This window comes from Taklimakanibacter deserti (genome assembly GCA_003574785.1).
On record QORU01000005.1, the window covers coordinates 1 to 227,206 of the forward strand.

At 63.0% G+C, this 227,206-nt stretch carries 223 protein-coding genes and 3 tRNA genes (1 of these 226 cut by a window edge); 107 read left to right on the forward strand and 119 right to left on the reverse strand.

Annotated features, from left to right (window positions below; all coding sequences use genetic code 11):
- Window positions 1-138 precede the first annotated feature (138 nt).
- From DS839_RS10990 to DS839_RS11000, 3 genes are all read right to left on the reverse strand, one after another.
- Window positions 139-1,170, reverse strand: coding sequence for a methyltransferase (locus DS839_RS10990; protein WP_119270380.1), 1,032 nt, complete (start codon window positions 1,168-1,170; stop codon window positions 139-141).
- A gap of 662 nt (window positions 1,171-1,832) precedes the next feature.
- The gene (locus DS839_RS10995) at window positions 1,833-2,552 is read right to left on the reverse strand and encodes a hypothetical protein (RefSeq protein ID WP_119270381.1); all 720 of its coding nucleotides are present in this window, start codon (window positions 2,550-2,552) and stop codon (window positions 1,833-1,835) included.
- 509 nt (window positions 2,553-3,061) lie between these two features.
- Window positions 3,062-3,151: transfer RNA gene (locus DS839_RS11000), tRNA-Ser, on the reverse strand.
- A 453-nt stretch (window positions 3,152-3,604) separates the two neighbouring features.
- Between DS839_RS11000 and DS839_RS11005 the strand changes: the two genes are divergently transcribed.
- From DS839_RS11005 to DS839_RS11015, 3 genes are all read left to right on the forward strand, one after another.
- Complete coding sequence (locus DS839_RS11005; RefSeq protein WP_119270382.1) at window positions 3,605-4,285, forward strand: 50S ribosomal protein L21; 681 nt, start codon at window positions 3,605-3,607, stop codon at window positions 4,283-4,285.
- Between the two features lie 12 nt (window positions 4,286-4,297).
- Window positions 4,298-4,564 carry a 50S ribosomal protein L27 gene (gene rpmA, locus DS839_RS11010; RefSeq protein WP_119270383.1) on the forward strand — a complete coding sequence of 89 codons (267 nt, stop codon included), beginning with the start codon at window positions 4,298-4,300 and terminating at the stop codon, window positions 4,562-4,564.
- A gap of 112 nt (window positions 4,565-4,676) precedes the next feature.
- Window positions 4,677-5,219, forward strand: a complete 543-nt coding sequence (locus tag DS839_RS11015) for a GNAT family N-acetyltransferase (RefSeq protein ID WP_162918448.1) — start codon at window positions 4,677-4,679, stop codon at window positions 5,217-5,219.
- Window positions 5,220-5,416: 197 nt separating this feature from the next.
- On the opposite strand, the gene DS839_RS11020 is transcribed toward DS839_RS11015, so the two are convergent.
- Window positions 5,417-6,247, reverse strand: a complete 831-nt coding sequence (locus DS839_RS11020) for a transglycosylase SLT domain-containing protein (protein ID WP_162918449.1) — start codon at window positions 6,245-6,247, stop codon at window positions 5,417-5,419.
- Window positions 6,248-6,597: 350 nt separating this feature from the next.
- Here DS839_RS11020 and obgE point away from each other — a divergent pair, with 350 nt between their 5' ends.
- The 12 genes from obgE (at window position 6,598) to DS839_RS11080 (ending at window position 18,739) form a co-directional block, all read left to right on the forward strand.
- Window positions 6,598-7,644 carry a GTPase ObgE gene (gene obgE, locus DS839_RS11025; protein ID WP_119270386.1) on the forward strand — a complete coding sequence of 349 codons (1,047 nt, stop codon included), beginning with the start codon at window positions 6,598-6,600 and terminating at the stop codon, window positions 7,642-7,644.
- Complete coding sequence (proB, locus tag DS839_RS11030; RefSeq protein ID WP_438816515.1) at window positions 7,632-8,768, forward strand: glutamate 5-kinase; 1,137 nt, start codon at window positions 7,632-7,634, stop codon at window positions 8,766-8,768. Before obgE ends, proB begins: the two co-directional genes overlap by 13 nt.
- The gene (locus tag DS839_RS11035) at window positions 8,765-10,045 is read left to right on the forward strand and encodes a glutamate-5-semialdehyde dehydrogenase (protein ID WP_119270388.1); all 1,281 of its coding nucleotides are present in this window, start codon (window positions 8,765-8,767) and stop codon (window positions 10,043-10,045) included. The genes proB and DS839_RS11035 overlap by 4 nt, the downstream gene beginning before the upstream one ends.
- Entirely contained in the window at window positions 10,042-10,677 is a 636-nt protein-coding gene (locus tag DS839_RS11040) for a nicotinate-nucleotide adenylyltransferase (RefSeq protein WP_119270389.1), read from the forward strand. The genes DS839_RS11035 and DS839_RS11040 overlap by 4 nt, the downstream gene beginning before the upstream one ends.
- Before the next feature lie 159 nt (window positions 10,678-10,836).
- Complete coding sequence (gene rsfS / locus DS839_RS11045; protein ID WP_368911494.1) at window positions 10,837-11,205, forward strand: ribosome silencing factor; 369 nt, start codon at window positions 10,837-10,839, stop codon at window positions 11,203-11,205.
- 11 nt (window positions 11,206-11,216) lie between these two features.
- Window positions 11,217-11,699: a 23S rRNA (pseudouridine(1915)-N(3))-methyltransferase RlmH gene (gene rlmH / locus DS839_RS11050; RefSeq protein ID WP_119270391.1), complete on the forward strand. Its 483-nt coding sequence runs from the start codon at window positions 11,217-11,219 to the stop codon at window positions 11,697-11,699.
- 123 nt (window positions 11,700-11,822) lie between these two features.
- Window positions 11,823-13,067 carry a murein hydrolase activator EnvC family protein gene (locus tag DS839_RS11055; protein ID WP_162918450.1) on the forward strand — a complete coding sequence of 415 codons (1,245 nt, stop codon included), beginning with the start codon at window positions 11,823-11,825 and terminating at the stop codon, window positions 13,065-13,067.
- A 14-nt stretch (window positions 13,068-13,081) separates the two neighbouring features.
- Complete coding sequence (locus tag DS839_RS11060; RefSeq protein WP_119270790.1) at window positions 13,082-14,431, forward strand: S41 family peptidase; 1,350 nt, start codon at window positions 13,082-13,084, stop codon at window positions 14,429-14,431.
- Window positions 14,432-14,771: 340 nt separating this feature from the next.
- Entirely contained in the window at window positions 14,772-15,911 is a 1,140-nt protein-coding gene (locus DS839_RS11065; RefSeq protein WP_162918451.1) for a divergent polysaccharide deacetylase family protein, read from the forward strand.
- Window positions 15,912-15,974: 63 nt separating this feature from the next.
- Complete coding sequence (locus DS839_RS11070; RefSeq protein ID WP_119270394.1) at window positions 15,975-16,472, forward strand: RNA pyrophosphohydrolase; 498 nt, start codon at window positions 15,975-15,977, stop codon at window positions 16,470-16,472.
- A 78-nt stretch (window positions 16,473-16,550) separates the two neighbouring features.
- On the forward strand, window positions 16,551-17,216 hold the full coding sequence (locus DS839_RS11075; RefSeq protein ID WP_119270395.1) for an HAD family hydrolase: 666 nt from the start codon (window positions 16,551-16,553) through the stop codon (window positions 17,214-17,216).
- A 227-nt stretch (window positions 17,217-17,443) separates the two neighbouring features.
- On the forward strand, window positions 17,444-18,739 hold the full coding sequence (locus DS839_RS11080) for a DEAD/DEAH box helicase (protein WP_119270396.1): 1,296 nt from the start codon (window positions 17,444-17,446) through the stop codon (window positions 18,737-18,739).
- Between the two features lie 54 nt (window positions 18,740-18,793).
- On the opposite strand, the gene DS839_RS11085 is transcribed toward DS839_RS11080, so the two are convergent.
- From DS839_RS11085 to DS839_RS11110, 6 genes are all read right to left on the reverse strand, one after another.
- Entirely contained in the window at window positions 18,794-19,189 is a 396-nt protein-coding gene (locus DS839_RS11085; protein ID WP_119270397.1) for a F0F1 ATP synthase subunit epsilon, read from the reverse strand.
- A 5-nt stretch (window positions 19,190-19,194) separates the two neighbouring features.
- Complete coding sequence (atpD, locus tag DS839_RS11090) at window positions 19,195-20,643, reverse strand: F0F1 ATP synthase subunit beta (RefSeq protein ID WP_119270398.1); 1,449 nt, start codon at window positions 20,641-20,643, stop codon at window positions 19,195-19,197.
- 24 nt (window positions 20,644-20,667) lie between these two features.
- Entirely contained in the window at window positions 20,668-21,546 is an 879-nt protein-coding gene (locus DS839_RS11095) for a F0F1 ATP synthase subunit gamma (protein ID WP_119270399.1), read from the reverse strand.
- A 36-nt stretch (window positions 21,547-21,582) separates the two neighbouring features.
- The gene (gene atpA / locus DS839_RS11100) at window positions 21,583-23,112 is read right to left on the reverse strand and encodes a F0F1 ATP synthase subunit alpha (RefSeq protein WP_119270400.1); all 1,530 of its coding nucleotides are present in this window, start codon (window positions 23,110-23,112) and stop codon (window positions 21,583-21,585) included.
- Window positions 23,113-23,114: 2 nt separating this feature from the next.
- Window positions 23,115-23,675: a F0F1 ATP synthase subunit delta gene (locus DS839_RS11105; protein ID WP_162918452.1), complete on the reverse strand. Its 561-nt coding sequence runs from the start codon at window positions 23,673-23,675 to the stop codon at window positions 23,115-23,117.
- A gap of 285 nt (window positions 23,676-23,960) precedes the next feature.
- Window positions 23,961-24,113 (reverse strand): DUF1127 domain-containing protein, encoded by a 153-nt coding sequence (locus tag DS839_RS11110; protein ID WP_119270402.1) that lies wholly within the window; start codon window positions 24,111-24,113, stop codon window positions 23,961-23,963.
- Window positions 24,114-24,424: 311 nt separating this feature from the next.
- Here DS839_RS11110 and DS839_RS11115 point away from each other — a divergent pair, with 311 nt between their 5' ends.
- The 10 genes from DS839_RS11115 to DS839_RS11160 all read left to right on the forward strand — a co-directional run bounded on the left by DS839_RS11115 (window position 24,425) and on the right by DS839_RS11160 (window position 36,993).
- A complete protein-coding gene (locus DS839_RS11115) occupies window positions 24,425-25,288 on the forward strand; it encodes a nucleoside hydrolase (RefSeq protein ID WP_119270403.1) in 864 nt (287 codons plus the stop codon).
- Window positions 25,289-26,218 carry a ribokinase gene (rbsK, locus tag DS839_RS11120; protein WP_119270404.1) on the forward strand — a complete coding sequence of 310 codons (930 nt, stop codon included), beginning with the start codon at window positions 25,289-25,291 and terminating at the stop codon, window positions 26,216-26,218.
- A 90-nt stretch (window positions 26,219-26,308) separates the two neighbouring features.
- On the forward strand, window positions 26,309-27,388 hold the full coding sequence (locus DS839_RS11125) for an ABC transporter substrate-binding protein (protein WP_119270405.1): 1,080 nt from the start codon (window positions 26,309-26,311) through the stop codon (window positions 27,386-27,388).
- A gap of 51 nt (window positions 27,389-27,439) precedes the next feature.
- Complete coding sequence (locus DS839_RS11130; RefSeq protein WP_119270406.1) at window positions 27,440-28,243, forward strand: ABC transporter permease; 804 nt, start codon at window positions 27,440-27,442, stop codon at window positions 28,241-28,243.
- Window position 28,244: 1 nt separating this feature from the next.
- On the forward strand, window positions 28,245-29,015 hold the full coding sequence (locus DS839_RS11135) for an ABC transporter permease (RefSeq protein WP_119270407.1): 771 nt from the start codon (window positions 28,245-28,247) through the stop codon (window positions 29,013-29,015).
- 3 nt (window positions 29,016-29,018) lie between these two features.
- Window positions 29,019-30,065, forward strand: coding sequence for an ABC transporter ATP-binding protein (locus tag DS839_RS11140; protein ID WP_119270408.1), 1,047 nt, complete (start codon window positions 29,019-29,021; stop codon window positions 30,063-30,065).
- Window positions 30,062-30,673 carry a cysteine hydrolase family protein gene (locus tag DS839_RS11145; RefSeq protein WP_119270409.1) on the forward strand — a complete coding sequence of 204 codons (612 nt, stop codon included), beginning with the start codon at window positions 30,062-30,064 and terminating at the stop codon, window positions 30,671-30,673. The genes DS839_RS11140 and DS839_RS11145 overlap by 4 nt, the downstream gene beginning before the upstream one ends.
- The gene (locus DS839_RS11150) at window positions 30,670-32,703 is read left to right on the forward strand and encodes an amylo-alpha-1,6-glucosidase (RefSeq protein ID WP_119270410.1); all 2,034 of its coding nucleotides are present in this window, start codon (window positions 30,670-30,672) and stop codon (window positions 32,701-32,703) included. Before DS839_RS11145 ends, DS839_RS11150 begins: the two co-directional genes overlap by 4 nt.
- 95 nt (window positions 32,704-32,798) lie before the next feature.
- The gene (locus DS839_RS11155; protein ID WP_119270411.1) at window positions 32,799-33,917 is read left to right on the forward strand and encodes an efflux RND transporter periplasmic adaptor subunit; all 1,119 of its coding nucleotides are present in this window, start codon (window positions 32,799-32,801) and stop codon (window positions 33,915-33,917) included.
- 4 nt (window positions 33,918-33,921) lie between these two features.
- Window positions 33,922-36,993, forward strand: a complete 3,072-nt coding sequence (locus tag DS839_RS11160) for an efflux RND transporter permease subunit (RefSeq protein WP_119270412.1) — start codon at window positions 33,922-33,924, stop codon at window positions 36,991-36,993.
- Window positions 36,994-36,996: 3 nt separating this feature from the next.
- Here DS839_RS11160 and DS839_RS11165 read toward each other — a convergent pair whose 3' ends face one another.
- From DS839_RS11165 to DS839_RS11185, 5 genes are all read right to left on the reverse strand, one after another.
- The gene (locus DS839_RS11165) at window positions 36,997-38,043 is read right to left on the reverse strand and encodes an ABC transporter permease (RefSeq protein WP_119270413.1); all 1,047 of its coding nucleotides are present in this window, start codon (window positions 38,041-38,043) and stop codon (window positions 36,997-36,999) included.
- Window positions 38,040-39,032 carry an ABC transporter permease gene (locus DS839_RS11170; protein WP_119270791.1) on the reverse strand — a complete coding sequence of 331 codons (993 nt, stop codon included), beginning with the start codon at window positions 39,030-39,032 and terminating at the stop codon, window positions 38,040-38,042. The genes DS839_RS11165 and DS839_RS11170 overlap by 4 nt, the downstream gene beginning before the upstream one ends.
- On the reverse strand, window positions 39,029-40,537 hold the full coding sequence (locus DS839_RS11175) for a sugar ABC transporter ATP-binding protein (protein ID WP_119270414.1): 1,509 nt from the start codon (window positions 40,535-40,537) through the stop codon (window positions 39,029-39,031). The genes DS839_RS11170 and DS839_RS11175 overlap by 4 nt, the downstream gene beginning before the upstream one ends.
- 77 nt (window positions 40,538-40,614) lie before the next feature.
- On the reverse strand, window positions 40,615-41,634 hold the full coding sequence (gene rhaS / locus DS839_RS11180) for a rhamnose ABC transporter substrate-binding protein (protein ID WP_119270415.1): 1,020 nt from the start codon (window positions 41,632-41,634) through the stop codon (window positions 40,615-40,617).
- Between the two features lie 92 nt (window positions 41,635-41,726).
- Entirely contained in the window at window positions 41,727-42,545 is an 819-nt protein-coding gene (locus tag DS839_RS11185) for a polyphosphate kinase 2 family protein (protein WP_119270416.1), read from the reverse strand.
- 95 nt (window positions 42,546-42,640) lie between these two features.
- Here DS839_RS11185 and DS839_RS11190 point away from each other — a divergent pair, with 95 nt between their 5' ends.
- From DS839_RS11190 to DS839_RS11200, 3 genes are all read left to right on the forward strand, one after another.
- Window positions 42,641-43,393: an LOG family protein gene (locus tag DS839_RS11190; RefSeq protein ID WP_119270417.1), complete on the forward strand. Its 753-nt coding sequence runs from the start codon at window positions 42,641-42,643 to the stop codon at window positions 43,391-43,393.
- Window positions 43,394-43,396: 3 nt separating this feature from the next.
- Window positions 43,397-45,067 carry an MBL fold metallo-hydrolase gene (locus tag DS839_RS11195; RefSeq protein WP_119270418.1) on the forward strand — a complete coding sequence of 557 codons (1,671 nt, stop codon included), beginning with the start codon at window positions 43,397-43,399 and terminating at the stop codon, window positions 45,065-45,067.
- Window positions 45,068-45,210: 143 nt separating this feature from the next.
- On the forward strand, window positions 45,211-45,582 hold the full coding sequence (locus DS839_RS11200; protein WP_119270419.1) for a hypothetical protein: 372 nt from the start codon (window positions 45,211-45,213) through the stop codon (window positions 45,580-45,582).
- Here DS839_RS11200 and DS839_RS11205 read toward each other — a convergent pair.
- The 6 genes from DS839_RS11205 to DS839_RS11230 form a co-directional block, all read right to left on the reverse strand.
- Window positions 45,560-46,528, reverse strand: a complete 969-nt coding sequence (locus tag DS839_RS11205) for a serine hydrolase (RefSeq protein ID WP_119270420.1) — start codon at window positions 46,526-46,528, stop codon at window positions 45,560-45,562. The genes DS839_RS11200 and DS839_RS11205 overlap by 23 nt on opposite strands.
- A gap of 21 nt (window positions 46,529-46,549) precedes the next feature.
- A complete protein-coding gene (locus tag DS839_RS11210) occupies window positions 46,550-47,560 on the reverse strand; it encodes an ABC transporter ATP-binding protein (RefSeq protein WP_119270421.1) in 1,011 nt (336 codons plus the stop codon).
- Entirely contained in the window at window positions 47,557-48,531 is a 975-nt protein-coding gene (locus tag DS839_RS11215) for an ABC transporter ATP-binding protein (protein WP_119270422.1), read from the reverse strand. The genes DS839_RS11210 and DS839_RS11215 overlap by 4 nt, the downstream gene beginning before the upstream one ends.
- Window positions 48,528-49,367 (reverse strand): ABC transporter permease, encoded by an 840-nt coding sequence (locus tag DS839_RS11220; RefSeq protein ID WP_119270423.1) that lies wholly within the window; start codon window positions 49,365-49,367, stop codon window positions 48,528-48,530. Before DS839_RS11220 ends, DS839_RS11215 begins: the two co-directional genes overlap by 4 nt.
- Window positions 49,364-50,305: an ABC transporter permease gene (locus DS839_RS11225; protein WP_119270424.1), complete on the reverse strand. Its 942-nt coding sequence runs from the start codon at window positions 50,303-50,305 to the stop codon at window positions 49,364-49,366. Before DS839_RS11225 ends, DS839_RS11220 begins: the two co-directional genes overlap by 4 nt.
- Before the next feature lie 216 nt (window positions 50,306-50,521).
- Window positions 50,522-52,072, reverse strand: coding sequence for an ABC transporter substrate-binding protein (locus tag DS839_RS11230; RefSeq protein WP_368911504.1), 1,551 nt, complete (start codon window positions 52,070-52,072; stop codon window positions 50,522-50,524).
- Between the two features lie 203 nt (window positions 52,073-52,275).
- On the opposite strand from DS839_RS11230, the gene DS839_RS11235 reads away from it, so the two are divergent.
- Window positions 52,276-53,184, forward strand: a complete 909-nt coding sequence (locus tag DS839_RS11235; RefSeq protein ID WP_162918453.1) for a LysR family transcriptional regulator — start codon at window positions 52,276-52,278, stop codon at window positions 53,182-53,184.
- On the opposite strand, the gene DS839_RS11240 is transcribed toward DS839_RS11235, so the two are convergent.
- The 4 genes from DS839_RS11240 to DS839_RS11255 all read right to left on the reverse strand — a co-directional run bounded on the left by DS839_RS11240 (window position 53,181) and on the right by DS839_RS11255 (window position 57,131).
- Complete coding sequence (locus tag DS839_RS11240) at window positions 53,181-54,302, reverse strand: Gfo/Idh/MocA family protein (RefSeq protein ID WP_119270426.1); 1,122 nt, start codon at window positions 54,300-54,302, stop codon at window positions 53,181-53,183. The two genes, DS839_RS11235 and DS839_RS11240, sit on opposite strands and share 4 nt — an antisense overlap.
- 78 nt (window positions 54,303-54,380) lie before the next feature.
- Entirely contained in the window at window positions 54,381-55,289 is a 909-nt protein-coding gene (locus DS839_RS11245; protein WP_119270427.1) for a sugar ABC transporter substrate-binding protein, read from the reverse strand.
- 73 nt (window positions 55,290-55,362) lie between these two features.
- A complete protein-coding gene (locus tag DS839_RS11250) occupies window positions 55,363-56,346 on the reverse strand; it encodes an ABC transporter permease (RefSeq protein ID WP_119270428.1) in 984 nt (327 codons plus the stop codon).
- Entirely contained in the window at window positions 56,346-57,131 is a 786-nt protein-coding gene (locus tag DS839_RS11255) for an ATP-binding cassette domain-containing protein (protein ID WP_119270429.1), read from the reverse strand. The genes DS839_RS11250 and DS839_RS11255 overlap by 1 nt, the downstream gene beginning before the upstream one ends.
- A gap of 127 nt (window positions 57,132-57,258) precedes the next feature.
- Between DS839_RS11255 and DS839_RS11260 the strand changes: the two genes are divergently transcribed.
- A complete protein-coding gene (locus tag DS839_RS11260; protein ID WP_119270430.1) occupies window positions 57,259-58,089 on the forward strand; it encodes a MurR/RpiR family transcriptional regulator in 831 nt (276 codons plus the stop codon).
- 530 nt (window positions 58,090-58,619) lie between these two features.
- Here the strand turns inward: DS839_RS11260 and iolG are convergent.
- Complete coding sequence (iolG, locus tag DS839_RS11265; protein ID WP_119270431.1) at window positions 58,620-59,612, reverse strand: inositol 2-dehydrogenase; 993 nt, start codon at window positions 59,610-59,612, stop codon at window positions 58,620-58,622.
- Between the two features lie 110 nt (window positions 59,613-59,722).
- Here iolG and DS839_RS11270 point away from each other — a divergent pair, with 110 nt between their 5' ends.
- The 4 genes from DS839_RS11270 to iolB are packed head-to-tail and all read left to right on the forward strand — an operon-like array spanning window position 59,723 to window position 65,158.
- Complete coding sequence (locus DS839_RS11270; protein ID WP_119270432.1) at window positions 59,723-61,618, forward strand: bifunctional 5-dehydro-2-deoxygluconokinase/5-dehydro-2-deoxyphosphogluconate aldolase; 1,896 nt, start codon at window positions 59,723-59,725, stop codon at window positions 61,616-61,618.
- The gene (iolD, locus tag DS839_RS11275; protein ID WP_119270433.1) at window positions 61,615-63,462 is read left to right on the forward strand and encodes a 3D-(3,5/4)-trihydroxycyclohexane-1,2-dione acylhydrolase (decyclizing); all 1,848 of its coding nucleotides are present in this window, start codon (window positions 61,615-61,617) and stop codon (window positions 63,460-63,462) included. The genes DS839_RS11270 and iolD overlap by 4 nt, the downstream gene beginning before the upstream one ends.
- A 17-nt stretch (window positions 63,463-63,479) precedes the next feature.
- Entirely contained in the window at window positions 63,480-64,364 is an 885-nt protein-coding gene (gene iolE, locus DS839_RS11280) for a myo-inosose-2 dehydratase (RefSeq protein ID WP_119270434.1), read from the forward strand.
- Window positions 64,364-65,158, forward strand: a complete 795-nt coding sequence (gene iolB, locus DS839_RS11285) for a 5-deoxy-glucuronate isomerase (RefSeq protein WP_119270435.1) — start codon at window positions 64,364-64,366, stop codon at window positions 65,156-65,158. The genes iolE and iolB overlap by 1 nt, the downstream gene beginning before the upstream one ends.
- Here the strand turns inward: iolB and DS839_RS11290 are convergent.
- The 13 genes from DS839_RS11290 to DS839_RS11350 all read right to left on the reverse strand — a co-directional run bounded on the left by DS839_RS11290 (window position 65,145) and on the right by DS839_RS11350 (window position 79,402).
- Window positions 65,145-65,918: a TIGR01459 family HAD-type hydrolase gene (locus DS839_RS11290; protein ID WP_162918454.1), complete on the reverse strand. Its 774-nt coding sequence runs from the start codon at window positions 65,916-65,918 to the stop codon at window positions 65,145-65,147. The two genes, iolB and DS839_RS11290, sit on opposite strands and share 14 nt — an antisense overlap.
- A complete protein-coding gene (locus DS839_RS11295) occupies window positions 65,905-67,185 on the reverse strand; it encodes an FGGY-family carbohydrate kinase (RefSeq protein ID WP_119270437.1) in 1,281 nt (426 codons plus the stop codon). Before DS839_RS11295 ends, DS839_RS11290 begins: the two co-directional genes overlap by 14 nt.
- Entirely contained in the window at window positions 67,182-68,162 is a 981-nt protein-coding gene (locus DS839_RS11300) for a sugar-binding transcriptional regulator (protein ID WP_119270438.1), read from the reverse strand. Before DS839_RS11300 ends, DS839_RS11295 begins: the two co-directional genes overlap by 4 nt.
- A complete protein-coding gene (gene rpiB, locus DS839_RS11305) occupies window positions 68,159-68,629 on the reverse strand; it encodes a ribose 5-phosphate isomerase B (protein ID WP_119270439.1) in 471 nt (156 codons plus the stop codon). Before rpiB ends, DS839_RS11300 begins: the two co-directional genes overlap by 4 nt.
- Window positions 68,630-68,648: 19 nt before the next feature.
- Window positions 68,649-69,707, reverse strand: a complete 1,059-nt coding sequence (locus DS839_RS11310; RefSeq protein WP_119270440.1) for an NAD(P)H-dependent glycerol-3-phosphate dehydrogenase — start codon at window positions 69,705-69,707, stop codon at window positions 68,649-68,651.
- Between the two features lie 12 nt (window positions 69,708-69,719).
- On the reverse strand, window positions 69,720-70,790 hold the full coding sequence (locus tag DS839_RS11315) for an ABC transporter ATP-binding protein (RefSeq protein ID WP_119270441.1): 1,071 nt from the start codon (window positions 70,788-70,790) through the stop codon (window positions 69,720-69,722).
- A gap of 15 nt (window positions 70,791-70,805) precedes the next feature.
- Window positions 70,806-72,137 carry an iron-containing alcohol dehydrogenase gene (locus DS839_RS11320; protein WP_119270442.1) on the reverse strand — a complete coding sequence of 444 codons (1,332 nt, stop codon included), beginning with the start codon at window positions 72,135-72,137 and terminating at the stop codon, window positions 70,806-70,808.
- Window positions 72,130-73,662, reverse strand: coding sequence for a xylulokinase (locus DS839_RS11325; protein ID WP_119270443.1), 1,533 nt, complete (start codon window positions 73,660-73,662; stop codon window positions 72,130-72,132). The genes DS839_RS11320 and DS839_RS11325 overlap by 8 nt, the downstream gene beginning before the upstream one ends.
- A 68-nt stretch (window positions 73,663-73,730) precedes the next feature.
- Window positions 73,731-75,254: an ABC transporter substrate-binding protein gene (locus DS839_RS11330; protein ID WP_119270444.1), complete on the reverse strand. Its 1,524-nt coding sequence runs from the start codon at window positions 75,252-75,254 to the stop codon at window positions 73,731-73,733.
- A gap of 39 nt (window positions 75,255-75,293) precedes the next feature.
- A complete protein-coding gene (locus tag DS839_RS11335; RefSeq protein WP_119270445.1) occupies window positions 75,294-76,202 on the reverse strand; it encodes a carbohydrate ABC transporter permease in 909 nt (302 codons plus the stop codon).
- Window positions 76,202-77,161 (reverse strand): carbohydrate ABC transporter permease, encoded by a 960-nt coding sequence (locus DS839_RS11340; RefSeq protein ID WP_368911508.1) that lies wholly within the window; start codon window positions 77,159-77,161, stop codon window positions 76,202-76,204. Before DS839_RS11340 ends, DS839_RS11335 begins: the two co-directional genes overlap by 1 nt.
- A gap of 163 nt (window positions 77,162-77,324) precedes the next feature.
- On the reverse strand, window positions 77,325-78,650 hold the full coding sequence (locus DS839_RS11345) for an NAD(P)H-dependent oxidoreductase (RefSeq protein ID WP_119270794.1): 1,326 nt from the start codon (window positions 78,648-78,650) through the stop codon (window positions 77,325-77,327).
- Window positions 78,650-79,402 (reverse strand): class II aldolase/adducin family protein, encoded by a 753-nt coding sequence (locus DS839_RS11350; RefSeq protein WP_119270446.1) that lies wholly within the window; start codon window positions 79,400-79,402, stop codon window positions 78,650-78,652. The genes DS839_RS11345 and DS839_RS11350 overlap by 1 nt, the downstream gene beginning before the upstream one ends.
- Before the next feature lie 112 nt (window positions 79,403-79,514).
- Between DS839_RS11350 and DS839_RS11355 the strand changes: the two genes are divergently transcribed.
- Both DS839_RS11355 and DS839_RS11360 read left to right on the forward strand, forming a co-directional pair.
- On the forward strand, window positions 79,515-80,087 hold the full coding sequence (locus DS839_RS11355; protein ID WP_119270447.1) for a helix-turn-helix domain-containing protein: 573 nt from the start codon (window positions 79,515-79,517) through the stop codon (window positions 80,085-80,087).
- A gap of 4 nt (window positions 80,088-80,091) precedes the next feature.
- Entirely contained in the window at window positions 80,092-80,622 is a 531-nt protein-coding gene (locus DS839_RS11360) for a GNAT family N-acetyltransferase (protein WP_119270448.1), read from the forward strand.
- Here DS839_RS11360 and DS839_RS11365 read toward each other — a convergent pair.
- Complete coding sequence (locus DS839_RS11365) at window positions 80,619-82,901, reverse strand: hemopexin repeat-containing protein (RefSeq protein ID WP_119270449.1); 2,283 nt, start codon at window positions 82,899-82,901, stop codon at window positions 80,619-80,621. The two genes, DS839_RS11360 and DS839_RS11365, sit on opposite strands and share 4 nt — an antisense overlap.
- Window positions 82,902-83,047: 146 nt before the next feature.
- Here DS839_RS11365 and DS839_RS11370 point away from each other — a divergent pair, with 146 nt between their 5' ends.
- On the forward strand, window positions 83,048-84,454 hold the full coding sequence (locus tag DS839_RS11370) for an FGGY-family carbohydrate kinase (protein ID WP_119270450.1): 1,407 nt from the start codon (window positions 83,048-83,050) through the stop codon (window positions 84,452-84,454).
- Here DS839_RS11370 and DS839_RS11375 read toward each other — a convergent pair whose 3' ends face one another.
- Both DS839_RS11375 and DS839_RS11380 read right to left on the reverse strand, forming a co-directional pair.
- Window positions 84,455-86,047 (reverse strand): GMC family oxidoreductase, encoded by a 1,593-nt coding sequence (locus DS839_RS11375; protein ID WP_119270451.1) that lies wholly within the window; start codon window positions 86,045-86,047, stop codon window positions 84,455-84,457.
- 79 nt (window positions 86,048-86,126) lie between these two features.
- Entirely contained in the window at window positions 86,127-88,298 is a 2,172-nt protein-coding gene (locus DS839_RS11380; protein ID WP_119270452.1) for a primosomal protein N', read from the reverse strand.
- A gap of 79 nt (window positions 88,299-88,377) precedes the next feature.
- Here DS839_RS11380 and pabB point away from each other — a divergent pair, with 79 nt between their 5' ends.
- The 6 genes from pabB to DS839_RS11410 all read left to right on the forward strand — a co-directional run bounded on the left by pabB (window position 88,378) and on the right by DS839_RS11410 (window position 93,867).
- Complete coding sequence (gene pabB / locus DS839_RS11385) at window positions 88,378-89,766, forward strand: aminodeoxychorismate synthase component I (RefSeq protein ID WP_119270453.1); 1,389 nt, start codon at window positions 88,378-88,380, stop codon at window positions 89,764-89,766.
- Complete coding sequence (locus tag DS839_RS11390; RefSeq protein WP_119270454.1) at window positions 89,763-90,326, forward strand: anthranilate synthase component II; 564 nt, start codon at window positions 89,763-89,765, stop codon at window positions 90,324-90,326. The genes pabB and DS839_RS11390 overlap by 4 nt, the downstream gene beginning before the upstream one ends.
- Window positions 90,323-91,165: an aminotransferase class IV gene (locus DS839_RS11395; protein ID WP_119270455.1), complete on the forward strand. Its 843-nt coding sequence runs from the start codon at window positions 90,323-90,325 to the stop codon at window positions 91,163-91,165. The genes DS839_RS11390 and DS839_RS11395 overlap by 4 nt, the downstream gene beginning before the upstream one ends.
- A gap of 61 nt (window positions 91,166-91,226) precedes the next feature.
- The gene (fsa, locus tag DS839_RS11400; RefSeq protein ID WP_119270456.1) at window positions 91,227-91,877 is read left to right on the forward strand and encodes a fructose-6-phosphate aldolase; all 651 of its coding nucleotides are present in this window, start codon (window positions 91,227-91,229) and stop codon (window positions 91,875-91,877) included.
- Between the two features lie 35 nt (window positions 91,878-91,912).
- The gene (locus DS839_RS11405) at window positions 91,913-92,860 is read left to right on the forward strand and encodes a tyrosine recombinase XerC (RefSeq protein WP_119270457.1); all 948 of its coding nucleotides are present in this window, start codon (window positions 91,913-91,915) and stop codon (window positions 92,858-92,860) included.
- Window positions 92,857-93,867: a TraB/GumN family protein gene (locus DS839_RS11410; RefSeq protein ID WP_119270458.1), complete on the forward strand. Its 1,011-nt coding sequence runs from the start codon at window positions 92,857-92,859 to the stop codon at window positions 93,865-93,867. The genes DS839_RS11405 and DS839_RS11410 overlap by 4 nt, the downstream gene beginning before the upstream one ends.
- Before the next feature lie 73 nt (window positions 93,868-93,940).
- Here DS839_RS11410 and DS839_RS11415 read toward each other — a convergent pair whose 3' ends face one another.
- Window positions 93,941-94,471, reverse strand: a complete 531-nt coding sequence (locus DS839_RS11415) for a GNAT family N-acetyltransferase (protein WP_119270459.1) — start codon at window positions 94,469-94,471, stop codon at window positions 93,941-93,943.
- 76 nt (window positions 94,472-94,547) lie between these two features.
- On the opposite strand from DS839_RS11415, the gene DS839_RS11420 reads away from it, so the two are divergent.
- Window positions 94,548-95,879 carry an NAD(P)/FAD-dependent oxidoreductase gene (locus DS839_RS11420; RefSeq protein WP_119270460.1) on the forward strand — a complete coding sequence of 444 codons (1,332 nt, stop codon included), beginning with the start codon at window positions 94,548-94,550 and terminating at the stop codon, window positions 95,877-95,879.
- Between the two features lie 235 nt (window positions 95,880-96,114).
- On the opposite strand, the gene lpdA is transcribed toward DS839_RS11420, so the two are convergent.
- From lpdA to DS839_RS11470, 10 genes are all read right to left on the reverse strand, one after another.
- Window positions 96,115-97,506 (reverse strand): dihydrolipoyl dehydrogenase, encoded by a 1,392-nt coding sequence (lpdA, locus tag DS839_RS11425; RefSeq protein ID WP_119270461.1) that lies wholly within the window; start codon window positions 97,504-97,506, stop codon window positions 96,115-96,117.
- A 60-nt stretch (window positions 97,507-97,566) separates the two neighbouring features.
- Window positions 97,567-98,814, reverse strand: coding sequence for a 2-oxoglutarate dehydrogenase complex dihydrolipoyllysine-residue succinyltransferase (gene odhB, locus DS839_RS11430; protein WP_119270462.1), 1,248 nt, complete (start codon window positions 98,812-98,814; stop codon window positions 97,567-97,569).
- 23 nt (window positions 98,815-98,837) lie between these two features.
- The gene (locus DS839_RS11435; protein WP_119270795.1) at window positions 98,838-101,789 is read right to left on the reverse strand and encodes a 2-oxoglutarate dehydrogenase E1 component; all 2,952 of its coding nucleotides are present in this window, start codon (window positions 101,787-101,789) and stop codon (window positions 98,838-98,840) included.
- 55 nt (window positions 101,790-101,844) lie between these two features.
- Window positions 101,845-102,723 (reverse strand): succinate--CoA ligase subunit alpha, encoded by an 879-nt coding sequence (gene sucD / locus DS839_RS11440; protein ID WP_119270463.1) that lies wholly within the window; start codon window positions 102,721-102,723, stop codon window positions 101,845-101,847.
- A gap of 8 nt (window positions 102,724-102,731) precedes the next feature.
- A complete protein-coding gene (locus DS839_RS11445) occupies window positions 102,732-103,103 on the reverse strand; it encodes a cupin domain-containing protein (protein WP_119270464.1) in 372 nt (123 codons plus the stop codon).
- Between the two features lie 250 nt (window positions 103,104-103,353).
- Window positions 103,354-104,526 carry an ADP-forming succinate--CoA ligase subunit beta gene (gene sucC / locus DS839_RS11450; RefSeq protein ID WP_119270465.1) on the reverse strand — a complete coding sequence of 391 codons (1,173 nt, stop codon included), beginning with the start codon at window positions 104,524-104,526 and terminating at the stop codon, window positions 103,354-103,356.
- A gap of 24 nt (window positions 104,527-104,550) precedes the next feature.
- On the reverse strand, window positions 104,551-105,513 hold the full coding sequence (gene mdh, locus DS839_RS11455; RefSeq protein WP_119270466.1) for a malate dehydrogenase: 963 nt from the start codon (window positions 105,511-105,513) through the stop codon (window positions 104,551-104,553).
- Window positions 105,514-105,643: 130 nt separating this feature from the next.
- Complete coding sequence (gene zapE / locus DS839_RS11460) at window positions 105,644-106,738, reverse strand: cell division protein ZapE (protein ID WP_119270467.1); 1,095 nt, start codon at window positions 106,736-106,738, stop codon at window positions 105,644-105,646.
- Between the two features lie 40 nt (window positions 106,739-106,778).
- Window positions 106,779-107,090 (reverse strand): hypothetical protein, encoded by a 312-nt coding sequence (locus DS839_RS11465; protein ID WP_162918455.1) that lies wholly within the window; start codon window positions 107,088-107,090, stop codon window positions 106,779-106,781.
- 92 nt (window positions 107,091-107,182) lie between these two features.
- Window positions 107,183-107,374, reverse strand: coding sequence for a hypothetical protein (locus DS839_RS11470; protein WP_119270469.1), 192 nt, complete (start codon window positions 107,372-107,374; stop codon window positions 107,183-107,185).
- A gap of 74 nt (window positions 107,375-107,448) precedes the next feature.
- Between DS839_RS11470 and folE the strand changes: the two genes are divergently transcribed.
- The 4 genes from folE (at window position 107,449) to DS839_RS11490 (ending at window position 109,807) form a co-directional block, all read left to right on the forward strand.
- Window positions 107,449-108,072 (forward strand): GTP cyclohydrolase I FolE, encoded by a 624-nt coding sequence (folE, locus tag DS839_RS11475; protein ID WP_498063228.1) that lies wholly within the window; start codon window positions 107,449-107,451, stop codon window positions 108,070-108,072.
- Window positions 108,073-108,126: 54 nt separating this feature from the next.
- Window positions 108,127-108,807 carry an RNA polymerase sigma factor gene (locus tag DS839_RS11480; protein WP_119270470.1) on the forward strand — a complete coding sequence of 227 codons (681 nt, stop codon included), beginning with the start codon at window positions 108,127-108,129 and terminating at the stop codon, window positions 108,805-108,807.
- A gap of 97 nt (window positions 108,808-108,904) precedes the next feature.
- Window positions 108,905-109,429, forward strand: a complete 525-nt coding sequence (locus DS839_RS11485; protein ID WP_119270471.1) for a DUF4142 domain-containing protein — start codon at window positions 108,905-108,907, stop codon at window positions 109,427-109,429.
- A 60-nt stretch (window positions 109,430-109,489) separates the two neighbouring features.
- Window positions 109,490-109,807 carry a cupredoxin domain-containing protein gene (locus DS839_RS11490; RefSeq protein WP_119270797.1) on the forward strand — a complete coding sequence of 106 codons (318 nt, stop codon included), beginning with the start codon at window positions 109,490-109,492 and terminating at the stop codon, window positions 109,805-109,807.
- A 3-nt stretch (window positions 109,808-109,810) separates the two neighbouring features.
- On the opposite strand, the gene DS839_RS11495 is transcribed toward DS839_RS11490, so the two are convergent.
- The 3 genes from DS839_RS11495 to DS839_RS11505 form a co-directional block, all read right to left on the reverse strand.
- Window positions 109,811-110,122: a hypothetical protein gene (locus tag DS839_RS11495; protein WP_119270472.1), complete on the reverse strand. Its 312-nt coding sequence runs from the start codon at window positions 110,120-110,122 to the stop codon at window positions 109,811-109,813.
- Window positions 110,123-110,287: 165 nt separating this feature from the next.
- Window positions 110,288-110,605, reverse strand: coding sequence for a hypothetical protein (locus tag DS839_RS11500; RefSeq protein WP_119270473.1), 318 nt, complete (start codon window positions 110,603-110,605; stop codon window positions 110,288-110,290).
- Between the two features lie 2 nt (window positions 110,606-110,607).
- A complete protein-coding gene (locus DS839_RS11505) occupies window positions 110,608-112,107 on the reverse strand; it encodes a CoA-acylating methylmalonate-semialdehyde dehydrogenase (protein WP_119270474.1) in 1,500 nt (499 codons plus the stop codon).
- A 288-nt stretch (window positions 112,108-112,395) separates the two neighbouring features.
- On the opposite strand from DS839_RS11505, the gene DS839_RS11510 reads away from it, so the two are divergent.
- Entirely contained in the window at window positions 112,396-112,935 is a 540-nt protein-coding gene (locus DS839_RS11510) for a GNAT family N-acetyltransferase (protein WP_119270475.1), read from the forward strand.
- 93 nt (window positions 112,936-113,028) lie between these two features.
- Here the strand turns inward: DS839_RS11510 and DS839_RS11515 are convergent, their stop codons facing one another.
- From DS839_RS11515 to DS839_RS11535, 5 genes are all read right to left on the reverse strand, one after another.
- Entirely contained in the window at window positions 113,029-113,472 is a 444-nt protein-coding gene (locus DS839_RS11515) for a hypothetical protein (protein ID WP_368911517.1), read from the reverse strand.
- Window positions 113,473-113,478: 6 nt separating this feature from the next.
- Window positions 113,479-113,892 (reverse strand): hypothetical protein, encoded by a 414-nt coding sequence (locus DS839_RS11520; protein ID WP_119270476.1) that lies wholly within the window; start codon window positions 113,890-113,892, stop codon window positions 113,479-113,481.
- A gap of 77 nt (window positions 113,893-113,969) precedes the next feature.
- Window positions 113,970-115,199, reverse strand: a complete 1,230-nt coding sequence (locus DS839_RS11525; RefSeq protein WP_119270477.1) for a flavin-containing monooxygenase — start codon at window positions 115,197-115,199, stop codon at window positions 113,970-113,972.
- Between the two features lie 142 nt (window positions 115,200-115,341).
- A complete protein-coding gene (locus DS839_RS11530) occupies window positions 115,342-115,764 on the reverse strand; it encodes a VOC family protein (protein WP_119270478.1) in 423 nt (140 codons plus the stop codon).
- A gap of 217 nt (window positions 115,765-115,981) precedes the next feature.
- Entirely contained in the window at window positions 115,982-116,482 is a 501-nt protein-coding gene (locus tag DS839_RS11535) for an Lrp/AsnC family transcriptional regulator (RefSeq protein WP_119270479.1), read from the reverse strand.
- Between the two features lie 251 nt (window positions 116,483-116,733).
- On the opposite strand from DS839_RS11535, the gene DS839_RS11540 reads away from it, so the two are divergent.
- The 8 genes from DS839_RS11540 (at window position 116,734) to DS839_RS11575 (ending at window position 128,024) form a co-directional block, all read left to right on the forward strand.
- Entirely contained in the window at window positions 116,734-118,206 is a 1,473-nt protein-coding gene (locus DS839_RS11540) for an amino acid permease (protein ID WP_119270480.1), read from the forward strand.
- A gap of 14 nt (window positions 118,207-118,220) precedes the next feature.
- Entirely contained in the window at window positions 118,221-119,150 is a 930-nt protein-coding gene (locus DS839_RS11545) for a universal stress protein (protein WP_119270481.1), read from the forward strand.
- A gap of 87 nt (window positions 119,151-119,237) precedes the next feature.
- A complete protein-coding gene (locus tag DS839_RS11550; RefSeq protein ID WP_368911520.1) occupies window positions 119,238-120,848 on the forward strand; it encodes a 5-guanidino-2-oxopentanoate decarboxylase in 1,611 nt (536 codons plus the stop codon).
- Complete coding sequence (locus DS839_RS11555) at window positions 120,848-122,296, forward strand: aldehyde dehydrogenase family protein (RefSeq protein WP_119270483.1); 1,449 nt, start codon at window positions 120,848-120,850, stop codon at window positions 122,294-122,296. The genes DS839_RS11550 and DS839_RS11555 overlap by 1 nt, the downstream gene beginning before the upstream one ends.
- 14 nt (window positions 122,297-122,310) lie before the next feature.
- Window positions 122,311-123,765, forward strand: a complete 1,455-nt coding sequence (locus tag DS839_RS11560) for a biotin carboxylase (protein WP_119270484.1) — start codon at window positions 122,311-122,313, stop codon at window positions 123,763-123,765.
- Window positions 123,766-123,901: 136 nt separating this feature from the next.
- Window positions 123,902-124,930, forward strand: a complete 1,029-nt coding sequence (locus DS839_RS11565; protein ID WP_119270485.1) for a C45 family autoproteolytic acyltransferase/hydrolase — start codon at window positions 123,902-123,904, stop codon at window positions 124,928-124,930.
- Window positions 124,927-126,177, forward strand: a complete 1,251-nt coding sequence (locus tag DS839_RS11570) for a D-amino acid dehydrogenase (protein WP_119270486.1) — start codon at window positions 124,927-124,929, stop codon at window positions 126,175-126,177. Before DS839_RS11565 ends, DS839_RS11570 begins: the two co-directional genes overlap by 4 nt.
- Before the next feature lie 5 nt (window positions 126,178-126,182).
- A complete protein-coding gene (locus DS839_RS11575; protein WP_119270487.1) occupies window positions 126,183-128,024 on the forward strand; it encodes an alanine racemase in 1,842 nt (613 codons plus the stop codon).
- Window position 128,025: 1 nt separating this feature from the next.
- Here the strand turns inward: DS839_RS11575 and DS839_RS11580 are convergent, their stop codons facing one another.
- Genes DS839_RS11580 through DS839_RS11600 form a run of 5 tightly spaced genes read right to left on the reverse strand, consistent with a single transcriptional unit; the run spans window position 128,026 to window position 131,895 of the window.
- A complete protein-coding gene (locus DS839_RS11580) occupies window positions 128,026-128,418 on the reverse strand; it encodes a VOC family protein (protein WP_119270488.1) in 393 nt (130 codons plus the stop codon).
- Window positions 128,419-128,448: 30 nt separating this feature from the next.
- Window positions 128,449-129,072, reverse strand: a complete 624-nt coding sequence (locus DS839_RS11585; RefSeq protein WP_119270489.1) for an RNA polymerase sigma factor — start codon at window positions 129,070-129,072, stop codon at window positions 128,449-128,451.
- Window positions 129,069-129,455 (reverse strand): VOC family protein, encoded by a 387-nt coding sequence (locus DS839_RS11590; protein WP_119270490.1) that lies wholly within the window; start codon window positions 129,453-129,455, stop codon window positions 129,069-129,071. The genes DS839_RS11585 and DS839_RS11590 overlap by 4 nt, the downstream gene beginning before the upstream one ends.
- 9 nt (window positions 129,456-129,464) lie before the next feature.
- Window positions 129,465-130,463: a lysozyme inhibitor LprI family protein gene (locus DS839_RS11595; protein WP_119270491.1), complete on the reverse strand. Its 999-nt coding sequence runs from the start codon at window positions 130,461-130,463 to the stop codon at window positions 129,465-129,467.
- 16 nt (window positions 130,464-130,479) lie between these two features.
- Window positions 130,480-131,895 carry an amidase gene (locus DS839_RS11600; RefSeq protein WP_119270492.1) on the reverse strand — a complete coding sequence of 472 codons (1,416 nt, stop codon included), beginning with the start codon at window positions 131,893-131,895 and terminating at the stop codon, window positions 130,480-130,482.
- Window positions 131,896-131,985: 90 nt separating this feature from the next.
- Between DS839_RS11600 and gabT the strand changes: the two genes are divergently transcribed.
- The 3 genes from gabT (at window position 131,986) to DS839_RS11615 (ending at window position 134,450) form a co-directional block, all read left to right on the forward strand.
- Entirely contained in the window at window positions 131,986-133,287 is a 1,302-nt protein-coding gene (gabT, locus tag DS839_RS11605; protein ID WP_119270493.1) for a 4-aminobutyrate--2-oxoglutarate transaminase, read from the forward strand.
- Window positions 133,288-133,366: 79 nt separating this feature from the next.
- The gene (locus DS839_RS11610) at window positions 133,367-133,924 is read left to right on the forward strand and encodes a L,D-transpeptidase (RefSeq protein ID WP_119270494.1); all 558 of its coding nucleotides are present in this window, start codon (window positions 133,367-133,369) and stop codon (window positions 133,922-133,924) included.
- Window positions 133,925-134,000: 76 nt separating this feature from the next.
- The gene (locus tag DS839_RS11615; RefSeq protein WP_162918456.1) at window positions 134,001-134,450 is read left to right on the forward strand and encodes a thiol-disulfide oxidoreductase DCC family protein; all 450 of its coding nucleotides are present in this window, start codon (window positions 134,001-134,003) and stop codon (window positions 134,448-134,450) included.
- Here DS839_RS11615 and DS839_RS11620 read toward each other — a convergent pair whose 3' ends face one another.
- Together DS839_RS11620 and DS839_RS11625 are read right to left on the reverse strand one after the other, a co-directional pair.
- Complete coding sequence (locus DS839_RS11620) at window positions 134,451-135,263, reverse strand: class I SAM-dependent methyltransferase (protein ID WP_119270496.1); 813 nt, start codon at window positions 135,261-135,263, stop codon at window positions 134,451-134,453.
- Between the two features lie 28 nt (window positions 135,264-135,291).
- Entirely contained in the window at window positions 135,292-136,887 is a 1,596-nt protein-coding gene (locus tag DS839_RS11625; RefSeq protein ID WP_119270497.1) for a peptide chain release factor 3, read from the reverse strand.
- 127 nt (window positions 136,888-137,014) lie between these two features.
- Between DS839_RS11625 and sdhC the strand changes: the two genes are divergently transcribed.
- The 5 genes from sdhC to DS839_RS11650 all read left to right on the forward strand — a co-directional run bounded on the left by sdhC (window position 137,015) and on the right by DS839_RS11650 (window position 141,379).
- The gene (sdhC, locus tag DS839_RS11630; RefSeq protein ID WP_119270498.1) at window positions 137,015-137,419 is read left to right on the forward strand and encodes a succinate dehydrogenase, cytochrome b556 subunit; all 405 of its coding nucleotides are present in this window, start codon (window positions 137,015-137,017) and stop codon (window positions 137,417-137,419) included.
- Window positions 137,416-137,787, forward strand: a complete 372-nt coding sequence (gene sdhD / locus DS839_RS11635; protein ID WP_119270499.1) for a succinate dehydrogenase, hydrophobic membrane anchor protein — start codon at window positions 137,416-137,418, stop codon at window positions 137,785-137,787. Before sdhC ends, sdhD begins: the two co-directional genes overlap by 4 nt.
- Before the next feature lie 4 nt (window positions 137,788-137,791).
- On the forward strand, window positions 137,792-139,636 hold the full coding sequence (sdhA, locus tag DS839_RS11640) for a succinate dehydrogenase flavoprotein subunit (protein ID WP_162918457.1): 1,845 nt from the start codon (window positions 137,792-137,794) through the stop codon (window positions 139,634-139,636).
- Window positions 139,637-139,650: 14 nt separating this feature from the next.
- On the forward strand, window positions 139,651-140,427 hold the full coding sequence (locus DS839_RS11645) for a succinate dehydrogenase iron-sulfur subunit (RefSeq protein WP_119270501.1): 777 nt from the start codon (window positions 139,651-139,653) through the stop codon (window positions 140,425-140,427).
- Between the two features lie 430 nt (window positions 140,428-140,857).
- Window positions 140,858-141,379 (forward strand): hypothetical protein, encoded by a 522-nt coding sequence (locus tag DS839_RS11650; RefSeq protein ID WP_119270502.1) that lies wholly within the window; start codon window positions 140,858-140,860, stop codon window positions 141,377-141,379.
- A gap of 99 nt (window positions 141,380-141,478) precedes the next feature.
- Here DS839_RS11650 and DS839_RS11655 read toward each other — a convergent pair whose 3' ends face one another.
- Complete coding sequence (locus tag DS839_RS11655) at window positions 141,479-141,943, reverse strand: RT0821/Lpp0805 family surface protein (RefSeq protein ID WP_162918458.1); 465 nt, start codon at window positions 141,941-141,943, stop codon at window positions 141,479-141,481.
- A gap of 151 nt (window positions 141,944-142,094) precedes the next feature.
- Here DS839_RS11655 and pdxH point away from each other — a divergent pair, with 151 nt between their 5' ends.
- The 4 genes from pdxH to DS839_RS11675 all read left to right on the forward strand — a co-directional run bounded on the left by pdxH (window position 142,095) and on the right by DS839_RS11675 (window position 145,652).
- Window positions 142,095-142,700, forward strand: a complete 606-nt coding sequence (gene pdxH / locus DS839_RS11660; protein ID WP_438816516.1) for a pyridoxamine 5'-phosphate oxidase — start codon at window positions 142,095-142,097, stop codon at window positions 142,698-142,700.
- A gap of 9 nt (window positions 142,701-142,709) precedes the next feature.
- The gene (locus DS839_RS11665) at window positions 142,710-143,465 is read left to right on the forward strand and encodes an SDR family NAD(P)-dependent oxidoreductase (RefSeq protein ID WP_119270505.1); all 756 of its coding nucleotides are present in this window, start codon (window positions 142,710-142,712) and stop codon (window positions 143,463-143,465) included.
- Complete coding sequence (locus tag DS839_RS11670; RefSeq protein ID WP_119270799.1) at window positions 143,458-144,597, forward strand: trans-sulfuration enzyme family protein; 1,140 nt, start codon at window positions 143,458-143,460, stop codon at window positions 144,595-144,597. Before DS839_RS11665 ends, DS839_RS11670 begins: the two co-directional genes overlap by 8 nt.
- A 71-nt stretch (window positions 144,598-144,668) precedes the next feature.
- Window positions 144,669-145,652, forward strand: a complete 984-nt coding sequence (locus DS839_RS11675) for a S1C family serine protease (RefSeq protein WP_119270506.1) — start codon at window positions 144,669-144,671, stop codon at window positions 145,650-145,652.
- A gap of 8 nt (window positions 145,653-145,660) precedes the next feature.
- Here the strand turns inward: DS839_RS11675 and DS839_RS11680 are convergent, their stop codons facing one another.
- From DS839_RS11680 to acs, 4 genes are all read right to left on the reverse strand, one after another.
- Window positions 145,661-146,146 carry a nucleoside deaminase gene (locus DS839_RS11680; protein ID WP_119270507.1) on the reverse strand — a complete coding sequence of 162 codons (486 nt, stop codon included), beginning with the start codon at window positions 146,144-146,146 and terminating at the stop codon, window positions 145,661-145,663.
- Window positions 146,146-146,772, reverse strand: a complete 627-nt coding sequence (locus DS839_RS11685) for a pyridoxamine 5'-phosphate oxidase family protein (RefSeq protein ID WP_119270508.1) — start codon at window positions 146,770-146,772, stop codon at window positions 146,146-146,148. Before DS839_RS11685 ends, DS839_RS11680 begins: the two co-directional genes overlap by 1 nt.
- A gap of 69 nt (window positions 146,773-146,841) precedes the next feature.
- Window positions 146,842-148,224 (reverse strand): aminotransferase, encoded by a 1,383-nt coding sequence (locus tag DS839_RS11690; RefSeq protein WP_119270509.1) that lies wholly within the window; start codon window positions 148,222-148,224, stop codon window positions 146,842-146,844.
- Window positions 148,225-148,414: 190 nt separating this feature from the next.
- Window positions 148,415-150,358, reverse strand: a complete 1,944-nt coding sequence (gene acs / locus DS839_RS11695) for an acetate--CoA ligase (protein ID WP_119270510.1) — start codon at window positions 150,356-150,358, stop codon at window positions 148,415-148,417.
- A gap of 192 nt (window positions 150,359-150,550) precedes the next feature.
- Between acs and DS839_RS11700 the strand changes: the two genes are divergently transcribed.
- Complete coding sequence (locus tag DS839_RS11700; protein ID WP_119270511.1) at window positions 150,551-151,426, forward strand: DMT family transporter; 876 nt, start codon at window positions 150,551-150,553, stop codon at window positions 151,424-151,426.
- Here the strand turns inward: DS839_RS11700 and DS839_RS11705 are convergent.
- The 6 genes from DS839_RS11705 to tsaD are packed head-to-tail and all read right to left on the reverse strand — an operon-like array spanning window position 151,423 to window position 155,274.
- Entirely contained in the window at window positions 151,423-151,824 is a 402-nt protein-coding gene (locus DS839_RS11705; RefSeq protein WP_119270512.1) for a GFA family protein, read from the reverse strand. The two genes, DS839_RS11700 and DS839_RS11705, sit on opposite strands and share 4 nt — an antisense overlap.
- Window positions 151,825-151,841: 17 nt before the next feature.
- Window positions 151,842-152,489, reverse strand: coding sequence for a class I SAM-dependent methyltransferase (locus tag DS839_RS11710; protein ID WP_438816517.1), 648 nt, complete (start codon window positions 152,487-152,489; stop codon window positions 151,842-151,844).
- A gap of 4 nt (window positions 152,490-152,493) precedes the next feature.
- Window positions 152,494-152,916 carry an EVE domain-containing protein gene (locus DS839_RS11715; RefSeq protein ID WP_119270514.1) on the reverse strand — a complete coding sequence of 141 codons (423 nt, stop codon included), beginning with the start codon at window positions 152,914-152,916 and terminating at the stop codon, window positions 152,494-152,496.
- Window positions 152,916-153,209 (reverse strand): YciI family protein, encoded by a 294-nt coding sequence (locus tag DS839_RS11720; RefSeq protein WP_438816513.1) that lies wholly within the window; start codon window positions 153,207-153,209, stop codon window positions 152,916-152,918. Before DS839_RS11720 ends, DS839_RS11715 begins: the two co-directional genes overlap by 1 nt.
- Before the next feature lie 8 nt (window positions 153,210-153,217).
- Window positions 153,218-154,207 (reverse strand): NAD(P)H-dependent glycerol-3-phosphate dehydrogenase, encoded by a 990-nt coding sequence (locus DS839_RS11725; RefSeq protein WP_119270516.1) that lies wholly within the window; start codon window positions 154,205-154,207, stop codon window positions 153,218-153,220.
- Complete coding sequence (gene tsaD, locus DS839_RS11730; protein ID WP_119270800.1) at window positions 154,204-155,274, reverse strand: tRNA (adenosine(37)-N6)-threonylcarbamoyltransferase complex transferase subunit TsaD; 1,071 nt, start codon at window positions 155,272-155,274, stop codon at window positions 154,204-154,206. The genes DS839_RS11725 and tsaD overlap by 4 nt, the downstream gene beginning before the upstream one ends.
- An 84-nt stretch (window positions 155,275-155,358) precedes the next feature.
- Here tsaD and hemC point away from each other — a divergent pair, with 84 nt between their 5' ends.
- From hemC to DS839_RS11755, 5 genes are all read left to right on the forward strand, one after another.
- Complete coding sequence (hemC, locus tag DS839_RS11735; protein ID WP_119270517.1) at window positions 155,359-156,288, forward strand: hydroxymethylbilane synthase; 930 nt, start codon at window positions 155,359-155,361, stop codon at window positions 156,286-156,288.
- Window positions 156,257-156,976, forward strand: a complete 720-nt coding sequence (locus DS839_RS11740; RefSeq protein ID WP_162918459.1) for a uroporphyrinogen-III synthase — start codon at window positions 156,257-156,259, stop codon at window positions 156,974-156,976. Before hemC ends, DS839_RS11740 begins: the two co-directional genes overlap by 32 nt.
- A 39-nt stretch (window positions 156,977-157,015) precedes the next feature.
- Complete coding sequence (locus DS839_RS36400) at window positions 157,016-158,149, forward strand: COG4223 family protein (protein ID WP_162918460.1); 1,134 nt, start codon at window positions 157,016-157,018, stop codon at window positions 158,147-158,149.
- Window positions 158,146-159,681, forward strand: a complete 1,536-nt coding sequence (locus DS839_RS11750) for a heme biosynthesis protein HemY (protein ID WP_162918461.1) — start codon at window positions 158,146-158,148, stop codon at window positions 159,679-159,681. Before DS839_RS36400 ends, DS839_RS11750 begins: the two co-directional genes overlap by 4 nt.
- A 51-nt stretch (window positions 159,682-159,732) precedes the next feature.
- A tRNA-Thr gene (locus DS839_RS11755) sits at window positions 159,733-159,808 on the forward strand.
- A 104-nt stretch (window positions 159,809-159,912) separates the two neighbouring features.
- Here DS839_RS11755 and DS839_RS11760 read toward each other — a convergent pair.
- Entirely contained in the window at window positions 159,913-160,404 is a 492-nt protein-coding gene (locus DS839_RS11760; RefSeq protein WP_119270521.1) for a hypothetical protein, read from the reverse strand.
- Window positions 160,405-160,602: 198 nt separating this feature from the next.
- Window positions 160,603-161,331, reverse strand: a complete 729-nt coding sequence (locus DS839_RS11765) for a tetratricopeptide repeat protein (protein ID WP_162918462.1) — start codon at window positions 161,329-161,331, stop codon at window positions 160,603-160,605.
- A 252-nt stretch (window positions 161,332-161,583) separates the two neighbouring features.
- Here DS839_RS11765 and DS839_RS11770 point away from each other — a divergent pair, with 252 nt between their 5' ends.
- On the forward strand, window positions 161,584-162,222 hold the full coding sequence (locus DS839_RS11770) for a DUF922 domain-containing protein (protein WP_119270523.1): 639 nt from the start codon (window positions 161,584-161,586) through the stop codon (window positions 162,220-162,222).
- Window positions 162,223-162,246: 24 nt separating this feature from the next.
- Here DS839_RS11770 and DS839_RS11775 read toward each other — a convergent pair whose 3' ends face one another.
- Window positions 162,247-162,819, reverse strand: a complete 573-nt coding sequence (locus DS839_RS11775; RefSeq protein WP_368911531.1) for a histidine phosphatase family protein — start codon at window positions 162,817-162,819, stop codon at window positions 162,247-162,249.
- Between the two features lie 106 nt (window positions 162,820-162,925).
- Between DS839_RS11775 and DS839_RS11780 the strand changes: the two genes are divergently transcribed.
- The 5 genes from DS839_RS11780 (at window position 162,926) to DS839_RS11800 (ending at window position 167,339) form a co-directional block, all read left to right on the forward strand.
- Window positions 162,926-163,684: an SDR family NAD(P)-dependent oxidoreductase gene (locus DS839_RS11780; RefSeq protein WP_119270524.1), complete on the forward strand. Its 759-nt coding sequence runs from the start codon at window positions 162,926-162,928 to the stop codon at window positions 163,682-163,684.
- On the forward strand, window positions 163,674-165,056 hold the full coding sequence (locus DS839_RS11785; protein ID WP_119270525.1) for an FAD-binding oxidoreductase: 1,383 nt from the start codon (window positions 163,674-163,676) through the stop codon (window positions 165,054-165,056). The genes DS839_RS11780 and DS839_RS11785 overlap by 11 nt, the downstream gene beginning before the upstream one ends.
- Window positions 165,053-165,274, forward strand: coding sequence for a hypothetical protein (locus DS839_RS11790; RefSeq protein WP_119270526.1), 222 nt, complete (start codon window positions 165,053-165,055; stop codon window positions 165,272-165,274). Before DS839_RS11785 ends, DS839_RS11790 begins: the two co-directional genes overlap by 4 nt.
- A gap of 61 nt (window positions 165,275-165,335) precedes the next feature.
- Window positions 165,336-165,737, forward strand: a complete 402-nt coding sequence (locus DS839_RS11795) for a hypothetical protein (RefSeq protein WP_162918463.1) — start codon at window positions 165,336-165,338, stop codon at window positions 165,735-165,737.
- A 12-nt stretch (window positions 165,738-165,749) separates the two neighbouring features.
- Window positions 165,750-167,339, forward strand: coding sequence for a VOC family protein (locus tag DS839_RS11800; RefSeq protein WP_119270528.1), 1,590 nt, complete (start codon window positions 165,750-165,752; stop codon window positions 167,337-167,339).
- On the opposite strand, the gene DS839_RS11805 is transcribed toward DS839_RS11800, so the two are convergent.
- From DS839_RS11805 to DS839_RS11815, 3 genes are all read right to left on the reverse strand, one after another.
- Entirely contained in the window at window positions 167,314-168,093 is a 780-nt protein-coding gene (locus tag DS839_RS11805; RefSeq protein ID WP_119270529.1) for a hypothetical protein, read from the reverse strand. The genes DS839_RS11800 and DS839_RS11805 overlap by 26 nt on opposite strands.
- Window positions 168,090-169,163, reverse strand: a complete 1,074-nt coding sequence (locus DS839_RS11810; RefSeq protein WP_119270530.1) for a hypothetical protein — start codon at window positions 169,161-169,163, stop codon at window positions 168,090-168,092. Before DS839_RS11810 ends, DS839_RS11805 begins: the two co-directional genes overlap by 4 nt.
- 120 nt (window positions 169,164-169,283) lie before the next feature.
- Window positions 169,284-169,535 carry a hypothetical protein gene (locus DS839_RS11815; RefSeq protein ID WP_119270531.1) on the reverse strand — a complete coding sequence of 84 codons (252 nt, stop codon included), beginning with the start codon at window positions 169,533-169,535 and terminating at the stop codon, window positions 169,284-169,286.
- Between the two features lie 110 nt (window positions 169,536-169,645).
- Here DS839_RS11815 and DS839_RS11820 point away from each other — a divergent pair, with 110 nt between their 5' ends.
- A complete protein-coding gene (locus tag DS839_RS11820) occupies window positions 169,646-170,662 on the forward strand; it encodes an arginase family protein (RefSeq protein WP_119270532.1) in 1,017 nt (338 codons plus the stop codon).
- A gap of 100 nt (window positions 170,663-170,762) precedes the next feature.
- Window positions 170,763-171,302: a L,D-transpeptidase gene (locus tag DS839_RS11825; protein WP_119270533.1), complete on the forward strand. Its 540-nt coding sequence runs from the start codon at window positions 170,763-170,765 to the stop codon at window positions 171,300-171,302.
- Between the two features lie 23 nt (window positions 171,303-171,325).
- Here DS839_RS11825 and DS839_RS11830 read toward each other — a convergent pair whose 3' ends face one another.
- Entirely contained in the window at window positions 171,326-171,700 is a 375-nt protein-coding gene (locus tag DS839_RS11830; protein ID WP_119270534.1) for a hypothetical protein, read from the reverse strand.
- 175 nt (window positions 171,701-171,875) lie between these two features.
- Here DS839_RS11830 and DS839_RS11835 point away from each other — a divergent pair, with 175 nt between their 5' ends.
- The 9 genes from DS839_RS11835 to DS839_RS11875 all read left to right on the forward strand — a co-directional run bounded on the left by DS839_RS11835 (window position 171,876) and on the right by DS839_RS11875 (window position 180,595).
- Window positions 171,876-172,325, forward strand: coding sequence for a hypothetical protein (locus DS839_RS11835; protein WP_162918464.1), 450 nt, complete (start codon window positions 171,876-171,878; stop codon window positions 172,323-172,325).
- A gap of 71 nt (window positions 172,326-172,396) precedes the next feature.
- Window positions 172,397-172,765, forward strand: a complete 369-nt coding sequence (locus tag DS839_RS11840; RefSeq protein WP_162918465.1) for a helix-turn-helix domain-containing protein — start codon at window positions 172,397-172,399, stop codon at window positions 172,763-172,765.
- Between the two features lie 352 nt (window positions 172,766-173,117).
- Window positions 173,118-173,330 carry a hypothetical protein gene (locus DS839_RS11845; RefSeq protein ID WP_119270537.1) on the forward strand — a complete coding sequence of 71 codons (213 nt, stop codon included), beginning with the start codon at window positions 173,118-173,120 and terminating at the stop codon, window positions 173,328-173,330.
- A 246-nt stretch (window positions 173,331-173,576) separates the two neighbouring features.
- The gene (locus tag DS839_RS11850; protein ID WP_119270538.1) at window positions 173,577-174,506 is read left to right on the forward strand and encodes a LysR family transcriptional regulator; all 930 of its coding nucleotides are present in this window, start codon (window positions 173,577-173,579) and stop codon (window positions 174,504-174,506) included.
- A 115-nt stretch (window positions 174,507-174,621) separates the two neighbouring features.
- Window positions 174,622-175,113 (forward strand): formate dehydrogenase subunit gamma, encoded by a 492-nt coding sequence (locus tag DS839_RS11855; protein WP_119270539.1) that lies wholly within the window; start codon window positions 174,622-174,624, stop codon window positions 175,111-175,113.
- Window positions 175,110-176,660 carry a formate dehydrogenase beta subunit gene (locus DS839_RS11860; RefSeq protein WP_119270540.1) on the forward strand — a complete coding sequence of 517 codons (1,551 nt, stop codon included), beginning with the start codon at window positions 175,110-175,112 and terminating at the stop codon, window positions 176,658-176,660. The genes DS839_RS11855 and DS839_RS11860 overlap by 4 nt, the downstream gene beginning before the upstream one ends.
- Before the next feature lie 14 nt (window positions 176,661-176,674).
- On the forward strand, window positions 176,675-179,560 hold the full coding sequence (gene fdhF / locus DS839_RS11865; RefSeq protein ID WP_119270541.1) for a formate dehydrogenase subunit alpha: 2,886 nt from the start codon (window positions 176,675-176,677) through the stop codon (window positions 179,558-179,560).
- Between the two features lie 4 nt (window positions 179,561-179,564).
- The gene (gene fdhD, locus DS839_RS11870) at window positions 179,565-180,368 is read left to right on the forward strand and encodes a formate dehydrogenase accessory sulfurtransferase FdhD (RefSeq protein WP_119270542.1); all 804 of its coding nucleotides are present in this window, start codon (window positions 179,565-179,567) and stop codon (window positions 180,366-180,368) included.
- A gap of 11 nt (window positions 180,369-180,379) precedes the next feature.
- Window positions 180,380-180,595, forward strand: coding sequence for a formate dehydrogenase subunit delta (locus DS839_RS11875; RefSeq protein WP_119270543.1), 216 nt, complete (start codon window positions 180,380-180,382; stop codon window positions 180,593-180,595).
- A 23-nt stretch (window positions 180,596-180,618) separates the two neighbouring features.
- On the opposite strand, the gene DS839_RS11880 is transcribed toward DS839_RS11875, so the two are convergent.
- Window positions 180,619-181,086 (reverse strand): GNAT family N-acetyltransferase, encoded by a 468-nt coding sequence (locus tag DS839_RS11880; protein ID WP_119270544.1) that lies wholly within the window; start codon window positions 181,084-181,086, stop codon window positions 180,619-180,621.
- Between the two features lie 134 nt (window positions 181,087-181,220).
- Here DS839_RS11880 and DS839_RS11885 point away from each other — a divergent pair, with 134 nt between their 5' ends.
- The gene (locus DS839_RS11885; RefSeq protein WP_119270545.1) at window positions 181,221-182,024 is read left to right on the forward strand and encodes an SDR family NAD(P)-dependent oxidoreductase; all 804 of its coding nucleotides are present in this window, start codon (window positions 181,221-181,223) and stop codon (window positions 182,022-182,024) included.
- Between the two features lie 124 nt (window positions 182,025-182,148).
- Window positions 182,149-182,862 carry a glutamine amidotransferase gene (locus DS839_RS11890; RefSeq protein WP_119270546.1) on the forward strand — a complete coding sequence of 238 codons (714 nt, stop codon included), beginning with the start codon at window positions 182,149-182,151 and terminating at the stop codon, window positions 182,860-182,862.
- 257 nt (window positions 182,863-183,119) lie between these two features.
- On the opposite strand, the gene DS839_RS11895 is transcribed toward DS839_RS11890, so the two are convergent.
- From DS839_RS11895 to DS839_RS11945, 11 genes are all read right to left on the reverse strand, one after another.
- Window positions 183,120-183,329 (reverse strand): tautomerase family protein, encoded by a 210-nt coding sequence (locus DS839_RS11895; protein WP_119270547.1) that lies wholly within the window; start codon window positions 183,327-183,329, stop codon window positions 183,120-183,122.
- 11 nt (window positions 183,330-183,340) lie between these two features.
- Window positions 183,341-184,258 (reverse strand): SMP-30/gluconolactonase/LRE family protein, encoded by a 918-nt coding sequence (locus tag DS839_RS11900; protein ID WP_119270548.1) that lies wholly within the window; start codon window positions 184,256-184,258, stop codon window positions 183,341-183,343.
- Between the two features lie 63 nt (window positions 184,259-184,321).
- Complete coding sequence (locus DS839_RS11905) at window positions 184,322-185,446, reverse strand: baeRF11 domain-containing protein (protein WP_119270549.1); 1,125 nt, start codon at window positions 185,444-185,446, stop codon at window positions 184,322-184,324.
- Window positions 185,447-185,696: 250 nt separating this feature from the next.
- Complete coding sequence (locus DS839_RS11910) at window positions 185,697-186,497, reverse strand: PfkB family carbohydrate kinase (RefSeq protein ID WP_119270550.1); 801 nt, start codon at window positions 186,495-186,497, stop codon at window positions 185,697-185,699.
- An 8-nt stretch (window positions 186,498-186,505) separates the two neighbouring features.
- Entirely contained in the window at window positions 186,506-187,519 is a 1,014-nt protein-coding gene (locus DS839_RS11915) for an SIS domain-containing protein (RefSeq protein ID WP_119270551.1), read from the reverse strand.
- A gap of 29 nt (window positions 187,520-187,548) precedes the next feature.
- Window positions 187,549-188,637, reverse strand: coding sequence for an ABC transporter ATP-binding protein (locus tag DS839_RS11920; RefSeq protein WP_368911539.1), 1,089 nt, complete (start codon window positions 188,635-188,637; stop codon window positions 187,549-187,551).
- Window positions 188,638-188,647: 10 nt separating this feature from the next.
- On the reverse strand, window positions 188,648-189,490 hold the full coding sequence (locus DS839_RS11925; RefSeq protein ID WP_119270552.1) for a carbohydrate ABC transporter permease: 843 nt from the start codon (window positions 189,488-189,490) through the stop codon (window positions 188,648-188,650).
- A complete protein-coding gene (locus tag DS839_RS11930) occupies window positions 189,487-190,368 on the reverse strand; it encodes a carbohydrate ABC transporter permease (RefSeq protein WP_119270553.1) in 882 nt (293 codons plus the stop codon). The genes DS839_RS11925 and DS839_RS11930 overlap by 4 nt, the downstream gene beginning before the upstream one ends.
- A gap of 26 nt (window positions 190,369-190,394) precedes the next feature.
- A complete protein-coding gene (locus DS839_RS11935) occupies window positions 190,395-191,681 on the reverse strand; it encodes an ABC transporter substrate-binding protein (protein ID WP_119270554.1) in 1,287 nt (428 codons plus the stop codon).
- A 16-nt stretch (window positions 191,682-191,697) separates the two neighbouring features.
- A complete protein-coding gene (locus tag DS839_RS11940; RefSeq protein ID WP_119270555.1) occupies window positions 191,698-192,546 on the reverse strand; it encodes a PfkB family carbohydrate kinase in 849 nt (282 codons plus the stop codon).
- Window positions 192,547-192,548: 2 nt separating this feature from the next.
- Window positions 192,549-193,562: an SIS domain-containing protein gene (locus DS839_RS11945; protein ID WP_119270556.1), complete on the reverse strand. Its 1,014-nt coding sequence runs from the start codon at window positions 193,560-193,562 to the stop codon at window positions 192,549-192,551.
- 282 nt (window positions 193,563-193,844) lie between these two features.
- Between DS839_RS11945 and DS839_RS11950 the strand changes: the two genes are divergently transcribed.
- Complete coding sequence (locus tag DS839_RS11950; RefSeq protein ID WP_368911542.1) at window positions 193,845-194,579, forward strand: GntR family transcriptional regulator; 735 nt, start codon at window positions 193,845-193,847, stop codon at window positions 194,577-194,579.
- Between the two features lie 78 nt (window positions 194,580-194,657).
- Window positions 194,658-195,170 carry a DUF1801 domain-containing protein gene (locus DS839_RS11955; RefSeq protein ID WP_119270558.1) on the forward strand — a complete coding sequence of 171 codons (513 nt, stop codon included), beginning with the start codon at window positions 194,658-194,660 and terminating at the stop codon, window positions 195,168-195,170.
- 67 nt (window positions 195,171-195,237) lie between these two features.
- Here DS839_RS11955 and DS839_RS11960 read toward each other — a convergent pair.
- A tRNA-Ala gene (locus DS839_RS11960) sits at window positions 195,238-195,313 on the reverse strand.
- 115 nt (window positions 195,314-195,428) lie between these two features.
- Between DS839_RS11960 and DS839_RS11965 the strand changes: the two genes are divergently transcribed.
- The 3 genes from DS839_RS11965 to folD are packed head-to-tail and all read left to right on the forward strand — an operon-like array spanning window position 195,429 to window position 196,923.
- On the forward strand, window positions 195,429-195,719 hold the full coding sequence (locus DS839_RS11965) for a YggT family protein (RefSeq protein ID WP_119270559.1): 291 nt from the start codon (window positions 195,429-195,431) through the stop codon (window positions 195,717-195,719).
- Entirely contained in the window at window positions 195,716-196,042 is a 327-nt protein-coding gene (locus DS839_RS11970) for a DUF167 family protein (RefSeq protein WP_162918466.1), read from the forward strand. Before DS839_RS11965 ends, DS839_RS11970 begins: the two co-directional genes overlap by 4 nt.
- Window positions 196,039-196,923, forward strand: coding sequence for a bifunctional methylenetetrahydrofolate dehydrogenase/methenyltetrahydrofolate cyclohydrolase FolD (gene folD, locus DS839_RS11975; protein WP_119270560.1), 885 nt, complete (start codon window positions 196,039-196,041; stop codon window positions 196,921-196,923). The genes DS839_RS11970 and folD overlap by 4 nt, the downstream gene beginning before the upstream one ends.
- 18 nt (window positions 196,924-196,941) lie before the next feature.
- On the opposite strand, the gene ppa is transcribed toward folD, so the two are convergent.
- Entirely contained in the window at window positions 196,942-197,478 is a 537-nt protein-coding gene (gene ppa / locus DS839_RS11980; RefSeq protein ID WP_119270561.1) for an inorganic diphosphatase, read from the reverse strand.
- A gap of 41 nt (window positions 197,479-197,519) precedes the next feature.
- On the opposite strand from ppa, the gene DS839_RS11985 reads away from it, so the two are divergent.
- Window positions 197,520-198,125, forward strand: coding sequence for a hypothetical protein (locus DS839_RS11985; protein ID WP_119270562.1), 606 nt, complete (start codon window positions 197,520-197,522; stop codon window positions 198,123-198,125).
- 190 nt (window positions 198,126-198,315) lie between these two features.
- Window positions 198,316-198,738 (forward strand): hypothetical protein, encoded by a 423-nt coding sequence (locus DS839_RS11990; RefSeq protein ID WP_119270563.1) that lies wholly within the window; start codon window positions 198,316-198,318, stop codon window positions 198,736-198,738.
- Window positions 198,739-198,779: 41 nt separating this feature from the next.
- On the opposite strand, the gene DS839_RS11995 is transcribed toward DS839_RS11990, so the two are convergent.
- The 7 genes from DS839_RS11995 to DS839_RS12025 all read right to left on the reverse strand — a co-directional run bounded on the left by DS839_RS11995 (window position 198,780) and on the right by DS839_RS12025 (window position 209,244).
- Window positions 198,780-199,052, reverse strand: coding sequence for a chaperone modulator CbpM (locus DS839_RS11995; protein ID WP_368911545.1), 273 nt, complete (start codon window positions 199,050-199,052; stop codon window positions 198,780-198,782).
- Window positions 199,053-199,054: 2 nt separating this feature from the next.
- Entirely contained in the window at window positions 199,055-199,954 is a 900-nt protein-coding gene (locus tag DS839_RS12000) for a DnaJ C-terminal domain-containing protein (protein ID WP_119270564.1), read from the reverse strand.
- A 54-nt stretch (window positions 199,955-200,008) separates the two neighbouring features.
- Window positions 200,009-201,745: a cytochrome-c peroxidase gene (locus DS839_RS12005; protein WP_162918467.1), complete on the reverse strand. Its 1,737-nt coding sequence runs from the start codon at window positions 201,743-201,745 to the stop codon at window positions 200,009-200,011.
- A gap of 68 nt (window positions 201,746-201,813) precedes the next feature.
- Window positions 201,814-203,760 carry a multicopper oxidase family protein gene (locus DS839_RS12010; protein ID WP_119270566.1) on the reverse strand — a complete coding sequence of 649 codons (1,947 nt, stop codon included), beginning with the start codon at window positions 203,758-203,760 and terminating at the stop codon, window positions 201,814-201,816.
- Between the two features lie 561 nt (window positions 203,761-204,321).
- On the reverse strand, window positions 204,322-206,154 hold the full coding sequence (gene typA / locus DS839_RS12015; RefSeq protein ID WP_119270805.1) for a translational GTPase TypA: 1,833 nt from the start codon (window positions 206,152-206,154) through the stop codon (window positions 204,322-204,324).
- Window positions 206,155-206,305: 151 nt separating this feature from the next.
- Window positions 206,306-207,532 (reverse strand): SLC13 family permease, encoded by a 1,227-nt coding sequence (locus DS839_RS12020; protein WP_119270567.1) that lies wholly within the window; start codon window positions 207,530-207,532, stop codon window positions 206,306-206,308.
- Window positions 207,533-207,669: 137 nt separating this feature from the next.
- Window positions 207,670-209,244, reverse strand: a complete 1,575-nt coding sequence (locus tag DS839_RS12025) for an alkaline phosphatase D family protein (RefSeq protein ID WP_119270568.1) — start codon at window positions 209,242-209,244, stop codon at window positions 207,670-207,672.
- Between the two features lie 168 nt (window positions 209,245-209,412).
- On the opposite strand from DS839_RS12025, the gene DS839_RS12030 reads away from it, so the two are divergent.
- Window positions 209,413-211,200: a sensor histidine kinase gene (locus DS839_RS12030; protein ID WP_119270569.1), complete on the forward strand. Its 1,788-nt coding sequence runs from the start codon at window positions 209,413-209,415 to the stop codon at window positions 211,198-211,200.
- Between the two features lie 20 nt (window positions 211,201-211,220).
- Here the strand turns inward: DS839_RS12030 and DS839_RS12035 are convergent, their stop codons facing one another.
- The 8 genes from DS839_RS12035 to DS839_RS12070 form a co-directional block, all read right to left on the reverse strand.
- A complete protein-coding gene (locus DS839_RS12035; protein WP_119270570.1) occupies window positions 211,221-212,303 on the reverse strand; it encodes an AI-2E family transporter in 1,083 nt (360 codons plus the stop codon).
- A 66-nt stretch (window positions 212,304-212,369) separates the two neighbouring features.
- A complete protein-coding gene (locus DS839_RS12040) occupies window positions 212,370-214,058 on the reverse strand; it encodes a SulP family inorganic anion transporter (protein ID WP_119270571.1) in 1,689 nt (562 codons plus the stop codon).
- Between the two features lie 79 nt (window positions 214,059-214,137).
- On the reverse strand, window positions 214,138-215,007 hold the full coding sequence (ppk2, locus tag DS839_RS12045) for a polyphosphate kinase 2 (RefSeq protein WP_119270572.1): 870 nt from the start codon (window positions 215,005-215,007) through the stop codon (window positions 214,138-214,140).
- Between the two features lie 38 nt (window positions 215,008-215,045).
- Window positions 215,046-216,044, reverse strand: coding sequence for a DUF2955 domain-containing protein (locus tag DS839_RS12050; RefSeq protein ID WP_368911588.1), 999 nt, complete (start codon window positions 216,042-216,044; stop codon window positions 215,046-215,048).
- A gap of 49 nt (window positions 216,045-216,093) precedes the next feature.
- A complete protein-coding gene (locus DS839_RS12055) occupies window positions 216,094-217,221 on the reverse strand; it encodes an HlyD family secretion protein (protein ID WP_119270574.1) in 1,128 nt (375 codons plus the stop codon).
- Between the two features lie 69 nt (window positions 217,222-217,290).
- Window positions 217,291-217,752 carry a hypothetical protein gene (locus tag DS839_RS12060; protein ID WP_119270575.1) on the reverse strand — a complete coding sequence of 154 codons (462 nt, stop codon included), beginning with the start codon at window positions 217,750-217,752 and terminating at the stop codon, window positions 217,291-217,293.
- 51 nt (window positions 217,753-217,803) lie between these two features.
- Window positions 217,804-218,235 (reverse strand): response regulator, encoded by a 432-nt coding sequence (locus DS839_RS12065; protein WP_119270576.1) that lies wholly within the window; start codon window positions 218,233-218,235, stop codon window positions 217,804-217,806.
- Between the two features lie 175 nt (window positions 218,236-218,410).
- A complete protein-coding gene (locus DS839_RS12070; protein ID WP_162918470.1) occupies window positions 218,411-218,986 on the reverse strand; it encodes a hypothetical protein in 576 nt (191 codons plus the stop codon).
- 445 nt (window positions 218,987-219,431) lie between these two features.
- On the opposite strand from DS839_RS12070, the gene DS839_RS12075 reads away from it, so the two are divergent.
- The 3 genes from DS839_RS12075 to DS839_RS12085 all read left to right on the forward strand — a co-directional run bounded on the left by DS839_RS12075 (window position 219,432) and on the right by DS839_RS12085 (window position 221,520).
- The gene (locus tag DS839_RS12075) at window positions 219,432-219,650 is read left to right on the forward strand and encodes a hypothetical protein (RefSeq protein WP_119270578.1); all 219 of its coding nucleotides are present in this window, start codon (window positions 219,432-219,434) and stop codon (window positions 219,648-219,650) included.
- 77 nt (window positions 219,651-219,727) lie between these two features.
- The gene (locus DS839_RS12080; RefSeq protein WP_119270579.1) at window positions 219,728-220,990 is read left to right on the forward strand and encodes an MFS transporter; all 1,263 of its coding nucleotides are present in this window, start codon (window positions 219,728-219,730) and stop codon (window positions 220,988-220,990) included.
- The gene (locus DS839_RS12085; protein WP_119270580.1) at window positions 220,987-221,520 is read left to right on the forward strand and encodes a GNAT family N-acetyltransferase; all 534 of its coding nucleotides are present in this window, start codon (window positions 220,987-220,989) and stop codon (window positions 221,518-221,520) included. The genes DS839_RS12080 and DS839_RS12085 overlap by 4 nt, the downstream gene beginning before the upstream one ends.
- Before the next feature lie 23 nt (window positions 221,521-221,543).
- On the opposite strand, the gene DS839_RS12090 is transcribed toward DS839_RS12085, so the two are convergent.
- The 3 genes from DS839_RS12090 to DS839_RS12100 all read right to left on the reverse strand — a co-directional run bounded on the left by DS839_RS12090 (window position 221,544) and on the right by DS839_RS12100 (window position 224,063).
- Window positions 221,544-222,419 (reverse strand): metal-dependent phosphohydrolase, encoded by an 876-nt coding sequence (locus DS839_RS12090; protein ID WP_119270581.1) that lies wholly within the window; start codon window positions 222,417-222,419, stop codon window positions 221,544-221,546.
- A 66-nt stretch (window positions 222,420-222,485) separates the two neighbouring features.
- Complete coding sequence (locus tag DS839_RS12095) at window positions 222,486-222,686, reverse strand: hypothetical protein (protein ID WP_119270582.1); 201 nt, start codon at window positions 222,684-222,686, stop codon at window positions 222,486-222,488.
- 90 nt (window positions 222,687-222,776) lie between these two features.
- Complete coding sequence (locus DS839_RS12100; RefSeq protein WP_162918471.1) at window positions 222,777-224,063, reverse strand: porin; 1,287 nt, start codon at window positions 224,061-224,063, stop codon at window positions 222,777-222,779.
- A gap of 215 nt (window positions 224,064-224,278) precedes the next feature.
- Between DS839_RS12100 and DS839_RS12105 the strand changes: the two genes are divergently transcribed.
- Both DS839_RS12105 and DS839_RS12110 read left to right on the forward strand, forming a co-directional pair.
- Window positions 224,279-225,595 carry an amino acid permease gene (locus DS839_RS12105; protein ID WP_119270584.1) on the forward strand — a complete coding sequence of 439 codons (1,317 nt, stop codon included), beginning with the start codon at window positions 224,279-224,281 and terminating at the stop codon, window positions 225,593-225,595.
- Window positions 225,596-225,881: 286 nt separating this feature from the next.
- Window positions 225,882-226,529, forward strand: coding sequence for a MarC family protein (locus tag DS839_RS12110; RefSeq protein WP_119270585.1), 648 nt, complete (start codon window positions 225,882-225,884; stop codon window positions 226,527-226,529).
- A 124-nt stretch (window positions 226,530-226,653) separates the two neighbouring features.
- Here the strand turns inward: DS839_RS12110 and arcC are convergent, their stop codons facing one another.
- On the reverse strand, window positions 226,654-227,206 hold the 3' portion of the coding sequence (arcC, locus tag DS839_RS12115; protein WP_119270586.1) for a carbamate kinase. 386 nt of this gene lie beyond the right edge of the window; 553 of the gene's 939 nt are visible here — the last part of the coding sequence; its start codon lies off the right edge, out of view — the gene reads right to left on this strand; the stop codon is at window positions 226,654-226,656.

Sequence of the window (227,206 nt, forward strand, 5' to 3'; positions counted from 1 at the left end):
AGGCTCTTGCTGCGTCTGATGCTGGAAGTCTGGGTTGCTCAGGCGCGAGTTCTCAATCCCGCCGCCGCGTGAAATCCGGATTGTTCACGGTCGACTTTCTAGATTCGGTAGTCCTCTGAAGCCGCCGAGCTATCTGGGCTAAAAGCAAGCCGGCCGCGTCTCGACAATCCAATAGGGCGAACGCGTGCGTATCAATCCTGGTTCAGAAAAGCCAGCCTCACGAAAGAGTCGAGCGAACTCCTTCGATGTTCGCTCCTTCGCGCCCGGAAACAGCATCATCATGTGCATATCGGTGAAATAGTCCATTCGATTCGACTGACTGGGTGCCGCGTCGAGAACCCGTTCGATGACCAAGAGACGGCCGCCTTTGTTCATTGCGGCGTGACAATTTGCGAGAATCTTCAGGCAGCGTTCGTCATTCCAGTCGTGCAGAATTTGCGAGAGCATGTAGATATCGCCGCCGGCCGGAAGGCTGTCGAAGAAACTGCCCGGGTGAATGGTGCAACGTTGCGCAAGGGGTCCAAGAATCGAGTTTGCAGCCAGCACCACGGGCTCTTGATCCAACAACACTCCGCGAACTCCGGAGTTGGCCGCCAATATGGCTGCCAGAAGCGCGCCGTTTCCGCCACCGACATCCACAACCGATGCGGCGCCGGAGAAATCATAGGCTTCAACAACTGCCGCGTGTCTGTCATCGGGGCTGTTTTGCATGTGGCTGTCGAATAGTTTGGCCTGTGCCGGTTGAGTCTTCAGATAGTCGAAGTACGGCATTCCAAAAATGGACTCGAAAGGAGCCTTACCGCTGCGGACAGCATGTTCCAGGTTGCCCCATACCGTCCAGGTGCTTGGCATCATCCAATACCGGATAGCGTGGTGGAGCGTCGGATGGGTATCTTTTCGAAGCCAACGTGATTTCTGAGAATTGCCGACATACCCTTCAGAATCCACTGTGAAGATCCCGAAAGCGGCCAAGGCCCTACAGAGACGCAGGAGCATTTCCGGTTCGGCTCCGCACTCGCTAGCCAACTCATGTGCATGCCGCGGCCTGTCGTTGATCCGGTCAGCCAATTCGAGCATCACCGCCACCTCGAGCATTTTCGAAGTCTGGAAAGACCGGGCAAGGATCGCCATTTCGGCAAATTCCTCCGATGCACCATGTACCGTCGGCATTGCTCACCTCGCTGCTAAGCATACTGTGGCCCGCTCCCCGGTGTCGGTCGCCGGGATTCAACATGCCACACAATGCCAGTGAAGTCTCCGTTGGGCGCCGAGATTGTCACCTCAACTGCCTCGCTCGTGCCGACGGTTGCCATTTAGTCGCTCAGATGATTGGTTGCCACAATGCGGCGATGGAGTGTTTTCGCCGGGCCATGATTTCGGAACAAACCTTCGCTGGACGCCAGCAAAACCTGAACTTCGCAAATAAACTCTCTCGCACATTCGCCCTTCACATGGAGGCCTTGGACAAGCACAGAGGCAAAGGGCAGCAGAAAGTACGGGTCGAACACGTGACGGTGAACGCTGGCGGACAAGCCATAGTCGGAAGTGTCCAGGGTGGAGGGGGTGTCTCACAGAAATCAGAGGATCAAGCCCATGCAGAACTTTCCCATGCACCAGAGCAAGAGGTGCGGAGCGGACTCGAGGCGGAGCGGGAAGCCGTGCCGCAAGCGTCGATACCAAGCCGGCATTCAAGGGCGCCTGGAGGCGGGGCGTCGCTGCCTCGTGTTGGCCGGTGGCTTCTTCGAATGGCGCAAAGCAGGTGTGGCCGACGAGCAGCCCTTCGCCTTCGCGGTGCTGAACTTGGCGTGCCCGAGGGCCTGTGTTCGAAAATGCTATGCCGCTTTGGCGAACTCCGCCGGTGCAGACGGGGGACCAACATACCGAGGTTGTGATTTTTCGCGTGTTTGATCTGTCATTTCCGCGTTTTTCCGGCGCCTTAAGTCGAGCGCCTTATCATGCGCCTTCCATAAGCTCAGTGCCCCGTTCATCACAAGCGGCACGGCGTCCTGGTTGTAACGAAGGACGAGCCGGGCTTTATAGATTCGATCATTTAGCGAGCGTTTCTTGATGCCCAGTTGGTTGGCAAGCTCGGACAACTCTGTATTCCTCACCCCTCGCCTGCCCGGCTCTGGATGCCGTATTGCATAGGCCATAGCCTGTTGCCCAATGGGATCGTTGCGGCGGCGGGCGATTGACCTCGGCATTTGGCGGGCTGCGGTCTTCTTGGCGATGGCGGCATCATCGCCAGGGCGGTCACTCTGAGGCGTATCGCTAGGAGAAGATGATGACTCATTTGCAGGCTCAGGGACGGCGCCGGCCGGCGCTCCTGATACACGGGCCGTGATTGCGAACTTGATCACATTGAGGGTATCGGCTTCAGCAGGTACACTGTTCTGATTAAGTGCGTACCGGGTACGCTGCATCAGCAGTTTGCCGGCTTTATCATCCCTTTGGGGACTTGGGGCCCGATGTACCGAGCACGCTTTCCAGCCTAAGAACAGCAAACTGACGAGCACTATTAGAACGGATGCGGCTCCAAACAGGATGGGCATTGATGATCTCCCTCTACCGGCCGCCCGCGCCTTAATCCTATAAGGATCAGGGTTAATGATCAGTAAATCCTTCTCTTGAACCCGCTGCTCCGGGATCGCACCATGCCGCTTTCGAACCGCACGTAGCTCCGCGCCTCAAATGAAAATGACTGCTCTTGGTCGCCAATTGGCTGCCACAATGGCCGGGAGCGGAGCAACTGATAAGAGTAGACTCGAGTTAGGTAACAAGCTCAGCAAGTTGTGGCGCACCCGATACCTGAGTAAGCGTAGCATACTTTCGCAATGGCGGGCTGGCGCCGCCAATTTGCTCGGCGCATATTCGTCATGCCTCCATGACGCTACCCTCTTTGCCATCGCCCTGAGCCTCGCGGCTTCCGCCACTGCGGAGACTGCCGTGCCATGGAGGGTGGTCGGCCCCGCCAAACGTAGCTGAAACTAGGACGGAGCCAGGTCGCACTGGCCAATAATATCGAAATCACCTGGAAATTCAATTAGATAGCATGAGTAGATGGCGGAGAGGGAGGGATTCGAACCCCCGATACAGTTGCCCGTATGCCGCATTTCGAGTGCGGTGCTTTCAACCGCTCAGCCACCTCTCCGCAAGATCATGAGGCGCGCCTTTGGGCGGCGCGGGGTAGATAGCGAATGAAACCCCTTCGGGCAACCCCGGCCAGAAAGATGAGGCATTTTTCCGCGTCGGCGGCTGCGGCGCCCTGCCGGACGGGGTGGACTTCCCTGCTCGGGCCCAACCGCTTCTTGAGAACAGTCGGTTGAAATCATTGGATAATTGCACGCTTCCCGCCGCCTGGCTGGGCAAATTTCGCGATTTTCCCTGTATCTTCCCTGTATTTCTGGGATCGACGGGGCGCCGCCGCCCCCGAATCTACGGATTTCTTGACATTATATGTGCCTCTCGTTAGAACCGCGCCGACTTGCGGGAGCGAAAGCTGACCCCGCAATTTTAATATCGCTGCCTCAGGCTCAAACGATCTGACCGAAGTCCGCCTTCTTTTCGCAAGGCGGCGCCGATGGGCGCGGGAAAAGGAACAGTCATGTACGCAGTCATCAAGACCGGCGGCAAGCAGTATCGCGTTGCGGCCGAAGACAAGATCCAGATCGAAAAGCTCGCCGGAGAAGCCGGCGACATCGTCGAATTCACCGATGTGCTGATGGTCGCCAATGATGGCAGTGTCGATGTCGGCGCTCCCTTCGTCGCCGGCGCCACCGTCGCCGCCGAGATCATCGGGCAAGTGCGCGGCCCCAAGGTCATCATCTTCAAGAAGCACCGCCGCAAGCATTTCCGCCGCAAGAACGGCCATCGCCAGGACCTGACCTCGGTCCGGATCACCGAGATCCTGACCGGCGGCGCCAAGCCCGATAAGAAGGCGGCGGCGAAGAAAGCGGAAGCCAAGCCCGCCAAGGCGGAAGCGGCACCTCTCGCTGCCCCCGTGGGCGAGGCGAAGGTCGATGATCTCGCTCTCATCGGCGGCGTCGGCCCGAAGATCCTGAAAGTCCTGAACGACCTGGGCTACACGACCTATGCCCAGATCGCCAATCTGAGCGCGGATGAGATCGAGAAGATCGAGGCCGAGATCAAGATGCCGGGCCGCATCGCGCGCGAGGAATGGTCCGCGCAGGCCAAGGAACTCGCGGCCGGCAAGCCGCCCCGCGCCAAGGTCGACAAGGAAGCCAAGGCCGAGAAGGCCAAGGCGCCTAAGAAGAGCAAGGAATAAGGAGAACCCCTCATGGCACACAAGAAAGCAGGCGGTTCATCCCGCAACGGGCGCGACACGGCAGGCCGCCGTCTCGGCGTCAAGCATTTCGGCGGCGAGGCCGTCATCCCGGGCAACATCATCGTGCGCCAGCGCGGCACGAAATGGCATCCGGGCACGGGCGTCGGCATCGGCCGCGACCACACGATCTTCGCTACTGTCGCCGGCACGGTCACCTTCCGCGCCAGCAAGAACAACAAGCAAGTCGTGTCGGTAACGCCGCCGAAAGCCGCGGAATAATACCGGTGGTTTCAATCGTTCCACCGGGCTCATCGATCCGGTGCGAATGAGGAATGTTTCAGCAAACGGGGAGATGGGCAGACCATCTCCCCGTTTTGTTTGGAGCAGACCCATGGACAAGAACACGCTCATCACCGACCGCCTCATCTTGCGACCCGTGGCCGCGCGCGACGCCGAGGCCCTGACGGCGCTCGCCGACAACTACAAGGTCGCCGTGATGCTGTCGCGCCTGCCCTATCCTTACAAGATCGAGCATGCGCGCGATTTCATAAGCTGGGTGAATGCCAGGCAGGATGACGAAGGGATCTTCGGCCTGTACCTCAAGCCTGGGGAGATCTTCATCGGCGTATGCAGCTATGAGCTGCGCGGCGAAGAGGAGCCCGAGCTCGGCTATTGGCTGGGCGAACCCTATTGGGGCAAGGGCTATATGAGCGAGGCGGTCAAGGCCGTCGTCGCTCATGCCTTCACGGTCAACAGGCACGCGAAGCTCACGTCCGGCTGCCGGTTGCAGAACCATGCGTCGCGCCGGATCCTCGAAAAGGCCGGCTTCGAGCATGTCGGCCGCTATGAGATCGACTCTCTGGTGTTGAAGGCGAAACTGCCGGGCCATCGTTTCCACCTCACGCGCGAGCATTGGCAGGGGCTCGCCGCATGAGGAGGGATGCGCGCGCAAAACAGGACGATAGAGCATCGGCCCGAAAAGTTCATGGCCGCCCTCGAGGTGGCCATCCTGTCTCTAATTTGGCGCGTGATCGGACGGAAAACCGGCGCCCACTTTTCCTGATCACGCGCTCTGCGGTTTTCGGACAAGCCGATGCGCAAAACGATGGAGCGCCGGGGCGCTCTATCGGATCAGAACACTTTCGCGATGTAGCTGTGCACCAGCGACTTGCGGCCGAGCCCGGCATTGTGCTTGGACGCGGCGAGCCGCAGGTTGCCGCCCGAGGACGCGATGGCGAGCGAAAGATGCTTGAGCCCCCAGCGCACATTGGTGCGCACGTCGGTGAGCCCCGAGCAATCGCCCTCGAAGCCCATGCCGCGCGCCGTCTGGCATTTGAGCTGATAGATGCCGATCTCGCCGGCGCGTCCGCGCGCATAAGGATTGTAGCCGGATTCGACATTGGCGATGCGCAGCGCGAACCAGGTCGGCACGCCATAGGACGGCGCCATCTCGCGGATGACCTGCGTGACCTCGATGTCGCGCTGGCCGTCGATGCGCAACTCCTCCTGCGCCAGCGACTTCGCCTTGCCGTCGCCGAGCTTTCGCACCACGCGCGGGCCGCTGCGCAGCGTCTTGGTCATCGACATCATATCGAAAGGCGACTTGGTTTCGGTTCCCTTCGGCTGGGCAAGAGTGATGGGCTTGCGCGCCTTGGTCTCGACCTGCTTCAGCGCGGCAACGGTGCGGGGCTTGCGCGTCTTGATCTCGAGCTGCTTCGGTACGGCGACCGTGACGGGCTTGCGCGTCTTGATCTCGAGCTGCTTCGGCGCCACGACGGTGACGGGCCGGTGCGTCTTGGTCTCGACCTGCTTCAGCGCGGCAACGGTGCTGAGCTTGCGCTTCCTGCCCGCGGCGACTTTGCGCGGCTTGAGGCTCGCCGCGGCCTTGCGTGGCTCGCTTGCCGCCTTGCGCACCTCGCTCACCGTTCCGGTCTTGGCCTTACGCGTTCTGACTTCCCCCACCCTATTGATTTTGCCTGGCTTTTTGGCAGCCATGGTCTTGAAGTATTTTTGCTTCGAGCTCAGACGCTCGGCATGCACACTGGGGTCTTCCGTTCTTTTGGCTTCAACCGGCGCAGAAAGAACGGTTCCGGCCAGGAGCGCAGCCGGAATCAGCGCGTAAACAGACTTCATTCAGGTGTCCCTCGTCGTTTTAGACATCCCCTCGCTGGTGTACTGTCCCTGTCACGACCAGCAGTGAAGCCTCTTAGAAGCCTAAGGGATGTGACGAAAATAAGATGCACTCGGAGCAATTTGCGGGCAGAAGTTTAAGGATATCATCCTAAAAAACGCAGAGAAATTAGGCAAAAATTATGAAGTTTCTGGATCAGGCGAAAATCTATGTGCGCTCCGGCGATGGCGGTGCCGGCAGTGTCAGCTTTCGCCGCGAGAAATTCATCGAGATGGGCGGACCCGACGGCGGCGACGGCGGACGCGGCGGCGACATCTGGATCGAAGCCGTCGACGGCCTCAACACGCTCATCGACTATCGCTATCAGCAGCATTTCAAGGCGCGAACCGGCGGCCATGGCATGGGCCGCGACCGCGCCGGCGCCAACTCGCCCGACATTGTTTTAAAAGTGCCCGCCGGCACCCAGGTCTTCGAAGAGGACAATGAGACGCTGATCGGCGACCTGGCCAAGATCGGCGACCGCATCCGCCTGGCGCGCGGCGGCAATGGCGGCTTCGGCAACGCCCATTTCAAGTCGTCGACCAACCGCGCCCCGCGCCGCGCCAATCCGGGCGAGTTGGGCGAGGAGCGCTGGCTGTGGCTGAGATTGAAGCTCATCGCCGATGCCGGGCTCTTGGGGCTGCCCAATGCCGGCAAATCGACCTTGCTCGCCGCCGTTTCGGCTGCGAAACCGAAGATCGCGGACTACCCCTTCACCACGCTCAACCCGCAGCTCGGCGTGGTGCAGGTCGGCGGATCGAGCTTCGTCCTCGCCGACATCCCGGGTCTCATCGAGGGCGCGCATGAGGGCCATGGCCTCGGCACCCGCTTCCTCGGCCATGTCGAGCGCTGCGCCGTGCTGCTCCATCTCATCGACGTCACCGGCGATGACCCGGCCGCGGCCTATCGCGTCATCCGCAAGGAGCTCAAATCCTATGGCGGCCATCTCGCCGAGAAGCCGGAAGTGATCGCCTTCAACAAGATCGATGCGATTTCCGAGGACGAGCTCGACCGCAAGCTCGCCGATTTCAAGCGCCGCATCAAGAAGACCCCGATAGCCATGTCGGGTGCCGCGGGCAAGAATGTCGATCAGGTGATGAAGAAGCTGCTCAAGGTCATCACCGACACGCGTCTCGCCGAGAAGAACGAGACCAGTCGCAACATCAAGGTCGAGACCTGGCAGCCGTGAGCGAAAGACTGAGCAAAGCCCGCCGCATCGTGGTGAAGATCGGCTCGGCCCTCCTTGTCGACGGCAAGACGGGGACACTGAAAGCCTCCTGGCTCGCCTCGCTGAGCGAGGATCTGGCCGACGCGCGCCGCCTGGGGCAAGAGATCATCATCGTGTCCTCGGGTGCCATCGCGCTGGGCCGCCGCAAGCTCAAGCTGGCGCCGGGCGCGATCAGGCTCGAGGAAAGCCAGGCCGCGGCCGCCGTCGGCCAGATCGCGCTCGCCCAGGCCTGGTCTGAAGCCTTGCGCAAGCACGACATCGTCGCCGCCCAGATCCTGGTGACGCTCAACGACACCGAGGAGCGCCGCCGCTATCTCAATGCCCGCTCGACCTTGGCGATGCTGCTCGCGCAAGGTGCCGTGCCGGTGATCAACGAGAACGACACGGTGGCGACGTCCGAGATCCGCTATGGCGACAATGACCGCCTCGCCGCGCGCGTCGCTTCCATGATGTCGGCCGACTGCCTGGTGCTGCTGTCGGATATCGATGGGCTTTACACGGCACCCCCCGGAATGCCCGGGGCGAAGATCATTCCCGAGATCAAGGAGATCACGCCCGAGATCGAGGCCATGGCGGGCAAGCCCGTCTCAGGGGTAGGCTCGGGCGGCATGATCACCAAGATCGAGGCCGGCAAGATCGCGCTCGCCGCCGGCTGCAACATGGTGATCGCTTCGGGCCACGGGCTCCATCCCTTCCGCCGGATCGCCGAGGGCGAGACCTGCACCTGGTTCCTGTCGGGCGCCAATCCTTTGCAGTCGCGCAAGCGCTGGATCGCCGGTACCCTGGTGCCGATGGGCCGCCTCCATATCGATGAGGGGGCCGCCCTCGCCTTGAGCCGGGGCAAGAGCCTGCTGCCGGCGGGGGTCAGGCGCATCGAAGGCAGCTTTGCCAGGGGCGATGCGGTGAGTATTGTAAGCGAGGCCGGGATCGAGATCGCCCGCGGCATCGTCGCCTATGACAAGGACGACGCGGCCCTGATCCTTGGCCGCAAGACGAGCGAGATCGAGAAGGCCTTGGGCTTCAGGGGACGCGACGAGATGGTGCATCGTGACGATCTGGTGATGACAGGTGGAGCGCGCGTATGAACAAGCTCGAGACCAAGGCCGACACGCGCCAGTCGCTGCTGGCGATGGGACAAGGCGCCCGGAAAGCCGCGGCAGCGCTGGCGCTGGCCTCAACCGCCGTCAAGAACGAGGCGCTTGTCCGGATGGCGGAAGCGATCCGCCGGGATCAGGCCCTCATCGCGCGCGAGAACGAAGCCGATCTTGCCGCCGCCAAATCCAAGGACCTCAAATCCTCCTTCATCGACCGCCTGACCCTGACGCCGGAACGGATCGCCATGATGGCGATGGGCCTCGACGAGATCGCCGGCCTGCCCGATCCCGTCGGCGACGTCACCGACCGCTGGACCAGACCCAACGGCCTCAAGATCGCCCGCGTGCGGGTGCCGATCGGCGTCATCGGCATCATCTATGAGAGCCGGCCCAATGTGACCGCCGATGCCGGGGCGCTCGCCATGAAATCCGGCAATGCCGCGATATTGCGCGGCGGCTCTGACGGCTTTCGCACTTCGGCCGCCATCGTCGCCGCCTTGCAGGAGGGCCTCGCGGCGGCGGGCCTGCCCAAGGAAGCGATCCAGATGGTGCCGACCCAGGACCGCGAAGCGGTCGGCTTCCTGCTCTCCGGGCTCGAAGGCACGCTCGATCTCATCGTGCCGCGCGGCGGCAAGAGCCTGGTGGCGCGCGTGCAGCAGGAGGCGCGCGTGCCGGTCTTCAGCCATCTCGAAGGCATCTGCCATGTCTATGTGCATGAGGCGGCGCGGCTCGACATGGCGCAAGCGATCGTCCTCAATGCCAAGATGCGGCGCACTGGCGTCTGCGGCGCCGCCGAGACCATCCTCATCGACAAGGCTTGTGCAGCTACTCATCTGAAGCCGCTCATCTCGACGCTCAGCGATGAGGGCTGCGAGATCAGGGGCTGTGCCGTGACGCAAGCGGCCGACGCGCGCGTCAAGCCCGCGAGCGAGACGGACTGGGGAACCGAATATCTCGACGCCATCGTCTCGATGAAGGTCGTCGACGGGCTCGACGCCGCCATGGCGCATATCGCCCACTACGGATCGCAGCATACCGACGCGATCGTCACTGAGGACACTCAGGCAGCGCGCCGCTTCCTCACGCAAGTCGACAGCGCCATCACCTTGCACAATGCCTCGACGCAATTCGCCGATGGCGGCGAGTTCGGCTTCGGCGCCGAGATCGGCATCGCCACCGGAAGATTGCATGCCAGGGGCCCGGTCGGGCTCGAGCAGTTGACCACCTTCAAATACCAGATTTCGGGGACAGGGCAGATCCGCCCGTGATCGTCCCGCCGCCCTTCGGTGAAGGCCAGCGCATCGGGCTGTTCGGCGGCTCGTTCAACCCGGCGCATGGCGGTCATCGCGCCGTCGCGCTCTATGCCCTGAAGCGGCTCGATCTCGATTGGATCTGGTGGCTGGTCTCGCCGCAAAACCCACTGAAGGAGGCCGATGGCTATCGCGACTATGACGAGCGCCTGAAAGTGGCGCGCCAGGTGGCGCGCCACCCGCGCTTCATCGTCACCGATCTCGAGCAGCAACTGGGCACGCGCACCACCGCCGCCACCTTGGCCGCCTTGGCGCCGGTCCTGCGCCGCGGCCGCTTCGTGTGGATCATGGGCGCCGACAGTTTCGCCCATCTGCACCACTGGAACGACTGGACCGACATCCCCGAGACGATCCCGCTGGCGATCCTGGCGCGGCCGGGCTTTTCCATGCGCGCGCTGGAGAGCCCGGCGGCCTTGCGCTATGAGGGCCGCAGGATTTCCAGCGAAAGGGCCCGGGAGCTGCCGGGCGCCACGCCGCCGGCCTGGTGCTTTATTCCTATGCCGTTGCGGGCCGAAAGTTCCACCGCCATCCGCGAACGCGCCCAGAAGGGCGGATTACGTCGCCGGAGATCCGTCATGACGGCGTCATGAGGTGGGTGCTTGAATAGAATCGTTCGCCACCCTATTCTCTAGGTGTCGTAGCCCAAAGGGTAACTGACGCAGTCCTTATGCAGAACTGCCCTATTAAAGAGGACATCCACACTGACAGCGCCAAGACAGAAGAACGGCGCGCCTAAGCGCGCCGTCGCGGTGAAGTCTGCGCCAAAGCGCAAGACGAAGAACCCTCTCCTCACCACCATTCTCAGCCAGCTCGAGGATGCCAAGGCCGAGAACATTGTCACCATCGATCTCAATGGCAAGGCCGTCATCGCCGATGAAATGATCGTCGCTTCCGGCCGCTCCAACCGTCATGTCGGCGCCATTGCCGACCAGCTGGTCGAAAGGCTCAAGCATGACGGGCGCCGGGATCTGAAGGTGGAAGGCCTGCCCAATGCCGATTGGGTGCTGGTCGATGCCGGCGACGTCATCGTCCACATCTTCCGGCCGGAAGTCAGGAGCTTCTACAATCTCGAAAAGCTCTGGTCCGATCACGCCCCGGACGAACGGGTTGCGGTCTAGCTCGGACTCGAGTGAAGCTTCATATCCTCGCCATTGGCCGGCTGAAGGCGGGCCCTGAATTGGCGTTGTTCGACGATTACCTGACGCGCGCCCGTGGCCTTGGACGCTCCTGCGGTGTGACCGACATCCAGAGTCGCGACTTCCCCGAATCGAAACTGCCGGATGCCAAAAGCCGCATGGCGGCGGAAGCCGTCCTCCTTGCCGGTGCAAGTCCCGATCCTTCTTTCCGCGTCGTCCTCGATGAGAGAGGCAAGGCGCTGTCGAGCGATGACTTCGCCCTCACTCTCAAGCGCCATCTCGACCAGGGCACGGGGGTGGTCACCTTTCTCATTGGCGGGCCCGACGGCCATGCGCTGCAGACGCGAAGTCAGGCCGGCCTGCTTCTCTCTTTCGGCCCCATGACCTGGCCCCACCGGCTGGCGCGGGCGATGCTCGCCGAACAGATTTACCGGGCGGTCACCATTTTGGTGAAACATCCCTATCATCGCGGCTGACCACAAGTAACTAGACCGTGATTCCATTAAGCCGTACTCAAGCCCCATTTTGGACATGGCCGCCCGATAGTTTGCCCCTCTATGTCGTTGCTCCTCCGTAATTCTCGTGCCGTTCTGGTGGCCGTGGCGGCCCTTGCTGCCGCAGCGCCTCTGGCCCTGGCGCAGACGGCGGATGATCTCAACACCATCGAGCAGCAGATCGACGCCTCCAAGACCTTGCAGGAGCAGATGGTCCAGGAGCGCGAGGCGATCGTGCGCGAGCAGGAGGCCTTGTCGGAGAGGCTCATCGCGCTTGCGGAAAAGATCCAGTCGCGCGAGGCGGCCATCCTCTCGGCCGAGGAAAGGCTGCAGGAGCTCAGCGCCGAGCAGCTCAGGATCCATTCGGGCCTGGCCGCGAGGCGCGAGGAGATTTCGCGGCTGCTGGCGGGCCTGCAGCGCATCGAGCGCAACCCGCCGCCGGCTCTGGTGGTCGACCCGACCGATGTCCTCTCGGCGCTCAGGAGCGCCATGATGTTCGGCACCATCGTGCCGGAGCTGCGCCAGGATGCGGCCGCCCTTTCGGCCCAGCTCGCCCGTCTCGAGACCCTTGCGACCCAGACCAAGAGCGAGCAGGAGCGGCTCAAGGACCATGTCGCCCGCCTCTTGCAGTCGCGCCAGGAAATGACCGACCTGCAGGCGCGCAAGAAATCGCTTCTCGCCGATACGACCGAGCGGCTCCAGGCGGAGAAGGAGCGCGCCCTGGAGCTCGCCGCCAAGGCACAGGATCTGAAGCAGCTCCTCGCCCAGCTGGAGGAGGAGCGCCGCAGGGCCGAGGCCGCCGAGAAGGCCAGGGCCGAGGCCGAGGCGAGGACGGCGGCCGAGCTCAAGGCCAAGGCGGAGGCCCAGGCGCGCATCGAAGCCGCCAAGAAGCTCCAGCCGCGCATGGCCTTCGCCGATATCAAGGGCCGGCTGCAATATCCGGCGCAAGGGCAGATTCTCAAGGCCTATGGGGCGAAGGACGGTTTCGGCGGCACGACCAGAGGGGTCTTCGTCGCCACCCGGGCCGATGCCCAGGTGGTGACCCCGGTCGACGGCCGGGTCGAGTTTTCCGGCCCCTTCCGTTCCTATGGCCAACTCTTGATCTTGAATACCGGCGGCGGCTATCATGTGCTCCTGGCAGGCTTGGGCGAAATCACGGCCGAGCAGGGACAATTTCTGCAAGCCGGAGAGCCTGTAGGGATAATGGGAAAAAGCGCCGCACCGGGGACGCTGACGGGTGACCAGCTGCAAGATGGCAGGCCCGTACTATATATTGAGTTCCGGAAGAACGGCGAAGCGATCGATTCGTCACCCTGGTGGATCGGCGGCTTCGCGCAAGCCCGAGGATGAGGCCTGATATGAAGATGCGTTCAATTGGTTTGGTTTTGGCCGGCGCGGTTTCGGCGACGGTGCTGTGGCAGGCCTTTGGCGGCGCCATCGCGGCGTCGAATTCCGACACCTACAAGCAGCTCAATCTGTTCGGCGACGTGTTCGATCGCGTCCGCTCCGACTATGTCGAGCCGCCGAATGAAGAGAAGATGATCGAAGCCGCGATCGACGGCATGCTGACCTCGCTCGATCCGCATTCGAGCTACATGAACGCCAAGCGTTTCCAGGAAATGCAGGTGCAGACCAAGGGCGAATTCGGCGGCCTCGGCATCGAGGTCACGATGGAGAACGGCCTGGTCAAGGTGGTGTCGCCGATCGACGATACGCCGGCCGCCCGCGCCGGTATCCTCGCCAACGACCTCATCATCAAGCTCGACGGCGCCGAAGTGCAGGGCCTGTCGCTCAATGAAGCGGTCGACAAGATGCGCGGCAAGGTCAATACCCCGATCACCTTGACCGTCATGCGCCAGGGCGCCAAGGAGCCGCTCGAATTCAAGCTGGTGCGCGACATCATCCGCGTGAAATCGGTCAAGTCCGAGGTCGAAGGTCCGCAGAAGGATGTCGGCTATATCCGCATCTCCTCCTTCACCGAGCAGACGCAGGAAGGCCTCGAGGCCGCCATCAACCAGCTCAGGAAGGATACCGGCGACAAGCTCAAGGGCTATGTCATCGATTTGCGCAACAACCCGGGCGGCCTGCTCGACCAGGCGATCTCGGTGTCGGACAGCTTCCTCGACAGGGGCGAGGTCGTCTCGACGCGCGGCCGCAATGCCGACGAGACGCAGCGCTTCAACGCCCAGAAGGGCGATTTCGCCGACGGCAAGCCGGTCGTCGTGCTGATCAATGGCGGATCGGCCTCGGCTTCCGAGATCGTCGCCGGCGCGCTGCAGGACCACAAGCGCGCCACCGTCATCGGCACGCGCTCCTTCGGCAAGGGTTCGGTGCAGACCATCATTCCGCTCGGCGCCCAGGGCGCGCTCAGGCTGACGACGGCGCGCTACTACACGCCGGCCGGCCGCTCCATTCAGGCCAAGGGCATCGATCCCGACACGATCATCGAGCAGGAACTGCCGCCCGAGCTTCTGGGCAAGGACACCTCCACCAAGGGCGAGGCGAGCCTCAAGGGCCATCTCACCAATGAGGGTGGCGGCGATGAAGGCGGCGGCTCTTCCGCCTATGTGCCGGACGACAAGACCAAGGATGTGCAGTTGAAGGCGGCGATCGACGTCCTGCATGGCGTCAAGGTGGCGAGCAACGCCAAGCCCAAGGAGGCCAAGCCTGATCAGCCGGCGAAAACTTCGGGCGACGAAACCAACGCCAACTGATCATCAGTACGGTTCCCATCATGGCGCGCGGCCGGTTCCCCGGCCGCGCGCTGATTTTTTGCAGTTTTGCAACCCGGGCTGAAGGGTGCTCGGACAGCACGAAGGCCAGGGGCTACGAACGGGTCCCGGCCAAGTCGAAGCCGGTGAAGCGGCGCTGGGACGGCGAGCAAGCCGATGCGCAAGGCGCAGTGTGCGCGGTTTTCGGATAAGCCGATGCGCAAGTTAAAGTAGAAAATCCCGTTAAGATTCAAGGGTTAAACGCGGCATTAACCCTTCCTCGCGCAGCATGCGGGCGAGAGAGACGAATCGGGTAATGCGGCGCGACGAATTAAGGCAACCTTTGCGCAAACGCGGGGCTTTCGAAAAGCTCTGGGCGAAGCGTCCTTCTGCCTTGATCGCGGCGTCGCTGGCGACGGCCCTGTTTCTGAGCCTTGCCGCCGCCTTCCTGGCCCGCACCCCCTATCCTTATGCCGGTGAACCGATCGTGACCGTCCGGATCCCACCGGTCGAAGAGCTCAAGACCGCCTCCATCGACAAGGCGCCGGAAGCGCCAGCCGAGGCCGAAGAGCCTGTCGACAGCGGCGAGGCGCAAAAGGTCGAAATACTGGAGGCGGAGCCGCAGGAAACCGTGGAGACGGAAACGGCGATCATCGTGTCGCCCCGCCGCAGCCTGAAGCCCGCCCCCTTTGCCGAGGTGAGCGAGACGGGACCCTACGGCGCGCTGCCGCGCATCGGTGAGCGCAATCGCAAGCCGCAGACCGTCTATGCGCGCCCGGTTGCGATGGGGGTCCTTCATTCCGACATGCCGAAAGTGGCGATCCTCCTGGGCGGCATGGGTCTCAACCGGGAGCTCACCCAGAAAGCCACGCGGGAACTCCCGGGCGAGGTGACCTTCGCCTTCGCGCCCTATGGCGATGACCTGCAGGCGCAAGTGAACAAGGCCCGTGCCCAGGGCCATGAGATCCTGCTGCAGCTGCCGCTCGAGCCCTTCGGCTATCCCGCCACCAATCCCGGGCCCAAGACCCTGATGGCCGGCGCCGACGGCAACACCAATCTCGACGCCCTCGTCTGGCATATGGGGCGTTTCGCCGGCTATGTCGGCATCACCAACTATATGGGCGGGCGGTTCCTGGGCGAGATGCAGGCCTTGCGGCCGGTGCTCGCCGAGCTGAAGAAGCGCGGCCTCGTCTTTCTCGACGACGGGACGGCGCCGCGCAGCATGGCGGCCGAGGTCGGCAAGGTCGTGGGCGTGCCGGTGAAGAACGCCAAAAAGGTGATCGATGCCGATCCAAGTGCCGAGGCCATCGACCAGGCGCTCGCCGAGCTCGAAGCCGAGGCCAGGGAATCGGGCTTTGCCATCGGCACCGGAACCGGGCTCGCGGTCACCATCGAAGCGATCGATCAATGGTCGCGTTCGCTCGCCGAAAAGGGCATATTGCTGGTTCCCGTCAGCGCTGCCTATCGTGGAAGAGCGAGCTAGCCTGTGGCCGCCCTTGAGGCGGCCATCCAACCCGTCTCCCGAGCAGATTGCCAAGAGAGCAAAATGAGCAAGAAGAAGTCCGAGCCTGGCTACCGCCCCTGCGTGGGCGTCATGCTGATCAACCCCGAAGGACTGGTCTGGATCGGCAGGCGCGCCGACAAGCCCAATGACGAGGGCACCGGGCAATGGTGGCAGATGCCGCAAGGCGGCATCGACAAGGGCGAGGATCCGGCCGAGGCCGCCTTGCGCGAATTGTACGAAGAGACCTCGGTCACCTCGGCCGCGGTGATCGCCGAAGCGCCCGATTGGTACAAATACGATCTCCCTCCCCATCTGATCGGCAAATCCTGGAACGGCAAATATCGCGGCCAGACCCAGAAATGGTTCGCCCTGCGCTTCACCGGTAGGGACAGCGAGGTCGATCTCAAGCCGCCCGGCCACAAGCAGGAATTCGACCAGTGGCGCTGGGCGAAAATGGACGAGATCCTGGGCGTCATTGTGCCCTTCAAGCGCGCGGTCTATGAGAAGGTGATTTCGGACTTCCGCCACCTTGGAGCTTGATATCGTGCCTTGCCTGCTGACCCACCGGGCTGTTTCGCTCCTCGTCGCCCTTGCGAACCATTCCGGCGCGCTCGCCTGATGTTCAAGCACATCATCTTCGATTGCGACGGCGTGCTGGTCGACAGCGAGCCCTTGTCCATGGAAGTCGACCGCGACATCCTGGCCGAGAACGGCATCGCCATGACCGTCGCGGAAGTGGGCGCGCAGTTCATCGGCCTGACTTTCGAAGCCTTCATCGACAGGATCGAAAGCGATTACCGCATCAAGCTGCCGCCTGACGTGAGCGCGGACAAGAACCGCCGCCTCCTTGCTCTCTATGAGAAGAAGCTTGCGGCGGCACCCGGGATTCACGCCACGCTTGCAGGGATGAAGCTGCCGATGAGCGTCGCCTCCAACAGCCCGCGCCACCGCGTGGAGGCCGCCTTCCGCATCGCCGGGCTCACGCGCTATTTCGGCGACCGCATCATCACCTTCGAGGATGTCGCGCGCGCCAAGCCCGCACCCGATGTCTATCTCGAGGCCGCAAGGCGGGCCAAAGTCCCGGCCAAGGCCTGCCTCGCCATAGAGGACAGCAAAGCGGGCGTCGCTTCGGCGGTCGCCGCCGGCTGCACGGTTATCGGCTTCACCGGCCTCGCCCATGACGGCGCCGCCTCGGCCGAGGCCTTGTCGCGGCTCGGCGCCAAAACCGTGGTCGATCGGCATGCCGACCTGCCTGCGGCAATTGCTGCCGTTTTAAGTCTTTGACTTTCCGGGGCAACGCGCCCATATAGCGCCTGCCCGCAGCATACCAACGGATGCGTGAAGTGGCGCCAAACACAACTAGGCGCCCCGTCCGGCTCTCACAGGGCTCCCCCGAACATTCCTGTCACGCGGAAGGTTTCAGCGCCGCGCCCAGGGTCTGCGCCTCATCGCGCATGCCCTAATCGGACAGGTCGGTGCTGCTCATCCGTTCCGAATCTGAAAGTACTATTTTGACAAAGTTCAACGAACTCGGCCTCAACGCTGCCCTGCTCAAAGCATTGGACAGCGAGGGCTATCAGACCCCGACGCCGATCCAGTCGGCGGCCATCCCCGAACTGCTGAAAGGCAGCGACCTCTTGGGCATTGCCCAGACCGGCACCGGCAAGACCGCCGCCTTCGCGCTGCCCATCCTCGATCGCCTGGCGAAGCTCAAGGGCCGCCCCGACCGCGGCACCTGCCGCGCCCTCATCCTGTCGCCCACGCGTGAGCTCGCCGCCCAGATCGGTGAAAGCTTCCGCACCTATGGCAAATTCCTGCGCATTTCGCAGGCGACCGTCTTCGGTGGCGTCTCCATCGGCAACCAGATCCGCACCGTCGGAAATGGCGTCGACGTCCTGATCGCCACCCCTGGACGATTGGTCGACCTCATCGACCGTCGCGTGCTGTCGCTGTCCAAGCTCGAGGTTTTCGTCCTCGATGAAGTCGACCAGATGCTCGATCTGGGCTTCATTCATGCCATCCGCAAGATCACCGGCCTGTTGCCGGCCAAGCGCCAGAATCTGTTCTTCTCGGCGACCATGCCGAAGGAGATCGCCGGCCTTGCCGCAGCGCTCTTGAGAGATCCGGTGCGTGTCGAGATCACACCCGTCGCGACGACGGCCGAGCGCGTCAACCAGAGCATCATCCACGTCGAGACCCGCAACAAGCTGAGCCTGCTGCTCAATCTTCTCGAGCAGAATGCCATGCCGCGCACCCTCGTCTTCACCCGCACCAAGCACGGCGCCGACCGCGTGGTGAAAGGCCTGATCCAGAAACGCATCGAAGCGGCCGCCATCCATGGCAACAAATCGCAAGGCCAGCGCGAGCGGGCTCTCGCGGGCTTCAAGAGCAGCAAATTGCGCGTGCTCGTGGCAACCGATATCGCTGCCCGCGGCATCGATATCGACGGCGTGTCGCATGTGGTGAACTACGACCTGCCCTTCGTGCCCGATTCCTATGTCCATCGCATCGGCCGCACCGCGCGCGCCGGGGCTTCGGGCGAAGCGGTTGCCTTCTGCGATCACGAAGAGCGTCCGCTGTTGCGCGATATCGAGCGCACCATCCGCCAGAAGATTCCGGTCGTCCAGCATGCGCTGAGCATCGCCACGCCAGAGGCGAATGAGCGCTCGGGCGCACCACAGGGCCATCATCGCCCGCAGCAGAACAAACCCTCCTGGCGTAAGAAGCCCGGCCAGAAGCCGCAAGGCGGCAATGGCAAATGGCGGCCACGCGGGCAGCAGCGCCAAGGCGGCGGCCACTCCCGCTAGACTCAACAAAAAGCCCGCCAATGGCGGGCTTTTTCATTTACGTCTCGCTAAAGCTTACTGCAGCGCGCTCTGCAGCGCCTGCAGGTGGTCGAGATTTTCCTGGGCGCGGCGGCGCGTCTCGTCGTCCTGGGCATCCGCCACGTCTTCCTGCGCGTCCTTGACCTGTTGCACCAGGAGGTCGGCATGGAGCTCGGCGACCGGCACCGCCACTTCGGCGAGCACGGTCAGGCCTTGCGGATTGACCTCGGCAAAGCCGCCGCGCACGAAGATACGCTCCTTGGCGCCACCTTCCTTGGTCACGGTGATGACACCCGGACGCAAGGTCGAGAGCACCGGCGCGTGACCGGGGAGGATGCCCATGTCGCCGTCGGTGCCCGGAATATCGACTTCAACGACGTCGCCCGAGAAGAGCAGCCGTTCCGGCGAGACGAGTTCGAAGTGGAGCGCCATGGTGATCAGGCCGCCTCGGCCAGGCGCTTGCCCTTCTCGACCGCGTCTTCGATGGCACCAACCATGTAGAAGGCGGGCTCGGGCAGATAGTCATACTGGCCATCGCACAGGCCCTTGAAGCCCTTGATCGTGTCTTCGAGCTTGACCTGGACGCCGGGAGAGCCGGTGAACACGGCGGCGACGTCGAAGGGCTGCGACAGGAAGCGCTCGATCTTGCGGGCGCGGGCGACGATGAGCTTGTCCTCTTCGGAGAGCTCGTCCATGCCGAGAATGGCGATGATGTCCTGCAGCGCCTTGTAGCGCTGGAGGACAGCCTGCACGCGGCGCGCCGTCTCATAGTGCTCTTCACCGATGATACGCGGATCGAGCATGCGCGACGTCGAGTCGAGCGGATCGACCGCCGGATAGATGCCCTTCTCGGCGATGCCGCGCGACAGCACCGTCGTTGCGTCCAAGTGGGCGAAGGAGGTGGCGGGCGCCGGATCGGTCAGGTCGTCGGCCGGCACGTAGATCGCCTGCACCGAGGTGATCGAGCCCTTGGTCGTGGTGGTGATGCGCTCCTGCAGGGCGCCCATGTCGGTGGCGAGCGTCGGCTGATAGCCCACCGCCGAGGGAATGCGGCCGAGAAGCGCCGACACTTCCGAACCAGCCTGCGTGAAGCGGAAGATGTTGTCGATGAAGAGCAGCACGTCCTGGCCCTGGTCGCGGAAATGCTCGGCGACGGTGAGGCCGGTGAGGCCGACGCGGGCGCGCGCACCCGGCGGCTCATTCATCTGACCGTAGACGAGAGCACATTTCGAACCTTTGCCGCCGCCCTTCTGATTGACGCCCGATTCGATGAATTCGTGATAGAGGTCGTTGCCTTCGCGGGTGCGCTCGCCCACACCGGCAAACACCGAAAAGCCGCCATGAGTCTTGGCGATGTTGTTGATGAGCTCCTGGATGAGCACCGTCTTGCCGACGCCGGCGCCGCCGAACAGGCCGATCTTGCCGCCCTTGGCGTAAGGCGCCAGAAGATCGACGACCTTGATGCCGGTGACCAGGATCTGCGCTTCCGTCGACTGCTCGACGAATTCGGGCGCCGGCTGATGGATAGCGCGCGACGACTTGGTCTTGATTGGACCGGCCTCATCGACGGGCTCGCCGACGACATTCATGATGCGTCCCAGGGTCTCGTCGCCTACGGGAACGGTGATCGGCCCGCCGGTATCGAAGACCTCCTGACCGCGCACCAGGCCTTCGGTTGTGTCCATGGCGATAGTGCGCACCGTGTTCTCGCCCAGATGCTGGGCGACTTCGAGCACGAGGCGGACATCGCCGTTCTTCGTCTCGAGCGCGTTCAGGATCTGCGGCAGGTGGGACTCGAATTGCACGTCGACAACAGCCCCCGTCACCTGACGGATGCGGCCTGCGGGCTTGTCGGAGGCCGTGGCGCTTGCGGGTTTCTTTGCCATTTCGATGTTCCTTCCGTCGTGTCTCTAGAGCGCTTCCGCGCCCGAAATGATTTCGATGAGTTCCTTGGTGATCTGCGCCTGGCGCTGCCGGTTGTAGCTGATCGACAGCTTGTTGATCATGTCGCCGGCATTGCGCGTGGCATTGTCCATGGCGCTCATGCGCGCGCCCTGCTCGGAGGCCGCGTTCTCGAGCAGCGCCCGGAAGATCTGCACCGCGATATTGCGCGGCAGGAGGTCGGCCAGAATCTCGTTTTCATCGGGCTCGGCGTCGTAGATGGCGCCGCCGAGATCGGGCGCCTTGCCGCCGGCGACGCTTGCCGGGATGAGCTGCAGCGCCGTCGGCTTCTGCGAGATGACCGACTTGAATTCGGCGAAGAACAGCGTGCAGACGTCGAACTGGCCCTCATCGAACAGCTTCAGCACCTTCTGCGCGATGCCCTGGGCATCGGCGAAGGCCAGCGTGCGCACCGCCCGGAGATCGGTGGTGTCGATGATATAGCGGCCATAGAGCCGCTTCAGGATGTCGTGGCCCTTTTTTCCGACAGTGAAGATCTTCACGGTCTTGCCCTGCGCCACGAGCCGGTCGGCATGTTCGCGCGCCAGCCTCGCGATCGAGGAATTGAAGCCGCCGCATAGGCCGCGCTCCGCCGTGCAGACCACAAGTAGGTGAGTTTGGTTGTTGCCGGTACCGGTCAGGAGCTGCGGGGCATCCTCGCGGCCCTCCATCGCGGACGAAAGATTGGCGAGCACTGTCGCCATCCGCTCCGAATAGGGCCGCGCGGCCAGCGCCGCTTCCTGCGCACGGCGCAATTTCGCCACCGCCACCATTTGCATTGCCTTGGTGATCTTGCGTGTCGCTTTCACCGAGGAAATGCGTTTTCTGAGGTCCTTTAGACTTGCCATCTTCCTGCCTTCAGCTCCTAGCCTCGTTCAGGATGATCAGGCGAAGGACTTGGCGAAGCCCGCCACAGCGGCCTTGAGCTTTTCGCCGACGGCGTCCGAAATCTGCTTCTCGTCGCGGATCGCGTTGAGGATATCGGCATGGCTCTCGCGCATGAGGCGCAGAAGGCCGTCCTCGAATTCGCGCACCTTGCTGACCGGGAAGCTATCGAGATAGCCATTGACGCCGGCATAGATCACGACCACCTGCTCTTCGGTCTTGAGCGGCGAGAATTGCGGCTGCTTCAGGAGCTCGGTGAGGCGGGCGCCACGAGCAAGCAGACGCTGGGTTGCGGCGTCGAGGTCGGAGCCGAACTGCGCGAAGGCCGCCATTTCGCGGTACTGCGCCAGCTCGCCCTTGATCTTGCCGGCGACCTGCTTCATGGCCTTGACCTGGGCCGAGGAGCCGACGCGCGACACCGAGAGGCCGACATTCACGGCCGGGCGGATGCCCTGATAGAAGAGGTCGGTCTCGAGGAAGATCTGGCCGTCGGTGATCGAGATCACGTTAGTCGGAATATAGGCCGACACGTCGTTGGCCTGCGTCTCGATGACGGGAAGAGCGGTGAGCGAGCCCGCGCCCAGGCTGTCATTGAGCTTGGCGGCGCGCTCGAGAAGGCGCGAATGGAGATAGAAGACGTCGCCCGGATAGGCTTCGCGGCCGGGCGGGCGGCGCAGCAGCAGCGACATCTGGCGATAGGCGACGGCCTGCTTGGAGAGGTCGTCATAGGCGATCACGGCATGCATGCCGTTGTCGCGGAAATATTCGCCCATGGTGCAGCCGGCGAAGGGGGCGAGATACTGCAGCGGCGCCGGATCGGAAGCGGTGGCGGCGACGATGATCGAATATTCGAGCGCGCCATTGTCTTCGAGCACCTTCACGAACTGCGCGACGGTCGAGCGCTTCTGGCCGCAGGCGACATAGACGCAGTAGAGCTTTTCCTTGTCGGGCCCCGCGACATGGATCGGCTTCTGGTTGAGGATGGTGTCGAGAATGATGGCGGTCTTGCCGGTCTGGCGGTCGCCGATGATGAGCTCGCGCTGGCCGCGGCCGATCGGGATCAGGGCGTCGATGGCCTTGAGGCCGGTCGACATCGGCTCGTGCACCGATCTGCGCGGGATGATGCCCGGCGCCTTGACGTCGACACGGCGGCGTTCCTTCGACGTGATCGGCCCCTTGCCGTCGATCGGATTGCCGAGCGGATCGACCACGCGGCCGAGCAACTCGCGCCCGACCGGCACTTCCACGATGGCGCCGGTGCGCTTGACGGTGTCGCCTTCCTTGATGTCGCGGTCGGAGCCGAAGATCACGATGCCGACATTGTCGACTTCGAGATTGAGGGCCATGCCGCGAATCCCGTTGGGGAATTCGACCATTTCGCCGGCCTGGACATTGTCGAGGCCGTAGACGCGGGCGATGCCGTCGCCGACGGAGAGCACCTGGCCGATCTCGGACACTTCGGCTTCCTTGCCGAAGTCCTTGATCTGCTTCTTGAGAATTGCGGAAATTTCGGCGGCGCGAATATCCATGATTAGCCGATCCCCTTCATCGCGATCTTGAGGTTTTGCAGTTTGGTCTTGAGCGAATTGTCCACCATGCGCGAGCCGACCTTGACGACAAGGCCGCCCAATATGGCGGGATCTACTCGGGTGGAGAGTTGCACATCGCGACCCACGCTCGCCTTGATGGCGGCCTTGAGGTCGTCGAGATGTTTGGGTGAGAGCGTGTCGGCGGAGGTGACCTCGGCCGAGATCTCGCCTTTCGACTGGGCCACCAGCGTGCGGTAGGCCTTGATCATGTCGGAAAGGACGAAGAGCCGGCGGTTCTGCGCCACGAGCTTGATGAAATTGAGGGCGAGGCTCTTGATATTGGCCTCGGCGCACAGCGCCTCGAGAGCGGAAATCTGGTCCTCGGCGGAGAAGACGGGCGAGCGGACGAGGCGTTTCAGGTCGTCTGATTCATCCATCAGCGCCTGGAAGGTTGCGAGATCGGCGCCGACGGCGTCGACGCCATTGGCTTCCCGCGCCAATTCGAAAAGGGCGGTCGCATATCGCCCTGGAACGCCTGATACTGTCTGATCGCCTTGAGCCACGACAACTCCCCGCCGAACCCGCGCTTGTCGAACCATTGCCGTTGGATCGGAAGCACCTGAATTTATTGATTAATCGTGCTTGCTAGAGCACGTGCGGCATGGGTCCCGCTCACAACCGCGCCGGTGGGTTATCACATGGGAAATAGACTCGCAACAAGGAAGGCACGGCGGATTGCCGCAATGGGAAAGCAGTATCCGCCCTGCCAATGCAGCGGCTGGCGCTGCAAATGCAAAGAGCCCGCCGGTTCGCCGGCGGGCCCTTCATGAAATTCGTTGTGACGAAGCTTAGCGGCTCACGCTCTCGCGCGCGATGCGCGGGATGTCGGAGCGCATGATGCCGAGATCGGCAAGCTCGCGATCGGTGAGCAGGTCGAGCTCACGCTTGGTGGTGTTGTAACGGTTCCAGCGCTTGAAGCCGTCGCTGAAGAAGTTGAACATGGTCTTTCCCCTATGGACTGACGGGTGGTTGGTTGCTTTTTCGACAGCCTGTATATGGTGCGTCGCACCATTTTGTGCAATGCGAAATTCACATGGCTGAGGTGCCCCCTGACTTCACGAAACCTTAACAATCCTCTGGCCTAAATACTTGAATCTACTGTGACTATTTTTTGACACCATAAACTCGATAAAATTCATAGACTTAAGCCTGGGCGGGATGCAAATCCGCCATTTTTTGCCGCAAAATAATGCACCGCAACATGGCCTGAAAGCCGGTTCCCAGCGCCCTCCGGGACCTCTATTGAAAGGCCATGCACCGCCTCCTCCTCGACTGCGATCCAGGTCTCGACGATGCCGTCGCCTTGGCGCTGGCCATGGCCTCGCCCGAGTTCGAGGTCTTGGCCGTTTCGACCGTCGCCGCCAACGCTCCCATCGACGTAGTGACCGCCAATGCCGAACAGGTCATGGACCGCCTCGCTTGCCCCTGCCCGCTGTTCCAGGGCGCGGCCCAGCCGCTCACGATAGAGGCCCGGCATTCGACCGATCTATGGGGCGGCGACGGCATATTGCCGCTCGCACCGCCGGGGCGCGCATCCAAACGCCTGGACCGCGAAGGCTTCGAGCGGCTCGCGCAGGAAGCGGATGTGGTCTGTGCCATTGGCTCGCTCACCAATATCGCCGGCCTCATCGCGAGGGGCCGCAGGCCCCGGCGACTGGTGATCATGGGTGGCGCGCTCGGCCGCGGCAATGCGACGCCCCATGCCGAGCTCAATATCTGGGCCGATCCGCACGCGGCGCAGATCGTCTTCGCTTCCGGCATCCCGATCACCCTCGTGCCGCTCGACATCACCCGTGGCCTGATCGTGCCCGGGGAAATGACCGCCGCGCTCACTTGCGCCGACACGCGCGCCGCACGGCTCGTCGGCGAGCTTCTTCCTTACGCCGGCAGCAACGCCCAGCCTGCCGCCATTCACGATGCGGCGGTCATCGCCCTCCTTCTGTGGCCCGGGCTCTTCACCCCCGAGCGCGGCCGTATCTCCGTCGTCACTGAAGGTCCCGAGGAAGGCCGCACGCACTTCACCGCGGCAGCGGACGGCCCGCATGATGTCCTGACGCAGGTTGTCCGGGACGATCTCTTCCGGCATATGCAGCGGAGACTATGCGGGGAGGATTGAATGAGCGTCGCCGTGTTCGGCTCCATCAACATGGATGTGATCGCCTATCTCGATCGCCTGCCGAAGCCTGGCGAGACGCTGCATGGATCGAGCTACAAGATGGGCCTCGGCGGCAAGGGCGCCAACCAGGCGGTCGCGGCGAGGAAGCTCGGCAATGACGTGATCTTCATCGGCCGCACCGGTGCCGATTCCTTCGGCGACGCGGCGCGCGCCGAGCTCACTTCCTATGACGTCGATCTTGCCGGCATCCGCCGCGATGACACTTCCGCCACCGGCATTGCCATCATCAAGGTCGGCGAAAGCGGGCAGAACATGATCTCGGTGATCGCCGGCGCCAATGCCGCGGTCGACGCGAGCGACGCCGCGGCGGCGGCGGGCGATCTCGCCAGATGCCGCGTGCTGCTGCTCCAGCTCGAAGTCCCCCTAAAGGCCTCGCTCGCCGCGGCGAAGATCCTCCGCGCCCATCAGGGCACCGTCATTCTCGATCCCGCCCCCGCGCCCAAAGAGCCTTTGCCGACCGAGGTGATCGCTGCCATCGATATCGTGACGCCCAATGAGAGCGAAGCGGCGGGACTTCTCGGCTGGCAGCCGGCAACGCCGGAGGACGGCCTCGCCGCCGCCCGCGAGCTCAAGGCCAAGGGCTTCGCGACGGCGGTGGTGAAGCTCGGCGCCAAGGGCGTCGCTTTCTCAGGCCCTGCGGCGGAAGGTTTCGTTCCGCCCTTCAAGGTCAAAGCGATCGACACGGTGGCCGCCGGCGACAGCTTCAATGGCGGCCTCGCTTCCGCTCTCGATGACGGCAAGCCCCTTGCCGAAGCGGTGCGTTTCGCCGCCGCCTGCGGCGCGCTGTCGACCACGAAGAAGGGCGCTTCCGCAGCGGCGCCGACACGCGCCGAGATCGAGGCCTTCCTGGGCAAGGTCTCGGCCTCCTGACATTTTAGATAAATCCGCAACGGGGGCCCGCATTGCGGGCCCGCGGCCCATCCGTTAAAGTCCGCACCCAAAGAACCGAGGGAGACTTCCATGTCACGCTTTGCCCTGTCACGCCGCTCCGCACTGGCTCTCCTGGGTGGCGCTGCCGCCCTTGGCCTCACCCATCGCGCCGCTCACGCCGCCGGCGAAATCAAGGTCCTGAACTGGCAGGGCTACGGCACTGATGAGAAATGGGCGCTCGAGATGTTCGAGAAGAAGACCGGCATCAAGGTCGTGCACGACTATTTCAACTCCGAGCAGGAGATGCTGACCAAGCTGCGCACCAGCCCCGGCACCTACGACGTCGTGCTGATGAACAACATCTATGTCATGGAAGCGGCCCGTGAGGGCCTGATCCAGCCGCTCGACACCTCGAAATTCTCCAACTTCAACGACCTCACCGCGGCGCTGCGCGACAGCGACCGCTTCGTGATGGACGGCAAGCATTACGCCATCGCCTGGGTCTGGGGCCTGACCTCCTTCGCCTACAACACCGAGAAGGTCAAAACCAAGCCGGACTCCATGGAAGCCCTGTGGGATCCCGCCCATGCCGGCAAGGTCGGCTGGCGCGACGATGCGCTGGAATCGATCCAGATCGCCGCCCTCGCCACCGGCCAGGACATGAATGCGCCGGCCGACATCGAGAAGATCAAGGACAAGCTCAAGGCGCTGAAGAGCCAGATCAAGACCTTCTGGTCGTCGGAGGACGAGTGGAACAAATACATGGCGGCGGGCGACTATGACCTCGCCGTCTATTGGTCGGGCTCGGCCGCGCGCTCCAAGAAGGCGATGAAGCTCCCCGTCGAATTCGTGGTGCCGAAGGAAGGCGCCATCGGCTGGTTCGACGGCCTCACCATCCCAACCAACGCGCCCAATGCCGAAGGCGCCGCCACCTTCATCAATTTCATGGTCGATCCCGAATTCTATGTGAAATGGGACAATGATATCGGGGCGCCCGCTTCCGCCAATGCCAAGGCCAATGCGCAATTGCCGGCGGACGCGCTCAACCGCGTAGTGCTCGGCGATCCCGAAGTGGTGAAGCGCGTCCAGTGGATGGCGCCGATTTCCGACGAGCAGAAGCAGAAGAACCAGGAGCTCTGGGACGAGGTGAAAACGAGCTTTGCCCTCTGAAGCTTCGTTTATAGCCCATCATCCTTCCCCCGTGCGGGAGAGGGACTGAATATGCGCCAGGCTCGCACCGTCTTCGCTTTGACGGCCCCCGCCTATCTGTGGCTCGCCGTGACGGTGCTCCTGCCGCTCGCCGCCATGTTCTATTTCAGCTTTCTCACCGCCTCGCCTTTGGGCGGCAAGGAAGTGCATTTCACTCTCAAGAACTATACCGACTTCTTCACCAAGCACATCTACTGGTACAATGCCTGGCGCTCGATCGAGCTCGGCCTCTATGTGACGGCACTCTGCCTCGTCATCGGCTATCCGGCCGCTCTGGGCCTCGCCAAATATGTGAAGGGCCGGTGGCGCGAGGCGATCTTCCTGCTCATCATCCTGCCCTTCTGGTCGAACGCGCTGGTGCGCACCTTCTCCTGGACCATGGTGCTGCGCGAGCCCTTCAACATCCTGTTCTCCTATCCGGCGATCGTCGTCGGCCTCGTCCATGCCTATCTGCCCTATGCGATCCTGACCTGCTACATCTCGCTCCAGGCGATCGACGATGCGCTGATCGAAGCGGGCCGCAGCCTCGGCGCAACACCGGCGCAGGCCTTCCGCCGCATCACTTTGCCCTTGAGCATGCCCGGCATCCTCGCCGCCATCTTCCTCATCTTCGTGCCGGTGATCGGCTCCTTCATGGAACCGCGCATATTGGGCGGCAAGGATGCGATCATGCTCGGCCCGATCATCGAGGGCCAGTTCATCACCGCCTTCAACTGGCCCTTGGGCGCGGCGCTCTCCTTCACCATGCTCGGCATGGTGCTCGTCATCCTGCTGGCGGCGACACCTTTCCTCAAGAAGCAAATGGCGGTCGGTTGACATGGAACGCGCCGCCAAAGCCTATCTGGGCCTCGTCCTCGTCTTCCTCTATCTGCCGATCGCGGTGATGATCGCCATGGCCTTCAACCGCTCGGCGCTCTACGAGATGCCGTTCACTTTCGATCTCGTCTGGTTCAAGGCCCTGGCCCAGAACCAGAAGCTGCTGCAGGCGAGCTGGAACAGCGTGTGGATCGCCTGCGTCAATGCGGTGATCGCGACCACGCTCGGCACGCTCGCGGCCTATGCCTTCGCGCGCTACGACTTCCGCGCCAAGCGCCTGTTGCAGATCCTGCTCTTCCCGCCCATCACCATCCCCTGGCTGATCATCGGCACCTCGATGCTGATCTTTTTCTTCTGGACCGGCATCGGGCGTGGCCTGCATGCGATCCTCCTCGGCCATGTGGCTTTGTCGCTGCCCTATGTGATCGTGGTGGTCGGGGCCCGCTTCGCCAATTTCGGGCCGCAGCTCGAAGAGGCCGCCCGTAGCCTCGGCGCCACACCCTGGCAGACCTTCTGGCGCATCACCGTGCCGGTGCTCCTGCCCGGCATCACCGCCGCGGCGCTCTTCGCCTTCGCCGTCTCCTTCGACCAGTTCGTGATCTCCTATTTCCTGGCGCCGCCCGGCACCTCGACCTTGCCGGTCGAAATCTATACCTCCATCCGCAAGGGCTTTACGCCGGAGATCAACGCCATCTCCTCGATCATCATCCTCCTCTCCATGGGCCTCATGCTGATCGTCGCCCGCAACTATAAATTCGGCGGAGACAATTGAGCCATGAGCCGCGTCGACATCGAGCATGTGACCAAGCGCTATGGCAGTTTCGCCGCGCTCGATGATGTCTCGATCACCTTCAATGACGGCGAGTTCTTCGGATTGCTCGGGCCCTCGGGCTCGGGCAAGACCACCTTGCTGCGCTCGATCGCGGGCTTCATCACGCCCGATGAAGGCACCATCTCCTTCGACGGCGAGCAGGTCGAGGCCGTGCCGGTGCATCGCCGCGCCATCGGCATGGTGTTCCAGTCCTATGCGCTCTTCCCGCATCTGACCATTGCCGAGAATATCGGCTTCGGCCTCGATGTCCGGGGCGTTGCGCGCGAAGATATTCAAAAGCGCGTCACCGAGATGCTGGCCCTCGTCCGTCTCAAGGGGCTCGAGGGCCGCTATCCACGGCAATTGTCGGGCGGCCAGCAGCAGCGCGTGGCCCTCGCCCGGGCCCTGATCACGAGGCCGAAAGTCCTCCTGCTCGACGAGCCCTTGGGCGCGCTCGACCGGCGCCTGCGCCAGGAGATGCAGGTCGAGCTCAAGGACATCCAGCGCGAGACCGGCGTCACGGCGATCTTCGTGACCCACGACCAGGAAGAGGCGCTCACCCTTTCCGACCGCATCGCCATCATCGATCAGGGCCGCCTGATCCAGGTCGGTGCGCCGCACACCGTCTATGAGCGTCCGGCCAACATCTTCGCCGCGAATTTCTTGGGCGACGCCAATGTCTTCCACGGTACGCCGGTCGCGGAGGGATTGCGGCTCGCCGACGGCACGGTCTTGGCGACCTCGAAGCCCTCGACGGGTGCTGCGATCGTGCGGCCGGAGAAGCTCACGGTCACGGCCGGCACGCAGAAGATCGCGGGCAACAGCCTGGCGGGCGAGATCATCCAGGCGATCTATTCCGGCGCCAGCGTGACCTATCGCATCAAGACGCACGTCCTCGGCGATGTACCGCTTCTGGCTTTCATCCAGAACCAGACCGGCGACGTCCTCGACACCGGGGCTCAGGTCACGGTGAGCTGGGACAGGACGCAGACCATTCCGGTGGAACCATGAGTATAAGAGGACTTCGTTTCGGCCCCATCGGCAAGCGCGCCGTCCATGCCGCGATCGACATGCAGCGACTATTCGCGGAGGACACCGAATGGGCATCTCCCGTCGTCCATGACATCGCGCCCCGCGTCGCCCGCATCACCGCCCATGCCCCGCATCTCACCCTCTTCACCCGCTTCCTCACGCCCGAGCGCGCCGAGGATGCGCAAGGCCAATGGCAGATCTACTATCGTCATTGGAAGAGCGTGCTCTCGAGCAATATCGATGCCGATCTTCTCGATCTCATTCCGCTCCTGCGGCGCTTCACGCCGCCGGCGCGCGTCATCGACAAATATGTGCATTCGGCCTTCGAGGCGCCGCGCTTCCAGGAAGCGCTCGACGAGCTTGAGGCCGACACCATCATCTTCACCGGCGTCGAGACCGATGTCTGCGTGCTCGCCACCGCGCTCACCGCCATCGATCGCGGCTACCGCACCATCCTCATCTCCGATGCGATCGCGAGCTCATCGCCCCCGGGGCATGACTCATCGCTCGACAGCATCTATCCGCGCTTCGACCAGCAGGTCGAGCTCATCGAGACCGACACGTTGCTGAAGGCCTGGACGCCATGACGGTTCCGAACTATTTGCGCACCCCCAATATCCCGGTCCATCGCGCCTGGAACACCTGGGCTGCCGACCGCTATCTCGAAATGTCGCATCTGCCGCTGGGGTTGAGGATCACGCCGGTCTTCTATGCTGCGAGCACGGCCAAGACCTCGCTGATGGGCCCGGGCTCCGACATCAGGCTCGGCCGCCACGAGCCCGACGGCCGGTTGATCGAGGCCTCCTTCGCCCATGGCGGCACCCATCTCGACTGGGTCTATGAGAAGACGTCGCCGTTCAATCTCACCGGGGCATGGAAGGCGACCAAATTCGGCGAATGGGGCTTGCGCTTCTGGGTGGTGCTGGCCTTGAGCCAGGACGATGGCGCGCTCTGGCACTATGACGAAGAGAGCCGCGCCGCATTTTGCACCATCGGTCCGCGCAGCGTCGCCGTCAGAGCCGCACGCGATCCGCTTCTGGTGACGGGCCATGAGACGCTCGACGGCTTGCGCAGCGAATATGAGACACATGGCTACTGGTATCTGGCCTCGCGGAGCTCGAGCGCCAAGGTCCTGGCCTTGCGCTTCAATCTCGAGGAAGCGCCGGAGAACGGTTTTTCGATCGCCATCGCCGATCGCAAGGAGCTGGCGTTCAAAGGGCTCACCGCAACGCCGGCCGTAAGCAAGGTTTGGACGCGCGGCGCAGCACTCGATGCCATGGCCGATATCATGGGCTGGAACACCATCTGGGACAGCGTCAATCACCGTCCCTACATCACCTGCTCGCGCAACTGGGATCTCAAGAAATTCGGCGGCTTCGGCTTCTGGCTGAATGACACGGCAATCAACGCCTTCATCGTTTCGCTGTTCGATCCCGACCAGGCGCGCGAGAATCTGGCGATGCTGCTCTCGGCGGCGGCGCCCGAAGGCAACCTGCCCTGCATCATGACCGGCAATGACGCCTGGGTCGACCGCACCCAGACGCCGATCATCTCCTTCATCGTCTGGCAGATCTATTTGCGCACTGGCAGCCGGCTCTTCATCGACATGGCCTATGACATATTGGCGCGCAACAACGACTGGATCAGGCGGGTGCGCGACGGCAATGGCAATGGCCTGCTCGAATTCGGCTCATCCGATGTGGGCCAGGGCCTCTATAAAGGCACCAAGCTCGCCGCCAAGGATGAGAGCTTCATGGACAATTCGCCGATCCATGACGAGGCGCGCTGGAACGAGAAGAGCCGCACGCTCGATTGCGAGGATGTCGGCCTGAACTCGCTCGTCTGCCTCGATTGCGAGATGCTGGGCCTCATGGCGCGCGCCCTTGGCCGCCTGGACGAGGCCAAGCGTCACGACGCCCACGCCGCTCAATTGCGCAAGAAGATCGGCACGCATTTCTGGGACGGCAAGCGCAAAATCTTCGCCAACCGGCTGTGGTCGGGCGCCTTCGTGAAGAGTGTCGCCCCAACGAGCTTCTATCCGCTCCTCTGCGGTGCCGCCTCGAAGGAGCAGCAGAAGCACTTGCTGAAGCATCTCGAGGATCCGAAGAAATTCGGCGGCCATTTCGGCCTGCCCTCGGTGTCGCGCGATGATCCGGCCATCACCGACAATGTCTATTGGCGCGGCCGCATCTGGCCGATCCTCAACTGGCTCACCTGGAACGGCCTCGAGCGGGCGGGCGAATATGAGGCCGCCGACCGGCTTGCCGAGAAGGGCTGGCGCCTTTTCCTGCAAAGCTGGGAAGAACGCCGTCTGTCGCCCGAGAACTATCACCCCGAGACCGGCGAGGGCCTGGACCAGCCCGACACCGATCCCTTCTACTCGTGGTCGGCGCTCCTGCCCTTTATCGCCCAGGCCCGGACCATGCATTTCTCGCCCTGGCGCGGCTGGGAGTTGCGCAACGAAGGCGAGGATTTCACCTTTGGCCCGGTCACCACACCCTTGGGTGCCCTGACGATCACCCGCAAGACGGGCAAGCTCACCCTCACGCGCGGCGAAGAGATTGTTTTCACGACCCAAAAGCAGGGTCGCATTCCCGGACCGCTCACAAGCCTGTGATGACGGGCCGCGGCTTATCCCGCTATTTAATCCGACGGGTTTTAGCTCTCCCGCCGTCTTAATTGCGGGCTAAATTTCCGGTAATATCGAGATCTATGAAGAAGACGCTGGTTTCTCTGTTTGTTCTGGCGGTCCTGGCCGCGTCCGCCTTCTATGCGCAGCGGACCGGCCTCGTGCCGTCATTCTGGTCGGCGACGACCGGCAAGCTCGCCGAAAGCCAGCCGGCGCCTGAGAAGAAACGTCAGGGCACGGCAAATCCCTCGCCCGTCGAAGTGGCCGCCGCCGCGACCAAGACGATGAGCGACGACATCACGGCCGTGGGCTCGCTCCTCTCCGATGAATCGGTTCAGATCGCCGCCGAGACGGCAGGCCGCGTCACGGAAATCAAATTCACCGAAGGCGACGAGGTCGCGGCCGGGGAAGTTCTGATCACGCTCGACGACACGCTGATCGCCGCCCAGCGGGAGGATGCCGAAGCCCGCCTGGCGCTCGCCAAGGCCAATTACGAACGCGCTGCCTCTCTGCGCAAATCCGGCACCGCCTCGCAGACAACCCTCGACACCGCCAATTCCGAGCGGCTGGTCGCGCAAGCCGTCTATGATCTGATCGAAGCGCAGCACCAGAAACTGTCGATCAAGGCGCCGTTCCCGGGTGTCATGGGCTTCCGCACCGTCTCGCCCGGCGCCTATGTCACGGCCGGCACGCCTTTGGCCAATCTCGAGAAGATCGACCGGCTGAAGGTCAATTTCAGCGTGCCCGAATTCTATCTGTCGAAGCTCAGCGTCGGCCAGAAGATCGAGATCATCGCCGACGCGCTGCCCGGCACACGCTTCGAGGGCCAGATCTACGCCATCGACCCGGCGGTCGACGTCAATGGCCGTGCCATCAGGGTCAAGGCGACCCTTCCCAACGAGGACGACAAGCTGCGCCCCGGTCTCCTCGCCCGCATCACGGTCAAGGGCCAGCCGCGCACCGCCGTGACGATCCCGGAGAGCGCCTTGGTTCCGCGCGGCAGCGACTTCCTCGTCTTCAAGGCCGACAATGGCAAGGCCAAGGAGACGAAGGTGCTCGCCGGCCGGCGCGAGAACGGCTTCGTCGAGATTCTGGAGGGCGTCGAGGTCGGCCAGCAAGTGGTGATCGCCGGCCAGGCGCGGTTGCGCGACGGCGCCGATGTCGAGATCGTGCCGCCGACGACCGCCGCGATCGAAGGCTGAGCCGATGTCGCTCTCCGAACTCTGCATCCGCCGCCCGGTCTTCGCCACCGTCTTGAGCCTCATCATCCTGCTCATCGGCATCGTCTCCTATGGCCGCCTGACGGTGCGCGAATACCCGCAGGTCGACGAGCCGGTCGTCTCGGTGGCAACCACTTACACCGGCGCCTCGGCGGTCCTGATGGAATCGCAAGTCACCCAGGTGCTGGAAGGATCGCTTGCCGGCATCGAGGGCATCGACATCATCGAATCGACCAGCCGGTCGGAATCGAGCCGCATCACCGTCAGGTTCAAGTCGGACGTCAATATCGATACCGCCGCGAGCGACGTGCGCGACCGCGTCAGCCGCGTCCGCGGACGGCTCCCCGACGAAGTGGACGAGCCCATCATCGCCAAGGTCGAAGCCGATGCGCAGGCCATCATCTACATCAACTTCCGCTCCGAACGACTGAACGCCATCGAGCTCACCGACTATGTCGACCGCTATGTCGTCGATCGCTTCAAGAACCTGACCGGCATATCGGACGCCGAAATCTACGGCCAGCGCCTCTATGCCATGCGCATCTGGATCGACCGTGACCGGCTGGCGGGCTATGGCTTGACCGTCCAGGATGTCGAGGATGCGCTGCGCCAGCAGAATGCCGAGATCCCGGCCGGACGCATCGAGAGCGACGACCGCGAATTCACCGTGCTGTCCAAGACCGCGCTGTCGGAGCCTCAGGAATTTCGCAACATCATGCTGAAGCGGGCGGGCGGGCTGCAGGTCAAGCTCGGCGATGTCGCCCGCGTCGAGCTCGGCTCCGACGAGGTCCGCCGCACCAGCCGCTATATGGGCCAGACGGCGATCACCGTCGGCATCATCAAGCAGGCGGTCGCCAATCCACTCGATGTGTCGAAGGAAGTGCGCCGGGTGATGCCCTCGATCATCGACTCCCTGCCGGACGGAGTCAGCGGCGAAATCGGCTATGACTCGACCCAGTTCATCGAGCAGTCGGTCGGCTCGGTCTTCACGACGATCATGGAGGCGATCGCGCTCGTCATCCTGATCATCATGTTCTTCCTGCATTCGCTCAGGGCATCGCTGATCCCGATCGTCACGATCCCGATCTCGCTCGTCGCCACTTTCGCGGTCATGCTGCTGACCGGCCTCTCGATCAACATGCTGACGCTTCTCGCCATGGTGCTGGCCATCGGCCTCGTCGTCGATGACGCCATCGTCGTGCTCGAAAACATCTTCCGTCACATTGAGGAGGGCATGAAGCCTTTCGAGGCGGCGCTCAAGGGCATGCGCGAGATCGGCTTCGCCATCGTGGCGATGACGCTCACCCTTGCCGCCGTCTATGCGCCGATCGCCTTCATGCCGGGCTCGACCGGCCGCCTGTTCCTCGAATTCGCCCTCACGCTTGCGGGCGCGGTGGTCATATCGGGCTTCATCGCTTTGACGTTGACACCCATGATGTGCTCGAAGCTGTTGAAGCACAATGCCCGGCCCAATCTCGTCGCCCGCTTCATCGAGCGGGTGCTGGCGCGGCTCGAGCATGTTTACCGTTTCCTTCTCAGGCTCGCCGTCAAGGCGCGCTATGCCGTCTTCCTGATCGCTCTCGCGGTCGCAGGTTTGGGCGGCTTCCTGTTCACCGGTCTCAATTCCGAGCTGACGCCCCCCGAGGACCGCGGCGTCCTGCAGATCAACGGCCAGACGCCGGAGGGATCGACGCTCGCTTTCACCGACCGTTATGCCGCGCAAGTCGAAGGCATCCTCAAGACGTCGCCGAATATCCGTGCCTATATGGTGACCGTCGGGATGCCGGAGGTGACCGAATTCAGGACCATCGGCCGCCTCAAGGATTATGCCGATCGCGACCTGACTCAGGCGCAGATCGCCCAGCGCCTCGGGCCCAAATTGCGTAAAGTGGCCGGCGCCCAGGTCTCGGCGCGCTCGATGGCCGGCTTCGGGCGCCGCGGCAGCGGACGGCCGGTCGAGTTCGTCATCCAGACCTCCGGAACCTATGCGGATCTGCAGAAATACAGCGACGCCATGGTCGACAGGCTGGCGCAGAATCCCGGCCTCACCGATCTCGATACCGATCTCAAGCTCAACAAGCCGCAGCTCGAGGTGAAGATCGACCGCGACCGGGTCGCCGATCTGGGGCTCGACGTGTCGGAGGTCGGCCGCACCCTCGAGACGATGCTGGGCGGCCGCCAGGTGACCCGCTTCGAGATCGCGGGCGAGCAGTACGACGTCCTCGTCCAGCTCGACGCCAGCGAGCGCACCGCGCCGGAAAACCTCGCGCGCATGTTCGTGCGCAACAGTTCGGGCGAGATGATCCAGCTCTCCAACATCGTCTCGATCACCGAGACGGTGGCGCCCAAGGATCTGCGCCGCTTCAACCAGCTTCGTTCCGTCACCATCTATGCCAATCTGTCGCCCGGCTACACTCTGGGCCAGGCGCTCCAGGCCATTCAGGCCGCGGCGAATGAGGTTTTGCCCGCCACCGCGCTGACCGACGTCTCCGGCCAGAGCCGCGAGTTCCGTGACGCCAGCAGCAACATCCTGTTCATCTTCGTCCTGGCGCTCGCCTTCATCTATCTCGTCCTGTCGGCGCAATTCGAGAGCTTCCGCGATCCTCTGATGATCATGCTGACGGTGCCCTTGTCGATGACCGGCGCGCTTCTCGCGCTCAAGCTCACCGGCGGCACGCTCAACATCTATTCGCAGATCGGCCTCGTGACGCTGGTCGGCCTCATCACCAAGCACGGCATCCTGATCGTCGATTTCGCCAATCGCCTGCAGGATGAGGGCAGGAGTCGCAGCGCCGCCGTCATCGAGGCGGCGACCTTGCGCTTGCGGCCCATCCTGATGACCACCTGCGCCATGGTGCTGGGCGCCATGCCGCTCGCCATGGCGCATGGCGCCGGTTCCGAGAGCCGCGTCCAGATCGGCTGGGTCATTGTCGGCGGCATGACTTTCGGCACGCTCTTGACGCTGTTCGTCGTGCCCGCCGTCTACAGCCTGTTTGGCCGCAAGGCGGTGGCCGAGTCCGAGGCAGCGATCGTCGCCTTCCCGAAAGCGGCGGAATAAGTCCTACCGCCCGCTCGCGCGCTTCATGCGCTCGATGATGCGCGGAATGGCGATCACGGCGATCAGCAGCGCGCCGATATAGACGCTGACCACCTGGCCTGGGATGTTGTTGAGCGACATGCCGAAGGTCAGGAGGCCCAGCACCAGCACGGCGAGGAAGACGCCGAGAATGGAGCCGACGCCGCCGGCGATCGAAACGCCGCCCAGTATGACCATGGTGACGATATCGAGCTCCCAGCCGATGCCGATATTGGAGCGCACGGAGCCGAGCCGCGCCGCCAGGAGGCCGGCGGCGAGGCCCGCCAGGATCCCCGATACGACGAACAGGATGAAGCGTAGACGCGCCACCGGTATGCCGGAAAAGCGCGCCGCCACCGGGTTGGAGCCGGTGGCGAAGAGCTGGCGGCCGATCGCCGTTCTGTGCAGCACGATGCCGAACAGCGCCGTGAGGACGAGGAAGATCAGGAAAGACAGCGGCACCGGCGGCAGGAACAGCCAGGATATGCCCGTCTCTTTCATCTTGATGAAATAGCTCTGCCCGAGATCGAGGAATTCCTGCGGGAACTTCGTCTTCGCCTGGTCGCCCAGGATCACCTGGGTCAACCCGCGAAACAGCGACATCGTTCCGATGGTGACGACGATCGAGGGAAGATTGAGGAACGATACCAGCACGCCATTGAAGACGCCGCAGAGAAGGCCGATGCCGATGCCGGTCGCGAACAGGACGGGCGCGCCATAGCCCGCTTCCGCCGCATAGCCGACCCCCATGGCGGCCAGCGCCACGATGGCGGCGACCGAAAGATCGATCTCGCGTACCAGGATCAAGAGCGCCATGGCGAGCGCGATGATCGCCTTCTCGGAGAAGTTGAAGGTTGCGTCCGCCAGGTTGAAGACGTCGAGGAAATAGGGCGAGGCGATGGTGTTCACGATGATGGTGAGCGCCAGCAGAATGACGAGGATCACCTCCCAGGAGAGGACGATGTCGCGCAAGCGCCGGGGCGGTGAGTCGGCGACGGCATAGCGATCCTCGGACGTGGCGGGCGCGGTCATGGCGCCACCCGTCTCAACCGGCGCGCCTCGGGCAGGATCAGCTTGTCGGGCCGGCGCTCGGCGCGCGCATTGATGACGACGGCGGTGAGGATGACGGCGCCCGAAATCGCCATTTGCCAGAAGGGCGATATCTGCATCACCGGCAGCGCCGTCATCACGATGCCGAGGAACAGAGCGCCCAGCAATGTCCCGGCGACCGTGCCGATGCCGCCGCCGATCGACACGCCGCCGATCACGCACGCCGCGATCACCGTCAGCTCATAGCCGCTGGCGATCTCGGAATAGGCGACGCCATAGCGCGCCACCCACAAATAGCCGCAGAGCCCGGCCACGGCGCCCGAGATGGAATAGGCGAGCAGATCCTGCCGGCGCTGGTCGATGCCGCAATAGCGCGCCGCCACCGGATTGCCGCCCACCGCATAGAGCCCGCGGCCGGCGCGGGTGAAGCTCAGGAAAACCCAGAACAGGAGCGCCACCGCAATGGCGATCCACACCGGGCTCGTCAGGCCGAGCCAGACCTGTTTCGGGAAAGCCTGGAAGGCGACGCCCATTTCCGACGCGTTCACCTGATCGCCGCCCGCGATGATGATGATCATGCCGCGGAAGACCGCGAGCGTGCCCAAGGTCATGACGATCGGCGGAATGCCGAGATAGGCGATGAGCGCGCCGTTGATCATGCCGAGGAGCAATCCGGTGACGATGCCGGCGAGGATCATGAGGATGAGCGGCACTTCCGGATGATACTGGCTGACGAGTGCCGCCATCATGCCGGAAAGCGCCAGATTGGCGGCGACCGAAAGGTCGATGCCGCGCGTCAGGATGACCACCATCTGCGCCAGCGCCATCATGAACAGCACCGAAGTCTCGGTCAGCATATCGCTGATATTGCCCCAGGCCAGGAAGGCCGGCTGATAGGCGCCGATGAGTGCCATGCCGATGAGGAGGATCAGCGCGAGCACGATCTCGCGATTATTGAGGAGGGCCTTCATGCCGCTTCGCTCGCGGCCCCGGTCGCCGCGCCCACGATCGCCTCGGCGCTCCATTCGCCGCGCTTGAACTCATCGACGATGCGGCCTTCCTTCATGACGATGACGCGGTCGGCAAGGCCCATCACCTCGGGCAGTTCCGACGTGATCAGCACGACGGCAAGGCCTTCACTCGCGAGCTCGCCGATGAAATCATGCACCGCGGCCTTGGAGCCCACATCGATGCCCTTGGTCGGTTCGTCCAGCACGATGACCTTGGGGCGCGTCGCCAGCCATTTGGCGATGACGACTTTCTGCTGGTTGCCGCCCGACAACTCGGCGAGCCGCTGCTCCCAGTTTGCCGCCTTGACCGCGAGCCTTCGGCCGAGCCTCCGCGTCTCGGCCTGTTCGGACGCACGCGACAGGAACAGTCCCCGCACATGCTTGCCGAGGTCGGCGAGCGTCACATTCTCGCGGATACCGAGCGACAGGATGGCGCCCTGGTCCTGCCGGTCCTCCGGCACATAGGCGATGCCGGCGGCGATCGCATCCGAAGGTGCCGCGATCGCAAGGCGTTGTCCCTCGAGCGTCACCTCGCCCTGCGTGATGGGCGTGATGCCGAACAACCCCTGCATGGCCTCGGTGCGCCCGGCGCCGACCAGCCCATAGAGGCCCAATATCTCGCCTTTGCGCAGGCTGAAGGAGACATCGGCATATTCCGTCGCATTGGACAGGCCTTCGACGGCAAGCACGGTCTCGCCGAGCTCGACGTCGCGCTTGGGGAAGAACTGATCGACCGGACGGCCCACCATCATGCGCACCAGGTGGGCTTGCGTCACCGAGGCGATCGCTCCTTCGCCGACCTTCTCGCCGTCGCGCAGGCAGATGAAATCATCGCAGATGCGGAAGATCTCATTGAATTTATGGCTGATGAAGACGATCGCCCGGCCCTCCGCCTTGAGCTGGGCGACGACGCGGAAGAGATCGTCGATCTCGCTCGCCGAAAGGGCGGCCGTCGGTTCGTCCATGATGAGGACCTGCGCCTCATGCGACAGAGCGCGGGCGATCTCGACCAGATGCTTCTGGGCGACCGACAGGCGCTTGAGCTTGAAGTCGCTCGGAATGACGGCATCGATGCGCTTGAGGAGCGCCTGCGAGCGCTCACGCATCGTGGACCACGCGACGAGGTGCGACGCGCCGGTCGGCATATGGCCCATGAAGATGTTCTCGGCCACGCTCAGCTCGTCGAACATCACCGTTTCCTGCTGGATCGCCGCGATGCCGGCGGCCCACGCATCGCGCGGCGAGGCGAAGGATCTGGGCTCGCCGCGCACCCGGATCTCGCCTTCATCCGCCGTGTAGATTCCGGTGAGGATCTTGACGATGGTGGACTTGCCCGCACCATTCTCGCCGATGATGGCCGTCACCCGGCCGGGTTTCAAGGCGAGGCTGACATCATGCAGGGCTCTGACGCCCGGAAAGCGCTTGGAAATGCCCGAAAGGGTGAGGATGGGATCAGACACGATCATCCGGCCGCGAGGAGAATAGGCATGAAGCCATGGCCGGACCGGGATCCGGCAATGGCGACAATGCAGTAAAGACGTGATCAGAAGATCTTCGCGAATTCCTCGACATTCGTTTTATTGAACTCGAAGGGCTCGCCCATGATGCATTCACCGGCCGGCCCCACGACCGTCTCGCCCTTCTTGCCCATCGAGAGCTTGGCGCCCTCTTTCGTGTCGGCGCCGCCCAGGATCGCGGCCATGATCTGGGTCGAGGCATAGCCATATTCCACCGGATTCCAGATCGCGAAGCTGTCGCAGGCGCCCTGCATGACATAGTCTTTCATCTCGGAAGGCAGACCGAGGCCGGTGATGAACACTTTGCCGACGAGGCCGCCATCGACGATGGCCTTGGCGCCGGAACGGATGCCGATCGTGGTCGGCGAAATGACGCCCTTGAGGTTGGGATGCGCCTTCACCAGGCCCTGCATCTCGCGATAGCTCTTGTCGTCCTGGTCGTCGCCATAGACGGTCGCCACCAGCGGCATATCTTTGTATTCGGGCTTCTTCCATTCCTCCTGCATGGCGGCGATCCAGGAATTCTGGTTCGTCATAGTGGAGGCTGCCGACAGGATGGCGACCTCGCCTTTGCCGCCGAGCGTCTTGGCGATCATCTGCACCTGCTTGGCGCCGATGAGCGGCGTGGATGACGCCGAGAGATGGACGATACGGCCGGCGGGGGCTATGGCGCTGTCGAAGCTCATCACCTTGATGCCGCGTTCCATGGCCTTCTTGCCGACCGGCACGAGGGCGTCGGCGTCATTGGCGGAAACGATGATGCCATCGACCTTCTGCGCGATCTGCGCATCGATCACGGCGATCTGCTCTTCCGCGGTCGGCTTGGCGGAAGCGGTATAGATGATCTCGATGCCGCCCAGCTCCGAGCCCGCTTCCTTCGCGCCATTGGCGCAGGCGTCGAAATAGCTGTTGCCGAGATTCTTGACGATCATGGCAATGCGCTTTTGGGCCTGGGCGCGAAGCGGCTTCGTCAGGATCGCCGGAGCCGCAACGGCAAAAGCTGCTGCGCTTCCATATTTCAACAGAGTGCGGCGTGTCGTGGTCATCTGGTCTTTCCTCCCTCGTAATTCGGCAATCGTAGCATCAAATGGACCGGGAGCAAGATGTGGGACCTGTCCAGCCTTCCCCTTCTCGCTTGCTACTTCACAACAACCGTCTTCGGATCCCAGCCGTCGGGCGGCGGATATTTCGGCGCCAGCTCTTCCAGTGCCTCGCGCACGATGCGCGAAATCGCGGCATTGCGCGCCCAGTTGCGATCGGCCGGGATGACATACCAGGGCGCATGGGCGGTCGAGCAGCGCCTCAGCGCCGTTTCATAGGCGGCCATGTAGTCGTTCCACAATTTCCGGTCCTCGAGATCGCTCGGATTGAACTTCCACTGCTTGGCGGGATCGGTGACGCGCTCTTTCAGGCGTTCGGCCTGCTCGGCCTTGGAGATATGCAGCATGAATTTGAGGATGCGCGTGCCGTTGTCGCTGAGCATCTTCTCGAACTGGTTGATCTCCTCATAGCGCCGCTCGATGACGTCCGGCTTCGCGAGCTTCCTCACCTTCACCACCAGCACGTCCTCATAATGCGAGCGGTTGAAGATGCCGATGATGCCCTTCTCCGGGCAGGCCTCGTGGACACGCCAGAGATAGTCATGCGCGCGCTCTTCCGGGCTTGGCACCTTGAAGGGCGTCACCTCGACGCCGATCGGGCCGCAGGTGTTGAACACCGCGCGCACCGTGCCGTCCTTGCCGCTGCAATCGATGCCTTGCAGCACGACGAGCAGGCTGTGCTTGCCTTCGGCATAGAGCTTGTCCTGCAGCGCGTCGATCGCCTCGGCATCCTTCTGGGTCTGGGCCTTGGCCTGGTCCTTGCCTTTGAAGGCGCTGTCGTCGCGCGGGTCGATCTTGGCGAGCGAGACCGCCTTGCCGGGACCGACGATGAATTTCTTCGCAAACTGGCTGGGCATCTTTTCCCCTGTTCAGGTCCGGCCAGAGGTTCGGACATTGGGGCCTTGATTGCAAGGGCCGAGCACCCTAATGCCTAATGCCAAAGGATTGATATATGACAGATAATAAGGCTCAGATGGCGTCACCGGCCTTTCGGCTCGCCGCCATCGACCAGGACTTCGTCCTCGGCGACACGACGCGCGGCATCCGCTTCCAGCTCGAATACCAGAAGGCGGAGGAATATTTGCGCAAATGGGGGGTCGCCTCGACCGTCGTCGTCTTCGGTTCGGCGCGCGTCAGGGAAGGCGACAAACGCGGCTGGTATGAAGCCGCCCGCGCATTCGCCCGCATCGTCTCGGAAAATGGCGGCGCCCTCCACAGCTTTTCGAGCCCGCGCCGGAACGTCATCGCCACCGGCGGCGGTCCCGGCATCATGGAAGCCGCCAATCGCGGCGCCTATGATGTGGGCGCGCCCTCGATCGGCTACAACATTACGCTGCCGCATGAGCAGGAGCCCAATGCCTATTCGACGCCGGAGCTCACCTTCCGCTTCCATTATTTCGCGATGCGCAAGATGCATTTCGCCATGCGCGCCGATGCCCTGGTCGTCTTCCCCGGCGGCTTCGGGACACTCGACGAGCTCTTCGAGATCCTCACCCTGAGGCAGACCGGCAAGATGGACGATCCCGTACCGATCGTTCTCTATGACAGCATCTTCTGGCACAAGACCATCAACTTCCGCCGCTTCGCCGATGAGGGCCTGTGCGCCGAATCCGATCTCGATCTCTTCGGCTTCGCCGACACGCCGGAGGGGGCCTGGAAAGAGCTTCTCGCCCGCGGCCTCAAGGTCCCGGAACGCAAAGGATAGGACATGACGATCAAGATTCATTTCCACGGCGCCACGCGCGTCGTCACGGGCTCCTGCTATGTCCTCGAGACCGGTTCCGCGCGGCTCCTCGTCGATTGCGGCATGTTCCAGGGCTCGAAGACCGAGAAGGAGCTCAACTACCGCGCCTTTCCCTTCGATCCGCGCAAGATCGACGCCATGCTCCTGACCCATGCCCATATCGATCATGCGGGCCTCATCCCCAAGCTCACCAAGGCGGGCTATGCCGGCAAGATCTACGCGACCCACGCGACCTGCGATCTCGCCGCGGTCATGCTGCCGGATTCGGGCTTCATCCAGGAGACCGAGGTCAAGCAGCTCAATGAGCGCAACCGCAAGCGCGGCCTCGACGAGGTCGAGCCGATCTACACCGCCGATGATGCGCGCCAGGCGCTCGAGCATTTCGAAGGCATCGCCTACAAGACCTGGATCACGCCAGTGCCCGGCATCAAGGCGCGCTACTGGAATGCCGGCCACCTCCTGGGCTCCGCCTCGATCGAGGTCGAGGTCGCGCGTGAGGGCCTGAAACCCTTGCGCATCCTGTTCTCCGGCGACATCGGTCCCGACCAGAAATTATTCGAGCCCGATCCCGAGGCGCCGGTCGATTTCGACTATGTCATTTGCGAATCGACCTATGGCGGCAAGGACCGCTTCGAACGCTCGCAGGAGACGCGCCGCGAGGTGCTGGGCGCCGAGTTGCGCGCCGCGGCGAGCCGCCAGGGCGCCGTCCTCATTCCCTCTTTCGCGGTGGAGCGTACCCAGGAGATCCTGGTCGACGTGATCGCGCTCATGGATGCGGGCGTCGTTCCCTATGCGCCGGTCTTCATCGATTCACCCTTGGCGCTGAAGGCGACGGAGATCTTCACCCATCACGCCAAATCGCTGCGCAACGGCGATGCGCTGCTGAGAGCGCTCGAATCGCCCTATGTGAAGACGACGGAAACCGCCGATGAGAGCAAGGCCATCAACCGCTTCGCAGGCTTCCACATCATCGTCGCGGCGAGCGGCATGTGCGAGGCGGGCCGCATCCGCCATCATCTGAAGAACAACCTGTTCAAGCCCAATGCCACCGTCCTCCTGGTCGGCTTCCAGGCGATGGGCACGCTCGGCCGCCTGCTCGAGGATGGCGCGCAGAGCGTCAAGATCCATGGCGAGGAGGTCAAGGTGAGAGCCGCGATCCGGCGCTTCGAGGATTATTCGGGCCATGCCGACGGACCGGAATTGCTGCAATGGCTGCGCGAGCGCTTGCCCATCGCCAAGGCGGTCTTCCTGACCCATGGCGAGGAGGAGCCGCAAGTGGCGCTGGCCAATGCCATGGCGGGCGAGATCATCGAGGCCCAACGGATCGAGCGGCCGCGTCTCGATGACGTCTATGACGTGACGGGCGATGCGCCGGTGCGCCGCGAGGCCGAGATCAGGCCGCGCCTCAGCCCCGACAAGATGGCGCATCCCGATTGGCACAACGAGCTTGCCGAGCTCATCCTCGACATCAATGACGAGATGGGCAAGGCCGCGGACGAGAAGGCCCGCGCCGTCGTCATCCGGCGGCTCAAGCGCGCGCTCGCGGAATCGCGCGGCGCGATGCCGCCGCCCAATGCCCGGCAGAAGGGCCACGACGAGGGCCGCGGCGGCGCTCGGGGCTTCGATGAAGGGTAATATTCGCAAATTTAGGTTAATGGCTCAAAATCGCGCAGGTTGGGCCGTTAACCAAGCCTAAGGGTGGAGTTAATCCGTATACTGTGCAATCGTCGCGATGGGTACGGCGTTTTGGATTTTTCGATCCAGAAAGGTCATTATGCATGCCCCGCAACTCCATCAGACTGCAGACTGAAGCCACCGAGGCCCTGAGGGTCGAAATCGACCGTGATCGCGCGAAGGATCAGGCCAGCATCGATTATTTCCGCGATCTGCTCGGTGTACTGAGAGATGGCCGCGACGAGGACCTCGGAGCCCTGGATTCATTCGCGGCGAACATGAAGATGATGATCAATCGCCGGCATGACGGCGTCGCCGAACAGATCAAGGTACAGATCGCGCGCGACGAAGCGCATCTGCGCGACCTCGAAGGCAACGAGCCGGAGAAGCCCGTGGATCAGGAGAAGCCCGCCGCTGCCGAGCAAGACCATGGCGACGGCAAGGTCACGCGCATCAAGAAGATTGCCAGCGTATAGAACCCTGCCCCTCTCCTCGCCGGGGGAGAGGGAATTCTCTGATCAGCCTCACCGCCTCGGCCCCGATCTCGGGCAGCATCGTGACGCTGTCCGAGGGCCATTTGCCCTGGGCGAAGACGACGAGCGTGAACACCTCGCCCGTCGGCAATGCGGCATGCAGCGCGTCATGGCGGCGATAGCTCGCATGGCTGTCGCCCGTCCAGCCGGTCCAGCCGGCTTTCGCCCAGATCTTGGCACCGTCCGGCATGCCTTCGCCCAGGAACCCCAGAAGCTGGGCATGCGGCGTGTCCCTGAATTCCTTCGTATTGGGCCGGTGGAGCGTGTCACGCATGATCTTGGACCTGTGCCCCGAAATCATCTCACCGCTCATGATCTTCGCCAAGATCAGGGCGGCGGCGTTGCTGGTGAGGCGGTTATGGTTGTTGCCGCCGTGCTGCACATAGACCTTCTCGCGCCCATAGCGCTCATCGTCCATCAGCTTTTGCGACACATTGATCCGGGCGAGCTCGGGCAGCGCGAATGACCGGAAATAGCGGTTCACGTTCTCGCGCGCCGCGATCCAGCGCTCCATCTCCTCACCGCTGAGCTCGGTGTCGCCCGTGGTGCCGCTCAGGTGATCGATGATGTAATTGGTCGCCATGTTGCTCGACCATTTGATCATGTCATGCAGAGCGCGGGCGAGCTCCGGCGTTTCGGCGAGGCGTCCATCCTCATAGGCCTGCTGCAGCGCCACCATGTAGAACATCTTGATGACGCTGCAGGGATAGAACGGGGCATCGCCGCGATAGGCGAAACTGTCCTTGACCGGCCCCTCTTCGCCCTCATGCAGATGGAGCGTCACGGCGAAATCATCAGGCTTCACACCGTGCGGCGCAAACCGCCCCTTGATCCAGACTGTGAGCGCGGTGCCGATTTTTTCCGCAAGGCTTATGCTCTGTGACGGCATTAGGGATTCCTCGAATGTATGTCAGGAGTTTCGGGCGAAGGTGAATTGAGTGGAGGCCTCGGGATTGAGGCAGCGCACTTGGTGGTCGGGGTCGCCGTCGCGAAGCTCGGGATGCTCGGCGCGGCAGGCGGGCAGCACGAAGGGGCAGCGGGTCGAGAAACCGCAGCCCAAGGGCGGCGCCAGGGGATCGGGCACCTCGCCTTCGATCCCTGGCGCCATGCTGCGCCGTTGCGGATCGGGCATCGGGATCGCCGCGAGGAGCCCCCGCGTATAGGGATGCTGCGGCCTCGCGAACAGGCTTTCCGTCTCCGCCACTTCGACGATCTCGCCCAGATACATGACGGCGATGCGGTCGCTGATATGGCGCACCACATTGAGATCATGGGCGATGAACATGATGGCGATGCCGAGCTTGGCGCGCAGGTCTTCGAGCAGATTGATGATTTGCGCCTGCACGCTGGCATCGAGAGCGGAGACCGGTTCATCGGCGATGATGAGGCGGGGCTCGACCGCCAGCGCCCGGGCGATCGAGATGCGCTGGCGCTGGCCGCCGCTGATCGCATGTGGCAGCCGATCCTTGAGCTTTGGCGTCAGGCCGACCATCAGCAGCAATTCATCGACGCGCTTCATCCGCGCATCGGCATTAGTGACGGTGCCGTGCACTTTGAGGGCCTCGTCCAGCATGGCGCCCAGCGTCATGCGCGGATTGAGCGAGGCGTAAGGGTCCTGGAAGACCATCTGGACCTGCCGCGCCCGCGCCTGCCGGTCGCCGGCGAAAGCGCCGCCTTGCCAGGCGAAGCTGCCGCCTTCCGGCCGGTCGAGGCCGACGATGCAGCGCCCGAGCGTCGATTTCCCGCAGCCGGATTCACCGACGACGCCCAGGATTTCCCCGGGCCTCACCGTGAGGCTGACATCGCGCAAGGCCTTGAGCCGCGCCGTGGGCTTGCGCGCCAGCACATCGCTCAAGCTCCGGTCGAGCACATAGGTCTTCGACACATGGCTGATCTCGAGCAGCGGCCGGGAGGCGCTCATGCGAGCTCTCCCATCCGGATGCAGGCGCCTTCATGGCCGGGCTCGACCGGCAGCAAGGGCGGCTCATCGCGCGCGCATTGCGCCACGGCGAAATGGCAGCGCGGATGGAAGCGGCAGCCGCTTGGCGGGGATGAGAGATCGGGCGGCGCGCCGCCGATCGGCTCGAGCCGCTCGTGCTTGTTGCGCATGGCGGGGAGCGCGCCGAGGAGCGCCCGCGTATAGGGATGCGACGGCTTGGCGAAAAGCTGCGCCGTCGTGGCGGTCTCGGCGATGCGCCCGGCATACATGACGGCGACGCGATCGCAGGTCTGCGCGACGACGCCCAGATCATGGGTGACGAACAGCACCGCCATGCCGGTCTCCTCGCGCAGGCGCAGGATGAGCTTCAGGATCTGGTCCTGCACGGTGACGTCGAGCGCCGTCGTCGGCTCATCGGCGATCAGGAGCTTGGGCCGGCAGGCAAGCGCGATGGCGATGAGCACGCGCTGCCGCATGCCGCCGCTGAAAGCATGCGGATAGGCATCGAGCCGCCTTTCGGCGGCGGAGACGCCGACCGATTTCAGGAGATCGATCGCCGCCGCGCGCGGGCTTCGGCCCGCGAGCCGGCCATGCCGGACGAGGCCCTCCTGGATCTGCCGGCCGATGCGCATCGTCGGATTGAGCGCCGTCATCGGATCCTGGAAGATCATGGCGATTTGGCGCCCGCGGATCTGGGTGAAATCGCCATCGCCGAGATCGACAAGCTCGCGGCCGTCGAAGCGGACCGAGCCCGCCATGCGGCTGGGCGCCCCGCCGAAAAGCCGGATCAGCGAGCGGCAGGTGACGCTCTTGCCGCATCCCGATTCACCGACCAGCCCGAAGATCTCACCCGCTTTGATCTCGAAGCTGACGCCGTCGACCGCGGTCACGGTCTGCTGGCGCCCGGCGAAGGAGACCTTGAGGTCGCGCACGCTGAGGAGCGGGGCCGTCATGCCTTGGGCCTCAGGAAGTCGTCGAGCCCGTCGCCCAGGAAGGTGAAGGTGACGCCGACCAGGACGATGGCGAGGCCCGGGAACAGCGAGATCCACCAGCCGTCCTGGATGAAGTTGCGGCCATCGGCGATCATGACGCCCCATTCCGGCGTCGGCGGCTGGATACCGAGCCCGAGGAAGCCGAGCGAGGTGACGGCGAGGATGGTGAGCACGACATCGGCCATCATGAAGACGATCGCCGGCGTGATCACATTGGGCAGGATATGCCGGAACATGATGCGGGCATGGCTGTAGCCCAGGACCGAGGAGGCCTTGACGTAATCGAGCTGTTTGGCGAGCAGCACCTCGCCCCTGACGATGCGGGCGAAGGAAATCCACACCACCAGCGTGAAGGCCAGATACATATTGGCGATGCTGGGCCCGAGCGCGCCGACGATCGAGATGACCAGCACATAGAAGGGAAAGGCCCATAATATGTCGACGATCCGCATCAGCACGAGATCGAGCCAGCCGCCGAAATAGCCGGAGACGAGGCCGATGGTCGAGCCGATGAGGAAAGGCAGCAGCACGCAGATGGCCACGACCTCGAGATCGACCCGGGCGGCGGCGATGACGCGTGCCAGCACGTCGCGGCCGAGATCGTCGGTGCCGAAAGGATGGGCGAGGCTCGGAGGGGCGAGCGCATTGGCGAAGTCGATGGCCACCGGATCATGCGGCACGACGAGCGGTCCGATCAGGCTGGCGAGGACCAGCACGGCGAGGAGAAGCAGGCCGACATGCAGGTTGCGGTTGCGCCGGAACCTGTCGGCCGTTTCGCTGGAGATGAGCCGGGTCACGACAAGGTCACGCGCGGATCGACCAGCGCATAAGCGAGGTCGGTCAGGAGGTTGATGAGGACGACCAGGGTCGCGAAGGTGACGGTCAGCGCCTGCACCATCGGATAGTCGCGGGCCGAGATCGACGAGACGAGCAATGAGCCGAGGCCCGGTATGCCGAACACGGTTTCGATGACCACGGTTCCGCCGATCACCCAGCTCGTATGCACGGCGAGCACCGAGATGGTCGAGGTCAGCGAATTGCGGAAGACATGGCGCCACAGCACCTGGCGCTCGACCAGGCCCTTGGCGCGCGCCGTGTCGACATAATCGGCGCCGAGCACCGCGATGATCGAGCTTCTGAGCGAGCGGATGGTGAGCGCCGCCGTGCCCAGCGCGATGATGAAGGCCGGCAGAGCGAGATGGTGCAGCCTGTCCCAGAAGCCCTCGCCATAGCCCGACACCGGGAAGAGCGGGACATAGATGGCAAAGAGCAGCACCAGGAGCACGCCCAGCCAGAAGGCCGGCATCGACATGGCCATGACGAAGACGACGCGTATCACCTGGTCGAAGACGCCGCCCTTGCGGATCGCCGCCAGCATGGCGAGCGGCACGGTCATGATCACCGCCATGATGGTGGAGAGGCCGACCAGCGCCAGGCTCGGCCACAGTCTTTCGAGGATGAGCGGCGCGATATCGGCCTTGTAGGCGATCGAGCGGCCGAAGCTGCCCTGCACCAGATCGCCAATGAAGCGCAGATATTGCTGCCACAGCGGCTGATCGAGGCCGAGCTGCTCATTGAGCTTGGCGATGTCTTCGGGCGTGCCGCGGCTGCCGAGCATCAAGGTCGCCGGGTCGCCCGGCATGACGCGGAGCAGCAGGAACGCCACCAGCGTGATGCCGATGAGCACCGGCAGGAGCTGGATGATCCGCGACAGGCAGAAAAAGACGATCTTCATGGAAGACCTCCCCACTTTCCCCCTCTCCCGTTGCGAAGCAATGGGAGAGGGTGCCCGAAGGGCGGGTGAGGGCTCTTTGCTTCAGCAATGAATACTTGTTGAGATTGGAACACTTTGCACGAAAGAGCCCTCATCCGGCCTTCGGCCACCTTCTCCCACGCTGCGCGCGGGAGAAGGGGAATGGCGGAGGGCAGATGCGACAGTAAAGACACCCGGCTACTTTATCACCACATCCTTCAGCGAATAATTCGCCGTCGGCAGCACTTCGAAGCCTTCGACATTGGCGCGCATCGCATAGGCGGATTTCGGCATGAACAGGAAGATGAAGGGAGCGCCCTCATGCACCCGGGCTTCGATCTCCTTGAACATCTTGCCGCGCTCCTCGCCCTCATTGGTCTGGCGCTCGAGCGCATAGAGCTCGTTGACGCGATCGTCCTTCCACTGCGAGTGGAAGGCATTGGCGCGCTCCGGATTGACCATGGTGAAGCCGACGAGCTGATCCGGATCGATCGTGTCGCTGGTCGCATAGGACAGCGACAGCTCGAAATTGCCGGCCTTGGTGGTGCTGAACTGCGAGGAGCCTTCGATGGTCTGCAATTCGACCTCGATGCCGATCTGGCGCAGCGACGCCTGGATGGCGCTGCCGATCTGGCGGCTGGTCACGTCGCCGCCGCGCACCAACATGCTGGTCTTGAAGCCCTGCTCGAGTCCCGCCTCCTTCAGGAGCGCCTTGGCCTTTTCGAGATCGACCGGATAGGGCTTGAGCTCCTCATTATGATAGGCCATGACCGGGATGGAGGTGGTCGCCGCCACCGCATCGCCATGGAAGATGCCCTTGACCAGCGCTTCCTTGTCGACGGCATAGTTCATCGCCTGGCGCACGCGCACATCGTCGAAGGGCTTCTTGGTGGTGTTGATCTGCACCATGTCGATGCGGAAGACCGAGGCCAGGCCCACTTTCACGCTGGCATCGCTCTTGAGCGTCGCTGCCTGGTTGAACGGCACTTCGATGACGGCGTCGAGCTCGCCCGCCTTGAGCTTCAGCACGCGCGAATTGTCCTCCGGCACGATCTCGAGCGTGGCGCCGTCGATCTGCGGCTTGCCCTTCTCCCAATAATGCGGGTTCTTGGCGAGCTCCATCTTCTGTCCGCGCGCCCAGTTCGTCAGCACGAAGGGTCCAGAACCAATGGGCTTCTCGAAGAAGGCTTCGCCCTTCGCCTCGACCAGCTTGGCGGGCAGGATCGAGGCCGAGAACATCGCCAGATTGTTGATGATCGGGGTGAAGGGCTTTTCGAGCTTCATCACGATCGTGTGGTCGTCGACGACCTGATAGGTGGTGATCGGGCGGAAGAACCGGCCCCATTCCGATTTCTCGCCGGCGGCGCGCTTGAGCGAGAATTCGACATCGGCCGCCGTCACCGGCGTGCCGTCGGAGAATTTCGCATCGGCGCGCAGCTTGAAGCTGTATTCCTTGCCGTCGGGGGAGACGGTCCAGGATTCGGCGATGCCCGGCTCGAGCTTGGTGCCGTCCTTGCTCGGGCGGACGAGCTGGTCATAGATCTGCAGCTCCGCCCAGATCGAGGCATTGTCGCTCGACGCGATGGGATCGATGGTGAGCGCATCCTCGCGCACCCCGACTTTGAGCGTCGCGGCTTCGGCGGAAGCGAGCGGGATTGCGGTCAGGGCCATCGTCGCCAGCGCCGCGATGAAGGCCTTGGCCAGGATCGCCCGGCGTGAAAATCCTGAAACTGGGTTCCGATTGCGCATTTTAGCTCCTCCCGGACCTGATATTTGTGGTTATGAACTGGACTGGAACAAGCCGAATATCAGCGGCAGTTCCCTGACTGCCAGCCGCATATCGACGCCCGTCCCATAAGGGCAATCTCGGAGGCGGCACCCGAATGGTCAAATTGGAATATGGACGGCATCCATAACTTGAGGTTATGTGCTGGGCGACGAAGGAGGGTAGCTTGCGGTTGCGCCATATCGAGGTTTTCCACGCCATCAAGCAAGCCGGGTCGATCAGCAAGGCGGCGGCTTTGCTGGGCGTCTCGCAGCCCGCGGCCAGCAAGGTGCTGCAGCACGCCGAATCCTCGCTCGGCTTCAAGCTGTTCGAGCGGGTGAAGGGCAGGCTCCTGCCGACGGCGGAAGCGGAGCTGCTCTATGTCGAGGTCGCCAAGCTCAATCTGGGCCTCGAGCAATTGCGCAAGCTCTCCGCCAATCTGCGGCGCTTCCCGCAAGGGCGATTGCATGTCGGCTGCCTGCCGAGCCTCGGCCTCTCCATCATGCCGAAGACCATCCACGACTTCCGCAAAGCCTATCCTTCCGTCGTCTGCGAGGTCGAGACCAACCATATCGAGGCCCTGCTCGCCGCCTTGCGCTCGCGCCAGCTCGATCTCGCGATCTCGATCTTTCCCGACGAGCATCCGGACATCCGCACCCAGGTGGTGGGCGAGATGGACCTCGTCTATCTGGGGCCCCGCGACGGCGGCGATGTCGACCTGGCCGAGATCGAGGATCGCGAGCTCGTCGGCCTGTCGCGCGGCGACGGGGTCGGCGGCCTGATCGCCAAGGAGCGCGAGCGGCTGGGCCGCAGCTACAATCCCGGCATCGAGGTCCAGACCTATTATCTCGCTTGCGCCTTCGCCGCGGCCGGATGCGGCGCCACGATCGTCGATCGCCTGACCGCGCGCAGCATGCTGAGGCCCGGCCTGTATCTGCGCTCGCTCAGGCAGCGTCTCACCGTCGAGATTGCCGTGCTGACGCACGAGGCCAATGTCATTCGCGGCTTCTACACGGATTTCGTCACCATCCTGAAGAAATCGCTCTCCGCCATGCCCGATGTGGAGAGCGTCCCGCTTCACGACGCGAGAAATTAGATCACCTCGATCCAGCGCCGCTCGCGCGCCGAGCGCGCCATGCCGTGGATCACGCGCTCGATCTTGAGGCCTTCGGCGAAATTGACGAAGCATTCGCTTTGATCGGCGATGCAGTCGAGAAGATGCTTGGCCTCGATGACCTTGAGCTCGTTGAAGCCGAGCTGGTGTCCGGCGACGGGGGTGAACTGGGCATAGGGCGCATGGGCGGGACCGGTGAGAATGGTGCGGAAGCCGCGCGTCGCTTCCGGCCCCTCGCTCACATAGAGCTGCAATTCATTGAGCCGCTCCTGGTCGAAGGTCAGCATGCCCTTGCGGCCGTGGATCTCGAAGCGGATGAGGTTCTTGCGGCCCCAGGCGGCGCGGCTCGAGGTGAGCGTGCCGGAAATGCCGTTCCTGAAGCGCACGATGGCATGGGCGATGTCCTCGTTCTCGACCTCGCGCATCTCGCTCGTGCCGGGCACCGGGCGCTCCTTGACCACGGTCTCCATGTCGGCCGCGACCGAGGCGATGTCGCCGATGAGGAAATGCGCGAAGCTCACCAGGTGGCAGGTGATGTCGCCGAGCGTGCCGAGGCCCCAGAGATCGATGCGCGCCCTTTTGCTCCACGGCACGTCGGGCGAGGCCAGGTAGTCTTCGTCCACTTGCCCGCGGAAATGCACCACCTCGCCAATGGCGCCGGCCTGGACGAGGTGCCTGGCATGCAGCACCGCGGGGTTCTTGATGTAGTTGTAGCCGAGCAAGGTGCGGCCCTTGGCCTTCTCCGCCGCGGCGGCCATGGCCTGCGCCTCCTCGAGCGTCAACGCCATCGGCTTCTCGCACCACACATGCTTGCCGGCCGCGAGGAAGGCGACCGCCATCTCGCGATGCACGTTGTTGGGCGCGGTGATCGACACGATGTCGATCCTGGGATCATCGACGAGCTTGCGCCAATCCGTTTCAGCCCGGGCGAAGCCATATTCGGCGGCGCGCTTCTTGGTGAGATCGGGATCGATATCGCACAAGGTCTCGAGCCGGATTTCCGGCACGTCGCCGAAGACGGGCCGCACATGGCTCCAGGCCATGGCATGGCATTTGCCCATGAAGCCGGTTCCGATCAGCGCGACACCTAAGGACGTCATGACTATTTCTCGACCTTCCAAAAAAAGCAGGTCCCGACTTTCGCCGGGACCTGCGATCAACTCAACAGAAAACCGATCCTATTTATACTGATCGGCATTCTCCTTGGTGACGAGCACCGTGCCGGTGTCGATCACCGGATCGATCTTCTCGCCCTTCTGCAGCTTGACCAGGTTCTCGACCGCGAAGGCGCCCATATTCTTGGGCGCTTGCGCGACGGAAGCGGTCATGTCGCCGGCGATGATCGAGGCGGCGGCATCGGGATTGGCATCGAAGCCGACCACCATGACGTCCTTGAGCTTGTCGGCCGCTTTCAGCGCCTCGACGGCGCCCAGCGCCATATTGTCGTTGGAGGCGAACACCGCCTTGATGTTGGGATTGCCGGTCAGGATGTTCTCCATCACCGACTGGCCCTTGGCGCGGTCCCAATCGGCCGGCTGCTCGGCGACGACCTTGAGACCGCAGGCTTCGAGCCCGGCCTTCGAGCCATTGGCGCGCGCCTGGCCGGTCGACTGGGTGATGATGCCTTGCAGGATCGCCACTTCCGATCCCTTCTCGACCTTCGAGCAGATGAAATCGGCGGCGAGCTTGGCGCCGACTTCGTTGTTCGTGCCGATGAAGGTCACGCCTTCATTGGTGCCCTTGGTGTCGACGAACACGACCGGCACGTTCTTGGCTTTCGCCGCGTCGACGACGGGCGCCAGCGCATTGGGATCGGTCGGCGCCAGAGCGAGGCCGGCGATGCCCTTGGCGAGCATGTCCTCGAGCTGCGCGATCTGCGCCTGGACGTCGGATTCGGCCGGCGGCGACATGACCACCACCTCGACGCCGAGCTCCTTGCCCTTCTCTTCGGCTCCGGCCTGGACCGCGGCCCAGAACGGGTTGCCCGCGCCCGGGCCTTTCATGTCGAGCACGATCGGATCGGCAAAGGCCGAACCGGCGAAGCTCAGCGCCGCCACGGCGACGCCCGCAATCAGAAATCTCTTCATCTACTCCTCCCATGGACAAGACGTCTCCGATGGATCAGCGCTTCCGGCCTGGAGACAAGGCCGGAAGCGGCATTCACTTGCGTGTCGCGGCGCGCCGCCGCAGCACGTCGATATAGACGGCGATGATGATGATAAGACCGATGAGGATCTGCTGCCAGAACGGGCTGATATTGTTGAGATTGAGCCCGTTGCGCAAAAGTCCCATGATGAGCACGCCGGCGAGCACGCCAAGCACCGTGCCGCGCCCGCCGAAGAAGCTCGCCCCGCCGATGATCACCGCCGCGATGGCATCGAGCTCGGCCCCGACGCCGGCGAGCGGAAAGCCCGAATCGGTGCGTCCGGCAAGCAGCAGTGCCGCGAGCCCGGCGAAGAAGCCGCAGATCGCATAGACATAGACCAGCACGCGGTCGACATCGATGCCGGTGACGCGCGCCGCCTGCGGATTGCCCCCGATCGCAAAAATGTGCCGGCCCATATTGGTGCGGTTGAGGAAGAACCACAGGCCGATCGCGCACAGGATGACGAGGAAGAAGCTGACGGGCACGCCCGCCGGAGGGTTGAACAGGCCAAGAGTGTAGTATTTCTGGCCGAGATAGCGCACTTCCGGCTGGAGACCGGAGATCGGCGCCTGGCTGATGAGGCTGGTGAGGCCGCGCGCGATATTGAGCGTGCCGAGCGTCATGATAAAGGGATGCGGCAGTTTGAGCATCGTGTAGCCGAGGCCGTTGACGAGCCCCGAGGCGATGCCGACGAGGGGCGCCACCAGGATCACGATCGGCCAGGGCAGGCCCGCTTTGTCGGCGACCGCGAGGCAGATCATCGCCAGCGCCATCACCGATCCGACCGAGAGATCGATGCCGGCGGTGATGATGACCACGAACATGCCGAGCGCCAGCATGGCGGCGAAGGCATTCTGCTTCAGGATGTTGGAGATATTGGCCGCCGACAGGAAGGTCGCGGGCTGCGTCGCATAGAGGATCGCCATCATCACGATGACGACGAGGATGATGCCGTAGCTCTCGAGGAAGCGCGATAGAGCGGGATTATTGCTGATCATCAATGCACCCGGTCATGCGCGAGCTCAGCGGTATGACCCTTGGTCCCCATGATCCAGCCGATGACCTCGTTGCGGTTGGTCTTCTCGAGCGGCGAATCGGCGAAATTGGCGCCGTGGAAAAGCGCCATCACCCGGTCGCAGGCATAGAAGATGTCGTCCATGCGGTGCGAGATCATGATGACCGCGACGCCATGCTCCTTAAGCGACTTGATGAGGTCGAGCACCTTGCCGACTTCCTTGATGGCGAGCGCCGCCGTCGGCTCGTCCATGATGACGACCTTGGCGTCGAAAGCTGTGGCGCGCGCGATGGCGACCGCCTGGCGCTGGCCGCCGGAAAGCTCCTCGACTGGCTGGTCGACGCTCTTCACATGGATCTTGAGCTTGTCGAGATGGGCCTGCGCCATCTCGCGCTCCCTGGCCTTGTCGATGACGGTGAGGCCGGCGACACGCGCGCCGGGCTCGCGGCCGAGATAGATATTCTCGTAGATCGGCAGATTCCCGGCCAGCGCGAAGTCCTGATAGACCATCTCGATGCCGATATTGCGCGCCGTGCGCGGGCTCGAGAAATGGACGGGGCGGCCTTCGAAGATGAGCTGGCCCTCGCTCGGCTGATAGAGGCCGGAAAGGATCTTCATGAGGGTGGATTTGCCGGCGCCATTGTCGCCGACGACGCCGAGCGCTTCACCGGAGTTCACATGGAAGTTCACATTGCGCAGCGCCGTGATGGCACCGAAATATTTCGTGACGCCCTTGGCTTCGAGCAGCGGGGTTTCGGTGGTGGTCACCCGTCCATCCTCCCTTTCAGGACCTGGAAGCCGGTCCAAAATAGAATATTCTGGTGATTATTTTTGTTATTAGAACATTTATTCCATTTTTGCTTGACGCCGTCAAGCCCTTCTGTTGTCATGGGCCATGGCGACGACCGAGACCGCTCCCAAGGATTTCGCGACGCTCAAGGCGCTGATCATCGAGCGCGGCAAGACCTTGCCCAAGCGCCTGAGCCAGATCGCGGCCTTCGCCCTCGAGCACCCCGACGATATCGCCTTCGGCACGGTGGCGTCGATTGCCGAGCAGGCCGAGGTCCAACCCTCCTCGCTCATCCGCTTTTCCCAGGCCATGGGCTATCAGGGCTTTTCCGAGCTGCAGGAGATTTTTCGTGCACGCCTGCGCGACCGGGTGCCGAATTACGAGGAGCGCATCGCGCAATTGCGCGAGCATGCGAAATCGGCCTCGAAGGCGCATATCCTCTTCGAAGGCTTTTCGGAGGCGGCGCAGAAGTCGATCGCCGATCTTTCCGGCAAGATCGAGGCCAAGACGCTCGACAAGGCGGTGGCGCGGCTCGCCGGCGCCCAGACGATCTACATCATCGGCCTCAGGCGCTCCTTCCCGATCTCGTCTTATATGGCCTATGCCTTCGGCAAGCTCGGGCTACGCCATGTGCTGGTCGACGGGCTGGGCGGCCTCGCTTCCAACGACATCGCTTTCGCGACCCCCAAGGACGCCGTGCTCGCAGTGAGCTTCACCCCCTATGCCAGCGAGACCGTTACCTTGGTCAGCCAAGCTGTTCGCGCCCATGTGCCGGTGATTGCCATCACCGACAGCGCCTTCTCGCCCTTGGCGCGCGATGCCGAGATCTGGTTCGAGGTGGCAGAAGCGAATTTCGAAGGCTTCCGCTCGCTCGCCGCCACGCTGGCCCTCGCCATGACGCTGACCGTCGCCGTGGCGGAGAAAAGGGGAAGTTAGACACCTGCCCGAACTTCCCCTTCTCCCGCTCGCGGGAGAAGGTGCCCGAAGGGCGGATGAGGGTGTTGGTCAATCTTGCGGCAGTCTATCGGCAAACGCCAAGAGGATCATGTTCGTCACATCATCGAAACGATGATGTCCTGACTCTAGTCGGACTTCCGTCGGCACCTGGTTGCGCCGCAGCCAACGAGCCTGGTCGAGATGTTTCGGCTTAATGTTCCGCGTGATCATCGCATCAAAGAGACACCCTCATCCGGCCTTCGGCCACCTTCTCCCGCAAGCGGGAGAAGGGGAAAACAGGTAAGATTTCATCGCTCTTGTAATCGCGGGCCAAGCCGTGCGATTTGGGAAATCTCAGGCTATGAAGATGTGCCCGCAGTTGCGGTCATTCCGGCAAACGGCAATCGTCGCTATTTGACAATTCCCTGCTCCAAATTCCTATTCGGACCCTAACCTCTTGATATGCCTGAGGTCGGATTCTTTTTTGTAAAAATTCCCTGATAATCCCTGATAATCCCTGATTCCGGTCGTCACTTCACCTTCACCGGCTTGCCGGTCTTCCAGCTTTCGGTCGCCGCTTCCGCGAGCTTCTGGGCCTCGAGCCCGTCATGACCGGAGGCGCTCGGCGCCTTGCCCTTGCCCATCGCATCGAGGAAGGCCAGCACTTCGAGGCGATAGGCTTGCGTATAGCGCTCGATGAAGGAGAAGGGGATGAGGTCTTGCGTAAAACCTTGCGCATCGGCGCATTCGACCGTCGTCAGATGGACATTGCCGGCCCTGAGCATCGCCTTGCTGCCATGCACTTCGATGCGCTGGTCATGGCCATAAGTGGCGCGCCTGGAATTGGTGATGATCACCATGGCGCCGCGCTTCGTCTGCATGTGGACGGCCGCCGTGTCGACGTCGCCCGCCTTGCCGATATCGGGATCGACCAGGTTGCCGCCCAGCGCATGGACGGTCTCGATCGCTTCGCCGCCCAGGAGGAAACGCGACATGTCGAAGTCGTGGATCATCATGTCGCGATAGAGCCCGCCCGAGCGCTCGATATAGGCGACGGGCGGCGGTGAGGGATCGCGGCAGGTGATGGTGACGATCTCGACATCGCCCGCCTCGCCTTTGCGCAGGCGCTTCTCGAGATTGGCGAAATTGGGATCGTAGCGGCGATGGAAGCCGATCATCAGCGGCACTTTCGCCTTCTCGACCGCGGCCAGACACTTCTCGATCCGCTCGACCGACAGCGACACCGGCTTCTCGCACAGGATCATCTTGCCGGCCCTCGCCGCCTGTTCGATGAGATCGGCATGGGTGTCGGTCGGGGTCGCGATCAGGATCGCATCCGTGTCCTTGGCCTTGATGACCTCCTCGACCGAGGCGACCTTGGCGCCGACCGATTTGGCGAGCGTATCCGCGGCCCTGCCGTCGGCATCGGCGACATAGGCGACCTTGGCCCGGCCGGAACCGGCCAAGGTGGCGCCATGAACCTTGCCGATACGTCCGGCACCCAGAATTCCGAAGCTGATCATGCGGCCTCCCAAAACGGAACAAATATTCTGAATTGACGATTGAATAGAATTATTGTTTCATATCGTCAAGCGTACATAGGTACATAAGAGCGAACTCAATTGGGAGGCCCATGGCGGAACTTGACGTCATCACGATCGGCCGGTCTTCCGTCGATCTCTATGGGCGAGAGATCGGCTCGAGACTCGAGGACATCGCGTCTTTCGCCAAGTCGGTGGGCGGCTGTCCCTCCAATATCGCCATCGGCACGGCGCGTCTCGGACTCAAATCGGGCCTCATCACCCGTGTCGGCGATGAGCAGATGGGCCGTTACATCAAGGAGCAGATGGCCCGCGAGGGCGTCTCGCTTAAGGGCATCGTCACCGACAAGGAGCGGCTGACCTCGCTCGTTTTGCTCTCGGTCGAGAACGACAAGACCTTCCCGCTCATCTTCTATCGCGAGAACTGCGCCGACAGCGCGCTCAGCGAGGACGACATCGATCCCGACTTCATCCGCTCGAGCCGTGCCGTCCTCGTCACCGGCACGCATTTTGCGCGGGCCAATAATCATGCCGCCCAGAGGAAGGCGATGGCGATCGCCAAGGCGAAGGGCGCCCGCATCATTCTCGATATCGACTACCGGCCCAATCTCTGGGGCCTCGCCGGCCATGCCGCGGGCGAGGAGCGCTACATCAAGTCGGACAAGGTGTCGGAAAGCTTGCAGGCGATCCTCGCCGATTGCGATCTCATCGTCGGCACCGAGGAGGAAGTGCATATTGCCGGCGGCGCGGAAGACACGCTCGGCGCCTTGCGCAAGATCCGCTCCATCTCCAAGGCGGCCATCGTCCTGAAGCGCGGACCCATGGGCTGCGTCGTATTCCCGGATGCCATCCCTTCGCGCATCGAGGACGGCATTGTCGGCCAGGGCTTTCCGATCGAGGTCTATAATGTGCTGGGTGCCGGCGACAGCTTCATGTCGGGCTTCCTGCGCGGCTGGCTCAAGGGGGAGGACTATGCGACCGCGGCGACCTGGGCCAATGCCTGCGGCGCCTTCGCCGTGTCACGCCTACTTTGCTCGCCCGAGATCCCGACCTGGGAGGAATTGCAGTTCTTCCTGAAGCACGGAAGCCGGCACAGGGCGTTGCGCCGCGACGAGGCGATCAACCATGTCCATTGGGCGACGACGCGGCGCCCGCAACCGGAAAGCCTGCTGGCCCTTGCGATCGATCACAGGAAGCAGCTCGAGGACATGGCCGACAAGCTCGGCGTGCCGCGCCGGCGCATCGCCGATTTCAAGCGCCTGGCCGTCAAGGCGACGGCCGATGTCGCACAGGGCAAGCCGGGCTTCGGCATGCTGCTCGACGACACCTATGGCCGCGAGGCGATGTTCGATGCGGCAAAGCACAATTTCTGGATCGCCCGGCCGCTGGAAGAGCCGGGCTCGAGGCCTCTGCGCTTCGAATTCACCCAGGATGTCGGATCGCGTCTCGTCGAATGGCCGGTGGGCCACACGATCAAGTGCCTCGCTTTCTATCATCCCGATGACGACAAGGCGTTGAAGGACGAGCAGGCGCGGAAGCTGCGCACGCTCTTCGAGGCGACGCGCGGCATCGGCCGCGAATTGCTGGTCGAGATCATCGCCGGCAAGCATGGGCCCGTGCAGGACGACACTATTGCCCGGGCACTGGCCGAGCTGTATGCGCTGGGCATCAAGCCCGACTGGTGGAAGCTCGAGCCGCAGGCCTCGGCCGCGGCCTGGCAAAACATCGGCGCGGTGATCGACCGCAACGATCCCTATTGCCGCGGCATCGTACTCCTGGGGCTCGAGGCGCCGGAGGCCGAGCTCGCCACGGCCTTCGCCGTCGCGGAAGGCCAGGCGCATGTGAAGGGATTTGCCATTGGCCGCACGATCTTCAATGATGTGGCGAAAGACTGGCTCTCAGGTCAAATGAAGGACGACGACGCCGTTGCCGCCATGGCTCGGCGTTTCGGCAAGCTCGTCCAATTATGGAAGAGGACGCATTCATGACCAAGACGATCCGCCTCACCACGACCCAGGCCTTGGCGCGGTTCCTCACCCGCCAGATGACCGTGATCGACGGCCGCAAGCAGCCGGTCTTCGCCGGTGTCTGGGCCATTTTCGGCCATGGCAATGTCGCCGGCATGGGCGAGGCGCTCTATGGCGTGAAGGACGAATTGCCGACCTATCGCGCCCATAATGAGCAGGCCATGGCCCATACCGCCATTGCCTACGCCAAGGCGACGCGCCGGCGGCGCATGATGGCCTGCACCACCTCGATCGGCCCGGGCGCGCTCAATATGGTGACGGCGGCCGCCGTCGCCCATGTCGATCGTCTGCCGGTGCTGTTCCTGCCGGGCGACGTCTTCGCCAACCGCAAGCCCGATCCGGTCTTGCAGCAGATCGAGAATTTCGGCGACGGCACGGCTTCCGCCAATGACTGCTTCCGCCCCGTGTCGCGCTATTTCGACCGTATCGCGCGGCCCGAGCAGCTCATCCCGGCCTTGAGCCGCGCCATGGAGGTTCTCACCGATCCGGCCGATTGCGGCCCCGTCACCCTGGCGCTCTGCCAGGACGTGCAGGCCGAGGCCTATGACTATCCGGCGAGCTTCTTCGCCGAGAAGATCTGGGCTCAGCGCCGCATCCGCCCCGATGAAAGTGAGCTTGCACGCGCCGTGAGCACCCTGCGCGCGGCGAAGAAGCCGATGATCATCGCCGGCGGCGGCATCCTTTATTCGGAAGCCTCATCGACGCTCGCCGGTTTCGCCGAGCGCCACGGCATCCCGGTGGCCGAGACCCAGGCCGGCAAATCCTCGCTTCCCTTCCTGCACAAGCTCAATATGGGCGCCGTCGGCGTCACCGGTACATCGGCCGCCAATCATCTGGCGGAAGAGGCCGATGTCATCCTGGCGGTCGGCACGCGCCTGCAGGACTTCACCACCGGCTCCTGGGCGCTGTTCAAGAACCCGGGGAAGACGATCATCGGCCTCAACACCCAGGTCTTCGATGCGACCAAGCATCAGGCTCTGCCGCTCATCGCCGATGCGCGTGTCGGCCTCGAGGAGCTCTCCGCCAATCTCGGCAGTTACAAGACACCGTCGATCTGGACGAAATCGGCCGCGGACGGCTTCAAGGCCTGGATGAAGGAAGCCGATGCGGTGACGGCGGCAGCCAATACGCTTCCTTCCGACGCGCAAGTTATCGGCGCAGTGCAGCGGGCGCTCGGCCGCGACATATCGGTGCTGTGCGCCGCAGGCGGCCTACCCGGCGAATTGCACAAGCTCTGGCAGGCGAGCACGCCCTCTTCCTACCATCTCGAATATGGCTTCTCCTGCATGGGCTATGAGGTCGCGGGCGGCATCGGCATGAAGCTGGCGCAGCCCGATCGCGAGGTCGTGGTGATGGTGGGCGACGGCTCCTATCTCATGCTCAATTCCGAGCTCGCCACCTCGGTGATGATGGGCGTCAAGCTCACCATCGTGCTGCTCGACAATCGCGGCTATGGCTGCATCACCAGGCTGCAGAAGGCGACCGGCGGGGCGCGCTTCAACAATCTCTTCACCGACACGGTGCATGAGAGCTTGCCCGAGATCGATTTCGCCGCGCATGCCAGGAGCCTTGGCGCCATCGCCATCAAGGTGAGCTCGCTTGCCGATCTCGCGACCGAGCTCAAGAAGACGAAGTCCACACCTCGCACCAGCGTCATCGTCATCGACACAGACCCCTGGATCTCGACCGAGGCTGGCGGCCATTGGTGGGATGTCGCAGTGCCGGAAGTCTCGGCCCGCAAGGAAGTGGAAGCGGCGCGGAAGAAATATGAGACGGCGCTCAAGCAGCAGCGCGTAGGCGATTAACGAAGGAGATAGACACTATGGCAATCCGTATCGGCGCCAATCCGATCGGCTGGTCGAATGACGACATGCAGGAGATCGGCGGCTGGATCCCGCTCGAGCAGTGCTTGAGCGAGGCGAAAGCCGCAGGCTTCGTCGGCATGGAGCTCGGCAACAAATTTCCGCGCGAGGCGGCGAAACTGCGCCCGATCCTCGACAAATACGGCCATGCGCTGATCGGCGGCTGGCATTCGATCTTCCTGATCGAGCGCGATGCCGAGACCGAGTTCGCCGAGGCCGCCCATCACCGCAAGCTGCTCAAGGACATGGGCACGAACGTGTTCATCGTCGCCGAATGCACCCGCACGATCCATGGCGACAAGTCGAAGCCGCTCTCGACTCGTCCGAAGATGACGGAAGCCGAATGGAAGCGCTTCACCGAGCGCCTGACGAAGCTCGCCGAGCTTCTGCGGAAAGAGGGCTTCCAGCTCGTCTATCACCATCACATGGGCACCGTCATCCAGACGCCGGAAGAGATCGACCGGTTGATGAAGGAGACAGGCGAGGCCGTGCATCTTTTGCTCGATACCGGCCACGCCACCTGGGGCGGCGCCGATCCGACCGTTCTTGCCCGCAAATACCGCAAGCGCATCAGCCATGTGCATTGCAAGGACGTGCGCCCGGCGGTGCGCAAGGAAGCGGATGCGAAGGACTGGTCCTTCCTCGATAGCGTGCTCGCCGGCGTCTATACGGTGCCGGGCGACGGCATGGTCGATTATGTATCGGTATTCAAGGAGCTGCCCGGCTATTCCGGCTGGGTGGTGGTCGAGGCCGAGCAGGATCCGAAGAAGGCCGAGCCCGCCAAATATGCTAAGATGGGCCATGACAATCTCGTCCGGTTCCTCAAAGCTGGCGGACTCCTCTGATGCCAAAGCTGCTCGTCAAGCCCAAATCCGGTGACGGCCGCATCCTGCATGTGACGCCCGAGACGGCGGGCTGGACCTATGTCGGCTTCGATCTGTGGAAGCTCGGCAAAGGTCGGTCTGTGAAGGCCGAGAGCAAGGATCGCGAAACCTGCCTCGTCTTCGTCGCGGGCAAAGGCCGCGTCAAGGTCGGTGGCAAGGATCTCGGTGTCATCGGCGAGCGCATGTCGCCTTTCGAGGGAAAACCGTGGTCGGTCTATGTGCCGGCGGGTGACGCCTGGAGCGTCACGGCCGAGACGCCGCTCGAGCTCGGCGTCTGTTCAGCACCCGGCTCAGGCAAGGTGCCGGCGCGCGTCATCCGTCCGGATGATCTCGGCCAGGAGACCCGCGGCAAGGGCACCAACACGCGCTATGTCACCAACATCCTGCCCGAGACCGAGCCGGCGGAGAGCTTGCTGGTGGTGGAGGTCATCACGCCCGGCGGCCACACCTCGTCCTATCCGCCGCATAAGCACGACCAGGACAACCTGCCGCATGAGTCGTTGCTGGAAGAGACCTATTACCACCGCTTCAACCCATCCCAGGGTTTCGGCTTCCAGCGCGTCTATACCGACGACCGCTCGCTCGACGAGGCGATGGCCATCGAGGACGGCGATCTGACGCTGGTGCCCAAGGGCTATCACCCTTGCGCCGCCACGCATGGCTATGATCTTTATTATCTTAATGTGATGGCAGGGCCGAAGCGCACCTGGAAGTTCCACAATGCCAAGGAGCATGAATGGCTCATCGCCAGGTGAAGCGCTCCATCAGATAATCGGGCTCGGGATCGAACTGGGTCTGGCCTTCCGACACGCCCGTCGTGACGAGAAGTGTCGAGAGCCCCGCGCCGCGGCCGCCCGCGACGTCATGCTCGGCGCTGTCGCCGATGCACAAGGCCCGGCGCGGCCGCCCGATGATCTTGAGCGCATGGTCGTAGATCGCACGGTGGGGCTTGCCGATCCATTCGACCTTGCCGCCTTGCGCCTCATAGAGCGCCGCGATGGCGCCGGGCGCAGGCTCGAGACCTGCAGGCGTGATCATGAGCTTGTCGGGGTTACAGCAGATCGCCGGCACGGTCAGGCCTTTGAGCATCAGCGCATACTCATCGAGCGAGGTTGCCGGTGCATTCGAGCCAAGGATAAGGATCACATCGGCCTGTTGCGGATATGATACGATCTCGAAATGATCGAAGCCATAATCGTCGCAATCCTTGCCGATGATGAAGGCGCGCCTGGACTTCGATGATTTGAGCCGCTGATAGGCAACCTCCCCCGAACTCACCGCATCGACATAGAATTCGCGCGGGATTCCCATTCTGGTGAGGCGGGCGATATTCGCGATTGTGCGCTTGCCGGAATTGGTCATCACCGCGATCGGGATCTTCAATTCATGCAGCTTGGCCAGAACATCGAGCGCGCCAGGATAGAGCCTTGCGCCGTCATGCAGCACGCCGAACTGGTCGATCAGCATGCCGTCATAGTCGGACGCGATCTCCGAGAGACCTTCAATAGGGATCATGGCCGATCCCTCGCCAGGCGAGCCGCGCGGTGCCGACCGCGGCATGCTCGCTCCTGGGCGGCAGGCTTCTGACCTTGAGCAGCTTTTCACGGATGCGCGTCCAGGGCTCATTGGCAGCGCCGCCGCCAACGCTGCGCAGCGTCTTGAGCGGTGACGCGCCGAGTTCGGCGAGCCGCCGATAGCCCGAAGCCTCGACGCCGGCGATGCCTTCGAGCAGGCCCTGGAAGAAAACCCGCTCGTCATCGGGCTTGGGCGTGACGCGCGATTGCATGGCGGGATCGTTGATCGGGAAGCGCTCACCGGGCTTGGGCAGCGGATAGTAATCGAGCCCGGTCGGATGGTTGGGATCGATCAGCGGGGTGAGGCGCACGATGGCCGCGCGGTCGAAATGGACGGCAAGCGCCGCGCCGCCCGAATTGGAGGCGCCGCCCGCCAGCCACTGATCGCCGATGCGATGGCTGTAGATGCCGTAATTGGGCGCAAAGACCGGCCGGTCGGAGAGCAGCTTCAGCGTCAAGGTGGTGCCGAGCGAAGTGACGCCGTCGCCCGGATCGCTGGCGCCGCTAGCGAGGAAGGCGGCGCAGCCATCGGTCGTGCCGGCGACGATGGCGGTATCGCGCGGCAGGCCATAGCGATCGGCGACCGCGGGCAGGATCGTCCCGGTGCGCTCGCCCGCCGCCACCACTTGCGGCAGAAGATCCATACGGAGACCCGTCTTTCTGATCCAATCCGGCCAGGTCCGCTTCACCGGATCATAGCCGGTCTTCAGCGCGTTGTTCTCGTCGCTGACATCGAAGCGCCCGGAGAAGCGCCCGGCGATCCAGTCCGCTTGGTGCAGGATGCGTTGGACGCCTTCCTTGTCCTGCATCTCGAGCGCCCGCGCGAGAGGTGACGAGCCGCCGCGCGCCGCCGTCTCCTCGGGCGCCACCTTCGTCACCGCGTCGAGGAATTTTTCGTCCGCCACGTCATTATACATGGCGGCCAACTCGATCGGTGCGCCGTCCTTGTCGACGGGCAGGATCGTTCCCGATGTGCCGTCAACGGCGAGCGCCAGGACCTGGTGCTCCTTGAATTTCGCCTTGAGCCCGAGCAGCACTTCATCGACCGCGGCCGCCCAGATATGCGGGTCCTGCCACAGCCGGCCAAAGCTCTGCTGCGGCAGCGTCATGGCCGTCTGGCCCATGGCGAGGATCTCACCGTCCGGCCCAAGGAGAACGGCGCGCACGCCGGATGTGCCGATATCGATCCCGAGGGCGGCTTTGTTCATTCCTTCCTCCGCTCGGCAATGGCCAGAATGCCGGATGCGGTCGCTTCATCGGTGATCAATATGTCGACCATTTGACCTTTGAGCACGCCATGCAGGATCTCGATCTTGTCCGGTCCGCCTGACGCCATGATGACGCAAGGCACGGATTTGAGATCGAAGGGCGAGAGCGCCACCGCGCGCTTGTTGAGCGGATGGTCGACGAGCCTGCCGTCGACATCGAGCCAATGGGCGCAGAGATCGCCGACCGCGCCGGCCTTTTTGAGCGACCGGCCATCGGCCTCGCCGATGAGATCGACTTGGTGGATGGTGCTGTCGGAAGCAAGTCCGCCCGCTGAGACAAGGACGAGATCGACCTTGCGCAGGCGCTCGAACACATCCTTGATCATCGGCTGCTGGGCGAGGAGATCGCGGGTTGCCTCCGAATCGGCAAGCGCGGGAGCAGCGATATAGAAGCATTGCGCATCGATGAGATCGGCGAGATGGGACGCCGTTTCATGCGGATTGACGGCGGCGCCGCGGGTGAGTCCGCCCATCAGCGAGACGACCGAGACGCGGCGCAGCGGCCGGCGTGGCACCGATCTGAGGCTCAGGCGCAAGGTGCGGCCCCAGCCGACGCCGACCGACATGCCGTCCTTGAGCCGTTCGGCCAGCGCATTGCCGGCGGCAGCGCCGATCACATGGCGCACCAGCGCCTGGTCGGGCGGCGTCGGCACGATGATCGCCTGGTCGATGCCGAAACGCTCCTTGATCTTGTTCTCGAGCTCGATGCAGTCGGCAAGCCTTCCGGTGATCCTGATCTGCACCATGCCCTGCTCGCGCGCCTGGGCGAGCAGCCGGTTGACGCGGATGCGGTTGATGCCGAGCTTCTTACCGATCTGCGCCTGGGTCAGGCCGGCGACGAAATAGAGCCATGCGGCGCGCGTCGCGAGCTGCTCGTCGCGATCGACAGTGAGCACCAGCATGGACTCGTCGTTCATTTGACCGGCTTGCGGTATTTCTCGTCGATGGCATCCATCTTGGCGACCTTGGGCGCCGAGCGGCCGCCCTGGAATTCGGCATTGAGCCAGATATCGGTGAGCATCTTCGCCACTGCCGGCCCGACGATGAGCTGACCGAAAGTGATGATCTGCGCGTTGTTGGAGGCCATGGCGCGTTCGGCCGTATAGGGATCCATCACCGGCACGGCGCGCACCCCCGGCACCTTGTTGGCGGTGATCGCCATGCCGGCGCCCGTGCCGCAGACCAGGATGCCGCGCGGATAGTCGCCGCGCCCGACGGCTTCGGCGACCTTCACCCCGATGTCGGGATAGTCGACCGGATTGCTGTCGACGACGCCCATGTCGTTGACCTCATAGCCTTTCGCCTTGAGATGCTCGACCAGCGTGTTCTTCAATTCGAGGCCCAGGTGATCGGCGCCAATGGCGATGGATTTCTTCTCTGTCATGACACACTCCGTCACTGATTCACGTATAGCGATGCAGCCTGTCCCACGGCATGTCGAGCTTCTGGTTGCCGGTCAGCGCCGTGAGCAGGGCTTGCGTGACCGGGAGCGATTGGGCATCGAGCCGGCCCGTCGCCATCAGGCGCTTCAACGTCGGCGCCAGCGTGATGCCGAGCTCCGCGCCTTCGATCGTATCATCCTTCATCGGCCCCGCTTTGACTTCGGCGTAAGAGAGGCCGAGGCCGAGCTGCCGTCCGAGCCTGGAGTTCCGACCGGCCTGGCAGGTCACATAGAGGTCGCCCGCCCCCGGCATGCCCCACACGCTTCGGTCCTTGCCGCCGAGGAAGCGCGCCAGCACCATCATCTCGGCGATCGCTTGGTCGAAGATCACCGAGGCGGCGTTGAAGTTGAAGGCGTTGTTCTCGGTCTTGGGCGCCTTCTCGAACTGGCCCTGCGCCCAGCCGACCGAGATGGCGAAGAAATTCTTGAAGGCGGCACAGAGCTCGACCCCCTCCATGTCGTCGGAGACGCGCGGATGATAGTAGTCGGTGGCGAGCATGTCGCAGAGCTTCTGCGCAAGCCCCGCGGTGCGCGAGGTGATGACGACACCGGTCTGGCGGCGCACCGCCAATTCGCCCGCGATGCAAGGTCCGCCGACCGCGGCGAGATCGAGCGCGAGACCCTTGCGGCGCTTCACCTCGCTGTGCACGAAATCGGGCAGTGGCAGGATCGTGTCGTCCGTCGGCATCAGGCCCTTGGTGATCATCATCACCGGCACGGGATCCTTGAGAGCCTCGCACAGGCGCTCGATGGCCCAGCCGACCCCCGCCGAGCTCACGCCCAAGATGAGGAGGTCCGTGTCATTGCCCAAGGCCTTGGCGAAATCACTGTATGGAAAGGCCTTGACGCCGTCCGGCAGCTTCACATTGAGACGCGGATGGCGTCCGGTCTTCGCCGCGCTGTCGATGATCGCCTGGTCGAGATGCGTGCCGACCAGCCTCACCTCATGGCCCCTGTCGCGCGCCGGCAGGATCATGGCCGATCCCATCACGCCTGCACCGAGAATTGTGATCACTGCCATGATCTTATCCCACTATAGAATCGCATTCCCGCTCTCCGCATCGAAGAGGTGGATCCGGTCGAGCTTTGGCTTGAGGCCGATGATCTCGTCGCGCTTGAGCTGAAGCCTTTCATCGGTGATGGCGCAGATTTCCTCGCCGGCGAGCTCGGCATAGATATGGATTTCAGGCCCCGTCGGCTCGATCACGCTCACCTTGGCGGCAAGCCCGTCGCCTTGCGCGACGGGATCGAGATGCTCGGGGCGCACGCCATAGATGACCTTGCGGCCCGCTTCGGCTTTGACGCCCTTGGGCAAGGGCAGCAGCGCGTCGCCCGACTTGACCCCGAGGCCGTCCTTCGCCGCGACCGTCTCGCCTTTCAGGAGATTCATCGCCGGCGAGCCGATGAAGGCCGCGACGAAGAGATTGGCCGGCCGGTCATAGACTTCGAGCGGCGAGCCGATCTGCTCGATGCGGCCGTCGCGCAGGATGACGATCTTGTCGGCCATGGTCATGGCCTCGATCTGGTCATGCGTCACATAGACCGTCGTCGTCCTGAGCCGCTCGTGCAGCTCCTTGATCTCGGTGCGCATCTGCACGCGCAATTTGGCGTCGAGATTGGAGAGCGGCTCGTCGAACAGGAAGACCGCCGGATCGCGCACGATGGCGCGGCCCATGGCAACGCGCTGGCGCTGGCCGCCCGACAATTCACGCGGGAATCGCTTGAGATAGGGCTCGAGATTGAGGATCTTTGCCGCCCAAGTGACCTTCTCGTCGATCTCAGGTTTCGGCCGTTTGGCGAGCTTGAGCGAGAAGCTCATATTGTCGGCGACATTCATATGGGCATAGAGCGCGTAGTTCTGGAACACCATTGCGATGTTGCGGTCCTTGGGATGGACGTCGTTGACGCGCCTTCCCGCGATCTCGATATCGCCCTTGGTCACCGTCTCGAGGCCGGCGATCATGCGCAGAAGCGTAGACTTGCCGCAGCCCGAGGGGCCGAGCAGCACGACGAAGGAGCCGTCCTCGATGTCGAGATCGATGCCATGGACGACCGCCACATCGCCATAGCTCTTGAAGACTTTCTTGGCTGAAACCGATGCCATCAGTTGATCCCGTCCCTATTGCGCATCACGTGAAAGGAAATCATCGAGCAGGCCCGCATCATCCGCAAGATCGAGGAAGGACCAGCGGTTGCGGACGTCGCGGGCATATTTCATGGCGTCCCGCCAGATCTTGCGCGGCAGGCCCATTTCGGTCGTGGTGGTGGGTCCGCCGGCGGCTTTCAGCGCCTTCTCCATCTCCTTGGGGTCCATCGCGAAGGGCTTCAGCTCCTCGCGCAATTGCGGCCACAGGCTCTCGAGCTTGGCGTTGAATTCGTCCGCACCCTTCCGGTCGAACGCCTTCTTCTTGGCCTCGGCATAGCACATCATGCCGATCTCGCGGCCGTAGCGGTCGATGAATTCCGCCTCGACGATATGGGTCGGCTTGATCTTCGGCGCCTTTTCGAGGGCGAGCAGCTCGGCCTGGAGCCTCGCAATGGCGAGCGAGGCGACACCCACTTGCTGGCCATGGGTTGTGCCGGGATGGGCGGGGCCGGCGAACATGTCGATCCAGTGCGACACCTGATGCTCGCCCATCGAGCCATGATGCGAGATGCCGGTGAAGCACACGCCGAGGCCGCACAGCGTCAGCACGCGATGCAGGTAGCCATTGGCGGCGACATCGTGCCTGGCGAGGCCGGCCGCGGCATCCAGCATCGGCTTCTCATCGTCCTTCTGCAGCACATAGGGCACGGAGGAATAGAACGTATCGAACAGGCGGTGCGAGGCCCACCAGTCGATCTGCGCCGTCGAGCGGCAGAGGCAGTCGCCAAGGCCTGCCGCCGACAGCCAGGTGGGCGCTTCGGCCGAGACCTTGAGATCGAGGAAGATTCCCTTGGGCGCATGCGCCGGCAGCGATGTCTTGTAGCCATTGGCGAGCGTCACCGAGGCGGTGGACGCCGCATAGCCGTTCATCGAGGCGGCGGTGCCGAAGGTGGCATAGGGCCGCCCGTCCTTGAAGGTGGCATATTTGCAGGTGTCGCTGAGCGCCCCCGATCCGACCGCGACCAGCGCATCGGCATGGCGGGTCTTCTCCTGCACCAAGGCGATCGTCGGCTCGTCGCATTCCATATTGCCGGGCATGACGATCTCTTCGACGGAGCCCAGACCTTTCAGTTCCTTGGCGACGCGCCGGCCCATCGCTTCCAGCGTATTCACATCGGACACGACCGCGAGGCGCTTGCCGAGCTTCAAGGGTGCGGCGACATCGGCGGCACCGCCATCGAGCGTCTCGGCGAGCAGGATCGTCTTGAACGGAACCTTTGCCGGCTTGCCCGTCTCCGGATCGGCCCAGTTTCCGGCGACGACGTCGGCGATCAGTGCATTCCAGTCGCGCATCGCTTCAGGCATTCACGGGGCTCCTTTGGGCGAAAGCGGCCATACGGGCATTCCATTTCGAAAGTGACGGCCAGAGATCGGCATAGATGGCGGAAAGCTCGGCATAGCGAGCTTGCGCTTCCTTGTCGGGGGTGAAGCTCTTGATCAGCGACCCGGCCATGGCGCGCGCCGCATCGGTGACCGATGCGTACCACCCGGCGCCAGTCGCGGCAGCGATGGCGGCGCCCAGCGACGAGGCTTCGACCGTGGTCGAGCGCAACACCTTGCGCCCGGTCGCATCGGCGATGATCTGGCACCAGAGATCGGATGCGGCGCCGCCGCCAATGGCGATGAAATGATCGATGGGCTCGGTCGTCCTGGCGATCTTGTCGGTAACGATCGCCTGCTCGAGGGCCACGCCTTCGAGAAGGGCGCGATAGACGTCGCCGCGCCGGTGCGAGGCGGTGAGGCCCGCTATGACGCCGCGCGCATTGGGATCCCAATAGGGCGTCATGCAGCCCGACCAATAGGGCACCAGTGCCAAACCATTGGCGCCGATCGGCGACAGCGCCGCTTCCGCTTCGAGCGTCTTGAAGATCTGCGGGTTCTTGCCGGCTTCGACATTGAACAACTGCTCGACCAGCCAATTGACGAGGAACGTGCCGGTGCGCAGGCAGGATTCATAGATATAGCCCTCTTCGGCCACGGCATTCATGGTGCGGAAAGCAGGATCATGGGCATAAGACTGGCCGAAGCTGCCCGACACCACCGCCGTGCCGAGATTGAGATAGGCGCGGCCTTTCTCGAATATGTTGGCGCCGGTGCCGGCGCATTGCCCGTCGCCGCCACCCGCGACCACGATGACATCTTGCGGCAAGCCTGTCGCTTCCGCCGCCGACGTCGTCAATGGGCCGATCTTCTCACCGGGCTTTACGAGCTTCGGCAATTGCGCGCGCGTCAGACCGACCGCTTTCAGGAGCGTGTCCGACCAGTCCTGCGCCTTCATGTCGATGAGACCCATGGGATCGGCGGAAGCGGTCGAGGTGACCCATTCGCCGGTGAGCTTGTGCACCAGCACGCCATGGACTTCGGCTGTCCTGGCGGTCTTCTGCCAGATATCGGGCATATGCGCTTGGAACCAAGCGCAGCGATAGAGGCAAGGCGTCAGATCGACCGGCTTGCCGGAAATGCGATGGATCTCTTTGCCCCCGACCGCCTTGACCAGGCGGTCGATCTCGGAGCGGCCGCGCTCGTCGAGCCACAGCGTTCCGGGCCGCAGCGCTTGGCCGGCTTTGTCGAACTGGGCGAAGCTTTCGCGTTGATTGGAAATGGCGATGGCGGCGATGCGCTCAGCGGCTACTTTATCGAGAAGCCCGCGGATCGCTTTCTGCGCCGAGGCCCACCAGTCGTCTGCCTCCTGCTCGAACCATCCGGCTTGCGGATTGTTGAGAGCGATCGGCGCGCGGCCTTCGGCCAAGGCGCGGCCTTCGCGGTCCCAGGCGATGGCCTTGGTCGCCGTCGTAGAAGAATCAAGGCCAATGACAAGATCGCGGATCATGCACTCATCGAAACGAAAAAGAGCGGCGGAGACGGGATGAAGTCCGCCTCCGCCAGTTTCAGGGAGTCTTACAGGAGGCCGGCGTCCTCGACGGCCTTGTCGATCAGGCTGGCGACATTATCCATGCACTTCTTGGCATCGCCGCCATAATCCTGGTTGGTGAGGAGCTTGCCGAGCTCGACCGGGATTTCGTTGTTGGAGAAACCGGCCCACAGAGGCATGTCGGGCTCGGACGCCATGACATTGTCGATGGTCCACTTCACCACTTCGAGATGGCGCGTCGTGCCGGGGCCGACCACCGCCTTCGCCTTGACGCGCGGATCCTCGAAGGAGGAGATGCGCATCGGCGCGAAGCCGCCCAAGAGCGTACAGCGGGTCATGATCTCTTTCGAGCAGGCCCACTGCATGAAGATCCAGGCGGCGTCGAGATTCTTAGAATATTTCGACAGGCCGAGGATCGAGCCGCCCTGATGCCCGACATTGGGAATCTCGCCGAAGCCCGCTTCGGCGACAGGGCGCACGCCCGTCATCGAGGAGATCGGGTGCAGCGGCTCCCACAAGCCCTTCACCTTCGAGTCATCGGCATCGAGTCCGGGGAAGAACTCGTCCCAGCTGTTGACCAGCGCCACCTGGCCCGCCTGCATCATCTGGAACTGGCCGTCCCAGGTGGAGGCGGTCGACTGCGGCGGGGCGTTCTTCAGCATCTCCTGATACCATTGGAGACCCTTGATCGCCTGCTCGTCATTGCCCTTGAACTTCTTGTCCTTGCCGAAGATCGAGCCGCCATGGCCCCAGACCGCCGCCGTCCAGTCGCATTCGAGCGAGTAGTGGCCCGATTTCGCCTGGAGACCGGTGCCGAAGATGCCATTCGCTTTCTCGGCTTCGGTGATCGCTTTCACGCCGGCGGTGAATTCGTCGAAATTGGTCGGCGGCTTGATCCCGTGCTTCTCGAGGATGTCCTTGCGGTACATGGTGATGAAGATCGGGATGTCGAAGGGAATGCCGACCCATTTGCCGTCATAGACGGCGAGGCCTTCGACCAGCGGCTTCGAGAAGTCGTCGAAGTCGAAGCCCGGCATCGCGAGATCGGGCTTGTCCTTGTAATACTGCACCGGATCGACCGTGTCCTGCGAGAAGGTCGCGGTCCAGGACTGGTCGAGATAATAGACGTCATAGGTGCCGAGCTGACCCTGGACGTCCTGCGTCGCCTTGGCCAGCACCTGCTCGAGCGGCACGATCTCGATCTCGACCTCGATGCCGGTCGCGTCAGTGAACTCGTTCTTGATCTGGTTGAGGACGACGGTCGGCGGTGTCGCTTCCGACGTGTAGCGCACCTTGCTGCCCTTGAACTTACCGCCGACATCCTTGAGCCACTTGGTCATCTCTTCCGGCGTCTGCGCGTAAGCGGCATTGCCGCCGAGATTGCCGCGGAACGGCCGCGTCGAGCCGAGGAGTCCCGAGGCGAAGGCCGAGAAGCCGATGCCGGCCATGCCGGCCTTGCGCAGGAAGTCGCGCTTGGAGATGCGCCGGGCGGCAAAGTCGCGCGCCGTGTCGATGATGAAGGTCTTCTTATCGTATTCTCTGAAACTCATTAATTCCTCCCATGGGTTGAGTAGTGCTCGCCCGCCGCCTCACTCTTTGAGCGAACCAAGAGTGAGGCCGCGGACCAGATGCCGTTGAACCAGAAGAATGAAGATGAAGCCGGGCAGGATCGCCGCCGTACCGAGCGCCGAGATGAAGCCCCATTCCGAACCCGTCGAGGTGACGAAGGTGGTGATCTTGACCGGGACGGTGCGGATGATCGTGGTGAGGAAGAGCGACAGCAGGAATTCCGTCCACGAGAAGATGAAGCACAGCACCGCCGCCGCCGCGACACCGCCGCGCACCATCGGCAGCACCACCTTGTGGAAGGTCTGCCAGCGCGTGGCGCCATCGATCATCGCCGCCTCGTCGACGTCCTTGGGCACATCGTCGAAGAAGGATTTGAGCAACAGCACCGCGATCGGCAGGTTCATCAGCGAGTGGATGATGATGAGGCCGATATAGCCCAAGAAAAGATTGTCGGTGTCGCGCATGCCGGCGACCTTGTACATGCCGACCAGCGGCACGATGATCGCGATCGGCGGAAGGAAGCGCTGGCCGAGCACCCAGTTGAGATAGCCGTCGCGGCCCTTGAAGCGCATGCGCGACAGGGCATAGGCGGCAAGCGTCGCGATGATGATGGTGAGCACCGTCGAGCCGACCGCGATGATGATCGAATCGACGATGGTCTGGCGCGAATCATAGGAGCTGGTGCCGCCGACACCGAAGGTCGAGCCGCTTTCGATGGCGATCTCGGCGCGCGACCAGCCGAGGAGGACGACGGCATAGTTGATCAGCGTCGGCACGAAGTCGAAAACGACGACCTTGTCCTTGTTGAAGATCGCATACATCGGCTTGATCGACGTCAAGGCCCACCAGAACAGCGGAAACATGAAGACGCCGACGGTGAGGACGGCGGCGATATCGCGCAAGGTGCGTTTGGCGAAGGACTGTTCCATTAGAGCTTCACCCGGAAAATCTTCATGAACAGGGTCGAGGCGATGATCACCAGCACCAGCGTGATGAGCGACAGCGTCGAGGCATAGGGGAAATCGCCGTTGAAATAGATGCGGCCGGCATAGGAGGTGAGCGTCTCGGTGGCGGTGCCGGGGCCCGAATCCGTCATCACTTTCACATAATCGAAGATGCGGAAGAGATCGATGCCACGGATGAGGACGGCGATGGCGATCACCTTCGACATCATCGGCAGCGTCAGCTTGAAGAAGGCCTGGACCGCCGTGGCACCGTCGATCGCCGCCGCCTCGAAAGGCTCTTTCGGCAGCGATCTGAGGCCCGCCAGCATGATCAGCACCATGAAGGGCGTCCATTGCCAGATATCGGCGAGGAGCACGCCCGCGAGCGCCGTCGAGCTGGTGGCGAGGATCGGGAATTGCGGCGACCACAGGCCGACCGCATAGAGCGAGCGCGACAGCACGCCGAAGGAGCCGTCGAGCATCAGGAGGAACATCATGCCGGTGACGGCCGGCGGCACGACCAGCGGCAAGGTCATAAGCGCGCGCAAGACGCCATAGCCTTTGCGGTCGGTATCGAGCAGGAGCGCGATCAGGAGGCCGAGGACGAGCTGGATGACGAGCGCGACGCCCGTATAGAGCAGCGTCGTTGCGACCGCGTCCCAGACGCGCTGATCGCCAAGCGCCTTGGCCCAGTTGTGGTCGGGGTCGAAGACATTGAGCCGGGTAACGGGATTGCGCTTATGCAGCGACAGCCACAGCGCATAGAGCAGCGGATAGATGCCGAAGATGGTCATCAGCGCCGCGGCCGGCAGAAGCCAGGGCAAGGGATGCTCGGAAGTGAGCCAGCGCCAGCGCGGCATCGGCAGGTCCGAAGGACGATCGCGTGGGACCACCGCCTCGCTCATCGGGCGTTCCCAGCGGAAATCGTCTCGGCCGCCCGGCATGCGGTCATCAGGCTCGAACCTCCCATCTTATCCGGCGACTTGAACTTTTGTAATTTTGCCGGAACAAATGTAACGGCAGTAAACGCGGCAAGGCCGGCGATGTCAATCGCCGATTTTCACGCTCGAAATTTCGATCAAATTCAGAGAGTTAAGGGAACGCGCCCTATTCCGCCGCAGCGAGGAAGCGGGCATCCGCCTGGTCGAGGCGGCGGCGGAGCTGCGTGATGGTGAGCCCGTCATCCGGCACACAGTTCTCATAGGTGAGATAGGCGCCGGCCTTCACCGGCTTCACCACTTTCGCCCTTTCGGCGAGCCCGACCGGGAGGGCATTGGCCTTCCGGGCATCGGCCCAGGTCATGGCCCAGGCGCGATATTGCGTCTCGCCGATCTTGCCCAGGGTCTCGCCCGCCTGGAGGTCGCGCTTGGCGACGGCGATGGCTTCCGCCACCGGGTGATCGAGCGGCACCATGTCGGCCCGCTTATGCAACACCGCATGCGCCGCCGACAGCGGCACTTCGAGGCTCGTCAGATGGTAGGGACGGAACAATGCGAAATAAGGCCCCTTGCCCACCTTCAGATCGATCATGCGCTCGACGACGCGCGGATGGTCGGCCTCGACGATGCAGAAGACGCCGGGCGCCACACCCTTGCCGATCGAATAATCGACGCAGCCTTTCCGGCTGAGCACCCCGCCTTCGGCGCGCGGGACCAGCACTTGGGCGAGTTCATCGCGCGTCGCCTTCGGACCGTGCATGCCGGGAATATCGGGCTTGAGACCGGTCGCATTGGCGATCGCCACCATCTCGACCATCGTTTTCGAGCCATCGACGAACTCGACCAGCATGCGTGCATTCATGTTGCGTTCTTTTGCTTCCGTCTCGTAGTCGGCCGGCACCGCATCGAAATTGAGCGGATTGTTCTTGCCCTTGCCGGCGCAGACGACTCCGAGGCCGAGCGACTGGGCGAAGCCGATGAGCTCGAGTGCGGCGGCCGGCTCATCGCCGGCAGCACCCGTATAGATGACGCCGGCGCGGCGCGCTTCCGCATGCAGGTATCGGCCAATGGTGATGTCGGCCTCGACATTGAGCATCACGATGGGCTTGCCCTGGGCGATCGCCGCCAGCGCGAAACCAGCACCGGTTTCGGGATTTCCCGTCGCATCGATCACCACATCGATGCGCCCTGCCTTCACCAATGCCTCGAGATCCTGGGTGATGGCGATCTTGTTCGCCTCGATGAGACGGTCGATGTCTTGAGCGGTCTTCGCCTCGGCGAAATTTTCCGGATCATGGCCGGCAAGTGCCAGCGCCGCCTTGGCGCGCGAACCGGTGATCTCGGAAATGGCGCCGAGCCTCAGTCCCGGCATGCGGGCGAGCTGCACCACGAGATCGGTGCCCATTTGCCCGGCACCGGCGAGGCCGACGGTGACGGGTCCTTTCGTCTCCGCATGCCGGCGCAATTCCAGCGCCAGCGACGACACATTGGCGATCACTTCGACTTGTCCTTGGCCTTCTTCGACTTGCCCTTTTTCGGCTTGGGCGCATCGCGGCGTGTCGGCGCGATCACCGCCAGCGCCTCGCCGGATTTGAGCTCAGTGGTCTGCTTGCCATAGGTCTTGAACCGCGCCAGCACCGTCTTCATCTGGGCATCCGACAGGATGACCGGCTTGCCGGCAAGGCTCGCCGCCCAATATTGCTGGCACAGGGTCTCGATCTCGCCCGCGAGCCACAGCGCTTTGTCGAGATTGGGACCGAAGGCGATCTGGCCGTGATTGGCGAGGAGGCAGGCGGTGCGGTCCTTCAAGGCCGCCAGCATCGTATCGGACAGTGCCTGCGTGCCGAACTCGGCATAGTCGCTCACCCGCAAGGTGGAGCCGCCGGTGACGCCGATCATATAGTGGAATGGCGGAATGTCCTTGCGCAGGGTCGCGAGCGCCGTCGCATAGATCGAATGCGTATGCACGATGGCGCCCGCCTCGGGGCGCGCCTTGAAGATGTCCATATGCATGCGCCATTCGGTCGAGGGCAGGTATTTGCCGTAATAGCCGCCGTCGAGATCCATCTCGACAATGTGCTCGGCGTCCATCACGTCATAGGGGATGCCGGAGGCGGTGATGACGAAGCCCTTCTCGGTGCGGGCGCTGACATTGCCCGATGTGCCTTGATTGATGCCCATCTCATTCATCCGGCGGCAGACCCAGATGATCTTCTTCTTGAGATCGGCATATTTAGTCTTCGACATTCGCTGCTCCTTCAAAATCGCGCGGGACCCTACAGCCGGAAAGTCGAAAGGTCCAGAAAATGCACGGGGCGGCCTCTTGACATTCTCCCATATATGAGAAAAATTCTCGAAAATGGAAGAAGCAGAAATCACCGACGCCTCGATCGACCGGCGCATCTCCGAACGTCTCAAGGACCTGCGCCTGGAGCGCGGCTGGTCGCTGGACGATCTCGCCGGAAAGAGCGGCGTCAGCCGCGCCACCTTGTCGCGACTGGAGAATTCCGCCATCAGCCCGACCACCGGCATGCTGAGCAAACTGTGCGCCGCCTATGGCCTGACCATGTCGCGGCTCATGCATATGGCGGAAGGCGATTTCGCACCGCTGGTGCGCCGCGCGGCGCAAGGTCTATGGGCGGATGCTCAATTGAGCTTCAAGCGCCGCGCCGTATCGCCGCCGGCGCGCACGCTCGCCGGCGAGGTCATCGAAGGGGAGATCGGCCCCGGCACGCGCATCGCTTACGATCATGTGCCGAAGCCCGGCCTCGAGCATCATCTCCTGCTGCTCGAGGGCCAGCTCGAGATCACCGTCGGCGGTCAAAGCTACGAGCTCAAGCCCGGCGACTGCCTGCGTTATCAGCTCTTCGGCCCGAGCGCTTTCGCCACGCCGAAGAAGACCTCCGCCCGCTATCTCATCTTCATGGTCTAGGGACATGACACGGTCCACCACTCTGGCGCTCCTCGCTGCGGACGATATCGAACGGCATATCGAAGGCTTGAGCGCGCTCATCCATGCCTGCGTCCATGACGGCGCCAGCATCGGTTTCATCCTGCCCTATTCGATAGCCGACAGCGCCGCCTTCTGGCGCGACAAGGTGCGCCCAGCGGTGCGCGACGGCGGACGCCTGCTTCTCGTCGCCAAACAGGACGGCCGAATCGTCGGATCGGTGCAGCTCGATTACGACACGCCGGCCAATCAGCCGCACCGCGCCGAGATCCGCAAATTGCTGGTCCATCCCGATTTCCGTCGCCAGGGCATTGCGCGCGAATTGATGGCCGAGATCGAGCGCCGGGCCGCTCAGCTCAAGCGCAGCCTCCTTACCCTCGACACCCGCACCGGCGACAGCGCCGAGCCGCTTTATCGCTCGCTCGGCTATCAGACGACCGGCATCATTCCGGGCTATTGCCGCGACACTTTCACCGATCGTCTCGATGCGACGACAATCATGTACAAAGCGCTTTAGCGAACCCGGCCCGGCAAATAGAACCAGTTCCAGCCGATCGGGCAGGGGTAGCCCGGATCAACGCGGTCGGTGGCGATGTCGTAGCGCATATATTGCGAGTCGCGGAAGAAATAGACCTTCCCATTCGGCCACACGATGGCCGAGTCGACCCGATCGCTCCACAGGCCCGGCCAGTTGCCGGCGATAGGCAGCGGATATCCGTCATCGACCCGATCCGCGGCGATGTCATAGCGCAGATAGGTCGAGCCGCGGAAAAAGTAGGCTTTGCCATTGGGCCAGATCACCGCGGCATCGATCTTGCCCGAGCCCAAGCCCGGCCAGTTTGCCGCCGTGGACTGGGGATATCCCGGATCCACCTTATCCGTGGCAATGTCGAAACGCATATACTCACTGTCGCGGAAGAAATAGGCTTTGCCGTTGGGCCAGACTATCCCCGCATCTATGCGGTCCGTCCACAGGCCTCGCCAGTTGCCGGAGATCGGCAAGGGATAACCCGGATCGACACGGTCCGACGGGTTGTCGTAGCGCATGTATCTGGAGCCTTGGAAGAAATAGGCCTTGCCATTGGGCCAGAACACCGACGCATCGACCTTACCCCACCACAGGAACGGCCAGTTCTCGGCGATCGCTTTCGGATAGCCGCCATCGACGCGGTCCGCGGCGATGTCGTAGCGCATATACTGCCATCCGCGGAAGAAATAGGCCTTGCCATTGGGCCACACGATGGCGCCATTGATGGCGTCGCCCCACAGGCCGGGCCAGTTGCCGGCGATCGGCAACGGATATCCGGGATCGACGCGATCGGCGGCGATGTCGTAGCGCATGTACTGGCCGTCGCGGAAGAAATAGGCCTTGCCGTTGGTGGGCCAGACGATAGCGGCATCGATGCGGTCGCCCCACAAACCCGGCCAATTGCCGGCGATGGGCTTGGGATATCCATCATCGACCCGATCCGTGGCGATGTCGTAGCGCATGTACATATTGTCTTTGAAGAAATATGCCTTGCCGTTCGGCCAGACGATCCCCGAATCCACGCGGTCCGTCCACAGGCCGGGCCAGTTGCCGGCGATCGGCTTGGGATAGCCTTCGTCAACCCGATCATTGGCAATGTCATAGCGATAGTACTTCCCCGCGACGAAGAAATAGGCCTTGCCGTTGTTGGGCCACACCACCGGCGCGGTCAGCATCCGGTCGGCCAGGGTCTCGACCATGTATTCGTGATTGTCGGCGTTGTTGATGGCGCCGGCGGGATTTGTCAAAGCGAGGTTTCGCGCCGCGGCCTGGCCGTAGGCCGTGTCACCGGTCCCGGCAACGGCGTGACTCCATTCATGCACGAATGTGCCGAACTTCGAATCGATGCCGGTTTTCGGCGCATTGAACCAGCCGCCGCACAGATAGACGGTGTCGGAGCCGGCATAGGTATAGGCAAAATCGCCCGGCGAGCAGTCATCCGGCGTGAGGTCATAGGTATGAGGCGTCACCAACCGCGCCCTTATTGCGGAATAGTGATCGCGGATCGTCTGGTAGCGGGCGGCGTTGTCGGCACCGAACCATTCGGTATAGAGCGCATTGTCGGTCCGGCTGTTCCAACTCGCGAGCTCGGCCAGGGTGGAGTCGACCCAGGCCACGGCATTCTGATCGGCGTCGAAGACGTCCCAATGCACGGGTGGAATGTTCAGATCGAAGGTCAGGCCGCCGAGCTTGTGCATCACGTCCTGATCGATGGTGAGCTCGGATGCGGACAGGTCGCGGGTGAAATCGCTCGCATCGCGGCGTGGACGCGCGCCCTGACGCCGGCGGGCCTTTTGACCGTCCGTGAGGCGCGCCTCGCCGTCCGGCAGAAGCTCGAAGCTCCATGAGAGTGGTTCAAGCGCGAAGCCCTCATGCTCGATCCTGCGGCGCGCGGTGAAGCGGCTGTCGGCTTGGCGGATGGCATCGCGAAACCGGACGTGAAGGGTGACGGTATAGATGCCGGGCTCATCGAAGGCAAAGGCTGTCGACAGATCGAGCTCTTCGGCAATTCTTTGCCGCGGCGTGATCCTGCGATATGCGACCTCGGTCGGCTCTCCCCGTTTCACCAGGCGGCCATCATAGGGAACGACACGGTCGCCGAAGCGGACCTCGATGAAGTTGCCCACACCGTGCTCGAAAGGTGTCTCCCAGCTGAGCAGCGCATAATCGTCGTCACTCTCATTAACGAGCTCGTATTTGAGGATGATGGGCTCCCCTCGCCGATAGGCTCGCTCCATGGATATCGATTGCCGGAAGTGCTCGCGCATGGCCTCATCTCCTGAATTCCGCCGTCGTTGGGTCAAAATTTGCCGGAGAGCGACTTACGGATGGCTTACGCACGAGCAACAAGGGCTCTAACCGATTGACGCTCGCCGCTTTTTCGGCTCACCTCTCCAGCTCAGGGGGAGGAACCATGGCCGAGGAACTGCGTGGCATTGCCGTTGTCGATGTCGGAGCGACGAACAGCAAGATTGTCCTGTTCGATTCCGCCGGCAAGGTCCTGGCCGAGCGCAAGACCTCGAGCCGGCATGTTGCCGGGCCGCTTTATCCGCATCTCGATCCGAAGCCCCTCGTCGCCTTCTGCGCCAAGCATCTGCCCGATCTCGACGGCATCATGCCGATCGATGTGGTCGTACCCGCCGCTCATGGCGCCGCCATTGCCTGTCTGGATGGCGAAGGCAAGCTCGCGCTGCCGGTCATGGATTACATGGCCGAGCCGCCGGCGGACATCATCGAGTCCTATCGCAAGACCGAGCCGCCCTTCTCCGAGGTCTTCTCACCGCTTCTGCCCATGGCGCTGACCCATGGCATGCAGCTCTTCTGGCAGGAAGAGGACTTCCCTGAGCAATTCGCCAAGGTCAGGACGATCCTGCCCTGGATCCAGTATGTCGGCCATCTCCTGAGCGGCAAGCCGGTGATCGAGATCGCTTCGATGTCGTGCCAGTCGCAGCTCATGGATGTACGCGACAACAGCTTTTCCTCGCTCGCCAGGTTGCGCGGCTGGGACAAGCTCTTCGCGCGCTGGGCGAAGGCCTGGGAAGTGATCGGCAGACTCAAGCCGCAATTCCGCAAAGACGGCTTTCGCGGCCGCGGCAAGGTCCTGGCCGGCATCCACGATTCGAGCGGCAACTACTTGCGCTATCTGGCGGGAGGACGGAAGCATTTCACCCTGCTGTCGACCGGCACCTGGATCATCGGCTTCGACACCGATACCGGCATCACCGAGCTCGATCCGCAGCGCGACACGGTGACCAACACCGATATCTTCGGCAAGCCCATTGCCTGCTGCCGCTTCATGGGCGGGCGCGAATATGAAGTCCTGTCGCGCGGCGCGTCCGCGGAAGCCGCGAGCTTCAAGGCGCTGGGCAGCCTCGTCGCGCAAGGGACTTTCGCATTGCCCTCCTTCACCGATTCGGGCGGGCCAATGCCGGGAACCGGCAATAAAGGCCATGTGAAGGGACCGGCGCCGGCCGGCGAAGAGGAGCGCTCGACACTCGCAGCACTTTATTGCGCGCTGATGGTCGATCGCTCGCTGGCGGCGGTGAAATCCAGAGGCGACATCATTGTCGACGGCCCCTTTGCCAAGAACCCGGTCTTCCTCTCGGTGCTCGCCTCCCTGCGTCAGCCGCAGACGGTTCTCGCCTCGCAATTGCGCGACGGCACCACCGCCGGCGCTATGGCGCTGGCACTCATGACGGAGAGCGGCGAGATCCCAAGGCTCGATCTCGATCTCGACGAGGTGGCGCCGCTCGCCCCCGAAGCCATCGTCGACTATGCCGTCAAATGGCGGCAGATGACGGGCGAAACGAACGGCGGCTAGTTACGCCCTATTCCCCTTGATCATATCCGCCGCCTTTTCCGCCATGGCGATGGTCGGCGCATTGGTGTTGGACGAGACGAGCCGCGGCATGATCGATGAGTCGCACAGGCGTAAGCCGTCGATGCCGCGCACCCGCAGGTTCGAAGGCTCGACCACCGCCATCGCATCGACGCCCATCTTGCAGGTGCCGACCGGGTGATAGGCCGAGCGCGCCACCTGGCGGGCGAAATTGCGGTAATCGGCTTTCGTGCGGCACTCATCGCCGGGCAGATGCTGGCGCGCCACATATTTGCTGAAGGCGCGCGTGCGGCCGATCTCGCAGGAGATTTCGATCGCATCGCCGGCGCGCTCGAGGTCGTAAGATTCGGCGAAGGAATTGGGATCGACGACCGGCGGATCGAGCGGATTGCTGCTTTTGAGCGCGACGAAGCCGCGCGAGCGCGGGCGCAGATGATAGGAATTGAGCGTCGCGCCATTGCCGCCTGGGACCGTGCCGACACCTTCCTCGACGCCGGCGCCGGGAAGGAAGTGGAACTGCAGGTCGGGCGACTTCTCGCGCCGGTCGCTCCACCAGAAGGCGCCGCCTTCGACCAGACTCGAGGCCACCGGCCCCGAGCGCGTCAAAAGATACTGGACGCCGGCCACTGCCTGCCAATGGAGCTTCTTGTATTTGTCGTAGGAGTGCGGCCCATTGAGCTGCCACACGATGTCGCTCGCCATGTGGTCCTGCAGGTTTTGCCCGACGCCCGGCAGATCATTCTGCACCGTGATGCCGAGGCTCTCGAGATGGACGGCAGGTCCGATGCCGGAGAGCATCAGGAGCTTGGGCGAGCCGATGGCGCCGGCGGTGAGGACGACATCGCGCTCGGCTTCAATGATGACCTCACGCCCGTTCTCGATGAGGGCGACGCCTTTCACGCGGCCCTTCTCGACCACCAGCCTTGTGATGAAAGCATCCGTCTTGACGGTGAGATTGGGGCGCTGACGCGCGGGCCTCAGATAGCCGACCGCGGCGCTGCAGCGGCGCGCCTGGCGGATGGTCATCTGATAGACATTGACCCCTTCCTGATGGCCTGAATTGAAATCGGGATTGAGCGGCATGCCGAATTCCTGGGCGCCCGCGACGAAGGCCTGGGTCATGACATTGGGCTCTTTCAGCGTCGAGACGCCGAGCGGCCCGCCTTGGCCATGCATCTTGCCGTCGAGCCGATCATTGTCTTCCGACTTCACGAAATAGGGCAGAAGTTCCGCCCACGACCAGCCCGTGCAGCCCTCCTCTTTCGCCCAGCCGTCATAGTCTTCAGGCGCGCCCCGCGTATAGACCTGCGCATTGATCGAGCTGCCGCCGCCTAGCACGCGGGCCTGCGGATAGACCATTTCACGGTTGCCGGCATGGCGCGCCGGCGCCGTCCGATAGCCCCAGGTCAAGGGCCCGCCGGTCATCTTGAAGAAGCCGCAGGGCAAATGGATGTAAGGATTGCGATCAGATGGCCCCGCTTCCAGCAGCAGCACCTTCGCATCGGGCATCTCGCTCAGGCGCGCCGCCATCACGCACCCTGCCGAACCGCCGCCGACGATCACATAATCATACATGAGAGGCACCCATCTTTGCCTGTCCCACAAGTAACCAAATGGTGCATTTATGGCAAGCACCTCCAATAGCCAGGAACTCTCACAGAAAGCTGTAGGGATCGACGTCGATGGCGAGCCTGAGCGAGCCTGTCGGCTTCACGGTCGTGAGCCAGGCCCGGATGAAGGCCTGGACATTGATGCCGCGGCGCGCCTTGACCAGATAGCGCCAGCGATAGAGGCCGCGCACCAGATGCAGAGGTGCGGGCGCCGGACCCAGCACATGCACGCCCTCGCCATAGGGCGCGAGCGGCAGCAGCGCCCGGGCGAAGCGCTCGGTCTCATGCCCGTCGCGCCCCGATATGACGATTGCCGCGAGCTGGCCATAGGGCGGAAGCTCCGCCTCCTCCCGCAAATGCTTCTCCTGGGCGAGAAAGCCGTCGCGGTCGCCTTTGGCCAGCGCCTGCATCAGCGGATGTTCCGGCTGATAAGTCTGGATCAGCGCGCGGCCCGGCTTCTCGCCGCGCCCGGCGCGTCCCGCCACTTGCGCCATTTGCGCCCAGCTGCGCTCGCCGGCGCGCGGATCGCCCGAATCGAGTGCCAGATCCGCATCGACGACGCCGACCAGAGTGAGATGCGGGAAATGATGCCCCTTGGCGACGAGCTGCGTGCCGATGACGAGATTGTGGACGCCCTCGGCCACGTCGCGTAGCGCATCCTTGAGCAAGGTGCCTTGCGCGAGATCGCTCGACAGGATGGCGAGGCGTGCTTCCGGAAAGCGCTGTGCCGCCTCCTCGGCGAGCCGTTCGACGCCTGGTCCGCAGGGCACGAGCTTGCCCGGCGTCCCGCATTTGGGACATTCGGGCGGGATCGCCTGGGTGTGACCGCAATGATGGCACATCAGTTGTTTGCGGAAGCGATGCTCGACCAGGGACGCCGCGCAATTGGGACAGTCGATGCGATGGCCGCAGGCGCGGCAGAGCGTCAAGGGCGCATAGCCGCGCCGGTTGAGGAAGAGCAGCGCCTGATCGCCGTTCTTGAGCGTCTCCTCGACCGCTTGCGCCAAAGGCTCCGACAGCCATGAGCCGGATGACAGCGCCAACTGGCGCATGTCGAGGATATGGCTCGGCGGCAATTCGGCTTGGCGGTAGCGCGCATGGAGACGCACATGGCCGTAACGCCCGCGCTCGGCATTGACCAGGCTTTCGAGCGAGGGCGTCGCCGAGGAAAGGACGATCGGGAATTTGCCGAGCGCGCCATAGACGATGGCCATGTCGCGCGCGTGATAGGGGACGCCGTCTTCCTGCTTGTAGGCGCCCTCATGCTCTTCATCGACGACGATGAGGCCGAGCTTCGCCCAGGGCAGGAAGAGAGCAGAGCGCGCGCCGACGACGACCTGCGCCGTTCCTTCCGCCACCGCGCGCCACACACGTTCGCGCTCGCGCGGCCGCATGCCCGAATGCCAGCGCGCCGGCTCGGCGCCGAAGCGGCGCTCGACACGCTGGATGAATTGCTGGGTGAGCGCGATTTCGGGCAGCAGCAGGAGCACCTGGCGGCCGGAAGCGAAGGCCGCGGCCATCGCCTCGAAATAGACTTCCGTCTTGCCGGAGCCGGTGACACCGTCGAGCAGCATCACCTTGTGGCCGCGACGAGTCACGATGGCGCGCAGCTCCTGCGCCGCCGCTTCCTGCTCAGGCGACAGAGCGAGTTTGCCCGCCGCGGGATCGGGCGTCGCAAAGGCGCGGTGCGGCGGCAAGGCGACGGCTTCGAGCGCGCCCGTCTTCGCCAGCGTCTTGACGACGGACGTGCCGACGCCGGCGAGCTCGGCCAGCTCCGATGCCTTGAGCGCCGGGCCCTCGCGCGCGATCTCGAGGATCCGCGCGCGCTGCGGAGTGAGCTTCGCCGGGCGATGGGGTCCGATGCGATAAGCGATCTCGCTGCGCGCTTCGCCAAAGGCGCCCGGCGCCCTGAGGCAGGAGCGCAGCACATTGCCGATGGGCTCGATATAGTAATTCGCCACCCAGTCGATGAAGGCGCGATGCGTGTCGCCGAGCGGCGGCACATCGAATTTCTGCACGATCTCGCGCAAGGTCTTGCCGCCGCCATCACCCGAGCCGATGCGCCAGACGCAGCCGATATAGGACCTTGGCCCGAGCGGCACTTCGACATAGTCGCCGGGCGCCACGGCGAGACCTTGCGGCACCGCATAGGTGTAGGCGCCGGCGAGCGCCAGCGGCAACAGGACTTCGGCGGTTGTCTGGGAATCGGCAGGCATCGGGCCAAGCCTTGCGCCAACTGCCGCAAACGGACAAGCCCATGGCGGAAACGTCGCGTAAAGCCTATATCAACCGCCCATGAAACATGTCGCATCCGCCATCGACGAACCGCTCTGGCGCGAGATCGCCTATGGCGATCCGGCCCTGCTGTTGCGCCGTTTCACCGGCCTCAGGGACCTGACCTTTCTCGATAGCGCGCTTCAGCAAAGCGAGCTCGGCCGCTATTCCTATATTGCGGCCGACCCCTTCGAGACCTTTACGCTGGCGGAAGGCGAGAGCGGCGAGGCAGCACTCGCCCGGCTCGACCGCCGCCTCAAGCGCTGGAAGCTCGAGCGCGTCGCGGGGCTGCCGCCTTTCCAGGGCGGTTTCGCCGGCTATATCGCCTATGAGTTCGCCCGCCTGCTCGAACCGCATATCATGGCGAAGACGCCGCCGCCCGACATCCCGCCGGTCACCCTGCACGCCTATGACACAATCGTCGCATTCGACCATCAGACGCGGCAATGCTGGATCATCTCGACCGGTTTTCCCGAGACCGAGCCGCAAGCGCGCATCGCCCGCGCCGAAGAGCGCCTCGCCGAATTCGAAGCCTTGTGCCTCAAGCCTCTGCCGGCGCTCTCGGGAAGCAATTTCATCGCCGGCTGGCAATCGAACTTCACCCGCGATGCCTATGAAGCAGCGGTCCAGCGCACCATCGACTATGTCCTGGCCGGCGACATCTTCCAGGCGAATATCTCGCAGCGCTTCTCCGCCGCCATTCCCGCCGATTTCGAACCGCTGCGCTATTATCTCGCTTTGCGCGAGCGCAATCCCGCGACCTTCGGCGCTTTTCTCGATTACGGCGCGGTCAGGATCGCGTCGAGCTCGCCCGAGCGCTTGATGAGTTTCGACGGCGTGACCGCCGAGGCGCGTCCGATCAAGGGCACCAGGCGGCGCGATGCGGATCAAAGCATCGATGCCGAGCTCAAGGCCGAGCTTCTCGCCAGCCGCAAGGACCGCGCCGAGAATGTGATGATCGTCGATCTCCTGCGCAACGATCTCTCGCGTGTCTCGGAGCCGGGTTCCGTGCAAGTGCCGGTGCTCTGCGGCCTCGAATCCTACGCGTCCGTGCACCATCTGACTTCCGTCGTCACCGGGAGACTCGCCAAGGGCAAGAGCCGCGGCGATCTCATTGCCGCGTGCTTCCCCGGCGGCTCGATCACCGGCGCGCCCAAGATCCGCGCCCAGGAGATCATCGCCGAGATCGAGCGGCTGCCGCGCAACATCTATTGCGGCTCGATCGGTTTCCTGAGCTTCACCGGCCATATGGACCTCAACATCGCCATCCGCACCGTCCTCTTCCATGACGGGCGCGCCTCCTTCCAGGGCGGCGGCGGCATCACCGCGAAGTCGCAGCCTTCCGATGAGTATGAAGAGACCTTGGCGAAGATCACTCGCATCGCCGCGAGTTTCGAGGGTGCATCATGATCCTCGTCATCGATAACTATGATTCCTTCGTCCACAATGTGACGCGCTATTTGCGCGAGCTCGGCGCCGAGGCGCAAGTGAAGCGCAATGACGCGCTCTCCTCAGGCGCCATCAAGGATGATGTGAAGGGCATCGTGATCTCGCCCGGGCCATGCACGCCCAACGAGGCCGGCATTTCGCTCGATGTCGTGCGCAAGCTTTCGGGTAAAATTCCCATTCTCGGCATCTGCCTCGGCCATCAATGCATTGGCGAGGCCTTTGGCGGCAACATCGCGCGCGCCAAACGCCCGATGCATGGCGAGGCCTCGGCCATCCGCCATGCGGGGGCGGGCGTGCTTTCAGGCGTTCCCGACGGCTTCAATGCCGGACGCTATCACTCCCTCATCGTCGAGCTGTCGGGCGACGAGCCCTTGACGGTCACCGCGCGTTCCGAGGATGGCGAGATCATGGGCGTCGAGCACAAGACCCATCCGACTTTCGGCGTGCAGTTCCATCCCGAATCGGTGCTCACCGAGCATGGCTATGACATCTTGCGCAATTTCCTGAAGAGGACGCCGTGAGCGCCACGGTCTGGTTCAACGGGAAGATCGTCAAGGACGCGCTCTCTGTCGATCCGGCGGACCGCGGATTGCTGCTGGGCGACGGGATATTCGAGACGCTTGCCGTCTTCAACCGCACCGCCGTCTGGCTCGATGATCATCTCGACCGGATGATGGCGGGCGCCATAACGCTCGGCCTGCCGCCCGACCGTCTCATCGTCGCGGATGGAGTGGCGCAAGTGCTGGAGCATGCCCCGGCTCCGCACGGCATTTTGCGCATCACCTTGACGCGAGGGCCGGGCCTGCGTGGTCTCGCGGCAGAAACGCGTCAACCGAGCCTTCTGATCGCGCACGCGCCCTGGACGAGCGACATGCTCTTCACCCCGGCTATGCTCTCGACCTCCTCGATCAGACGCAACGAGACATCCCCCGCCTCACGGCTCAAGACGCTCTCTTATATCGACAACATCATCGCGGCGCGCGAGGCCGCCGCCATCCATTGCGATGATGCGCTTTTTCTCAATCATCAGGGTCTTGTCGCCTCGACCACGATTGCCAATATTTTCATCCTGCGCGACGGCTGGATCGCGACACCGCGGACCAGCGACGGCGTGCTCGCCGGCATTACGCGCAGAAAGCTCCTCGAGCTTCCGCGAGCCGAGGAACGGCCGGTGACGCCGGCAGAACTGTTGAGTGCCGATGCCGTCTTTCTCACCAACAGCCTGCGTCTGATCCGTCCGGTCCATTCCCTCGATGGCCAGCCGCTCGGCCGCGATGACGTAGCGCTTGCCGGCTACTTCGACACGCTCTGCCTCAGGATTGCCGAAGAATCGGGTGTCGATCCACGGGCGGTGGATTGACCTTGTCAGGCCATGGCCCGGGGATTAGGTTCCCAGCAACAAGCGCAAGGATGAGGCCGTCATGAAATTCTTCGTCGATACCGCCGAAATCAAGGATATCAAGGAACTCGCCGCCACCGGCCTTCTCGATGGCGTGACCACCAACCCCTCCCTCGTTGCCAAATCCGGCCGCGATTTCAAGGAAGTAATCGCCGAGATCTGCAATGCGGTCGAAGGCCCGGTCTCGGCCGAGGTGACGGCGCTCGAAGCCGACGCCATGATCGAGGAGGGCAGGAAGCTCGCCAAGATCGCCAAGAATGTCGCGGTCAAGGTGCCCCTCACCTTGGACGGGCTCAAGGCTTGCCGCACGCTGACCCAGGCCGGCACGATGGTGAATGTGACGCTGTGCTTCAGCGCCAACCAGGCGCTGCTCGCCGCCAAATCCGGCGCCACCTTCATCTCGCCCTTCATCGGCCGCCTCGACGACATCAATATCGACGGCATGGAGCTCATCCGCGAGATCCGCCAGATCTACGACAATTACGATTACACCACCGAGATCCTGGCCGCTTCGATCCGCAGCGCCAATCACGTGAAGGAAGCGGCTCTCGCCGGCGCCGATGTGGCGACTGTGCCGCCGGCGGTGCTGAAAGGCCTGGTCAAGCACCCGCTGACCGACAAAGGTATCGAGTCCTTCCTTGCCGACTGGAAGAAGACCGGCCAGAAGATTTGAACTTTCGATCAACCATTCGGCTATAGTCTCCGCCTATGGCCGAAGCACCCGATCTCGAGCTCTTCCATGCCGCGCCGGAAACGGCCAAGACGGTCGCGGCATGGCTTGCCTATTTCAAGACCGAGCGGCGCTCGTCCGACCACACGCTCGCCGCCTATGGCCGGGACATCGGCCAGTTCATGGCCTTCCTTGCCGATCATCTGGGTGGCGCGCCGACGCTCACCGATCTGGCAAGCCTCACGCCGTCCGACTTCCGCGCCTTCCTCGCACGCCGGCGCAATAAGGGGAGCGGCAGCCGCACGCTCGCCCGCCAGCTTTCCGCCATCCGCAGCTACTTCCGCTTCCTCGAGCGGCGCAAGATCCTGAGCAATGCCGCCTTGAGCGTGCTGCGCGCGCCCAAGATCCCGCATGCCGTGCCGAAGCCCGTCACGCCCGCAGCGGCCCGCGAGCTGATCAAGGCCGACACGCTGAGCAGCGAGGAGACACCGGCCTGGGTGCTCGCCCGCGATGCCGCCGTGCTCACATTGCTCTATGGCTGCGGCCTGCGCATTTCCGAAGCGTTGGGCCTGACGCCGCAGGCGGTGAACCACGATCCCTTGACCATCATCGGCAAGGGCGGCAAGGCGCGCATCGTGCCGGTCTTGCCGGTGGCGCGTCAGGCGATCGAGCGCTATCTCGATCTTTGCCCCTTGGCGCTCGATTCACGCGCGCCGATGTTCCGGGGCGTGAAAGGCGGCCCGCTCAATGCCCGCAACATCCAGCTCCTGATCGCCCGGTTGCGCGGCGCGCTCGGGCTTCCCGAAAGCGCCACGCCGCACGCCTTGCGTCATTCCTTCGCCAGCCACCTCCTCGCCGGCGGCGCCGATCTGCGCACCATACAGGAGCTTCTCGGCCATTCCTCGCTTTCGACCACGCAGGTCTATACCGAGGTCGACACCTCGCATCTCCTCGCGCAATATGCCAAGGCGCATCCCAGGGCATGATGCTCACGCGTATTCTGATTGCAACGACGGCCTTCTTCGGTTTCGCGGGCTTGGCGCTGGCGGGCGAACCGCCGGAATGTTCGGGCAAGGACATTTTGCCGGATCTTGTAGTTTCGGCCCCCAAGCTCGCCGACAGGCTGGCATCGGCCGAACGGACCATTCCCAATGGGCAGGCGATTCTTTGGCGGATCACAGACAAGAGCGGGAAGGCCGCCCCATCTTATTTATTTGGCACGTTTCCTGTCACGAGCACCAAGATACACGCCTTGCCGGCCGAGGCGCGCAACGCGATTGAGCGCGCCAGTGTTGTCGCCCTGCAATTGAGAGAGATCGTCGAACCCAATGCATTCAGACTCGCTTTCGCTCGCCATTCCCGCTTGATGATGATGCCGAACGGCAGGAATATGTGGGATCTTATCCCCGACGTAGATGAAGGCTTTATAAGGTCGGCGCCCCAGATAACACCGGATCAGATAGCGGGGATGAGCGCCGTCCAGCCTTGGGTGCTGACATACTCTTTGGCCTTTCCGATGTGCGAGCTCGAGAGGCTGCGGGTCGACTTACCGACTCTCGATCGGTCAATCGGGCAGATGGCCCTGGCGCGAAAGATCCCTCTGGTTGGGCTGGAGAGGGTCGAGGAAATGATGGCGGCATTCGCCAGCGAGCCGCTTGATAGCCAGGCCCGATATCTCGTCGCCACTGCAAAGTTTGGCGACCGGCTTGCTGACTGGATGGAAACCCACGAACAGCTCTATCTGGCGCGCAGAATATCGAGCCTCCGGGTTCTTTCGACACAGGGCTTCCCGACTGATCGACCCGATCCGGCAAGACTGGCCTTCTTCGAAGAGCTCCTGAACCAGCGCAATCGAAGCACGGTGGAGCGTGCGCTCCCACTCATTGTCAAAGGCAATGCCTTCATTGTCGTGAGCACAATGCGTCTGCCGGGCGACCAAGGTCTGGTGGAACTTTTCCGCAAAGCGGGCTACGAGGTAACACCGGTCAATTGATCTGTCCATAATGGTCGACACCTCGCATCTCCTCGCGCAATGTGCCAAGGCGCATCCTCGCGCCTGACTTTGGCTAGTATCGCTGCGTATAGCGAAAGACGAGATCGCCCTCGTCCTGCTTTTGCGCGGAAGGGTCCAGGACGCCGCCCAAACGCTTCGCGACGGCGACTGAACGGATATTGTTCGGGTCGACATAGCTGACAAGGGTGGTCACTTTGAGCTCGCTGAACGCCCAGCCCAGCAGGGCTCCGGCAGCTTCCGTTATGTATCCGTTGCCTTCATATTCTTCGTAAACCTGCCAGCCGAGCTCACGTTCGGGAAAAAGCGGACCGTGATTTATCTCGACCTGGCCGACGCATGCTCCAGTTGAACGAAGTTCAACCGACAAGCCGCCATGGCCGGCCAGATGCCAAAGAGCAACTTCATGACAGAACAGACCCCAGGCAGCTGCCGTGTCGAAAGGCCCGCCCATATATTCCGAACGCGAAGAGGCCATCAACTTCGCATATTCGGCAAAGTCATCAAGAACGATAGGACGCAGCCTGAGTCGCTCGGTTGTAAGCGTGGGAGCAGTACCCGGAATCGGAAGTTGATGTGTTGCCATACCTATTACCAATGTCTTGTGGAGCTTTTCCGCGCGGCAGGCTACGAAAGTAATGGACGTCAACCAATCTCCCACTATGCCCGTCACACCCGATCCCGTCTATTCCGATACCGAATTGCCGAAACAGACAGCGGTCGCCGTCATCGGCGGCGGCATCATCGGCACGGCGACGGCGCTCGAGCTCGCCGAGCGCGGCGTCGATGTGACGCTGATCGAGAAAGGCGTCATCGCCGGCGAGCAATCGAGCCGCAATTGGGGCTGGTGCCGGCAGGCGAATCGCGACATCCGAGAGATTCCGCTGATCCTGGTGGCGCTCAATGCCTGGCGCGGCATGAATGAGCGCATCGGCGCCGAGACCGGCTTCCGCCAATGCGGCATCATCTATCTCTGCGAGACCGATGAAGAATTGGCGACACGAGAGAAGTGGTATGAGAAGAACGCGCGCCCGTTCAATCTCGCGACCCGCATCGTCTCGGGCGCGGAGGCAGCCGAGCTCCAGCCCGGCTCCACTCGACGGTGGAAAGGCGCACTCTTCTCGTTTGCCGACGGCCGTGCCGAGCCGTTCATGGCCGCACCCGCCATCGCCCATGGTGCGCGCAAGAAGGGCGCCAAGATCCTCACCCAATGCGCCGTGCGCGGAGTTGAAACCTCTGCCGGCAGGATATCGGCCGTCGTCACCGAGAAGGGCCGCATCGCCTGCGACACGGTCGTGCTCGCGGGCGGCGCCTGGTCGCGCCGCTTCCTCGGCAATCTCGACATCCCCTTCCCGCAATTGAGCGTGGTCAATTCGGTGATGCGCTCGAAGCCCATCGAGACACCGCTCGAACGCTCCTGCTCGGCCGGCAAATTCTCGCTCCGCAGGCGCCATGATGGTGGCTACACGATCGCCCACCGGCATCTGTCGGTCGCCGATATCGTGCCCGATTCCTTCCGCCTGTTCCGCGAATTCCTGCCCGCGCTCAAGGTCGACTGGAGCGGCTTGCGCCTGAGGTTAGGCCAGCGCTTCCTCGACGAGGCCCGGCTCAAGCGCCGTTGGGCGCTCGATGAGAGGTCGCCCTTCGAAGAAGTGCGCATCCTCGATCCCGAGCCCGTCATCTCGATCCTCAATGAGGCGGCGGCGAGCCTCAAGGACTATTTCCCCGTCTTCCGCGACATGGAGATCGCCGATCGTTGGGCCGGCGTCATCGATGCGACGCCCGATGCGGTGCCGGTAATGTCGCCGATCGCGAAATTGCCGGGACTCTTCCTGGCTTCGGGCTTCTCCGGCCATGGTTTTGGGCTCGGTCCCGGCGCCGGCAAGCTCACGGCCGATCTCGTCACCGGCTCGACGCCTTGCGTCGACCCGGAGCCCTTCCGCTATTCGCGCTATTTCGACGGCACCAACCCGCAGCCGACGACGGGGTTGTAGAGGATCGCGCCGGCGCCCCGCCTGGATACAGGGTAAATACAGGGAAAATCGCGAAAATGCGCCTCCGAGGCCCGGGGATTCTGTGGAATAGCCCAATGATTCCTATGGCCTGCGGTGAAAAATGGCCGCCCATGGAGCAGGGAAACACCGAGGCGATTTACGAGTATATCGCTCTTCCCGCGGCGCACACTCTCTCATCCGTCACCCCGACGAAATTAGTAGCGAACGACTTGCCTTACGAATGGATCGCGCGGCCCGCGACGGCGAGTGCCGCTTCCTTCACGGCTTCGGCGAGTGTCGGATGGGCATGGCAGGTGCGCGCCAGGTCTTCGGCCGAACCGCCGAACTCCATCAGCACCGCCACTTCATGGATGAGCTCGCCCGCTTGCGGGCCCAAAATATGGGCGCCCAATACGCGGTCGGTCTTGGCATCGGCGAGGATCTTCACGAAGCCGTCGGTCGTCTGATTGGCCTTGGCGCGGCCATTGGCGAGGAACAGGAATTTGCCGGCCTTGTAGTCGATGCCCTCGGCCTTGAGCTCTTCCTCGGTCTTGCCGACCGCCGCGATCTCGGGCGAGGTGTAGACGACGCTCGGTATGACGTCATAGTTCACGTGACCGGCTTGCCCTGCGAGCAATTCCGCCAGCGCGACGCCTTCGTCCTCGCCCTTATGCGCCAGCATGGGGCCGCGAATGACATCGCCGATCGCATAGATACCGGGCACATTCGTTTCGAAATGCGCTCCCACCTCGATGCGGCCCTTGGCGTCGCGCTTGACACCCGCCTCCTCGAGGCCGAGGCCGTTCGTGTAAGGCACGCGCCCGATGGCGAGAAGGACCGTATCGGCCTCGATCGTCTCAGCTGTGCCGCCCGCCGCCGGCTCGACGGTGAGCTTGACCTTGGTCTTCCCCTTCTCCGCTCCCGTTACCTTGCTCGCGAGCTTGAAGGCGACACCTTGCTTGGTGAGGAGGCGCTGGAAATTCTTGGCCGTCTCGAGATCCATGCCGGGCAGGATGCGGTCGAGATATTCGATCACCGTGACCTTGGCGCCGAGCCTCGACCAGACCGAGCCGAGCTCGAGCCCGATCACGCCGGCGCCGATCACCACGAGATTTTCCGGCACCTTCTCGAGCATGAGCGCACCGGTCGAGGACACGATCTGCTTTTCGTCGATCTCGACGCCCTTGAGGCCGGCGACATCGGAGCCCGTCGCGATGACGATGGTCTTCGTCTCGACGATATCCTTGCCGTCGACCTGGATCTTGCCGGGGCCCAAGATCTTCGCGGTGCCGCGGATCGGCGTGATCTTGTTCTTCTTGAACAGGAAGTCGATGCCCTTGGTGTTGCCGTCGATCGCCTCCTGCTTGAATTTCAGCATCTGGCCGAGATCGAGCGAGGGTGTCACGCCGATGCCCATCTTGGCGAAGGAATGCCTGGCCTCGGCGAACAGCTCGGACGCATGCAGCAGCGCCTTGGACGGGATGCAGCCGATATTGAGGCAGGTGCCGCCATGGGTGGCGCGTTTCTCAATCACCGCCACTTTCATGCCGAGCTGGGCGGCGCGGATGGCGCACACATAGCCCGCAGGTCCGGTGCCGATGATGGTGATGTCGAAGGGGTCAGCCATTTCAGAATGCCTCACTGGGACTGGATGGCCGCCTCAAGGGCGGCCATGGAGGTCAGCGGATTAAAGATCGAGCAGCGAGCGCTGCGGGTCCTCGAGACCTTCCTTGACACGCACCAGGAAGGTGACGGCTTCCTTGCCGTCGACGATGCGGTGATCATAGGAGAGGGCGAGATACATCATCGGGCGGATCACCACTTGGCCGCCCATCGCCATCGGCCGTTCCTGGATCTTGTGCATGCCGAGGATGCCCGATTGCGGCGCGTTGAGGATCGGCGTCGACATCAACGAACCATAGACGCCGCCATTCGAGATGGTGAAGGTGCCGCCCTGCATCTCGGCGATCTGCAACTGCCCGTCGCGCGCCCTCTTGCCGAAGTCGTTGATCGTCTTTTCGATCTGGGCGAAGGACAGCCGGTCGGCATCGCGCACCACCGGGACGACGAGACCTTTCTCGGTGCCGACCGCGACGCCGATGTGATAGTAGTTCTTGTAGACGATGTCATCGCCGTCGATCTCGGCATTGACGGCGGGGATCTCCTTCAGCGCATGGACGACCGCCTTCACGAAGAAGCTCATGAAGCCGAGCTTAACGCCATGCTTCTTCTCGAACAGTTCCTTGTATTGATTGCGCAGCGCCATGACATCGGTCATGTCCACCTCGTTGAAGGTGGTAAGCATCGCGGCGGTATTCTGCGCGTCCTTGAGGCGGCGCGCGATCGTCAGGCGGAGCCTCGACATGCGTACGCGCTCCTCGCGCTCGGCATCGGCCTGGGGCGACGGAGCCCTGGGCGCCGAAGGCTGCGGCGGTGCCACCGGCGGCAACTGGATCGCGGGCGGCGGCGCAGGCTTCGCAACCTCCGCCAGCACATCGCCCTTGGTGAGACGGCCATCCTTGCCGGTGCCGGCAATGGCGCCGGGATCGAGCCTGTTCTCCTCGACGATCTTGCGCACTGCCGGCGACAAAGGCTTGGCCTCGCCGCTTACGGGCTGAGCCTGAGGCTCGGCCACTTTCTTCGGTTCTTCGGCTTTCGCAAGTCTCGCCTCGGCCTTGGGCGCGACGGCAGCGGCAGCACCCTCCTCGATCGCGCCGAGCAACGCGCCGACATTCACGGTCTGGCCGGGCTGAGCCGCGACGGACGACAGGACGCCCGAGGCCGGCGCCGGCACTTCCACCGTCACCTTGTCGGTCTCGAGCTCGACCAGCGGCTCATCCGCCTTCACCGCATCGCCTTGCGTCTTGAACCATTTGCCGATCGTCGCCTCGGTGACCGATTCACCGAGCTGCGGGACGCGGATTTCCTTTGCCATGGCCTGTCCTGTTTTTCCCGTCGTTAGGATCGGAACACCAGCGCGTCGTCGAGAAGCGCTTTCAGTTCCTTTTGATGCTTGGTCATCAGGCCCGTCGCGGTGGCGGCCGATGCGGCGCGGCCCACATAGCGCGGTCTGCGGTGCTGAGCATTGATGAAGTCGAGAGCGCGCTCGATGCCGGGCTGGACGAAGGTCCAGGCGCCCATATTCTGCGGCTCTTCCTGGCACCACACCATCTCGGCCTGCTTGAAGCGGCCAAGTTCCTGGATGAGCGCCTTGTGCGGCCAGGGATAGAGCTGCTCGACGCGGAGCAGATAGACGTCCTTGATCCCGCGCTTCTCGCGCTCTTCATAAAGGTCGTAATAGACCTTGCCGGAGCACAGCACCACGCGCCGGATCTGGTCGTCGGCGACGAGCCCGCCGCCATATTGCGCATCGTCCCACAGGAGACGATGGAAATAGGTTTCGGGCCCCATTTCCGAAAGCTGCGAGACGACCCGTTTGTGGCGCAGCAGCGACTTGGGCGTCATCAGGATGAGCGGCTTGCGGATGTCGCGCTTGAGCTGGCGCCTGAGGATATGGAAGTAATTGGCGGGCGTCGTACAGTTCGCCACTTGCATATTGTCCTCGGCGCACATCTGCAGATAGCGCTCGAGCCGGGCCGAGGAATGTTCCGGCCCCTGGCCCTCATAGCCATGCGGCAGGAGGCAGACGAGGCCCGACATGCGCAGCCATTTGCGCTCGCCCGAGGACAGGAACTGGTCGAACACCACTTGCGCGCCATTGGCGAAGTCGCCGAACTGCGCCTCCCACAGCACCAGCGTGTTGGGCTCGGCCAGCGAATAGCCATATTCGAAGCCGAGCACCGCCTCTTCCGACAGCATCGAATTGATCACATTGATCTTGACCGTCTGATGCTTGACGAGATGGTTGAGCGGCGTGAAGCGCTTTTCCGTCTCCTGGTCGACCAGCACCGCATGGCGCTGCGAGAAGGTGCCGCGCTGCACGTCCTGGCCCGAGAGCCTGACCGGAAAACCTTCCTGCAACAGTGCGCCGAAAGCGAGCTGCTCGGCCATCGCCCAGTCGATGCCCTGGCCCTCCTCGATCGTCTTGCGCCTTGCGTCGAGCACACGCTGCAAGGTGCGGTGCGGCTTGAAACTCTTCGGCACCTTGGTGAGCTTGAGGCCGATCTCCTTGAGCTTGGTGAGATCATAGCCGGTCTGGCCGCGGCGCGGATCGTCATGATCCTTGGCGTAGCTCAGATGCGCCCAGCGCCCGTCGAGCCAGTCGGCCTTGTTGGCGCGATAGGATTCCGACGCCGAGAAATCGTCGTCGAGCCGGCGGCGGTATTCGGCCTTCATCTGGTCGAACTGCTCGGGCGTGAGCACGCCCCCGTCGATGAGCCGCTTGCCATAGAGCGCCACCACCGTCTGATGCGCGGCGATGCGCTTGTACATCAGGGGCTGGGTGAAGGACGGCTCGTCCGATTCATTGTGGCCGAAGCGGCGGTAGCAGAACAAATCGATGACCACCGGCTTCCTGAACTTCTGGCGAAACTCGATGGCGATCTTGGCCGCGAACACCACCGCTTCCGGATCATCGCCATTCACATGGAAGATCGGCGCCTCGATCATCTTGGCGACGTCCGATGGATAGGGCGAGGAGCGCGCCCAGAACGGGCTGGTGGTGAAGCCGATCTGGTTGTTGACGATGAAATGGACAGAGCCGCCGGAGCGGTGGCCCCTGAGGCCCGACAGGCCGAAACATTCCGCCACCACGCCCTGGCCGGCGAAGGCCGCATCGCCGTGGATGATGAGCGGCAGCACGCTGGTGCGCTCCTTGTCGCCGCGCTGGTCCTGCTTGGCGCGCGCCTTGCCGAGCACGACGGGATCGACGATCTCGAGATGGGACGGATTGGCGGTAAGCGAGAGATGCACGCGGTTGCCGTCGAACTCGCGGTCCGACGACGAGCCCAGATGGTATTTGACGTCGCCCGAGCCTTCGACCTCGTCAGGCGTCGACGATCCGCCCTTGAATTCATGGAAGATCGCCGAGAACGGCTTTTTCATCAGATTGGCGAGCACATTGAGGCGGCCGCGATGCGCCATGCCGAGCACGATCTCCTGGAGGCCGAGCTGGCCGCCGCGCTTGATGATCTGCTCGAGCGCCGGGATCATCGATTCGGCGCCATCGAGGCCGAAGCGCTTGGTGCCGGTATATTTCACATTGAGGAAGTGCTCGAAGCCTTCCGCGGCGATGAGCCGGTTGAGGATGGCGGTCTTGCCCTCGGGCGTGAAGGTGATCTCCTTGTCCGGACCTTCGATGCGCTCCTGGATCCAGGCCTTCTGGTCGGGATCCGAAATATGCATGAATTCGACGCCGATCGTATTGCAGTAGGTGCGCTGCAGGATGTCGACCATTTGCCGGATCGTCGCCTGCTCCAGCCCCAGGACCTTGTCGATGAAGATCGGGCGGTCGAGATCGGCCTCGGTGAAACCGTAGGATTTCGGATCGAGCTCGGGCTGGGGAATGGGCTCGCGCAACCGCAACGGATCGAGATCGGCGGCGAGATGGCCGCGCATGCGGTAGGCGCGGATCATCATCAGCGCGCGGACCGAGTCCATCGTCGCCTTGCGCACTTCCTCGATGGTGAGGGCCTGGCCCTTGTCCTTCGCCTTGGCGGCGATCTTGGCGCCGACTTGCGCCTCGGCCGCCGGCCAGTTCGAATCGAAGGCCGAGATCAGCTCGCCATTCTGAGCCTGCGGCCAGTCGGGCCTCGCCCAGGACGGGCCTTTGAGCTGCTTCTTCGCGGCGTCCTTGTCGTCGGCGAGGGTCGAGAAGAACTGCCGCCAAGCCGGATCGACGGATGCCGGACTCTCGAGGTATTTCGCGTAGAGCTGCTCGATGAACTGGGCGTTGCCGCCATAAAGGAAGGAAGTTTGTTCGAACGCGGTCGTCAGATCAGTCTTGTTCATTTCCATCAAGAACCGGGAACCCTGTCCGGCCCTCCTTATGTCAACATAGAACTCATCACTTGCCTTTCAAGACACGCTTTAATGTCTTTCCAAGGGCGGCGGGGGAATCCGATATGGCGATGCCCGCGTGCTTCATCGCTTCGATCTTCGTCTCGGCCTTGCCTTTGCCGCCCGAGATGATGGCGCCGGCATGGCCCATGCGCCGTCCGGGCGGTGCCGTGCGCCCGGCAATGAAGCCGACCATGGGTTTCTTAACTTTCGATTTACGGATGAATTCCGCCGCGTCCTCCTCGGCGGAACCGCCGATCTCGCCGATCATGATGATCGATTCCGTCTCTGGGTCGCTCAAGAACATCTCGAGCACATCGATGAATTCGGTGCCCTTCACCGGGTCGCCGCCAATGCCGACGGCGGTCGTCTGGCCGAGGCCCTCCTGCGTCGTCTGGAACACCGCCTCATAAGTGAGGGTGCCCGAGCGCGACACGATGCCGACCGAGCCCTTCTTGAAGATATTGCCCGGCATGATGCCGATCTTGCACTCACCCGGCGTCAGGATGCCCGGGCAGTTGGGCCCGACGAGGCGCGATTTCGAGCCCGAGAGCGCCCGTTTCACCTTGACCATGTCCATGACCGGAATGCCCTCGGTGATGCAGACGATGAGCGGGATTTCGGCCTCGATCGCTTCCGAGATGGCGTCCGCCGCGAAGGCCGGCGGCACATAGATGACGGTCGCGTCGGCCCCCGTCGCGTCGCGCGCTTCGGCGACCGTGTCATAGACGGGCAGGCCGACATGGGTGATGCCGCCTTTGCCCGGCGTGACCCCCGCCACCATCTTGGTGCCGTAGGCGATCGCCTGCTCGGTATGGAACGTCCCGTTATTGCCGGTGATGCCCTGGCAGATGACCTTGGTATTCTTGCCGATCAGGATGGACATTCTGCTCCCTAAAGCCGCTTCAAATCAGTGACGGTGAGATCGCTTGTGGCGTTCCCGGTATTGAGCGTCGTCGCCGGCTCGAACATCAGCACGACCGGCTCTTTGGTGAGCGAGCGCGGCCGGTGCTCGACGCCTTTCGGCACGACGATGAAATCATTCTCGGCGAGCTCGACCGAGCCGTCGCGGAAATCGATGGCGATCCGGCCGCGCAGGACGAGGAAGGCCTCGTCTTCCTGCTCATGCGCGTGCCAGTCGAAGGCCTCGCCGAACTTCGCCACCTTGGCCTGCGCGTCGTTCACGTCACCCGCAATATGCGGATCGAAGACCTTGCTGATCTTGCGGTCGGCGGCTTCGAGGAGATTGATCGCGCGCGGGGGCATCAAACGCTCCTCGTCGGTTGCACAAAATTCCCCTCCCCCTTGCGGGCGCCTCCGACTTTCCCCCTCTCCCGTTGCGAAGCAATGGGAGAGGGTGGCCGAAGGCCGGGTGAGGGCTCTTTGCCTGCAACACGAAGGGCCTTTGAGAGCTTTGCCTGCTTTGAGAAAGAGCCCTCATCCGCCCTTCGGGCACCTTCTCCCACGCTGCGCGCGGGAGAAGGGAAAATTCGGGAGAGATGTTGATGACGCGCCATCACCCTTTCCCCACCGCTTTCACGATCTTCTGCGCCGCGTCGTCGAGATCATCGGCGGGGATCACATTGAGCTTGGAGTCGCGCAGGATCTGCTTGCCGAGCTCGACATTGGTGCCCTCGAGGCGCACGACCAGCGGCACCTTGAGGCCGACTTCCTTCACCGCCGCCACCACGCCTTCGGCGATGATGTCGCATTTCATGATGCCGCCGAAGATGTTGACCAGGATGCCCTTCACCTTGGGATCGGCGGTGATGATCTTGAACGCCGCCGCCACCTTCTCCTTTGAGGCGCCCCCGCCGACATCGAGGAAGTTCGCCGGCTCCGAACCATAGAGCTTGATGATGTCCATGGTCGCCATGGCGAGGCCGGCGCCGTTCACCATGCAGCCGATCGTCCCGTCGAGCGCGACATAGGAGAGATCGAATTTCGACGCCTCGATCTCCTTGGGATCCTCTTCGCTGAGATCGCGCAGTTCCTTGATGTCGGGATGGCGGTCGAGCGCGTTGCTGTCGAAATTGATCTTGGCGTCGAGGCAGAGGATGTCGCCGGCCTTGGTGACGATCAGCGGATTGATCTCGAGCAGGCTCATATCTTTGTCGACGAAGGCGCGATACAAGTCGGAGACGAGCTTGGCGAGCTGCTTCTGTTGCGGGCCACCTAAGGGCAGCTTCAGCGCCTTGGCGATCGAGCGCACGTGATGCGGGCAGATATTGGTGGCGGGATCGATCGAGACGGTGACGATCTTCTCCGGCGTGTCATGCGCCACTTTCTCGATATCCATGCCGCCTTCGGTCGAGACGACGAAAGCGAGCCGGGAAGTCTCGCGGTCGACGAGGAGCGCCAGGTAGAACTCCTTGTCGATGGCCGAGCCCTCTTCGACATAGAGCCGCTGCACCACCTTGCCCTGAGGCCCCGTCTGATGGGTGACGAGCGTCGAGCCCAGGAGCCGCTTGGCTTCGCTCTTCACGTCATCGAGGGATTTGACCACCTTGACGCCGCCGGCCTTGCCGCGGCCGCCGGCATGGATCTGCGCCTTGACCACCCAGACCGGGCCGCCCTGCTCCTGCGCCACCTTCACCGCCTCATCGACCGTGAAGGCGGGAAGGCCTTTCGCCACCGGCACGCCATAGGCCTTGAGAACCTGCTTGGCCTGATATTCGTGAATGTTCATGGCCGCTCTCTTCTTTCAGTCACGTCACGCGAGATCGGGGGCGATCTTCTTCGCCGCGTCCATCAGGCTCTTCACCGCATCGACCGACTTCTTGAATGCGATCTTCTCTTCCGAATCGAGCCTGATCTCGACGATGCGCTCGACGCCGTTGGCGCCGATCACCACCGGCACGCCGACATAGAGATTATCGACGCCATATTGTCCGTTGAGCTGGGCGGCGCAGGGCAGCACGCGCTTCTTGTCCTTGAGATAGGAATCGGCCATCGCGATCGCCGACGTCGCGGGCGCATAATAGGCCGAGCCCGTCTTGAGCAGGCCGACGATCTCGGCCCCGCCGTCGCGGGTGCGCTGCACGATCTGGTCGATGCGCTGCTGCGTCGTCCATTTCATCTGGACGAGATCGGGCACCGGGATGCCGGCCACCGTCGAATAGCGCGTCAGCGGCACCATCGAGTCGCCATGGCCGCCGAGCACGAAACCGGTCACGTCCTCGACCGACACGTTGAACTCCTCGGCGAGGAAATGCCGGAAGCGGGCGGAATCGAGCACGCCCGCCATGCCGACCACCTTATTGGCGGGAAGATTGGAATATTTCTGCAAGGCCCAGACCATCACGTCGAGCGGGTTGGTGATGCAGATGACGAAGGCCTTGGGCGCGTATTTGGCGATGCCGGCGCCGACCTGCGCCATGACCTTGAGATTGATCTCGAGCAGGTCGTCGCGGCTCATGCCGGGCTTGCGCGGCACGCCCGCCGTGACGATCACCACATCGGCGCCCTCGATCGCTTCATATCTGTTGGTGCCGGAAAGCTTGGCATCGAACCCTTCGACCGGGCCGGATTGCGCGATATCGAGCGATTTTCCCTGCGGCAGGCCCTCGGCGATGTCGAAAACCGTGATGTCGCCCAGCTCCTTCAAGGCGGCCAGATGTGCGAGAGTCCCGCCGATCATGCCACCGCCGATCAGCGCAATTTTGTTTCGTGCCATTTCGATTTCCCTGTGACGCGCAGGTCAACGCGTTCCCCAGAGATCACGCGCGCCCTTTCGCAGTGCAAAAGCGACGCAAGCTGTACTCCCCCGGCGTGACAGCATCAAGACTTGATTCCTGACCAAAACGTCAAGTTTCGACGATTTTTGCACCCCACCAGGAGGCGGACTGCATTTCCTTGAGGCGCGAAACCGTACGCGCGAATTCCTTAATGTGATGGCCCTCGCTGTAGAGCGCCTCGGGGGGTGCTGCGGCCGAGGCAACGAGCCGGGTACGCCCGTCATAGAGCGTGTCGATCATCAGGATGAAACGCTTCGACGGATTGCGGTAGCGGGGCGTCAGGACGGGGATGTGCTCGATGAACACCGCGCCGAAATTCCCGGCGATGGCGAGATAGTCGGGCGGCCCCAGGGGCGCCTCGCAGAGATCGGCGAAAGTGAAGCGCGCCGCGCCATGTGCCGCTTGCGGGACGGCGAGCTGCCGGCCGAGCACGTCGAGCGTCCTGGGCGCGCCCCTTTCCGTGTCGGTGAGCCTTTCCCACAATTCCTGAAGCTTGCGGTCGGCCTCGGGCGAGAGCGGATGGATGAAGGTCTCGTGTCCCTTCACCCGCCCGAGCCGGTAATCGGTCGGGCTTTGAAGCGTCACGACATCGAGCTTCTCTTCGATGAGGCGAATGAAGGGCACAAAGAGCTGGCGGTTGAGGCCGTCCGTATAGAGATCGTCGGGCTTCAGGTTGGACGTCGTCACCACCACGGTGCCGCGCGCGAAAAGGATCTCGAACAGGCGCCCGACGATCATCGCATCGGCAATATCGGCGATCTGCATCTCATCGAGGCAGAGAAGCGTCGCCTCCGCCGCGACCGCCTGCGCCACGTCCTTGAGCGGATCCTTGGAATGGCGGCGCGCCCGATGCAGACGGGCATGGATGTCCTGCATGAAGGCATGGAAATGCACGCGCCGTTTGGGCGCGACGGTCACCGCCGCATAGAACATGTCCATCAGCATGGTCTTGCCGCGCCCGACATCGCCCTGGATGTAAAGGCCTCTGGGCGCCGGGCCGTTCTCGCGTCCGATCAAACGGGCGAGGAAACCTGCGGGATGCGGGTCATAGTCTGCAAGTGCGACGGCCAGCGTGTCGAGCTTGCGCGCGACGAAGGCCTGCGCCTCGTCCGGCTTGATCGCTCCATTCTCGATCTTATGCTGATAATCCGCCCAGAACCCCATGCGGCCTTATGGCGTGCCGCGGGCCCGGGCGCAACGGGGCTCAGCTCGCGGGGCCCAAGGCCTTTGCCGGCATCTCGTCCCACGCTTCGCCGGCGGCGAGCACGCAGGCGATACCGGCCTCGTTGGTGACCACCATAGTCCAGGTGCCGGCCGGCGAAATATAGACTTCCATCATCGCTTTTTCATTGATGAGCCCCAGCGCCCGCTGGCTCTCCTGGTATTTGGCGTTCAGCACCTTGACGACTTCGTTGCGCGGCGCGCATTGCTGCTGCGGCGTTTGAGCGGAAGCCGTTGCACTCAAGGCGAACGTGCACATCGCAAAAGCGCACGCAAGTTTTGATATCCTACGCATTGGACTCTCCTTGCCTGTCGTAAAAAAGCAAGACAGGCAAATGATCTGCAAGCTAATGCGTGATGCCCTGCGAAAGTTCCTCTTTCGCCGATTTAGATTCCCGTGCGCTGCGCCAGCATCGGCGCTTCGTCCCAGGCATCGCCGGCCGCGAGAATGCAGGTGATGCCCGAGGGATCGGTCACCAGCATCGTCCACGTGCCCTTGCGCGAGAGATAGACTTCCAGCACGGCCTTCTCGTTGATGACGCGACAATGATGCGCAATCACCCTGAATGGCCCGTTCATCTGGACTTCATGCAATGCGGGAACCAAACCCGCCGAGCGGCATCTAATCACTCCGTGTGATGATGGAGAAGCCGATGGATATGCCTGCGAATGCCGCGAGCCGGCGCAAGGAAGAAAGCTTTGCCGATCAGGAGCGGCCGACACGCGCCGAGGCCGAGGCGGCGGTGCGGACGCTCATTCGCTGGGCCGGCGACAATCCGGCGCGGCCTGGCTTGAGCGATACGCCGCAACGGGTCATCCGCGCCTATGAAGAATGGTTCAGCGGCTATGACCGGGACCCGGCGACCCTTCTGCAGCGCAGCTTCGATGAGACCGGCAATTATGATCAGATGGTCGAGCTGCATGACATCCCGTTTCATTCGGTCTGCGAGCATCATCTGGCGGCGATCACCGGCAAGGCGCATGTCGCCTATTTGCCGGGCCGCCGCGTAGTGGGCATCTCGAAGCTCGCGCGGCTGGTCGATGCCTGCGCCCGCCGCCTGCAGATCCAGGAGCGCCTGACCGGCGACATCGCGTCCGCCATCGACCGTGCCCTCAGTCCCGGCGGGGTTGCCGTCGTGCTGGTGGCCGAGCATGGCTGCATGACGTCGCGCGGCATCCGCGCCCATGGCAGCCGCATGGTGACCCGGCGCATGCTGGGAGCCTTCCGGGACGATGCCGCCCTCAGGGCCGAATTCCTCTCCTCGATCGGGCGATGACGGTTTTCCGGGAACCTTTTCCATGATGGCGCATCCAATGGTAAGGAGTTAGCCATGCCGCAGCTGCAACCGGACATAAGAGCCCCTGGCGATCTGGAACTGGCCTTGCGGGCCCAGGCCCGCGATGCCGGCGCCTTCCGCGCCATCATGCGGATGCACAACCAGAAGCTCTATCGCCTGGCCCGCAGCATCATGCGCAATGACAGCGAGGCGGAAGATGTCGTCCAGGAGACCTATGTGACGGCCTTCGCCCATCTCGCCTCCTTTCGCGGCGAAGCATCGCTCGCGACATGGCTTTCCCGCATCGCCATCAACGAGGCGCTCGGCCGCTTGCGCCGGAAGCGTCGTGCCGCCACGGTGATCATGAGCGAGCCCATGAGCGATGCGCGCATCATCCCGTTTCCGCTCGCGGCGAGCGGCGACGATCCGGAGCGCACCATGGCCCAGAGACAGATCCTGAAGGTTGTCGAGCAGGCGACCGATGCTCTCCCCGATGTCTATCGCACCGTGTTCGTCGCCCGCGTGATCGAAGGCTTGAGCATCGAGGAAACCGCCGACCTCCTGCAGCTCAAGCCGCAGACGGTGAAGACCCGGCTGCATCGCGCCCGCGATCTGGTGCGCAAGCAAATCGACGAGCGTATCGGACCCATCCTGCTCGATGCCTTTCCCTTCGCCGGGCGGCGCTGCGAGCGCCTGACGGCCGCGGTGATGAAACGGCTCGGCTTCTCCGAGTGAGTCCCTTCGGGAACCTTTTCGTCCGCCCGGCATCCAATCATCGTTACTGAACACGACGCTCCGGTGGTTTCTTGTCAACCGGATGAAGGAGACTCCCATGCATATCCGACCGATTGCGGCGCTCGCCGCTTTGTGCCTCTTGGGCGCAGCCCCCCTGGCCCATTCAGCCGACAAGCCGAGCGATCCTCAGATCGCTCATATCGCCTACACCGCCGGCGTAATCGACATCGAGGCGGCGAAGCAGGCCATCGCCAAGTCCAAGAACAAGGCGGTCGTCGCCTTTGCCGAGGACATGGTGCGCGACCACGAAGAGGTCAACAAGCTGGCGCTCGCTTTGGTGACGAAGCTCAATGTCACGCCCGAGGACAACGCCACCAGCCAGTCGCTGTCGAAGGCGGCCTCCGACACGCGCGAGAAGCTCGCCAAGCTCGATGGTGCGGCCTATGACAAGGCCTATGTCGACAATGAGGTCGCCTACCACAAGCAGGTGAACGGGGCGCTCCAGACCCTGCTCATCCCTTCCGCCAGCAATGGCGAGCTCAAGAGCCTGCTCGAGACCGGCCTGAAGATCTTCCAGGGCCATGAGCAGCATGCCGAGCATGTCGCGAGCGAGATAAAATAGCGCATCGGACCGAAAAGTGGAAACCGGTTTTCGGATAATCCGATGCGCAAAGGAAACTTCATGCTCACGAGACGGCATATGCTGCTCGGGGTCGTGCTGGCGCTCCCCATCGGCGCCGGCACGGCCAAAGCGCAGACGCTCCGCGTCACCATCGACAAGATGGCCTTCTCGCCGACCGAGATCGAGGCGAAGCCAGGCGACACGATCGAATGGATCAACAATGATGTCTTCGCGCACACCGCCACGGTGAAGGGCGGCTTCGAGGTCATGCTGCCGCCGAAGAAATCAGGCAGCGTGGTCATGGAGCAGGCGGGAGCCGTCGACTATTACTGCCGCTTTCATCCCAACATGAAGGGCCGCATCGTTGTGCGACCCTGACGCTCAGATGCCGGTGCCTTGCGCCAGGGTCGGCGAGGAGTCCCAGCTATGGCCGGCGGCGATGATGCAGCTCTTGCCGCTGGCCAATGTCACCAGCATCGTCCAGGTGCCTTTCTCCGAGACATAGAGCTCGGCCGCGCCATTGGTCGAGATGAGGCCGACCGCCTGGCGGCTTTCCTGGTATTTGGTCTTGAGCTGATCGATGATCGCCGCGCGCTCGCCGCACATGGCGAATTGCGCGTGGCTTGGGGTGGTGAAGGCGAAAAGAACGGCGACGGCCATGAAAGCGGTGCGCCGGACAGACTTCGGCAACATGCAAACCTCCATCTCGGGTCCGAGACGCCGTTTGGCCGGAGGTCTTGCGCCACTATCGTCGGTCAGGCGGGCCTCGGAGCATCAAAACGACGCTCCGCGCTAGAATCATCAGACTCGCACCTAATCCTTACCGAAAGGTGAACAAGGCGCTTCGCCCGGGAACAGTCAAATCCGTTTACGTCGTCCGAGCCGCTTCGCATTGGCCTTGACACGCCGCCGGCCCGGCTTCACCGCCGCATCGGCAATGCGCGCGCTCATGGTCTCGACCGGGAGGCCGTGCCCGCTCATCACCTTCAGCCATTCGGTGAAGGCGGCAAGGGTGGCGGCATTCAGCCCCTCGGCCACCGTCATCTGCTTCTCGACGATCATCCTCACCGCCTCGGCGCGACGCGCCGGCGTCGGCGACAATGACATCGCCCACAACATGGGTAGCCTGAAGGACAGGACCTGTGCCGCGGCGAGGGCTGTCGCGAGCTCCTTCACCCTCAACGCATCGTCGGGATGGAGAACTGCGCGCCTTCCTTGATGCCGGAGGGCCAGCGCGAGGTCACCGTCTTGGTGCGAGTATAGAAGCGCACCGCATCGGGCCCGTGCTGGTTGAGGTCGCCGAAGGCCGAGCGCTTCCAGCCGCCGAAGGTGTGATAGGCGAGCGGCACCGGGATCGGCACATTGATGCCGATCATGCCGACCTGGACGCGCGCGGCGAAATCGCGCGCCGCATCACCGTCACGAGTGAAGATCGCGACGCCATTGCCATATTCATGGTCATTGGCGAGGTCGAGACCCTCCTCATAGGTCTTGGCGCGCACCACCGACAGGACGGGACCGAAGATCTCTTCCTTGTAGATGCGCATGTCCTTGGTGACATTGTCGAACAGCGAGCCGCCGAGGAAGAAGCCGTTCTCATAGCCCTGCATCTTGAAGCCGCGGCCGTCGACTTTCAGCTTGGCGCCTTCCTTGACGCCGAGATCGATATAGGACTTGACCTTGTCGAGATGCGTCTTGGTGACGAGCGGGCCGTAATCGGCCTCGCGGTCGGTCGACAGCCCGACCTTCAGCTTCTCGACGCGCGGGATGAGCTTCTCGACCAGCGCATTGGCGGTCGCCTCGCCGACCGGCACCGCGACCGAGATCGCCATGCAGCGCTCGCCCGCCGAGCCATAGCCGGCGCCGATCAGCGCATCGACCGCCTTGTCCATGTCGGCATCGGGCATCACGATCATGTGGTTCTTGGCGCCGCCGAAGCACTGCACGCGCTTGCCGTGCGCGGTGCCGCGCGAATAGACATATTCGGCGATCGGCGTCGAGCCGACGAAGCCGATCGCCGATATATCGGGATCATCGAGCACGGCATCGACCGCTTCCTTGTCGCCATTGACGACATTGAGAATGCCGGGCGGCAGGCCGGCTTCGACGAAGAGCTCGGCGAGGCGCATCGGGCAGGAAGGATCACGCTCCGAGGGTTTCAGGATGAAGGCATTGCCGCAGGCGATCGCGGGTCCCGCCTTCCACAACGGGATCATCGCCGGGAAATTGAACGGCGTGATGCCGGCGGCGACGCCAAGCGGCTGGCGCATCGAATACATGTCGATGCCGGGACCGGCGCCGTCGGTGAACTCGCCTTTGAGGAGATGCGGGATGCCGGTGCAGAATTCCACCACTTCGAGGCCGCGCTGCAGGTCGCCCAGCGCATCGGGAATGGTCTTGCCGTGCTCCATCGAGATCAAGAGCGCCAGCTCTTCGCGGTGCTGATGCGCGAGCTCTAGGAACTTCATCATCACGCGGGCGCGCACTTGCGGATTCTTCGCCGCCCAGGCGGGTTGCGCCGCCTTGGCATTGAGCACGGCCTCATGCACTTCGGCTTGCGAGGCGAGCGCCACTTTCGCCTGCAGCTCGCCGGTATTCGGGTTGAATATATCGCCGAAGCGGCCCGACTTGCCCTCGACCCGCTTGCCGCCGATGAAATGTCCGATCGTCTTGGTCATTGGATCCTCCGGATGGCGCTTCTGCGCGTCATGCTGTCATTGTTTCGTGGCGCAACTCTAGCCCGCGATCGGGCAAAGGGGAAATCTCGGGCGGGTCTATAGACGCGCCTTGCGCGTCGGGGCCATGCGCCAAATCGCCGTGACCGTCTTGTCCAGCTACGCAATCTTTTTCATCATGCACTGCACAAAAATTCTCCTTGATTTTGATGCAATGCAGCATAATTCTTGTCATGTTAGGGATGGACAGTCCAGGTCGGAATCACTTCGTTGAGACCGGACTTATCTAATATGAACAAGACCTTACGCAAATTGTGGATCGGCGATCTGGGGGCGCTGCGCGCCCATCTGAAGCGCCTCGACCCGGAAGCCCGGCGACTGCGCTTCGGCGGCGTCACCTCGGATGAGTTCATCGACGCCTATGTCGACACGGCCTTCCGGCTCGATGCCACGATCTTCGGCGTCCTCGTCGGCGGCGAGATCCGCGCTTCCGCCGAATTGCGCAGCATTTTCGGCGGCCCGACGCCCGATGCCGAAGCGGCCTTCGCGGTCGAGGCCGGCTGGCAGGACCAGGGCCTCGGCAGCGAGCTGATGGACCGCATCCTCACGGCTGCGCAGAATCGCGGCATCGCCCGCCTGCATATGATCTGCCTCAGCGAGAATGCCCGGATGCGCCACATTGCCGGCAAGTTCGGCGCGCGCCTGACTTTCGCCGAAGGCGAGGTGACGGGCGAGATGTCGCCGGCCGGCCCCACGCCCTTGTCCCTGCTCGACGAATTCGTCCATGACGCGCAGGGTTTTGTCACCGCGGTCTTCGACTGGCGGCGCTGATGTCGGAGCGCTATTGGACGTCCATTCGGCCGCTCGATCCTGAGCAGGAACGCGTGCGCTTGCGCTGGATAGGCAAGTCCTATCCGGCGGACATCATTCTGTCTTGTCGGGAATACCGACGCCCGGAACCCAGGCATAGCCCTCATGGTCGAGGATGACGCATTCGCGAAGCCCATGCGGCTTGTCCATCGATCCCGCGAGCACCGTGAAGCCTTGCGCCCGCGCGCGGGCTTCGGCGTGATCGGGTGAGCAGCCATAGACTCTGAGCTCGATGCCGGCGCCGCGCCCTTCGAAGCCTTGGACGAGCCCCTGGACCACATTGCCGCGATAGGTGCGGTCATGATGCAGCATCCACACGCTCTCGCCATAGAGGATGGCGGCGAAATCCTCATTCGCGTGCAGGATCGTGGCGCCCAGCACTTCCTTCGCGAAGCGGACACCTTCCATGACATCGCGCATCAGCAGATTGACGCCGAGTCCCGGCCTGAAGGACCGGCCAAGCTCCGGCGCCGGCATGAAAGAGTCTTTATCGCTCATGAATACCTAGGTGCGCTTGAGCACCAGCTCCTGCCGGCGTTCCTCGTCCCATAGCAGCGTGCATGGGCCGATCTCATCGGGCGTGCGCACACCGGCGCGGCGCATGGCGAGAAGGAACAGCACCGCCGCGTCGCTCACCACATCGGTGAGATCGGCGGCATCGATATTGTCTTCGAGCACCGAGGCGAGGCGCGCGCCCGCAAGCTTGCTCATATCGGCAAGGGCGGCGGCCGACAGATGGACGGCGGTCTCCCAGCTTTCGACGAGATCGCCTTGCGCGATTTCGGCGAGCAGCCGGTCATCGATCATCAAGGGCAGGTTGCCGCGCGCCCTGATCGCCCGGACCTTGAGGTCGGGACTGTTCTTGGCCGGACAGGTCAAGGTGAAGGCCGGAGCCTCCGGTAGAGCGTGGGGCGGCATGGCACTTTCCTGGGGAGAGCACGTCAGCGCAACTCTGCGCTCTCGATCTTGCCAAGCCGTTAACCAATCTTGCGGTTTCAGCGCTTTGCGGTGTCCTTCAGGTGATCGGCTATATAAGCGGCGTCACGGCCCACATAGGAGAGAAGGCCGGAGCCGAAGGTATGCATCCAATGGAGGCCAAGAAAATATAGCCCCGGCGAGGCCGTGACGCCGCGCTGCTGAATGGGCGCACCCTGGGAACCGAGCACCGGGATTTCTATCCAGCCATAATCGAAGCGATATCCCGTTGCCCAGATCACCGAACTGATCCCCTCAGCCGCGAGGTCCACTGTCCGGGCGCCATCGATCTCTGCCACAGAGGGCGCCTGCGAGTGATGATCATCGGGTTCGAGCTCGCCTGAGCTTTCGAACTTTGCCGCGCAGATTTTCGCCGCGGAGATGAACTCATCATAGGTCTTGTCGGCCTCACCGAGAATCTCGGCGGCATCATCTCCCGTCGCCAGCTGTCCGTTGGACGATGCCAGGAGGCGTCCCAATACCCTTCCGCCATTTCGGGCGAATCGCCGAACGTCCATGTCATATCCGCCATTCACGCCGGTTATGATTGTCGAAGGCGGATAGCGTCGCTGTGGAAAATTGTCGATCGTGACGTCGAAGCGCCCCATCTTCTCAAACCACCATAGGACGTCCTTGCCGCGATAGCGCCGCGGCACGCGCTTATGGCGGCTGACCGACAGATGGACGCTGCGCCCGGCCTGCTGAAGCTCATCGGCGATCTGACATCCAGATGCCCCGCTGCCGATCACCAGCACCGCTCCGGGCGGAAGCTCTTGGGGTCCGCGATAGTTCGCGGCGTGAACCTGGTACAGAGAGTGAGGCAGGTCTCGGCCGGCCATGGGAATCATCGGGGCTTGAAACGGACCTGTCGCCACGATGACATTGCGGGCCCTGACAACGCCGTCCGTCGTCTCCAAGACATAATCGTCCTCATGCCGAAGCGATGTGACGGCGATCCCCTCGCGGACCGGTGCCGCGATATGGGCGGCATAGCTCTCGATGAATTGGGCGACGGCGGTGTAATGGGCAAAGCCGTTCGGATCTGCGCTCTGATAACTGAGGCCGGGGAGCTCAATGGTCTCGTTGATGAATTGATAGCGAAGCGAGTCCCATCGCTCCGCATGCCAGCGCTCGGCAATGCGACCGCGCTCCAGGATGACATGCTCGCGACCATGCCGTTGCAGATGGTAGCTCATGGCCAGTCCGGCCTGGCCACCGCCAATGACGACAGTATCGTGCCGCTCAACCATCGGTCCCGAACCCGATCAAGCCGTATCGTCCCAAGCTCCATATGACGTTACGCGATTTGGTTGCCACCTGCCAAGACACGAGGCCAGCGAGCGAGCGAAGGCGCTGCCACACCCTGCTGTCGCAAGGCGTGGCGCTCGATGTTCAAATGCCGAAGGTCGTGTAGCCTTCGGGGCTCATCCGCCAGTCGGGATTCCAGCCGATCTCCCAGGCATGGCCGTCGGGATCGGCGATATAGCCGCGAAGCCCGCCATGCGGCGGTGCATCCGCCGGGCGGAGCAGCTTGCCGCCGAAGCGCACCAGCCGGTCGATCATCGGCACGACGCCCTCTTCCGTCCCGACATTATGCGCGAGCGCGAAGGCGCCCTGCTGCGACAGGCCTTTGCGCTGCATGTCATCCTCGAGCAGGCTGGTGAGCCAGGTGCCGAAGACGAAGCCGTTCACCTGATAGAAGGTGATCTCGTCATTCTGGAAGACCGGCTTCCAGCCAAAACCTTCACCATAGAAGCGGCGCGAGCGCTGGATGTCGGTAATGCCAAGAGTGATGAGAGATATATATTGTTGCATCTTACACGTCCTTTCATCCGCCGGGGCTACTAGTCCGGCGTTGCAGGTCGTGGGACTCCGTGGCCGGGCTTCCGGCCATCAGGTCAGAACCTCCCGAAAGAACAGGAGGCATCGGGCAAACCTACCGATATGTCTTTTTCGACAGGCTGAGGCTACTGCCGGCTGGCGGCAGCGGCAAGACGTGGAGTTCCAGCATCCTGTCAGATGATGTCAGCAATCAATGCGGCGAGACGAGGTCGTCCAAGACCACCCCGCGGAACGGCTTCACCGCCTTGAGCACGATATAGGAGCTCAAATTCCCTACTTTCGGCCCGAGCTTCAGGAGCTCGTCCGACAGCATCTGATAGGAGCCGATATCGGGGCAGATGAAGCGCACGAGATAGTCGATGGTGCCCGAGAGCTTGGTGCATTCGACCACGTGGCGCATGCCGGCCACCATTTTCTCGAAGTCGTTGAAATCCTCGAGCCCATGGCTGTTCAAGGTGACGGCGGCGATGACATCGACATGCCGGCACACTTTGGTGAGATCGATCTGCGCCTGGTAGAGGGAGATGATCCCGGCCCGCTCCAGGCGCTTGACCCGCTGCAGGCAGGGACTTGGCGACAGTCCGACCGCGTCGGCAAGCTCCTGGTTGGTGATGCGGGCGTCGGTCTGCAGCTTGGCCAGGATTTTCAGATCGAGCTGGTCGAGCTTTAAGGAAGTGTCGCTGTCTTTCATATCCCCCTCCACCCTCACTGTGACACTTCCGGGCGGATCATGTCGAGGGCCGCAGCAGAAACCGCTTCCCGGCCGTTGCCCACCGACAGCTTCGCGTGTCTCCCGGTACAAGAACGGCAGCACCTTTCGTCCGTTTTGCGGTAAAAGCGCGCAATTCGGCTGCACATCGACCGCACGCCCAACAACAAGAGACTGGCCGGCCCGATCAGGGCACAGGGTCCGCCAACGCGCCCATGAGGGAAGGAACGCATATGTCACAACAGCAGGTGCTGGGCCCGCGCGTCTTGCGCAAGAAGCCCGTCGAGAAACTGATCAGCGAGACGCAAGGGGCCGATCCCGAGCACGGCCATCTCAACCGCTCGATCACCTTGTTCCAGCTCATCATGTTCGGCGTCGGCGCCACCATCGGCACTGGTATCTTTTTCGTTCTCTCCCAGACCGTGCCGACGGCGGGTCCCGGGGTCATCATTTCCTTCCTCATGGCGGGCGTCGTCGCTGGCCTCACCGCGCTCTGCTACGCCGAGATGGCCTCGATGATCCCGGTCTCGGGTTCGTCCTATTCCTATGCCTATGCGACGCTCGGCGAGATCGTCGCCTATTTCGTCGGCGCCTGCCTCATCCTCGAATATGGCATCTCGGCCTCCGCCGTCGCCATCGGCTGGAGCGGCTATCTCAACAAATTCTTCGAGATCGTCTTCGGCTCGGGGCTTCCGGCATGGCTGTCGGCGGCACCGATCGTCGCCGATGGCTATGAGCTCTCGATCGGCGGCGACGGCTATATGAACCTGCCCGCTGCCATATTGGTGTTCCTGTGCTGCCTGCTCTTGATCCGCGGCACCAGGGAGTCGGCGCGCCTCAATGCCATCATGGTGCTGGTCAAGATGGGCGTCCTCGTCCTCTTCATCCTGATCGCCGTGACCGGATTTACCTCGGCCAATTTCCAGCCCTTCGCGCCCATGGGCTTTGCCGGCATCAGCGCCGCGGCGGGCACGATCTTCTTCACCTATGTCGGCCTCGACGCGGTCTCGACCGCGGGCGAAGAGGTCGAAAACCCCAAGCGCAACCTGCCGCTCGCCATCATCCTGGCGCTCGTCATCGTGACCACGCTCTATATCCTGACCGCGCTGACCGCGATCGGCGTGCAGCCGCCCGCCGCCTTCGAGGGCCAGGAGGCGGGCCTCGCCACCATCCTGCAGAACGTCACCGGCTCCAACTGGCCCGCTTTGGTGCTGGCGATCGGCGCCGTCATCTCGGTGTTCAGCGTGACGCTGGTCGTGCTTTACGGCCAGACCCGTATCCTCTTCGCCATGTCGCGCGACGGTCTCATCCCCGAGCTGTTCCACCGCGTCAATCCGCGGAGCCTGTCGCCGGTCGCCAACACCATCGTCGTGGCGATCTTCGTCGGCGCCATCGCCGCCTTTGTGCCGGACGCCATATTGTGGGATCTCACCAGCCTCGGGACCCTCACCGCCTTCATCGTCGTCTCCGCCGGCGTCATGATCCTGCGCCGCACGCGGCCCGACATGCAGCGCGGCTTCAAGGTGCCGTTCTATCCAATGCTGCCGATCCTCAGCATCCTTTCCTCGCTCTATCTGATCTGGAATCTCAACCCGCGCACTTTCGAGCTGTTCGGCGTGTGGCTCGTCTTCGCGGCCGCCTTCTACTTCCTCTACAGCATCAAGAAGTCCAAGCTCGAGCCCAAGGCTCGCGTCACGCAATCCTGAGGCGGGAGGCTTAGATGAAATATCTGGTTGCCTATTCGGCCGATCGCGGCGGCGAGGAGGCTCTCGCTCTCGGCACGATGCTGTCGCAGCGCAACAAGGCGAAGATGGTCGTCTGCCTCATCCAGCCCAGTGCCTGGGGCTATCCCTCCATGGCCCGGGTGGATGCGGAATATGCGGCCTTTCTCGACAAGCATGCCGAGAAGGCGATGGACAAGGCCAAGGCCCTCGTCGGCAACAAGCTTCAGGCGCAGTTCATCACGCGCAGCTACACCTCCGCCCAGGAAGGCCTTCTCGCCACGGCCGAGGATCTCGGCGCCGACATGATCGTGCTCGGCTCCTCGCGCGGGGCGACCGTCGGCAAGTTCCTGGAAGGCAGCGTCACGCGCAATCTCCTGCATTCCTCGAAGCTGCCCGTGGCGCTGGCGCCGCGCGGCTTCAATACCGGCGGCAAGACCGTGCTCCCCCGCATGACCTGCGCCTATGGCGCGACCCGCAAGTCGAAGGCGACGGTCGACTATTGCGTGGGCTTCAGCCGCAAATACCAGGTGCCGCTCAGGCTCGCGACTTTCGTGGTGCGCGACAAGCAGATGTATCCGACCGGTGCCGGCTACCAGATCGAGAATCTCGTCGCCAATCAATGGCGCAGCCAGGCCGTTGCGGCGCAGAAGGCTCTCCTCGCGGAGCTCTCGAGCGATATGCCGGTGAAGACCGTCATTGGCGACGGCGCCAACTGGAAAGAGGCGCTCCAGTCCATCGGCTGGAAGCCGGGCGAGGTCCTGGTCATCGGCTCGGGCCGCCTCGGCCCCCTGGCGCAGGTCTTCCTCGGCTCCAACGGCAACCGGATCATCCGCAACGCGCCGGTGCCGATGATCATCGTTCCGCGCCACGCCCATGTCGATTTCTCGGACGAAGCCGACGCTCCCGCGGAAGGCTCTGCGGGATGACGAGAAGTTCGGTTTCCGGACGCAAGGATGACTTGCGCGACCTATCCAGGCACTTTGCCGGCCGCTGATTCGATAAGGAGAACGAGCGTGTCCACTTGCGGTGAAGTTCTGGTCAAGTTTCTCGAAGCCTATGGCGTCGAGGTGATTTTCGGCATTCCGGGCGTCCATACCGTCGAGCTCTATCGCGGCCTCGAGGCGACGAAGATCCGCCATGTGACGCCGCGCCATGAGCAAGGGGCGGGCTTCATGGCCGACGGCTATGCCCGAGCTTCGGGCAAGCCCGGCGTGTGCTTCATCATCACCGGTCCCGGCATGACCAATATCGCGACCGCCATGGGCGAGGCCTATGCCGATTCCGTGCCCATGCTGGTGATCTCGAGCGTCAACACCCGCGCGCATCTCGGCATGGGACAGGGGCGGCTGCATGAATTGCCCTCGCAGCGCAATCTGATCTCGGGCGTTGCCGCCTTCAGCCACACGCTGCTCGACCCTCAGCAGTTGCCGGAGGTCCTGGCGCGCGCTTTCGCCGTCTTTGGAAGCAGCCGGCCACGTCCGGTCCACATCGAGATCCCGCTCGATGTCATCACCGCCAGGATGGACGACAAGGCGAAGGCCTGGACCTTACCGTCGCGCCCGGCGCCCGATCCGAAGCTCATCGCGGAAGCGGCCTCCCTTCTCGCCAAGGCCAAGACCCCTCTCATCATTGCCGGTGGCGGAGCGGCCGATGCCGCAACGGAGATCCGCAAGCTCGCCGAGGCCCTCGATGCGCCCGTCTTCACGACCATCAACGGCAAGGGCATAATGCCCCGAGGCCACAAGCTCGCGCTCGCCGGCAATCTCGGCATGGATGCGGCCCAGGACGTGCTCGAAAAGAGCGACGTCGTCCTCGCCATCGGCACCGAGTTCGGCGAGACGGAAATGTATCCCGAGCCCAAGGCCATCGTGGTCAAGGGCAAGCTCATCCGCATCGACATCGATCCGTTGCAGCTGGTCAATCAGCTGCCGGCCGACGTCGCGATCTTTGCGGACAGCACGCTCGCCGTCGCGGCGCTCAACCAGGCACTCGCCGGTAAGGCAGGAGCGAAGCGAAACGGCGAAGCGCGCAGCGCGGCTTTGCGCCAGAAGATCGAAAAGCGCCTGTGGCCGCAATGCCGCACCCATGGCCGCTTGCTGGGCGTGATCAGCGAGGCGTTGCCCGATGTCGTCATTGCCGGCGACCAGACCGAGCCGGTCTATGCCGCCAATCAGACCTATGAAGCACCTCGACCGCGTTCCTACTTCAATTCGAGCACCGGCTACGGCACGCTGGGCTATGGCCTGCCGGCCGCCATTGGTGCGAAGCTCGGGCAATTCCATCGCCCCGCCGTCTGCCTGATCGGCGATGGCGGCTTGCAGTTCTCACTGCCCGAGCTCGCTTCCGCCGTCGAGGCGCAAGTGCCGCTTGCCGTGGTGATCTGGAACAATAGCGGCTACGGCGAGATCAAGGCTTATATGCGCGACCGCCAGATCCCCGAGATCGGCGTCGACATCTATACGCCGGACTTCATCGCCATCGCGCAAGGGCTCGGCTGCCATGCCGTGCGCCCGGCCGATATCGTCGCTCTGCGCGACGAGCTCGTGCAGTCGGCGAAGCGCAAAGTGCCGACCATCATCGAGATCCGTGCCGGCGAGTCCCTGGCGCATGAGCTGGCGGCGTGATGCGCGACAGACTTTATATCGACGGCGAATGGCGGGCGCCTGTGCGCGGCGGCACCATCCCCGTCTTCAATCCCTTCACGGAAAAGGTCATTCATCAGGTGGCGGCCGGGGGGCCTGACGATGTCGACCTCGCCGTGAAGGCGGCGGCCGCGGCCTTCCCTGCCTGGAAACGGGCTTCGGGTTCGGTGCGCGGCCGTTTTCTTTCAGCCATTGCCGCGCGCGTGCGCGAGCGCAAGGACGAGCTTGCCCGGCTCTCGTCGCTCAATAACGGCAAGCCGCTCGCCGAAGCGCTGATCGACATGCAGGATGTGGCCACGTCCTTCGACTATTACGGCCGCCTCGCCGTCGAGCTCGACCGCGAGCAGGATGCGGCTGTCCAAGTCCCCGACAGCGCCTTCCGCGCGACGCTGCGGCGCGAGCCGATCGGTGTCGCGGGGTTGATCGTGCCGTGGAATTTCCCGATGGTGACGACATCCTGGAAAGTGGCGCCGGCGCTCGCCGCCGGCTGCACCGTGGTGCTGAAGCCTTCGGAAGTGACGCCGATCGTCGAGCTCGAGCTCGGCGCCATCGCCGACGAGGTGGGCCTGCCGAAAGGCGTGCTCAATCTCGTCACCGGACTGGGTCCCGATGTCGGCGCTCCGCTCACGACGCACAAGGACGTCGCCAAAATCTCCTTCACCGGTAGCAATGCCGTGGGCGCTCGCGTCATGGCCGCAGCGGCGCAAGGCCCCAAGGCGGTGAGCCTCGAGCTCGGCGGCAAATCGCCGATCGTCGTCTTCGCCGATGCCGACCTCGACATCGCCACCGAATGCGTGATCAACGGGATCTTCTTCAATGCCGGGCAGATGTGCTCGGCGACCTCGAGGCTGCTGGTCGAAGACAAGATCGCGCCCAGGCTGATGGAGCGCGTCATCGCCGCGGCCAGGGCGTTGAAGCCCGGCGACCCGCTCGACCCCGCAACGACTTTGGGTCCCCTCACCACAAGAGCGCAATATGACAAGGTCATGTCCTATATCGCGCGCGGCAAGGCGGACGGCCTCGACCTCATCCTGGGCGGCGGCAGGCCGGAAGGACTCGGGACCGGCTGGTTCATCGCTCCGACGATTTTCGGCGATGTCCCGGTCTCGAGTCCTCTCTGGCGCGAGGAGATTTTCGGTCCGGTGCTGTGCGTGAAGACTTTCTCAAACGAGGACGAAGCCGTCGCTCTCGCCAATGACAGCGACTTCGGCCTCGTCGCCACCGTGGTGACGAATGACAAGAACCGCGGCGAGCGGGTGGCGGATGCGATCGACTCGGGCCTCATCTGGATCAACAGCCCACAAGTGATCTTCGTCGAGACCTCCTGGGGCGGCTTCAAGGCTAGCGGCATCGGCCGCGAGCTCGGTCCCTGGGGCCTCGATGCCTATCTCGAAGTCAAGCACAAGACACGCCGGCTCAAAGCCGCCTAAGCGAAGAGGAAACGATGCAGACGGTCAGGAACGTATCGGATTTGCGCAATGTCATGCATCGCAACGAGCAGCCGATCTATTTCATCTCGGCCACCAACTTCAACCTCATCGGCATCGACCAGTGGGTGCGCAATCTCAAATTCATCAACTACATCGACTGTTTCGACGGCCGGCATCCCAATGTCTTCGTGCCCGGCAAGCAGGCGCATGACGAGTTCGAGTCGATCGAGGACATCAACAACCACATGCTCCAGCACAAGGATGTGGTCGACCATGTCAAGAAGCGCGGCGGCAAGCCCGCCGCCACCTTCCTGATGTTCGACGAGGAGACCGAGGGCCTGTGCGATGAGCTCGGCATCGATGTGTGGTTCCCCGAGGCCAAGCTCCGGTCGCGCTGCGACAACAAGATGGAGACGGTGCGCATCGGCAACAAGGCGGGCGTCGCCTCGGTGCCCAATACGCTGGCCAGGGCCTCGAGCTATGACGAATTGATCAAGGCCGCCGACAAGGCCAGGATCGGCCGCGACCTCGTGGTGCAGAGCGCTTTTGGCGATTCCGGCCACACCACTTTCTTCATCGCCAATGAGCAGGACTTCGCCCGTCATGCGAAGGACATCACGGGCGAGAAGGAAGTGAAGATCATGAAGCGGATCAAGTGCCGCGGCGCCACCATGGAAGCCTGCGCCACGCGCTCCGGCACGCTGGTCGGCCCGCTTCTGACCGAGGTCGTCGGCCGCAAGGAGCTCACGCCCTACAAAGGCGGCTGGTGCGGCAACGAGATCTTCCCTGGCGCCTTCAGCGAGAAGGTGCGCAACAAGGCGCGCGACATGGCGTTCCGCTTCGGCAACCGGCTGATCAAGGAAGGCTATCGTGGCTATTTCGATCTCGATTTCCTCATCGACGAGACCGATGGCGAAGTCTATCTGGGCGAGCTCAATCCGCGCATCTGCGGCGCCTCGTCGATGACCAACCACGCCGCCTTCGCCTATGCCGATGCGCCGCTCTTCCTGTTCCATCTGCTCGAATTCTCCGGCCTCAAATACAAGATCGACGTCGAGGAGCTGAACGAGCGCTGGGCGCGCCGGGAATTCATCGATTCCTGGTCGCAGCTCGTCATCAAATCGACCGACGAGACGGTCGACATCGTGATCCACGCGCCGGCGACCGGCATCTATCGCATGGCGAGCGACGGCTCGGTCTCCTATGACCGCTTCGACTACAACCGCCAGGCGATCGAATCCGAGCGCGAGGCCTTCTTCCTGCGCATCACCGGGCCCGGCGACTATCGCTATGAAGGCGCCGATCTCGGCATCCTCATCACCCGCGGCCGGGTGATGAGCGAGGATTTCGATTTGAACGACCGGGCGCGCGACTGGATCAAGGGCATCAAGCGGCTCTATGCGGCGAAGCCCCTGACCGAGATCCAGCGAGACGAAGCGCCGGCGCCCGGTTCGTTCAAGATACTTTAACCACATCCTCATGCTGAGGTGCGAGCGCAGCGAGCCTCGAAGCATCCATCAGGATAGAGCGAACTCGCTGCAACAGGCCCTTCGAGGCCCGCCTTCGGCGGGCACCTCAGGGTGAGGGTGATAGAGCAGTAAGCACATGAACATCGTCTTCGAAGCGATCGCGGAAGACCGGCCGGGGCCGAAATGGCGGACGATCTATGACCGCCACTGGCATGCCTATAGCCGCTGGTTCATGCGCGACGGGCTGAAGGCGCGGCCCACTTATCTCGCGAGCCTCAGGGCCATTCGCCAACATATGCCGGAGCTTCTCCCCGCCTATGAGGCGGTGGCGGAAGCGGCAGGCGGCGGCGACCTCGAGGCCCGCTTTCTGTCGATGTGGTGCCCGCCCATGTATGTCGGCGGCTGCTCGCAGGCGATCAGCCTGGGCGGCGAGCCTGCCATCATCCGCAACTACGATTACAGTCCGAAGCTGCTCGAAGGCACCTGGCTCGCCTCGCGGCTCAATGGCAAGCGGGTGCTGGCGATGGTCGACTGCCTGTGGGGCGTGCTCGACGGCATCAACGAAGATGGACTGGCCGCCTCGCTCGCTTTCGGTGGCCGCACCGCGGTCGCCGAGGGTTTCGGCATCCCGATCGTCATGCGCTATGTGCTCGAATTCGCGTCGACCGTCGCCGAGGCGGCGAAGATCCTCGATCGCGTTCCCGTCCACATGTCTTATACGATAACGCTCCTCGACCGCAGCGGCCAACATGCCACGGTTTTCGTGGCGCCTGACCGTCCGACCGAGATTCTCGACCAGCGTGTCGCCACCAATCACCAGCATGAGGTCGAATGGCCGCGCCATGCGACGGCGACCCGCTCGCTCGAGCGCGCCGAAAGTCTGGAACAGGCGATGGTCGACGCGCCCGAGACCGAGGCGCTGCTCAAGGCCTTCCTGCGCCCGCCCGTCTTCCAGACGGCCTACGGACGCGGCTATGGTACGCTCTATACGGCGGTCTATCGGCCTGAAGATGCATCCGCCGAGCTCGTCTGGCCGGTGGCGCGCTGGCGCCAGTCTTCTGCTGCTTTCGCCGACGGCGCGCGCACCATTCGCTTTGCCGAAGGCAACGCGCCGGCGCGCCTGCGGCCGGCCAAGGGCATATCCATTCGTGGAGGCATCCTATGAAAGTGCTGGTCCTGGGCGGTGGCGTGGTGGGTGTCGCGGTCGCCTATTATCTCGGCCGCGACGGCCATGAGGTCGAAGTGATCGAGCGCAATAAAGAAGCGGCGAGCGAGACGAGCTATGGCAATGCCGGCCTCGTCTCGCCGGGTGACTCCTATGCCTGGGCCTCGCCCGCAGCACTCGCCGTCTTCATCAAGTCGCTCTACCGGCGCGATCTCGGCATCAAGGTCGGGATCAATCTCGATCCACGCTTCATCGCCTGGAGCTGGAAGTTCTTGTTCGAGTGCACGCATGCGCGCGCGCATATCAACACCTTGCGCAAGCTCAGGCTCGCTTTCTATTCCAAGACCTGCATCAACGAGATCCAGGCCCACACCAATGTCGCCTATGACGACGGCCGCAAGGGCATTCTTTATTTCTACCGCTCCGAGCAGAGCCTCGATGCCGGCGCCAAGCATATGCAGATCCTCGCCGACAACGGCCTCACCATCGAGAAGATCGACGCCACGCGCATGGTCGAGCTCGAGCCCGGCCTCGGATCGGCGGCGCATGAGATCGCCGGCGCCCTCTATTCACCCCTCGACCAAACGGGCGACAGCTGCAAATTCTCGCGCAACCTCGCCCAATGGTGCGAGAACAACCTCAGCGTGCGCTTCCGCTTCGGAACGAAAATCTTGGGCCTCGAAGCCGACGGCGATCGGGTGGCGGCTGTCGTCACCGACAAAGGCCGACTGACCGCGGATGCCATCGTGGTGGCCTTGGGACCGGAGACGCCGCTCATCACGCGCAGCATCGGGCTCGATATCCCGATCTATCCGGTGAAAGGCTATTCGGCCACCATCCCGCTTGCCGACCCGTCGCTCGGGCCCACCATGGGCGGGGTCGACGAGGATCGCCTCATCGCCTATTCCAGGCTCGGCGAAAGGCTCAGAGTCGCGAGCACCGCGGAATTCGCGGGCTACGACCGCAGCTACAAGCCGGTCGATTTCCGTCGCCTGCTGCAGACCGCGAAGGACCTCTTCCCGGGCTGCGTCGATGAGGCCAAGGCCGAATATTGGGCAGGCCTCAGGCCCATGACGCCGACCTCGGTGCCCATCCTCGGCCCCGCCCGCTATCGCAATCTCTTCCTCGATTGCGGCCATGGCCATGTCGGCTGGACCATGGCGGCAGGATCGGGGAAATTCGTCGCCGATCTCGTTTCCGGCCGCAAGCCGGAGATCGATACGGATGGCCTCCTTTATGTGAACTAGCTCCAATGCCTGGCCCGTACGTCACCATCGACCTCGAGAAGATCGAGAAGAATACCCGCACCGTCGTGTCCTGGTGCGAGAAGGCCGGCATTTCCATCTTCGGCGTCACCAAAGGCACCTGCGGCATGCCGCAAGTGGCGCGCGCCATGCTGCGCGGCGGCGTCAAGGGCTTGGGCGAATCGCGGCTCGAGAATATCCGCCGCCTGCGCGAGAGCGGCATCGAGGCGCCGGTCATGCTGCTGCGCAGCCCGCCGCTCTCCTTGATCGACGAGGTCGTCCGCTCGGTCGATATCAGCCTCAATTCCGAACTCGCCGTCATCCGCGAATTGTCGCGCGTCGCCGAGCGCATGGGCCGCATCCACGACATCATCCTGATGATCGATCTGGGCGACCTGCGCGAAGGCATCTGGCCCAACGATCTCGTGCCGACGGTCGAGCGGATCCTCGATTTGCCCGGCATCCGCATTGCCGGCCTCGGCACCAACCTCACCTGTTTCGGCGCCATCATCCCGACCGAGGTCAATCTCGGCCAGCTTGCCGATCTGGCCTCGACCGTGCGCGAGCGCTTCGAGCTCGACCTCACATACATATCGGGCGGCAATTCGAGCTCGCTGCCGCTGCTCCTGTCGGGCGGCGTGCCCAAGGGCATCAATCATTTGCGCATCGGCGAAGCGATCCTGCAAGGCGGGCGCGACACTTTCCTCGACAAGCCCAGAGCCGAACTCGACCGCGACGTCTTCCTGCTCTCCGGCGAATTGCTGGAAGTGAAGACGAAGCCGTCGATGCCCATTGGCGTTTCCGGCGTCGATGCCTTTGGTGGCCGCCCGGTGTTCAAGGACATCGGCGAGCGCCTGCGCGGCATCGTCAATATCGGCCGCGAGGACGCCAATATCGAAGGCCTGCTGCCGGTAACGCCGGGCGTCACGGTTCTGGGCGCCTCTAGCGACCATCTCATCCTCGATGTCTCCGATGCGGACCCTGAGCCCAAAGTAGGCGACAAGGTGAATTTCCATATGAGCTACGGCGCGCTCCTCGCCGCCATGACCTCGGAATATGTGGAGAAGGTGCCCATGTATGACCGCCACGCCGCCACCCCGGCATCGCGGGTGAGCATTTTTGCCGAAGCGCCTCTCTTATCGGCTCTGCATAACCACACGCTCGACGGCAGGCTCGCCAATATCGGCTATCATGTCGACCTGACGCCCGCGGTCGCCGCCGACCAGATCACGGCCGCCCTCGAACGCCGCGCCACACCACTGATCTTCGGCCACGATCACCGTGCGAGCTTCACCGGCATGACCGCGCTGGCGCAGGAGCTCGAGGCCTTCGGTCTCATCTGGTTCGATTCGGTGGCGAGCGCCCTGCCGCAGCCGGCGGGTGCGGAAGTCGAGAGCCAGTCGGTGCTCTATCGCGCGCTTGGGCTCGGCCGTGGCGATGGGGCACTGACGCCGAAGCTGTCGCCGGAGAATGTCGTCCTCATCGGGCTGCGTGAGACCGCGCCGGAAGAAGTCGAGCTCCTGACATCGTCACCGGTAAGAATCTTCACCATTGCCGACATCGATGCGCTCGGCATGCGCGAGGTGATGCGCCAGGCGGTGCAGATCGCCTCGGCGGGCATGCAGGGCTTCCATGTAAGCTACAATGCAGCAGTGACCGACATTCCGGGCTACCTGCCGGGATCCGGCGGCATCACCATCAGAGAGACCCATCAGGCGATGGAGGCGATCCACCAGAGCAAGGCGATGCGCGCCATGGACGTCACCGGCCTCGATCCCAAGGCCGAGACGCGTCTCGCGTCGGTGATCGTCCACTTCGCGCTCTCGGCCTTCGGCAAGCGGATATTGTGAGCTACCGCCCTTTCGCGCGCGGCAGGCTTTCCGTCTGATAGAGCGAGAGCTGGTGGCCGTCCGGGTCGTTGAACTCGGCCGACCAGCCGCCCGGCGCATGGCTCACCGGCGTCACGATGGTGGCGCCCTTGCCGGCCAATCCCACGACGACATCATCGATCAGTCCTTCCGCCAGACCGAAGACGATGATCGGCGTCGTGCCCGGCCGGCAGTCGCCTTTGAAGAAGACCAGTTCCACATTGCCTTCGATCGTCGCGAGCAGCCAATCATTGCCGCCGTCGTCGTCGCCCATGCGCTGGACATTGAGCCCCAGCACGTCGCGGTAGAAAACCTCTGTGCGGGCGATATCCGTCACATAGAAGCAGATAGCCCCGATCCGGCAGTTCTTGAGCATGGCGCACCTCTTGTAATGAGCTGACAGGGTCTAGTTGCCGTGAAGCCGCTCTTTGTGAGCACCGTCAGACGCAATTCCCACGATAAAAAGATGCCCGTCCGGATCATGGCTGCCGAGGTGAGACTTGCGGTCGCGCATCGCGGGCAGCAGGGCCCGGCGCACCGAACCAAAGGCGAAACCTTCGGCAAGGCCGGTGAATTCGGCCAGCGGTCCTTCGGGCTCCCGTGTCTGGAGCCTGCGCCGCAGCGCGGCAAGGCGCTGGCGCAGCGTCTCGTCCGAAATGCGCAGCAAGTGGCATATCTCGGCGCGATTGTGCCCGGTGAGAATGAGGAGCGCCACGATCCTGAGCGCAGAGCTGAGGCCGGCAACCGCCGGCCATGGCGGAGGCAGGTCCGCATTCTCCGGCTCGCGCCACGCAACCGCCTGAGCATCGCGGCGGCGGCGGCGGATCGAGCTGCGCGCATCCATGGCGGCACGCTTGCGCAATATGCCATTGAACCAGGCCGTTCCCTCGCGCCAGGGCAATCGGCCGGCGGCGACGGCCGCGATCAGCGCATCATGCAGCAGATCCTCGGCCTCGTCCTTGACCCGCGCGTGACGGCAGGCCAACCGCAGAAGCGACTGATACTGCGCAGGCGAGAGCGGCGGGCTCATTCCGCCCGATGGCACACGGCTTCGATATTGTTGTCGTCCGGATCGAAGACGAAGGCGCCGTAATAATCGGGATGATAATGCGGCCGGAGGCCCGGCCCGCCATTGTCGCGCCCGCCGGCGGCAAGTGCTTCAGCATAGAAGTCATCGACCGCCTTGCGGCTCGCGGCGACAAAAGCGACATGCTGGCCGCCTTTCGGCTTGTCGCCGGTGCCGATCCAGAAATAGGGCTTCTGCTCATCGCCAAAGCCGGCGGCGGCAACGTTGCCCGTCTGTTCCGGCGTGACCTCCATGACGACGCCGATGCCGAGCGGCTTCAGCGCCTTCTCGTAGAAGGCCTTGGCTTTCTCGTAATCGGCAACGGCTAAACCGACATGATCGAGCATGCTGTCCTCCTATTGTGGCAGCGGCGCGCCGGGTTTGGCGAGCTTGCGCAGATTATCCATGGCAAAATCACAATTATATGGCCCTTCGGCATAGGAGCCGATCGCATAGGCATCGAAGGTCACCGTCGCCTTGTCCTTCCAGAAATTCCAGTTCGCGAGCGACTGCAGATATTCGACGACGGTCTTCTCGCTATAGAGCGGATCATTCGCCGGGTCGAAATCCTCTCCCTCAAGCTTCTCTTTCTTTTGCGCCAGGATCTGCTTCACGCAATCGGCCTTGAGCGCCCCGATCGCCTTGTTGTCGAACAGGTCGCCGGTCTTCAGCGCGGCGCCGCGCGCAAGGTCGACGGTGATCCCTGAGGTGCCGCCATTGCCATGGGCGCCGCCGGTGAACGACCAGCTCTCCACCTTGGCCGAGATCAGGCTCGGCGATGCATAAGTAATAGCCATCGAAGCGACTGCGGCATAAGTCATGTCCTGGCGCGCCGCCTCGGCCTGGCGCTGTAGCGGCGCTTCCTTGGCAAGCTTGTTCACTTCCGCATTGAACAGTTTCTCGCCGCGCGATTTCGGCGTGACGAACCTGATGAGGGTATAGTCGACGTCATAGTGACGGGGATCGCCCTCTTGCTGGATGAAGACCGGCATCAGGCGCGATGCGGCGCCGGGCCCGCTTTCGGGCTCCGCCAGCAGCAGGCGGCGGCGCTCATCGGTATCGCTCAGGATGCAATTGGTGAGCTCAGCACCTTGCTGATAGCCGCAACTGCCTTCCCGGCTCTTGACCCACTTGCCTTGCGAGGCGCCGAGTGCCTTACGATCCGAACCGGTGAGAGCATTGCGCAGGCTCGCATAGGCGGCCGTCATCGCATCATCCGCCGCCTTGAGCTTTTGATCGGCGCAGATCGCCTTTTCGACGGAGCTTTGCGCCTTGCCGCAATCGAAGGCCGCGGCGGGCTGAATGAAAGCGAGCAGCAAAGGCGTGGAGAAAATCAGGCTCTTCAAGATCTTCATTGCATAAACCTTGTTCTTAGCGGCCCGGCCGGGGATCGATCGGGGTGATCCGGCCGAGGCCGAGCACGTCTTCCAGGAGCTTCGCTCCGGCGAGCAGACGGGCCTCGCCCCGGCAAGGCGCCACGACCTGGATGCCGACCGGCAGCCTCTCCCGCGTGAAGCCGGCCGGGATGGAGATGGCGGGCGAGGAGACATTGGTGATGGCATAGACGATGGCGAGCCAGTCGATATAGCTCGAGAAAGTTTGGCCGTCGCATTCGCCGACATAGCGCTGCTCGATCGGAAACGGCGCCACGATCGTCGTCGGGCACAACAAGAGATCGTAATGCCCGAAGAATTCGCGGGCACGCCTGAACATCGTTCCCCTCTGCATCTCGGCGCGGGCGACCTCAGCGACGCTGAGGGCGAGACCCTTCTCGATATTCCAGACGACGTCGGGCTTGAGCTTGTCGCGATGATTCTCGTAAAGCGGCTTCAAACCTGTGGCGTAAGCCAGCGCGCGCAGCACCTGGAAGCATTCATGCGCTTCCTTGAGATCCGGATGCGCCGCCTCGACGATGACGCCCGCCTCGCTGAGCTTGAAGGCGGCGCGCTCGACGATTTCCGCCACTTCCGGATCGACCGGGGTGATGCCGAGATCGCGGCTGAACGCGACCCGCTTCGGCTTTTCTCTGCTGCGCGCCGCGGCAAGATAGGAAATGTCTTCGCGCGGCAGCGACAAGGGATCGGCCGGATGGGCGCCGACCATCGCATCGAACAGCAGCGCCAGGTCTTCGACATTGCGCGCCATCGGTCCTTCGGCGCCGAGCGTGCCGTCGATCTTGCCATAGACGCTCGCCGCCACCCGTCCGGGCGACGGGCGCATGCCGGCTACGCCGCAGAAGCTCGCTGGGTTGCGCAAGGAGCCCCCCATGTCGGAGCCATGCGCCACCCAGGCCATGCCGGTGGCGAGCGCCACCGCAGCGCCGCCCGACGATCCCGCCGCCGAGCGGGTGAGATTCCACGGATTGAGCGTGCGCCCGAAGACCTCGTTGAAGGTATTAGCGCCGGCGCCGAATTCCGGCGTGTTCGACATCGCATAGACGATGCCGCCTTCCGCCTCGATATTCTCGACCAGTATGTCCGACTCTTTCGCAATGTGATCGGCGAAGATCGGCGAGCCCTGGGTCGAGCGTACGCCCTTGACATCGTTGAGGTCCTTGATCGGGATGGGCAGGCCCAAAAGCGTGCCGCGCTCGGCAACGGGTTTGCGCATAAGCGTCTTGGCATGGTCGCGCGCCCGCTCGAAGCACAGGGTCGGCAATGCGTTCACCGCCTTGTCGACGGCAGCGATGCGCGTCTCGAGCGCATCGAGGCAATCGAGCGGTGTTATCTCCTCGCTGCGCAACAACGAGACAATCTCATTGGCGGTCAATCGGACAAGATCGGTCATGGCAGCCCCTATTTATCAGAGGATTGAATCCATTTGCCGCTCAAGGTCAATGGAGGTAGAACGCCGCAGCATTGCACAGGAGACCAGAACATGAACGTCAAGGCATCGGCCAAGGGCCTCAACGAAGCTTGGGTTGAACGGCGCAGCAAGGCCGTTTCGCGCGGCGTCGGCATGGCCGCGCCGGTGATCGCAGCGCGCGCCGAGGATTCCGAATTGTGGGATATCGAAGGCCGCCGCTATATCGATTTCGGCGGCGGCATCGCCGTGCTCAATACCGGCCATCGCCATCCGGCCGTGATGAAGCGGGTGCAGGAGCAACTCAACGCCTTCACCCACACCTGCTTCATGGTCGCTCCTTACGCGCCTTTCATCGAGCTCGCCGAGAAGCTCAATGCCATCGCCCCGATCTCGGGCGAGAAGAAGAGCCTGTTCGTGACCACCGGCGCCGAAGCGGTGGAGAACGCCATCAAGATCGCGCGCGCCCATACCGGCCGCAGCGACATCATCTGTTTCCAGGGCGGTTTCCACGGCCGCACGCTGCTCACCATGGCGATGACCGGCAAGGTCGTCCCTTACAAGACGAAATTCGGCCCCTTCCCGGGCGGCGTGTGGCATGTGCCCTTCCCGGTCGCGCATAAGGGAGTGAGCGTCGAGGACACGATCCACGCCATCGAATGGCTGTTCAAGTCCGACGTCGAGCCCTCGCGGGTTGCGGCTATCGTCATCGAGCCGGTGCAGGGCGAAGGCGGCTTCTATATCGCGCCCAAGGAGCTGATGAAGGCCTTGCGCAAGATCTGCGACGATCACGGCATCGTCTTCATCGCGGACGAGATCCAGTCGGGCTTCGGGCGCACCGGCAAATGGTTCGCCATGGAGCATATGGGCGTCGAGCCCGATCTCATGACGGTCGCGAAATCGCTGGCCGGCGGCTTCCCGCTCGCGGGCGTTGTCGGCCGCGCCAAGATGATGGATGCGCCGGAGCCCGGCGGCCTTGGCGGCACCTATGCCGGCAACCCGGTCGCCTGCGCCGCCGCCCTTGGCGTGTTCGAGGCCTTCGAGCAGGACAAGCTCCTCGAGAAGGCGGAGAAGCAGGGCAACCTCATGGTCGAGCGCCTGAAGGCGATCAAGGCCAAGAACAAGGGCATGCCGATGGGCGACATCCGCGCTTTGGGCGCCATGGTCGCCTTCGAGCTCGTCACCGAGCGCGGCGGCGACAAGCCGGATGCGGCGGCGGTCAAGGCGCTGGTGGCAAAATGTCTCGAGCGCGGCCTGCTCATCCTGAGCTGCGGCGTCTATGGCGACACGGTCCGCCTCTTGACCCCGCTCACCGCTTCGGAAGCCATTATCAAGGAAGGCCTCGACATCCTCGAATCCGCCATTTTGGGGAACTAACGAACTGCCTGCTCAGGGGGCGACGGAATTACCTTCCGTCGCCCGTCTTTGAGACGAAAGCAGCTTCGGGAGACCCTTCATGCACCGCCGCCTGTTCCTGTCCGTACTTGCTTCGGGCCTGACGGCGGCTGCCTTTCCCGGCCTGGCCCAGGCGGCGAAGCAGAAGCGCCAACCCTATCAGGGCGCCGAATTGGTCTATCTCGACACCTATGAGCAGCCGGGCACGGTGATCGTCGATACGCATGCCCGCGCCCTCTACCATGTGTTGGAGGACGGCGAAGCGATCCGCTATGGCGTCGCCGTCGGCAAGGAAGGCTTTTCCTGGGCGGGCATCGCCCAGATCGGGCGCAAGACCGAATGGCCGCGCTGGACGCCGCCCGCCTCGATGATCAAGCGCAGGCCCGAGCTCGCCAAATTCGCCAATGGCATGCCGGGCGGCATACCGGACAACCCCTTGGGCGCCCGCGCCCTCTATCTCTTCGCCAATGGCCGCGACACGCTCTTCCGCATCCACGGCACCAACGAGCCGCAATCGATCGGCACCGCCGCCTCCTCGGGCTGCATCCGCATGCTGAATGACGAAGTGGTCGAGCTCTATGACCGCGTTTACATTGGCACCAAGGTCATTGTCCTCTAGCTGCAGCGCCGCGCCCCAGCTTGCCACGCCTCCGGCGCACCACCACATAAGGGGCGGAAAGCCTGTGGAGCATCCCATGCGAAAAGACTGGAAGCCCGTGCCTGCCGCCGATCTGCCGGACGGCCTTCTGCTGTTCGATGGGCTTTGCCATGTCTGCTCGGGCAGCGTGCGCTTTCTCCTCGAGCGCGATCATACGCAGCAATTCACTTATGTGCCCTGCCAGTCGCCGTGGGGAAACGAGATCATGGGGCGCTTCGGCATCGACCGTGATTTCGCCGAGAGCTTCGCTTTTGTCGACAAGGGGCAAATCCTGTTCAAATCGGATGCTGCCATCGCGGCGGCGAGCCGCCTTCGCGCCTGGCGCTGGATTTCTCTCTTGCGCTATGTGCCGCGGGCCTTGCGCGACTGGGCCTATGACATACTGGCGCGCAATCGTTACAACTGGTTCGGCAAGCGTGACACCTGCCTGGTTCTGCCGCCCGAGACGCGAGCGCGCTTTCTCACCGAAGCGCCATCGAAGCGCTGATCACACTTTCCGTCCCCAGGCCTGGAAGATGCGCGGCAGGGAGACGATCGTGTCGGGCCGGCGATTGAACTCCTCAATCTCGCGGCTGATCCAGGCGATCTCCTCCGCATTGGCGAGACCTTCCGCCTTGAGCCCGTCCGCGACCGCGGCGAAGGTGAGGACGGCGACATCTTTCGCCCCGTTTTTGCGCGAGAAGGGCTGGACCACGGTCGTCTCCACCTGGTCGAATCCAGCCTCTTCCAGAAGCAGGCTGAGCCGGCGTCCGATCGTAGGATCGCCGCCCCGCCGCCGCGACAGTGTCATATAAAGCTCGGCCGCCGTATCGAGTGACGCGCATTCGGGATAGGAGAAACGCCCCGAGAGATCGATGTCCTCCACCACGATCACGCCGCCTGGCTTGAGCGCCGCCATGGCCTCTCTGAGCAGTACCATCGGGTGGGGCAGATGGGTGAGGATGAAGCGCGCAAAGACCATGTCGGCATTCTTGACGGGCCATGACGCCGTTACGTCGCCGGCCTCAAATTTCACGTGAGTGATGGCTCGCGTCTCGGCCTCGGCCCGCGCCAGCGTGAGCTTCTCCTCGTCGAGATCGATCGCCGTCACATGCCCGTCACGTCCCACGAGGCGCGCCAGGGTGAATGTCACATCGCCGCCGCCGCAGCCGGCATCAACGACCGTAAACCCTTTGCGTAGGCCGGCGCGCTTGAGCAGCGCCTCGGTCGTAGGTTCGAGTATGCGCGCAATGACGGAAAGCCGGTTGCGTCCCTGCGCACCGCCCTTGATCGGATATGATTTCAGAGCCTTCGTGACCATGCCGAACCCCCTTTTCGACTTAGTTACGCTAAACCTGCTTCTGGTAATCCTTCACATCGGCGAAGGCGATCTTGGGCCAGCGCTCCTGCTCATATTGCAGGAGGAATTGGCTGCCCGCGAGGAACACCGGCGCCTTGTCGAGATCATGCGCCATGCCGGAGCGGTTCGCTTCGATGAAGCGCTCGAGCTCTTGCGGGTCGTCGGATGATATCCAGCGGCACACCGAGAAGCGCGGCGTCTCATAGGCGATCGGCAGGCCATATTCGCTGTTGAGGCGCTCGGCCAGCACATCGAGCTGTAAGGCGCCGACGACGCCCACCATCGCATTCGACCCGTCATAGGGCAGGAAGAGCTGAACCACGCCCTCTTCCGCCATCTGCTGCAGGGCCTCGCGCAGTTTCTTCGCCTTCATCGCATCCTGCAATTTGATGCGGCGCAGGATTTCCGGCGCGAAGCTCGGCACGCCGCGGAAGACGAGATCCTCGCCCTCGGTGAGGGTATCGCCGATGCGCAAGGTGCCGTGATTGGGAATGCCGACGACATCGCCGGCATAGGCCTCGTCCGCCAGCGCCCGGTCCTGGGCGAAGAAGAATTGCGGCGCCGACAGGCTCATCGGCTTTCCGGTGCGCACCAGCTTCACCTTCATGCCGCGCTCGAGCTTGCCGGAGCAGACGCGCAGGAAGGCGATGCGGTCGCGGTGATTGGGATCCATATTGGCCTGGATCTTGAACACGAAGCCCGTCATCTTGGGCTCGCCGGCTTCGACCATGCGGCTCGCCGCCTGCTGGTTGCGGGGCGACGGCGCATAGCTGCCTAGCCCGTTGATGAGGTCGCGCACGCCATAGTTTCGGAGCGCCGAGCCCCAGAAGACCGGCGTCAGATGGCCTTCGCGGAACGAGGCGAGATCGAAGGGTTTCGAAGCCTCGCGCGCCAGCAGCACTTCCTCCTGGAAGACCTTCGCCTCATCGGCAGGCAGAAGGCCTGTGACCGCGGGATCGTCGGGCCCCGAAACCGGCATCGGGACCTCCTCCTCGTCGAGGCCGCGCACCGTGTTGCGGGCGAGATCGTAAGTACCGGCGAAGCTGCGCGCCCGGCCGACCGGCCAGGTCATCGGCGTCACGTCGAGGGCGAGCGTCTTCTCGATCTCGTCCAGGAGATCGAAGGGATCGCGCGCCTCGCGGTCCATCTTGTTGATGAAGGTGACGATCGGGATGTCGCGCAGGCGGCAGACCTCGAACAGTTTGCGGGTGCGCGCCTCGATGCCTTTCGCGGCGTCGATCACCATGATGGCCGAATCGACCGCGGTCAGCGTGCGGTAGGTGTCCTCGGAGAAGTCGGCATGGCCCGGCGTGTCGAGCAGGTTGAAGACATGGCCGCCATATTCGAAGGTCATGACCGAGGTCACGACCGAGATGCCGCGCTGGCGCTCGATCGCCATCCAGTCGGAGCGCGTCGCGATGCGGTTCTTCTTGGCCTTGACCTCGCCCGCGAGCTGGATCGCGCCGCCGAACAGCAGCAATTTCTCGGTCAAGGTGGTCTTGCCGGCGTCGGGATGCGAGATGACGGCGAAAGTGCGTCGCCGCGCCGCCTCGGCCGATGCGGCGGATTTTTGCGTGATATCCATGATTTGGGCTCTGCTGCGGGGCCTCCTAGCACCTCAGACCTGCCATGCCAACCCTGCGTCGCATGGATCATTGCAGTGCAGCATGGACCGGGTTAATAAGACTCACCTGTGAGACCAAACAAGACCAATGGCTGAGACACATACCGACAAGCGGCCCTTGTCGCCGCATCTCCAGATCTACCGGCCGATGCTGACCATGATGATGTCCATCGTGCACCGCATCACCGGAGCCGGGCTCTATTTCGGCATCATCCTGCTCATCTGGTGGCTGCTCGCCGCCGCGATCTCAGCCGATTATTTTGCCATGGTGCAGGCCTTCTTCGGCCACTGGTTCGGCAAGCTGATCCTGTTCGGCTTCACCTGGGCGCTGCTCCATCACATGCTGGGCGGCCTGCGCCATCTCCTGTGGGACACCGGCCACGGCTTCGGCCTCACGACCATCGAATGGCTTGCCCGCGCCAATATCGCTCTGTCGATCCTGGGGACCATCGCATTGTGGCTCGGCGTCTATCTGGTGAGGGGCACATTATGAAGACACCGCTCGGCACCGTCTTGGGCCTGGGCTCCGCCAAGGCCGGCACCGAACATTGGTGGCTGCAGCGGGTCACGGCCATCGCCAATATCCCGCTCGTCATCTTCCTCGTCGTCTTCATCCTCTGGCATTTGGGCGCCGACCGCGCTCAGCTGATGGCGAGCGTCAAGCATCCGCTCATCGCCATCGCCCTCGTCATGTCCTTCCTCTCCATCCTCTGGCATATGCGCCTCGGCATGCAGGTCATCATCGAGGACTATGTCCATGGCGGCTGGCGCCTGCCCTGCCTCCTCGCCAATCTCTTCTTCACCGCCGCTCTGGGCATCGCCGCCCTTTACGCGATCCTCTCTCTCAGTTTCGGAGCCTGAGCGCATGGCCGCGCCCAAAACCAACGGATCAGCCGCGCCCAAATCCTTCTCGATCGGTGATCGCGCCTATCCCATCATCGATCACAGTTTCGATGTCATCGTCGTCGGCGCCGGCGGCTCGGGGCTCAGGGCAGCGCTCGGCGCCTCGCAGTCCGGCCTCAAGACCGCCTGCATCACTAAGGTCTTCCCCACCCGCTCGCACACCGTCGCGGCACAGGGCGGTATCGCCGCATCGCTCGGCAATATGGGACCCGACGACTGGCGCTGGCACATGTATGACACGGTCAAGGGCGCCGACTGGCTGGGCGACCAGGACGCCATCGAATATATGTGCCGCAACGCGCCGGTCGCCGTCTATGAGCTCGAGCATTTCGGCATGCCCTTCTCGCGCACCGAGGAAGGCAAGATCTATCAGCGGCCCTTCGGCGGCATGATGATGAATTTCGGCGAGGGCCCGCCGGTGCAGCGCACCTGCGCCGTCGCCGACCGCACCGGCCATGCCATGCTGCACACGCTCTATGGCCAGTCGCTGCGCTATTCGACCGAGTTCTTCATCGAGTATTTCGCCCTCGATCTCATCATGCAGGATGGCGCCTGCCGCGGCGTGATGGCGCTCAGCCTGGAAGACGGCTCGATCCATCGTTTCCGCGCGCATCGCACCATCCTCGCCACCGGCGGCTATGGCCGCGCTTATTTCTCCGCCACATCCGCCCATACCTGCACCGGCGACGGCAATGCCATGGTGCTGCGCGCCGGCCTGCCGCTGCAGGACATGGAATTCGTCCAGTTCCATCCGACCGGCGTCTATGGCGCGGGAGTCCTCATCACCGAAGGGGCGCGCGGCGAAGGCGGCTATGTCACGAATTCGGAAGGCGAGCGCTTCATGGAGCGCTATGCGCCTTCGGCCAAGGACCTGGCCTCGCGCGACGTCGTCTCCCGCTCCATGACCATCGAGATCCGCGAAGGCCGCGGCGTCGGGCCGGAGAAGGATCATATCCATCTCCATCTCGAGCATCTGGACGCCAGCATCCTGGAAGAGCGTCTTCCCGGCATCAGCGAGTCGGCCAAGATCTTCGCCGGCGTCGATGTCACGCGCGATCCGATCCCGATCGTGCCGACGGTCCACTATAATATGGGCGGCGTGCCTACCAACTATCACGGCCAGGCGCTGGCCGGTGACGGCAATGATCCCGAGAAGGTCGTGCAGGGACTCTATGCGGTGGGCGAGGCGGCATGCGTTTCCGTTCACGGCGCCAATCGGCTGGGCTCCAACTCGCTCATCGATCTCGTGGTCTTCGGCCGCGCCGCGGCCCACAAATGCGCCGAGGAGATCGAGCCCAACACACCCCATGCCGAGCTGCCGAAGGATGCGGGCGAGGCTACGGTCGCGCGGCTCGACCATTATCGCTTCGCCAATGGCGGAACGCCGACGGCCGAGCTGCGCTTGCGCATGCAGCGCACCATGCAGAGCAATTGCGCGGTGTTCCGCACCGGCGAGATCCTCAAGGAAGGGGTGAAGGTCATCGGCGAAGTGTGGCGCGCGACCGACGACATCAAGGTCACCGACCGCTCCCTGATCTGGAATTCCGATCTCGTCGAGACGCTCGAATATGACAATCTCATCGCGCAGGCGGCGGTGACGGTCGAAGGCGCGCTTGCCCGCCAGGAGAGCCGCGGCGCCCATGCGCGCGAGGACTTCCCCGAACGCGACGACAAGACCTGGATGAAGCACACGCTGTCCCGCACCGATGATGCCAAGCGCAAGGTGAGCCTCGACTACCGCCCGGTGCACACTTACACGCTCTCCAACGACATCGCCTATATCAAGCCGAAGGCGCGGGTTTACTAGGAGTCATGGAATAGATGGTCGCCTTCAGCCTTCCGCAGAATTCCAAGGTCGATGCCGGCAAGGTTTGGCCCGCGCCGCACAAGGGCGAGCTCAAGGAATTCCGCATCTATCGCTGGTCGCCGGACGATCACCAGAATCCGCGCCTCGACACTTATCATGTCGATCTCAAAACCTGTGGACCGATGGTCCTCGACGCCTTGATCAAGATCAAGAACGAGCAGGATGCCACGTTGACCTTCCGCCGCTCCTGCCGGGAAGGCATTTGCGGCTCCTGCGCCATGAATATCGACGGCACCAACACGCTCGCCTGCCTCAAGGCGATCCATGACGTGAAGGGACCGGTCAAGATCTATCCCTTGCCGCATATGCCGGTGGTCAAGGACCTCGTCCCCGACATGACCAAGTTCTACGCACAGCATCGCTCGATCGATCCCTGGCTCAAGACCACGACGCCGACGCCGCAGGCCGAATGGCGGCAGTCGCATGCCGACCGCGCGAAGCTCGACGGGCTCTATGAATGCATCCTGTGCGCCTGCTGCTCGACCTCATGCCCGAGCTATTGGTGGAACGGCGATCGCTATCTGGGCCCCGCTATCCTGCTCCAGGCCTATCGCTGGTTGATCGACAGCCGCGACGAGGCGACGGGCGAAAGGCTCGACAATCTGGAAGATCCGTTTAGGCTTTATCGCTGCCACACGATCATGAACTGCGCCAAGGCCTGCCCGAAGCATCTCAACCCCGCCAAGGCCATTGCCGAGATCAAGAAGATGATGGTGGAGCGCAGGCTCTAGCCGCCTTCTCGATCGATCGCCACAGTTGGGTGAATTCAGGGATTATCAGGGATTTTCAGGGAATTTTGTGAAAATCCGCGGCCGCTCCAAACATATCAACGAGTTAGTCCCGCAACAGGAATAAAGAGCAGGGAATTGAGCGACCCTTGTGCTTTTTCTGCTTTGAAGCGCAAACGCCCGGCTCCGGGAGTTGCAGATTCATCGATCCTGATATTTCCCAAATCCCACGCTTCCGCCCACGAAGTCAAGCGCTCACGATCTGCGGCAAGGTGACGAACCGGAAAGCCTCGCGACGCGTCGTGCGCGCGTCGCATCGACGGCCGACAATCAGACGCAATCGCTTAACGGGTCCTAAAGTCCAGTTGCAGCAGGGAGTTGCAAAGCGGGACGGGTTGCGGTTGAGTGCCTCTACGGCAAGGGGGAATCATCGATGCACATACTGATAGCGCTGGTCGGCATACTGGGCGTGGCGGCGGTCTGGTATTGGCGCCTCAAGGCCATCAAGGAGACGACCGATGATGTGACCGACATGGCGGGCCGCGCCTGGGGCAAGTGGAAGCGCTACAAATTCCGCAGGAAGGCCGAGGCAGCGCCGGTCGAGGCCGTCGATGATCCGGTGGCCGCCGCCGTCATCATGATGATGGCCATCGCTGCGGAAGAACGTCCGCTCACACAAACCGCCGAGACGGCGATCCGCGGTGAAGTGGTCAAGACCATGGGCATTGCCGATCCGACCGAGCTCATGGTCTTCGGCAAATGGGTGGCGTCGCATGTCGAGGACGCCAACAACGTGTCGCTGCGCTATGCGAAATTGTGGATGCGCGATCTGTCGCAAGGAGAGCGCGAGGATTTCCTGCGGATGGTCCGGCGCGTAGCGGCTGCCGACGGCGAGGTGACCGCGCGCCAGCAGCTCAAGATCGCCAAGCTCGCGGAGCGCTTGGGATTGAAGTGAATAGAGCATGATCCGGAAAAGTGGGCACCGGTTTTCCGAAAAGATCATGCGCAAAAAAAGCTAAAGCGCGATGGCGACTCGATGTAAAGCCATCGCGCTTTAGCCGACGACGCGCCAGCTGCCGTCGGCCATCTCGCAGGCCGTGCCTTCGATCAGCTCCGGCTCGCCGTCGACCCAGATCGTGTGCTCGAAATCGCGGCACATGCGGTCGTCGTCGTCGCGATAGGACCGGCGCGGCTTGAAGCGGCCGCGATGGCCGGAGCGCGGATTGTCCCAATAGGTCTCGCGTCCCGTTTCGAAGGACCGGTTGGCGGCGTAATAAGCCCGCTCGCGGTCGGTATCGTCGAGATTGCGGCCGACCGCCCCGCCGACGACGGCGCCGAGCGCCGCACCCAGAATGGTCGCCGCCGCGCGCCCCTTGCCATGGCCGATCGTATTGCCGAGAAGACCGCCCGCGACACCGCCGATGACCGCACCGCCGGTTTCCTTGGGGCCGGCATCGGCGGCACAGCCGGCCAGTAAAAGACCGGCTATAGTGACGATGGCGACAGACTTGGATTGCATTCGACTTCCCCAGCATTCTAAAGATGCCCATCCCGTTGGGCGCATATCTGCTTAGGATTGGGCGGTGGCGGCAACAGGGGCGAAATGTGGTAAGTCTTAGGCAGAGTTGGACAAAGTTAAACAAATGTCACTGAGCGATCTCCCGACCCTGATGGCGGCCCAGGGCTTTACCGAGCGTGAAGAGCCGATCTCGCTTTTCGAGGAATGGCTCAAGGATGCCGGCAAGACCGAGCCCAATGATGCCAATGCGATGGCGCTCGCCACCGTCGATGAGGAGGGCCTGCCCAATGTGCGCATGGTGCTGCTCAAAGGCGTCGATGGAAGGGGCTTCGTCTTCTACACGAATTACGAAAGCCAGAAGGGTCAGGAGCTGCTGTCGGCCCAGAAAGCGGCGCTGTGCTTCCACTGGAAATCGCTGCGCCGCCAAGTCAGGATCCGCGGGCCCGTCGAGACGGTGAGCGATGCCGAGGCCGACGCCTATTTCTCCTCGCGCCCGCGCGACAGCCGCATCGGCGCCTGGGCCTCGCAGCAGTCGCGGCCGCTGAAAGGACGTTTCGAGCTCGAGACGGCGGTCGCCATGTATGGGGCGCGCTACGCCATTGGCGAGGTGCCGCGCCCGCCCTACTGGTCGGGCTTTCGCTTGCGGCCCATCTCAATCGAATTCTGGCATGACCGGCCCTTTCGCCTTCACGACCGCGTCGTCTTCCGCCGCGAGTCACCGGAGGGCGCCTGGACCAAAACCCGTCTCTATCCTTGAGCAGGACGCATGACGACGCCCCCTGACAATGAACGCAAGACCTTGATCCTGACCGGCGCGTCGCGCGGCATCGGCCATGCGACGGCGAAACGCTTCTCGACCGCCGGCTGGCGGGCGATCACCGTGTCGCGCCATCCCTTCCCGGAAGACTGTCCCTGGGATGCGGGGCCTGAGGATCATATCCAGGTCGATCTCGCCGATCCGCAAGCGCTGGCCGAAGCCATTCTCCAGATGAAGGAGCGTCTGAAGGCGCAAGGCTCGCGCCTCCACGCCCTCATCAACAACGCGGCCATCTCGCCGAAGAAGCCGGGCGGCGCCCGGCTGAACTCCATCGAGACGGACGAGGAGGACTGGAAGACCGTCTTCCAGGTCAATTTCTACGCGCCGATCATGCTGGCGCGGGGCTTGATCGATGAATTGGCGCGCGCCAAGGGAGCGGTCGTCAATGTCACCTCGATCGCGGGCTCGCGCGTCCATCCTTTCGCCGGTGCGGCCTATGCGACATCGAAGGCAGCGCTTGCCGCGCTCACGCGCGAGATGGCCGGCGATTTCGGTCCCTTCGGCGTGCGCGTCAACGCCATCTCGCCGGGCGAGATCGAAACCTCGATCCTCTCGCCCGGCACCGAGAAGATCGTGGCGCAGATCCCGCTGCATCGCCTGGGCCAGCCCGAGGAAGTGGCGAAGTCGATCTATTTCCTGTGCACCGACGCGTCGAGCTATGTGACGGGCGCCGAGCTTCACATCAATGGCGGCCAGCATGTCTAATTCCAAGCTCCGGCCGGAGACGGTCGCAGCGCACTCGCTCAAGGCCATTGACGAAGCGACGGGCGCGATCACACCACCGCTCCACATGTCGTCGACCTATGCGCGCGACGAGAGCTACACGCCCAAGCTCAAGGAAAACTACATCCGCGGCGGCAGCCCCACTTTGTGGCATGCCGAAGAGGCGCTCGCGGCCCTCGAGCAAGGCGAGGCGGCATTGCTTTTTGCGTCCGGCATGGCGGCGATCACCACCTTGCTCGAGACCGTGCCCATGGGCGGCCATGTCGCCGCCCCCGATGTCATGTATTACGGCACGCGCGACTGGCTGAAGCGGCTCGAAGCCAAGGGACGCATCGCGCTCACTCTGTTCGATCCCACCGACGCATCCGCCATTGCGGGCGCAATCCGCAAGGGCAAGACCAATCTCGTCTGGATCGAGACGCCGCTCAATCCGACCTGGGACGTGATCGACATCGCCAAGACCGCGAAACTCGCCCATGACGCTGGCGCCATCCTCGCCGTCGATGCGACGGCGAGTGCGGCCGTCACCACCAGGCCCCTGATGCTCGGCGCCGACATCGTCTTTCATTCGGCGACGAAATATCTCAACGGTCATTCCGATGTGCTTGCCGGCGTGCTCATCACCAGGCAGGTGAATGCCCGCTGGGAAGAGATCGAGCTGTTGCGCACCAAGATCGGGGCGCCGCTGGCGCCTTTCGAGGCCTGGCTGCTCATTCGCGGCCTGCGCACGCTCTTCGTGCGCTATCGCCAGGCTTCCGCCAATGCGCTCAGCCTAGCGCAGCATTTCGAGAAGCATCCGAGGATCGAGCGGGTTCTCTATCCGGGCCTTGCGTCGCATAGAGGCCACGACATAGCCCTTCGGCAGATGACCGACGGCTTCGGCGGCATGCTCTCGCTTCTGGTCAAGGGCGGAGCCGCCGATGCGGTCAAGGTGTGCACGCGCCTCAAGGTCATCCTGCCGGCGACCTCGCTCGGCGGGGTGGAGAGCCTGGCCGAGCACAGGAAGACGGTGGAGGGACCGACGAGCCCGGTGCCCGACAACCTCATCCGGCTCTCCATCGGCATCGAGCATGCCGACGACCTCATAGCAGACATCGAGCAGGCGCTGGGCTGACGCTGCCCTCGCCTATACCCCCACTGGTAACCTTTATCTCCCCTCCCCATATGCTTTGGCGGAGAACTCTCATGCTCGATCTCGATGGACAGGGCCAGGCCCTGCCGGAGGTCACCCCTCAGGTGACCGACGGCGAATTGCTCGATGCTTATTCAACGGCGGTGATCGGTGCGGTCGACAAGGCCGGGCCGTCCGTCGTCCATATTGCCGTGAAGAACGGTCAGGGCCGCCAGGGCGGCGGCTCGGGCTTCGTCGTGTCTTCCGACGGCCTCATCTTCACCAACAGCCATGTCGTCTCGGGCGCCAAGACCATCATGGTCGGCACCGCCGACGGCCATCGCGCCGCCGCGCGCATCATCGGCGAGGATCCCGACAGCGATATCGCCGTGATCCGCACCGACGAGAATCTCGCCGCGGCGCCGCTGATCCTGCATGATTCCAAGGCGATCAAGCGCGGCCAGCTCGCCATCGCCATCGGCAACCCGCTGGGCTTCGAGCAGACGGTGACGACCGGCGTCATCAGCGCCATCGGCCGTTCCTTGCGGGCCTCGACCGGCCGCCTGATCGACGACGTGATCCAGACCGATGCGGCGCTCAATCCCGGCAATTCCGGCGGTCCGCTGGTCGATTCGAGAGGCCGCGTCATCGGCGTCAACACCGCCGTCATCCTGGGCGCCCAGGGCATCTGCTTCTCGGTCGCCAGCAACACGGCACTCTATGTGCTGAGCCAGATTCTGCAGCATGGCCGCGTGCGCCGCGCCGCGATCGGCGTCGAGGGCCAGCAGAGCGTGGTGCCGCGCCACATCGCGCGCCATGCCGGCGTCACCCAGGAGATGGGTGTCAGGGTAATGAAGGTGGTCGACAAGAGTCCCGCCGATGACGGCGGCATCAAGTCGGGCGATCTCATCATCGCCATCGACGGCCATGCCGTCTCAGGCGTCGACGATCTGTTGCGGCTCCTCAATCATGAGCGCGTCGGCCACGAAACGCGTGTCACGGTGCTGCGCCGCGGCGAATTGCGCGAGCGCTTCATCGTGCCGGTGGAACGGCGCTAAAGCCGCCTTCACCGGGCCTTGCCATATCGCCGGCGATACAGTTCGCGCACCTCGTCCTCGACTTCCGGCACCGGCCCCTCGACCTTTACCTTGGGAGCGATCTCCGCGATCGGTAGTTGCCGGACGGCGAAGTCATCGCTGATGCCGAGATCCGCCAGCCAGTCGATGAACTGGCGCGAGGACACCGCATAGACGATACGGCCGAGCCCCACCAAACCATGCGCCGCCGCGCACATCGGGCAATGCTCCCCCGATGTGTAAACGGTGGCCCTGGCACGTTCGGCCGGCGTCATGTGCTCACCGGCCCAGCGCGCCAGGTCGAACTCGGGATGCCGCGTTGCATCACCGCCCGACGTGCGATTACGGTCTTCAGCGAGGACCTTGCCATCTCCTGAGACAAGCACGGAACCGAAAGGCGCATCACCCGCTTCCAGCGCCTCGCGCGCCAGCTCGACGGCCCGGCGGATATGCTTGAGATCGGTCGCATCCGTCATCAATAAAGTCCGGTCTTGTACTCTTCCTGGATCTCCGCTTCGACCTTGTCGGATTCCTGGTGATCCACTTCGCAGGCGCGCGCCTGCTCCATCACCATGTGGGCGAGGCCGGGCAGGAAGCCGCGATCCACATGCGCGCTCTGATCCCACAATTTCGAGCGCCGGAACGCCTTGGCGCAGTGGAAGAACACCTCTTCCACTTTCACCTTGATGCCGAGCCTGGGCGGGCGGCCATTGACGGCGGCGGGGGCGAGCTCCGCCGGATCGTCGATGATCTCCGCCTTGCCGTTGACCCTCAGCGTGTCGTCGATGCCCGGGATGAGGAACAGGATGCCGACTTGCGGATTGGCGATGATGTTCTGCATCGTGTCGACCCGGTTGTTGCCGGGCCGGTCCGGGATGATGAGCGTATGGTCGTCGACGATGCGCACGAAGCCCGGCGGGTCGCCGCGCGGCGAGACATCGGCATGGCCATGCTCGTCGGCCGTGCCGATGCACAGGAAGGGCGAGCGCTCGATATAGGTCCTGGCATATTTGTCGAGCCGGGTGAGGGTCTTCTTGGCGGCGAGCTCGCCCACCGCGCCCATTTTCGACCTGAGAACGCTCTTCTCCTCGATCCGGCTCATGCCGCTCCCCTCTCATTATTTGGAGCGTTTCCTTATCGCCAAAGTCGAGCAACTTTGGCGCGAAACGCCCTAGTTGCGCAGATTCTCCTTGAGCACGCGCTCTTCCAGGATGCGCAGGCCCTTGCCGACGATATCGAACATCTCGTTGATCTCGTCTTCGCGGATGATGAGCGGCGGGCAGAAAGCGATCGAATCGCCCATCGGGCGCACGATCAGCCCGTTCTCCTGCAGGATATCGGCGGCGATGGCGCCGACGCCCTTCTTCGGGTCGAAGGGGCGCTTGGTCTTCTTGTCGGCGACGAGCTCGATGGCGCCGATGAGGCCCTTGGCGCGGACCTCGCCGACCAGCGGATGGTCGGCGAACTGGCCGATGCGCTTCTCGAAGGTGGGCGCCACCTTGCGCACATGCTCGACGGTCTTGTCACGCTCATAGATCTCGATCGTCTTGAGCGCCACGGCGCACCCGACCGGATGCGCCGTATAGGTGAAGCCATGGCCGAAGGTGCCGATCTTGCGGCTCTCATCGAGCATCGCCTGATAGAGCTCTTCCTCGATGGTGATGGCGCCCATCGGGAAATAGGCCGAGGTGATGGCCTTGGCCATCGAGATCGATGTCGGCTTGAAGCCCATGGTGGTGGTGCCGAACCAGTTGCCGGTGCGCCCGAAGCCGCAGATCACCTCATCGCCGATGATGCGCACGTCGTATTTGGCGAGCACCTCGTTGATCTTCGGGAAATAGCTCTCAGGCGGAATGATGACGCCGCCCGCACCCATGATCGGCTCGGCGATGAAGGCCGCGACCGTGTCCGGCCCTTCCTTCTGGATCAGCTCGTCGAGGTTCTGCGCCATGCGCTCGGCGAATTGCTCGTCGCTCTCGCCCGCCTCCGCGAAGCGGTAATAATGCGGGCATGAGGTGTGAATGATATTGGCGATCGGCAGATCGAAGTCGCTGTGCACCCAGGGCAGCCCGGTGAGCGAGGCCGAGGCGATGGTGACGCCGTGATAGGCGCGCTGGCGCGAGATGATCTTCTTCTTTTTCGGCCGCCCCTTGGCATTGTTCATATACCAGGTGAGCTTGATCTGCATGTCGTTGGCTTCCGAGCCCGAGCCGCCGAACAGCACTTTCGAGGCGGGGCAGGGAGCGATCTCTTTCAGCTTCTCGGACAGCTCGATTGCCGCATCATGCGACTTGCCGGAAAAAACCGAGGTATAGGAGAGCTTGCGCATGGATTGCGCCGCCGCCTCGACCAGTTCCTCATTGCCGTAGCCGAGCGACGTGCACCACAATCCGGCGAGGCCCTCGATATAGCGCTTGCCCGTATCGTCATAGAGATAGATGCCGCGCCCCTCATTGAGAATGAGAGGACCGGTCTCACGGTGGCGGGCGAGGTTGGTATAGGGATGGATAACCGTCTCGATATCGCGGACGGCCATATTCGACAGACGAGGCATGGGAATCCTTGCTTAAGTGGGCGCACCGCAGCGCGCTTCCCCGCGAGATGAAATCATCTCGCCGGGAAGCGCGCCAATTGATGTTCGAGCAAATCCTTATCGCCAAAGTCTTCAACTTTGGCGGGATTTGCTCTAGGCGCCGCACTCTGCCACGCCCACCCCTCGCTCGGCAATGGGACGGCTATCCGGTTTACGCGCGTCTGTTCTGCCGGTTGGCGATGAGATCCTCGACCACCGCCGGATCGGCCAGTGTTGACGTATCGCCAAGATTGCCGAACTCGTCCTCCGCAATTTTGCGCAGGATGCGCCGCATGATCTTGCCGGAGCGCGTCTTGGGGAGGCCCGGCGAGAACTGCAGGAGGTCGGGCGAGGCGATCGGGCCGATCTCCTTGCGCACATGCGCGACCAGCTCCTGGCGCAGGCCGTCGGACCCCTTCTCGCCCGCCATCAAGGTGACATAGCAATAGATGCCGGTGCCTTTGATGTCATGCGGATAGCCGACCACCGCAGCTTCCGACACTTTCGGATGCGAGACCAGCGCCGATTCGACTTCCGCCGTGCCGAGCCGGTGGCCCGAGACATTGAGCACGTCGTCGACGCGGCCGGTGATCCAGTAATAGCCGTCCTCATCGCGGCGGCAGCCGTCGCCGGTGAAATACATGCCCTTATAGGCGGCGAAATAGGTCTGCACGAAGCGCTCATGATCGCCATAGACGGTGCGCATCTGGCCGGGCCAGGAATCGAGCATCACGAGATTGCCGGAAGCGGCACCCTCGAGGAGGGTGCCCTTGTCATCGACCAGCGCCGGCTTGCAACCGAAGAACGGCCTGGTCGCCGAGCCCGGCTTCAGCTTGGTGGCGCCCGGCAGCGGCGTGATCAATATGCCGCCGGTCTCCGTCTGCCACCAGGTGTCGACGATCGGGCAGCGATCGTCGCCCACCACGCGATGATACCATTCCCAGGCTTCCGGATTGATCGGCTCGCCGACGGTACCGAGCAGCCTGAGCGACTTGCGCGCGGTGCGCTTCACGAAGGCTTCACCGGCGCCCATCAGCGCACGGATGGCGGTCGGCGCGGTATAGAAGATATTGACCCCGTGCTTGTCGATCACTTCCCAGAAGCGCGAGGCGGTCGGGTAATTGGGCACGCCCTCGAACATCAAGGTGATGGCGCCATTGGCGAGCGGGCCATAGACGATATAGGAGTGCCCGGTCACCCAGCCCACATCCGCCGTACACCAGTAGATGTCGCCATCATGGTAGTCGAAGACATATTGATGGGTCATCGCGACATAGACGAGATAGCCGCCGGTCGTGTGCAGCACGCCCTTGGGCTTGCCGGTCGAGCCTGAGGTGTAGAGGATGAACAGCGGATCCTCCGCCTTCATCTTCTCCGGCTTGCATTCGGCCGGCACTTTCACCGCTTCTTCGTGATACCAGAAGTCACGGCCTTCCTGCATGGCGACGCTGCCGCCGGTGCGCCGCACCACCAGGACCTTCTCGCTGCCTTCGCATTTCTTCAAGGCTTCATCGGTATTCGCCTTGAGCGGAATCTTGCGCCCGCCACGCAGGCCTTCATCGGCAGTGACGATGAATTTGGACTTGGCGTCATTGATGCGGCCGGCGAGTGAATCGGGCGAGAAGCCGCCGAACACCACCGAATGCACCGCCCCGATCCGCGTGCAGGCGAGCATCGCATAGGCGGCTTCCGGGATCATCGGCATGTAGATGGTGACGCAGTCGCCCTTCTTGACGCCTTTGGCCTTCAGCACATTGGCGAAGCGGCAGACCTGCTCATAGAGCTCGCGATAGGTGATCTTCTTGTCGTAATAGGGATCATCGCCCTCCCAGATGATCGCCGTCTGGTTTCCGCGTTTCTTGAGATGCCGGTCGATGCAGTTGACCGAAACATTGAGCGCGCCGTCCTCGAACCATTTGATCGACACATTGTCGCGGGCGAAGCTCGTGTTCTTGATCTTCTTCGGCGCCGTGAACCAGTCCAGTCTCTTGGCATGCTTGGCCCAGAATTTGTCCGGCGCTTTGATCGATTCCGCATACATCTTCTTGTATTCGGCGTCGTTGATCAGAGCCCGCTTCTTCCACGCGGCCGGAACCGGATAGATCTTGTCGGACATAAGCAAAAATCCTCCCTCTCATGCCGCGTCTGGGCCGTTACTATCGGCGCTCAGTCTTATCCTTGCAATCCGCCAACTGTCTAAGAAAGTCAACCAGAAGAGGCATGCGAAGGGGGCGCTTCAGATAGTGAACCCGGTCGCGCTCATCCGCCCTGGATTGACCAATTAGAAGTCCCCGTGATCTAAGGCCGCATGCCCGTCCATCTCCTTTGGTTCATCACCCTCGGCTGCTTCTGGGGTCTCACCCCCTCGCTCTATAAGCTCATGGGCGAGCACGGCCTGCCGATCACCCATATCATCGTCTATACCGGACTGATCGTCGGCGTGGCGCTTGCCCTCGTGCCTCTGGCCAGGGGCCGGCTGGTGATGAACCGGGGCGTCATGCTCTATGGCCTGGGCTGCGCCGCCCTGCTCAACGTCCCCTTCGCCATGAGCCTGTTCTTCTCGCGCCATGTCGCCGCCACCGAATATGCGCTCATCGTCTCGACCGCCCCCTTCTGGAATTACCTTCTGGCGCTCGCCACCGGGCGCGAGATCGCCCATCCGCGCCGGATCGGCGGTCTCATGGTGGGCTTCCTGTCCAGCGCCGTGCTCATTTTGTCGCGCGGCGAGACGGTTGGAAGCGGCATCTCGCTGTGGGTCCTGGCCGCCTTTGCCGTGCCCATCGTCTATAGCGCCTATAACTGGTTCGCCGCCGCCTATTGGCCGAAGAACGCCGACATCATGACCGTGGGTGCGGCCGAATCGGTGTTTTCCGGCCTGCTGGCCATCCCCTTCATGCTGATCCTGGCGCCGCCCTGGAGCGAGGCCAGCCCTCAGCTTTCCGCCTACTGGACGGCGGGGCTTGCCTCGCTCCTGTGGATCGTCGAGCGCATCGCCTTCTTCGCCCTCATTCGCGAGAAGGGCGCCTTCTACACGATCCAGGCCATCTATGTGTCGACCCCGGCCGCGGTGCTTTGGGCGATCTTCATCTTCGGCATGCCGGCCGATCCGTGGATCTGGGTCAGCCTCGCCATCCTGATGGTCGCTCTGTGGCTCAACAACAGCCGCAGGCGCGTGCTGAACTAGGCGCCGCCGTCCTCGAAGCGGCTGGTGGCGTCACGGTCGCGGTCGTATCGGCGCGCGAGCGGAAACGGCGGCAGCCAGGATTCGCGACGGATGATCCAGCTTTCATAGGTTGGCATCAGCTGGTCAGGGGCATCGAGCGATCCCAGGTTCACTTCGATTTCGTCTCCGGTGCGCGCGAAGACCGACGAGCCGCAGCGCGGACAGAAAAACCGCCCGGCATAGTCGCGCGTCTCGCCCGCGATCGTCACCGCATCCTGAGGGAATATGGCTGAAGCGTGAAAAAGCGCCCCATGATGCTTGCGGCAGTCGAGACAGTGACAAAGGCCGACCCGATAGGGGCGTCCCGACGCCACCATTCGGACATTGCCGCACAAGCAACCGCCGGTGAATCGGTCCATGTCGCGCCTCCTTTAAACTAGATCCGCCACACCGATGTACGCTTGATCTCCGAGTCCTCGAGCTCGCGTGTCACCGGCACATTATAGTCGACGACATGCAACAACGCCGATTTCGGCAAATAGCTGCGGCCGGGATCGCCGATCAGTATGTCGGCGCCACCCGCTTTGGCCGCGATGAGCCAAGTGTGAACACGCTCGGCCAAGGCCTTCTCGTAGAAGAGATCGCCGACCAGGACGACATCGAAGTCGTGCGGGGCGTCCTGAAGCAGGTCCTCGTCACCGATATCGATCGCAACGCCGTTCGCTTGCGCATTGAGGCGCGCCGCCGCACAGGCGAAGCGGTCGATATCGGCGGCGAGCACCGATCTGGCGCCCGCTTTCTTCGCGGCGATGGCGACAAGCCCCGAGCCGGTCGCGAGATCGAGCACGCTCTTGGCATTCACCAGATGCGGATGATCGAGCACGTAACGCGACAGCGCCTGGCCACCTGCCCAAGCGAAGGCCCAGAAAGGCGGCGGCAGGCCAATCTCGCCCAGTTCCTCTTCGGTCTTCTGCCAGATCGGCACCGCCTCATGCGCCAGATGCAGCAGGACCTCGGGCACCAAGGGCGGCGCCAGGATCGTGGTATTCTGCCGGATGAAATCCGGATGATCGACGAGCTTCAGCACATCAGGATTTCTTCATGCCGCCGAGCGCGCAGACGATCTTCCATTCCTCCGCGCTCACCGGCTGCACCGAGAGGCGTGAATTATTGACCAGCACCATGTCCTTGAGCCGCTTGTCGGCCTTGCACTGGGCGAGCGTCACCGGCTTCGGCACGTCTTCCACCGCGCGGATATCGACACATTCCCATGGGCCATCCTTGGCGGTCGAATCGGGATGCGCGAGCTTCGCGACCTCGACGATGCCGACGACCGCCTTGCTCTCACCCGAGTGATAAAAGAAGCCTTTGTCGCCGAGCTTCATGTCCTTCATGTTCTTGCGCGCCTGGAAGTTGCGCACGCCGGTCCATTCCTCGCCGGCCTTGCCTTTCGCCTTCTGCTGCTCCCACGACCAGGTTTCGGGCTCCGATTTGAACAACCAATAGGCCATCACTTCACCTCCGGATTTTTGAGACCCCATTTCCAGGCGCGGATTTCCACCGCCGCGAACAGCCCGGCCTTCGTGTAAGGATCGTTCTTGGCGACTTCCTCGGCCCCTGCCCGGTCATTCGCCTCGACGATGACGAGCGAGCCGATCGGACTGCCGGCCTCGTCGGTGAAGGGACCGGCCGCCTTGAGCCGATCGCCCAGGCCGTTGAGATAATCGATATGGCCGGGCCTCTCCTTCATGCGCAAATCGACCGAATTGGGCTTGTCCGTGCAGATCAAGGCATAGAGCATCATGTTATCCTTTAAGCGCGATGGAATTCGGGGTTGATGGGGCGCGCCAAGAGCCGCGCAATTTCTTCCTCAGGGTTCGAGCCGCCGTCAATGACCGCATGGACGGCGGTCGCGATCGGCATGTCGATATTCTGCACTTTGGCGAGCTCAGCGACAATCTTGGCCGTGGCGATGCCTTCGACGGTACCCTTGGCCAGAGCCTTGGCTTCGCTCGCACTCTTGCCCTCGCCCAGCGCCAGTCCGAAGGAGAAATTGCGCGATTGCCGGCTCGAGCAGGTGAGCAGGAGATCGCCGAGGCCGGAAAGGCCGGTCAAGGTTTCGGGCCTGCCGCCCAAGGCCTTGCCGAAGCGCGTCAATTCGGCGAAGGCGCGGGTGGTAAGGGCGGCACGGGCGCTGTCGCCGAGATTTTTTCCGGCCGCGATCCCGCAGGCGATCGCCAGCACATTCTTGACGGCACCGCCCAGCGCCACGCCGCGCAGATCATCTGAGGGATAGATGCGGAAGTTCGTGAGGCTCAAAGCCTGGGCCCAATCCTTGGCGAGCCTGAGATGGGGTCCGGCCAAGGTCACCGCCGTCGGTTGCCGGCGCGCCACATCGGCGGCGAAGCTCGGGCCCGAAAGCACGAGGCCGGGACAGTCGGGCAGGCAATCGGCGAGCACTTCCGGCATGAGCTCGCCGCTGTCGGCCTCGATGCCTTTGGCGCAGACGATAACCGGAACGCGCAAGTCGCGGAACTGGCCGAGGACCTGGCGCAGATGTTGCGCCGGGACCACCGCCAGCACCGCCTCCATGGAAGCGAGGTCCTGGGGCGTGTTCGTGGCGACGACCGCCTTGCCGAATCTGATGCTGGGCAGCCGCGCGGCGAGCGTATGGCTGGCATTGATCTCTTCTGCCGTCTCGGGCCGGCGCGCCCAGATCGTCACCTGATGGTGGGCGCGCTCGGCGACGGCGGCGAGCGCCAGTCCCCAGGCACCCGCGCCGATGATGCCGATGCGGCTCACGCTTTCACTCCCGCACCCGTCATGCGCTTGGCCTCGGGGTCGAGCGGCCAGCGCGCTCGCGCTTGTGCATCGAGAGGATCGGTGAGGCCGAGGGCGAGGCGCTCGGCGCCGGCCCAGGCCACCATCGCGGCATTGTCCGTGCACAGATGAGCCGGCGGGATGATGAGGGAGAAGCCATGCCGGGCGCACAGCGTCTCGAAGGTGCTCTTGAGCCTGCGATTGGCGGCGACGCCACCCGCCACCACCAGCACCGGCTGGCGGACATCCGCGAACGTCGCCTTGAACTGCTTGAGCGCGCGGGAGAGCCGGTCGCGCATCACATCGGCGATCGCCGCTTCGAAGCCGGCACAGATATCGGCCTTGTCGGCGGGGCTGAGCCGACCCAGCGCTTCGACCGTCTCACGGACGGCGGTCTTGAGGCCGGAGAAGGAGAAATTGCAGCCCTGGCGGCCCCTGAGGGGGCGCGGGAAGTCGAACCTCCCGGCATCGCCCTTCAGCGCCAGCGCCTCGACCTGGGGCCCGCCCGGATAGGAAAGGCCCAAAAGCTTGGCCGTCTTGTCGAAGGCCTCGCCCAGGGCGTCGTCGATGGTGGTGCCGATGCGGCGGTAGCGCCCCACCCCCTCGACGATCTGGATTTGCGTATGGCCGCCCGAAATCAGGAGCAGCAGATAGGGGAAGTCGAGGGGCCATAAGAGCCTGGCCGTCAGCGCATGCGCTTCCAGATGGTTAATCGCGAGCAGCGGCTTCGCCTTGGCGAGCGCCAGCGCCTTCGCCGTGGTGAGGCCGACCAGGAGACCGCCGATGAGGCCGGGGCCCGCGGTTGCCGCAACGCCATCGATGTCGTCGAGCGTGAGACGGGCCTCGGCGAGCGCCGTCTTGATCAGCCGGTCGAGATGGCTCGCATGCGCCCTGGCCGCGATTTCGGGCACTACGCCGCCATAGGGCGCATGATCCTTGATCTGCGACAGGATGACATTGGCGAGGATCAAGCCCGAGCCGTCGGGATGGCGGCGCACCAGGGCCGCCGCGGTCTCGTCGCAGGAGGTTTCGATGCCTAGAATGGTCAAATCCGGTGCGGCCATGAATGTCGATGACGTCTGGGGTGTAAGAGATTAAGAGGAGCCCGGTAAATAGCATTTCGTGGAGTTGACTTGCAAACGCCTCGCCTGAAAATCGGAAGCCGCGGCTCGCGCCTGGCGCTCGCCCAGGCCGAAGAGACGAGACTTAGGCTCTGTGCCGCCCATGGCTTCGATCCGGCCGATATCGAAATCGTGGCCATCACGACGACGGGCGACAGGGTGCGCGACCGGCCGTTGAGCGAGATCGGCGGCAAGGGTCTCTTCACCAAGGAGATCGAGGAGGCGCTGCTCTCGGGCTCAATCGACCTCGCCGTCCATTCGATGAAGGACATGCCGGCGCAATTGCCTGAAGCTCTGGTGATCGCTGCTTTGCTGCCGCGCGAGGACGCCCGCGACGCCTTGATCAGCCCGCATTGCGCGAGCATTCGTGACCTGCCGCCATCTTGCGTCGTGGGCTCGGCCTCGGTGCGCCGCCAGGCCCAGCTCAAGCGCATCCGCCCGGATATTTCCGTGGTCAATCTGCGCGGCAATGTCGAGACGCGCCTCGCCAAGCTCGATCAGGGCGAGGTCGCCGCGACCTTCCTCGCCTGCGCCGGCCTCAACCGTCTGGGGCTTTCGCATCGCATCACCGCACCCGTTCCCGAGGAGGACATGCTACCGGCGGTGGCGCAAGGCGCCATCGGCATCGAGATCCGCGCCAGCGATGATTCTGTCCGCGAGCTTCTGGCGGCGATCAACGACCTGCCGACGGAGACCGCGGTCGCTTGCGAGCGTGCTTTTCTCGCGAGCCTCGATGGCTCATGCCGCACGCCGATCGCCGGCCATGCGGTGATCCGCGAAAATCACCTGGAATTTCGCGGCGAGGCCTTGACGCTCGACGGCAAGATGACCTTCACCGCCAGCCGGACCGGCGCGCTCACGGACGCCGCCCGCCTCGGCCGCGATGCCGGCGAGGAGGTCAAGGCCAAGGGTGGCCGGCATCTCGTCGATCTCTTCTCCTGACATGCGCCTCATCGTCACCAGGCCTTGGGAAGACGCCGAGCCTCTCAAGGCGAATCTCGAACGGCTCGGTCATGAGGTGATCGCCTCGCCTTTGCTCGAGATCGTGCCACGCCCCGATATCGAGATCCCGGCCGGACCCTATCAGGCCATCGCCCTGACCAGCGCCAATGCCATACGCTGCCTTGCCGGCAGTCCGCTTCTCGGGCGCTTGCGCCATCTGCCGGTCCTGGCGGTCGGGCCGCAATCCGGGGCGGCGGCACGAGAGGCGGGATTTGCCGCCATCAGCGAAGCCGGCGGCGACGGCGAGGGGCTGGCGCGCCACATCATTGCCCAAGCAAGACCTGAATTGGGTCCCCTTCTCTATCTGTCGGGCCTCGACACGGCGAGCGACTTTTCCGGCCGTCTCGCGCGCGCAGGCTTCGCGGTGACGCGCGTCATCGTCTATGAGGCGCACCCCGCGACCGCGCTCGTAACGGAGGCGGCGCGCGCCGACGGCGTTCTCCTTTATTCGCCACGCTCGGCCCGTTTGTGGCTCGATCTCGCCGCCAAAGCGGGCGTTGCGGCAGATGTCATGATGCATTTTTGCCTGTCGCCGAATATTGCCGCGATTTTGCCCGACAGCTTTGCCACACGGGTCGCGGCGCGGCCCGAGGAGGCAGCGCTTCTGGAAATCATTGGCCGAGCCTGAATTTTTCGGGCAAGATTTGCGACAGGATGAACGGTGGCGATGACCAATATCGAAAACGAATCGCAAGGGCCTGAGGCACGACGTCCCGTCATCGATCTCGAGGCGGAGGATATTTCGCCCCCCGCCGATACCGGCGACACTGGCGATCTGGGCGAGACCGAGGCCCCGAAAGAGGAGGCGGTTTCACCACCGCCACCGCCGCCGGAGCGCACACCCTTCTGGACCAAGGGCCGCATCGCCGGCGCGGCCGCCGTCATCGCCGCTCTCCTCGGCGCCTGGGCCTATCGCGAATTCGGCGCGCATTGGTGGCCGCCTTCGGCCATGTCGGCGATGGAAGAGAAGCTCGGCGTGATCGAAGCCTCGAACCGAACGCTGAACGAGCAGCTCGTCGCGCTCTCGGGGGCTTTCGACAATCTCAAATCCGGCACCGCGCAAACGGCCGAGGAGCAGGCACAGAAGACGGAAGCTGTCGAGACGAAGCTCGGCGATCTGGACAAGGCCCTGAGCGAGCTTCGCCAGTCGGTTACGAACCTGGGCTCGGGCGAAGGGGGCTCGGCCGATCCCGCGGCTCTCGCCGACGTCACCCGGCGCATCGAACAGCTCGAGCAGCAGGTGGCAGAGCTGCGCCAGGGCGCAACGACGACCACGACGCCCACGACCGGAAACGAGGAATTCGCCCGGCTGTCGCAAGCGCTCTCCGATCTCAAGGCCAAATTCCAGGCGGGCGTCGCTTATAAGGACGAGCTCGATCGCATCGCCATCTATGTGCCGCAGAATGCCGATCTCGCCGAGCTGGCGCCTTTCGCCGCATCGGGCCTTGCCAATGCGCAAGTGCTGGGCGGCACTCTCGAGGCGCTCGTGCCGACCCTCGCGGGCCGGAGCTCGGGGGATCCCGCGACCGCCGAAACCAGCGGCTTCTGGGCCTGGATGGGGACCGTGGTGAAGATCCGCGACCTCAACACGCTGGACTGGGCCGATCTCGCGCGGTCCGCGGCGGGCGATGCCAAGGCCGGCGATCTCAAGGCGGCCATCGCCAGGCTCGAGGAACCTGGCGGCGAGCTGCCGCCCGAACTCGCCCAATGGCGCGACAAAGCGCGCCAGCGGCTCGAAGCGGAAGCGGCGATGGCGCAATTGGCGGCAGCGGTGACGCAGATCATCATGGGCAAGCCATGATTCGTCTTCTCGTCCGCTTCCTGCTGCTTGCCGCTTTGGCGGCGGGCTTTGCCTGGATCGCCGACCGGCCGGGCACCATCGTCATCCGCTGGCTCAATCGCGAGATCGAAACCTCGGTGCTGGCGGGCCTCGCCGGCCTCGTCTTCGCCGTGCTGGCGCTGTGGTTCCTGTTCTCCCTGCTGCGCCGGCTGATCGGCACGCCCGGCGCCATCACCGGCTATTGGCGCTTCCGCAAGGCACGCCGCGGCTATGAGAGCCTGTCGCGCGGCATCATCGCTGCCGGCGCCGGCGACGGCCAGGGCGCCCATCGCTTTGCCACGATCGCGGCCAAGAACCTGACCGATGAGCCTTTGCTGAAACTCCTCGAAGTGCAGGCAGCGCAGCTCAAGGGCGACCGCGCCAAGGTCAGGCGCGGTTTCGAGGAGATGCTGAAGGCGCCGGAGACCGAGGCCTTGGGCCTGCGCGGCCTGTTCGCCGAAGCGCGCCAGTCGGGCGATCTCGCTGCGGCGCGGGGCTTCGCCGAGCGGGCACTCAAACTCAATCCGGCGCTGGGCTGGGCGTCCTCGGCGATGCTCGCCATCCAGTCGCAGGCGCGCGACTGGGATGCGGCGCTGACGACGCTCGAGGCGCAGCGCAAGACCAGCCAGGTCGGCGCCGATCAGGCGCGGCGCATGAAGGCGGTGCTGCTCGCCGCCAAGGCGCTGGCGGGCGAAACCAAGGAACCGAAGGACGCCCTCGATTGGGCGCTCGAAGCCCATAAGCTCGATCCGGCGCTGGTGCCGGCCGCTTGCGTCGCGGCGAGGCTTTATGCCGCGCAAGGGGCGCAGCGCCGCGTATGGCGCGTCATCAGCAAGAGCTGGGACGTCGCTCCTCATCCCGACCTCGCCGAGGCTTACGCCTATGCCCGCCTCACCGATTCGCCGTTGGATCGCTATGAGCGCGTGCGCCGGCTGATCGGATCCTTCCATGGCGGCAGCGAAGGCGCCTACGCCCTGGGCCGGGCCGCGGCCGGCGCGCGCCAATGGGACGATGCGGTGAAGGCGCTCTCAGCCCTTGTCGCCAATGAGCCGCAGGCGCGGGTCTGCGCCCTGATGGCCGAGGTCGAGGACGGCCGCGGCGACAAGGGCCGGGCGCGCGAATGGCTCGCCCGCGCGGTCAGGGCGCCCAGCGATCCCATGTGGGTGATCGACGGCGCCGCCTCGCCTTACTGGACGCCGGTATCGCCGGTCACCGGCGAGCTCGCCTTTGCCGAATGGAAGGTGCCTTTCGAGGCCTTGCCGCGCCGGGCCGCGGCGCCCGAGCCCGAGGAGCCGCCTGTCGAAGAGACGGCCTTGCCGGCCCCCGAAGCCGCCGCCCCGCCCCCCGCCCCCAAGCCGGTGGAACCTGCATCCCCAGCCCAAGCCCCGGCATCGCCGCCCGCCGCCAAGGCGCGGTCCAAGCCGCGGATCGTCGAGCCTACCCGTCCGCCGGACGATCCGGGCCTGCCCGAGGACGATCCGGAACCGGCCGGAACGGCGGATTATCGCCGCTAGTTGAAATCGCGGGGCGAACCCTGTATCAGTCCGCCCATTCCAAGCCACGGGGCCGCCTTAGCTCAGTCGGTAGAGCGGCGCATTCGTAATGCGTAGGTCAGGTGTTCGAGTCACCTAGGCGGCACCATTTTTAAATGAAGAATCTGCGCTCGGAGTTATGGCGACCCTACCCGGTGATTCCAGAGCGCAGATCCAAATTGCTTCAATCGTTATCGGTGAAAAGCAAGGCTATCAGGGACCAGTCTTTATCGGTCCCGGCTTAGTAATACCGCCGACGCCGAGGTTTCTGCCGGCCGCGGTAAAGCCATACCCAAGCCACTGAAGCCAAGAGGATTCTCCGCGCAACCCTACCTGGAATTCCAGGCGAATGCGGACTTCTCCTGGATTGGGCGCGCCTTCACCATCCGTCGTCCATTTCAGATTTCTGATGATCCATTCCTGCTCATCATCCTCGTCAGCATCGGTGTTCTTGAAGCCGTTGATGGTCACGTGCGGGACACAAACCTGAACGTCGCGCCACCAAGGCCCTACTTTCAAATGGACCTCATACCAGGATGTAGAGTCGTCTTCATGGCCCTGAAGCGCGATACTTTCATTCGAGAATTGCTCGAGATCGACTTCACCTGAAACGACCACGTGTTCCCACGAGGGATCCGTGGGTTTGAAACGGAGACGATGTTCGGGGACCATCAGAGACGCGGGGATTTCGACAATCTCAGCCATGGCAATTAACCTCTGTTGCTCGAGGCCCCATCGCGCTTTAGCAGAATGCCATCTTGAGAATGAACTTGGCTGAAATCTAGTGTTCAGTCTCTATTCATTTGGCGCCTTCCTCAGAGCATGGCTGCACCCCTGTTGACGCCACAGTTCAAGGACGCGGCTGAGTGTCAGGGTGTGGTTTTGTCCCGCCTGCACCGCTCCTCAACATGAAGATGGCGGAAGATTTGCGGCCCGGCAGCGTGCTATCGCCCGCGCGCGGATGAGCGACCAGGCGTTGGCGAGCTTCTCGGCCTCAACGCGTTGCTCGCCGGTCATCTGCGCGGAAATCGCATCGCGCTGCTTGGCCGCATTCGCGTGACCTGCGGCAGAAGCGAGGCTCAGCCACATATAGGCCTGTACGTCGTCGCGCGAAATGCCGCGGCCTTGCGAATAGAGAAGGCCGAGCCTCATCTGTGCCGTGGCCTCGCCCTTCTCGGCCGCAAGCCGGTACCACTTCTCGGCCTGCCAGCCATTCTGCGGCACGCCACGGCCTTCATCGTAAATGAGGCCGAGCGCCAGCTGGGCGGCGATATGGCCCTGCTGCCCGGCAAGCCGATACCACTTCATTGCGCTCGACTGGCTCTTCGGCACGCCGCGGCCCTGCTCGTAGAGGCGAGCCATGGCATACTGGGCGGGCGCATGGCGCTTGGTGACGGCTTGCCGATACCATTTAAGCGCCTCGGCATCATTGCGGGCGACGCCATGGCCCTCGGCATGCATGAGGCCGAGACTATACATGGCTGCCGCGTGTTGCTGCCGGGCGAGCTCACCCCAGAGAGCAAGTGCCTGCGCATAGTCGCCGTGCTCGCGGGCGGCCAGACCATCCTCGAATTGCCCGGCGCGGAGCGGCTGCGTCAGAAGAAGGCAGAGGGGCAAGACGCTCAGTTTCATCAGTGAGCGGAAAATCATACGGCGTTATTTAACACAGAAGGCGGTAGGTTCAGAATTTTCTCTAACCTCGCGGATACCGCGAAAGCTGCCTATGGCGGCACGGGCAGGTTGCTGCGGTTGCGGCGCGACTATTGCCCAACAGGAACCGTAACCATACGTTGGCCCCTTGGCATCGTGAGCCAATATCCCGTCCCAAATGCTTGCCTGTATCCCGGACTGGTCCTTATATTTGCCTCAACTTTCGAGGCGTCGATGCGGTCATTCGCAAGGCTTGCGACTGCAGCGGTGGGTGTCGTCTTCTTGCTGGGACTGGAAACAGCCCAGGCTGCGCCCGCCTTTACGACCAAATACTCGTTCTACAGCGTATCGGGAACGAGCACGACCGGCATCTTTGCGTCGCTCCTCAAGAACTCGCTACGGGTGAACGGCGCGCGACACCATGCGCTCACAATGATAGAATTTTCCACGCCGCGGACCGTGAGCTCAGCGAAAGGTTGCCGCGTCGCCGGGTTGTCCGTCCGATTTGTGATCCGCCTGCCGAGGCACGCCAATGAAGCGTCTCTGTCCGCGAGTGACCGCCGCCTCTGGCAGCAGTTCTCCGGCTTCATCAGGAAGCACGAGGAAACGCATCGGGCCATATGGATGAACTGCGTGCGCCGCATGGATGCGGTTCTCACCGGCTTGCAGGGACGAAATTGTACCGAGGCCGCCCGAAGGGCCAGAAACATCATCGAGCAAGTCAAACCCGCTTGCCGGCAGAAGGACATCGCTTTTGATGCCGCCGACAGGGGACGCTTTGACAACCATCCTTTCATGAAGGCTGCTCTGGCGCCGATCTACACGCCGGTAAAAACCAAGGCAAAGAAGCGTCAGAAACCTGCGCCTCAGTGAACTAGAACCACCGGCCTCATTCGATCACGAATTCCACACGCTGATCGCCGGCTCGTCGACGCTGTGGTGGCCGAAGCCAAGCGTGCTCACGGTGCCGGTCGACAAGAGCAGTGCCCGCGCGAACAGGACCGGCTGCTCGACCCATCTGGCGGTCAGCACCCGCAATATGTGGCCGTGGGCGAAGACGAGCACATTCCCCTTCTGCGCCTTCAGCCGGGTCACGATACGGTCGGCCCGTTGAGAGATTTGCTCGACGGATTCGCCGCCGGGACAGCCGTCGTTGAACAAGTCCCAACCAGGGCGGCTTGAGCGAATAGCCGCTGTGGTCAGGCCTTCATAGTCGCCGTAATCCCACTCCAGAAGGTCCGGCTCGGGCTTGCCGGTGAAGCCGGCCAGTTCCGCCGTGCGGGCGGCGCGCTTGAGCGGGCTCGTCAGCACCTGGTCGAAGGCCGTTCCGGCCAGACGGGATTGGAGCGCCCGAGCCTCCGCCTCGCCGTTCGGGGTCAACGGCAAATCGGTGCGGCCCGTATGTCGTCCGGACTTCGACCACTCGGTCTCACCATGCCGGACGAGATGGATGGTTGGCAGATCGCTCACTCGGTTTCTTCCCCTTGCCTGACACGCCCCGTGGAATAGGTCGGTATAGTATTCTACCGCTGAAACTTTTAAAGCAGCTACGGCTAGAGAAGGGAGAAAGCCCATCATGACCGATCTCAGCGGCAAGACCGTCCTGGTGACGGGCGGATCGCGCGGCATAGGTGCTGCGATCGCGCGGGCGACCGCGGCGGCGGGCGCCCATGTGCTGCTCCATTATGCAAAAAGCCGCGCGGCGGCAGAAGCTCTGCGCGAGGAGATCGGAGCCGCCTCTTGCCATCTTCTGAGCGCCGATCTCGCGGAAGCCGATGCGGCCAGCACTTTGTGGCGCGATGCCGAAGCTCAAGCCCCGCGCATCGACGTGCTGGTCAACAATGCCGGCATCTTCGCCCCCGCCCCGGTCACGGCACCGATGGCGGACTGGCGGCAGGCTTTCGCGCAAGTTATGCAGGTGAACCTCACCGCACCGGCCGAGCTCTGCAAGCTGGCGGTGGCGCATTTCCGGCAAACGGGCGGCGGCAAGATCATCAACATCGCCAGCCGTGCCGCGCATCGCGGCGACGCGCCCGATCAATGGCCCTATGCCGCCTCGAAGGGCGCGCTGGTGGCGCTCACCAAGACCATCGCGCGGGGCTATGCGGCGGAGAATATCCTCGCCTTCGCCGTGGCGCCGGGCTTCACCGAGACGGACATGGCCTATGTCGGCATGACGGAAGCGGATATAAGCCGCATCCTCTCCGAGATCCCGCTCGGCAGCATGGCGGCTCCCGAGGAAGTGGGCGCCCTTGTCGCCTTCCTGTGCGGCGATGAGGTGCGCCATATGACCGGCGCCACTTTCGACATCAACGGCGCGAGCTATGTCCGCTGAGCCTGCCACGACGATCATCGATGAACTGCGGCGTGCGCTGGGCGACGATGCGGTGCTGACCGGCGCCGAGATCGGCGAGCGCCATCGCGGCGATGCGAGCCAGACCGGCCGGCACTTGCCCAAGGCGGTGCTGCGTCCGGCGAGCGCCGATGAGGTGGCGGCAGCGCTCAGGATCTGCAATGCGCATCGCCAAAGCGTGGTGCCGCAAGGCGGCATGACCGGTCTTGCTGGTGCCGCCAATCCGGCCACGGCCGATTTTGCCCTGTCGCTCGAACGCCTCGCCGGCATCGAGGACATCGATCGGGCGGCAGGGACCATGACGGTCAAGGCCGGCACGCCGCTCGAAATGGCGCAGAATGCCGCGGCGGCCCAAGGCTTCCTGCTGCCGATCGATCTCGGCGCCCGCGGCAGCTGCCAGATCGGCGGCAATCTCTCGACCAATGCCGGCGGCATCAGGGTGATCCGCCATGGCGTGACGCGCGACAATGTGCTGGGCCTCGAAGTGGTTCTCGCCGACGGCACGGTGCTCACCATGCTGAACAAGATGGCGAAGAACAATACCGGCTATGATCTCCGCCAGCTCTTCATCGGCGCGGAAGGAACGCTGGGCGTCATCACCCGCGCCGTTTTGCGTCTGAAGCCCTTGCCCGAGGGCCGGTCCACCGCGCTCCTGGCGCTGGCGGCTTACGATGACGTGGTCGCTCTTCTGAACCGGGCCAAGAGCGAGCTCGCCTCGCTCTCCGCCTTCGAGGCCATGTGGCAGAGCTATTTCCGCTTCAATTGCGAAGCCGAAAGCCTTCGCCTGTTCGAGAGCGCCCCGCCCTTCGCCGTCATCATCGAGACGGAGGGAGCGGGCCACGACGCGGCGCTCGAAGCCTTCCTCGAAGGCGTGCTCACCGACGGGCTGATCGCCGATGCGCTCATCGCGCAATCGGAAAAGGAGAGGCGCTCGTTCTGGGTGGTGCGCGAAGGCCTCGCCATGGACCGCCTCTTGCCGTCGCTCGTCAATCTCGATGTCAGCCTGGCGATCGGCAGCCTCGGCATCTTCGCTGCAGAATGCGCCATGGCGCTCGACCGGCGCTTCCCCGGCTGCCATGTCTCCTTCTATGGCCATATCGGCGACAGCAATCTGCATGTTTCCGTCTCGGTCGCGGGCGCGAGCCAGGCCGACCTGCACGACATAGACGAGATCGCCTACCGGCTCGTCGCCCAATATGGCGGCTCGATCTCGGCCGAGCACGGCATCGGCACGCTCAAGCGCGATTATCTCGGCTACTCGCGCAGTCTCGAGGAGCTCGGCGTCATGCGCCGCATCAAGCAGGCGCTCGATCCGAACGGCATTCTCAATCCCGGCAAGGTGTTGAAAAGATGATCTTACTGAGAGTTATCGCCGGCTTCCTCATCGGCGCCATTGCCGGCGCCGCCTTGGCCCTGGCCTTGTCCATCGCGGCCGCGGAGATTTTCAACATCTCGCAAATGGAAGGCGCCTATGCCATGGGCGTCGTGTCCTTCATCATGCCGTCCGGCGCCGTCGTCGGCGGGATCATCGGCGCCGTCTGGCTGGCCATGCGACGGAAGCCGAAAGCATGAAGCGCTTGCGCTGAGGCCGGCTCTCCGCTCTATTGAGCGAACCATCGGTGGATGGGAGCACATGGCAGAAGCGCCTTCGCCTCCGTCGCAAACAGAGAACCCGCCCGTGACCTCGAGCCGGCGCAAGGCGCTGGCGCTCCGCCTGATCCTTTCCTTCATCGTCGGCCCCTTGCTGCTTACGCTCTTTCTCTGGAACCCCATGCATGTCATCGCCGGGCTGCTCGTAGCCTGGCCGCTTTACATCGTGGCTCTTGCCGTCGCTCTTTATTTCGCCGAGTCGGTCCTGGCGCATATGGCGCCGTGGACCGCTGCCGCCGTGCTGATCGCGTCGGCGATATGCCTGTTCACCCTTCCCTTTTACGGACGCCTCGATTCCATTGCGGTGATCGGCGTCGTCTCCGCATTCATCTCGGGCATGACCTTTTATGTCTGGAATTCGCTGTACCCGATCGACCGGACCTGATTACCTGGGCGCATGAGCGATCCCCGCCAGAGTTCCGGCATCCATCACGTCACGCTGGTGACGGCGAATGCGCAGCGCAACGTCGACTTCTATGCAGGTTTCCTGGGCCTCAGGCTGGTGAAGCGGACCGCGGGCTTCGAGGATTCGACCCAGCTCCATCTCTTCTATGGCGACCAACTGGGTTCGCCCGGCTCCCTCATCACCGCACTTGTCTGGCAGGAGGGCGCCCGTGGACGCCAGGGCCTCGGCCAGGCCTTTGAGATCGCCCTCGCCATACCGGCGGAGGCCATGGGTTTCTGGCTCACGCGGGCGATGACATTGGGACTGAAGACCGGATTGCCGGGCCGCGAATTCGGCGAACCGGTCTTGCGCCTCAGCGATCCGGACGGCGTCATCATCAAGCTCGTCGGCCAGGACGAACTCCTGGCGCCCGCCTTGTTTCATCCGTCGGACATTCCCGCCGCCATGGCCGTGCGCCGCATTCGCGGCGTCACTTGGCTCTCCAATGATCCGAACGGGACGCGCGCGGCTTTGCCCCAGCGTTACGGTTATCGCGAAAGCGCCCGCGAGGGGGCGGCGACCCGGTTTATCTCCTTAAGCGGCGATGTTGTCGATCTGCGTGAAGCGTCGGGCTTCTGGCCGGGAGCGCCGGGCCCCGGCACGATCGATCATGTGGCGTTCCGTGCCAGCGGGCATGCCGAGCTCGATGCCCTTCATGCCGCCTTCGCCGCTGAAGCGCGCGCCACGAGCCCGATCAAGGACCGCCGTTATTTCACCTCGCTCTATGTCCGCGAGCCGGGTGGCATCCTCACCGAATTTGCGACCGATGAGCCCGGCATGACGGTGGACGAGGATGAAGCCGGGCTCGGCACGAAGGTCTTTGTTCCGCCGCATGAGGCGGCACGCGAAAAGGATATCATCGCCATGCTGCCCGATATTTCAGCGCCCGGCGAGCCGCGCGATCCCGCCGCCGACCTTCCCTTCATTCATCGCCTGAAGCGTGCGGAAAAATCCGATGGCGCGACCCTGATTCTCTTCCATGGCACCGGCGGCCATGAGGCCGACCTTTTGCCGCTCGGCCGGGAGATTGCGCCGCAAGCCGATCTCCTGGGCTTCCGCGGCCGCAGCAGCGAGGAAGGTTCGCTGCGCTGGTTCCGGCGCTATGGCATGGACCGCTTCGACCAGGCGGACATCGCGCGGGAGACGGGAGCCTTCGCCGCCACCTTGCCGCAAGCCCTCTCGCGTTACGGGCTCGATCCATCCCGCGTCACGGCGCTCGGCTATTCCAATGGCGCCAATTTCGTCGCCGCCCTCATGCTGCTTCATCCCGGTCTTCTCGCCCGCGCCATCCTGCTACGGCCGATGCTGGTGCTCGAGACGCCGCCGACGCCCGACCTCTCGGACACGGGCATTCTGACCATCGCCGGAAGGTCGGACCCTTACGGCCAATATGCGCCGCCATTGGTCGATCACTTCCGCCGCTGCGGCTCAAGGATCACCGCCGAAACCATCGCCGCCGGTCACGGCCTCGATCGTCAGGACATCGTTCTCACGCGGCGCTGGTATGAGGCGAACGTCACTGCACCGCCAGGTTCTGATTGATCGACACGTCCCCCGACCCGCCTTCGGTGAAGAGCCTGGTCCAGAATTCCATGATCTTGTTCAGCCGTTCGATCGGCAGCGCCGTGCGCTCGGCCGTGCCGCCGCGCCCAACGCCGAACACTTGCACCTTGGCGCCATGAAGTGACGGCACGAGCTGATTCTCCGCGATTCGCTTGAGGAGGTCGGCATTGGGCAGCATGAGGAACTCGCCGCCCGGCATGAAGGGCGAGTTCTCGATGAGGTCGGAGAACAGGAATATCTCCGCCGACTTCTTGCCCGACAGTTCCTCGCGCGACACCAGCGCCACCGTGGTGACGATGTCGGAGAACGGCAGCTCGGTGAATTGATCGAGCCGCTCGCGCGCCTTGTTGCGGATGTCGGCGATGAGGATGCGCTTATGGTTGAGGATGAGGCCGCCGGTGCAGTCGGAGAACAGATCCTCCCAAAAACCCTTCGGCGGGCAATAAGGAATGCAGCGGTCGACCAGGCGCTCGGAATGGGCGGCGCTGTCGCCGATGGTCCTGATGACGATGCGGTCGCCGCCCTTGAGGTCGGCGACGATGCGCTGCAGGCCGTCGACGAGGATGGTCTTGTCCTGGGCGTCATAGGGCGTCGTGACGTCGACGAAGAGCAGAACGTCGCGGCCATCGGCTGCGCAATAGCGCTGCCAATCGATCGCTTGCGCGTCCGCTGGTCTGATGAGGCCTATGAGGAGGATGGCGGCGAGAACGGCAAGGCTTGCGACACTCCTCATCTGAGCGGCCGGATATTGGCGCCTTTCGTCACCTCGCTCGGCGGCAGGCGGGAGCCTGCGAGCTGCGAGCCGACGTCATCCTCCATCGCCTCCTCGGCGAGCGTGTCGAGATCGTCGAGCACGAACCGGTCCCATTCATCGAGCGGTTCGCTCAACAGCGTCTTCATCTCGATGATCTTGTTGTTGGCATCGGCGAAATTACGGCTGGCGCCGGTGAGATCGGGCGTGAACTTGCGGATGACCTTGGCGCGCGACTGGGCATATTTGGACTGCAGCTTGTTGAGGCGGCGGGTGGCCTTCTTGAGAGCGGCTTCCGAGTGATCGAAATCCTTGTCGGGATCGTGGCTGAAGAAGCCGAGCAGCATGGCGATGATCACGCCGCCGAAATTGACGGTGAACAGGATGAGCGCGCTCACATCACCGAAGGCGCTGAACAGGCTGGTGAAGAAGCCATGCTGGCTCACTTGCCCGCCGATATCGGTGAAGAGGCTGCCAAGGCCTGGATCGGCGGCACCCGCCGAATAGCGGGCGCGGCCGATGGTCAGGATGGAGATGAGAATGGCGAGAACCGCGACGCCCAGGCAGGCGATGATGAGGTTCGACCACACGACGCGGCGGCGATATTCCGACCAGATTTGCCGGAGGCATCTGCCGGCGAGATGCGCGAGCAAGAGCAGCAGGATGGCGAAGGCGGTCGAGACCAGATAGGAGGTGAGATTGGTTCCCTGGATCGCATAATCGAACAGGAACTTGTTGACCGGCGCTTCGAGAATGGCGAGGCCGAGCGCCAGCAGCCAGAATATCCAGGGCGCGATGTTGAGATTGTTGATCGGCCGGCGCACGACGGCCTGCAGCCGGTCGAACTGCTGGTCGTGGCGTTCGAACTCGCGCTGCGCCCCTATGTAGATGTCCGAGCGCGGCCCGTGATCGAGCTCGACATTGAACAGCTCGTTCTTCCGGTCGGTCAGCAGCTTGATGTATTCGGAATGGTGCTTCTGTCGGGCGCCCATCCACTTGGCCAGCTCTTCGCGCGGATTGACGGTGGCGCGTCCTCGTGCCTGCAAGGCCATTGTCCCCTCCCTCGCGGCCGGGAACGAACCGCTCCCGGTCGCGCCTTGGATCAAAGCGTCAAATGGCCGTTTCGGCAACAGGGAACTTCATGACCGGGTCTGATCCGGTCACGAATCCGGTCATCCGGCGGCTGCCTGCCCGCCTTTCGCCGGCAGCGGCGAGGGCTTGCCTTCCAGGCTGTCATAGCAGGCGAGGCGCTGATCCGCCGCGCTGATCGTCCGGCATTGGGCGAGGGTCAACACGGCGCGTTCCGGCGTTGCAGCGAAGAACACGGCGAAAAGCGTGGCGATGGCGACCAAGGCTGCCGGCACGAGTGCCAGGACCGCGATGACCGGCGGAAGCTTGCGCCTTCTAAAAATGGTGTTTGACATGGCTCGGGACTCATCGTTTCTGACGTCCATTTGGCTATCCGCGCATCGGAAAACGATGCGGAATAGGCGGCTCGGCCATAAAGCGATCATAAAATTCAAAGGTGAAAAACATGTCAGGCAGCGAGATGGAACAAGCCCGAAACAGCGCCCAATCCTGGTACTGGTGGGGCATTCCGACGCTGTTCCGCTGCCCCTGGAACGAAGACCCTTCGGCCTGCGATATCGCCCTTGTCGGCGTGCCGCACAGTTCCGGCAATGGCTCCACCGAGCGCGATCAGCATTTGGGGCCACGCGCGGTGCGCCATGTCTCGGGCTTCTATCGCCGCGCCCATGGCGTGCACGGCTTCGCCCCGTTCGAGGCGGCGCGGATCCATGACCTGGGCGACGTGCCCTTGCCGGAAGCGATGAACAACGAGGCCTGCGTCCGCGACATCGAGGCCTTCTATCGGCGCCTCGATGCGGCCGGCACGCGCCCCGTATCGATCGGCGGCGATCATTCGATCACCGGTCCGATCCTCAAGGCCGTGGCAGGACCGGGGCGCAAGCTTTCGGGCGGCAAGCCCGCCGCCTTGATCCATTTCGACGCCCATACCGATTCCTATGAGAACATGCCGCATTGGCTGGGCGCCCGCCGTTCGGCGGCGCATTGGGCGGCCTATACGGTACGGGAAGCGGCCGTCGATGCCGCCCATAGCATCCAGATCGGCATGCGCGGCCATCCCTCGGGCTCGATCCATCAGGGCAAGGTCGGCTCGGCCAGCGAGGCGCTGGGCTACAAGGTTGTCCCCATGAACGAATTCGAGGAGCTCGGCATCGCGAGGACCGTCGAGCTCATCCGATCACGAGTTGGTGACCGCCCGGCCTATATCACCTTCGACCTCGACTCCCTCGATCCGAGCGTGGCGCCCGGCGTGTCCAACCTCGAGCCCGGTTTTTCGGGCTTCACCATCCGCGAGGCGACACGCTTGCTGCAGGGCCTCAAGGGCCTGGATATCATTGGTGCCGACGTCGTTTGCCTGATGCCGACCAAGGACAGTCCGAACCAGATCACCGCGCAGATGGCGATGGTGATGATGTTTGAGCTCACCTCGCTCGTCGCTTTTCGCCTGGCGGGCCTCGCCGCCTGACCCTTCGGCAGGGTCATGGACGAAGCCGCGCAAATCGGTAGAATAAGGGGACGGCCGGTACCCGGCCATGGGGATAGACCGACTGCGAGGGAGAAGGTCCATGCGTTTGAGGCTTGTGGTGTTGGCCGCGATGCTCTTGGGCGTGCTCAATATTGGCGCCGCACTTGCCGCCAAGAATGTTCTGATCTCGATCAACAAGAACAGTCAGAAGATGACCGTGTCGGTCGACGGCGAGCAGACTTATGTCTGGCCGGTGTCGACCGGCGTTCAGGGCTATACGACGCCGAGCGGGAGCTACAAGCCGTTCCGCATGGAGCGCGACCATTTCTCCAAGGAGTGGGACGACGCGCCGATGCCGCATTCCATCTTCTTCACCATGGAAGGCCACGCGATCCATGGCAGCCCCCATACCAAGCGCCTCGGCATGAGGGCATCGCATGGCTGCGTGCGCCTGGCGCCGGCCAATGCCGCCAAGCTCTACGCCCTGGTGCAGAAGACGGGAATGAAGAACACCCGCGTCGTCGTCAAAGGCGGTTTCGAGTTCGACTTCGGCGGCTTCTCCGATGATTTCGCCAGCGCCTTGCCGCGCAAACCGCGCTGGATGAAGCGGCGCAATCCCTTCGCCGATCTGTTCGACTGATCGGAAGCAGCATCTCGCCGCCGTCACGGCGCGATCACCTTTTCGACGCCGGACTGGTTCGTCAATGAGACGCGCGTCGCCTTGTCGGTCGCGAGCATGTGGATGCCAGGCTCGGTCTGATCGTTGACCAGGACCAGGCCCGATCCGTCCTTGCCCGCGCCGAGCTTCACCCGGATGGCGCCGGTTTGATCCATCAGGCGGAAGACCACTTCACCATCGGGTGCCACGCTGAGCCGCGAGCGCACGGTGCCGCTGTGGTCGACGAGCTCGATCAGCTCGGCCCGGAGGACGGGCTCGGCCGCGGGTGCCGCGGACAGATGGTTGAAGCCGAGCCCACCGGCCAGCACCCCGAGATTGAGGATGGTGAGCGCCAGCACTGCCCGTTGCATATTGGACATGGAACCTCCTTTCGGAGCGCTCCGCATGGAGGGCTCCATGGGCTTTATGAAGTAATGATACGCAAGGCATGCCGTCCTATATTCCTGCCATGGCTGACGGAAACATGCCTCGATCCTGAAGTGCGGGCGGGAATGTGGTGAAGCTGCCGGGCATAGGCGCGGCAGCAGGAAGGTGATGATGGGCTGGCTGATCGCCGCGCTGGTATTCCTTGTGCCGCTGGTGTTTTTTCCGCGCGCCGCCGGCTATATCCTGCTGGCTGCTGTCATTTTGCTCAGCGGCTGGGCCCTTTATGAATGGCTGGAGAACAGGCGTATGCTGGCCGAGGAGGACAAGGTGACGATTGCCGCGGTTTTCGACCCCGGAGCCTGCTCGGCCGAGACTCCCGTGCAGACCCGGGTATTGAATGGCAGTTCAAGATCGGTCCTGTCAGTCCGGTTCGACATTTCGGTCAAGCGGCGGGGCTACAGCAATGAGATCGGCCGCTTGTCCCGGCTGCTCGATGACCAGCCCATGGTGCCTTCTGCCGAGTCGCGCTTCTGCTACGCCCTCCCGGTGCTGATCCCGCCGGTCGACCCCCGGGAGCTGGAATTCTCGATCCCTCTAAAATTTGTTACTTTTCAGTAAAGATCAAAACATTTGAAACCGGCCCAGCTTGCTGTAAGTATCTATCCAGGGGGTCGGTGTGGTGGGGATGAATGCTGAACTCTCTCAAGAAAAAGCGCTCTGTTTCTCGTTCGTCAGGTAAAAAGCGGGTCGCTCGCGTCGGGTCGCCCGTGACTTTTGCCTGGGCTTCGGTTGCAACTGAATTGAAGACCGCAAGGCTGGGGCGGAATTTCACGATCCGCGATCTGGCCCGCGAGGTCGGCTGCGATCATACGGTCATCTTCAGGCTCGAACGTTCGACGCCTGTTGCAGTAGAGCACCTGCTCTCGCTGCTCCTGTGGCTCGGTCGTGAACCTTTCGCGTTCACTTCCGTCGATCGCAAGTTCAAGGCGAAGTTGGCACCCGGAGTCTCGAAGAAGATCGCGAACGGGTCGCAGGCGCGCAAGACCGGACGGCGTTAAATGGATGGGTCCCAATCCCATCCGAACCAGATCATCGGATGGGAATTTGGGAGCCCGCCGCTTATGTCTTCTGCAATGCCAGGATCGGCGATCTAATCGATCCCCGATGGAGGGTCGATGATCCCTGTGACCTTCTCACGAGCGCGCATCCCGGCGAAGTGAATCACTTCGCCGAAAGGATTCGCAGCAAATTCAGGTGACTTATAGTGAGAGCTGTCACATAGACCTGTCATATGAGCGCGTCCGGGATGGCGCATCGCTTGGATAAGGCAATCGGCATGAGACGGCTGTTTCAGCATTTGAAACTGACGTATAGCGCAAGCTCCCCGTTCTCCTGGTTGGGATCGCTGTCATGAAGGCTGAGAGCAACGCCCGTTCCGTGCCGCCGCTGCCGGGCACGGCACCTTGGGCGCCCAAGATCGTCTATGCGCCCTTGCCGCGCTGGCCCGTCGTCATTCCCTTGGGCTTGCTCTTGGGCCTTGCCGCCTGCGCTTGGCTGCTGCTGATGGAGCGGGACTTTTTGTCTTCGCTGGCGAGACTGGCCGCTGGGTTTCTGGCGCCCTGACCGGATCGATTTGAATTTCCCCTACGTTAGAACAGGAAAGCCCTCACCGTTTTAAGGCGAGGGCTCTCCCGGGGTGCGGATCCGGGGGCAATGTCACCGTCCCCACACGGGAGTATAGACGTTGGGTAACAGTTTGTAACGGTGAATAAAGCTCACGCGATCAAAATATGCATATTATCAGACAAACAACCTAAGGAAGAGCAGGCCCCTCTTCATGGAAGGGTGCCTGATCTGCTATCGGGGTCCATGGATATCCGTCAGCTCAGCTACCTGGCCGCCCTTGCCCGCGAGAAGCATTTCACCCGGGCGGCCCAAGCCTGCAACATCTCGCAGCCGACCCTCTCCGGCCGCATCCGCCAGCTCGAGCAGGAACTCGGCGTGCCGATTGTCGAGCGGGGCCAGCGCTTTCACGGCCTGACGCCGGAAGGCGAAAGGGTGCTCAAATGGGCCCATACCATCCTCGACAACTGGCAGGCGATGCAGCAGGAGCTCGCCTCGATCAAGGGCCGCAAGGAAGAATTGACCGGGAAGTTGGTGATCGGTGCCGTACCGTCAGCCTTGCCCATGGCACCGCTTCTGACCCAGACGATGCAGGCCCAGCATCCGCGCGTCGATTTTACCGTCTACTCGCAGTCGACGGCCGAGATCCTGCGCGGCCTCCATGACTTCTCGATCGATGTCGGCATCGCCTATCTCGACAATGAGCCGATCGACGGGCTCATCGCCTCACCGCTCTACCGCGAGCGCTATTGCCTCTTCATCGCCTCTACCCATCCTTTGACGAAGCGGGAGACCGTCACTTGGTTCGAGGCGGCGCAGGAACCTCTCTGCCTGCTGACGCCCAATATGCAGAACCGGCGCATCATCGACCGCGCCTTCAGGGCCGCCAATTGCCAGCCGCAGCCCCGGCTCGAGACCAATTCCATCGCTAACCTATGGTCAAATGTCCGTTTCACCGGCCTTGCCAGCATCATGCCTGAATATTTCCTCGACGCGCTGGGCCCCACGACCGGCGTCACGGCCATCCCCTTGACCAACCCCGATGTCGAGCATGCCGTGGGCCTCCTGGTGGTCGACCGCGAGCCCTTGGCGCCGATCGTCGCTGCGCTGCAGCACGTCGCCCTTGGCTTCGATCCCGCCGCTTTGCGCAAGCCCCTGGATCTTCATCGGGCGTAACAATCATTTCATCGGAACTACCGATTTGCTGGAGCATCACTGTTCCGGCAAAACCGGAATGATTATATAATCTTGGTACCCGGCGCCGGTCTTCCGGCCAGGAAGGTTTGGCTCGATGTTGACGAAGCCTGAAATGTCACCGGATGGCGAGCGTGCCCGTGACGTCTGCAACCGCCATGGCAACCGCCCCGACGAACTGATCGAGATCCTGCATGATGTGCAGGAGGAGCTCGGCTGCGTGCCGCAAGCCGTCGTCCCCGTCATCGCCAAGGCGCTCAATCTTTCCCGGGCCGAGGTGCATGGCGTCATCACCTTCTATCACGATTTCCGCAGCGAGCCGGCCGGCCGCCATGTGGTGAAGATCTGCCGCGCCGAGTCCTGCCAGTCGATGAAAGGCGAAGCTCTCTGCAGCCACGCCAAAGCGAGCCTCAAATTGGGCTTCGGTGAAACCAGCGCCGATGGCCAGGTGACGCTCGAAGCGGTCTATTGCCTCGGCAATTGCGCTTTGTCGCCGGCAATGATGGTCGATGGTCATTTGCACGGCCGCGTCGATGCCCGGCGCTTCGATGAGATCATGGAAGAGACGCTCAGCGAGGCCTCGGCATGACCAGAGTCTTCATTCCCGACGATGCCGCGGCTCTCTCGATGGGCGCCGACAAAGTCGCCGCCGCCGTCAAGGCGGAAGCCGGCAAGCGCGGTCTCGAGATTGAAATCATTCGCAATGGCTCGCGCGGCCTTCTGTTCATCGAGCCTCTGGTCGAGGTCGAGACGGCAAAGGGCCGTGTCGCCTATGGTCCGGTCGCGGCCAAGGACGTCGCCTCGCTCTTCGACGCGGATTTTCTGAACGGCGGCAAGCATCGCCTTGGCCATGGCCCGACCGAAGAGATCGACTATCTCAAGAAACAGGAGCGCCTCACTTTCGCGCGCTGCGGCGTCATTGATCCCTTGTCGATCGAGGACTATGTCGCGCATGGCGGTTTCGCCGGGCTCACGGCCGCGCTGAGGAAATCGGGCGCCGACATCGTCAAGGACGTCACCGATTCAGGGCTCCGCGGCAGGGGCGGCGCCGGCTTCCCGACCGGCATCAAATGGAAGACGGTCCTCGATGCCAAGGCGGACCAGAAATATGTCTGCTGCAACGCCGATGAGGGCGACAGCGGCACTTTCGCCGACCGCATGCTGATGGAAGGCGATCCCTTCACGCTGATCGAAGGCATGACCATCGCCGGCATCGCGGTCGGGGCCACCAAGGGCCTGATCTACATCCGCTCCGAATATCCCCATGCCATCGCCAAGATGAAGCAGGCGATCGCCAAGGCGGCCGCCGCGCGCTTCCTCGGCGACAACATCCAGGATTCGGGCAAGAGCTTCACGCTTGCCGTGCGCACCGGCGCCGGCGCCTATATCTGCGGCGAAGAGACGTCCATGCTCGACAGCCTTGAGGGCAAGCGCGGCATGGTGAGGCCGAAGCCGCCGATCCCGGCGCTCGAGGGCCTGTTCGGCAAGCCGACCATCATCAACAATGTGCTGAGCTTCGCCGCGGTGCCCGACATCCTGAGCAAGGGGCCTGAGTTCTACAAGAATTACGGCATGGGCCGCTCGCGCGGCACGCTCCCCTTCCAACTCGCCGGCAATATCAAGCATGGCGGACTGGTCGAGAAGGCCTTCGGCATCAGCTTGCGCCAGCTCCTCGAGGATTTCGGCGGCGGCACTCATTCGGGCCGCCCCGCCCGCGCCATCCAGGTCGGCGGTCCCTTGGGCTCTTACGTGCCGGCTTCGCAATTCGACCTGCCGATGGATTACGAGACCTTCGCCGCCAATGGCGCGATGGTCGGTCATGGCGGCATCGTGGTGTTCGACGACACGGTCGACATGGCGCTTCAGGCGCGTTTCGCCATGGAATTCTGCGCCATCGAATCCTGCGGCAAATGCACGCCCTGCCGCATCGGCTCGGTGCGCGGCGTCGAGGTGATCGACCGCATCATCGCCGGCATCGAGCGCGACAAGAACCTCATCGTCCTCGACGATCTCTGCCAGACCATGGTCGAGGGCTCGCTTTGCGCCATGGGCGGCCTGACGCCCATGCCGGTGCAGAGCGCCATCAAGCATTTTCCCGAAGACTTCGACCGGCCCACCGCGAAGGCCGCGGAATAGAGTAGGACAGCGATATGACGACGCTCATCAAGGAAATCGATTACGGCACGCCCAAGTCCGAGGCTACGCGGATGGTGACCCTCGAGATCGACGGCCAGTCGGTCACGGTGCCGGAAGGCACCTCGATCATGCGTGCCGCGATGGAGCTCGGCACTCAGATCCCGAAGCTCTGCGCCACCGATTCGATGAAGAGCTTCGGCTCCTGCCGCCTGTGCCTGGTCGAGATCGAAGGGCGCAAGGGCACGCCCGCCTCCTGCACCACGCCGGTCGCCCCCGGCATCAAGGTCAAGACCCAGAACGATCACCTGGCGCAGCTGCGCCGCGGCGTGATGGAGCTCTATATCTCCGATCATCCGCTCGACTGCCTCACTTGCGCCGCCAATGGCGACTGCGAATTGCAGGACATGGCGGGAGCGGTGGGCTTGCGCGAAGTGCGCTATGGCTATGACGGCGACAACCACGTCTTCGCCAAGCACAACGGCTCGGAGAATTTCCGCTACAAGCCGAAGGACGAGAGCAATCCCTATTTCACCTTCGATCCGTCCAAATGCATCGTCTGCTCGCGCTGCGTGCGTGCCTGCGAGGAAGTGCAGGGCACTTTCGCGCTGACCATCGACGGGCGCGGCTTCGCCTCGCATGTCTCGGCCGGCATGGATGAGGATTTCCTGGCCTCCGAATGCGTCTCCTGCGGCGCCTGCGTGCAGGCCTGTCCGACTGCCACGCTGACCGAGAAGTCGATCATCGAAAAGGGCCAGCCCGATCATTCGATCGTCACCACCTGCGCCTATTGCGGCGTCGGCTGTTCCTTCAAGGCCGAGATGAAGGGCGACGAGGTCGTGCGCATGATGCCCTGGAAGGATGGCGGCGCCAATGAAGGCCATTCCTGCGTGAAGGGCCGCTTCGCCTTTGGCTATGCCACGCATCAGAACCGCGTGCTGCAGCCGATGGTGCGCGAGAAGATCACCGATCCCTGGCGCGAGGTCTCCTGGGACGCGGCCATCGATTTCACCGCCAAGCGCTTCCTGGACATCCAGGCCAAACATGGCGTGGGCGCGATCGGCGCCATCACCTCGTCCCGCTGCACCAATGAGGAAGTCTATGTGGTGCAGAAGATGGTCCGCGCCGCCTTCCACAACAACAATGTCGACACCTGCGCCCGCGTCTGCCATTCGCCGACCGGCTATGGCTTGAAGCAGACTTTCGGCACTTCCGCCGGCACCCAGGACTTCAAATCGGTCGACAAGGCCGATGTGATCCTGATCATCGGCGCCAACCCGACCGACGCTCATCCGGTCTTCGCCTCGCGCATGAAGAAGCGCCTGCGCGAAGGTGCGAAGCTCATCGTCATTGATCCGCGCCGCACCGACATCGTGCGCTCGCCGCATGTCGAGGCCCAATATCATCTGCCGCTTCTGCCGGGCACCAATGTCGCGATCTTCAACGCCTTCGCCCATGTCGTGGTGACGGAAGGCCTGGTGAAGCGCGATTACGTCGCCGAGCGCTGCGAGCCCGAAGACTTTGCCCGCTGGGAGAAATTCATCGCCGATCCGAAGAACTCGCCCGAGGCTTTGGAAAGCATCACCGGCGTCAAGGCCGAGGACGTTCGGGCCGCGGCGCGGCTTTATGCGACCGCCGGCAATGGCGCCATCTATTACGGCCTCGGCGTCACCGAGCACAGCCAGGGCTCGACCATGGTCATGGCCATGGCCAATCTCGCCATGGCGACCGGCAATATCGGCCGCGACGGTGTGGGCGTTAATCCCTTGCGCGGCCAGAACAATGTCCAGGGCTCCTGCGACATGGGCTCCTTCCCGCATGAGCTCACCGGCTATCGCCACATCTCCGACTCGACGGTGCGCGACCTGTTCGAGAAAGTGTGGAATGTCGAGCTCGATGCGGAGCCGGGCCTGCGCATCCCCAACATGTTCACGGCCGCCGTCGAAGGCTCCTTCAAGGGCCTCTTCGTCCAGGGCGAGGACATCGCCCAGTCCGATCCCAACACCAAGCATGTGAATATGGCGCTCGAGGCGATCGAATGCCTGGTCGTGCAGGACCTCTTCCTCAACGAGACGGCGGCCTTCGCCCATGTCTTCCTGCCCGGCACCTCCTTCCTCGAGAAGGACGGCACCTTCACCAATGCCGAGCGGCGCATCAACCGCGTGCGCCCGGTGATGGCGCCGAAGCAGGGCATGCAGGAATGGGAAGTCGTCGCCAGGATCGCCGCCGCCATGGGCTATCCGATGAGCTATTCATCGGAAGCGGAGATCATGGACGAGATCGCCCGCGTGACGCCGACCTTCGCCGGTGTCAGCTTCGAGAAGCTCGACCGGCTGGGCTCGGTGCAGTGGCCGTGCAACGATGCGGCACCTGAAGGCACGCCGATCATGCATATCGGCAAGTTCGTGCGCGGCAAGGGCCGCTTCATGGTCACCGAATTCGTGCCGACGGATGAGCGCACCAACCGCTCCTTCCCGCTGATCCTGACCACCGGCCGCATCCTGAGCCAGTACAATGTCGGCGCTCAGACGCGGCGTACCCCCAATGTCGCCTGGCACCCGGAGGACGTGCTCGAGATCCATCCGCATGATGCGGAAGTGCGCGGCATCAGGGACGGCTCGATGGTGTCGCTGACGAGCCGCATCGGCGCCATCACCTTGCGCGCGGTCATTGCCGAGCGCATGCCGCAGGGCGTCGTCTACACCACCTTCCATCACCCGGTGACCGGCGCCAATGTGATCACCACCGAATATTCCGACTGGGCGACCAATTGCCCGGAATACAAGGTGACCGCCGTGCAAGTCACGCCCTCCAACCAGCCCTCCGACTGGCAGGTCGAATGGGAGCAGCGCGAGAGCGAGCACAAGCGCGTGGCGGTGAAGCCGCTGGTCGCGGCCGAGTGATGCGATGACGGCGAGGCCCGATCCGGACTGGGCATCGGAGCCCGCGACATCGCGTCCTGCCGAAGGGCGCCTCTATCGCCCCGACGGCACGGCGAAGGACCTCGTCTGGCAGGTGCCGGAGGAAGTGCCGGTGGCGATCATGCATAATTCGGTCTCGACCGCGGTCATGATGGCGACGCCGGCCGATCTCGAGGATTTCGCCGTCGGCTTCTCGCTGTCGGAAGGCTTCGTCACCGACCCTGCCGCCATCCGCAATGTCGTGGCGCTGACCGTCGAGAACGGCTTCTGCGTCGATATCGCGGTAGATGAGGCGGCGCTCAAGCCGCGCTCGGTCCGGGCGCTGGAGGGCCGCACCGGCTGCGGCCTCTGCGGCGTCGAGGACATTGCCGATGTGGTGAAGCCCGTGGCGCCTATCGGAAAAGCCTTCGCGCTCGCGCCCGCCGCCGTGCAGAAGGCCTTTGCCGAATTGCCGGCGCGCCAGCCGATGAACAAGATCAATCACTCCGTTCATGCCGCGGCCTGGGTGACGCCCGAGGGCGAGATCAAGCTGGTGCGCGAAGATATCGGCCGCCACAATGCGCTCGACAAATTGCTGGGCGCGGTGACGCGCGAGGGGCTGGACCGAAGCTCGGGTTTCGTCGCCATGACCAGCCGATGCAGTTTCGAGCTGGTGCAGAAATGCGCCCATCTCGGCATTGCCCATCTCGTCACCATCTCGGCGCCGACCGGCCTTGCCCTCCATCTGGCGCGCGGAGCGGGCATGACGCTCGCAAGCCGCTCGCCCGACGGCATCGTCTGCTTTCATTGACAGGGTACATCATGGACCAGTTCGCCGACATCAAGCGCATGGCCAACCAGATCGCGGTGGCCTTCCAGGCCTATCCCGAGGACCAGGCCATCAAGGAAACCGCCAATCATATCAAGTCTTTCTGGGATCCGCGCATGCGCAAGCAGCTGGCTGAGCTCATCGCCACGGACAAGGCCGCGCTGAACCCGATCGCGCTCGCCGCCGGCAAGAAGCTGGGATTGGGATAACCCCTACCGTGGCGACCACACGCTCAGATCGCCCGCTTCAGGATGACGAGGCGACGCATGGAACGCCGCTTGAGCAGCGACACGATACTGCCCAGACTGCCAATGAAATGATGTAACCGGATCGACTTGGGAACGGATCCGCGGGATACACGCGCAAAACCCCACCGCGCAAAGCCTGCCCAATGCGCTCTGGCCGTGATCATATAGACGCTTTGTCTTTCATCCTTCAGGAGCTCATCGATGAGCCGAGTGGCGATGCCCTGCCGCCGCCAGGGCGGTGCTACGACAAGAGACCCCAATTCACGCGTTCCATCCGGATGGCGTCTCATTTGTACCGTCCCGATGATCTCTTCATCCTTGACGGCAACCAAGAAATTCTCGGGCTTGAGGTCGATGGGGCGCATCCGCTCGGTCAACACCAGGGCACGAATGGCCTTCCCTTCCTGGCTTTGCGCCTTGCGAATGACAATGGCCCTGGCATGCGCATCCATTTCTAACCTCTAAGGATTTTCCGATTTCAGCGGGTCAAAACATAAATACGGCCTCATGAGGGTATTTATGCCGGCCGGAAACAGTGCATACGGACCATCTTTTCTCCGCCCTAATTGCCGTCTAGACAAGGGTGATGGGCGAACAATCCCCTTTTCCGCAAGTCCTGATCACCGGTGCGTCGGGCGGCATTGGCGAGGCTTTCGCCCATGTGGCGGCGGGCGACGGCCATCCCTTGATCCTGGTGGCGCGCACCGAGGCCGAGTTGCATCGCGTGCGCGGCGTGGTGATTGCCCGCTATGCCGTTCCGGTCAACATCATCGTTCTCGATCTGGCGAAGCCGGGCTCTTGCGAAATCCTCGCCAATGAGCTCGAAGCCCGCCGGCTCACCCCCGACATCCTCATCAACAATGCCGGCTTCGGGCTGATCGGCAAGGCGGCCGAGCTCGCGCGCGAAGACCAGTTGCAGATGATCGACCTCAATGTCCGCGCTTTGACCGATCTCACCTTGCGCTTCCTGCCTGGCATGATCGCCAAGGGCTCGGGCGGCGTCATCAACGTCGCCTCGACCGCGGGCTTCATACCGGGGCCCAATATGGCGGTCTATTTCGCCACCAAGGCTTTCGTGCTGTCTTTCACCGATGCGCTCCATGAGGAGACCAAGGGAACGGGCGTCACATTGACCAATTTGTCGCCGGGTCCGGTCGATACCGGTTTCCAGCGCCGCGCCGGGATGAAGCAGGCGCGCGCGCTGAGCCGGGTGGTGCCGAAAGGAGCCATGGCCGTCGCCCAGGCCGGCTGGGCCGGTTTCAAGGCGGGCGAGCGGCTGGTGGTGCCCGGCACCATGAACAAGCTTGCCGCCTATGCAATGAGGGGAGCACCCCGGCGCGTGATCCTTCCCGTCATCGGGCGGGCCATGGGCTCGGCCAAGGCCCGCTAGCTCCTCCCTTCGCCGCAAGCACTCATGTCCTTCGCGGTCTTCCACATGAGCCTCTCTGACGACATGCCAGCCATGATCTGCCGCTCTCGACGATAGGCCGCTTCCTGTGTCACCCTCGCGAATCATGGCTGCCGGAAAGATCCTGATCATCCTGCATTCGGAGACCTCGTCGCCCGGACGCGTCGGCACCATGCTGAAGGAGAAGGGCTACACGCTCGATATCCGAAGGCCCTGCCTTGGCGATGCCTTGCCCGAGACGCTCGCCGAACATGAGGGGGCGGCGATCTTCGGCGGTCCGATGAGCGCCAATGACTGCGACGCTTTCATCCGCGCCGAGACCGACTGGATCGCCATTCCGCTCAAGGAGAAGAAGCCCTTTCTCGGCATCTGCCTCGGCGCCCAGATGCTGGCGCGCCATTTGGGCGGCAAGGTCGAGCCACATGCGGAAGGTTTCGTCGAGATCGGCTATTTCCCGCTCGCGCCGACCGAGGTCGGACGCAAGCTCGGCGACTGGCCGGGCACGGTCTATCACTGGCATCGCGAAGGTTTTACCCTGACCCAAGGCTGCGAGCTTCTGGCGACGGGGCAGACCTTCGCCAACCAGGCCTTCCGCTATGACGGCGAGGCCTATGGCCTGCAATTCCATCCCGAGGTGACGCGGCTGATGATGCATCGCTGGTCGGTCAGGGGCGCGCATCGCTTCACGCTGAAAGGCGCCCAGAACGGTGCCGAGCAGCTTTCGGGCCAGATCCTCCATGACGCGCCGGTGCGCCAATGGCTTTGGGGCTTCCTCGATCTCTGGCTCAGGCCAAGGCCGGCTTCGGCCCAGGCCGCTTGACTCTTCCCTGTCGGCGCCTCAAATCTTCACTAACCATTAACCATCTGAAAAAGTTCAATTTTTAGCTATTTGGAAACTTCGCTGAGCCATCATCGGATTCAAGGCTCGCGAGGGTGATGCAAAGCGGGGCCGCGGCCGGGATTGGGTACTGCGTACCCGGCGGAAATTGGGAACGGGGAGCGCTGCAAAAGCCTCCCCGTTTCTTCGTGGCCAGGCTCGACCGGCCATCCAGGTTTCGGACGGGCCTATGCGCAGAATCAGCGCTTGGCCCTGATCGTCTCCACATCGGTGTCGCCGACATACCAGTCGCGCGCCGCGACTTCCTCGAACACGACCCACACCTGATTCTTGGTGAGGCCGGTGGCCGCAATGATTGCTTCCGTCACGGCCTTGCTGATCTGCGCTTTCTTGCCGGCAGGATCCGCGGCGATGGCTTCCTTGACGATGCGGATATTGACGAAAGGCATTGCCGTTCTCCTCAACAGGTCTTGACGCCATTGACCATCAGCCTGACGCCATAGAGCGATGTCGTCCCGCAGATATAGAGCATGTTGCGCTTAGGGCCACCCCAGGCGCAATTGGCCACCACTTCCGGCACCTTAACCTTGCCGATGAGTGTGCCGTCCGGCTCATAGCAGTGGATGCCATCCGCGGCACTCGTCCAGATGCGCCCATCGGTATCGAGCCGAAACCCGTCGAACAAACCCGCCGTGCAATCGGCGAAGACGTCGCCGCCCGAGAGCTTGCCCGCGTCGGAGACCTTGAACACCCGCATATGGGCCGGATTCTGCGACCCATGGGTGCGCCCGGTATCGACGACATAGAGCAGCTTCTCGTCGGGCGAGAAGGCGATGCCGTTCGGCCGCACCATGTCGGTGATCACCGCTTCGATCCCGCCCGACTTGGGGTCGATGCGATAGACGTGGCAGGCGCCGATCTCGCTCTCGGCCTTGTTGCCTTCATAGTCGGTGTCGATGCCGTATGCCGGATCGGTGAACCAGATCGAGCCGTCCGATTTCACCACGACATCATTCGGCGAATTGAGGCGCTTGCCGCGCCATGCGTCGGCAAGGGTGGTGATCGACCCGTCATATTCGGTGCGGCTGACGCGCCGCCCGCCATGCTCGCAAGTGACGAGCCGGCCTTCCCGGTCGGTCGTGTTGCCGTTGCTGTTGCCCGCGGGCTGGCGGAAGACCGAGATGGAGCCGTCGGTCTCGTCATAGCGCAGCATGCGGTCATTGGGGATGTCGGACCAGACGAGATAGCGTCCGGCCGCGAAATAGACGGGCCCCTCGGCCCAGCGGCAGCCGGTGAACAGCTTGTCGACAAGCGCATTGCTGTTGAACAGCCGCGCAAAGCGCTTGTCGAAGATCTCGTAATAGTCGGACGTAGCCATCTTTCCCCATCTCCATTTTGTATGACATATCGAGCCTTATATTCGGGATGATTGCAAGGGCCGTCACGCCGGATAGCGATAGATCGCGGCGAGGGGCGATGTGGCGACCGGCAGGTCGGCCTTGCGCAGGCCGATGGCGCGTCCGCCATATCTCAGCGTCAGTCCGGCGATCTCATCCACGATGTCGTAACTGTCGGCGCCGGCCTCCTTGGCGATCGCGATCGCGCCCGTCGCCTCATCGAGCGTGCCGTCGACGACGGCGTCGATGTCGACCAGGAGCGTGTCGATGGCGCCCGCCGCAGCGGCGCGCGCCACAAGCGCCAGATCGGCGCCGGCGCGGCCTTGTTTCTCACGCATCAGGTACTGCTCGTTGAGCGCCGCGATCCTGCCGGCATGCAATCTCTGCAGGATCGGCCGGGCGCTTTCGGCAAGCTCGCTCACCGACAGCCTGTCGGGATTTCCTTTCACGATCTCAGCCGCCAGATGCTCATAGCTGTTCACCGTGCGATAGATCGCGTCGAACTCATCGACGCAGGCGAGGACGAGCGGTATGTCGCGGCCGGCGAGCAGCGGCCGCAGCGCCGCATCGATCTTGCGGGCATAGGTGCGGCGATGGAAGGTCTCGCCCGCCCCGCCCTGGAAACGCCCGCCCGGCGACACGTCGCGGCTCTTGGCGCGCGCGCCCGCGGCATCCATGTTCTTCGGCAGGCCGTCGACCTTGAGGGCTTCCGCCGGCAGATCGCCATGCATCTCGACGAGACGCGCATTATTCTCCGACAAGGCGAGGATGAAGGCCACGTCGGGAAATGCCAGGGCGCGGATGAGCGGCTTGATATGGAAACGGTCGGCCACTTCGACCAGGGGCTCGAGGCGCGTTGGCAGCCGGAAGGTGGCGAGATTATCCGGCGTCACATAGAGGGCGAGGCTCGTGGCCTGATGCGCCCAGAATGCGTCATCGCCGGCGAGGTCTTCGATCTGCTCTTCGATGGCTGCAATCTTCCGCTTGTCGAAGGCGGCGTCGCGAAGCTGGCGCGCCGCCTCCTTGGCGAGATTCTTGAGCTCGATGATGCTGGCGCCGATGTCCTGAGTGACCTTCGTGGTCGGCAGCACGATCGTGACCGAGCCCGGTTTCCGCGCATTGGCGAGCCGGGTCAGCTCTTCGGTGGTCGGCAGGTCGACATAAAGCATGACGGGCTCCTTCGCTCGTGTGGTGGATTTGACATTCGCTTCGGTATCTCGGCCTGCACAGAAAGCGAATGTCAAATCCAAGACCACACTAGACTCTTGAATTTGCTAGTGTCCTTTTGATCCTAACATTCGCAACCCGCCCGCCACAAACAGAAGCGAATGTTAGGATCAGGACACTAGCGGTTGCGGCTTTCCAGCAAAGCCTGGTTCCGGGAAATCGCCGAATGGTTTCACCCGACGTGGCTAACAGTCAATCCTGTTCGAAGCCGCCGAATATCTGGCAGGTACGCGCCGCGGCATCGTGACCGCCAGCGAGGCAGTCGGCGACAGGTTTTCCCGTCACATGCGCGGCAAGGAAGCCTGAAATGAAACTGTCGCCCGCACCCGTCGTATCGCGCACCACGACCGGAAGCGCCGTGCCGCGGAAGACGTCGCCACCGGCACAAGCGAGCGACCCGCGCGGTCCCCGCATGACGACGGCGGCGAGAGCACCTTGCGCCAGCGTCCGATCCAGCACCGACCGCGCCTCGGCGTCATCGCCGTCGCAAGAGACGAAGGCGATGGCAAGGCTGTCGGGCGCGATATTGCGCGGCTCGGCATTGACCGAAAGATCCTGCGAGACGCTGACACCGGCTTGCGCGAGCGCGCGCTTGGTCGCGCCCGCATCGTCGAGCCAACCGATATGGACATGCTTCATGGCCTTGAGCCGCTGCAGGTCCTGATCGTCCGGCCGATAGCCCCGGCAGACGCCGAAATCCTCCGCGACGAAATGCCGATCGCCATCAGGGGTGGTGGCGATCACCGTGAGCGAGGTGCGGCCGGGCGTGATCACCTTGACCGCGGTCACATCGACGCCGAGCCGCGCCAGGACGGTACGCGTCCGCAGCCCTTCCGCGTCCTCGCCGACGGCGCCGAAATAAGCCGCCTGATGGCCGAGCCGCAGCAGGTTCACCGCGACATTGACGGCATTGCCGCCGACCAGCTTGCGATCGACCGGCGGCAGATAGTGGTCGATGCAATTGTCGCCGACAGTGGCGATGCGAACGGACACGAGGTGCCCTAATAAGCGACGCGCTTGTAATAGCGCCGCGTGGTCAGGGGATGGTTGCGCAGATGCTCGATATGGGCGGAGAGGCGCTCGAGCTCTGCCGCGAGGACGACGGGGGAGATGAGCGCGCGGAAGGCTTGCGGAATCCCCGGCAGATCGGCCTCGGCGGGATCGATGACCGTGAGCTTGTCCGTATATTGCCGGGCGAATTGCTCGACGCGGTCGGCGAGCGGCCGGAATTCATCCTCGCTCTTGAGCAGGATGACGCTGACGCCCTTCTCTACCAGCTCCAGCGTGCCGTGGAAGAAGTCGGAAGCATGCACCGGCCTTGTGCGGATCCACTGCATCTCTTCGAGGATGCACATGCCGTAATAGAAGGCTTGCGGCCAGGCGGAGCCCGCGCCGGTGATGATGTGATAGGGCTCGTTCCTGAAGGTCTCGGCGAGCCTGGCGGCCCTGGGCTCGAAGGACGCTTTCGCCGCGAGCAAAGCCTGCGGCAGCTGCGCAAGATGAGGCGTCACGATCTCATGGAGATTAGCCTCGCCGCGATGCTTGAGAAGTGCCGCGGCGATCAGCAAGCCCTGGATATAGAAAGATTCCGATGACGTGTCGTCCTCGGCGAAATTGACGAAGGCGCGATCAGCCGAGCGGCCGAGCGGCGTGTCGGCATGTCCGACGAGGGTCACGATCCTGGCGCCGCGGGCGCGGCAGAAGTCGAGGGCCGCGATGCTTTCCTTGGTGGTGCCGGAGAGCGAGGGAATGACGACCAGCGACCGGGGCCCGAGCGATCGGTGATCCATAAGAACGAGCTCGGCCGATCTCTCGGTGAAGATCTTGAGGCGCGAGCGCTCTGCAAGCAGGGCCGCCGCCGGATACATGAGGATGGCCGCGCCGCCCGTCCCCAGGAAGAATACGCTGTCGATGCCTTCCGCCACATAGCGCTGGGCAGCGGCATCGATTTCCGCCGCCAGGGCGACAGCCCCTTTCTCGATCTTGAGGAAACGCTCGGCATCAAAATTAAGCATGGGCTACGAGTCTCCTGGCAATTTGTCGATCATAGCGCCGGCCGCAAGGCCAGGCCATCCGGCCCAAAAATGGTCACGGAATCGGCCGGAACGCCAACCGTCAGATCATCTCCGGGATTGACGGTGGCGGCCCCGTCCGTCTTGACGGTCAGTTGCGCGCCATCCGCAAGCCCCAGATAGATGATGGTTTCGGCCCCAAGCCGCTCGACCACCAGGGCCTTGCCCGTGATCGAGAGCCCGCGCTCCGGGAGGACACCTGTTACAAGAACCTCGGGCCGCATGCCAAGGGTCACTTTGTCCCCCTTGGCCAATGATGTAACGAGGCCTCGGGCAAGAGCAAGCTCGCCGCCCGCGGCGAGCTGGATGACGGATTGCGATTTCACCTGCCCGGCGAGGAAATTCATCCGCGGGCTGCCGAGGAAGCCCGCGACGAAGAGATTGCGCGGCCGGTTGTAGAGCTCGAGCGGCGAGCCGATCTGCTCGATCCGCCCGCCATTCATGACGACGATCTTGTCGGCGAGCGTCATCGCCTCGACCTGATCATGGGTGACATAGATCATGGTGGCATCGAGCTGCCGGCGCAATTTCGCAAGCTCGAGGCGCATCTGCAGGCGCAAGGCCGCATCGAGATTGGATAAGGGCTCGTCGAACAGGAAGACCTTGGGGTTGCGCACGATGGCACGGCCGATGGCGACGCGCTGGCGCTGTCCGCCCGAGAGCTGCTTCGGCAGGCGATCGAGCAAGGCTTCGAGCTGCAGGACGCGCGCCGCCGCGCCAACCTTTCCGGCTATGACATCCTTGCGCTCGCCCGCGATACGCAGGCCGACCGACATGTTCTCCGCCACCGTCATATGCGGATAGAGAGCATAGGACTGGAACACCATGGCGAGCCCGCGCTTGGCCGCCGGTACATCGTTCACGCGCTCACCGTCGATGAAGAGATCGCCGGCCGTCATTTCCTCGAGCCCCGCCACGATGCGCAGAAGCGTCGACTTGCCGCAGCCCGAGGGGCCGACCAGCACCACGAACTCCTTGTCCCCGACCTTGAGGTCGATGTCCTTCAGCACCTCGACCGTGCTGAAGGACTTGGCGATGCCGCGCATGATCAATTCGCTCAATTCGATGCCCTCATTTGACCGCACCCTGGGTGAGGCCGCCTATGAATTGCCGCTGCATGATGAGGAAAGTGATCAGGATCGGGATGATCGAGATGGCGAGCCCCGCCATGAGCACCGCCCAGTCGCCGCGCAGCGCATTGGCGAAGCTCATCATGCCGATGGTGATCGTCTTGACGCTCTCGCTCTCGACGAAGGTGAGCGCGAAGATGAATTCGTTCCACACCCGCATCGCCTCGATGAGCGCCGCGGAGGCGAGGATGGGCCGGCACAGCGGCAGATGGACATGGAAGAAGGTCCAGACCGGACCGGCTCCGTCCATGATCGAGGCTTCATTCAGCTCCGCCGGGATGGTCACCATATAGGCGCGGATGAGGAAGGTCGTGAACGGGATGCCAAAGGCGACATAGGGGATGATGAGGGCGAGGTAGGTGTTGTAGATGCCGAGCGTATTCAGCGTCTTGAACAGCGGGAAGAGCGCGACCTCCGGCGGCAGGATGAGGCCGCCGAGGATTAAGGCATAGATCAGCGTCTTGCCGCGGAATTTGAGGACGACCAGCGCGAAGGCGGCGGCGGCCGACAGGAAGACGACAAGGATGGTGGAGACGACCGTGACGATCACGCTGGAGACGAGATATTGCGAGATGCCGGCATCCCAGGCAGCGGCGTAGTTGCTCCACCGCCATTCTTCCGGCAGCGCCCAGGTCGAGCCGAACATCTCGGGCGACGATTTGAGCGAGCTGATGAACAGCCAGAACAGCGGATAGACCGAGGCGCCGGCAAGAAGCCAGAACAGGATCAGGAGCGCGGCATGGGCCGGCGTCAATCCTGGGCGGGATTTGGCGGCGGCGGTCATCCATGATCCCGCTGCAGCTTGAGCTGCACATAGCCGACCGAGATGGTGAGGAAGAAGATCACGGTCGCGACCGCCGATGCATAGCCCACCACGTCGTCGCGGAAGGCCGAGCGATACATATGCGTGCCCAGCACCTCGCTCGCGTGATTGGGACCGCCCGCCGTCATGACCCACACGATGTCGAATACCTTGAAGGCGCCAAAGATGGTGATGACGGTGAAGATGAGGGTCGATTCGCGCACCCCGGGGACCGTGAGATGCCGGAAGGTCTGCAGCCTGCTCGCTCCTTCGAGCTCGAGCGCTTCATAGAGATCGCGCGGGATCGCGGCGATCGCCACCATGAACAGGGCCATCATATAGCCGGTCCATTGCCACTGCGACACCATGACGACCGCGATGAGCGCGGTACGCTCCTCGCCGAGCCAGACATGCGACAGGCTCTCGAGTCCGGTGCTGTAGAGCAGCTGATCGATGAGGCCTATGGTCGGCTGGTAGATCAGCTGCCACAGAAGTCCCACCACCGTCACCGGCAGGATGGAGGGCAGGAACAAGGTGGTGCGGAAGAATGATCTGAGATGGGGGCCGAAGACGCCGGCCTGCAGGACCGCCGCCAGCCCCAGCGCGAAGGCGACCTGGAATAGGACCGACATGACGGCATAGATGATGTTGTTGAGAAGTGCCGTCCAGAAGATCGGATTGGTGAACAACTCGTCGTAATTGCCGAAGCCGACGAAGCGCCAGTCGGGCGACATCGAGCTCCAGGCATAGAGGCTGTAGATGACATTCTCGACTGCCGGCCCATAGACGAAGACGAGCAGGAGAATGATCGCCGGCAGGACGAAGAGGTAGGGCACCAGCCGGTGTCGGATTGCCATCATCACTGATGTCCTACCCCGTTTTTGCGCTATTCGCCGCGATCTTTCTTTACCGCCAGCGCCGTTTCGCGCACCTTGGCCATGACCTGCTCGGGCGTCTCGGTGCCGTTGAGGATGGCCTGGCTGCCGGCGAGCAGCACTTCGGTCGAGCGCGCATCCATGTCGGTATCGATCCACAAAGCGAGACCCGACGCCTTGTTGAGGACATCGAGACCTTTCAGCGTCGCGGCGTCGGCCGTGTCCTTGGTGACCGAGCCGATGACGGCGCTGGTCATGCCGGTCATCTTCACGTAATCGGCGCCTTGCTCGGGCGAGGTGAGGAACTTCAGAAATTCCAGCGCCTCCTTGGGATGGCCGGTCTTCGCCGACACCATGAAGCCGTCGGGCGCGCCGGTGAGCAGGCCCTGGTCACCCTTGCCGTCCGGAAAACCCGGCAGCGCGAAGAAGTCCCATCCGTCCTGTTCGAGCTTCGTGCCCTTGAGCTGGCCGAATTCGACGAGCTCGAGATACATCATCGCGGTGCGGCCGGCCGAGAAGCTGCCGCGCGCGATCTCATGCGACAGCGCATTCGAGCCGCGGTTGAAATAGCCGGCGTCGTTGAGCTCCTTGAACTTCGTCAGGCCCTCGACATAGCCGGGATCCGTATAGACCGTATCGGCGGGCGAGCTCAGCTCATAGTCGGCGAGCCGCGTCGCATTGGGCACCAGCTTGCCGAACAGGTCGCCGATATAATGCGCCGCCGCCCAGGGATATTGATTGCCGAAGGCGATCGGCGTCACGCCGGCATCCTCGAGCTTCTGGCAGGCGGCGACGAATTCGGCGAAAGTCTTGGGCTCGCTAAGCCCGTTATCGGCGAAGATCTTCTTGTTGTAGAGCATGTATTTCGAATCGACATTGATCGGCACGCCATAGAGCTTGTCCTTGAACTTGAACGGCCCCATGGACGCTTCCGAGAACACCGCCTTCCAGTCGCTGCCATAGACTGCATCGGTGATGTCGAGCGCCCGCCCGCCGCGCGCGAATTTCTTGCCGAACTCGCCCGACCACGAGAAGTAGACATCCGGCACCTGGTCGGACGCCATGAGCACGCGGATCTTGTCCTTGTAGGGTTCGTCGGCGACGGCCTCCATCTTGATCTTGACGTCGGGATGGCTTGCCTCGAAGGCCTTCACCGCCTGCTCGAAATAGGCCATGTTCTGCGGCTCGGGCCATTTGTGCAGGAAGCTGACGGTGACTTCGGCGAAGGCCTGGGCCGACAGGGCCATGAGGCTGAAGCCTGAGATCAACAGGCCGGACGCGATTTTCCTGGGTTTCATGGTGGTTCCTCTCTGACTATGCAGTTGGGAGCGGATGCACGAGGCCCGGTTGCCCGGGTCTTATTGGTGTTTCGTAGCCAAAGGCGCCGCGATAGCCGCACACATGCGCGGCATGATTGGCGCCCTTGCCGAGCGCGGTCTGTATGTCTTCGCCTGCGAGAAGCGAAAGCAGGAAAGCGGCGATGAAGCCGTCGCCGGCGCCCAGCGTGTCGACGACAGAAGCGGGGATGACGGACTGCCGGAGTATCTTGCCGGCCACGAGCGCGATTGCGCCTTCGCTGCCCCGCGTGATCACGACGATGCGTGGGCCATGGCTGGCGACCCTGTGGGCGAGCGCTTCCGCCTGATCATCGCTGCCTCGGGCATCGGAGAGGAAGGCGATATCGAGATGGGGTGCCGTGCGCGCTATATAGTCGCCGTCATATTCGCTCGAATAGTCGAAGGAGAGGAGCGGTGCCGCCGCACGGATGCGGGAGAGTTCGTCCTCGAGCCGGCTATAGACGCTCGAATGGGCAAGGTCATGCGCGGCAATGAAGCGGAAGTCTTCGTCCTTGAGCTGGTAGTCGCCGCGCAGGCTCGGATGGCTGCCGGCGAACACCCGATCGCCGCCGACATGGCGGATCCGCGACCAGGAATTCGGTCCCGCGATCACGCGCAGGCGGCTGATATCGATGCCCTCGGTGATGAGCGCTTGCCTGATGAGATCGCCGAGGAAATCGGTGCCGATGCAGCCGAGATAGCTGGCTTCGGCGCCGAGGCGCTTCATCATGATGGGAACATTGACCGCGTTTCCGCCCGGAAACTGCACACCCTGGTCGACATAGATGTCGACGGTGTTGTCGCCGATGCCGAGAACACGGACCATTCTCAATATTCCGTCTTCCACATATAGCGGCGGGTGGAAAGCGGCTGGTTGTGCCAGACCGCGAGGCGATGGGCGATGCGCACCAGGGCTGCCTCCAGGATATAAGGCGCCACGATCGCGCGGATGTCCGGATCGATGCCCTTCATCTCGAAGTCCCTGGAATCGTAGATGACCAGGCGCTCGGTGTACTTCTTGCAGAAGCGTACGACCCGCTCCATCAGAGGACGGCTTGGATCCTCGCCCAGCATCAGGACCATGGGCGTGTTCTGGTCGACGATCTCGAAGGGACCGTGGAAGAACTCCGCCGCCTCGATCGGATAGCTGTGCATCCACTGCATCTCCATGAGGATGCAGACGCCGAACACATAGGCCGTGTTGAACATCGGACCGGAGGCGACCTCATAGAGAATGCGGTCGTCCTTGTAGAGCCGCGCTTCCTCGGCGGCGCGCTTGTCGTTGCTTTCCTGCGTGTCGGCCATGGCCTCAGGCAGATTGGCGAGCGAGGTCATCAATTTCGCCTGCAAGGGCCACTTGTCTTTGCCGGCGAGCAACCCGCCGACGAATGCCTGCATGATCATGAACATGCCGGTATGGGCTTCATTCGTCTCACCCATCAGGAATGGATGCTGGACGGCCCGGGCGAGGGGCAGATCCTCGGTCTGGGTGACGGCGACGGTGACGCAGGGCTTGCCCTTCAGGAATTCCGCGGCGGCGACGGTTTCGGGCGTGGTACCCGATTTGGAGCCGAGGAGCACGACGGTCCGCTTGTCGAGCCTGGCCGGCGACTGGGCGATGAATTCGGCGGGGAAATAGCGGCGGACTTCGAGCGAGGGGCTCGAATGCTGGATCCAGTATTCGAGGCCCAGCATGATCCGGTTGGGCGCGCCGCAGCCGACCAGATAGACCCGGTCCACCGAGCTTGCGAGCTTCTCACCGAGCTCAGCCGCCTTGAGCATGGCTTTGGACGAAACGGCAAGTCCGTCGACAATCGCCTTCTTATTCACGTCGGTAGCCATCGGTTCTCCATGCTTGCAGTTTATCTATATACCAGCAGGCTATTTGGTATAGTATACCGAGGTCAAGAGTTTTTCGGATATGCGGCGTAGAATATGAGTCTATTGCTGCATCGCAACGGACATCTGGGCTCAAAGTAAGGATTCTGGAGAATATTGGTATATGTCTATGTCTTCTGGCCCGGGAAGACCAAAGCCTGCGGATTCCCGGGAATTTGTGGCGCGGGGGCACAGGTTTTTGCGCTAGACCAGTGCGCTGCATCTGCGAAGGGACAGGATATGAGCGTGACAGATGACGAGCCCGCATCGGCCACCAAGGTCTATGAGAAGGCACAGCAGCACATTCTCGAAATGATCGAGGGGCCGGATTACGCCGCCGGCGATCGCATTCCTTCCGAGCGCGAGCTATCCGAGCGCTTCGGCATCAGCCGTATGACGATGCGCAAGGCGATCGATCGGCTCGTTCTGAAGGGACTGCTCGAGCGACGCGGCACCAGCGGCACATATATTCCCGTGCCCGTCATCAAGCGGCCGCTGATCAGCCGCATGTTCTCGCAAGGTATCTCGCAGATCGTGCGCGATTGCGGCGGCATCCCCGGCAACCGGCTGCTCTTCTTCGAGGAGCAGCAAGCCAATGCGCGCGTCGCCGAACGGCTCGACATCAAGTCGGGCGACGCGCTGATCGTGATCCGGCGCTTGCGCACGGTGAACGATCTGCCCTTCTGCGTCGAGACGACCCATCTTCCGGCAGCCCTCGTGCCGGGTCTCGCGGCCCATGATCTCTTCGGCACCCAGTCCTTCTATGCCCTGCTCAAATCGCGCTACGGCATCGACGTCGACAGCGGCGAAGGCACGATCAGCGTTTCGACGGTAACGGCCCAGGAAGCGACCTTGCTGGGCCTCAAGAAGGAATCGCCTGCCCTCATCTTCCGTGCCGTGGCGCAGGACACGCGCAAGCGCAAGGTCGAATATCTGACCTCCGTCAACCATCCGCAAAGAGTGATCTTCAAGACGGTTTGATGGTCGCAACACAACGCGGCTTTCCGAAATCAGCAAACATGCGATATATGTGATTCCACCCGTTGGAGTGAGCACACAATGGCCGGCAAATCATCGAAGAAATCGGCGAAGGTCGCAAAGAAGACGGTCGCCAAGAAGGCCGCCGCGAAGGCAGTTAAACCGTGCAAAGCCTTGCCGAAGTCTCCATCCGGCGTCGTCCTTCTCTCAGGCGGCAATCCTCAGATCGCGAAGGCCTATGGCGATGCGCCTGTGCAGGCCTATATCGCGGCCATGCCGGGCTGGAAAAGCGACGTCGGCCGCCGCCTCGACGCGCTCATCACGCGTGCCGTCCCTCATGTCTACAAAGCGGTCAAATGGAACTCGCCGCTCTATGGCATAGAAGGCGAGGGCTGGTTCCTCGGCGTCCACTGCTTCAACAAATACGTCAAGCTGGCCTTCTTCCGCGGCGCGGCGCTCAATCCCGTCCCTCCCGGCGCATCCAAGCAGAAGGAGGTGCGCTATCTCGACATCCACGAGGACGATGAGATCGACGAAGCCCAGCTTGCCCGCTGGGTGAAGCAAGCCAGCCAAATGCCCGGCGAAAAAATGTGACCCGAGGGAAGCTTTGCCCGTTTCCGTTGGACGGAAAGCAGCTTTTATTTCAATAGGTTATGAGAACTGGTGGAGCAGAGGGGGATCGAACCCCTGACCTCGGCATTGCGAACGCCGCGCTCTCCCAACTGAGCTACTGCCCCTCGCTGAGACGGCGCTGTGTAGGGGCTCCCATGGCCCCCTGTCAAGCTTTGGCCGCCTTGCGCCGGGCCCCCCGGACCTCTAAATCTCAGGCCCGATCCCCCACCAGAGGCGCGCATGTTCTCCATCCTCAACCTGATCGACCTCATTCTCAACATCTACACCTGGATCATCATCGCCGTGGTGATCATGAGCTGGCTCATCGGCTTCAACATCATCAACGGCCACAACGACATCGTCCGCCAGATCCGCTATGCGCTCTACCGGATCACCGAGCCGGTGCTGGGCCCCATCCGCCGCATCCTTCCCGATCTCGGCGGCATCGACATCTCGCCCCTCATCGCCCTCATCGCCATCTGGTTCCTCCGCAGCCTGCTGTGGGAATATGGGCCGCGGCTCTTCGTGTGAGCGGGCTTCCCTTCAAGCCCGATGACGGAGGCGGCCTTCTCTTCATTCGCGTCACGCCGAAATCCGCGCGAGGCCAGATCGCCGGCCTTCATACCGGCGCCGACGGCAAACTGTCGCTCCAGGTCAAAGTCAGGGCGCAACCGGAAAAGGGCAAGGCCAATGAAGCCGCTATCGAGCTTCTGGCCGAGGCTCTGGGCCTGCCCAAGCGGTCCTTCGCCATCGCCGCCGGCGCGACCGACCGCCTGAAGACGGTCAGGATCGCCGGAGACCCCGTCACCATCCGCCAGAAACTCAACGATATCATCCAGGACCAGAGCTCATGACCGCAAAGATCATCGATGGAAAAGCCTATGCCGAGGGCTTGCGCGCCCGCATCGCCAATGCGGTGAAAGAGCTCGAAGCCAAGCACGGGCTGAAGCCCGGCCTCGCCGTGGTGCTGGTCGGCGAGGATCCGGCGAGCAAGGTCTATGTCGCCAACAAGGCGAAGCAGACGGTCGAGGTCGGCATGAATTCCTGGGAGCACCGGCTCGATGCCTCGACCTCGGAGAAGGAGCTCCTCGCTCTGGTCGACAAGCTCAACAAGGACCCGGCCGTGCATGGCATATTGGTGCAACTGCCGCTGCCCAAGCAGATCGATTCGTCCAAGGTGCTGAGCGCCCTCGACCCCGCCAAGGATGTCGATGGCTTCCATGTGGTGAATGTCGGCAAGCTGTCGACCGGCCAGGATGCGCTCGTCGCCTGCACGCCGGTCGGCTCCGTCATGCTCGCCAAGGATGCGCTGGGTAAGAAGCTCGAAGGCCTCGAGGCCGTGGTCATCGGCCGCTCCAACATCGTCGGCAAGCCGGTGGCGCAGCTCCTCCTCGCCGAGAACTGCACCGTCACCATCGCTCATTCGAGGACCAAGGACCTGCCCCAAGTCGTTCGTCGCGCCGATCTCGTCATCGCCGCCGTCGGGCGCCCCGAGATGGTAAAGGGCGACTGGATCAAGCCCGGCGCCTGCGTCATCGATGTCGGCATCAACCGCATCGAGCGCGACGGCAAGGCGAAGCTCGTCGGCGACTGCGACTATGCCTCTTGCGCCGCGGTGGCGGGATCGATCACGCCGGTGCCGGGCGGCGTCGGCCCGATGACCATCGCCTGCCTCTTGCACAACACGGTGCGCGCCGCCTGCGCGCAGAAATCGCTGCCTGTTCCTGAAATGTGAGGGTGTGTCGGCGGAGCGCTATGCTTTCGCCTGTCTCGCCCGCTCGATCGCTTCGAGGATCATGTTCTCGGCCGCGGCCGCGTCGCCCCAGCCCTTCACCTTGACCCATTTGCCGGTCTCGAGATCCTTGTAGTGCTCGAAGAAATGCTGGATCTGATGCCGCGTGATCTCCGGCAGGTCAGTATAGTTGTGCACATTCTCATAGCGGCGCGTGAGCTTCGGCACCGGCACCGCGACGATCTTCTCATCACCGCCCGCCTCGTCCTGCATGAAGAGCACGCCGACCGGCCTGACCGACATCACCGCGCCCGGCACGATGCCCCGCTGATTGGCGATCAACACGTCGCAGGGATCGCCGTCGAGCGACAGCGTGTGCGGGATGAAGCCGTAATTGCCCGGATAGCGCATCGACGTATAGAGGAAGCGGTCGACGACCAGCGTGCCCGCCGCCTTGTCCATCTCATATTTGATCGGCTCGCCGCCCACCGGAACTTCGACGATGACATTGACTTCCTTCGGTGGATTCTTGCCGATCGATATGGCATCAATACGCATGAAGGGGATACTCCGTGAAAAGAACAATGACCCTACATGGCATGAAAAGGCTTGTCTTTCCAATAATCTTGAGCCTGGCACCGCTTTCCGCAGCGGCCGATGAGGCGACCAGCGTCTATAGCGATCTCGATCTCAAGAAATGCCTTAAACTCGCGCTCTTCGAGGATGAGGGCGAAGGCGGCGAATGGTCGTGCCCCGGCATCAAGGACCATGAGGTGCGCGTCTGGGAGGGCGATCTCAGGAGCTTCGTCGGCTTCGGCAAGATGGCGCCGGCACAATGCGCCTCGATGCAGACCTTTGGCGCGTTCAACTCGCTGGGCCCGCGCGTCGAATGGCGTATGAGCGCGGGCAAGCCTTTCGCCACCATCTTGCGCTGGTTCACCACGCAGAACACCGACGGCGGCAATCCCGTGAAGCAGAACTGGCTCGTCGTCACCAAGGTCTCCGACAAAGAGGCCTGCCACATCGCCTATATCGACACGAAATATGCGGAAGCGAATGACGTGGCGCGCCAGCGCGCCGACGAGGAGGCGGCGACCTTCAATTGCGCCAAGGACATGCCGGAAGTCTTCTCATCATTGGGCGGCATCGCCACCGACTATGCCAGCGGCATCCCCTGCCCCGGCGGGCCGTACCGGGAAGAGTAATCACCTAGTCGTCGCTCAATTTAAATCGAATTTGGCTTTTGCGGCGATGACCGCAAAAGTCACGCACACGGAAATATGTTGCAACAGCGCAGAAGTGCGATAGATTTCGGGACTATCGTTTATCATTTTATGTGAGGGCATGCCGATGTTGAGCTATGTCCCAGTAGGCAATAAGCGAGCTTGCATTCTCATGGCTTCGGCGCTGTCGTTGAACGTGCCCGCTTATGCGGCCGACGTCGGCAGCACCGATTTGGAATGCCGCGTACTGTTCAGAGTCGCTTGCGCACCGGATTTCTGCAGCCAAAAATCGCCGACGGGCGGCGTTGTCGGCAGCGACATTACCTTCAAATATCAAGCCTCCGACCAGTCTGTGAAAGTCTGCATCGAGAACCTCTGCTCCATGGGAACGATGACCAGCGATCAGCAACAGGCTGGCTCGGATATCCGCGTCCTGACCGGTTCGATTGAATGGCAATGGTTCGACCGCAAAGACTCGGACATGCGCGTAATCGCCACTGGCGGCCTCGGACATTCGGGTCCGAGCTTTCTCGGCACAGTTGTTTCGCATGGCGAGGTCGATGACATCAACACGATAGGTGGGGATTGCCGATAGCGGGCCGTTGAGCAACGGCGATCGCGAGGAGCGAGAGTATTTCACCTCCGCTTGGTGTCACCGAGCGTCTCGCGCAAGGCCCGCCGCAGCCCATGGATCTGGTCGAGCAGATTGAGGATCACGTCGATCCCTTCGTCATTGACGCCGATATCGTGCTTGAGATCGCAGATGAGATTGCAACGCGCCGTGTCGACTTCCGATAGAGGCTCTCCGACCTGGCTCTCCTCGATCGATATCCAACCGGCGGCGGCCCATGTGCGCAGCATCTCTTCATCATAGCGGGCAGTGACGAAAACGGTGGTTTTCTTGACCATGATCACACCTCCATCGTCCGGCGCGGATCATAGGCTTTGGCCTTGCTCCAGCGCGCGATGAATTCCTCGAGCTCGGGATCGGGCTTGTCGGGCAGCACCACTTTCAGCGTCACATATTGATCGCCATGGCCGCCATTGGCTTTCGCGACGCCTTTGCCCCTGAGCCTGAGTGTGGTCCCGCTATTGGCGCCCTTGGGCACGCTCAGCATGACGGCGCCTGAGGGCGTCGGCGCCTTGACCTTGCCGCCCAGCACCGCCTCGGCGAGCGAGATCGGCAATTCCAGATGGATGTCGTCGTCCTTGCGGGTGAATTGCGGATGCGGGCGCACCTCGATCTCGATCAGGGCGTCGCCGGGCTCGCCGCCATTATAGCCGGGCCGGCCCTTGCCCTTGAGCCGCAAGACCTGCCCGTCACGCGTGCCGGGCGGGATGGTGACGGTGATCTCCGAGCCGTCGGGCAGCGCCAGCTGCGGCTTGGCCCCATTGACGGCGCTGAGGAAGTCGACCGCGAGGTGATAGCGCACATCGCCGCCGCGCATCTTCATATTGGCGCCGCGCCTCCCGAAGATCTCGGACAGGATGTCGGCGTCGTTGAGATCGGCATAGCCGGAATCGGAGGTGAACGGGCCCGTCTCGCCGCGATCGGCGAAATCGCGGTAATAGCGGCGCTGCGGCTTCTCCGCTCCTTGCGCGTCGATCTCGCCGGCATCAAAGCGCGCGCGCTTCTCGTTGTCTCCCAGGAGATCATAGGCCGCCGTGACATCCTTGAACTTCTCCTCAGCACTCTTATCACCGGGATTGAGGTCGGGATGGAGCTTCTTGGCGAGCTGGCGATAGGCTTTCTGGACTTCCTCCGCCGAAGCGGTCTTGGAAACACCCAGAGTTTCGTAAGGATCGGTCATGCCGGGAAGTCTAGCCGCCTTCCGGCAGACCGACAAGAATTCCTACCTTCACCACTAACGGATTGGCGGTTGCGGTTCCGGCGCAACGCCGCATATTTCGCGCGAACAGGTCGGAAGATCCGGCGCCGCGATCAGGGTTTCGTTGCCTTGGGTTGCCGCCGACCCGCCCGTCTGGCACTTGCCGGCGAAAAGATCCCGGTTGGGAAAGGGTGTGGTGTAACCGTCGGTCAGCGTCTGAAGAAAGGCCACGATCTGATCCTCTTCCTCACCGGTCAGTCCGAGATTGCCGATCGTCTTGTCGACATTATTGGGTACCTCGGGCATCGGCCAGCAATCGACCCGCTCCGTCTTTCCGGCCGGGCAGTTACCCGAGGTGACGGGGTAGGCGTGAAGATCGCGCGTGTTGTAGAAATGAACCAGCTGCTTCAGGCTTTTGATGTAGCCGTTGTGAAAGAATCCCTTTTGGAAATAGGGGACGGGCTTGCCGTCTGCGTCGATCTGACCCGCTTCGGTCGTCGGGCACTGCGACGGCGTCAAGGCAGCATTGCGCGCGGAAACCACTTGCATGGCCCCGTCGAACTGCGGTGCCAGACTGGTCCAATCCGCATTGGGATTGGTGCCGTTGACGCTTCTGAGAAAGTTGCCCATGCCCAAATCCCTGAAGCCGAAACCCGAAGGGTTGGGCGTGAACCCGTGCGAGTCCGCCACCGTCTCGTAGTAGGAAGGCACCCTCGGATTGAGCGGCAAGCCGATGTTGGCATAGGTAAAGTCGGTGAACAGCGGAGCAGCATCGGCCGCAGCACCCGTATCTGCAGTGCCATCGGCCAGAAGGGTCGAGGCGCCGTCAAGATGGCAGGAGTTGCAGTTGCCCTTGCCGCGAAAAAGCTTGTAGCCGGCCATTTCCTGCGTCGTCAGAGCATAGTTCCCGGCGAGATAGGCGTCGAACTTGGATGAAAAGGCGATGACATTGGGCGAGCTTTGATAGAGAGAGATCGATTGACCCCAGTGAGCGTACGCCGTGTCCGACCTGGTCCGTTCCCCCGGACGGAGCGGCAGCGGTGTCGCGCTGTTGCCGAATTCCGAGGCGCCCGCGGGCGTCGAGCAGATCTTTTCCGTCTCCGCCGGCCATTCGATATCGAGCGACCCTGCCCCCCAGACGTCTTCGAATAGAGGCCGATATTGCGCCTCAGAGAGGCGGTAAGTGATGCAAGCCGTGTCGGCGAAGCCCATCTCTCCCGCGCTGACCGGAGGGTCCATGGCTTGCTCGGCATTGGGGTTCTGCAACTGATACCCGGTGGCCCGGCCGTCCCAGAAGTTCCCGCCATAGAAGTCCTGTTGCGCCTGGTCGTAGTACAGCACCGGGAATCTCGATGCGTAGCTGTAACGCATCGGCGTCCGTACGGCGGCGCGAAAATGCGCCGACCCGGGATAGGCGGCCATGGTGAGATTGACGGATGGGATGGGGCCGCCGAACCCGGTATAGGGCATGTGACAGGAGGCGCAGGCCTGGTTTCTGTTGACCGAAATGGTCTCGTCGTAGTTCATCAGCTCGCCGAGAAGGCTGGTCGCCGCATAGCCTCTGTCGGCGATGCTCGGCGGATTTCCCTGCCGCGTAAGCGGACCCAGGTCCTTCCATTCCTTGAGGACTCGATCAAAGGCCTTCCGGACTTCGTCCCGAACCCTTGCCGTTTCAGCAGCGACATCCGCCGGCAAGATGCCGGGAGGATATGGATTGTAAGGCTCGGACGCCTGATCTTGCGATGCCGCGCGCGATACCGCCAGCAGGCCCATGCCGGCGACGACCGTGAAGGCGATCGCCGCGCTCCGTTTCGAATGCGTTTCCCCCGACATTGGCCGCCTCATTTCGGTTTGATCTTGCGCACCTCGATCGCCGCCATCATGCCTTTGTCTTCGTGCTGAAGGATGTGGCAGTGATAGACGAATGTACCGATCTGCTCCTGCCGGTTCAGCGCAATCCTCACCTTGATGGCCTGACCCGCGAGGACCGGATAATTGTCCTCGAGGACGTTCGGGATCGGTGTGAAGTCACTGCTGGCGCCGCGCACTTCCAGCACTTCGAACCGCGTCTGGTGAATGTGGAAATTGTGAGCTTCGCTCGACGCGTTGACCACCCACCATTCCTCGACCGAGGGATAGGGGACGCAGGTGTCGAGCGCGCCGTCGAAACACTTGCCGCGATAGGCCTGCGGCGCCTCTTTGAACGACCGGGAATATTTGTCGCCAACGGCCTGGTCGAACGCCGACAGAACCGCCTTGAATGACGAGTCGTCTGTCACTTTGGTGACGACGCTGCCGATGATCTGGAACGTCTGATTGGCCGTGCAGCCACGTGGTGGCGTGAAGCCGGGGCGGGATCTTTCGCTGGCTGGAACCCCAGGTATATCGAAGGCGACCATGCGAACCTCGCCCTGCGCAAGGCGCGGACAATCGGCATCGCCGGACGTCGCATTCAGAGTTTTGAGGTCGATTGCCGCACTGCCGTCCGTCACGAGCGCGAAACCGGAATCCTTGTCGGAATCGGGAAGCGTGTCGGCGAACACCACCTCGGCAAGGTTGATCGCGGGCCACGTGTCACCGTCGCCCGGCGTCGCCCCGGTGTCGAAACCGATCGTCCGGAAGATTGCCCGCTTCGCTTTTCCCGCAGCACCCGGATGGCGGACCAGCACCTCGATGCGCGCGCTGGGCATGACCAGGAGCTTTTCCTGGATCAGCGGTTTCTGGCCGGCCGCGCGTCCGATCGCCACGCCGTCATTGGCGATGATCTGGAACGGCAGCAGCGTTTCCTTGCCGTTATCGGCGATTTCGACCAGCTCGAGCTGATAGGTGGCGTTGGCACCGAGATTGCCAATCCGCCAGAGCTGCCCGACACCCTCTTTCACCTCGATGGTCGGGTAGATCTGACCGTTGACGGGGAAGACCCAGGCGTTGTTATCGTCCTTGAAACAGACGCCATTTTCCTTTCTGGCCGAATCGCCGCAGTTGCCGGCGTCGTATTTGTCGTTGATCTGCCACTCCTTGGCGCCGGGCTGGCGCGTGACCTGCGTGTCCTTGAGCATCAGGAGCTTTTCTTCGATCTCCCCTTCTTTCACCTCATGAGCGATGTAGTCGGAAGGCTGGCCGACGGTCAGGAATCCCGCCATGCCGCCGATGATCTGCGGCCCGGAAACCCCGTGCGGGTGGGGGTGGTACCAGAAGAGGCCCTTGGGATGATCCTTCGGAACATCGATCAGATATTCTGCCGTCTTTTCGAAATTTCGCATGGGAACGGCGTTCGACGACGAATGCGCCGAGTGGTCTTGGGCCTCGGCACCTTGGGCGTAGACAAGGGCGTAGACATTGTCACCCAGCTTTTCCGTCGGCGCGCCCGGCGCGTTGCTCGGCGAAACAATCAGGCCATGGCTATGAAGATTGGTGCGGAACCCGGCAGTACCGCTCAAGCTGTTGTCAAAGGCGATCGAAATCTTGTCGCCGGGATCGACGCTCCACACCTCAGGCGTGTAGCTGTCGTTATAGAGATACGCATCCGTGACCAGGAAGTCGCCGATCTGCGCCGGTCCGCGCGCCGCCTTGAGCGAGACTTCGAGAATATCATGACGACCATCAGCCGGCGGAGCCTTGCAGTTCGGCGACATCTTCGGGGGCGCGCCGCCATAATCGGCATCGACGCTTGAGCAAGACGGCTTTGTCAGGTCACTAAGCGGCTCGCCGAAAACCGGCGATTCCGCGAGAAGCACAAGGCTTGCCGCCCCGGCGGCGACAGCAAGAATTTCATGGTAAATGCGCATCCGTCCCCCGCTACTTGTTGGTATGTCTCCAAAGCCACCCCGGCGATCCGAGCTGACGAGCCTGCACCTTGGCTGCCTCCTTCAGGCTCACCCTTGACGCAGCTCCCAAAGTTTCCTTGATGCTGGATACGAAGGCCGCAATCGGCCGAGCCATTGCCCCCTAACGAACACGTGCCGCGATTGCATGAGTGTCCCCCTACGTCATCCAGATTTTACCTTATGACAGGTTGGAGCATTTGCGCAACTTCAATTCCAAAACGGGAACTTCCGGTGACGGCCGCGCGCTGGCGAAGGCCGAGACAGGCCCCAAGCTGGGACACCCTAGGGCGCCTTGCCGGTCAAGGCCTGAAGCGCGGCGGAATCAATCACGCGGAGCACGAGTCTTGACCCGTGGACGCCGAGCGTAGCAATTACCTCAGCATCTCTTGGCGAGTTCCGCCGGGCAAAAGCACGGAAAGGCGCTCAACAATTCATTGTTGTAGCTGCCTGTTAAGAAATTATGTCGCGCGGCCCACAGGGCGTCGCGGGCGCTTGCTCCGCTCGCGGCGTCGGACGCCTAAATCACGCCGCGCTCTCGGCTTCCTTGGCCCGGCTGGCGCGCTTTCTCTCATGCGGATCGAGCAGCGTCTTGCGCAGGCGGATCGATTGCGGCGTCACCTCGACAAGCTCGTCCTCGCCGACATAGGCGAGCGCCTTTTCGAGCGTCATGCGGATCGGCGGCGTCAGCAGCACCGCATCGTCCTTGCCGGCGGCGCGGACATTGGTGAGCTTCTTGCCCTTGAGCACATTGAGCTCGAGGTCGTTGCCGCGCGTGTGCTCGCCGATGATCATGCCGGCATAGACCTTGGTGCCCGGATCAATGAACATGGGGCCCCTGTCCTGCAGGTTGAAGATCGCATAGGCGACCGCCTCGCCATCGCCATTGGAGATGAGGGCGCCGGTATGGCGGCCGGGGATCTCGCCGACATGCGGCGCATAGGAATGGAAGATGCGATTCATGATGGCGGTGCCGCGGCTGTCCGACAGGAGCTCCGACTGGTAGCCGATGAGACCCCTGGTGGGCGCATGGAAGACGATGCGCTGGCGCCCGGTGCCCGAGGGCCGCATGTCCTTCATCTCGGCGCGCCGCTCCGACAGTTTCTGCACCACGATGCCGGTGTAATTCTCATCGACGTCGACGGTTACTTCCTCGATCGGCTCGAGCCTCTGGCCCGTCGCCTCGTCGGTGCGGAACACCACGCGCGGCCGGCCCACGGTGAGCTCGAAGCCCTCGCGGCGCATCGTCTCGATCAGGATGCCGAGCTGCAACTCGCCGCGCCCCGCCACTTCGAAGGCATCGGTCTCGGTTGCCGAAGCGCTGACGCGCAGGGCGACATTGCCTTCCGCCTCGCGGAAGAGGCGCTCGCGGATGACGCGGCTCTGCACCTTGTCGCCTTCCTTGCCGGCGAGCGGCCCGTCATTGATGCGGAAGGCCATGGTGAGCGTCGGCGGATCGATCGGCTGCGCGGCGATGGGCTCGCTCAAGGCGGGATCGGTGATCGTGTCGGCGACCGTCGCCTGGGTGAGACCCGCTATGGCGACGATGTCGCCGGCTTGAACTTCGTCAACGGGTTGGCGTTCGAGGCCGCGGAAGGCCAGCACTTTCGAGATGCGGCCTTGCTCGACGAGCTTGCCGTCGCGCGCCAGCGCCTTGACCGGCTGGTTCGCCTTGACGCTGCCGGAGCGCACCCGCCCGGTGAGCACGCGGCCGAGGAACGGATTGGCCTCGATCGTCGTCACCAGCATGCGGAAGGGTCCCTCCTCGACGACCGGCGGCGCCACATGACGCACCACCATGTCGAACAAGGGCGCCATCGACTCCTGCGGGCCTTCCGGCTTCTCGGCCATCCAGCCCTGCTTGGCGGAACCGTAGAGGATGGGGAAGTCGAGCTGCTCGTCGCTCGCATCGAGTGCTGCGAAGAGGTCGAACACCTCGTTGACCACCTCGACATGGCGCTGGTCGGGCCGGTCGATCTTGTTGATGGCGACGATCGGCTTCAGGCCGATCTTGAGCGCCTTCTGCAGCACGAATTTCGTCTGCGGCATCGGACCTTCGGCGGCATCGACCAGGAGCACCGCGCCGTCGACCATATTGAGGATGCGCTCGACCTCGCCGCCGAAATCGGCATGGCCCGGCGTATCGACGATATTGATGCGCGTGTCCTTCCACACGAGCGACGTCACCTTGGCGAGGATGGTGATGCCGCGCTCGCGCTCGAGGTCGTTCGAATCCATGGCGCGCTCGGCGACCTTCTGGTTGTCGCGGAAGGCGCCGGACTGGGCGAGCAGCCGGTCGATCATGGTGGTCTTGCCATGGTCGACATGGGCGATGATGGCGATGTTGCGCAGGTTCATGATGCGCTGAGTCTTTCTCGAAAACGGATTCAAGGAACAATAAGAGCGGGACAAAGGTGTGACGGTTTCCCGCCCCACATTCCCGCTCTGGTTTCGGGCGGGGCCTTAGCACGGTCCAGGGGCAAAGGCGAGCCCTGTAATTCCTTAGCCTTTACAATGGCATATAACCCGTGAACCAGAGCCAGAGGGCGGCGGCGAGGAGGCTTGCCAGCGTCATCGGTATGCCGGAGCGGGCGAAATCGGCGAAGCTCAGCCGGGCGCCCGAGGCCGCGGCCCTTTCGGCGACGATGATGTTGCACAAGGAGCCGGTGAGCAAGAGGTTGCCGGCGAAGGTCGAGAGCAGCGCCAGGCCCGACAGGACGCCATCGGGAAGGTCGGGCAGAAGTTTCAATATCAGGATGACCGCCGGCACGTTGCCGATGGTGTTGGAGGAAGCGAGCGTCAGCGGCAGCATGACCGAAAGGCTCTGCGGCAGGAAGCCCGCCTGGGCCAGTCCCTGCAATCCTTCCTGCGCCAGACCGGTCTCGGCGAAGGCGGCGGTGACGCCGAAGAGGCAGGTGAAGAGCAGAAGCAGATGCCAGTCGACGGCGCCGATCATCTCGCGGGACGAGAGCCGCCGCGAGAGCAAAAGGACGCCCGCCACCGCGAGCGCGCCGAGCTCGCGCGGCAAGGGGGTGAGGAACAGCACGATCAGCGCCGCTATGGCGATGAGCCCTTTCGCGGTCTGGAAACGGTCGAGGGTCACGGGCTCGGATGGCGTATCGGAGCTCGATGCCGTGAGCGATGTCTTCCAGGTCAGGACGACGGCGCCATAGACGAAAGCGAGCGACAGGATCACCGGCGGTGCGGCGATGGCGATATAGCGCCAGAAATCGAGGCCGCCCGCCTGCCCGATCAGGATGTTCTGCGGATTGCCGATGAGGGTCAGAGCCGAGCCGGCATTGGCAGCGCCCGCCAGCGCCACGAGATATGGCCGTGGATCGAGCTTCTGCCTGAGGAGGCCTGAGCAGATGAGCGGCGTGAAGGCGAAAGCGATCACGTCATTGGTGAGGATGGCCGAAAGGACCCCCGTCACCACGATGAGAAGGGCGAGCAGGGTTTTGGGATTGCGCGCCGCATGGGTCACGCGTTCCGCCACGAAACCGTAGAAGCCCGATTGCTCGAACTGGGCGGAAAGGATCATCAGCGCGAAGAGCAGCGCGATCGTCGGCATGTCGACGGCGCGGCCCGCCGCATCGAGCGTGAGATCACCCGAAGCCAGGAGCACGATGAGGCCGAGCAGCGCCACGCCGGTGCGGTCGACGGCGAGGCCCGGCACCCGGCCGAGCGCCATGCCGACATAGACGAGGATGAAGACGATGACGGCGAGGGTGGTCACGGTGAGACGATTGCGAAGGAAGAAAGAGCGGGTGTATCACGCCTTCCTCCGCCCGCAAACACAACTCCGTCACCCCGGGCCTATTGAATTCTTGCCACCCGAGCAGCGCCGCCCAGATTGTGGATCACGGCAGCAAACTACCCCATCCGCTCGGGATCGAGCGTCACTTTGTAGAGCTCCTTGTCGTCGCGATCCATGAGCCGGACGCTCATCTGCTCGGTCTTGTCGTCGATATCGACGATGCCGAAGAACTGGAGGCCCGCCGAGGGCGGCAGGTTCTGGCCCTGCTCTTTCGTCGGCGCTTTCACGAATTTGAGGTCGGGCCCGAAGGTCATGTCGAGATCGCCGGGTCCGAAAGTGCCGGCATGGATGGGGCCTGAGACGAACTCCCAGAAGGGGACGAAATCCTGGAACTGCGCCTTGTCCGGCGTGTAGTAATGCGCCGCGGTGTAATGCACATCCGCCGTCAGCCACACCACATTCTGGATGTTCGACACCTTGATGAACCGCAAGAGATCGGCGATCTCGAGTTCGCGGCCCGAGGCCTTCCCCTGGTCGCCATTGGCGATGGCTTCGGCCCCCTTCTTCTCCTTGGCATTGTCCCACACGATGATGCCGATCGGCATGTCGGAGGCGATCACCTTCCAGGTCGCCTTGGAGTTGCCGAGCTCGCGCTTCAGCCAGCGCGTCTGGGCTTCGCCGAGGATGCGCGATTGCGGCGTCATCTCGGTTTCGAGCGCCGGGCCGTTCGGCCCGCGATAGCTCCTGAGATCGAGGAAGAAGATGTCGAGCAACGGCCCGTAGGAGACCTTGCGATAGACGCGGCCCGGCTCTTCCGGGACATAGCGGATCGGCGTCATCTCATGGAAGGCGCGGCCGGCCCGCGCCGAGAGCACGCCGATCGACTTCTCGGTGTAGCGATCGTCCTTGCTCAGATCTTTGGCCGCCGACCAGTTGTTGGTCACTTCGTGATCGTCCCATTGGAAATAGGTCGGCACCTTGGCGTTGAAGGCTTTCAGGTTTTCGTCATGCAGATTGTATTTCCAGCGCCCGCGATATTCATCGAGCGTCTCGGCGACCTTCTCGACGCCTTCCGCCACGGTGTTCTTCCATACCCCGCCGCCGGTGATCTCGGCTTCGGCCTTGATCGGCCCGTCGCTATAGACGGTGTCGCCCGAATGGATGAAGAAATCCGGATTGTGCTTCAACATGGTGGCATAGGTCTTCATGCCGCCGTCTTGCGTGTTGATGCCCCAGCCCTGGCCTGCCGTGTCGCCCGACCAGACGAAACGGACGGCGCGGCGGCTCGAGGGCGCGGTGCGGAACTGGCCGGTGACCGGCTCGCTCACCGCATTGACGTCGGCGAGATCGGCGAAGCTCACGCGATAGAAGATCGTCTGGTCGGGCGCGAGATCGCTCAGCAGCAGCTTTGCCGCAAGATCCGAATCCGGCAGCGCGGTGACGGCGGGAAGCCGCGTGGCATTGATGAAGCTTTCGGTGGTCGCCACCTCGACCTGGAGCCTGGCGGGCCGGTCGCTCCGCGCCCAGATCATGCCCGACGTCGCGTCGATATCGCCCGCTTGCAGGCCGTGGCTCACTTGCGGCCGCGCCGCGGCGCGCACGATGGCCGGCATGGCAAGGCCGCCCGACAGAGCGAGCGCGCCCGTGGCTGACGAGACGAGAAATTTGCGGCGGTTGACGGTCATGCGCATGGGAGGGGCCTCCTGTCTTCTGGATGGGGGAGGCGAAACCCTGTCCGACTCGTGTCACAAAGCGATGACACGCCGGATGGGTCCGCAACCGGTTGCGCCGATCATTTGATTGCGCAATAAACGCTGCTGGGGTTCAGCTCGCATTCCTGCTATCGGGTTTTTCGGGCCGTGTTCAGACTTCTGCAGTGCATTGCACTGGCCGTGCTCCTGTCGACCACGCTCGCCGCCACCGCGGCCGAGCCCAAACGGGTTATGCTGCTTTTCTCCTTCGGCAGAGAATTCAAGCCGTGGAGCGAATATGGCAAGGCCATCCGCGCCGAACTGGATCAACGCTCCCAATGGCCGCTGGACATCACGGAACATTCCCTTGTAACCGCGCGATTCGGCGATAGCGACACGGAGCCCGCCTTCGTCGAGTATCTACGTTCCCTCTATGCCAGGAACCCGCCAGACCTGATCGTGAGCATAGGAGCGCCGGCGGCCGGTTTCGTCCAGCAGCACCGGCAAAAGCTGTTCCCCGCAGCTCCCATGGTTCTGACCGCCATCGATCAGCGTCGCGTCCAGTTCTCGACACTGACCTCGAAAGACGCCGTCGTTGCCGTGCATATCGACTATTTAGCGGCAATGGAAAACATCCTGCACGTGCTGCCGGATACGAAGAACGTGATAGTGGTTGTCGGCACGTCTCCCATTGAGCAGTTCTGGCGCCGGGAGATTGCCAAGGAAATACAACCCCTCGAAGGCCGGATCGCCGTCTCATGGACCGACACCCTGTCCTTCGCGGACATTCTGAAGCAGGCCGCGGCACTTCCTCCGCATTCGGCGATCTTCTGGGAACTGATGCTGGTCGACGCGGCGGGTGTCGTGCATGAAGGCGGCACGGCGCTGGCAAGCCTCCATTCTGTCGCCAGCGCCCCTATTTTTTCTTATGACGAATCCTTCTTCGGGCGCGAGATCGTCGGCGGTCCGCTTCTATCCATAGCCGAGACAAGCCGCCAGGCCGCCGCCATCGGCGTTCGCATCCTGGCCGGCGAGAGGCCGGCCGACATGGATATAAAGCCCGTCGGATTTGCGGCTCCGATGTTCGACTGGAGAGAACTGCAGCGCTGGGGCATCAGCGAGAGCCGCCTCCCGCCGGGAAGCACGATATATTTTCGCGATCCCACCTTGTGGGAACGCTACCGGCTGCAAATCACGGCGGTCTCGGTCATCATTCTTCTGCAGACTGGCCTGATTTTCTGGCTGCTCTATGAGCAGAGACAACGCAGCCGCTCGGAGGCGGATGCGCGCGAGCTGAGCCGGCGCCTTATCAACGCGCAGGAGGAAGAGCGTGCCCGCCTGGCGCGCGAATTGCACGATGACGTGACCCAGCGATTGGCAGCCCTTGCGATCAACGCTGCCCGCCATGAGCGCGAGACGGCAGGCTCCACCGGGGACGCCACGCAATCCGTGCATCACGGACTGGTCCGGCTCAGCGAGGATGTGCATGCTCTGTCCTACAGGCTCCACCCTTCGATTCTCAGAGACCTCGGCCTGGTCGAGGCATTGAAGTCGGAGTGCGACAACTACGCGCAATCTCTCCCTCACCTGGAGTTCAACGCTCCCGATACTCCCGAGAATATTCCACAGGACATTGCGTTGTGCATCTATCGCGTCGCTCAGGAGAGTCTACGCAATGTCGCACGCCACTCCGGCGCAAGTCGGACCGAGGTTGACCTGCGAAATCCCGACGGCGGACTGCAACTCACCGTTCGCGACAATGGCGCCGGCTTCGACACCGGGAAGCGCCGCGCGGGCATGAGCCTCGGGCTTGCCAGCATGAGACAGAGGGTCATTTCGCTTGGCGGCAGACTGGACATTGAAAGCAGCCCGGGTCAGGGCACCACGGTTCAGGCCTGGATACCCTTGAGAGATAGAGTTGCTGAAGCAGTGCCTGCCGAGGAGGCGGGCAGGTAGCCTGGGCCCCCCACCAGGTCTTATCGGCCATCATATCCGTAACGTTGCGCCTCTTCGCTGAGCCAGCTGGTGAGTATGGTGTATCCCGCGGCCATCGCGATCGGACCGATGAATATGCCGACGAAGCCGATGGTCAATATGCCGCCGATCACGCCGATGAATATGATCCAGAGCGGAACGTCGGCGCCACGGCCGATCAGCAGGGGTTTGATGACGTTGTCGAGCACGTTGATGATGATGCCAAGCACGGCAGTGAACAGCGCCCAGCCGGATTCGCCTTGATATGAAAGCCACAGGGCGGCCGGTATCCATACCAGCCACGTGCCGATCTGAAGCATCGAAGTGCCGAAGCTCAGGACCCCGAGCGCCAGCGCCAGCGGAATCCCAGCAATGGCGAAACCGATCCCCGACAGCGCCCCCTGGATAAGAGCTGTCCCGATCACCCCTTGCGCAACATTGCGCACGGTACGAACGGCAAGCTTGAGCAAATTCTGGCCCGATACCCCGGCCAGGCGATGGGCGATCCGCTCGAACGCGGCCGTCGTGCCGGATTCGCTGACGAGAAAAATTCCGGCGAGGATGATGGAAATCAGTATCTGCAGGACGGAAAGGCCCAGTGACGCTCCCTCAGCGGCAAGCCACTGGAATGCCGGACCGACAAAAGGCTTCACATTGGTCAGCAGCGCTTGTGAATTGCTGCTCAGCGCAGCCCATTTCTCGCTGATCTTCGGTCCGAACAAGGGTAAATCGCCGACCCACGCCGGTGGTGGCGGCAGATTCAGTTCCGTCCAGTTGTTCGTTATCCTCGAAATTCCGTCTATGGCACGCTCGATCGAACCAGGCAGAAGGGATAGCGGAACGACAAGGAGTGCCAGGAGCACCAATACCAGCAGCGCTGCCGCCCACTTTGGGCGGTTTCCAAGCGCGCGGGCGATCATCCGATGCAACGGCGCCAGCGTGATCGCGATCAGTGCTCCCCAGACAATCACGCCGAGGAGCGGTCGCGCGATCCAGAAACAGCCGAAGACAATGATGCCGATCGCCAGGAGTCCAACCGTGCGCTCGGCCCAAAAGCTTAGCGATGCAGGTGCGTCCGCTGACATGATGTTTCTCCAGTCCCCGACATTTATGATTCACACGCAAGGCGCAAGCCCTTGGGCTTGCTCCTCTTAGGTCCCGGATGCCGCACGGCGCATGAACTCGGCCCGCGCATCCTCGAGGTCGTCAAAGACCATTGTAGAGCCGAGCCTCGCCAATGTCCCCGACCGCTCGAGGAGCGCCCGCGGCTCGTTGTGAAGCTCGGCGATGCCGAAGGCGATGTCGCGCGCGGCAAGCAGGGCCTGAACCTCATCGAGCAACGCCGCTGCCGTGCTGTCGATCTGCACGATGGCGCTGGCATCGAGGATCAGCCATTGGGTGCCTGGCGGCAGAGCCGCGGCGATCGCTTCGAAGCGGCTCTTTGCAAAGTCCACGTTGAAGAAGAGCAGACTGCCCTGGAAGATACAGATCGCCATGCCGGGAATCGGCTTGGCATCCGGATGGCGGTGAAGCTTGAAGAATCCGTCGCGCCCGGCGATGCGGCCCAGCATGGCGTCGCGAGGCCTGAGGCCCTTGATGAGGAGGTAGAGCAGCGTGGCGGCCACCGCGATGATCACCCCTTGAAGAACCCCAAGCACGATTGCGCCGGACATGCCGATCAGGGCGAAGACAAACTCGATCCGGCTGACCCGCCACAATTCGGTAAACGCCCTGATGTCGATCAGGCTGATCGCCGCGGATACGAGAATGGCCCCGAGCGCCGCTCTGGGCAGGACCTGCAAGGCGTCGGTGAGGAAAAGCACGGCGATCGCGAGCGTAAGGGCGGCGACTATGCCCGCGACCTGCGATTTGCCGCCCATGGACACATTGATGGCGGTACGCGAATCCGACGCCGTTACCGGAATTCCGCCAAAAAGTCCGGCGCCGATATTGGCCGCTCCGAAGCCGATGAGCTCGCGATTGGCATCGACAGGCTCCTTGACCATGGTGCCGAAGCTTCGCGCCGTCACGATCCCTGCCCCGAAGCTTACGAGCAGAACGGCGCTTGCTCCGAGTATCAGATCGGTGAGCGATATGCCGGATGGAATGGGCAACATCGGCGTGGGCAGTTGCGATGGGATGTTTCCGACAACCGCAATCCCGAGGGCCTGGAGATCAAGTCCCATGGACAGGGCGATCGCAAGGACAATCGCGACCAGCGGGCCCGGAATAGCGGGCAGCCATGCGGAGAGGAGGCGCAGCAAAATAAACAGCCCGAGGCCGAGCATGAGCGTCGGCCAGTTGATGAGGTCTGACTTGCCTAGAAGCTCGACGATCGGTCGGATGAGACCTTCGCTTTCGATTTTGACTCCGGTGAACCGGCCGATCTGGCCGATGATGATGGACAGCGAAATGCCCGCCATGAATCCGAGGAGAATCGGTCGGGAAAGAAAATTGGCGACGAAGCCCAGTCGCAGCCAGCTCCCCAGCACGCAAAGCACGCCGACGATCGCGGCGATTGCCGCCGCGATGGTAACACCCTCGCCAGCCGACGCCGGCGCAAGCGAAAGAAGGACGGCGGCAAGCACGATCATGGTCCCGGCATCGGGCCCGACGATCAGGAAACGGGACGGGCCGAACAGCGCATAGGCGACGAGCGGCACGATGCTCGAATAGATGCCCATTTCGGGCGGCAGGCCGGCGATTGCCGGATATGCGATGGCACTCGGCAGGCCCACGGCGGCGATGGCGAGGCCCGCCGTCAAGTCATGGCGCAACCATTCGGCCCGATAACCGCGGAACTTCGCCAAGGGCGATAAGCGGGCATCACCTGCCGTCATGGGCGCCAAGACTCCCGGTCTTCGTCTTCGCTGCGGCATGAACGACGGTCCGTCCTGATGGTCGGCAATGTCCGCACCATCAGAATTTCTCGGCAACCCAGCGGCGCTTCACCATCGTCACCTCATCGTCATAGGCACGCTTGTCCGAACGCTTGGGAAGCTTGACCTTGTCACGGCGCACCCGCTTATAGGGGATGCGCGACAGGAGATCGGTGATGCAATTGAGTCGCGCCCGCCGCTTGTCGTCGGAGCGCACGATGTGCCATGGCGAGACCTCGGTGTCGGTGGCGTCCAGCATCTTGTCACGGGCAAGCGAATAATCATACCAGCGTTCGCGCGACGGCAGGTCCATGTTCGACAGTTTCCATTGCCGCATGGGGTCTTCGATGCGCTGCTCGAAGCGCCGCTTTTGCTCGGCGCTGCTCACTTCCAACCAGTATTTGATCAGTATGATGCCGTCATCGATGAGCTGTCTCTCGACCGCGGTCACCAGCCGGAGAAATTTGTCGCGTTGCTCTTCGGTGCAGAAGCCCATCACAACTTCGACGCCGGCGCGATTATACCAGCTGCGATCGAAGATGACGACTTCACCACCGGCGGGAAAACGGTGGAGGTATCTTTGTATATATAGCTGGCTCTTCTCACGTTCCGATGGCGCCGGAAGTGCCACCACGTTGAACACGCGCGGACTGACGCGCTCGGTGAGGGCGCGGATCAATCCACCCTTGCCGGCGGCATCGCGGCCTTCGAAGATGACGACGATGCGCTGCTTGCTTTCCTTGACCCATTCCTGGAGGTAGACCAGTTCGGTCTGTAGCTTCCTGAGCTCCGCCATATAGTCCTTGCGAGAAAGCTCCGCCTTGCCTTCGGCCTCTTCGTTCTTGGCGTTCTTGCCGTTCTTTGCGTTCTTGGCGTTCTTGCCGTTTTTGGTACTGACTTTCTGTTCCATGGTCTCCTCCTGTTACGCTGAACTCCAGGATGTCATCGTCATCGGATGGTCTCACGCGCCGGCGGGGCTCGTTCCCGGCGAAGGGCTACGAGGCTGAGAGCGCCGATCGTATAGGCGGTGGCGAGCAATATCTTGAGGATACGAGGCGCGAACGCCTCTTCCGAGCCCATCGGAAGGGGTGAAACGCCAAGGCCGAGGATTAGGAGGAACGTCGCAAACGCAATCGCATAGACTGGGGCGCTGTCGCCGCGCCGCGCGAACCTGCCGCCGAACCAGAGACTCGCGGCGAGCACCACGAGCGTGAAGAACACAAGACTGTTATTGGCCAGGACGACAAATTGGTAAGCGAGCACGCCCAATGCGCCGCCCAGGACGTTGCCGACCAGCAATGCCAGGGCGACGCGGCTTCTGCGAACCGGTTCGACCTCGCGCAGCAGATTGAGGACGATGATGAGAATGACGATGTTGTTGATGTTCCCGCCGATGATGAAGGCGACGAGAATAGGCATCAGGATGATCATGTCGATAAGCGCGCCCCGAGCGGCGCTGGTCGGGGGAAGGTCGGCTGGGTTGACCGGCGGCGCGGCTGGTGGAAGCGAATGCGCTGGCGCCGGAAAGACGAGATGGGCGATCCAGACGGTGACAAGGGCGGCGATGCTTCCCCACAACAGGGCATTGGAGAAGGTTTGCGCGAGATCGAACGATATCGTGGATATCACCGGAACGCAGCAGAAGGCGATCTGGATGAGGAGCATGACGACGCCCGGTGCGCCGCTTCTTCGGCCATAGAAGGTCCAGAAGATCACGAGTCCGACAATAATGAGCAGGACTCCTGGCTTGCCGGCAAACATCGCCGACACCGCTAGCGCCAGCGTTGTCGCGATGAAGATGGTCAAGGGTATGGCGACACCCTGGCGGATGGCGGGAGCATTCGGCATGGCGGCCAGGACCTGGATGGCCAGCATCGGCGCCAGGAAGCTGAATTCCCATTTGTAGAGTTCGGCAATCGCGAAGGCCATGGTGGCCGCAAACGCCATCCTGAAGGCAAGCTGGACGGCCACGGGATCTGGCGGAGCGTACTTCACGTCAGCCCAGATAGCTGAGATAGGCTATCAGCACGATCCACAGCCGGCCGATCGCATCTGTTATAGAGCTTTGTCCGGTATAGACGACGACATTCGCCTGCGACCCGAGGCGGATCCCCTTTGGACGGCTCTCCGGCTCGAATTGAATCCTGACAGCGAAGCGCTGCGCATCGCGTATCCAGCCGGTGTTCTCCTTGAATGTCGGCAGGCCCGTCACCGGATCGACGTCACGGCTGTTGACGCCCCAGCCTATGCTCTCGACCGTGCCCCGAAAGATGCGGCCCGGCCGAATGTCGAGGACGATGTCGGCCAGATCACCGACTTTCATGTTCTCGAGATTGTTCTCGCGAAACTCGCAGTCGATCCAGATCGCTTCTGCGTCGATGAATGTCAGCACCGCCTGGCCGGCGGCCGCGAACTGGCCCGGTGCCAGCTGCAGATTGGTCACCACGCCGTCGGAGGGCGCCCGCAAGGTTGTATCGACGAGATTGCGTACCGCCGTTCTGAGCGCCGCCTCGGCCTGGCGGATCTGCGGATTGTCGGCGCCTTGCGGCCCCAGATTCTGTCGCGCCTGTTCGACGTCGGCCTTGGCCCGGTCGACGTCGGCGATGGCGGCATCGAGACCGGCCGTTGCCTGATCCGCTCTCGCCTTGGAGTAGACGCCCTTCTTGACCATTTCGAATATGCGCGCGGTCTGCTCCTGCGTATTGGTGAGCTTTGCTTCCGCCTCGGCAAGCCGCGCTTCGGCCGATGCCAGCGCGGCGGTCGAGGCGCCGACGGACAGGCCGGCGGCGGCAAGCTGCGCCTTCGCCGATTCGACGGCGATCTCATAGCGTTCGCGGTCGATCTCGAAGAGGATGTCACCCGCTCTGGCGATCTGGTTGTCGACGACATTCACTTTCTCGACGCGGCCATTCACATCGGGCGCCATGCGCACGACATAGGCCTGTACCCGCGCCTGGTCGGTATAGGGGGTCAGCCGGTCGGCGATGATGCTATAGGTGAAAAGCGCCGCGCAGAGCAGAAGGACAATGAGTGTTGCCCGGCGGACGGGATTTGCCGGCGCCTTGGTCTTTGCCGGTGCCGGCGGCGCCTCGGCCTCGAACGTCCTCTCAGCCCTGTTTCGCATCGGCCCTCCGCTTCACTGTGACGCCCGCTTCTCGACCAGTCCGAGATCGGTTCCCGCCCAAATACTGGTCTAACCCCATTTGAGCGTGATGCCCACGTCGCCAGGCACGCCGTCCGGAAACTCGACGATCTGGGCGTAGAGCTTGTATCCGAGCGGTTGCAGCTTCCTCTTCCAGAACTCGAAGATCTCCTTGGGCACGCCGGTAAGGGTCGTCTCCCAGCCGCGCTCCTGCTGGTTGATGGCACGGCCGCGATCCGTGCACAATGTGTTCGGGAAGCGGTAGACCTGCACCTCGGTGAGCCCGTTGCTGACGGCGCGCTGGATGATGACCGCCACGCGCTCCATCGCCTGCTCGTCGGAGACGCCCGAAGGCCCCTGCAACTTGTCGATCAGGGCCTTTTTCTCTGCCGCGATGGCTGCCTCACGCCGCATGGCCTCGTTGGCCCTTTCGGCCTCCGCCTGCGCCACCTTCTCCATCACTTGCTTTGCGGTTGGCAGGGCGGTCGACGGCTTGTCGGTTTTATTTGCCATGTTTGATTCCTCCTGAGCTACGGACTCGTGTATTGGGGGCGAAACTGGATCTCATTGGGGCGCCCTATCCTCACCGGCTTCAGGCAGCTCGAACGGCCTTTTCGAGAGGACGGTATCGATCGTGGCAAGCAGCTCGGTCGCGATCGCCCGCTTGACGACAAACCCGTCCGCGCCTGCCTTCAGGACAGACAGGCTTACGCTCGGCTGGTCATGAAGACTGACGATGACGATCTTCATTCGTGGAAACCGGCTGCGCAGGCGGCGCACCAGCTCGAGCGCATTGCCGCGCGACAGCGCGAGGTCGACGACGGCCAAATTACTCTGCATTCGATCCGCAGCCTCCAGCAACGAAGCTTCATCGGCCACCATGACGACCGCATCGAACTTTGTCGCCAGCAGACCCCGGACGCCCTCGCTCATCCCGTGATGAGAGTCGGCCAACAAGACGCAGCGCGTTTCAGATCCATTCATAGACTTAAGCATTCGAAGAAGTGCCTGACGGTCCGACTCTACAGTCGGGGCGGTCGCGCGAGACCTAGTAAGTTTGCGAGGTGGCGGGATGAAATATTACTAGCGGAGGATGAGTTTGGTCGGCCTCACAACCCTCACCCTGAAGCGCCAGCCGAATTCGGACGAACCCCGCTCAATCACCGCTGGTCTACTTCACGGCGGTCCGATTGGCGGGGTCATACTCATAGTGCCAGGGCTCATCGGGGGAAGTGAGCGGTCCCCTGAAGGACGGCCCCGCGGCCAATATGCTCTCTTTGAGCTTCACGTCCCACTTAGCGACGCGCCAAGTGCGCTCGACATCTTTCGAGCTGGTGCCGGCGATCATCGTTCCATTCTGGACCACCTGGAAATCCAGGGCGCGGGCCTGGCCATGGAAAGACAGCCCCGGTGCGGCGATTGCCGCCCTGTTGGTGCCCTCGAAACCGTTCAGCCAATTGCGCACCTTTTTGGGGTCGAGATCAACCCAACTCGGCGCATCGGATCCGAACTCCTCCTTCCATTTGGACAGGATCTCATCCGCAGCGACGCCGACGGACTCATTGTTGTTCCAATTGCGGATCTGGACGCCGAGGCTCCTGACATTGGTGTTGACATGGAGTTGGAAGCCGGGATTTGCTTGGGCAAAATGAGCGTTTACGGCGGCGACCTCGTCCAGAAGCGCCTTTTGCTCGGCAGATGCCTGGAAAGCCTTGATCTGTTCGTCGGTCCAGCTCCACCGCTTCACCAACCTTGATCCGGTGCGCAGATAAATTCGAAGGGCGAGAAGCTTTCTTCCCACATCCGGAATTTCCGCAAGGGCTTCTCTGGCCGGGGGCGGCACAAGCTCGTCACAGATCATGGTCAATGGATGCGGATAGGGCTTGACCGCCATGCAAGGTGAGATGATTGCGATGGAGGCCAATATCAGGATTGATACCGCAAACACGTCGGATGACCGGTGCGGCATTGAGAACTCCCTGCCGGCCTTCATTACGACTTACCGTTTCGCCCAGACTAGACGGTTTTGAGACATCCGAAAACCTCGTAAATTTGCGAGGTAGCGGCATGAAATAATCCTGATGTACGTTGCTGCGTCGGCTTCCGCAGCCGGTTCGCTCTGGGCGATATTTCAGGTCGCTTCCCGCTCTGGCGCAGGCCTCCGGTCAGATCACTCAGCACGGGAGTTTGGAATGGAGCCCACCGGGAAATTGAACTGGCAACAGGGCGAACGGACTGCAAAAGCCAGTTACTCCATTCCGTATATTGGCGAGTTGAATATCGAAGTCCACGCTGAACTGCCTGGCGCCGGCGGTCCGCAGCCGGCGGATGATCAAAGGAAATTGGCGCTCCGTCACGCCAGGCTTCTGGTGCGCAGCTTCGTCAATGCCCTCGATCGGCAGTCGGCGTGATGATACTTGTGGGAAGACAGCGCAAGTTCGGGAGATTGGGAAGCTCGGCCCACGGCAGCCGATAAGGGGGCAAAGCGATGCCGCTGCGCCGATTGAAGGACTCCGAGACTGCCACGCTGATCATTGCGACGAGCGGCGTTCAGTTGGCGAATGGGTTCTTTGGAACTTTTTTGTCATTGCGCGTGGCACTCGAGGGCTTCGACCCGGTCATGGCGGGTCTGGTGCTCAGCAGCTATTTCGCCGGATTCACTGCGGGTGCATTGCGCTGTGCGCCGCTGATCAGGCGAATTGGCCACATTCGATGCTATGCGGCGTTCGCCGGAATGGTGATCGCGGCCACCGCGGCGATGCCGCTCTTGGTCGGCGCCTGGCCCTGGATAGTCTTACGCGTGATTGTAGGATTTGGGTGCGCCGGAATCTTCGTGACGGCGGAGAGCTGGCTGAATGCCAAGGCCAAGCCGTTGGAGCGAGGGCGCATCTTCTCGCACTATATGCTGGGTACTTTCATAGCCCTGGCCCTGGGCCAGCTCCTGATCATCGGTGCACGGGTTGAAACGGCGGCGCCGTTCAGCAGCATCAGCGTCTTGTTTGCCTTGTCATTGATCATCGTCAGTACGACTCGCGCTGAAGCGCCCTTGACCGCGGATGCTCCAAGCCTGTCCGGCGCACAGCTCTTCCGCACGGCTCCCGTTGCCGTCATGGGTTCCGCTTTGAGCGGCCTCATAACAGCCGCCTTCTATGCACTCGTTCCAGCATGGATGCAGGGCGTCGGGATCGAACGGACGACGATCGGATTTTGCATGCTTGCGGCCGTGCTCGGGGGCCTCGCCTTCCAACTCCCCATTGGCTGGCTCTCGGATCGTTCTGACCGACGGGTCGTTCTGGCTGTCCTTTGCACCGGCCTTGCGATGAGCGCCGGCACTTTGGTCTTCATGCCGCGTAGTCTGCCCGCCATTCTGCTGGTTTCGTTCCTGCTCGGCGGATTCATGTCGACGCTGTATCCCGTATCTGTGGCCCATGCGCACGACCGCATGCCGGGCGATCGTGTGGTGGCCGTCAGCGGCCGGCTCATATTGTGGAACGGGATTGGCTCCATCGCCGGGCCCCTTGCCGGAGCGATTCTGGTATCCAATTTCGAGATCAATGGCATATTGTATCTGATGGCTGTCGCTGCACTCGTTCTGATGGTCCTCTCACTGGGCAGGAGTTTGATCAGAGCGTCGCCGCTGCGCCTCAAGAGGCCATTCAGGATTCTAGCCCCGCAGGCGGCGCGGCTTGCGCATGCCCCTATGGAGGATCCCGAGAAGGGACCAGCGCCGAATGAGGGCTCGGCACCGTGATCGAACCGGCAAGTTATTCCGCGACCGAGGTGCTTCGGGATGGACGCACGATAGAGATCCGCGCTCTCAGGCCGCAGGACCAGCAGGCACTCATTTCGGCCCTTGATCGAAGCAGCCCTCAGTCGATTTTTCGCCGGTTTCTGGGGGCGAGGCATCACTTCACGGAACAGGAAATCTCATATTTTGTGAATGTCGACTTTGTCCATCACGTGGCCTTGGTTGCGGTTGCGGATGAAAACGGCAAGCCTGTCGTGATCGGCGGCGGCCGTTATATCGTCATCCCGCGGACCGCAAAAGCCGAACTAGCCTTTGCCGTGGTCGATCAGTACCAGAGGCAAGGCATCGGCGCCGCATTGATGCGTCATCTCGTGATCCTGGCCCACAACGCCGGGTTGGAAGAACTGGTTGCGGATGTACTGGCGAGCAACACGGCAATGCTGAAACTATTCGAGAATACCGGCTTGTCCATGAGCACCACACGCGAGTCCGAGATCGTGCACGTTGCTCTCGGCTTGTCGTTGCCGGCGTGAGGTGGGAAGCAATCAGGGAATGTTCAGGGGCTCTTTTGCTTGTCGCGAGTCCGGTTGCCTTCTGGCCCCATTTTTCTGATCTTATGTTCCATCTCGAACACATTGCAATACAGGTTCGCGATCCATTGCCGGCCTCCAACCGTCAGGGCGAGATAGTTCAGCGCATCCAGTACGAAGGGCTCGACCTTGGTCCAGAAGAATAGGGGGTACTTGTCCGCGATGTCAGCGGGAGTCCCATAGCCGAGCCTTTCGTTGCAGCCGATCTCTTCAAACTCATGGAAAAGAGCATTCAGTTTCCGGGGGTAGAAGGGGTCGGCGAGCTGCCCAATCAGATCAGCAGCCCGGACCAGGCCGGCCTCGGTGTCCGTCTCGCGGTGATCGCTATCCTCCGGCACCGGAAAACGCGTCAGCTCGATCGCTCGTGCTATGCGGTCAGCGTCAATGATCGGATGTAACGCGAAACGCTCGCGCACGGCGATCTTGGAGCGATCGATATGATAGGGTGCAAGGCTCGCGTCGGAAGCGCCCGCCGGAGGCGAGAAGACCTCACCCCGCTCATTGATGACATAGGCGCCCTCCTTGTCACCGCTGCAAATTCCTCGGACATAGCCAATATCGTGCGCAAGCGTCGCGATAGTGAAATGGAGCCAGTCCTCAGGCGAGACATCCATTTTGAATCGGCGTCCGCGCAGGATATCCTGGCCGACCAGCGTCACCAAAGCCGTGTGCTCCGCATCGTGATAGAGCGCATCGCTCAAGCTCAGGCGTTCGAATATGAGACTTGCGCCTTCGCGTATCGTGTTGGCAAAACGCGGCTCGCGTCGCCCATAGGCGCGGTCGTAGAGGCTTGCGAGATGATCGGCGAAGGCCTCAGCGAATATCGTCGCCGGATTGAGCATCGCCAACCATGATCCGAATTCACGGCGCAAACAAGAGGCTTCGTTTAGGCAAGCCAAGTCGGCAAGCTACTCGTCAGCTTGCTGCATCACGACGTGCAGTTGGTCGTCCGAGAGGCCGGGATAGCGGTCCTTGACGGCGAGGACAGCGTCACGCTTTGCCGTGTAATCAAGCTCGGCGCCGGTCTTGCGCAGGCGCCCTCTCTTTTCCGCCAACAGGGTCCTCAGATACTCGACAGCTTCGGTCACTTCGTCCGGTTTCAGCGGCATGGTCTCACCACACTCCCAAGGTAACGTTTTCACCAAAGCATGCCGCGCGAGCGCTCGGATGCCAGCGAAGATACATCAGACGTCGCACCCTCATTGATATTTCAATCCCTTCAACCAAACACCGAAGAATACTTGCAGGCTGTTGTCATCCGTCGGTTCGTCATTGACGAAGGCGTCGTTGAAGTCGACATACGTGACTCCGGCACCAAGCGTCACGATGGCCACGGGACTCCAATAGATGCCGCCACCGACGCCCAACGCTTCGCCCGCTTCTTCATAGTCCTCATAACCAATGCCGAGCTCGATCCGCGTCTCTTCGGTGAGACTGGCGAGGATGCCCGCACTTCCCGCCCAAAACTCGTCATCGGTGCTGAGCGGCGCGAGATTGTTGGCATAGACCGATGTCCCTTCGCCGATCACCGCCGCGCCAAACAAATCGAAGCCCTCGCCAAGCCCGATCACGACACCGCCGCCGGCTGCCCAGTCATCGGCACCGTCCTTGTCTGACTGCCACAGTCCCACAACTTGGCCCGTGAAGCCGTCGCCCGAATACAGAGCGTATCCTTGAACCGACGGAATATCGTTCTTGGCATCGTTTTCCGTTTGCTCCGTAAGCACCGGACCTGGTTCGGACAGCACGAGAAAAGTCACCGTGTCCGTGTCATAGTCCGGATCTTCCAGCGCCAAGGCGAAGGACCAGGCATCCCGGGTATAGGTCAGCCGCATCTGTTCATTATAGGCGTCGGAAGGCCCAAAACTGCGCGTCGGGGCCGTGGCGGCATAGAAGTCCCAGCTTGTCACCAGGGTCGCGGTAGCGTCCTCTTGCCCTGCGAGCAGTTGCCAGTTGGGGGCAAACTTCCACCAGCCAAAGGCTCGTTGCATCTCGATTTCCTCGGAATAATCCGACAAATCGCCGCCGCCTTCGGCTTTGAGACGGAAATAGCCACCGACCTCGCCGACCGCCGTATCGGTCTTGCCCTGGACGACAAGACGGGCACGCAAAGCGATGTCCGCATTGTCGTCATTCTCGAAATCCGTATACAACAAGGCTGTACGAAGTTCGGCCGAAACGCTGACCTCAGCCGTCGGAGCAGCATCCGCGGCCGGCACGACCGACAAGGTGAAACCGGAGTCTTCCGGAATCACATCGTCTTTTTTTCCCGGACGAGAGTATTCAATATAGGTCTGACCGCCGCGGATAGACAAAAGACTATAGCCGGCGGGAACAGAAGCCTGTGGCTGCGCTTCCAGCCGCGAAATACGCGACTGGAGCGACTCGATCTCAGCTTTCAGGGAACTCAGTTCGTCAGCCCGAGCCAGCCCGGCAACCCACACCAACGCTGCACTTCCCAAAAGGAGGCGCGACAACCCCTTCATGCTCCCCTCCGAGCCTGATCTGCGATGCACCCGATAGCTTCAGGCAGACTCAAATCGCCGCAGATGCAACGCGGCAGGCGTACCCAGCGAAATCTACTTCATACGAGGCCCCCTGAAACCTCGTAAATTTGCGAGGTAGCGCCACAAAATATTACTGGTGCACAATGTCCCGCATCCGGCGGCATATGTGTACAGCGAGGGCACTGGGGTTCGGGATGTCGGCTAAAGCGAATGGCAAGAGCCTTGGCATTGCGGCTTGCACGGCAATCGTGGTCGGCAACATGGTCGGCTCCGGCTTTTACCTCTCCCCAGCCATCGTGGCGCCCTACGGCAATCTTGCTGTCCTGGTCTGGATCATCATGGGCCTGGGTGCCGCCTGTCTCGGCCTGGTGTTTGCGAGACTCGCCCGGCTCGCCCCGACGACGGGAGGGCCTTATGCCTATACTCGTCTTGCCTATGGCGATTTTCCCGGTTTTCTCATTGCCTGGGGATACTGGATTTCCATCTGGTCCACCATGCCCATCATCGCCATCGCCTTTGCCGGCGCTGTGATCGAGCTGTTCCCGTCGCTCCATGGTCGCATCGTGGTTGTGGTGCTCACCCTTGGCGCCATCTGGGCCGTCGTGCTTGTGAACCTTCGCGGCGTCAGCGCCGCCGGTCTCTTCGCCGAGCTTACGACCTATTCCAAGCTGCTGCCTTTTGCGGCTGTGGCCATATTCGGCCTTCTTTACGTCGATATATCGAATTTCGCGGAGTTCAACCCGAGCGGGCAGTCGATCATCGGAGCCACCGCCGCGCTCGCGCCCGTCACCATGTTTGCGTTTCTGGGCCTCGAATCGGCGACGGTTCCTGCCGGCGACGTGCGAAATCCGGCGCGCACCATTCCTTTTGCAACCGTGCTGGGCATCACGATCGCGGCGGTGCTCTACGTTCTCGGTACAGTGGCGGTGATGGGCATCGTTCCTCGTGCGGAGCTTGTGAAGTCGGTTGCCCCCTTCGCCGATGCGGCCGGAATCATGTGGGGAGAGGTGGGCAGGATAGCGGTGTCGCTCGCCGTCATCATATCGTCGATCGGCGCGCTCAACGGCTGGACCCTGCTGATGGGCCAGGTCCCGATGGCAGCGGCAAATGACGGACTCTTTCCACCCGTATTCAGCCGGCTTTCGGCCCGAAATGTGCCGGCAATCGGCATTGTCGTCTCGGCCCTTTTCTCCACCGTGCTGGTATTGACCCAAGCCGCGGGCTCGGAGGGCTTTGCGGCATTCTATAAACTCGTTGTCGGCCTCGGCACAATGACGGCGGTGATCCCCTATGCCTTCTGCGCGCTGGCCGGAAGCCTCGTGGCAAAACGCGTCAGTAAAGGCGCAGCCATCCCGCGTGTGACGGTCATTGAAATCGTCGCCTTCATCTTTGCGATATTCACGCTGATCGGCTGCGGAGCGGAACCGGTTCTTTATGGCCTGGTCTTGCTGCTTCTCGGCGTTCCCTTCTATGTCTGGCTACGTCGCATCATGCCAGCTACCTTAAGCTAGGTCGTGCACTGATATGGCCAAGAAAACTCCGCCTGTCGTCGCCGAACCCAACTCACACGAGGTCCGGATTTGGATCTTGCGGAGATTGCTTCGTAACATCAACCCTACCCCAGCTTGCGTAGTGCGAATCCATCCGCAGCTGCGTCCCGGCTGGAGCGCCACTGCCCTCAACTACCCTATGAACGCCGTCACCACGACCCTTGCCTATGACAGTAGCGGCCGATTAGATTTGGCAGCTACGGCAACCGGTCGTCAGTCCCGCAAATTTGCCTAAGGGAGCCTCACCATGGATTTCTCAGTGATCGACGTCGAACTCGTGCTGAAGCTCCTTATCCTCTTGCTGATCGGTATGGGTCCCAAGATCGCATTGGTCCCTTTTCTCGAGAAGACCAAGCACCTCGATGCAGAGACACAACGGGCAGTGGGACGGCAGATGGTTATGACGGCGGTGGTCACGGCCGTCATCCTGTTCGCCACCGGTTGGTTCCTCATGCGCCTCCTCCACATTACCGGCGGCGCCGTCGCAGTCGCGGGCTCGATCATCTTTGCGATCCTTGCCATCAATATGGTGTCAGGCCCGGGCAAAAAGGTCGAGGAGGCGGAAGCAGGGGGCCCAGAGGATCCGAAGCACATCGCGATCTATCCGCTCGCGATACCCTATCTGCTGAACCCTGTGGGTATCACGTTGCTGATTGTTTCGTCCGGTGAAGTCGTCTCGATTGCGAGTGCCGGACTTGTCTTGGGGCTAGTCCTGCTGGTTGGCGCGTTGGACTATCTGGTTTTTGCCAATATCGACAAGTTGTCGAAGCGCATGAGCCCCGTAAGCTTGGTTGTCTCTGAAGTTGTGTTCGGGATTCTCTTGACCGCGGTTGCTGTCCAACTGATGGTTTACGGACTAAATTCTCTCGGGATCATTGCCACGACCGGTCACTAAAGCATGATCCGGAAAAGCTTGTGGCCGGGTTAAACCCGGCCATCCCGGTTTTCCGGAAAAATCATGCGTAAACAAAAAAGACAAAGCGCGATGGCGACTCGATCTAAAGCCATCGCGCTTTAGTTCAACTGTGCCATTTGATGCCGGCGAACTTTCCGTCGATGATCGTGCCCTTTTTGCCACGCACGATCTCCGGGATGTCGGCGAGCGCGCCGATGGCGGCGGATTTCCCCGTTTTCCTGGCGAACTGACAGGCCGCGTCGACCTTTGGTCCCATCGATCCCGCCGGGAAACTGTGCTTTGAGATCGCGTCCGGATTTGCCTCATGTATGGCCTTGGCCTCAGGCGTGCCGTAGCCGATGAAGACCGCGGTCGCGTCGGTCGCCATGATGTAGAGGTCGGCGCCCAGTTCTCTGGCCAGAAGCTCCGAGCACAGGTCCTTGTCGATCACCGCTTCCACGCCCACGAGCTTTCTGTCGGCGCCCTTCTCATACATCGTCGGAATGCCGCCGCCGCCGGCGCAAATGACGATCGTCTTGTGGTCCAGCAGCCAGCGGATGGGCCGGATCTCGAATATGCGTTTGGGCGCCGGCGAGGCCACGACGCGCCGCCACTTCGCGCCATCCTGCTTGAACACCCACCCCTTCTCCGCCTTGATGCGATCCGCATCGGCCTTC

Bases quoted from the DNA above. Each gene is read 5' to 3' on its own strand.
- DS839_RS10990 (WP_119270380.1), bottom strand. From the start codon at position 1,170: ATGCCGACGGTACATGGTGCATCGGAGGAATTTGCCGAAATGGCGATC.
- DS839_RS10995 (WP_119270381.1), bottom strand. From the start codon at position 2,552: ATGCCCATCCTGTTTGGAGCCGCATCCGTTCTAATAGTGCTCGTCAGT.
- DS839_RS11005 (WP_119270382.1), top strand. From the start codon at position 3,605: ATGTACGCAGTCATCAAGACCGGCGGCAAGCAGTATCGCGTTGCGGCC.
- rpmA (WP_119270383.1), top strand. From the start codon at position 4,298: ATGGCACACAAGAAAGCAGGCGGTTCATCCCGCAACGGGCGCGACACG.
- DS839_RS11015 (WP_162918448.1), top strand. From the start codon at position 4,677: ATGGACAAGAACACGCTCATCACCGACCGCCTCATCTTGCGACCCGTG.
- obgE (WP_119270386.1), top strand. From the start codon at position 6,598: ATGAAGTTTCTGGATCAGGCGAAAATCTATGTGCGCTCCGGCGATGGC.
- DS839_RS11035 (WP_119270388.1), top strand. From the start codon at position 8,765: ATGAACAAGCTCGAGACCAAGGCCGACACGCGCCAGTCGCTGCTGGCG.
- DS839_RS11060 (WP_119270790.1), top strand. From the start codon at position 13,082: ATGCGTTCAATTGGTTTGGTTTTGGCCGGCGCGGTTTCGGCGACGGTG.
- DS839_RS11070 (WP_119270394.1), top strand. From the start codon at position 15,975: ATGAGCAAGAAGAAGTCCGAGCCTGGCTACCGCCCCTGCGTGGGCGTC.
- DS839_RS11075 (WP_119270395.1), top strand. From the start codon at position 16,551: ATGTTCAAGCACATCATCTTCGATTGCGACGGCGTGCTGGTCGACAGC.
- DS839_RS11085 (WP_119270397.1), bottom strand. From the start codon at position 19,189: ATGGCGCTCCACTTCGAACTCGTCTCGCCGGAACGGCTGCTCTTCTCG.
- atpD (WP_119270398.1), bottom strand. From the start codon at position 20,643: ATGGCAAAGAAACCCGCAAGCGCCACGGCCTCCGACAAGCCCGCAGGC.
- DS839_RS11095 (WP_119270399.1), bottom strand. From the start codon at position 21,546: ATGGCAAGTCTAAAGGACCTCAGAAAACGCATTTCCTCGGTGAAAGCG.
- atpA (WP_119270400.1), bottom strand. From the start codon at position 23,112: ATGGATATTCGCGCCGCCGAAATTTCCGCAATTCTCAAGAAGCAGATC.
- DS839_RS11110 (WP_119270402.1), bottom strand. From the start codon at position 24,113: ATGTTCAACTTCTTCAGCGACGGCTTCAAGCGCTGGAACCGTTACAAC.
- DS839_RS11115 (WP_119270403.1), top strand. From the start codon at position 24,425: ATGCACCGCCTCCTCCTCGACTGCGATCCAGGTCTCGACGATGCCGTC.
- rbsK (WP_119270404.1), top strand. From the start codon at position 25,289: ATGAGCGTCGCCGTGTTCGGCTCCATCAACATGGATGTGATCGCCTAT.
- DS839_RS11125 (WP_119270405.1), top strand. From the start codon at position 26,309: ATGTCACGCTTTGCCCTGTCACGCCGCTCCGCACTGGCTCTCCTGGGT.
- DS839_RS11130 (WP_119270406.1), top strand. From the start codon at position 27,440: ATGCGCCAGGCTCGCACCGTCTTCGCTTTGACGGCCCCCGCCTATCTG.
- DS839_RS11135 (WP_119270407.1), top strand. From the start codon at position 28,245: ATGGAACGCGCCGCCAAAGCCTATCTGGGCCTCGTCCTCGTCTTCCTC.
- DS839_RS11140 (WP_119270408.1), top strand. From the start codon at position 29,019: ATGAGCCGCGTCGACATCGAGCATGTGACCAAGCGCTATGGCAGTTTC.
- DS839_RS11145 (WP_119270409.1), top strand. From the start codon at position 30,062: ATGAGTATAAGAGGACTTCGTTTCGGCCCCATCGGCAAGCGCGCCGTC.
- DS839_RS11150 (WP_119270410.1), top strand. From the start codon at position 30,670: ATGACGGTTCCGAACTATTTGCGCACCCCCAATATCCCGGTCCATCGC.
- DS839_RS11155 (WP_119270411.1), top strand. From the start codon at position 32,799: ATGAAGAAGACGCTGGTTTCTCTGTTTGTTCTGGCGGTCCTGGCCGCG.
- DS839_RS11160 (WP_119270412.1), top strand. From the start codon at position 33,922: ATGTCGCTCTCCGAACTCTGCATCCGCCGCCCGGTCTTCGCCACCGTC.
- DS839_RS11165 (WP_119270413.1), bottom strand. From the start codon at position 38,043: ATGACCGCGCCCGCCACGTCCGAGGATCGCTATGCCGTCGCCGACTCA.
- DS839_RS11170 (WP_119270791.1), bottom strand. From the start codon at position 39,032: ATGAAGGCCCTCCTCAATAATCGCGAGATCGTGCTCGCGCTGATCCTC.
- DS839_RS11175 (WP_119270414.1), bottom strand. From the start codon at position 40,537: ATGATCGTGTCTGATCCCATCCTCACCCTTTCGGGCATTTCCAAGCGC.
- rhaS (WP_119270415.1), bottom strand. From the start codon at position 41,634: ATGACCACGACACGCCGCACTCTGTTGAAATATGGAAGCGCAGCAGCT.
- DS839_RS11185 (WP_119270416.1), bottom strand. From the start codon at position 42,545: ATGCCCAGCCAGTTTGCGAAGAAATTCATCGTCGGTCCCGGCAAGGCG.
- DS839_RS11190 (WP_119270417.1), top strand. From the start codon at position 42,641: ATGACAGATAATAAGGCTCAGATGGCGTCACCGGCCTTTCGGCTCGCC.
- DS839_RS11195 (WP_119270418.1), top strand. From the start codon at position 43,397: ATGACGATCAAGATTCATTTCCACGGCGCCACGCGCGTCGTCACGGGC.
- DS839_RS11200 (WP_119270419.1), top strand. From the start codon at position 45,211: ATGCCCCGCAACTCCATCAGACTGCAGACTGAAGCCACCGAGGCCCTG.
- DS839_RS11205 (WP_119270420.1), bottom strand. From the start codon at position 46,528: ATGCCGTCACAGAGCATAAGCCTTGCGGAAAAAATCGGCACCGCGCTC.
- DS839_RS11210 (WP_119270421.1), bottom strand. From the start codon at position 47,560: ATGAGCGCCTCCCGGCCGCTGCTCGAGATCAGCCATGTGTCGAAGACC.
- DS839_RS11215 (WP_119270422.1), bottom strand. From the start codon at position 48,531: ATGACGGCCCCGCTCCTCAGCGTGCGCGACCTCAAGGTCTCCTTCGCC.
- DS839_RS11225 (WP_119270424.1), bottom strand. From the start codon at position 50,305: ATGAAGATCGTCTTTTTCTGCCTGTCGCGGATCATCCAGCTCCTGCCG.
- DS839_RS11230 (WP_368911504.1), bottom strand. From the start codon at position 52,072: ATGCGCAATCGGAACCCAGTTTCAGGATTTTCACGCCGGGCGATCCTG.
- DS839_RS11240 (WP_119270426.1), bottom strand. From the start codon at position 54,302: ATGACGTCCTTAGGTGTCGCGCTGATCGGAACCGGCTTCATGGGCAAA.
- DS839_RS11245 (WP_119270427.1), bottom strand. From the start codon at position 55,289: ATGAAGAGATTTCTGATTGCGGGCGTCGCCGTGGCGGCGCTGAGCTTC.
- DS839_RS11250 (WP_119270428.1), bottom strand. From the start codon at position 56,346: ATGATCAGCAATAATCCCGCTCTATCGCGCTTCCTCGAGAGCTACGGC.
- DS839_RS11260 (WP_119270430.1), top strand. From the start codon at position 57,259: ATGGCGACGACCGAGACCGCTCCCAAGGATTTCGCGACGCTCAAGGCG.
- iolG (WP_119270431.1), bottom strand. From the start codon at position 59,612: ATGATCAGCTTCGGAATTCTGGGTGCCGGACGTATCGGCAAGGTTCAT.
- DS839_RS11270 (WP_119270432.1), top strand. From the start codon at position 59,723: ATGGCGGAACTTGACGTCATCACGATCGGCCGGTCTTCCGTCGATCTC.
- iolD (WP_119270433.1), top strand. From the start codon at position 61,615: ATGACCAAGACGATCCGCCTCACCACGACCCAGGCCTTGGCGCGGTTC.
- iolE (WP_119270434.1), top strand. From the start codon at position 63,480: ATGGCAATCCGTATCGGCGCCAATCCGATCGGCTGGTCGAATGACGAC.
- iolB (WP_119270435.1), top strand. From the start codon at position 64,364: ATGCCAAAGCTGCTCGTCAAGCCCAAATCCGGTGACGGCCGCATCCTG.
- DS839_RS11290 (WP_162918454.1), bottom strand. From the start codon at position 65,918: ATGATCCCTATTGAAGGTCTCTCGGAGATCGCGTCCGACTATGACGGC.
- DS839_RS11295 (WP_119270437.1), bottom strand. From the start codon at position 67,185: ATGAACAAAGCCGCCCTCGGGATCGATATCGGCACATCCGGCGTGCGC.
- DS839_RS11300 (WP_119270438.1), bottom strand. From the start codon at position 68,162: ATGAACGACGAGTCCATGCTGGTGCTCACTGTCGATCGCGACGAGCAG.
- rpiB (WP_119270439.1), bottom strand. From the start codon at position 68,629: ATGACAGAGAAGAAATCCATCGCCATTGGCGCCGATCACCTGGGCCTC.
- DS839_RS11310 (WP_119270440.1), bottom strand. From the start codon at position 69,707: ATGGCAGTGATCACAATTCTCGGTGCAGGCGTGATGGGATCGGCCATG.
- DS839_RS11315 (WP_119270441.1), bottom strand. From the start codon at position 70,790: ATGGCATCGGTTTCAGCCAAGAAAGTCTTCAAGAGCTATGGCGATGTG.
- DS839_RS11320 (WP_119270442.1), bottom strand. From the start codon at position 72,137: ATGCCTGAAGCGATGCGCGACTGGAATGCACTGATCGCCGACGTCGTC.
- DS839_RS11325 (WP_119270443.1), bottom strand. From the start codon at position 73,662: ATGATCCGCGATCTTGTCATTGGCCTTGATTCTTCTACGACGGCGACC.
- DS839_RS11330 (WP_119270444.1), bottom strand. From the start codon at position 75,254: ATGAGTTTCAGAGAATACGATAAGAAGACCTTCATCATCGACACGGCG.
- DS839_RS11335 (WP_119270445.1), bottom strand. From the start codon at position 76,202: ATGGAACAGTCCTTCGCCAAACGCACCTTGCGCGATATCGCCGCCGTC.
- DS839_RS11340 (WP_368911508.1), bottom strand. From the start codon at position 77,161: ATGCCGGGCGGCCGAGACGATTTCCGCTGGGAACGCCCGATGAGCGAG.
- DS839_RS11350 (WP_119270446.1), bottom strand. From the start codon at position 79,402: ATGTCGAAGACTAAATATGCCGATCTCAAGAAGAAGATCATCTGGGTC.
- DS839_RS11355 (WP_119270447.1), top strand. From the start codon at position 79,515: ATGGAAGAAGCAGAAATCACCGACGCCTCGATCGACCGGCGCATCTCC.
- DS839_RS11360 (WP_119270448.1), top strand. From the start codon at position 80,092: ATGACACGGTCCACCACTCTGGCGCTCCTCGCTGCGGACGATATCGAA.
- DS839_RS11365 (WP_119270449.1), bottom strand. From the start codon at position 82,901: ATGCGCGAGCACTTCCGGCAATCGATATCCATGGAGCGAGCCTATCGG.
- DS839_RS11370 (WP_119270450.1), top strand. From the start codon at position 83,048: ATGGCCGAGGAACTGCGTGGCATTGCCGTTGTCGATGTCGGAGCGACG.
- DS839_RS11375 (WP_119270451.1), bottom strand. From the start codon at position 86,047: ATGTATGATTATGTGATCGTCGGCGGCGGTTCGGCAGGGTGCGTGATG.
- DS839_RS11380 (WP_119270452.1), bottom strand. From the start codon at position 88,298: ATGCCTGCCGATTCCCAGACAACCGCCGAAGTCCTGTTGCCGCTGGCG.
- pabB (WP_119270453.1), top strand. From the start codon at position 88,378: ATGAAACATGTCGCATCCGCCATCGACGAACCGCTCTGGCGCGAGATC.
- DS839_RS11390 (WP_119270454.1), top strand. From the start codon at position 89,763: ATGATCCTCGTCATCGATAACTATGATTCCTTCGTCCACAATGTGACG.
- fsa (WP_119270456.1), top strand. From the start codon at position 91,227: ATGAAATTCTTCGTCGATACCGCCGAAATCAAGGATATCAAGGAACTC.
- DS839_RS11405 (WP_119270457.1), top strand. From the start codon at position 91,913: ATGGCCGAAGCACCCGATCTCGAGCTCTTCCATGCCGCGCCGGAAACG.
- DS839_RS11410 (WP_119270458.1), top strand. From the start codon at position 92,857: ATGATGCTCACGCGTATTCTGATTGCAACGACGGCCTTCTTCGGTTTC.
- DS839_RS11415 (WP_119270459.1), bottom strand. From the start codon at position 94,471: ATGGCAACACATCAACTTCCGATTCCGGGTACTGCTCCCACGCTTACA.
- DS839_RS11420 (WP_119270460.1), top strand. From the start codon at position 94,548: ATGCCCGTCACACCCGATCCCGTCTATTCCGATACCGAATTGCCGAAA.
- lpdA (WP_119270461.1), bottom strand. From the start codon at position 97,506: ATGGCTGACCCCTTCGACATCACCATCATCGGCACCGGACCTGCGGGC.
- odhB (WP_119270462.1), bottom strand. From the start codon at position 98,814: ATGGCAAAGGAAATCCGCGTCCCGCAGCTCGGTGAATCGGTCACCGAG.
- DS839_RS11435 (WP_119270795.1), bottom strand. From the start codon at position 101,789: ATGAACAAGACTGATCTGACGACCGCGTTCGAACAAACTTCCTTCCTT.
- sucD (WP_119270463.1), bottom strand. From the start codon at position 102,723: ATGTCCATCCTGATCGGCAAGAATACCAAGGTCATCTGCCAGGGCATC.
- DS839_RS11445 (WP_119270464.1), bottom strand. From the start codon at position 103,103: ATGCCCCCGCGCGCGATCAATCTCCTCGAAGCCGCCGACCGCAAGATC.
- sucC (WP_119270465.1), bottom strand. From the start codon at position 104,526: ATGAACATTCACGAATATCAGGCCAAGCAGGTTCTCAAGGCCTATGGC.
- mdh (WP_119270466.1), bottom strand. From the start codon at position 105,513: ATGGCACGAAACAAAATTGCGCTGATCGGCGGTGGCATGATCGGCGGG.
- zapE (WP_119270467.1), bottom strand. From the start codon at position 106,738: ATGGGGTTCTGGGCGGATTATCAGCATAAGATCGAGAATGGAGCGATC.
- DS839_RS11465 (WP_162918455.1), bottom strand. From the start codon at position 107,090: ATGCGTAGGATATCAAAACTTGCGTGCGCTTTTGCGATGTGCACGTTC.
- DS839_RS11470 (WP_119270469.1), bottom strand. From the start codon at position 107,374: ATGAACGGGCCATTCAGGGTGATTGCGCATCATTGTCGCGTCATCAAC.
- folE (WP_498063228.1), top strand. From the start codon at position 107,449: ATGGATATGCCTGCGAATGCCGCGAGCCGGCGCAAGGAAGAAAGCTTT.
- DS839_RS11480 (WP_119270470.1), top strand. From the start codon at position 108,127: ATGCCGCAGCTGCAACCGGACATAAGAGCCCCTGGCGATCTGGAACTG.
- DS839_RS11485 (WP_119270471.1), top strand. From the start codon at position 108,905: ATGCATATCCGACCGATTGCGGCGCTCGCCGCTTTGTGCCTCTTGGGC.
- DS839_RS11490 (WP_119270797.1), top strand. From the start codon at position 109,490: ATGCTCACGAGACGGCATATGCTGCTCGGGGTCGTGCTGGCGCTCCCC.
- DS839_RS11495 (WP_119270472.1), bottom strand. From the start codon at position 110,122: ATGTTGCCGAAGTCTGTCCGGCGCACCGCTTTCATGGCCGTCGCCGTT.
- DS839_RS11505 (WP_119270474.1), bottom strand. From the start codon at position 112,107: ATGACCAAGACGATCGGACATTTCATCGGCGGCAAGCGGGTCGAGGGC.
- DS839_RS11510 (WP_119270475.1), top strand. From the start codon at position 112,396: ATGAACAAGACCTTACGCAAATTGTGGATCGGCGATCTGGGGGCGCTG.
- DS839_RS11515 (WP_368911517.1), bottom strand. From the start codon at position 113,472: ATGAGCGATAAAGACTCTTTCATGCCGGCGCCGGAGCTTGGCCGGTCC.
- DS839_RS11520 (WP_119270476.1), bottom strand. From the start codon at position 113,892: ATGCCGCCCCACGCTCTACCGGAGGCTCCGGCCTTCACCTTGACCTGT.
- DS839_RS11525 (WP_119270477.1), bottom strand. From the start codon at position 115,199: ATGGTTGAGCGGCACGATACTGTCGTCATTGGCGGTGGCCAGGCCGGA.
- DS839_RS11530 (WP_119270478.1), bottom strand. From the start codon at position 115,764: ATGCAACAATATATATCTCTCATCACTCTTGGCATTACCGACATCCAG.
- DS839_RS11535 (WP_119270479.1), bottom strand. From the start codon at position 116,482: ATGAAAGACAGCGACACTTCCTTAAAGCTCGACCAGCTCGATCTGAAA.
- DS839_RS11540 (WP_119270480.1), top strand. From the start codon at position 116,734: ATGTCACAACAGCAGGTGCTGGGCCCGCGCGTCTTGCGCAAGAAGCCC.
- DS839_RS11545 (WP_119270481.1), top strand. From the start codon at position 118,221: ATGAAATATCTGGTTGCCTATTCGGCCGATCGCGGCGGCGAGGAGGCT.
- DS839_RS11555 (WP_119270483.1), top strand. From the start codon at position 120,848: ATGCGCGACAGACTTTATATCGACGGCGAATGGCGGGCGCCTGTGCGC.
- DS839_RS11560 (WP_119270484.1), top strand. From the start codon at position 122,311: ATGCAGACGGTCAGGAACGTATCGGATTTGCGCAATGTCATGCATCGC.
- DS839_RS11565 (WP_119270485.1), top strand. From the start codon at position 123,902: ATGAACATCGTCTTCGAAGCGATCGCGGAAGACCGGCCGGGGCCGAAA.
- DS839_RS11570 (WP_119270486.1), top strand. From the start codon at position 124,927: ATGAAAGTGCTGGTCCTGGGCGGTGGCGTGGTGGGTGTCGCGGTCGCC.
- DS839_RS11575 (WP_119270487.1), top strand. From the start codon at position 126,183: ATGCCTGGCCCGTACGTCACCATCGACCTCGAGAAGATCGAGAAGAAT.
- DS839_RS11580 (WP_119270488.1), bottom strand. From the start codon at position 128,418: ATGCTCAAGAACTGCCGGATCGGGGCTATCTGCTTCTATGTGACGGAT.
- DS839_RS11585 (WP_119270489.1), bottom strand. From the start codon at position 129,072: ATGAGCCCGCCGCTCTCGCCTGCGCAGTATCAGTCGCTTCTGCGGTTG.
- DS839_RS11590 (WP_119270490.1), bottom strand. From the start codon at position 129,455: ATGCTCGATCATGTCGGTTTAGCCGTTGCCGATTACGAGAAAGCCAAG.
- DS839_RS11595 (WP_119270491.1), bottom strand. From the start codon at position 130,463: ATGAAGATCTTGAAGAGCCTGATTTTCTCCACGCCTTTGCTGCTCGCT.
- DS839_RS11600 (WP_119270492.1), bottom strand. From the start codon at position 131,895: ATGACCGATCTTGTCCGATTGACCGCCAATGAGATTGTCTCGTTGTTG.
- gabT (WP_119270493.1), top strand. From the start codon at position 131,986: ATGAACGTCAAGGCATCGGCCAAGGGCCTCAACGAAGCTTGGGTTGAA.
- DS839_RS11610 (WP_119270494.1), top strand. From the start codon at position 133,367: ATGCACCGCCGCCTGTTCCTGTCCGTACTTGCTTCGGGCCTGACGGCG.
- DS839_RS11615 (WP_162918456.1), top strand. From the start codon at position 134,001: ATGCGAAAAGACTGGAAGCCCGTGCCTGCCGCCGATCTGCCGGACGGC.
- DS839_RS11620 (WP_119270496.1), bottom strand. From the start codon at position 135,263: ATGGTCACGAAGGCTCTGAAATCATATCCGATCAAGGGCGGTGCGCAG.
- DS839_RS11625 (WP_119270497.1), bottom strand. From the start codon at position 136,887: ATGGATATCACGCAAAAATCCGCCGCATCGGCCGAGGCGGCGCGGCGA.
- sdhC (WP_119270498.1), top strand. From the start codon at position 137,015: ATGGCTGAGACACATACCGACAAGCGGCCCTTGTCGCCGCATCTCCAG.
- sdhD (WP_119270499.1), top strand. From the start codon at position 137,416: ATGAAGACACCGCTCGGCACCGTCTTGGGCCTGGGCTCCGCCAAGGCC.
- sdhA (WP_162918457.1), top strand. From the start codon at position 137,792: ATGGCCGCGCCCAAAACCAACGGATCAGCCGCGCCCAAATCCTTCTCG.
- DS839_RS11645 (WP_119270501.1), top strand. From the start codon at position 139,651: ATGGTCGCCTTCAGCCTTCCGCAGAATTCCAAGGTCGATGCCGGCAAG.
- DS839_RS11650 (WP_119270502.1), top strand. From the start codon at position 140,858: ATGCACATACTGATAGCGCTGGTCGGCATACTGGGCGTGGCGGCGGTC.
- DS839_RS11655 (WP_162918458.1), bottom strand. From the start codon at position 141,943: ATGCAATCCAAGTCTGTCGCCATCGTCACTATAGCCGGTCTTTTACTG.
- pdxH (WP_438816516.1), top strand. From the start codon at position 142,095: ATGGCGGCCCAGGGCTTTACCGAGCGTGAAGAGCCGATCTCGCTTTTC.
- DS839_RS11665 (WP_119270505.1), top strand. From the start codon at position 142,710: ATGACGACGCCCCCTGACAATGAACGCAAGACCTTGATCCTGACCGGC.
- DS839_RS11670 (WP_119270799.1), top strand. From the start codon at position 143,458: ATGTCTAATTCCAAGCTCCGGCCGGAGACGGTCGCAGCGCACTCGCTC.
- DS839_RS11675 (WP_119270506.1), top strand. From the start codon at position 144,669: ATGCTCGATCTCGATGGACAGGGCCAGGCCCTGCCGGAGGTCACCCCT.
- DS839_RS11680 (WP_119270507.1), bottom strand. From the start codon at position 146,146: ATGACGGATGCGACCGATCTCAAGCATATCCGCCGGGCCGTCGAGCTG.
- DS839_RS11685 (WP_119270508.1), bottom strand. From the start codon at position 146,772: ATGAGCCGGATCGAGGAGAAGAGCGTTCTCAGGTCGAAAATGGGCGCG.
- DS839_RS11690 (WP_119270509.1), bottom strand. From the start codon at position 148,224: ATGCCTCGTCTGTCGAATATGGCCGTCCGCGATATCGAGACGGTTATC.
- acs (WP_119270510.1), bottom strand. From the start codon at position 150,358: ATGTCCGACAAGATCTATCCGGTTCCGGCCGCGTGGAAGAAGCGGGCT.
- DS839_RS11700 (WP_119270511.1), top strand. From the start codon at position 150,551: ATGCCCGTCCATCTCCTTTGGTTCATCACCCTCGGCTGCTTCTGGGGT.
- DS839_RS11705 (WP_119270512.1), bottom strand. From the start codon at position 151,824: ATGGACCGATTCACCGGCGGTTGCTTGTGCGGCAATGTCCGAATGGTG.
- DS839_RS11715 (WP_119270514.1), bottom strand. From the start codon at position 152,916: ATGGCCTATTGGTTGTTCAAATCGGAGCCCGAAACCTGGTCGTGGGAG.
- DS839_RS11720 (WP_438816513.1), bottom strand. From the start codon at position 153,209: ATGATGCTCTATGCCTTGATCTGCACGGACAAGCCCAATTCGGTCGAT.
- DS839_RS36400 (WP_162918460.1), top strand. From the start codon at position 157,016: ATGACCAATATCGAAAACGAATCGCAAGGGCCTGAGGCACGACGTCCC.
- DS839_RS11750 (WP_162918461.1), top strand. From the start codon at position 158,146: ATGATTCGTCTTCTCGTCCGCTTCCTGCTGCTTGCCGCTTTGGCGGCG.
- DS839_RS11760 (WP_119270521.1), bottom strand. From the start codon at position 160,404: ATGGCTGAGATTGTCGAAATCCCCGCGTCTCTGATGGTCCCCGAACAT.
- DS839_RS11765 (WP_162918462.1), bottom strand. From the start codon at position 161,331: ATGAAACTGAGCGTCTTGCCCCTCTGCCTTCTTCTGACGCAGCCGCTC.
- DS839_RS11770 (WP_119270523.1), top strand. From the start codon at position 161,584: ATGCGGTCATTCGCAAGGCTTGCGACTGCAGCGGTGGGTGTCGTCTTC.
- DS839_RS11780 (WP_119270524.1), top strand. From the start codon at position 162,926: ATGACCGATCTCAGCGGCAAGACCGTCCTGGTGACGGGCGGATCGCGC.
- DS839_RS11785 (WP_119270525.1), top strand. From the start codon at position 163,674: ATGTCCGCTGAGCCTGCCACGACGATCATCGATGAACTGCGGCGTGCG.
- DS839_RS11790 (WP_119270526.1), top strand. From the start codon at position 165,053: ATGATCTTACTGAGAGTTATCGCCGGCTTCCTCATCGGCGCCATTGCC.
- DS839_RS11795 (WP_162918463.1), top strand. From the start codon at position 165,336: ATGGCAGAAGCGCCTTCGCCTCCGTCGCAAACAGAGAACCCGCCCGTG.
- DS839_RS11800 (WP_119270528.1), top strand. From the start codon at position 165,750: ATGAGCGATCCCCGCCAGAGTTCCGGCATCCATCACGTCACGCTGGTG.
- DS839_RS11805 (WP_119270529.1), bottom strand. From the start codon at position 168,093: ATGAGGAGTGTCGCAAGCCTTGCCGTTCTCGCCGCCATCCTCCTCATA.
- DS839_RS11810 (WP_119270530.1), bottom strand. From the start codon at position 169,163: ATGGCCTTGCAGGCACGAGGACGCGCCACCGTCAATCCGCGCGAAGAG.
- DS839_RS11815 (WP_119270531.1), bottom strand. From the start codon at position 169,535: ATGTCAAACACCATTTTTAGAAGGCGCAAGCTTCCGCCGGTCATCGCG.
- DS839_RS11820 (WP_119270532.1), top strand. From the start codon at position 169,646: ATGTCAGGCAGCGAGATGGAACAAGCCCGAAACAGCGCCCAATCCTGG.
- DS839_RS11825 (WP_119270533.1), top strand. From the start codon at position 170,763: ATGCGTTTGAGGCTTGTGGTGTTGGCCGCGATGCTCTTGGGCGTGCTC.
- DS839_RS11830 (WP_119270534.1), bottom strand. From the start codon at position 171,700: ATGTCCAATATGCAACGGGCAGTGCTGGCGCTCACCATCCTCAATCTC.
- DS839_RS11835 (WP_162918464.1), top strand. From the start codon at position 171,876: ATGATGGGCTGGCTGATCGCCGCGCTGGTATTCCTTGTGCCGCTGGTG.
- DS839_RS11840 (WP_162918465.1), top strand. From the start codon at position 172,397: ATGCTGAACTCTCTCAAGAAAAAGCGCTCTGTTTCTCGTTCGTCAGGT.
- DS839_RS11845 (WP_119270537.1), top strand. From the start codon at position 173,118: ATGAAGGCTGAGAGCAACGCCCGTTCCGTGCCGCCGCTGCCGGGCACG.
- DS839_RS11850 (WP_119270538.1), top strand. From the start codon at position 173,577: ATGGATATCCGTCAGCTCAGCTACCTGGCCGCCCTTGCCCGCGAGAAG.
- DS839_RS11855 (WP_119270539.1), top strand. From the start codon at position 174,622: ATGTTGACGAAGCCTGAAATGTCACCGGATGGCGAGCGTGCCCGTGAC.
- DS839_RS11860 (WP_119270540.1), top strand. From the start codon at position 175,110: ATGACCAGAGTCTTCATTCCCGACGATGCCGCGGCTCTCTCGATGGGC.
- fdhF (WP_119270541.1), top strand. From the start codon at position 176,675: ATGACGACGCTCATCAAGGAAATCGATTACGGCACGCCCAAGTCCGAG.
- fdhD (WP_119270542.1), top strand. From the start codon at position 179,565: ATGACGGCGAGGCCCGATCCGGACTGGGCATCGGAGCCCGCGACATCG.
- DS839_RS11875 (WP_119270543.1), top strand. From the start codon at position 180,380: ATGGACCAGTTCGCCGACATCAAGCGCATGGCCAACCAGATCGCGGTG.
- DS839_RS11880 (WP_119270544.1), bottom strand. From the start codon at position 181,086: ATGGATGCGCATGCCAGGGCCATTGTCATTCGCAAGGCGCAAAGCCAG.
- DS839_RS11885 (WP_119270545.1), top strand. From the start codon at position 181,221: ATGGGCGAACAATCCCCTTTTCCGCAAGTCCTGATCACCGGTGCGTCG.
- DS839_RS11890 (WP_119270546.1), top strand. From the start codon at position 182,149: ATGGCTGCCGGAAAGATCCTGATCATCCTGCATTCGGAGACCTCGTCG.
- DS839_RS11895 (WP_119270547.1), bottom strand. From the start codon at position 183,329: ATGCCTTTCGTCAATATCCGCATCGTCAAGGAAGCCATCGCCGCGGAT.
- DS839_RS11900 (WP_119270548.1), bottom strand. From the start codon at position 184,258: ATGGCTACGTCCGACTATTACGAGATCTTCGACAAGCGCTTTGCGCGG.
- DS839_RS11905 (WP_119270549.1), bottom strand. From the start codon at position 185,446: ATGCTTTATGTCGACCTGCCGACCACCGAAGAGCTGACCCGGCTCGCC.
- DS839_RS11915 (WP_119270551.1), bottom strand. From the start codon at position 187,519: ATGCTTAATTTTGATGCCGAGCGTTTCCTCAAGATCGAGAAAGGGGCT.
- DS839_RS11925 (WP_119270552.1), bottom strand. From the start codon at position 189,490: ATGACCGCCGCCGCCAAATCCCGCCCAGGATTGACGCCGGCCCATGCC.
- DS839_RS11930 (WP_119270553.1), bottom strand. From the start codon at position 190,368: ATGATGGCAATCCGACACCGGCTGGTGCCCTACCTCTTCGTCCTGCCG.
- DS839_RS11935 (WP_119270554.1), bottom strand. From the start codon at position 191,681: ATGAAACCCAGGAAAATCGCGTCCGGCCTGTTGATCTCAGGCTTCAGC.
- DS839_RS11940 (WP_119270555.1), bottom strand. From the start codon at position 192,546: ATGGTCCGTGTTCTCGGCATCGGCGACAACACCGTCGACATCTATGTC.
- DS839_RS11945 (WP_119270556.1), bottom strand. From the start codon at position 193,562: ATGGCTACCGACGTGAATAAGAAGGCGATTGTCGACGGACTTGCCGTT.
- DS839_RS11955 (WP_119270558.1), top strand. From the start codon at position 194,658: ATGGCCGGCAAATCATCGAAGAAATCGGCGAAGGTCGCAAAGAAGACG.
- DS839_RS11965 (WP_119270559.1), top strand. From the start codon at position 195,429: ATGTTCTCCATCCTCAACCTGATCGACCTCATTCTCAACATCTACACC.
- folD (WP_119270560.1), top strand. From the start codon at position 196,039: ATGACCGCAAAGATCATCGATGGAAAAGCCTATGCCGAGGGCTTGCGC.
- ppa (WP_119270561.1), bottom strand. From the start codon at position 197,478: ATGCGTATTGATGCCATATCGATCGGCAAGAATCCACCGAAGGAAGTC.
- DS839_RS11985 (WP_119270562.1), top strand. From the start codon at position 197,520: ATGAAAAGGCTTGTCTTTCCAATAATCTTGAGCCTGGCACCGCTTTCC.
- DS839_RS11990 (WP_119270563.1), top strand. From the start codon at position 198,316: ATGGCTTCGGCGCTGTCGTTGAACGTGCCCGCTTATGCGGCCGACGTC.
- DS839_RS11995 (WP_368911545.1), bottom strand. From the start codon at position 199,052: ATGGTCAAGAAAACCACCGTTTTCGTCACTGCCCGCTATGATGAAGAG.
- DS839_RS12000 (WP_119270564.1), bottom strand. From the start codon at position 199,954: ATGACCGATCCTTACGAAACTCTGGGTGTTTCCAAGACCGCTTCGGCG.
- DS839_RS12005 (WP_162918467.1), bottom strand. From the start codon at position 201,745: ATGGGCCTGCTGGCGGTATCGCGCGCGGCATCGCAAGATCAGGCGTCC.
- DS839_RS12010 (WP_119270566.1), bottom strand. From the start codon at position 203,760: ATGCGCATTTACCATGAAATTCTTGCTGTCGCCGCCGGGGCGGCAAGC.
- typA (WP_119270805.1), bottom strand. From the start codon at position 206,154: ATGAACCTGCGCAACATCGCCATCATCGCCCATGTCGACCATGGCAAG.
- DS839_RS12025 (WP_119270568.1), bottom strand. From the start codon at position 209,244: ATGCGCATGACCGTCAACCGCCGCAAATTTCTCGTCTCGTCAGCCACG.
- DS839_RS12035 (WP_119270570.1), bottom strand. From the start codon at position 212,303: ATGTCAGCGGACGCACCTGCATCGCTAAGCTTTTGGGCCGAGCGCACG.
- DS839_RS12040 (WP_119270571.1), bottom strand. From the start codon at position 214,058: ATGACGGCAGGTGATGCCCGCTTATCGCCCTTGGCGAAGTTCCGCGGT.
- ppk2 (WP_119270572.1), bottom strand. From the start codon at position 215,007: ATGGAACAGAAAGTCAGTACCAAAAACGGCAAGAACGCCAAGAACGCA.
- DS839_RS12050 (WP_368911588.1), bottom strand. From the start codon at position 216,044: ATGGCGTTTGCGGCCACCATGGCCTTCGCGATTGCCGAACTCTACAAA.
- DS839_RS12055 (WP_119270574.1), bottom strand. From the start codon at position 217,221: ATGCGAAACAGGGCTGAGAGGACGTTCGAGGCCGAGGCGCCGCCGGCA.
- DS839_RS12060 (WP_119270575.1), bottom strand. From the start codon at position 217,752: ATGGCAAATAAAACCGACAAGCCGTCGACCGCCCTGCCAACCGCAAAG.
- DS839_RS12065 (WP_119270576.1), bottom strand. From the start codon at position 218,235: ATGCTTAAGTCTATGAATGGATCTGAAACGCGCTGCGTCTTGTTGGCC.
- DS839_RS12075 (WP_119270578.1), top strand. From the start codon at position 219,432: ATGGAGCCCACCGGGAAATTGAACTGGCAACAGGGCGAACGGACTGCA.
- DS839_RS12080 (WP_119270579.1), top strand. From the start codon at position 219,728: ATGCCGCTGCGCCGATTGAAGGACTCCGAGACTGCCACGCTGATCATT.
- DS839_RS12090 (WP_119270581.1), bottom strand. From the start codon at position 222,419: ATGCTCAATCCGGCGACGATATTCGCTGAGGCCTTCGCCGATCATCTC.
- DS839_RS12095 (WP_119270582.1), bottom strand. From the start codon at position 222,686: ATGCCGCTGAAACCGGACGAAGTGACCGAAGCTGTCGAGTATCTGAGG.
- DS839_RS12100 (WP_162918471.1), bottom strand. From the start codon at position 224,063: ATGAAGGGGTTGTCGCGCCTCCTTTTGGGAAGTGCAGCGTTGGTGTGG.
- DS839_RS12105 (WP_119270584.1), top strand. From the start codon at position 224,279: ATGTCGGCTAAAGCGAATGGCAAGAGCCTTGGCATTGCGGCTTGCACG.
- DS839_RS12110 (WP_119270585.1), top strand. From the start codon at position 225,882: ATGGATTTCTCAGTGATCGACGTCGAACTCGTGCTGAAGCTCCTTATC.